Annotated in this window: 201 protein-coding genes, 5 tRNA genes, 4 pseudogenes and 1 riboswitch (1 of these 211 cut by a window edge); of the genes and pseudogenes, 98 read left to right on the top strand and 112 right to left on the bottom strand. The window is 71.1% G+C overall.

Annotated features, from left to right (window positions below; genetic code table 11):
* Nucleotides 1-507 carry the 5' portion of a sigma-70 family RNA polymerase sigma factor gene (locus QSK26_RS25565; protein WP_285777782.1) on the bottom strand. Its footprint begins 489 nt before the window's first position, so 507 of the gene's 996 nt are visible here — the first part of the coding sequence; it begins with the start codon at nt 505-507; its stop codon lies off the left edge, out of view.
* A 118-nt stretch (nt 508-625) separates the two neighbouring features.
* Here QSK26_RS25565 and bla point away from each other — a divergent pair, with 118 nt between their 5' ends.
* Entirely contained in the window at nt 626-1,573 is a 948-nt protein-coding gene (gene bla, locus QSK26_RS25560; RefSeq protein WP_285777781.1) for a class A beta-lactamase, read from the top strand.
* Nucleotides 1,574-1,615: 42 nt separating this feature from the next.
* Here the strand turns inward: bla and QSK26_RS25555 are convergent, their stop codons facing one another.
* On the bottom strand, nt 1,616-2,734 hold the full coding sequence (locus tag QSK26_RS25555) for an acyltransferase family protein (RefSeq protein ID WP_285777780.1): 1,119 nt from the start codon (nt 2,732-2,734) through the stop codon (nt 1,616-1,618).
* On the bottom strand, nt 2,731-3,366 hold the full coding sequence (locus QSK26_RS25550; protein ID WP_285777779.1) for a TetR/AcrR family transcriptional regulator: 636 nt from the start codon (nt 3,364-3,366) through the stop codon (nt 2,731-2,733). The genes QSK26_RS25555 and QSK26_RS25550 overlap by 4 nt, the downstream gene beginning before the upstream one ends.
* Before the next feature lie 120 nt (nt 3,367-3,486).
* Here QSK26_RS25550 and QSK26_RS25545 point away from each other — a divergent pair, with 120 nt between their 5' ends.
* The 3 genes from QSK26_RS25545 (at nt 3,487) to QSK26_RS25535 (ending at nt 5,098) form a co-directional block, all read left to right on the top strand.
* Entirely contained in the window at nt 3,487-4,359 is an 873-nt protein-coding gene (locus QSK26_RS25545; RefSeq protein WP_285777778.1) for an inositol monophosphatase family protein, read from the top strand.
* A 13-nt stretch (nt 4,360-4,372) separates the two neighbouring features.
* A complete protein-coding gene (locus tag QSK26_RS25540; RefSeq protein WP_285777777.1) occupies nt 4,373-4,510 on the top strand; it encodes a hypothetical protein in 138 nt (45 codons plus the stop codon).
* Between the two features lie 108 nt (nt 4,511-4,618).
* A complete protein-coding gene (locus tag QSK26_RS25535) occupies nt 4,619-5,098 on the top strand; it encodes a TetR family transcriptional regulator (RefSeq protein WP_285777776.1) in 480 nt (159 codons plus the stop codon).
* A 56-nt stretch (nt 5,099-5,154) separates the two neighbouring features.
* Here the strand turns inward: QSK26_RS25535 and QSK26_RS25530 are convergent, their stop codons facing one another.
* Nucleotides 5,155-6,339, bottom strand: coding sequence for a hypothetical protein (locus QSK26_RS25530; protein WP_285777775.1), 1,185 nt, complete (start codon nt 6,337-6,339; stop codon nt 5,155-5,157).
* A gap of 569 nt (nt 6,340-6,908) precedes the next feature.
* A complete protein-coding gene (locus QSK26_RS25525) occupies nt 6,909-8,147 on the bottom strand; it encodes an esterase-like activity of phytase family protein (protein ID WP_285777774.1) in 1,239 nt (412 codons plus the stop codon).
* A gap of 120 nt (nt 8,148-8,267) precedes the next feature.
* On the opposite strand from QSK26_RS25525, the gene QSK26_RS25520 reads away from it, so the two are divergent.
* Complete coding sequence (locus QSK26_RS25520) at nt 8,268-8,729, top strand: MaoC family dehydratase (RefSeq protein WP_285777773.1); 462 nt, start codon at nt 8,268-8,270, stop codon at nt 8,727-8,729.
* Nucleotides 8,730-8,882: 153 nt separating this feature from the next.
* On the opposite strand, the gene QSK26_RS25515 is transcribed toward QSK26_RS25520, so the two are convergent.
* Entirely contained in the window at nt 8,883-9,512 is a 630-nt protein-coding gene (locus QSK26_RS25515; protein ID WP_285777772.1) for a response regulator, read from the bottom strand.
* Nucleotides 9,513-9,529: 17 nt separating this feature from the next.
* Nucleotides 9,530-10,849, bottom strand: coding sequence for a sensor histidine kinase (locus tag QSK26_RS25510; RefSeq protein ID WP_285777771.1), 1,320 nt, complete (start codon nt 10,847-10,849; stop codon nt 9,530-9,532).
* A gap of 265 nt (nt 10,850-11,114) precedes the next feature.
* On the opposite strand from QSK26_RS25510, the gene QSK26_RS25505 reads away from it, so the two are divergent.
* Together QSK26_RS25505 and QSK26_RS25500 are read left to right on the top strand one after the other, a co-directional pair.
* Nucleotides 11,115-11,187 (top strand) — tRNA-Arg (locus QSK26_RS25505).
* A 527-nt stretch (nt 11,188-11,714) separates the two neighbouring features.
* Nucleotides 11,715-13,574, top strand: a complete 1,860-nt coding sequence (locus QSK26_RS25500) for a WD40 repeat domain-containing serine/threonine protein kinase (RefSeq protein WP_285777770.1) — start codon at nt 11,715-11,717, stop codon at nt 13,572-13,574.
* A 3,715-nt stretch (nt 13,575-17,289) separates the two neighbouring features.
* Here the strand turns inward: QSK26_RS25500 and QSK26_RS42145 are convergent.
* The 3 genes and pseudogenes from QSK26_RS42145 to QSK26_RS25485 form a co-directional block, all read right to left on the bottom strand.
* Nucleotides 17,290-17,781, bottom strand: a pseudogene (locus tag QSK26_RS42145) (trypsin-like peptidase domain-containing protein); the annotation flags it as partial.
* A gap of 40 nt (nt 17,782-17,821) precedes the next feature.
* On the bottom strand, nt 17,822-18,133 hold the full coding sequence (locus tag QSK26_RS25490; protein WP_285777768.1) for a trypco2 family protein: 312 nt from the start codon (nt 18,131-18,133) through the stop codon (nt 17,822-17,824).
* A 208-nt stretch (nt 18,134-18,341) separates the two neighbouring features.
* Complete coding sequence (locus QSK26_RS25485) at nt 18,342-19,295, bottom strand: helix-turn-helix transcriptional regulator (protein ID WP_285777767.1); 954 nt, start codon at nt 19,293-19,295, stop codon at nt 18,342-18,344.
* A gap of 96 nt (nt 19,296-19,391) precedes the next feature.
* Here QSK26_RS25485 and QSK26_RS25480 point away from each other — a divergent pair, with 96 nt between their 5' ends.
* A complete protein-coding gene (locus QSK26_RS25480; RefSeq protein ID WP_285777766.1) occupies nt 19,392-19,949 on the top strand; it encodes a DinB family protein in 558 nt (185 codons plus the stop codon).
* A 60-nt stretch (nt 19,950-20,009) separates the two neighbouring features.
* On the opposite strand, the gene QSK26_RS25475 is transcribed toward QSK26_RS25480, so the two are convergent.
* Entirely contained in the window at nt 20,010-20,432 is a 423-nt protein-coding gene (locus tag QSK26_RS25475) for a hypothetical protein (protein ID WP_285777765.1), read from the bottom strand.
* 24 nt (nt 20,433-20,456) lie between these two features.
* Between QSK26_RS25475 and QSK26_RS25470 the strand changes: the two genes are divergently transcribed.
* Entirely contained in the window at nt 20,457-22,097 is a 1,641-nt protein-coding gene (locus QSK26_RS25470) for an MFS transporter (protein WP_285777764.1), read from the top strand.
* 87 nt (nt 22,098-22,184) lie between these two features.
* The gene (locus QSK26_RS25465) at nt 22,185-22,439 is read left to right on the top strand and encodes a hemerythrin domain-containing protein (protein ID WP_285777763.1); all 255 of its coding nucleotides are present in this window, start codon (nt 22,185-22,187) and stop codon (nt 22,437-22,439) included.
* A 3-nt stretch (nt 22,440-22,442) separates the two neighbouring features.
* On the opposite strand, the gene QSK26_RS25460 is transcribed toward QSK26_RS25465, so the two are convergent.
* The 6 genes from QSK26_RS25460 to QSK26_RS25435 all read right to left on the bottom strand — a co-directional run bounded on the left by QSK26_RS25460 (nt 22,443) and on the right by QSK26_RS25435 (nt 29,641).
* Nucleotides 22,443-23,699 (bottom strand): Gfo/Idh/MocA family protein, encoded by a 1,257-nt coding sequence (locus tag QSK26_RS25460; protein WP_285777762.1) that lies wholly within the window; start codon nt 23,697-23,699, stop codon nt 22,443-22,445.
* Between the two features lie 13 nt (nt 23,700-23,712).
* Complete coding sequence (locus tag QSK26_RS25455; RefSeq protein ID WP_285777761.1) at nt 23,713-24,693, bottom strand: ABC transporter permease; 981 nt, start codon at nt 24,691-24,693, stop codon at nt 23,713-23,715.
* Entirely contained in the window at nt 24,690-25,691 is a 1,002-nt protein-coding gene (locus QSK26_RS25450) for an ABC transporter permease (protein ID WP_285777760.1), read from the bottom strand. The genes QSK26_RS25455 and QSK26_RS25450 overlap by 4 nt, the downstream gene beginning before the upstream one ends.
* Complete coding sequence (locus QSK26_RS25445) at nt 25,688-27,220, bottom strand: sugar ABC transporter ATP-binding protein (protein WP_285777759.1); 1,533 nt, start codon at nt 27,218-27,220, stop codon at nt 25,688-25,690. Before QSK26_RS25445 ends, QSK26_RS25450 begins: the two co-directional genes overlap by 4 nt.
* A complete protein-coding gene (locus QSK26_RS25440; protein WP_285777758.1) occupies nt 27,217-28,308 on the bottom strand; it encodes an ABC transporter substrate-binding protein in 1,092 nt (363 codons plus the stop codon). Before QSK26_RS25440 ends, QSK26_RS25445 begins: the two co-directional genes overlap by 4 nt.
* A gap of 124 nt (nt 28,309-28,432) precedes the next feature.
* A complete protein-coding gene (locus tag QSK26_RS25435) occupies nt 28,433-29,641 on the bottom strand; it encodes an ROK family transcriptional regulator (protein WP_285777757.1) in 1,209 nt (402 codons plus the stop codon).
* A gap of 83 nt (nt 29,642-29,724) precedes the next feature.
* On the opposite strand from QSK26_RS25435, the gene QSK26_RS25430 reads away from it, so the two are divergent.
* Complete coding sequence (locus QSK26_RS25430; RefSeq protein ID WP_285777756.1) at nt 29,725-30,735, top strand: ROK family protein; 1,011 nt, start codon at nt 29,725-29,727, stop codon at nt 30,733-30,735.
* Nucleotides 30,736-30,901: 166 nt separating this feature from the next.
* Nucleotides 30,902-33,322: a polysaccharide deacetylase family protein gene (locus QSK26_RS25425; RefSeq protein WP_285777755.1), complete on the top strand. Its 2,421-nt coding sequence runs from the start codon at nt 30,902-30,904 to the stop codon at nt 33,320-33,322.
* 266 nt (nt 33,323-33,588) lie between these two features.
* On the opposite strand, the gene QSK26_RS25420 is transcribed toward QSK26_RS25425, so the two are convergent.
* Nucleotides 33,589-34,422 (bottom strand): NAD-dependent epimerase/dehydratase family protein, encoded by an 834-nt coding sequence (locus QSK26_RS25420; protein WP_285777754.1) that lies wholly within the window; start codon nt 34,420-34,422, stop codon nt 33,589-33,591.
* 42 nt (nt 34,423-34,464) lie between these two features.
* The gene (locus QSK26_RS25415) at nt 34,465-35,340 is read right to left on the bottom strand and encodes an EamA family transporter (RefSeq protein ID WP_285777753.1); all 876 of its coding nucleotides are present in this window, start codon (nt 35,338-35,340) and stop codon (nt 34,465-34,467) included.
* Nucleotides 35,341-35,380: 40 nt separating this feature from the next.
* On the opposite strand from QSK26_RS25415, the gene QSK26_RS25410 reads away from it, so the two are divergent.
* Nucleotides 35,381-35,893: a MarR family winged helix-turn-helix transcriptional regulator gene (locus tag QSK26_RS25410; RefSeq protein ID WP_285777752.1), complete on the top strand. Its 513-nt coding sequence runs from the start codon at nt 35,381-35,383 to the stop codon at nt 35,891-35,893.
* Between the two features lie 133 nt (nt 35,894-36,026).
* Here the strand turns inward: QSK26_RS25410 and QSK26_RS25405 are convergent, their stop codons facing one another.
* The 5 genes from QSK26_RS25405 to QSK26_RS25385 all read right to left on the bottom strand — a co-directional run bounded on the left by QSK26_RS25405 (nt 36,027) and on the right by QSK26_RS25385 (nt 39,600).
* Nucleotides 36,027-36,533: a hypothetical protein gene (locus QSK26_RS25405; protein ID WP_285777751.1), complete on the bottom strand. Its 507-nt coding sequence runs from the start codon at nt 36,531-36,533 to the stop codon at nt 36,027-36,029.
* A gap of 91 nt (nt 36,534-36,624) precedes the next feature.
* Entirely contained in the window at nt 36,625-37,332 is a 708-nt protein-coding gene (locus QSK26_RS25400) for a VIT1/CCC1 transporter family protein (protein ID WP_285777750.1), read from the bottom strand.
* Between the two features lie 3 nt (nt 37,333-37,335).
* A complete protein-coding gene (locus QSK26_RS25395; protein WP_285777749.1) occupies nt 37,336-37,545 on the bottom strand; it encodes a hypothetical protein in 210 nt (69 codons plus the stop codon).
* The gene (locus QSK26_RS25390) at nt 37,542-38,324 is read right to left on the bottom strand and encodes a COG4280 domain-containing protein (protein ID WP_285777748.1); all 783 of its coding nucleotides are present in this window, start codon (nt 38,322-38,324) and stop codon (nt 37,542-37,544) included. The genes QSK26_RS25395 and QSK26_RS25390 overlap by 4 nt, the downstream gene beginning before the upstream one ends.
* A 67-nt stretch (nt 38,325-38,391) precedes the next feature.
* Entirely contained in the window at nt 38,392-39,600 is a 1,209-nt protein-coding gene (locus QSK26_RS25385; protein WP_285777747.1) for a metal-dependent hydrolase family protein, read from the bottom strand.
* Nucleotides 39,601-39,881: 281 nt separating this feature from the next.
* Here QSK26_RS25385 and QSK26_RS25380 point away from each other — a divergent pair, with 281 nt between their 5' ends.
* Nucleotides 39,882-41,159 carry an MFS transporter gene (locus QSK26_RS25380; RefSeq protein WP_285777746.1) on the top strand — a complete coding sequence of 426 codons (1,278 nt, stop codon included), beginning with the start codon at nt 39,882-39,884 and terminating at the stop codon, nt 41,157-41,159.
* A gap of 5 nt (nt 41,160-41,164) precedes the next feature.
* On the opposite strand, the gene QSK26_RS25375 is transcribed toward QSK26_RS25380, so the two are convergent.
* The 3 genes from QSK26_RS25375 to QSK26_RS25365 form a co-directional block, all read right to left on the bottom strand.
* Nucleotides 41,165-41,830, bottom strand: a complete 666-nt coding sequence (locus QSK26_RS25375; protein ID WP_285777745.1) for a Chromate resistance protein ChrB — start codon at nt 41,828-41,830, stop codon at nt 41,165-41,167.
* Between the two features lie 36 nt (nt 41,831-41,866).
* Nucleotides 41,867-43,345 (bottom strand): amidohydrolase family protein, encoded by a 1,479-nt coding sequence (locus QSK26_RS25370; RefSeq protein WP_285777744.1) that lies wholly within the window; start codon nt 43,343-43,345, stop codon nt 41,867-41,869.
* An 88-nt stretch (nt 43,346-43,433) separates the two neighbouring features.
* On the bottom strand, nt 43,434-44,525 hold the full coding sequence (locus QSK26_RS25365; protein ID WP_285777743.1) for a threonine synthase: 1,092 nt from the start codon (nt 44,523-44,525) through the stop codon (nt 43,434-43,436).
* Between the two features lie 64 nt (nt 44,526-44,589).
* On the opposite strand from QSK26_RS25365, the gene QSK26_RS25360 reads away from it, so the two are divergent.
* Both QSK26_RS25360 and QSK26_RS25355 read left to right on the top strand, forming a co-directional pair.
* Nucleotides 44,590-45,345 (top strand): Type 1 glutamine amidotransferase-like domain-containing protein, encoded by a 756-nt coding sequence (locus tag QSK26_RS25360; RefSeq protein WP_285777742.1) that lies wholly within the window; start codon nt 44,590-44,592, stop codon nt 45,343-45,345.
* Complete coding sequence (locus tag QSK26_RS25355) at nt 45,346-46,701, top strand: serine hydrolase domain-containing protein (RefSeq protein WP_285777741.1); 1,356 nt, start codon at nt 45,346-45,348, stop codon at nt 46,699-46,701.
* A 121-nt stretch (nt 46,702-46,822) separates the two neighbouring features.
* On the opposite strand, the gene QSK26_RS25350 is transcribed toward QSK26_RS25355, so the two are convergent.
* From QSK26_RS25350 to QSK26_RS25340, 3 genes are all read right to left on the bottom strand, one after another.
* Entirely contained in the window at nt 46,823-48,061 is a 1,239-nt protein-coding gene (locus QSK26_RS25350) for an alpha/beta hydrolase (RefSeq protein ID WP_285777740.1), read from the bottom strand.
* An 89-nt stretch (nt 48,062-48,150) separates the two neighbouring features.
* A complete protein-coding gene (locus QSK26_RS25345) occupies nt 48,151-49,110 on the bottom strand; it encodes a threonine ammonia-lyase (protein WP_285777739.1) in 960 nt (319 codons plus the stop codon).
* A complete protein-coding gene (locus tag QSK26_RS25340) occupies nt 49,110-49,472 on the bottom strand; it encodes a RidA family protein (RefSeq protein WP_285777738.1) in 363 nt (120 codons plus the stop codon). Before QSK26_RS25340 ends, QSK26_RS25345 begins: the two co-directional genes overlap by 1 nt.
* 152 nt (nt 49,473-49,624) lie before the next feature.
* Between QSK26_RS25340 and QSK26_RS25335 the strand changes: the two genes are divergently transcribed.
* From QSK26_RS25335 to QSK26_RS25325, 3 genes are all read left to right on the top strand, one after another.
* Nucleotides 49,625-51,316 (top strand): helix-turn-helix domain-containing protein, encoded by a 1,692-nt coding sequence (locus QSK26_RS25335; RefSeq protein WP_285777737.1) that lies wholly within the window; start codon nt 49,625-49,627, stop codon nt 51,314-51,316.
* A gap of 163 nt (nt 51,317-51,479) precedes the next feature.
* Entirely contained in the window at nt 51,480-52,163 is a 684-nt protein-coding gene (locus QSK26_RS25330; protein WP_285777736.1) for a hypothetical protein, read from the top strand.
* A 125-nt stretch (nt 52,164-52,288) separates the two neighbouring features.
* Nucleotides 52,289-53,695 (top strand): xylan 1,4-beta-xylosidase, encoded by a 1,407-nt coding sequence (locus QSK26_RS25325; RefSeq protein ID WP_285777735.1) that lies wholly within the window; start codon nt 52,289-52,291, stop codon nt 53,693-53,695.
* On the opposite strand, the gene QSK26_RS25320 is transcribed toward QSK26_RS25325, so the two are convergent.
* Nucleotides 53,674-54,234, bottom strand: a complete 561-nt coding sequence (locus QSK26_RS25320; RefSeq protein WP_285777734.1) for a DUF4291 domain-containing protein — start codon at nt 54,232-54,234, stop codon at nt 53,674-53,676. The two genes, QSK26_RS25325 and QSK26_RS25320, sit on opposite strands and share 22 nt — an antisense overlap.
* Before the next feature lie 120 nt (nt 54,235-54,354).
* Here QSK26_RS25320 and QSK26_RS25315 point away from each other — a divergent pair, with 120 nt between their 5' ends.
* The gene (locus QSK26_RS25315; RefSeq protein WP_285777733.1) at nt 54,355-55,218 is read left to right on the top strand and encodes a TIGR03619 family F420-dependent LLM class oxidoreductase; all 864 of its coding nucleotides are present in this window, start codon (nt 54,355-54,357) and stop codon (nt 55,216-55,218) included.
* A gap of 102 nt (nt 55,219-55,320) precedes the next feature.
* On the opposite strand, the gene QSK26_RS25310 is transcribed toward QSK26_RS25315, so the two are convergent.
* A complete protein-coding gene (locus QSK26_RS25310) occupies nt 55,321-55,719 on the bottom strand; it encodes a Rossmann-fold NAD(P)-binding domain-containing protein (RefSeq protein WP_285777732.1) in 399 nt (132 codons plus the stop codon).
* Nucleotides 55,720-55,728: 9 nt separating this feature from the next.
* Here QSK26_RS25310 and QSK26_RS25305 point away from each other — a divergent pair, with 9 nt between their 5' ends.
* On the top strand, nt 55,729-55,935 hold the full coding sequence (locus QSK26_RS25305; protein ID WP_285777731.1) for a hypothetical protein: 207 nt from the start codon (nt 55,729-55,731) through the stop codon (nt 55,933-55,935).
* A 32-nt stretch (nt 55,936-55,967) separates the two neighbouring features.
* Here the strand turns inward: QSK26_RS25305 and QSK26_RS25300 are convergent, their stop codons facing one another.
* Nucleotides 55,968-56,669 (bottom strand): SDR family oxidoreductase, encoded by a 702-nt coding sequence (locus tag QSK26_RS25300; RefSeq protein ID WP_285777730.1) that lies wholly within the window; start codon nt 56,667-56,669, stop codon nt 55,968-55,970.
* A 70-nt stretch (nt 56,670-56,739) separates the two neighbouring features.
* Nucleotides 56,740-57,216 carry a MarR family winged helix-turn-helix transcriptional regulator gene (locus tag QSK26_RS25295; protein ID WP_285777729.1) on the bottom strand — a complete coding sequence of 159 codons (477 nt, stop codon included), beginning with the start codon at nt 57,214-57,216 and terminating at the stop codon, nt 56,740-56,742.
* Between the two features lie 89 nt (nt 57,217-57,305).
* Between QSK26_RS25295 and QSK26_RS25290 the strand changes: the two genes are divergently transcribed.
* On the top strand, nt 57,306-57,869 hold the full coding sequence (locus QSK26_RS25290; protein WP_285777728.1) for an NADPH-dependent FMN reductase: 564 nt from the start codon (nt 57,306-57,308) through the stop codon (nt 57,867-57,869).
* Between the two features lie 84 nt (nt 57,870-57,953).
* On the opposite strand, the gene QSK26_RS25285 is transcribed toward QSK26_RS25290, so the two are convergent.
* Nucleotides 57,954-59,552 carry a choice-of-anchor I family protein gene (locus tag QSK26_RS25285; protein ID WP_285777727.1) on the bottom strand — a complete coding sequence of 533 codons (1,599 nt, stop codon included), beginning with the start codon at nt 59,550-59,552 and terminating at the stop codon, nt 57,954-57,956.
* Nucleotides 59,553-59,669: 117 nt separating this feature from the next.
* Nucleotides 59,670-59,801, bottom strand: a complete 132-nt coding sequence (locus tag QSK26_RS25280) for a hypothetical protein (protein WP_285777726.1) — start codon at nt 59,799-59,801, stop codon at nt 59,670-59,672.
* A gap of 249 nt (nt 59,802-60,050) precedes the next feature.
* On the opposite strand from QSK26_RS25280, the gene QSK26_RS25275 reads away from it, so the two are divergent.
* Nucleotides 60,051-60,782: a flavin reductase family protein gene (locus QSK26_RS25275; protein WP_285777725.1), complete on the top strand. Its 732-nt coding sequence runs from the start codon at nt 60,051-60,053 to the stop codon at nt 60,780-60,782.
* On the opposite strand, the gene QSK26_RS25270 is transcribed toward QSK26_RS25275, so the two are convergent.
* Nucleotides 60,776-62,416: an amidase gene (locus QSK26_RS25270; protein ID WP_285777724.1), complete on the bottom strand. Its 1,641-nt coding sequence runs from the start codon at nt 62,414-62,416 to the stop codon at nt 60,776-60,778. The genes QSK26_RS25275 and QSK26_RS25270 overlap by 7 nt on opposite strands.
* Nucleotides 62,413-62,721 (bottom strand): hypothetical protein, encoded by a 309-nt coding sequence (locus tag QSK26_RS25265; RefSeq protein ID WP_285777723.1) that lies wholly within the window; start codon nt 62,719-62,721, stop codon nt 62,413-62,415. Before QSK26_RS25265 ends, QSK26_RS25270 begins: the two co-directional genes overlap by 4 nt.
* 270 nt (nt 62,722-62,991) lie before the next feature.
* Between QSK26_RS25265 and QSK26_RS25260 the strand changes: the two genes are divergently transcribed.
* From QSK26_RS25260 to QSK26_RS25245, 4 genes are all read left to right on the top strand, one after another.
* Nucleotides 62,992-63,138 (top strand): hypothetical protein, encoded by a 147-nt coding sequence (locus QSK26_RS25260; RefSeq protein ID WP_285777722.1) that lies wholly within the window; start codon nt 62,992-62,994, stop codon nt 63,136-63,138.
* Between the two features lie 23 nt (nt 63,139-63,161).
* Entirely contained in the window at nt 63,162-64,211 is a 1,050-nt protein-coding gene (locus QSK26_RS25255) for an SRPBCC family protein (RefSeq protein ID WP_285777721.1), read from the top strand.
* Nucleotides 64,212-64,220: 9 nt separating this feature from the next.
* Entirely contained in the window at nt 64,221-65,390 is a 1,170-nt protein-coding gene (locus tag QSK26_RS25250; RefSeq protein WP_285777720.1) for a zinc-dependent alcohol dehydrogenase, read from the top strand.
* A 159-nt stretch (nt 65,391-65,549) separates the two neighbouring features.
* Nucleotides 65,550-65,903: a YciI family protein gene (locus QSK26_RS25245; protein ID WP_285777797.1), complete on the top strand. Its 354-nt coding sequence runs from the start codon at nt 65,550-65,552 to the stop codon at nt 65,901-65,903.
* A gap of 61 nt (nt 65,904-65,964) precedes the next feature.
* Here the strand turns inward: QSK26_RS25245 and QSK26_RS25240 are convergent, their stop codons facing one another.
* Genes QSK26_RS25240 through QSK26_RS25230 form a run of 3 tightly spaced genes read right to left on the bottom strand, consistent with a single transcriptional unit; the run spans nt 65,965 to nt 67,413 of the window.
* A complete protein-coding gene (locus QSK26_RS25240) occupies nt 65,965-66,294 on the bottom strand; it encodes a DUF3140 domain-containing protein (protein WP_285777719.1) in 330 nt (109 codons plus the stop codon).
* 1 nt (nt 66,295) lies between these two features.
* On the bottom strand, nt 66,296-66,523 hold the full coding sequence (locus QSK26_RS25235; RefSeq protein WP_285777718.1) for a hypervirulence associated TUDOR domain-containing protein: 228 nt from the start codon (nt 66,521-66,523) through the stop codon (nt 66,296-66,298).
* Nucleotides 66,475-67,413, bottom strand: a complete 939-nt coding sequence (locus QSK26_RS25230) for a DMT family transporter (protein WP_285777717.1) — start codon at nt 67,411-67,413, stop codon at nt 66,475-66,477. Before QSK26_RS25230 ends, QSK26_RS25235 begins: the two co-directional genes overlap by 49 nt.
* A 72-nt stretch (nt 67,414-67,485) precedes the next feature.
* On the opposite strand from QSK26_RS25230, the gene QSK26_RS25225 reads away from it, so the two are divergent.
* The gene (locus QSK26_RS25225; protein WP_285777716.1) at nt 67,486-68,394 is read left to right on the top strand and encodes a LysR family transcriptional regulator; all 909 of its coding nucleotides are present in this window, start codon (nt 67,486-67,488) and stop codon (nt 68,392-68,394) included.
* Here QSK26_RS25225 and QSK26_RS25220 read toward each other — a convergent pair.
* Nucleotides 68,367-68,837 carry a MarR family winged helix-turn-helix transcriptional regulator gene (locus QSK26_RS25220; RefSeq protein ID WP_285777715.1) on the bottom strand — a complete coding sequence of 157 codons (471 nt, stop codon included), beginning with the start codon at nt 68,835-68,837 and terminating at the stop codon, nt 68,367-68,369. The two genes, QSK26_RS25225 and QSK26_RS25220, sit on opposite strands and share 28 nt — an antisense overlap.
* A gap of 259 nt (nt 68,838-69,096) precedes the next feature.
* Between QSK26_RS25220 and QSK26_RS25215 the strand changes: the two genes are divergently transcribed.
* Nucleotides 69,097-69,330, top strand: a complete 234-nt coding sequence (locus tag QSK26_RS25215; protein WP_285777714.1) for a hypothetical protein — start codon at nt 69,097-69,099, stop codon at nt 69,328-69,330.
* A 33-nt stretch (nt 69,331-69,363) separates the two neighbouring features.
* Here QSK26_RS25215 and QSK26_RS25210 read toward each other — a convergent pair whose 3' ends face one another.
* On the bottom strand, nt 69,364-70,710 hold the full coding sequence (locus QSK26_RS25210) for an ROK family protein (protein ID WP_285777713.1): 1,347 nt from the start codon (nt 70,708-70,710) through the stop codon (nt 69,364-69,366).
* A 189-nt stretch (nt 70,711-70,899) separates the two neighbouring features.
* Here QSK26_RS25210 and xylA point away from each other — a divergent pair, with 189 nt between their 5' ends.
* From xylA to QSK26_RS25185, 5 genes are all read left to right on the top strand, one after another.
* The gene (gene xylA / locus QSK26_RS25205; protein ID WP_285777712.1) at nt 70,900-72,051 is read left to right on the top strand and encodes a xylose isomerase; all 1,152 of its coding nucleotides are present in this window, start codon (nt 70,900-70,902) and stop codon (nt 72,049-72,051) included.
* A gap of 26 nt (nt 72,052-72,077) precedes the next feature.
* On the top strand, nt 72,078-73,532 hold the full coding sequence (gene xylB / locus QSK26_RS25200; RefSeq protein ID WP_285777711.1) for a xylulokinase: 1,455 nt from the start codon (nt 72,078-72,080) through the stop codon (nt 73,530-73,532).
* Nucleotides 73,533-73,651: 119 nt separating this feature from the next.
* Nucleotides 73,652-74,326, top strand: coding sequence for a DUF998 domain-containing protein (locus QSK26_RS25195; RefSeq protein ID WP_285777710.1), 675 nt, complete (start codon nt 73,652-73,654; stop codon nt 74,324-74,326).
* Between the two features lie 33 nt (nt 74,327-74,359).
* Entirely contained in the window at nt 74,360-76,321 is a 1,962-nt protein-coding gene (locus tag QSK26_RS25190; RefSeq protein ID WP_285777709.1) for a sensor histidine kinase, read from the top strand.
* Between the two features lie 11 nt (nt 76,322-76,332).
* Nucleotides 76,333-76,728, top strand: a complete 396-nt coding sequence (locus QSK26_RS25185) for a DUF742 domain-containing protein (protein WP_285777708.1) — start codon at nt 76,333-76,335, stop codon at nt 76,726-76,728.
* A gap of 54 nt (nt 76,729-76,782) precedes the next feature.
* Here QSK26_RS25185 and QSK26_RS25180 read toward each other — a convergent pair whose 3' ends face one another.
* Genes QSK26_RS25180 through QSK26_RS25165 form a run of 4 tightly spaced genes read right to left on the bottom strand, consistent with a single transcriptional unit; the run spans nt 76,783 to nt 80,792 of the window.
* Entirely contained in the window at nt 76,783-77,358 is a 576-nt protein-coding gene (locus QSK26_RS25180; protein ID WP_285777707.1) for a GTP-binding protein, read from the bottom strand.
* Complete coding sequence (locus tag QSK26_RS25175; RefSeq protein ID WP_285777706.1) at nt 77,339-77,710, bottom strand: DUF742 domain-containing protein; 372 nt, start codon at nt 77,708-77,710, stop codon at nt 77,339-77,341. Before QSK26_RS25175 ends, QSK26_RS25180 begins: the two co-directional genes overlap by 20 nt.
* Nucleotides 77,710-78,111 (bottom strand): roadblock/LC7 domain-containing protein, encoded by a 402-nt coding sequence (locus QSK26_RS25170; RefSeq protein WP_285777705.1) that lies wholly within the window; start codon nt 78,109-78,111, stop codon nt 77,710-77,712. Before QSK26_RS25170 ends, QSK26_RS25175 begins: the two co-directional genes overlap by 1 nt.
* Nucleotides 78,108-80,792 carry a sensor histidine kinase gene (locus QSK26_RS25165; RefSeq protein WP_285777704.1) on the bottom strand — a complete coding sequence of 895 codons (2,685 nt, stop codon included), beginning with the start codon at nt 80,790-80,792 and terminating at the stop codon, nt 78,108-78,110. Before QSK26_RS25165 ends, QSK26_RS25170 begins: the two co-directional genes overlap by 4 nt.
* Nucleotides 80,793-80,961: 169 nt before the next feature.
* On the opposite strand from QSK26_RS25165, the gene QSK26_RS25160 reads away from it, so the two are divergent.
* On the top strand, nt 80,962-81,753 hold the full coding sequence (locus tag QSK26_RS25160; RefSeq protein ID WP_285777703.1) for an SDR family NAD(P)-dependent oxidoreductase: 792 nt from the start codon (nt 80,962-80,964) through the stop codon (nt 81,751-81,753).
* 40 nt (nt 81,754-81,793) lie between these two features.
* Here the strand turns inward: QSK26_RS25160 and QSK26_RS25155 are convergent, their stop codons facing one another.
* From QSK26_RS25155 to QSK26_RS25140, 4 genes are all read right to left on the bottom strand, one after another.
* Complete coding sequence (locus QSK26_RS25155; protein WP_285777702.1) at nt 81,794-83,563, bottom strand: FAD-dependent oxidoreductase; 1,770 nt, start codon at nt 83,561-83,563, stop codon at nt 81,794-81,796.
* A 127-nt stretch (nt 83,564-83,690) separates the two neighbouring features.
* Nucleotides 83,691-84,329: an SRPBCC family protein gene (locus QSK26_RS25150; RefSeq protein ID WP_285777701.1), complete on the bottom strand. Its 639-nt coding sequence runs from the start codon at nt 84,327-84,329 to the stop codon at nt 83,691-83,693.
* Between the two features lie 101 nt (nt 84,330-84,430).
* Entirely contained in the window at nt 84,431-85,660 is a 1,230-nt protein-coding gene (gene thrS, locus QSK26_RS25145) for a threonine--tRNA ligase (protein WP_285777700.1), read from the bottom strand.
* Between the two features lie 157 nt (nt 85,661-85,817).
* Nucleotides 85,818-86,423 (bottom strand): dihydrofolate reductase family protein, encoded by a 606-nt coding sequence (locus tag QSK26_RS25140; protein ID WP_285777699.1) that lies wholly within the window; start codon nt 86,421-86,423, stop codon nt 85,818-85,820.
* 89 nt (nt 86,424-86,512) lie between these two features.
* Between QSK26_RS25140 and QSK26_RS25135 the strand changes: the two genes are divergently transcribed.
* From QSK26_RS25135 to QSK26_RS25125, 3 genes are read left to right on the top strand one after another with little or no spacing between them, the layout of a single operon-like run.
* Nucleotides 86,513-86,863, top strand: a complete 351-nt coding sequence (locus QSK26_RS25135) for an ArsR/SmtB family transcription factor (protein WP_285777698.1) — start codon at nt 86,513-86,515, stop codon at nt 86,861-86,863.
* Nucleotides 86,856-87,800 carry an SRPBCC domain-containing protein gene (locus QSK26_RS25130; protein WP_285777697.1) on the top strand — a complete coding sequence of 315 codons (945 nt, stop codon included), beginning with the start codon at nt 86,856-86,858 and terminating at the stop codon, nt 87,798-87,800. Before QSK26_RS25135 ends, QSK26_RS25130 begins: the two co-directional genes overlap by 8 nt.
* 43 nt (nt 87,801-87,843) lie before the next feature.
* Nucleotides 87,844-88,863 carry an aminoglycoside phosphotransferase family protein gene (locus tag QSK26_RS25125; protein WP_285777696.1) on the top strand — a complete coding sequence of 340 codons (1,020 nt, stop codon included), beginning with the start codon at nt 87,844-87,846 and terminating at the stop codon, nt 88,861-88,863.
* Here the strand turns inward: QSK26_RS25125 and QSK26_RS25120 are convergent.
* Both QSK26_RS25120 and QSK26_RS25115 read right to left on the bottom strand, forming a co-directional pair.
* Nucleotides 88,831-89,409, bottom strand: a complete 579-nt coding sequence (locus QSK26_RS25120; RefSeq protein WP_285777695.1) for a GNAT family N-acetyltransferase — start codon at nt 89,407-89,409, stop codon at nt 88,831-88,833. The genes QSK26_RS25125 and QSK26_RS25120 overlap by 33 nt on opposite strands.
* Before the next feature lie 113 nt (nt 89,410-89,522).
* Nucleotides 89,523-90,563: an alpha/beta fold hydrolase gene (locus tag QSK26_RS25115; RefSeq protein WP_285777694.1), complete on the bottom strand. Its 1,041-nt coding sequence runs from the start codon at nt 90,561-90,563 to the stop codon at nt 89,523-89,525.
* 732 nt (nt 90,564-91,295) lie between these two features.
* Between QSK26_RS25115 and QSK26_RS25110 the strand changes: the two genes are divergently transcribed.
* Nucleotides 91,296-92,630: a hypothetical protein gene (locus QSK26_RS25110; protein WP_285777693.1), complete on the top strand. Its 1,335-nt coding sequence runs from the start codon at nt 91,296-91,298 to the stop codon at nt 92,628-92,630.
* On the top strand, nt 92,614-92,961 hold the full coding sequence (locus QSK26_RS42140) for a chromate transporter (RefSeq protein ID WP_285777692.1): 348 nt from the start codon (nt 92,614-92,616) through the stop codon (nt 92,959-92,961). Before QSK26_RS25110 ends, QSK26_RS42140 begins: the two co-directional genes overlap by 17 nt.
* Before the next feature lie 131 nt (nt 92,962-93,092).
* Here QSK26_RS42140 and QSK26_RS25100 read toward each other — a convergent pair whose 3' ends face one another.
* Nucleotides 93,093-95,135, bottom strand: a complete 2,043-nt coding sequence (locus QSK26_RS25100) for a heavy metal translocating P-type ATPase (RefSeq protein ID WP_502888747.1) — start codon at nt 95,133-95,135, stop codon at nt 93,093-93,095.
* A 66-nt stretch (nt 95,136-95,201) separates the two neighbouring features.
* On the opposite strand from QSK26_RS25100, the gene QSK26_RS25095 reads away from it, so the two are divergent.
* Nucleotides 95,202-95,597 carry an ArsR/SmtB family transcription factor gene (locus QSK26_RS25095; protein WP_285777691.1) on the top strand — a complete coding sequence of 132 codons (396 nt, stop codon included), beginning with the start codon at nt 95,202-95,204 and terminating at the stop codon, nt 95,595-95,597.
* 63 nt (nt 95,598-95,660) lie between these two features.
* Here the strand turns inward: QSK26_RS25095 and QSK26_RS25090 are convergent, their stop codons facing one another.
* From QSK26_RS25090 to QSK26_RS25080, 3 genes are all read right to left on the bottom strand, one after another.
* On the bottom strand, nt 95,661-95,978 hold the full coding sequence (locus QSK26_RS25090; RefSeq protein ID WP_285777690.1) for a hypothetical protein: 318 nt from the start codon (nt 95,976-95,978) through the stop codon (nt 95,661-95,663).
* 92 nt (nt 95,979-96,070) lie between these two features.
* Nucleotides 96,071-96,331, bottom strand: a complete 261-nt coding sequence (locus tag QSK26_RS25085) for a putative quinol monooxygenase (RefSeq protein ID WP_285777795.1) — start codon at nt 96,329-96,331, stop codon at nt 96,071-96,073.
* A 418-nt stretch (nt 96,332-96,749) separates the two neighbouring features.
* Nucleotides 96,750-97,556 (bottom strand): LysE family transporter, encoded by an 807-nt coding sequence (locus tag QSK26_RS25080; protein ID WP_285777689.1) that lies wholly within the window; start codon nt 97,554-97,556, stop codon nt 96,750-96,752.
* Nucleotides 97,557-97,898: 342 nt separating this feature from the next.
* Between QSK26_RS25080 and QSK26_RS25075 the strand changes: the two genes are divergently transcribed.
* The 3 genes from QSK26_RS25075 (at nt 97,899) to QSK26_RS25065 (ending at nt 100,230) form a co-directional block, all read left to right on the top strand.
* The gene (locus QSK26_RS25075; protein ID WP_285777688.1) at nt 97,899-98,741 is read left to right on the top strand and encodes an SRPBCC family protein; all 843 of its coding nucleotides are present in this window, start codon (nt 97,899-97,901) and stop codon (nt 98,739-98,741) included.
* A 558-nt stretch (nt 98,742-99,299) separates the two neighbouring features.
* Entirely contained in the window at nt 99,300-99,869 is a 570-nt protein-coding gene (locus QSK26_RS25070) for an NADPH-dependent FMN reductase (protein WP_285777687.1), read from the top strand.
* A 4-nt stretch (nt 99,870-99,873) separates the two neighbouring features.
* Nucleotides 99,874-100,230: a winged helix-turn-helix transcriptional regulator gene (locus QSK26_RS25065; protein WP_285777686.1), complete on the top strand. Its 357-nt coding sequence runs from the start codon at nt 99,874-99,876 to the stop codon at nt 100,228-100,230.
* Here the strand turns inward: QSK26_RS25065 and QSK26_RS25060 are convergent.
* Nucleotides 100,223-102,259, bottom strand: a complete 2,037-nt coding sequence (locus tag QSK26_RS25060; RefSeq protein ID WP_285777685.1) for a glycosyltransferase family protein — start codon at nt 102,257-102,259, stop codon at nt 100,223-100,225. The genes QSK26_RS25065 and QSK26_RS25060 overlap by 8 nt on opposite strands.
* Before the next feature lie 28 nt (nt 102,260-102,287).
* The gene (wecB, locus tag QSK26_RS25055) at nt 102,288-103,451 is read right to left on the bottom strand and encodes a non-hydrolyzing UDP-N-acetylglucosamine 2-epimerase (protein ID WP_285777684.1); all 1,164 of its coding nucleotides are present in this window, start codon (nt 103,449-103,451) and stop codon (nt 102,288-102,290) included.
* A 160-nt stretch (nt 103,452-103,611) separates the two neighbouring features.
* Between wecB and QSK26_RS25050 the strand changes: the two genes are divergently transcribed.
* The 9 genes from QSK26_RS25050 to hisC all read left to right on the top strand — a co-directional run bounded on the left by QSK26_RS25050 (nt 103,612) and on the right by hisC (nt 113,132).
* Nucleotides 103,612-105,165 (top strand): glycosyltransferase family 4 protein, encoded by a 1,554-nt coding sequence (locus QSK26_RS25050; protein ID WP_352244387.1) that lies wholly within the window; start codon nt 103,612-103,614, stop codon nt 105,163-105,165.
* Nucleotides 105,166-105,279: 114 nt separating this feature from the next.
* A complete protein-coding gene (locus QSK26_RS25045; protein ID WP_285777682.1) occupies nt 105,280-106,542 on the top strand; it encodes a nucleotide sugar dehydrogenase in 1,263 nt (420 codons plus the stop codon).
* A gap of 12 nt (nt 106,543-106,554) precedes the next feature.
* Entirely contained in the window at nt 106,555-107,643 is a 1,089-nt protein-coding gene (locus tag QSK26_RS25040) for a glycosyltransferase (RefSeq protein ID WP_285777681.1), read from the top strand.
* A gap of 51 nt (nt 107,644-107,694) precedes the next feature.
* Nucleotides 107,695-109,476 (top strand): DUF4434 domain-containing protein, encoded by a 1,782-nt coding sequence (locus tag QSK26_RS25035; RefSeq protein ID WP_285777680.1) that lies wholly within the window; start codon nt 107,695-107,697, stop codon nt 109,474-109,476.
* 102 nt (nt 109,477-109,578) lie between these two features.
* A complete protein-coding gene (locus tag QSK26_RS25030; protein WP_285777679.1) occupies nt 109,579-109,929 on the top strand; it encodes a YbaB/EbfC family nucleoid-associated protein in 351 nt (116 codons plus the stop codon).
* Between the two features lie 5 nt (nt 109,930-109,934).
* Nucleotides 109,935-110,237, top strand: a complete 303-nt coding sequence (locus QSK26_RS25025) for a hypothetical protein (RefSeq protein WP_285777678.1) — start codon at nt 109,935-109,937, stop codon at nt 110,235-110,237.
* On the top strand, nt 110,237-111,292 hold the full coding sequence (locus tag QSK26_RS25020; RefSeq protein ID WP_285777677.1) for a hypothetical protein: 1,056 nt from the start codon (nt 110,237-110,239) through the stop codon (nt 111,290-111,292). The genes QSK26_RS25025 and QSK26_RS25020 overlap by 1 nt, the downstream gene beginning before the upstream one ends.
* Nucleotides 111,293-111,353: 61 nt before the next feature.
* Nucleotides 111,354-112,019, top strand: a complete 666-nt coding sequence (locus tag QSK26_RS25015; protein WP_285777676.1) for an NUDIX hydrolase — start codon at nt 111,354-111,356, stop codon at nt 112,017-112,019.
* A 48-nt stretch (nt 112,020-112,067) separates the two neighbouring features.
* Nucleotides 112,068-113,132 carry a histidinol-phosphate transaminase gene (hisC, locus tag QSK26_RS25010; RefSeq protein ID WP_285777675.1) on the top strand — a complete coding sequence of 355 codons (1,065 nt, stop codon included), beginning with the start codon at nt 112,068-112,070 and terminating at the stop codon, nt 113,130-113,132.
* Between the two features lie 44 nt (nt 113,133-113,176).
* Here the strand turns inward: hisC and QSK26_RS25005 are convergent, their stop codons facing one another.
* The 7 genes from QSK26_RS25005 to purD form a co-directional block, all read right to left on the bottom strand.
* Nucleotides 113,177-114,127: an EamA family transporter gene (locus QSK26_RS25005; protein WP_285777674.1), complete on the bottom strand. Its 951-nt coding sequence runs from the start codon at nt 114,125-114,127 to the stop codon at nt 113,177-113,179.
* Nucleotides 114,128-114,196: 69 nt separating this feature from the next.
* The gene (locus QSK26_RS25000) at nt 114,197-115,327 is read right to left on the bottom strand and encodes an alkaline phosphatase family protein (RefSeq protein WP_285777673.1); all 1,131 of its coding nucleotides are present in this window, start codon (nt 115,325-115,327) and stop codon (nt 114,197-114,199) included.
* A gap of 109 nt (nt 115,328-115,436) precedes the next feature.
* Nucleotides 115,437-119,117 carry a methionine synthase gene (gene metH, locus QSK26_RS24995; RefSeq protein ID WP_285777672.1) on the bottom strand — a complete coding sequence of 1,227 codons (3,681 nt, stop codon included), beginning with the start codon at nt 119,115-119,117 and terminating at the stop codon, nt 115,437-115,439.
* Between the two features lie 18 nt (nt 119,118-119,135).
* A riboswitch (S-adenosyl-L-homocysteine riboswitch) is annotated at nt 119,136-119,213 on the bottom strand.
* A 436-nt stretch (nt 119,214-119,649) separates the two neighbouring features.
* Entirely contained in the window at nt 119,650-120,939 is a 1,290-nt protein-coding gene (locus tag QSK26_RS24990) for a transcriptional regulator (protein ID WP_285777671.1), read from the bottom strand.
* Nucleotides 120,940-121,138: 199 nt separating this feature from the next.
* The gene (gene murA / locus QSK26_RS24985) at nt 121,139-122,407 is read right to left on the bottom strand and encodes a UDP-N-acetylglucosamine 1-carboxyvinyltransferase (RefSeq protein ID WP_285777670.1); all 1,269 of its coding nucleotides are present in this window, start codon (nt 122,405-122,407) and stop codon (nt 121,139-121,141) included.
* 158 nt (nt 122,408-122,565) lie between these two features.
* The gene (locus tag QSK26_RS24980; protein ID WP_285777669.1) at nt 122,566-123,399 is read right to left on the bottom strand and encodes a phosphoribosylaminoimidazolesuccinocarboxamide synthase; all 834 of its coding nucleotides are present in this window, start codon (nt 123,397-123,399) and stop codon (nt 122,566-122,568) included.
* A 61-nt stretch (nt 123,400-123,460) separates the two neighbouring features.
* On the bottom strand, nt 123,461-124,732 hold the full coding sequence (gene purD / locus QSK26_RS24975; RefSeq protein WP_285777668.1) for a phosphoribosylamine--glycine ligase: 1,272 nt from the start codon (nt 124,730-124,732) through the stop codon (nt 123,461-123,463).
* A 748-nt stretch (nt 124,733-125,480) separates the two neighbouring features.
* On the opposite strand from purD, the gene corA reads away from it, so the two are divergent.
* Nucleotides 125,481-126,605 carry a magnesium/cobalt transporter CorA gene (corA, locus tag QSK26_RS24970; RefSeq protein WP_285777667.1) on the top strand — a complete coding sequence of 375 codons (1,125 nt, stop codon included), beginning with the start codon at nt 125,481-125,483 and terminating at the stop codon, nt 126,603-126,605.
* A gap of 21 nt (nt 126,606-126,626) precedes the next feature.
* Here the strand turns inward: corA and QSK26_RS24965 are convergent, their stop codons facing one another.
* The 3 genes from QSK26_RS24965 to QSK26_RS24955 all read right to left on the bottom strand — a co-directional run bounded on the left by QSK26_RS24965 (nt 126,627) and on the right by QSK26_RS24955 (nt 129,470).
* Nucleotides 126,627-127,550 (bottom strand): glycerophosphodiester phosphodiesterase family protein, encoded by a 924-nt coding sequence (locus QSK26_RS24965; RefSeq protein ID WP_285777666.1) that lies wholly within the window; start codon nt 127,548-127,550, stop codon nt 126,627-126,629.
* A 100-nt stretch (nt 127,551-127,650) separates the two neighbouring features.
* Entirely contained in the window at nt 127,651-128,934 is a 1,284-nt protein-coding gene (locus QSK26_RS24960; protein WP_285777665.1) for an adenylosuccinate synthase, read from the bottom strand.
* Nucleotides 128,935-129,050: 116 nt separating this feature from the next.
* A complete protein-coding gene (locus QSK26_RS24955; RefSeq protein WP_285777664.1) occupies nt 129,051-129,470 on the bottom strand; it encodes a DUF3151 domain-containing protein in 420 nt (139 codons plus the stop codon).
* A gap of 111 nt (nt 129,471-129,581) precedes the next feature.
* Between QSK26_RS24955 and QSK26_RS24950 the strand changes: the two genes are divergently transcribed.
* On the top strand, nt 129,582-130,442 hold the full coding sequence (locus QSK26_RS24950) for a polysaccharide deacetylase family protein (RefSeq protein ID WP_285777663.1): 861 nt from the start codon (nt 129,582-129,584) through the stop codon (nt 130,440-130,442).
* Nucleotides 130,443-130,519: 77 nt separating this feature from the next.
* Here the strand turns inward: QSK26_RS24950 and QSK26_RS24945 are convergent, their stop codons facing one another.
* The 4 genes from QSK26_RS24945 to fbaA form a co-directional block, all read right to left on the bottom strand.
* Nucleotides 130,520-132,121 carry a glycosyltransferase family 2 protein gene (locus QSK26_RS24945; RefSeq protein ID WP_285777662.1) on the bottom strand — a complete coding sequence of 534 codons (1,602 nt, stop codon included), beginning with the start codon at nt 132,119-132,121 and terminating at the stop codon, nt 130,520-130,522.
* Complete coding sequence (locus QSK26_RS24940) at nt 132,118-134,019, bottom strand: glycosyltransferase family A protein (RefSeq protein ID WP_285777661.1); 1,902 nt, start codon at nt 134,017-134,019, stop codon at nt 132,118-132,120. The genes QSK26_RS24945 and QSK26_RS24940 overlap by 4 nt, the downstream gene beginning before the upstream one ends.
* Entirely contained in the window at nt 134,016-135,149 is a 1,134-nt protein-coding gene (locus QSK26_RS24935; protein ID WP_285777660.1) for a class I SAM-dependent methyltransferase, read from the bottom strand. The genes QSK26_RS24940 and QSK26_RS24935 overlap by 4 nt, the downstream gene beginning before the upstream one ends.
* Before the next feature lie 101 nt (nt 135,150-135,250).
* Nucleotides 135,251-136,273, bottom strand: a complete 1,023-nt coding sequence (gene fbaA / locus QSK26_RS24930) for a class II fructose-bisphosphate aldolase (protein WP_285777659.1) — start codon at nt 136,271-136,273, stop codon at nt 135,251-135,253.
* 225 nt (nt 136,274-136,498) lie between these two features.
* Here fbaA and QSK26_RS24925 point away from each other — a divergent pair, with 225 nt between their 5' ends.
* Complete coding sequence (locus QSK26_RS24925; protein WP_285777658.1) at nt 136,499-137,173, top strand: DedA family protein; 675 nt, start codon at nt 136,499-136,501, stop codon at nt 137,171-137,173.
* Between the two features lie 87 nt (nt 137,174-137,260).
* On the opposite strand, the gene QSK26_RS24920 is transcribed toward QSK26_RS24925, so the two are convergent.
* On the bottom strand, nt 137,261-137,470 hold the full coding sequence (locus tag QSK26_RS24920) for a DUF6203 family protein (protein WP_285777657.1): 210 nt from the start codon (nt 137,468-137,470) through the stop codon (nt 137,261-137,263).
* 109 nt (nt 137,471-137,579) lie between these two features.
* Between QSK26_RS24920 and QSK26_RS24915 the strand changes: the two genes are divergently transcribed.
* Nucleotides 137,580-137,978, top strand: a complete 399-nt coding sequence (locus QSK26_RS24915; RefSeq protein WP_285777656.1) for a hypothetical protein — start codon at nt 137,580-137,582, stop codon at nt 137,976-137,978.
* Nucleotides 137,979-138,122: 144 nt separating this feature from the next.
* Here QSK26_RS24915 and pyrE read toward each other — a convergent pair whose 3' ends face one another.
* Nucleotides 138,123-138,659, bottom strand: coding sequence for an orotate phosphoribosyltransferase (pyrE, locus tag QSK26_RS24910; RefSeq protein ID WP_285777655.1), 537 nt, complete (start codon nt 138,657-138,659; stop codon nt 138,123-138,125).
* Nucleotides 138,660-138,736: 77 nt separating this feature from the next.
* Here pyrE and QSK26_RS24905 point away from each other — a divergent pair, with 77 nt between their 5' ends.
* From QSK26_RS24905 to QSK26_RS24895, 3 genes are all read left to right on the top strand, one after another.
* Nucleotides 138,737-139,216, top strand: a complete 480-nt coding sequence (locus QSK26_RS24905) for a hypothetical protein (protein ID WP_285777654.1) — start codon at nt 138,737-138,739, stop codon at nt 139,214-139,216.
* A 58-nt stretch (nt 139,217-139,274) separates the two neighbouring features.
* A complete protein-coding gene (locus QSK26_RS24900) occupies nt 139,275-141,980 on the top strand; it encodes a sigma factor (protein WP_352244385.1) in 2,706 nt (901 codons plus the stop codon).
* A gap of 191 nt (nt 141,981-142,171) precedes the next feature.
* Nucleotides 142,172-144,496, top strand: coding sequence for an NYN domain-containing protein (locus QSK26_RS24895; RefSeq protein ID WP_285777652.1), 2,325 nt, complete (start codon nt 142,172-142,174; stop codon nt 144,494-144,496).
* 8 nt (nt 144,497-144,504) lie between these two features.
* Here QSK26_RS24895 and QSK26_RS24890 read toward each other — a convergent pair whose 3' ends face one another.
* Both QSK26_RS24890 and QSK26_RS24885 read right to left on the bottom strand, forming a co-directional pair.
* Complete coding sequence (locus tag QSK26_RS24890) at nt 144,505-144,714, bottom strand: helix-turn-helix domain-containing protein (RefSeq protein ID WP_502888746.1); 210 nt, start codon at nt 144,712-144,714, stop codon at nt 144,505-144,507.
* An 89-nt stretch (nt 144,715-144,803) separates the two neighbouring features.
* Nucleotides 144,804-145,694: a LysR family transcriptional regulator gene (locus QSK26_RS24885; RefSeq protein WP_285777651.1), complete on the bottom strand. Its 891-nt coding sequence runs from the start codon at nt 145,692-145,694 to the stop codon at nt 144,804-144,806.
* Nucleotides 145,695-145,817: 123 nt separating this feature from the next.
* Between QSK26_RS24885 and QSK26_RS24880 the strand changes: the two genes are divergently transcribed.
* Nucleotides 145,818-146,642 carry an oxidoreductase gene (locus tag QSK26_RS24880; protein ID WP_285777650.1) on the top strand — a complete coding sequence of 275 codons (825 nt, stop codon included), beginning with the start codon at nt 145,818-145,820 and terminating at the stop codon, nt 146,640-146,642.
* 83 nt (nt 146,643-146,725) lie between these two features.
* Complete coding sequence (locus QSK26_RS24875; RefSeq protein WP_285777649.1) at nt 146,726-147,478, top strand: NAD(P)H-binding protein; 753 nt, start codon at nt 146,726-146,728, stop codon at nt 147,476-147,478.
* Nucleotides 147,479-147,526: 48 nt separating this feature from the next.
* Here the strand turns inward: QSK26_RS24875 and QSK26_RS24870 are convergent, their stop codons facing one another.
* From QSK26_RS24870 to QSK26_RS24860, 3 genes are all read right to left on the bottom strand, one after another.
* Nucleotides 147,527-147,736 (bottom strand): hypothetical protein, encoded by a 210-nt coding sequence (locus tag QSK26_RS24870; RefSeq protein WP_285777648.1) that lies wholly within the window; start codon nt 147,734-147,736, stop codon nt 147,527-147,529.
* 163 nt (nt 147,737-147,899) lie between these two features.
* Nucleotides 147,900-148,529 carry a response regulator gene (locus QSK26_RS24865; RefSeq protein ID WP_285777647.1) on the bottom strand — a complete coding sequence of 210 codons (630 nt, stop codon included), beginning with the start codon at nt 148,527-148,529 and terminating at the stop codon, nt 147,900-147,902.
* Between the two features lie 3 nt (nt 148,530-148,532).
* Nucleotides 148,533-152,714, bottom strand: coding sequence for a HAMP domain-containing protein (locus QSK26_RS24860; RefSeq protein ID WP_285777646.1), 4,182 nt, complete (start codon nt 152,712-152,714; stop codon nt 148,533-148,535).
* 119 nt (nt 152,715-152,833) lie between these two features.
* Here QSK26_RS24860 and QSK26_RS24855 point away from each other — a divergent pair, with 119 nt between their 5' ends.
* Nucleotides 152,834-154,378 carry a PP2C family protein-serine/threonine phosphatase gene (locus QSK26_RS24855; protein ID WP_285777645.1) on the top strand — a complete coding sequence of 515 codons (1,545 nt, stop codon included), beginning with the start codon at nt 152,834-152,836 and terminating at the stop codon, nt 154,376-154,378.
* An 11-nt stretch (nt 154,379-154,389) separates the two neighbouring features.
* Here QSK26_RS24855 and QSK26_RS24850 read toward each other — a convergent pair whose 3' ends face one another.
* Nucleotides 154,390-156,159, bottom strand: coding sequence for a S9 family peptidase (locus tag QSK26_RS24850; protein ID WP_285777644.1), 1,770 nt, complete (start codon nt 156,157-156,159; stop codon nt 154,390-154,392).
* A gap of 246 nt (nt 156,160-156,405) precedes the next feature.
* Nucleotides 156,406-157,266 (bottom strand): putative RNA methyltransferase, encoded by an 861-nt coding sequence (locus tag QSK26_RS24845; protein WP_502888745.1) that lies wholly within the window; start codon nt 157,264-157,266, stop codon nt 156,406-156,408.
* A gap of 528 nt (nt 157,267-157,794) precedes the next feature.
* Between QSK26_RS24845 and QSK26_RS24840 the strand changes: the two genes are divergently transcribed.
* From QSK26_RS24840 to QSK26_RS24830, 3 genes are read left to right on the top strand one after another with little or no spacing between them, the layout of a single operon-like run.
* Nucleotides 157,795-158,673, top strand: coding sequence for an endonuclease domain-containing protein (locus tag QSK26_RS24840; protein ID WP_285777643.1), 879 nt, complete (start codon nt 157,795-157,797; stop codon nt 158,671-158,673).
* A gap of 3 nt (nt 158,674-158,676) precedes the next feature.
* On the top strand, nt 158,677-159,312 hold the full coding sequence (locus tag QSK26_RS24835) for a hypothetical protein (RefSeq protein WP_285777642.1): 636 nt from the start codon (nt 158,677-158,679) through the stop codon (nt 159,310-159,312).
* Entirely contained in the window at nt 159,309-162,776 is a 3,468-nt protein-coding gene (locus QSK26_RS24830) for an ATP-binding protein (RefSeq protein WP_285777641.1), read from the top strand. The genes QSK26_RS24835 and QSK26_RS24830 overlap by 4 nt, the downstream gene beginning before the upstream one ends.
* A gap of 6 nt (nt 162,777-162,782) precedes the next feature.
* On the opposite strand, the gene QSK26_RS24825 is transcribed toward QSK26_RS24830, so the two are convergent.
* Nucleotides 162,783-163,310, bottom strand: a complete 528-nt coding sequence (locus QSK26_RS24825) for a DUF302 domain-containing protein (RefSeq protein WP_285777640.1) — start codon at nt 163,308-163,310, stop codon at nt 162,783-162,785.
* 97 nt (nt 163,311-163,407) lie between these two features.
* Here QSK26_RS24825 and QSK26_RS24820 point away from each other — a divergent pair, with 97 nt between their 5' ends.
* Nucleotides 163,408-163,893 carry a winged helix-turn-helix transcriptional regulator gene (locus QSK26_RS24820; RefSeq protein WP_285777639.1) on the top strand — a complete coding sequence of 162 codons (486 nt, stop codon included), beginning with the start codon at nt 163,408-163,410 and terminating at the stop codon, nt 163,891-163,893.
* Between the two features lie 61 nt (nt 163,894-163,954).
* On the opposite strand, the gene QSK26_RS24815 is transcribed toward QSK26_RS24820, so the two are convergent.
* The 4 genes from QSK26_RS24815 to QSK26_RS24800 all read right to left on the bottom strand — a co-directional run bounded on the left by QSK26_RS24815 (nt 163,955) and on the right by QSK26_RS24800 (nt 168,241).
* Entirely contained in the window at nt 163,955-165,295 is a 1,341-nt protein-coding gene (locus QSK26_RS24815; RefSeq protein WP_285777638.1) for an APC family permease, read from the bottom strand.
* A gap of 267 nt (nt 165,296-165,562) precedes the next feature.
* Entirely contained in the window at nt 165,563-166,780 is a 1,218-nt protein-coding gene (locus QSK26_RS24810; protein WP_285777637.1) for a threonine synthase, read from the bottom strand.
* A 327-nt stretch (nt 166,781-167,107) separates the two neighbouring features.
* Nucleotides 167,108-167,533 carry a PIN-like domain-containing protein gene (locus tag QSK26_RS24805; protein WP_285777636.1) on the bottom strand — a complete coding sequence of 142 codons (426 nt, stop codon included), beginning with the start codon at nt 167,531-167,533 and terminating at the stop codon, nt 167,108-167,110.
* Between the two features lie 21 nt (nt 167,534-167,554).
* Nucleotides 167,555-168,241, bottom strand: a complete 687-nt coding sequence (locus QSK26_RS24800) for a DUF433 domain-containing protein (RefSeq protein WP_285777635.1) — start codon at nt 168,239-168,241, stop codon at nt 167,555-167,557.
* A 270-nt stretch (nt 168,242-168,511) separates the two neighbouring features.
* Between QSK26_RS24800 and QSK26_RS24795 the strand changes: the two genes are divergently transcribed.
* A complete protein-coding gene (locus QSK26_RS24795; protein WP_285777634.1) occupies nt 168,512-169,132 on the top strand; it encodes an L-threonylcarbamoyladenylate synthase in 621 nt (206 codons plus the stop codon).
* A gap of 249 nt (nt 169,133-169,381) precedes the next feature.
* Here the strand turns inward: QSK26_RS24795 and QSK26_RS24790 are convergent, their stop codons facing one another.
* Nucleotides 169,382-171,685: an ATP-binding protein gene (locus tag QSK26_RS24790; RefSeq protein WP_285777793.1), complete on the bottom strand. Its 2,304-nt coding sequence runs from the start codon at nt 171,683-171,685 to the stop codon at nt 169,382-169,384.
* 191 nt (nt 171,686-171,876) lie between these two features.
* A complete protein-coding gene (locus QSK26_RS24785) occupies nt 171,877-172,758 on the bottom strand; it encodes an NAD(P)-dependent oxidoreductase (RefSeq protein WP_285777633.1) in 882 nt (293 codons plus the stop codon).
* A 412-nt stretch (nt 172,759-173,170) separates the two neighbouring features.
* Between QSK26_RS24785 and QSK26_RS24780 the strand changes: the two genes are divergently transcribed.
* Nucleotides 173,171-174,148 (top strand): LLM class flavin-dependent oxidoreductase, encoded by a 978-nt coding sequence (locus QSK26_RS24780; RefSeq protein WP_285777632.1) that lies wholly within the window; start codon nt 173,171-173,173, stop codon nt 174,146-174,148.
* Nucleotides 174,149-174,286: 138 nt separating this feature from the next.
* On the opposite strand, the gene QSK26_RS24775 is transcribed toward QSK26_RS24780, so the two are convergent.
* Nucleotides 174,287-175,780, bottom strand: coding sequence for a sulfatase family protein (locus tag QSK26_RS24775; protein ID WP_285777631.1), 1,494 nt, complete (start codon nt 175,778-175,780; stop codon nt 174,287-174,289).
* 364 nt (nt 175,781-176,144) lie between these two features.
* Between QSK26_RS24775 and QSK26_RS24770 the strand changes: the two genes are divergently transcribed.
* Both QSK26_RS24770 and QSK26_RS24765 read left to right on the top strand, forming a co-directional pair.
* The gene (locus QSK26_RS24770; RefSeq protein WP_285777630.1) at nt 176,145-176,723 is read left to right on the top strand and encodes an RNA polymerase sigma factor; all 579 of its coding nucleotides are present in this window, start codon (nt 176,145-176,147) and stop codon (nt 176,721-176,723) included.
* A gap of 2 nt (nt 176,724-176,725) precedes the next feature.
* Entirely contained in the window at nt 176,726-177,802 is a 1,077-nt protein-coding gene (locus QSK26_RS24765) for an LCP family protein (RefSeq protein ID WP_285777629.1), read from the top strand.
* Between the two features lie 54 nt (nt 177,803-177,856).
* Here QSK26_RS24765 and QSK26_RS24760 read toward each other — a convergent pair whose 3' ends face one another.
* Nucleotides 177,857-178,534 carry an SDR family NAD(P)-dependent oxidoreductase gene (locus QSK26_RS24760; RefSeq protein ID WP_285777628.1) on the bottom strand — a complete coding sequence of 226 codons (678 nt, stop codon included), beginning with the start codon at nt 178,532-178,534 and terminating at the stop codon, nt 177,857-177,859.
* A 458-nt stretch (nt 178,535-178,992) separates the two neighbouring features.
* Between QSK26_RS24760 and QSK26_RS24755 the strand changes: the two genes are divergently transcribed.
* Nucleotides 178,993-179,289, top strand: coding sequence for a hypothetical protein (locus QSK26_RS24755; protein ID WP_285777627.1), 297 nt, complete (start codon nt 178,993-178,995; stop codon nt 179,287-179,289).
* 89 nt (nt 179,290-179,378) lie between these two features.
* On the opposite strand, the pseudogene QSK26_RS24750 reads toward QSK26_RS24755, so the two are convergent.
* From QSK26_RS24750 to QSK26_RS24730, 5 genes and pseudogenes are all read right to left on the bottom strand, one after another.
* Nucleotides 179,379-179,816: pseudogene (locus QSK26_RS24750) on the bottom strand (IS30 family transposase); the annotation flags it as partial.
* A gap of 420 nt (nt 179,817-180,236) precedes the next feature.
* Nucleotides 180,237-180,863 (bottom strand): LysE family translocator, encoded by a 627-nt coding sequence (locus QSK26_RS24745; RefSeq protein WP_285777626.1) that lies wholly within the window; start codon nt 180,861-180,863, stop codon nt 180,237-180,239.
* Entirely contained in the window at nt 180,863-182,503 is a 1,641-nt protein-coding gene (locus tag QSK26_RS24740; RefSeq protein ID WP_285777625.1) for a B12-binding domain-containing radical SAM protein, read from the bottom strand. The genes QSK26_RS24745 and QSK26_RS24740 overlap by 1 nt, the downstream gene beginning before the upstream one ends.
* Nucleotides 182,504-182,779: 276 nt before the next feature.
* Nucleotides 182,780-183,052: pseudogene (locus tag QSK26_RS24735) on the bottom strand (creatininase family protein); the annotation flags it as partial.
* A 269-nt stretch (nt 183,053-183,321) separates the two neighbouring features.
* Nucleotides 183,322-183,954, bottom strand: a complete 633-nt coding sequence (locus QSK26_RS24730; protein ID WP_285777624.1) for a CPBP family intramembrane glutamic endopeptidase — start codon at nt 183,952-183,954, stop codon at nt 183,322-183,324.
* Between the two features lie 357 nt (nt 183,955-184,311).
* Here QSK26_RS24730 and QSK26_RS24725 point away from each other — a divergent pair, with 357 nt between their 5' ends.
* Nucleotides 184,312-184,839, top strand: a complete 528-nt coding sequence (locus QSK26_RS24725) for a helix-turn-helix domain-containing protein (protein WP_285777623.1) — start codon at nt 184,312-184,314, stop codon at nt 184,837-184,839.
* Between the two features lies 1 nt (nt 184,840).
* Here the strand turns inward: QSK26_RS24725 and QSK26_RS24720 are convergent, their stop codons facing one another.
* Entirely contained in the window at nt 184,841-185,773 is a 933-nt protein-coding gene (locus tag QSK26_RS24720; RefSeq protein WP_285777622.1) for a hypothetical protein, read from the bottom strand.
* A gap of 86 nt (nt 185,774-185,859) precedes the next feature.
* On the bottom strand, nt 185,860-186,738 hold the full coding sequence (locus QSK26_RS24715) for a helix-turn-helix domain-containing protein (protein WP_285777621.1): 879 nt from the start codon (nt 186,736-186,738) through the stop codon (nt 185,860-185,862).
* Nucleotides 186,739-187,009: 271 nt separating this feature from the next.
* Here QSK26_RS24715 and QSK26_RS24710 point away from each other — a divergent pair.
* Nucleotides 187,010-187,402 (top strand): annotated as a pseudogene (locus QSK26_RS24710) (hypothetical protein); the annotation flags it as partial.
* Here QSK26_RS24710 and QSK26_RS24705 read toward each other — a convergent pair.
* Nucleotides 187,379-188,233 carry a TetR/AcrR family transcriptional regulator gene (locus QSK26_RS24705; RefSeq protein ID WP_285777620.1) on the bottom strand — a complete coding sequence of 285 codons (855 nt, stop codon included), beginning with the start codon at nt 188,231-188,233 and terminating at the stop codon, nt 187,379-187,381. The pseudogene QSK26_RS24710 and the gene QSK26_RS24705 sit on opposite strands and share 24 nt — an antisense overlap.
* A gap of 106 nt (nt 188,234-188,339) precedes the next feature.
* On the opposite strand from QSK26_RS24705, the gene QSK26_RS24700 reads away from it, so the two are divergent.
* Nucleotides 188,340-188,999 carry a hypothetical protein gene (locus tag QSK26_RS24700; RefSeq protein WP_285777619.1) on the top strand — a complete coding sequence of 220 codons (660 nt, stop codon included), beginning with the start codon at nt 188,340-188,342 and terminating at the stop codon, nt 188,997-188,999.
* Between the two features lie 120 nt (nt 189,000-189,119).
* Here the strand turns inward: QSK26_RS24700 and QSK26_RS24695 are convergent, their stop codons facing one another.
* Nucleotides 189,120-190,235, bottom strand: a complete 1,116-nt coding sequence (locus QSK26_RS24695; protein WP_285777618.1) for a histidinol-phosphate transaminase — start codon at nt 190,233-190,235, stop codon at nt 189,120-189,122.
* A gap of 307 nt (nt 190,236-190,542) precedes the next feature.
* Here QSK26_RS24695 and QSK26_RS24690 point away from each other — a divergent pair, with 307 nt between their 5' ends.
* Both QSK26_RS24690 and QSK26_RS24685 read left to right on the top strand, forming a co-directional pair.
* Nucleotides 190,543-191,181: a site-specific integrase gene (locus QSK26_RS24690; protein WP_285777617.1), complete on the top strand. Its 639-nt coding sequence runs from the start codon at nt 190,543-190,545 to the stop codon at nt 191,179-191,181.
* Between the two features lie 300 nt (nt 191,182-191,481).
* The gene (locus tag QSK26_RS24685; RefSeq protein WP_285777616.1) at nt 191,482-192,246 is read left to right on the top strand and encodes a transposase family protein; all 765 of its coding nucleotides are present in this window, start codon (nt 191,482-191,484) and stop codon (nt 192,244-192,246) included.
* A gap of 226 nt (nt 192,247-192,472) precedes the next feature.
* Here the strand turns inward: QSK26_RS24685 and QSK26_RS24680 are convergent, their stop codons facing one another.
* From QSK26_RS24680 to QSK26_RS41870, 4 genes are all read right to left on the bottom strand, one after another.
* Nucleotides 192,473-192,862, bottom strand: a complete 390-nt coding sequence (locus tag QSK26_RS24680) for a type II toxin-antitoxin system VapC family toxin (RefSeq protein WP_285777615.1) — start codon at nt 192,860-192,862, stop codon at nt 192,473-192,475.
* Nucleotides 192,859-193,104 carry a hypothetical protein gene (locus QSK26_RS24675; protein ID WP_020547380.1) on the bottom strand — a complete coding sequence of 82 codons (246 nt, stop codon included), beginning with the start codon at nt 193,102-193,104 and terminating at the stop codon, nt 192,859-192,861. The genes QSK26_RS24680 and QSK26_RS24675 overlap by 4 nt, the downstream gene beginning before the upstream one ends.
* Nucleotides 193,105-193,211: 107 nt before the next feature.
* Nucleotides 193,212-195,869 (bottom strand): TOTE conflict system archaeo-eukaryotic primase domain-containing protein, encoded by a 2,658-nt coding sequence (locus tag QSK26_RS24670; protein WP_285777614.1) that lies wholly within the window; start codon nt 195,867-195,869, stop codon nt 193,212-193,214.
* A 26-nt stretch (nt 195,870-195,895) separates the two neighbouring features.
* Nucleotides 195,896-196,180, bottom strand: coding sequence for a tyrosine-type recombinase/integrase (locus QSK26_RS41870; RefSeq protein ID WP_352244384.1), 285 nt, complete (start codon nt 196,178-196,180; stop codon nt 195,896-195,898).
* Here QSK26_RS41870 and QSK26_RS24665 point away from each other — a divergent pair.
* A complete protein-coding gene (locus QSK26_RS24665; RefSeq protein ID WP_502888744.1) occupies nt 196,106-196,942 on the top strand; it encodes an NsdA family TPR-like regulatory protein in 837 nt (278 codons plus the stop codon). The genes QSK26_RS41870 and QSK26_RS24665 overlap by 75 nt on opposite strands.
* Nucleotides 196,943-197,303: 361 nt before the next feature.
* Here QSK26_RS24665 and QSK26_RS24660 read toward each other — a convergent pair.
* Both QSK26_RS24660 and lxmK read right to left on the bottom strand, forming a co-directional pair.
* Nucleotides 197,304-197,375, bottom strand: a tRNA-Lys gene (locus tag QSK26_RS24660).
* 376 nt (nt 197,376-197,751) lie between these two features.
* Nucleotides 197,752-198,858 carry a class V lanthionine synthetase subunit LxmK gene (lxmK, locus tag QSK26_RS24655; protein WP_285777612.1) on the bottom strand — a complete coding sequence of 369 codons (1,107 nt, stop codon included), beginning with the start codon at nt 198,856-198,858 and terminating at the stop codon, nt 197,752-197,754.
* A gap of 174 nt (nt 198,859-199,032) precedes the next feature.
* Between lxmK and QSK26_RS24650 the strand changes: the two genes are divergently transcribed.
* Nucleotides 199,033-199,176, top strand: a complete 144-nt coding sequence (locus QSK26_RS24650) for an LxmA leader domain family RiPP (protein WP_285777611.1) — start codon at nt 199,033-199,035, stop codon at nt 199,174-199,176.
* Nucleotides 199,177-199,524: 348 nt separating this feature from the next.
* Here QSK26_RS24650 and QSK26_RS24645 read toward each other — a convergent pair whose 3' ends face one another.
* Nucleotides 199,525-199,668: an LxmA leader domain family RiPP gene (locus QSK26_RS24645; RefSeq protein WP_285777611.1), complete on the bottom strand. Its 144-nt coding sequence runs from the start codon at nt 199,666-199,668 to the stop codon at nt 199,525-199,527.
* Nucleotides 199,669-199,839: 171 nt separating this feature from the next.
* Between QSK26_RS24645 and QSK26_RS24640 the strand changes: the two genes are divergently transcribed.
* From QSK26_RS24640 to QSK26_RS24620, 5 genes are all read left to right on the top strand, one after another.
* Entirely contained in the window at nt 199,840-200,793 is a 954-nt protein-coding gene (locus QSK26_RS24640) for a T3SS effector HopA1 family protein (protein ID WP_285777610.1), read from the top strand.
* A gap of 6 nt (nt 200,794-200,799) precedes the next feature.
* Nucleotides 200,800-201,750, top strand: a complete 951-nt coding sequence (locus QSK26_RS24635) for an LLM class flavin-dependent oxidoreductase (RefSeq protein WP_285777609.1) — start codon at nt 200,800-200,802, stop codon at nt 201,748-201,750.
* Nucleotides 201,737-202,333 (top strand): flavoprotein, encoded by a 597-nt coding sequence (locus QSK26_RS24630; RefSeq protein WP_285777608.1) that lies wholly within the window; start codon nt 201,737-201,739, stop codon nt 202,331-202,333. The genes QSK26_RS24635 and QSK26_RS24630 overlap by 14 nt, the downstream gene beginning before the upstream one ends.
* A 1,289-nt stretch (nt 202,334-203,622) precedes the next feature.
* Nucleotides 203,623-205,710, top strand: coding sequence for a prolyl oligopeptidase family serine peptidase (locus QSK26_RS24625; protein WP_285777792.1), 2,088 nt, complete (start codon nt 203,623-203,625; stop codon nt 205,708-205,710).
* 140 nt (nt 205,711-205,850) lie between these two features.
* The gene (locus QSK26_RS24620; protein ID WP_285777607.1) at nt 205,851-206,075 is read left to right on the top strand and encodes a hypothetical protein; all 225 of its coding nucleotides are present in this window, start codon (nt 205,851-205,853) and stop codon (nt 206,073-206,075) included.
* 10 nt (nt 206,076-206,085) lie between these two features.
* Here the strand turns inward: QSK26_RS24620 and QSK26_RS24615 are convergent, their stop codons facing one another.
* A complete protein-coding gene (locus QSK26_RS24615; protein WP_285777606.1) occupies nt 206,086-207,036 on the bottom strand; it encodes a helix-turn-helix transcriptional regulator in 951 nt (316 codons plus the stop codon).
* 315 nt (nt 207,037-207,351) lie between these two features.
* Between QSK26_RS24615 and QSK26_RS24610 the strand changes: the two genes are divergently transcribed.
* The 7 genes from QSK26_RS24610 (at nt 207,352) to QSK26_RS24580 (ending at nt 215,339) form a co-directional block, all read left to right on the top strand.
* A complete protein-coding gene (locus QSK26_RS24610) occupies nt 207,352-208,323 on the top strand; it encodes an NAD-dependent epimerase/dehydratase family protein (protein ID WP_285777605.1) in 972 nt (323 codons plus the stop codon).
* A gap of 71 nt (nt 208,324-208,394) precedes the next feature.
* Nucleotides 208,395-209,540, top strand: a complete 1,146-nt coding sequence (locus tag QSK26_RS24605) for a M20/M25/M40 family metallo-hydrolase (RefSeq protein ID WP_285777604.1) — start codon at nt 208,395-208,397, stop codon at nt 209,538-209,540.
* A gap of 1 nt (nt 209,541) precedes the next feature.
* On the top strand, nt 209,542-210,132 hold the full coding sequence (locus QSK26_RS24600) for a helix-turn-helix transcriptional regulator (protein ID WP_285777603.1): 591 nt from the start codon (nt 209,542-209,544) through the stop codon (nt 210,130-210,132).
* A 124-nt stretch (nt 210,133-210,256) separates the two neighbouring features.
* Entirely contained in the window at nt 210,257-212,908 is a 2,652-nt protein-coding gene (locus QSK26_RS24595; RefSeq protein WP_285777602.1) for a M16 family metallopeptidase, read from the top strand.
* 35 nt (nt 212,909-212,943) lie between these two features.
* The gene (locus QSK26_RS24590) at nt 212,944-213,918 is read left to right on the top strand and encodes an ABC transporter ATP-binding protein (RefSeq protein WP_285777601.1); all 975 of its coding nucleotides are present in this window, start codon (nt 212,944-212,946) and stop codon (nt 213,916-213,918) included.
* Nucleotides 213,908-214,702: an ABC transporter permease gene (locus QSK26_RS24585; protein WP_285777600.1), complete on the top strand. Its 795-nt coding sequence runs from the start codon at nt 213,908-213,910 to the stop codon at nt 214,700-214,702. The genes QSK26_RS24590 and QSK26_RS24585 overlap by 11 nt, the downstream gene beginning before the upstream one ends.
* A gap of 109 nt (nt 214,703-214,811) precedes the next feature.
* Nucleotides 214,812-215,339: a hypothetical protein gene (locus tag QSK26_RS24580; protein WP_285777599.1), complete on the top strand. Its 528-nt coding sequence runs from the start codon at nt 214,812-214,814 to the stop codon at nt 215,337-215,339.
* Between the two features lie 7 nt (nt 215,340-215,346).
* Here QSK26_RS24580 and QSK26_RS24575 read toward each other — a convergent pair whose 3' ends face one another.
* A complete protein-coding gene (locus tag QSK26_RS24575) occupies nt 215,347-216,495 on the bottom strand; it encodes an oxalate decarboxylase family bicupin (protein ID WP_285777598.1) in 1,149 nt (382 codons plus the stop codon).
* Nucleotides 216,496-216,761: 266 nt separating this feature from the next.
* Nucleotides 216,762-217,919: an acyl-CoA dehydrogenase family protein gene (locus QSK26_RS24570; RefSeq protein ID WP_285777597.1), complete on the bottom strand. Its 1,158-nt coding sequence runs from the start codon at nt 217,917-217,919 to the stop codon at nt 216,762-216,764.
* A gap of 114 nt (nt 217,920-218,033) precedes the next feature.
* Between QSK26_RS24570 and QSK26_RS24565 the strand changes: the two genes are divergently transcribed.
* Entirely contained in the window at nt 218,034-218,387 is a 354-nt protein-coding gene (locus QSK26_RS24565; RefSeq protein ID WP_285777596.1) for a PspC domain-containing protein, read from the top strand.
* On the opposite strand, the gene QSK26_RS24560 is transcribed toward QSK26_RS24565, so the two are convergent.
* Nucleotides 218,388-219,689 carry an MFS transporter gene (locus QSK26_RS24560; protein WP_285777595.1) on the bottom strand — a complete coding sequence of 434 codons (1,302 nt, stop codon included), beginning with the start codon at nt 219,687-219,689 and terminating at the stop codon, nt 218,388-218,390.
* 158 nt (nt 219,690-219,847) lie between these two features.
* A complete protein-coding gene (locus QSK26_RS24555; RefSeq protein WP_502888743.1) occupies nt 219,848-220,198 on the bottom strand; it encodes a metallopeptidase family protein in 351 nt (116 codons plus the stop codon).
* Nucleotides 220,199-220,264: 66 nt separating this feature from the next.
* Between QSK26_RS24555 and QSK26_RS24550 the strand changes: the two genes are divergently transcribed.
* The 6 genes from QSK26_RS24550 to QSK26_RS24525 all read left to right on the top strand — a co-directional run bounded on the left by QSK26_RS24550 (nt 220,265) and on the right by QSK26_RS24525 (nt 224,688).
* Nucleotides 220,265-221,818 (top strand): metallophosphoesterase family protein, encoded by a 1,554-nt coding sequence (locus QSK26_RS24550; protein ID WP_285777593.1) that lies wholly within the window; start codon nt 220,265-220,267, stop codon nt 221,816-221,818.
* 86 nt (nt 221,819-221,904) lie between these two features.
* Nucleotides 221,905-221,977 (top strand) — tRNA-Glu (locus QSK26_RS24545).
* 100 nt (nt 221,978-222,077) lie between these two features.
* A tRNA-Asp gene (locus tag QSK26_RS24540) sits at nt 222,078-222,152 on the top strand.
* 27 nt (nt 222,153-222,179) lie between these two features.
* Nucleotides 222,180-222,253 (top strand) — tRNA-Phe (locus QSK26_RS24535).
* A gap of 339 nt (nt 222,254-222,592) precedes the next feature.
* Nucleotides 222,593-223,621, top strand: a complete 1,029-nt coding sequence (locus QSK26_RS24530; protein WP_285777592.1) for a TIGR03885 family FMN-dependent LLM class oxidoreductase — start codon at nt 222,593-222,595, stop codon at nt 223,619-223,621.
* Nucleotides 223,622-223,758: 137 nt separating this feature from the next.
* Complete coding sequence (locus QSK26_RS24525) at nt 223,759-224,688, top strand: LysR family transcriptional regulator (protein WP_285777591.1); 930 nt, start codon at nt 223,759-223,761, stop codon at nt 224,686-224,688.
* The last annotated feature ends 616 nt before the right edge of the window (nt 224,689-225,304 follow it).

The following is a 225,304-nucleotide window of genomic DNA, read 5'->3' as shown; positions in this document are numbered from 1 at the left end:
GGCGACCTCCTGCGCGGAGAACCGCAGCACCTCGCGCAGCACCAGCACGGCCCGCTGCCGGGCGGGCAGATGCTGGAGCGCGGCGACGAAGGCCAGCTCCACCCCCTCGCGGGCGACATATCGCGCCTCGGGGCCGAGGTCCGCGAGCCCCAGCCGGTCGTCCGGGTACGGCTCCAGCCACATCGTCTCGGCCTGTGGCGCGGCGCCGGGGCTGAGATCGGTGGGCAGCTCCCTGCGGCCCCGGCGTTCGAGCATCGTCAGGCACCGGTTGGTGGCGATCCGGTACAGCCAGGGCCGGATCGAGCCGCGGTCCTCGAACCGGTCCAGCCCCCGCCAGGCGCGCACCAGCGCGTCCTGCACCGCGTCCTCGGCGTCGTGGATCGACCCGAGCATCCGGTAGCAGTGCGCCTCCAGCTCGCCGCGGAACGGGTCCACCAGCCGCCCGAAGGCCGCGGAGTCACCCGCCCGCGCGGCATCCAGCAGCTCCGTGTGATCGCCGCTCGTCATTCCCCACCTGCACTCATATGTGGTCCGATATCCACCGGCCGGCGATATCGATATTGGACATCATCGGATCCGGTCTGATTGGCTCGACGCCCTCTGTTCCCGAAGGCAAGGACATGGCATGCGATACTCCCGCTTTCCGGCGGCGACGAAGGCGGCCGGGCTGGCGCTCTCCATACTGCTCGCCGGATCGGCCTGTGGCGCGGGCGCCGCCCAGGCGAGCACGCAGGGCGCGGCGGTCACCGGGCCGGTCTCCCGCGAGGAGCGGGTCCGGCAGGAGCTGCGGAAGCTGGAGGCGTCCTACGAGGGGCGCATCGGGGCCTACGCCGTGGACACCGCCACCGGCAGGACGGTCGGCAACCGGTCCGGCGAGCGCTTCCCGTTGCTGTCCACCTTCAAGGCGCTGGCCGCCGGCGCGGTGCTGCACAAGGCGCGCACGTCCGACCCGGGGCTGATGGACCGGGTCATCCGCTGGAAGGCCGAGGAGGTGGTGGAGTACTCGCCGGTCACCGAGAAGCACGTGCGGGACGGGATGACCGTCGCCGCGTTGTGCGAGGCGGCCATCACCCGGAGCGACAACACCGCGGGCAACATGCTGCTCAGGCAGATCGGCGGCCCGGCGGGGCTGACCGGGTACCTGCGCACGCTGAAGGACCCGGTCTCCCGGCTGGACCGCTGGGAGACCGATCTGAACGTGTGGAAGCCCGGTGCGAAGCGGGACACCACCACCCCGGTGGCCGCGGCCCGCGACCTGCGCGCGCTCACCGCCGGGGACGCGCTGCACGCGAAGGACCGGGCGCGGCTGAACGGCTGGCTGCGCGCGAACCAGACCGGCGACGCCCGGATCCGCGCCGGCCTGCCCAGGACCTGGATCATCGGCGACAAGACCGGTTCCACCTCCTACTACGGCGGGGCGAACGACATCGCCGTCATCTGGCCGGGAAAGTCGGCGGCCCCGATCATCATGTCGATCTACACCGACCGCCGGGCGGCCGACGCCCCGTACGACGAAGCGGTCATCGCCCAGACCGCCACCATCCTGGCCCGCGGCCTGGGCAGGCTCCCCTAGCCGGGGGACGGGCTCCGGCCCGCCCGGGACGCCGGAGCCCGTCTACAGCACCCGCTTCGCCCCGGGCAGGGCGCGTACGGCCGAGGCCAGCAGCCAGCAGAGCGGCAGCGCGATCACGGTCGTCACGGCGAACTTGACCACGGCGGGCGCGTCCAGCCAGACGAAGGCCCAGGCGACGCCGACGAGCACCACCGGGTGCACGACGTAGACCGTGTAGGCGTTCGCGGACAGGAACCGGCCGCGCGGCCCCTGCCGGTCGAAGCGGCGCCGGAAGAGCCACAGCAGCCCGGTGCACATCGCGACCGCGAACGACGAGTGCCAGGCCGCGAGCGCCAGCGTCTGCACCGGGCCCGCGGTGACCATGGCGAGCGGGAACAGCACCGCCGTCACCGCACCGGCCGCCGCGAAGGCCAGGCGCCCCGCCCTCGGCGACAGCGCCTCCAGCCACCGGCGCCGGTAGGCGACCAGCCCGGCGACGAAGAGCGCCGCGTACTGCGGCAGGTACGACGGCGTGGGCAGGCCGATCACCGGCCAGTAAGCCTCGACCGGCACCACCAGCCGCCACAGGAACGTCGCCGCGGTCAGGCCGAGCGTGAACAGCACGACCGCGCGGGCCCGCGGCGCCACCGGCGTCTCCACCACCGGCACCGCCCGCGCGAACGCGCGCCACACCGCGTACAGCGCCGCGAAGACGAGCAGCACCTCGACGAACCACATCGGCCCCGGATCCCAGGTGACCAGGTAGAACAGCCAGTACGGCAGGCCGGGGTCGCCGAGGGCGGCGGCCACCGCCGGGTAGGACTCGAAGTTCACCAGCGGGCGCAGCAGCAGGAGGAAGGCGAGCAGCGGGATGCCGAGCCTGACCAGCCGGTCGCGCAGGAAGAGCCGGCCGCCCTTGCGGTCGTGGGCGCCCGGGGTGAAGAGGCCGGAGATGAAGAAGAACGCGCCCATGAAGAACGCCTGGTCGAAGGTGACCAGGATGTCCAGGGCCAGGCCGGAGGGGTCTTCGGCGGGCTCGACGTGGTACCAGAGCGGGATGTTGCCGTAGGTGACGGCCAGGTGGTGCACCACCACCAGGACGGTCAGGGCGACGCGCAGGTTGTCGAGGTAGAGCAGCCGCCCGGTGCGTAAAGGTGTCCCGGGTGTCGTCGTGGCGGTCATGAAGGGGTCTCCTCAGCGCGGGTGGCGTGCTCGAAGATGTCCGCCAGCTCGCGGGCGTGGGCTTCGAGGTCGTGCTCGGGGAAGGCGCTCCAGTAGGCGAACATGTTGTCCAGCGCCGCCTGGTGGGTGATGGCCATGACCCGGATGTCGAACGGGCGGAACTCCCCGTTTCGCTGGCCGAGCCGGTAGATGTGCTCCAGGACCTGGAACAGCTCCTCGCTCGTGGTGATCCCGTAACGCGGAGTGCCGTCGGGGCGGCGCAGGTGGATGAAGATCTCGCCCAGCGCCTTGAGCTGCGTGCGGTGCCCGCGCATGTGCTGGGCGACGCCGAGGATCTGGGTCCGCAGCAACGCGGTCGCGCTCTTCTGGGCCATCATCATCGGCGACACCGCCTCGACGATCTCGCTGTAGACCTGGGTGACCACTTCCTCCATCAGCTTGTCCTTGCCGGCGAAGTGGTAGGAGATCACCCCCTTGCTGATGCCCGCGTGCTCGGCGATGCGGGCCAGCGACGCTTTGGCGAAGCCGTGGCCGGCGATCACCTCGATGGCCGAGGCGATGATCTGCGCCCGGCGGGCCGTCTCGATGAACGATCGCGACTTCTGGCCGCTTGGCCTACTTTTTGACTGCACGGCCAGAATTTAGCACGGTGGGACAGATTCGCGGGAGACAGTTCTCCGTGCCCCCGGTCCACCGCCGCCGGAGCCGCGTCGTCTAGGCTCGGGATCCTGGCCACTTCGAAGGACACGCGTATGACCCTCGACGCCCGCACACTCCTCCCGATCGCCGAGCACGCCGTCACCATCGCCAGCCAGATCGTCACCACCAGGCTTCCCGGCGCCGTCACCGCCAAGGGCGACCGCGACATGGCCACCGAGGTGGACTTCGCCGTCGAGGACGCGCTGCGCGACTTCCTCACGAGGGAGACCCCGGAGATCGGCGTCCTCGGCGAGGAGGAAGGGCTCACCAACCAGGGCGGCAACGGGCTGACCTGGGCCCTCGACCCGATCGACGGCACGGTCAACTTCATGCACGGGCTGCCGATGTGCGGCACGTCCCTGGGCCTGCTCGACGGCGACGTCCCGGTGCTCGGCGTGATCGAGCTGCCCTTCCTGGGCGAGCGTTACACCGCCGCGGACGGTACCGGCTCGCGCCTCAACGGCGAGCCGATCGCGGTCGCCGGCGCCGAGCGGCTCTCCTCCGTGGTGGTCGCGATCGGCGACTACGCCGTCGGCCCGGATGCCGAGACGGTGAACGGGCGGCGCCTCGTCCTGGCCAGGACCCTGGCCGGGAAGGTCCAGCGGCTGCGCATGCTGGGCTCGGCCGCCACCGCTCTCGCCTGGATCGCCGCGGGCAGGATCGACGCCACGGTGCTGTACACCAACAAGCCCTGGGACACCGCGGCCGGAGCGGTCATCGCCCGCGAGGCCGGGGCAGCGGTCGCCGACTTCGACGGCACCCCGCACACCATGAGGTCCGCCGCCACCCTCGCCGCCAACCCGGCCGTGCTGGCCGGCCTCCTCGACCTCGCCCGGCCCGTCTTCCCACCGGACGGACAGGGGGACGGCGCCGCGCCGAGTTCGCCGGGGGCGCCTCTGTCACCCTCGAAGCCACTGCTGTCGTGAGTAGTCCTTCAGCGTGATCGCGTTCGCGGCCCTGCGGATCGGCTCGCTGATCCGCCTGACCATCGCGTTCCTGCCCGGCAGGTGGGGCATCAGCCGCAGCATCAGCATCTGGAACCGGATCTGCGCGGCCGACGCCGCCACCATCCCTTGAGGTTGGGCGCCGCGAGCTTCTGGTTCTCCTCGGCGAAGTGCCGCATCTCGCGCTCGTACGCGGCGAAGCCCGCCGCGTGACCGAGTCGCCGAACACGTACTCCACGTCGTGCCTGGTCGCCTCGTACAGCAGGTGGGCCAGGTCGCCGCGCTGCTCAACGAGGCGCTCGTGCAGGCCATGGCCGAGTGGGGGGAGGAGCTGGAGAGCGCCCTGGCCGCCGGTGACACGGCCGGCGCGACCCCGGCGCAGCGGTTCGAGGCCGCCTGGAGCCGGATCGTCGAGTCGTTCGCCCGGCTCGGCCCGCTGTGGGCCATCCAGTTCGAGCTCGTCGCCCAGATGGACCGCATGCCCGAGGTGCGTGAGGCGTTCGCGGCCGCCACCCGCAGGTCCCGGCTCGGCCTCGCGGCGCTCTTCCACGATCTCGACCCGGACGCGGACGAGGAGAAGGCGCTCGCCCTCGGCGGCTTCTACCAGGCGCTTCTCGCCGGGCTGGCCACGCAGTACCTCGTCGATCCGAAGTCCGCCATCTCGGCCGCGGCCCTCACCGAGGCGCTCGCCATGATCACCGCGGAGTGGAGCGGCGGGTGATCGTGCGGCCTGGTCCCGGGCCAGGCCGCATCGGCGCGGTTCCCCTCACCGCGGGGTCACAGCAGCGAGGTCACGTCCCTGAGCACGTTCGTGACCAGGCCGAGTGCCGAAGTCACCTGGCTGGACACGAGCTGCGGGGCATACCGCTCCGCCAGCGCGGCGTCCCACCGCATCAGGTTGGCGAGGTCGCCGTCCAGCGAACCGTTGACCGACACATCGAGGCCGTTGACGGAGCCGCTCAGCGACACGTTGCGACCGGGGCCGTTCAGTGATCCGTTCACCGATCCGCCCAGCGGCCGGTTGCCGCCCAGTCCGCCGAGTATGCCGTCCAGGGACAGGCCGGAGTCGGACGCGTTCAGCGACGCGTCCAGGCCGGCGACCGGAATCATGCGGTCGCCGCCGCCCGCGAAGCCGCGGTCGCCGGTCAGCCAGATCGTCCAGACGCCCTCGCGGGGCAGCAGCGGCTGCCGGTCGAAGACGAACCGCTCCCGCTCCCACTGGGGACCGGGCCACGCCCGGGCGGTGGGCGCGGTGTTCAGCCCGATCTGTGCCAGAAGGTTCCTGGCCTGCGCGGAGACGGACACGCTGAGCTGCCGGGCGGCCCTGACGGCGTCCACCGTGGTGAAGGCCATCGGCGGCAGCGCCGCGCCGCTCTGGTATCCCGGTACGCCGTAGGTGTCGGCGTAGCTCGGCATCAGGACCGCCAGGCCCCGGCCCAGCATCCTGTTGATCTCGGTGATGTCCACCGCGAACTCGATGTCCCGCGGGGTGGGCGCGTACACCGCCAGCGGCCGTTCGCCCTGCGGGTACGGGTCCGAGGGCACGAGCAGCATGCCGGTCGCCGGGACGAAGGGCACGTTCGCCCGCTCCGCCCTGGTGTCGCCGAGCGGGTCCGCGCTGCCCGGGTGGGCGAGGCGGGTCCGGTACTTGATGAGGAACGCGTGCGTGCCGGGGAACTCCCGCGCCACCCGTCCGGAGGAGACGATCGACCGCCGGTCCACGCCGTCCCTGCTCCACGTGCCCCAGTAGTCGAGCAGCTCGCCCATGGAACCGTCCCGGAAGCCCGGGTCGGTGGCCTTGTCCAGCCGGTAGAACGGCTCGGTCCGTTTGTCGAAGCGGTCAAGCTCCGCCTGGTCGTCCTGAGCGGCCGGGACCGCGCGGTCCTCGGCGATGGCGAATCCCGGCCCCGCGGCGACGAGCGAACTCGTCAATATCGCGGTGATCGCCCACCTGTTTTTCATATATATCCTCCGGGTACAGAGAGGTAAGGGTTGGAACATCCGCTAATCGGAGCCCTGGTCACCTGCGGCCTGCTGATGAGCTGGTGTGTTGCCGCCAATTCTGGTTATCGGGCGCACGATAAGGCGTTCCTGGCATACCTCGACCAGGCAGGATTGAAGCCCAAATACGCGTCAGATTTTTCTCAATTACTGCTGCGGGTGGGCTGTTTTTTATCTATATAACCCCGGATGTGTGGAAATGGTCCGGGGGAGAGTGGCTCGTGAGAGTGGCTTGTGGGAGTGGCTCGTGGGAGTGGCCGGGTTTCGGGCGATGCCCCCTGCCCCAGGTTCCGCGTGCGGTGCGGAACCTGGGGCCCGTTCAATCGGCGGCCAGCTCTTCGGCCTCCACGTGCAGGGCCCAGGTGAGCAACAGCTCCAGCCTGAGCTCCGCGTCAAGGAGGTCGGACACCAGGTCGTGCATCAGACCCTCCCTAAGGAGGTTGGGCTCCCTGCACACATAGACGTCCGGGCAGCCTTAGAGGTTGACCGAAACGGCGAGATTTTCTGACGCACGCTCCGTGGCCGGAGTGTTACCGGTAGATCCGCCGGTCAGCGTGCAGGCGCTCGGCGAGCCGTACGGTGATGAACTCGTTGTTGTCCGGCTTGCCGGGCGTGCGGCCGTTGGAGCCGGGGAAGTTGTTGTCGTCCAGGACGCCGATCGTGCGGTCGTCGAGGATGACGACGTCCTCGATGGTCTGGAACGGGAAGCGGAAGGTCTCGCCGAAGCCCGCGATGCGCTTGGGATTGGCCAGGTTGAGCAGGTCGGCCACCATCGTCTTGTCCATGGCGCCGTCGCGGTCCCGGTCCCGGGTGTCGACGATGTAGATGCGCTTGAGCTGTGCGGCGTCGCCCTGCTCGTTGTCCCGCTCGATGATCATGAAGCGGTGGTCGTCGATCGAGATGGCGTCGCCGATCGAGTTCCCGGGGCTCTCCAGCTTGTAGGTCAGCCGCTTGGCGGTGTAGGCCCCCTTGCGCAGGTCGAACTCGTACATGCGCAGCGTGCCCGCCGGGTCGCCGGCCACCGTGCCCTCAAGCAGCGGGTAGAGCTTGCGGCCGTCCAGCGACCTGGCCATGCCCTCGAAGCCCTTGCTGCTGTTCAGGTTGGGCTGGCCGCCGTTCAGGAACGGGTTCTCCGGGGCCTGCACGCCGGGCAGCTTGACCGGCGCGTCGAGCAGCCGGCCCGTGGAGGAGACGTGCAGCAGGAACGGGCCGAACTCGTCGCCGATCCAGTAGCTGCCGTCCGACACCCGGGTGATCGACTCGATGTCGAAGTCGGCGCCGGTGAGCACCCGGTCCTTCCTGGTCAGCGGCCAGGAGACCAGCTTGCGCGGGTCGGAGAGGTTGAAGCCGCCGAGCACCCGCACCGTGTGCCGGGCGAAGTCCGGCTTGATCCGGTGCACCCGGAGCAGGAAGTCGGAGCTGTTGGCCTTGTTGCCGAACCCGTTGTCCGACAGCACGTCGAAGGTGCCGTCGTGCCGGTCGACGATGCCGCTGAAGCCCTGCACCGGCTGGCCGGGGAAGGGGGCGCTGACCCCGTTCACCGGAGCGGTGTCGAGCTGCTTGCCGGAGGGCTCGCTGCCCGGGACGTAGGTCAGCGCGGGGAGCGAGGCGAAGCCGGTGAGCGTGGCCTGCCCCGGGGCCGGGGCGGGCCTGCCCTTGGCCTCCGCGGCGGCGGCGGACTGGGGCTCGGGCTCGGCGTGCGCGGGGGCCGAGATGGCCAGGCCGAGGGTCAGAACGGCGGAGCCCACCGTCATCGTGATGCGTCTCATGGCGGGCACGCTAAAGGGGCCACATGAAGCACTTCCGAACGGCATGCAACGAACTGGATGAGCTTGGTGTCCGCAATGTCCGTCTGGTGGCCCTTACTTGGGCGGAATAAAGTTCGGCACATGAGGATTTTTGCCGATCTCGGCGAACTGAAGGCCGCCAAAGGCGAGCACCTAGGCCACACCGACTGGCGCACGGTCACCCAGGAGCAGGTCAACCTCTTCGCCGACGCCACCGACGACCACCAGTGGATCCACGTCGACCCGGAGAGGGCCAAGGCGGGCCCCTTCGGCGGCCCCATCGCCCACGGGTACCTCACCCTCGCCCTCCTGCCCTCTTTCCTGTCGCAGCTCTTCAACGTCCAGGGGATCAAGATGGGCGTCAACTACGGCCTCAACAAGGTGCGCTTCCCGTCCCCCGTCCCGGTGGGCAGCCGCATCCGCGCCGGCGCCGAACTCATCGACGTCAAGGGCACCCCCGCCGGCACCCTCTCCACTCTCCGCCTCACCATCGAGGTCGAGGGCGCCCGCCGCCCCGCCTGCATAGCCGACTTCCTCGCCCTCTACGTCCCCGCCGACGCCTGATCCCTTCCCCCCCACAGCCCGCTGGCCGGCCCGCCGCAGGCCCCCGACCGGGACCGCGCGGAAACCGGCCACCGGCAGGCGCCCCGGCCTTCCTCAGGGCGCCCCGGCTTTCCTCAGGGCGCCCCGGCTTTCCTCAGGGTGCCTCGGCCTTTCTCAGGGCTCACCGCCCGAGTAGAGGATCGCCGCCTGCACCCGGCTGCGCAGGCCCAGCTTGTTCAGCACCCGGCTGACGTGCGTCTTGGTCGTCGCCTCCGCCATGTCCAGCTCCCGGGCGATCTCCGCGTTGGACAGCCCCCGGCCGATGCACGCCAGCACCTCACGCTCGCGAGGGGTCAACGTGTCGTACGGCTGCCGCCCGGCCGGTTCCGGCGCCGCGGCGGAAGCCGTACGGGACCGGCCGAACGCCGCGATCAGGCGCCGGGTCACCGCCGGAGAGATGAGCCCGTCCCCGCGCGCCACCACCCGCACGGCGTCGATCAGCGCGTCCGCATCCGTGTTCTTCAACAGGAATCCCGCCGCCCCCGCCTCCAACGCCCCGAACACGTACTCGTCGATGTCGAACGTCGTCAGGATCAGCACGTCCGCGATCCCGCTGAGCCGCCGGGTGGCCGAGATCCCGTCCAGCCGCGGCATCCGGATGTCCATCAGCACCACGTCGGGCCGCGCCGAACTGGCCATCGCCACCGCGCTCTCCCCATCGGCCGCCTCACCCACCACCTCGATGTCCGCCGCCCCATCGAGGATCAACACGATCCCGGCCCGCACCGCCGCATGATCATCCACCACAAGCACCCGAATACTCACAACCTCTCCCCACTCCCCACATCCTCCACGCCCCCACCCACACCCCTCCCTGCCCCAGGCCCCCCGCCGCCCCCACCCGCGCTCTCCGCGCCAGGCACCCCGTCCTCCGTACGTACGGCGGTCCCGGCGTTCCCTGCGCCGGAGACAGGTTCTCCCACCGGCGTGTCGGCGGCGGGCTTTCGTTTCCGGTCGGGGGCTTCGGGGATTTCGGTCGGGAGGTCGGCGCGCACCCGCCACAGTTGGCCACGGAGACCCGCCTCGAACACACCGCCCAGCAGGGCCACCCGCTCGCGCATCCCGATCACCCCGGCCCCGGAACCGGGCAGCCCCGACGACCGCCCGCTCACCGGATTGTCCACGTTCAAGGTCACCTGGTGGGATTCGTAGCCGATGGTCACCGTGGCCTGCTTGTCTCCGTGTTTGAGGACGTTCGTCAGGGCCTCCTGGACGATGCGGTAACCCGCCAGATCGACCGCGGCGGGCAACTCGCGCGGCGTACCGGAGATGTGCAGCCGTGTCACCACCCCGGACCGGCGCGAACGCTCGACGAGATCCCCGAGGTCCGCCAGCCGCCGCCGCGTCGCCTCGCTCTCCTGCGCCTCCTGCTGCCCTTCCTGCCGCAGCAGTTCGATCATCGTGCGCATCTCCGTCATGCCCTGCAGGCTGTTCTCCCTGATGCTCTCCAGCACCCCGTGCACCGCCCGCCCGTCCAGGTCCTTGCGGGACAGCACGGCCGTGGACTGGATAGCGATCGCGCTGAAGTGGTTGGCGATCATGTCGTGCAGCTCACGCGCCATCCGCGTCCGCTCGGTGTTCACCGCCGCCCGGCGATCCAGCTCCGCCAGCCGGGCCACCTGCTCCGCCCGCGTCCGCTCCGCCTCGGCCTGGTCGCGATGCTGGCGCAGGATGATCGCGGTCGACACGGGCGTGAGCAGCACCAGCCCCGCCTGCACGATGCCGACCGCCAGCGCCCGCCAGTCCAGCGTGGAGAACCCGGCGAGCGCCCCCGCCACCACGGCCAGCACCGAGGTCACCCCGAGCAGCCACTTGGTGGCCCACCTGGGCCCGTAGAGCGTGGCGGCATAGAGATTGTCGGTGAAGATCAGCACAGTCGGCAGCGACGGCCCCACCACCAGGTCCGCCGAGATCGCGACGACCCCCAGCCCCAGCGAGAGCATCGGCGCCCGCCGCCGCACCGCCACCCCCAGACACGTGACCAGCAACGGCCCCACCAGCAGGTAAGGCGACTCCACCCGCGCCAGAAACGCGTTCCCGGCCAGCAGCACGAGACCGGTCGCGAAGGCCAGCACGGCCATCAAACAGTCCCGCCGCATAACCCCCATCCCACCACCCCCCACCCCACTCCGGCGTCCCCCACCAGCACGGTCCCCCCTACATCCAAAGGTGTACGCCCACGACCTCACCACCCCGCGCCCTCCCACCCGGAAGCACGCCCACCGAGGCCACGACCCCGCCCCCCTGGCACGCTCCTCCAGGCAAGCAATAGTCGGCTCTATCACCGGTGTCCAAGTGGTAGAGTTCTTCCTGTTGCCGCGCCACCCAGGTGAAGCGGACAACCAAGCGGCCGTAGCTCAATGGATAGAGCATCTGACTACGGATCAGAAGGTTGGGGGTTCGAGTCCTCCCGGCCGCGCAGCAGTAAGAAGGCCCCTGAACAGGCATTACGCCATCAGGGGTCTTTTTCGTTGTGCTGCTCAGCCGGAGCCAGCCTGGGAGCCAAAGGTGTGTGCCTGCCCGAATTCGGCGTCCGTTGCGACCTGGGCCACGCCCTCCTCGCCCGCGGGGAAGGTTGTGAATGCATGGAACAGGCAGATTGATCAAGGGCACGATGCTCCCATGCGTTGTATGCGACGCTCACCGGCACATAGGTTCCTGGGTACGGCAGGCAGGCTCGGGCCGATGAGGATGGTGGGCAACTGCCCGCTGTCCGCTGCGGACGAAAGGCGGGGGAGTGGCAATCTGCTGTCGGTCCGCGTCGGCTTTGTGTAGGGGCTCATCGATCTTGCCGGTATCTGCGCCGCCGGCCTGGGGGCGTCGGAGGGTTCTCGCCGGCTTGTCGGCCGGTTCTGCTCGGCGATCTGTCATCGCCTTCGGCGCACAGCGGAGCAGCCGTGGGCGGCGTGTGCGGCTTTGTGATCCATGGTGGCTAATGTGCCGAGGGTGACCGAGTCGGGCGGCGAACTCATCGGCGGGCGATACCGGCTTCTTGAGCCGGTGGGCACCGGTGGCATGGGCCGGGTCTGGCGGGGCCGCGATGAGCTGCTGGATCGCGAGGTGGCGGTCAAGGAGATCCTGTTTCCGCGCGGCATGGATGCCGCCCAGCGTGAGCTGTTCGGCAAGTGGGGGATGCGCGAGGCACGCTCGGCGGCCCGGCTCAATCATCCGGGCATCATCACCGTCTACGACGTGATCCTGCACGACGGGGCCCCGATGATCGTGATGGAGTTCGTCCGCGGCCTGTCGTTGCAGGAGCAGATCACCCAGCAGGAGCGGCTGGCCCCGGCTCAGGTGGCGCGGATCGGCGCGATGATGCTGGAGGCGCTGGGCGAGGCGCACGCGGCCGGGGTCGTGCACCGCGACCTGAAACCGGCCAACGTGCTGCTGGCCGGCGACCGGGTGGTCATCACCGACTTCGGGATCGCCAGCCTGGCCGGGGACGTCACCCTGACCGCCTCAGGGGTGTTGATCGGCACTCCGGCGTTCATGGCGCCGGAGCAGGCTCATGGACGGCCGGTCACTCCGGCGTGTGATCTGTGGTCGCTGGGAGCGACGTTGTACGCCGCGGTCGAGGGCCGGCCTCCGTACGCGGGGGCGAACCTGATGGCGATCCTGTCGGCGCTGCTGAGTCAGGAGCCCGCGCCGCCGGTGCATGCCGGGCCGCTGGCCCCGGTGCTGACCGGGCTGCTGCGCAAGGACCCTGCCGAGCGCTTCAACGCCGAACAGGCCGGCCGGGCGCTCACCGCCGTTGCCGGCCAGCCGCCCCCGGACCCGCGCCTGAATCCGCCTCCGGCCCCTTCGCCGCCCCCCGCCGCGGATCGGCGGCTGCCCCGGCGTCGTGTCCTGCTCCTGGCCGGACTCGGTGCCCTCACCGCCATCGGCGTGCCGGTCACGATCGCCCTGACCCGCCCCACCGACCCCGCACCGAGTGTCACCCTCACCGGTCACACCGGCCGGGTCTACTCGGTGGCTTTCAGCCCGGACAGCGGAACTCTCGCCACCGGCAGCCACGATGAAACGGTGCGGTTGTGGGATGTGGCGGGCCGCAGGAGTGTCGCCACGCTCACCGGTCACACCGCCGGTGTCTGGTCGGTGGCGTTCAGCCCGGACGGCAGGACTCTCGCCACCGGCAGCAGCGACAAGACGGTGCGGTTGTGGGACGTGGCCGGTCGCAGGAGTGTCGCCACGCTCACCGGTCACACCGCCGGTGTCTACTCGGTGGCGTTCAGTCCGGATGGCAAGATCCTCGCCACCGGCAGCCACGATGCAACGGTGCGGTTGTGGGATGTGGCCGGTCGCAGGAGTGTCGCCACGCTCACCGGTCACACCGCCGGTGTCTGGTCGGTGGCGTTCAGTCCGGACGGCAGGACTCTCGCCACCGGCGGCTTCGACGAGACGGTGCGGTTGTGGGATGTGGCCGGCCGCCGAACCGTTGCGACCCTCACCGGCCACACCTACGGTGTCTGGTCGGTGGCGTTCAGTCCGGACGGCAGAACCCTCGCCACCGGCGGCCGCGATGACACGGTGCGGTTGTGGAACGTGGACGGCCGCTTCGTCGTCGCCACCCTCACCGGTCACACCGCCGGTGTCTGGTCGGTGGCGTTCAGTCCGGACGGCAGGACTCTCGCCACCGGCGGCTTCGACGAGACGGTGCGGTTGTGGGACGTGGCCGACCGCCGAACCGTTGCCACCCTCACCGGTCACACCGCCGGTGTCTACTCGGTGGCCTTCAGCCCGGACGGCAGAACCCTCGCCACCGGCAGCAGCGACGACCACAGCGTGAAGTTGTTGCCGAACCGCTGACCCAGCGCCCTCCGGCGGGGTCTCCGGCCCGCGAGGTGATCACCCGCCGAGAGTCGAGGGAGCCGCATGAGCCACCCAAAGCATGAGCCGCCCAAGTCACGGGCCACCCAGATCATGAGCCGCCGAGATCATGACGGCACCGTTCGCGAAAGGTAGTTCCTCGTGGCTAGTGCATGCTCTCTCGGGTGACGCCGAGTTGGGTGGCGATCTCATCCAGGCAGCGCGGTTCCAGGGTCGTCAGCGGGGTGATGACCTCGCTTTCGAAGCCTTGGGCGAGTGAACGTTTGACCAGGTCGCGGGCCGGTCCGGGGGCAGTGGTCGCGGCGAGTGCGAGACAGTGGGCCGTGTGCTCCTTCAGGTCATCGATGACGGTGACCGCCTCGTTGAGGAGACCTGATCTGAGCATCGCCTCGACCAGGTCGGTGAGGACGCCCTCGGCGAGCACTTCGTTCATCCGGCGGGCTTCGTCCCGGTAGCGGTCCCACAGGCGCAGACGTACGACCGCCTCCACCGGCACAGTGGAAGTGCTGACAACGCTTCCCGCCACCAGGAGGGCATGCTGACCCGCCTCCAGCAGTCGGCTGTACTCGTCGCCGAGTCCTGTGGCCTGACAGGCTGCGGCGAGCCACGGATGGGCCCATATTCCGTCATTCGAGGTCAGGTTCGGATCGGCGATTCTGGCGAGTTCGGCTGTCACGTCGCGGCACAGGGCCCGATGGCCGGAGTCGCACATTTCGACGATCATGGCCGCTGCCTGCTCACGCCGGTGTGCGAGGTCGTGCGGGGAGCCGGCGGGCGTGTGCAGCGCTGTCTCGCGGATGAGTGAGAGCGCTCCGGTGGGGTCGTTCGACCGCAGGTGCGCCCGCAACCTGAGGGCGCGGCCCCGAAGGTCGTCTTCGTCCAGGCGTGTCGTCAGGTTGAGCGCCTCGTCTGCCCGGCCTGCGCGAAGGAGGACGCCGATGAGGTCGCGGGCGACGCGGGACCGCCATCCGCTCCTGCTCTCGTCTTCCGGGTTTCCGACACCTTCGGCCACCAGGGTGGTGAGCAGGTCGAGATCGGCTTCTCGATGGTCGCCGGTCACGACGATGGCCTCGGCGACTTTCAGCAGGATGTCGATCCGGTCCAATTCATCGGCCTGGAACGCCGTGGCGATCGCGAGCGCGGACTCCAGGCGCCCGAGGGACGCGGCCGCGGTCGCCACGGCGGTGGCGTCCCATCGCGCCTCGACGCCGTTCACGTTGTTCAGCACGATGCTCAGGGCCGTCTCCAGGGCCGCTTCGGCCAGTTCAGTCCTGCCGGCGGTGCCGGCCGCACGTGCCAATGCGGCCAGGACGTCGGGCGGTGCCGCGTTCATGGTCTCGCCGAGGGCCGTGTCCACCTCCCTGACGACGGGATCGGCCTCCTCAGGGCTGTCGCGGTCGAGGATCGCCAGCGCGACGCCGGAGAGAACCTCCGCCCGGGTTCCGGGGTTGGCGATGTCTCGTGCCAGGGAGGTCGCCAGGACCAGATGCCCGTTGTTCCGGGCCGACGCGGCGGCACGGGCGAGGAGGTCGTCGAGATCTTCGAGGGGCGGGGCTGCGCGCTGTCGTGGATCGTGGCCGTGGGCGGCGAGGGCGGTGTATGCGAGCGTGTGGGGATCGGCCGGCTCATCGGAAGGCGGCATCGCGAGCAGTCGCAGAGCCCGATCCTCGTCCTGGTAGGGGGCCGATTCCACAAGGTCCGCCGCGGGGAACTCACGGTTCAGCGCGGCGAGCAGCACCTCCGGTACGCTCTCCCGTCCTCCCACGGTGAAATGGTCTTCGCAGGCGCAGAGCAGGGCCCTTCTCCTGCCGTCCCGGTCCAGGTTCGAAATGTGGCCGAGCAGGCCGTCGATGTCGCCGAGGACGCCGTACGCTCGCGCGAGGTAGCCGTACACCTCCGGGCGGTCCTCGTCGCCGGTATGCTCGGCGGCCTCCGCGACGAGGGTCCGAGTCAACGCCGGATCGATCTCGGCCAACGGGCCGGCGACGGTGACGATCGACCAGGCCCGCTGATACCCGTTCAGGTCGTGCAGGTGGTCGGTGACGGTTTGACGGGCGAGGCCGGCGGCGTCGGGTTCGCCCCGGCGCGCCAGCGCGAGGGCCGCTCGCACCGTATGTTCCACGCGCTCCAGATCAAGCCTGCCCGGCACCTCGATCGCCTCGTGGATGAGGTGCCACGCCTCGATCGGCTGGGAGTCGAACAGGCACTCCCCGACCGCCAGCAGGGCCTCGGCTCGCGCATAGCTGTTCTGGAGTGTGCGGGCCAGTTGGACGCCCTCCTCGGACCGGTCGAGTCGCGCCAGCAGCAGCGGATACGCGGAGGGCACGCCGCCGCTCTCGTCTTCGATGCGCATCCTGAGCAGGGAGACCCGCGTGAGCATGACGAGGTCGCCCGCGGGATCCGCGGCGAGCAGCCTGGACGCGTGCGCCACCTCGGACAGTGCGGCCAGATCGCCACCGGTCCGGCGGCGGAGCAGAGCACGCCGTCCGGGCGAGGCCAGCGTGGCCAAAGTCCCGCCGGCGCTCTCGGAGAGCAGGAGGGTCGGGTACGCCTCGGTCAGGTAGGCCGGAGTCTCGTCGGGCCATCCGGCCTCGGCGAAGCCGAGAGCCCACGTGTCGATGGAGGCACGGGTCTGTGCGACCTCCTCCTGCTCCAGATCCTCCCGTACCGTCGCCACCAGGGTGTCGTGCGCGAGTGTGTACCGGGTCACCTGACCGGTCCGCGGCTCCACTACGCGGGAGAGACTCCGTTCCAGGGTCCGCCGGATCGCCAGAGGGGCTTCGTGGGTTATCGAGGCGATGTCCCTGCTGCTCAACGCGCCGCCGGCGACCGCCATCGCGGTCAGGATCCGGCGTGGCAGCGGCTCGGTCAGCACGTGGTCCAGTTCCTGGCGGGCGCGCAGGAGCAGGCTGGTCGCCGTGGGGAAGGGGGCCAGGACCAGGTGGGGGCAGTCGCGCAGAGGGTGGTTCTCGTCCACGTCCAGCGGAATGCGGGAGTGGCGGCTCGTCACCAGGACGTGTGTCGTCGCTCCTCGGACAGCCGGCAGTTGCGAGGCGATGCTGGGCTCGGCCAACTCCCGGAAATCGTTCTCGTCCAGCCCGTCGACCATCAGCACCAAGGGACGTCCACGCCGCTCGTGGCTCCTCGCCGCACGTTCCCACAGGCTGAGGAAGACGGCCGGGTCCGGTTCCGCGGGCGGAAACTCACCCAGCAGGGCTGCGAGTTGCTCGCACACCGCGCGGTGGAACTGCTGGAGACGCATCTGCCCGTCGCGCCGGGAGATGACGAACGAAACGACGTCCATCTCCGGGCCGGCACCCGTGGCGAAGTGCGTGACCAGCGACGTCTTTCCCGCCCAGGGGCCGGCGACGAGCATCAGGTACGGCTCCTGCCCGGTCGCGAACGCGCGGAGATCGGCGAGCTCCCGCTCGCGCCCGGTCAGGTCCGGGCAGCGTGCCGCGTACTGCCGCAGCAGGGCCTCGTAGGCCGGACGACGCCGCTCCTCCCTCGGGTGAGGGACACTGATCTGTTCCGGTACGACGTCATGGCCGGCCAGCAGCGCGCGTGCGGCCGCAGTATGCGATTCGGGCTCTCGCTCGGCTTCCGCACGCGGTTCGTACCTGCCGATCGCGGCGGCCAGGCGTACGGCTTCCAGACCTCCGGAGTGCGCCGACTCCACGACGACGCCGACGGCCGAACCCTCGCAGACGACGGCGGCGCCGGAGAAACCGCTCCAGTCACGCCCCTCAAGGAGGCGTCCGTCTGCCCGATGCAGGACCAGGCGCCCCCGCTTCACGCTCGAACCCAACGGGATCACCCCGTCGATCTGGTCGCTGTCGCGCCAGGTCGCCCTGTCCCCGTCTCGCCAGGTCCGGTGGCGGGGAAATCCGATCGCGGTGAACGGCAGTCGCCCGTGGGACTCCTCCGGGAGGACGCCGACGGTCACCGGAGGGATCTCGCCGAGGGGGACGTCCGGGGCGAGTTCGATGAAGGCGATATCCGCCCGGTCACCTTTCCAGACGGTCCGGCCGGCCACGGTGACCTCGTCCGGGTCGCCTCCGCGCAGCCGCACCTTGACCGTGGTCGCGCCCTCGACGACGTGTCCGGCCGTCACCACCAGAGACGTCGCCAGTCGCAGCCCTGAGCCGTACCCCGTCTCGTGCCGGCGCTCGACCAGGATCTCCACGCACCGTCCGACGAGCGAGCCGGCCACGCGAGGCGCCGTCTCACCGTGGGAACTCGGACAACCGGTCGGTCACCGAGAGTGGCTGGCCGTGCTCATCGGTGGGGGTGAGCGTCATCCGGACCCTCTGGGTCTGGCCGTGGCTCCGCTTGCCCTCGGCTCCCGCTTCGACCACCCACAGCTTCAGCCCACCCTTCCCGCCCGCTTCCCGCGTCACGGCGACCTCGAACTCCAGCTCCACAGCCCCGACGCCGAACTTGACCCCACGGGCATGCCCTTCCTGCTGTGCCGTCTCCAGTTGGTCGCGGAGCACGCGGATGTAGTCGGCCAGGGGTACCCCCTCGGACTCGTTCATCAGATCCCGCCTTCTACGTAGGTCCGCCAGGCCACATGTCGATGATGCCCGACGCTACCCCGTGGATCACCCGGAGCCGGCCCAGCCGTCGGCTGGGTACGAGTCCCTCGGCTGCGCTCCCGCGTCCGGCGCATGGCAGGTGTCCGACACGCGACGAAGCAGCCCGGTAGGGGCGGACGGCACGGTGGCGAGGTGGGATCGGTTCGCGTCAGGCCCGGTTGAACCGGGCTCCCCAGTCGTGGACCTGGTTGAGCAGTTCGGGCGGGTCGACGACGCGGAAATCGGCGCCGAGCACGCCCAGTGCCATGGTCGGCCAGTCCAGGGAGTCGGCGGTCATGCGCACCCGGCTGTGCTCGGCGTCGATCTTCTCGACCGTGCACCACCTGCCGATCCGTTCGCGTACGGTCTCGGCCGGGGCGTCGACCAGGACCTCCACCCGGTACGGGCGGAACAGGTTGTCCAGGCCGGCGCGGACGAACTCGGCGGCGTCGGCCGCGGGCAGGTCGCGGGGCCGGAACCGGGAGCCGGTGCCCTGCGGCGCGGTGACCCGGTCTACCCGGAAGCTGCGCCAGTCGTGCCGGGTGAGGTCGTAGGCGACCAGGTACCAGCGGCGGCCGAGGCAGACCAGCCGATGCGGTTCGGTGTGCCGGTCGGTGTGCTCCCCGCCGGCGGCGGTGTAGGAGAAGCGGAGCTGTTCGCCGTCCCGGCAGGCCAGCGCGACCGTGGTGAGCACGCCCGCGTCGACGCCCGTCCTGACCGGGCCGTCCCAGCCGGCGGGCACGGTCATCGCGCGCAGCGCGTCGATCCGGCGTCGCAGCCGGGCCGGCATCACCTGCACCACCTTGGCCAGCACCCGCACCGAGGACTCGGCGACGCCCTCCACCGCGCCCTGCGCGGCGGCCTGCAGTCCCACGGCCAAGGCGACCGCCTCCTCGTCGTCGATCACCAGCGGCGGCAGTGCCGCGCCGGCGGCGAGCTGGTAACCGCCGTCCACGCCGCGTTGCGCCTCCACCGGATAGCCCAGCTCGCGCAGCCGGTCGATGTCCCGGCGCAGCGTGCGGGCCGAGACTTCCAGCCGCTCGGCCAGTTGGGTGCCCTGCCAGTACCGGTGAGTCTGGAGCAGGGACAGCAGCCGCAGCATCCGGGCGCTGGTGTTCGCCATCTTTGCGTCCCTCTGCAATTCAGGTCAGAAAGTGGCCGTTATCCCCACCAGTATGGTCCGTGAGCGGCAGAACAGGAACAACGGAAGGCAGGAACCGTGACCGTCAACGAGCTGACTGTCCACGACATCGCCGGCGCGCCGGCCGCCACCGGCGAGCGCGCCGACCTGCTGGCGGTGCTGGCCAAGCACCGGCAGTTCCTGCGCCACACCACCCGCGACCTCACCGACGAGCAGGCCGGGCGGCGGACCACCGCCGGCGAGCTGTGCGTGGGCGGTCTGATCAAGCACGTCGCCGCGGTCGAGCGGACCTGGGTGGACTTCATCCTGAACGGCCCGTCGGCGATGGGCGACTTCGCCGCCATGACCGAGGCCGACTTCGCCCGGCGGGCCGACGAGTTCCGGCTGCTGCCCGGTGAGACGCTGACCGAGGTGCTGGCCGGTTATGCCGAGGTGGCCCAGCGGACCGACGAGCTGGTCGCCACCCTGCCCGACCTGGACGCCGCCCAGCCGCTGCCGAAGGCACCGTGGTTCGAGGTCGACGCGCGGTGGTCGGCCCGCCGGGTGCTGATGCACATCATCGCCGAGACCGCCCAGCACGCCGGGCACGCCGACATCATCCGCGAGTGCCTGGACGGCGCCAAGAGCATGGGCTGACCGGGAGCGTGTCGCCACCGCGCTCATTCCCCGCGGTCGCCGGCACGGTTGGGCTCACGCTCAGTAGCCGAGAACGCCGTGGGCGGCCGCGATGCCACTCGAAGCGCTCGGCCGTACCTCGGTGATCCGCTCGGCCAGGAGCAGCGCGGCGGCAAGGCCGCCCTTCGACGCTCCGCCGACGAGCCCGAGCTCGATCCGGTCGGCCAGATAGTCGTCCGGGATGCCGTCCTCGTCGCCGGGAAACAGCGGATCGAAGGTCAGGATCCTGCGGCCGTCAAGGTAATGCCCTGTTCTCCCTCGGGACAGATCATGGGAATCCTGCCAGGCGGGTCCGACGAAATTCCGTGCGCGTCGAGAGGCGGCACCGGTGGAGGGCCGGCGTGCCTCGCGTGCCCCGAAGCGGCCGTCATCCCCGGATGTCGAGAACCGGTCGCCCGTTACGACCTGCTTCGTGACAAGGGGTTCGCCTGGTGCGCGGACCATCCGGTGAACTCGAAAGGATCCGTCATGACCGACACCGCCCCGGCGAAGGCCGGGCGGCGGGAGTGGATCGCGCTCGCCGTGCTCGCCCTGCCGACACTGCTGGTCTCCATCGACGTGTACGTCCTGCTTCTCGCGCTTCCGCACCTGACGGCGGACCTGGGCGCGAGCAGCGTCGAACAGTTGTGGATCACCGATGTGTACGGGTTCCTGCTGGCCGGGTTCCTGATCACGATGGGCACGCTCGGCGACCGGATCGGCAGGAAGAGGCTGCTGCTGATCGGGGCCGCCACGTTCGGCGTCGCCTCCGTCGTCTGCGCGTACTCGACCAGTCCGGAGATGCTGATCGCCGGCCGCGCCGTACTCGGGGTGGCCGGTGCGATCCTCGCGCCGTCGACCATGTCGCTGATCCGCACGCTGTTCCGGGACGCCAGGCAGATGGGGCTGGCGATCGGGATCTGGGGACTGTGCTTCTCGGCCGGCGCCGTGATCGGCCCGGTGGTCGGCGGTGCGCTGCTGTCGCGGTTCTGGTGGGGGTCGGTCTTCCTGCTCGGCGTGCCGGCGATGGTGCTGCTGCTCGCGGTCGGCCCGGCCCTGCTGCCCGAGTACCGCGACCGGAACGCCGGCAAGCTGGACCTGACCAGCGTGGCGCTGTCGCTCGCCGCCATGCTCCCGGTCGTCTACGGGCTCAAGGAGCTGGCGAAGGACGGCTGGCAGGCGCTGCCGGTGGCCGGCATCGTGGTGGGGATCGCGTTCGCCGTCCTTTTCGTCCGCAGGCAGCGGCGGCTGGAGCACCCCCTGCTGGACCTGCGGCTCTTCGCCAGTCGGTCGTTCAGCACGGCGCTGGGCGGGATGATGGCCGGCACGCTGCTGATGGGCGCGATCATGCTGTTCATCACCCAGGACCTGCAACTGGTCGAAGGTCTCTCGCCGTTCGAGGCCGGCCTGTGGATGCTGCCCGCCGTCGCGGCGAACGCGCTGTCGTTCATCGTGTCGCCGATCCTCGCCCGCCGGTTCCGGCCGGCGTACGTGATCGGCGCCGGGCTGGCGATCTCGGTGTCCGGCCTGGTCGTGCTCACGCAGACCGACACGACCTCCGGGCCGGTCACCCTCGCGACCGGATTCACGCTGATCTTCCTCGGCTCCGGCCCGCTCGTGACGCTGAGCATCCAGCTGATCATGGCCTCCGCGCCGCCGGAGAAGGCCGGCTCGGCTGCCGCGCTGAACGAGACCAGCGGCCAGTTCGGCTTCGCGTTCGGGCTCGCCGCGCTCGGCAGCATCGGCGCCGCCGTGTACGACAGCCGGTTCATCCCGCCGAGCGGAGTCCCGGCCGGTGTCGCCGACGCCGCGCGGGAGAGCCTCGCCGAAGCGGTGGTCGCCGCCCGCGCGCTGCCCGCCGACCTGGCGGGCGCGCTGCTCGCACCGGCGCGGGAGGCGTTCGTCGGCGGGCTGCACCTGGTCGCCGCGATCAGCGCCGCGATCCTCGCGGTCGTCGCCGTGCTGATCGTCCGCCTGCTGCGCGCCGTCCCGCCGACCGGCGCCCCGCCCACCGGCGAGCCGTCCGCACCGGCCCCACGCGGCGAGCACGGCGAGCACGGCGAACACGGCGAACACGGCGGACACGGCGGACCCGGCGCGCACGAGAGGGTCGTACGCCAAGGGGGGTAGGCCAGCACGCCGGGAGGCCGGGTGCGGCGATTGACAGATCGTTTGCGAGGTTGGTAGAACCGGGCTCGGTTTCTCGAGCTCGGCCCGGTGCTGGCGGAGCTGCGCCGGGACCATCGGCTGGTGGAGGACTCCCTGCGACGGCTTGAGGCGCTCGTCGCCGGACTGGACCGGGACAGGGATCCCGCCGAGGTCCGGCGCGAGCTGGACAGCCTCGCCGCGCTGATGGAGACGCACTTCGTCTACGAGGAGAAGCGGATCCTCTCGGCGCTCAACGCGCTGAACGTGCCGGGCTGGGACCGTTCCCCGCCCGCGTTCCTGCGCACCGGTGACACCGAACGCTGAGGCTCACCCCGCGCCGGGGCGCCACGTCCCCTGCGCCACCTGCGGTACGAACGCGTCCAGATCGGTCACCGGGAAGCGCACCGTCTCGCCCGTCTCGGCGGACAGGTAGGCGGCCATCATCAGCTCGCTGACCTCGACGCCGTGTTTCAGGTTCTCCCGTGGCTGCCGCCCGGCGAGGAAGTCCGCGGCCACCGACCGGTTCTCCGTCGTGTAGCCGTAGGTCAGGGCCTCGTCGGACATGATCGGTAGCAGGCCCTGTTCCGCGCCCTGCTTCTCGACCAGGTCCTCGCCCTCGGGGGAGCGGATCTCCCGGCTGAGGAACAGCTGCGCCTCGGTGTTCAGCGTGCCGGCGGTCAACGAGTACTCCGGCCCGAGCAGCTCGAACGTCAGCCGCAGCCCGGGACCGACGTAGCTCCACGACGTCGTCGCCTCGACCACCGCCTCGTCGCCGTCGCCGTTGCGGAACGTGAGAGTGGCGTGGGCGTAGTCCTCGGCGGGCCGCCGGGTGTAGTCGACGGCGCCGCCGAACCGCTCGGCGAGCTGCGCGGCGTGCCGCTTGCGCGACCACTTCAGCGACGCGATCTGCGCGCTCACCGACACCGGAGTGAGCCAGTCCGAATGGTCCACGCCGGGGGGCGTCAGCAGGTAACGGCCGGCCTCGATCGAGTGGCACATCATGTCGCTGAGCACGCCGCCGCCCTGCCGCGTCCCGTCCCAGAACCAGGCGGCGTGCGGGCCGCTGTGCTCCTCGGCGCACCGGGCGAGGTACGGGGTCCCGGCCGGCGCGGCGCCCCTGGTCCAGAGCAGTTCGTGGCCCCGGGTGACGGCGGGCGCGTACACCTGGTTCTCCAGGTAGGCGTGCAGCAGCCCGGCGCCCTCGACCAGCTCCAGCACCCGCCGGGCCTCGGCGAGGTTGCGGCCGAGCGGCTTCTCGACGGCGATGCCGACGAGGGAGGCGCGCCCGGACGCCACCTCGTCGGCGATGGTCTCGACGACGTCCAGCCGGGCGTGGTTCGGCGCCACCACCCAGACGGCGTCGACCCGCGGGTCGCGGACCAGCTCGCGCAGGTCGGTGTAGGCCCGCGCGTCGCCGACCCGCAGGTCGCGGCAGCGGTCGGCCAGCGCCCGCGCGCTCTCGGCCCGCGGACTCTGGACGGCGACGACGTCGGCGTCGCGGACGCCGGTCCACGAGGTGACGTGGAAGTTCGCCATGAATCCGGCGCCGACGATGCCGACGCCGAGCCGTTCGCTGTTCTCCATCGTGGAAGGACCCCTAACTCCGAAGGCGTCGCTGCCGCCCGTAGAGCGACAGCAGGACGAGCAGGACGACGCCGTTGACGACGGTGCGCCCGGCGCCGCCGATGTCCAGCGTGGTGAGCAGCCCGGAAAGGACGGTCAGCACGATCGCGCCGACCGCGGTGCCGGCGTAACCGCCGACGCCGCCGGCCAGCAGCGTCCCGCCGATGACGACGGCCGCCACCGACGGCAGCATGTACTGGTCGGCGAGGTCGAGGAAGACCGACTCGGTGTACCCGAGCAGCAGGATCCCGGCCAGCCCGGCGAACGTCGCGGACAGCACGTACGCCAGGATCAGCGTGCGGTTGACCCGGACGCCGGTCAGCTCCGCGGCGGTCCGGTTGGCCCCGACGGCGAACAGGTTCCAGCCGAACGTGGTACGGCGTAGCAGCCAGACGGCGAGCAGGCCGAGCAGCAGCCACAGGAACAGCAGCCCGGGCAGATCGAAGATCACCCGGCCGTTGACCAGCGACGTGAGCGCCGGCGCCGCCTGGCCGCTGGCCCGCCCGCCGGTGTAGGCCAGGATCAGCCCCTGTACGACGCCGATCATGCCCAGCGTCATGACGAAGGGCGGGATCCGCAGCAGCGTGACGCCCAGCCCGTTGACCAGCCCGATCGCCGCAGAGACCAGCAGCGCCAGGGCCACGGCGGGCACGAGGTCGCCGTCCTCACCGGCCATCACCCGGGACCCGATGATGGCCGCGAACGTCGCCACCTTGCCGACGGACAGGTCCACGCCGCCGCCACCTGCGATGATCACGATGGTCTGGCCGATCGCGATGACGCCGAGGAACGCCGCCACCCGCATGAGGTTGACCAGCTGGCCGTACCCGGCGAACCCGGGCGAGACGATCTCACCGGCGATCACCAGGGCGACCGCGACCGCGCCGGCCAGCGCCACCGGTCCCGGCCGCCAGGCGAGGACCCGCCGGGGCGCCTCCAGGCTTGGTGCGCTCATGCCACCGGCCTCCTCTTCCGCGACGCCGGGCTCTTCTGCAACGCCGGGATGCCGGCCAGGGCCAGCGCGACGATGATCACGGCCCCGTTGACCAGTTGCCGGTACGTCGTCGGCACGTCGGCGAAGAACACGATGTTCGTGACCAGCGCGAGGACGACGGCGCCGAGGATCGACCCGCCCGCCCCGCCGCGCCCGCCCGTCAGCGCCGTCCCGCCGATCACCACCGCGGCCACCGAGGCGAGCGTCAGCTCGTTGCCGACGAACGGGTCGCCTGAGCCGGTGTTGGCCAGGATCGCCAGCGCCGCCAGCGCCGCGAACAGCCCGCCCAGCACGTACGCCTGCACCCGCGTCCGGGTGACCGGCACCAGCGAGGCGTACGCGGCGTCGGCGTCGCCGCCGACGGCGTAGATGTGCCGCAGGACCCGGTGCCGGCGCAGCACCCACCACAGCAGCGCGAGCCCGAGGATCGCCAGCAGCGCGACCGGCACCCCGAGTACGGCGTCGCGGTACGCCGTCGTCACCTCGACCGGCACCGAGCCGCCGGGGGTCGGCAGCACCACCAGCGCCAGCCCGGAGAACACGAAACCGGTCGCGAACGTCGCGACGATCGGCTGTAGCCGCAACAGCGCGACCACCAGCCCGTTCAGCGCGCCGCAGGCCAGCCCGACGCCCAGCGCGGCGGCCACGGCCAGCGGGATCCGGTCCAACCGGCCGTCGACGATCTGCACGGCGACGACGCCGGCCAGCGTGACCTGCGCGCCGAGCGAGAGGTCGAGGCCGCCGCTGAGCACCACGACCGTCTGCCCGACGGCGATCGCCACCAGCGGCACGAACGTGGCGAAGTTCGAGGTCAGCGCGTAGCTGTTCCAGAAGTTCGGCTGGAGCGCCGAGTTGACGACGACGGCCACCACCAGCATCGCGACCGTCGCGGCGCCGGAGAGCTGGACGCCGGGCAGCCGGATCTCACGCCAGATCTCACGCCGGGCCGGGGCGTTCACGGCGACTCTCCCGGAGTGAGCCGCAGCGCGCCGGCCACCAGCCGCTTCTCGGTGATCGCCGCCGCGCTCAGCTCCTCGGCGACGGCGCCCTCGAACAGCACCAGCACACGATCGCTCAGCTCGGTCAGCTCGCGGTTGTCGCTGGAGTTGAGGATGACGACGACGCCGTCGTCGGCCAGACCGCGCACGATGGCGTAGATCTCCTCCTTCGCCGCGACGTCCACGCCCTTGGTGGGATCGTCGAGCAGTACGACCCGCGGCCGGTCGAGCAGCCACTTGCCGATGACGACCTTCTGCTGGTTGCCGCCGGACAGCGTGGACACCGGGTCGGCCAGTGAGCCGATCTTGATTCCCAGGCGTTCGACCATGGACCGGGCGGCCCGCCGTTCGGCCGCGGCGCCGAGCGCGAGCCTCAGCCGGGCCCGGCGGTGCATGCTGGCCAGCGAGAGGTTCTCCTGGATCGGCCGGGCCGCGAACATGCCCTGCCGGCCGCGGTCGCCGGGCACCAGGGCGACGCCGGCGCGGGCGGCCCCGGCCGGCGAGGTCAGCGGCAGCGGCCGGCCGTCCAGCAGCGCCTCACCCGCGGTCACCCGGGCGGCGCCGAACAGCGCCAGCAGCAACTCGGACTGGCCCTGCCCCTGGAGCCCGCCGAGCCCCAGCACCTCTCCGGCGCGGACGGTGAAGCCGACGTCGCGCAGCCGCTCGGTGGTGAGCCCGCGCACCTCAAGCGTCGCCGCCGCCCCCGCGGACGGCGACGGACGGGCCGCGGCGGCGGGCGCGCCCGACCGGCGGGGCGCGTCGCCGACCATGAGCCGGACCAGTTCCGCCTCGTCGGTGGCCGCCAGCTCGACGGTGCCGACGGTGCGGCCGTTGCGGAGCACCGTGGCGCGGTCGCAGAGCGCGAACACCTCGTCCAGCCGGTGCGACGTGAACACCACCAGCACACCGGAGGCGCGCAGTTCGCGGACCACGTCGAACAGCACCGCGACCTGCTCTTTGTGCAGGGACGCGGTGGCCTCGTCGAGCACGAGGATCCGCGGCCCGCGGGCCAGCGCCTTCGCGACCTCGACGATCTGCTGCTCGCCGGGGCCGAGCGAACCGGCCGGCCGGTCCAGCGGCAGCCCGCCGGGGAACGCGGCGGCGAACCGGTCCAGCGCGGCGGCGGCGCGGGCGCGGGCGGCGCGGTGGTCGAGGAACCCCCACCGGCGAGCCGGCTCCAGCCCGAGCACCACGTTCTGGGTCACCGTCAGGTCGCCGACGATGCTCAGCTGCTGGTACACGGCGGCGACGCCGAGCGCGTGCGCGTCACGCGGGCCGCCGATGCGCGCCGCGGCGCCGTCGATCCGGATCTCGCCGGAGTCCGGGACGACGGTGCCGGCCAGGGTCTTGTCCAGCGTGCTCTTGCCGGAGCCGTTCGGGCCGAGCAGGGCGTGCACCTCGCCGCGCACCGCGGTGAGGGCGGCCCCGTCGAGCGCCTGGACGCCGCCGTACCGCTTGCGGACGCCGGTCATCTCCAGCAGCGGGCTCACTCGAAGAATTCCGCGGCCTTGGCGCGGGTCAGCGAGCCGTCCAGGCTGTAGGCGGCGCTCTCCCCGCTGACCTTGCCCCAGTGCTGGTCGAAGGTGGTCTCGTCGACGGTGAAGGGGATCGGGATGTGGACCGTGTTGCCGTTGCCGCCGGCGGTGGCGGTGGCGGCGGTGGCGGTGGCGAGCTTCCGGCCGTCGAGCACGTTGACGGCCATGTGCAACGCGGAGACGGCGCCGCCGGGCGGGTTCACCACGCCGATGCTCTCGAAGCCGTCGGCCCGCGCCTCGTTCCACAGCCGCATGAAGCCGACCCGGGCCTCGCCGGAGATCGTGATCCGGTCCAGCCGGCCGGCCGCCTGGACGGCCCGGAACACGCCCTCGGCCATGCCGTCCTGCGTCCACACGCCGTCGATGTCGGGGTAGGTGGCCAGCAGGTTCGTCATCACCTGCTGCCCGGTGGCCTGGTCCCAGTTGCCGTCGGCGACGGTGAGCACGTTGACGCCGGCCTTGGTGAAGACCTCCTTGGCGGCGTTCCAGCGCATGTCGTTGGCAGGGTGGCCGGCGATGCCGTTGACGACGACGATGTCGCCGCCCCTGCCCACCTTCTCGGCCAGCCACTCGGCGGAGGTACGGGCCCACTCGGCCTGGTCGATGACGACGTTCGTGACGTCCTTGGAGGTGACCGCCTGGTCGATGGCGAACACCTTGACGCCCTGCTGGGTCGCCTCACGGAAGACGGCGTCCAGGGCGGTCTCGGAGTTTGGGTTGACGATGATCGCGTCGACGTCGCGGTTGATGAGGTTGCGGATCTGCTGGATCTGGCCGTTGACGTCGGTGTCGGCGCTCTCGACGACCAGTTCGTCGACGACGCCCTCCTTCTGGTACTCGGCGAACGCCGCCTCCAGGCCCTCGACCATCTGGGTGCGCCACTCACTGCCGACGAAGCCGTTGCTCAGCCCGATGGTGTAGGGCCGGTCGCCGGGTCCGCCGCTGCCGCCGCTGCCGCCGTCGCCCGAGCTGCAGGCCGCGAGGAGTACGGCCACGGCGCCGGCCGCGGCAGCCGCGCGCCACCCTCGACTCGGTCTCGGCATCAGGACCACACCCTTTCTCGGCGACTTTTCATCCAGAGCGAGTGATAAGTGGCCCAATGGTGCCCCACGGCCGGGGGTGCCGTCTACCGTTCGCGGTGACCTTTACGGCGCGTGCCGGCCGATGTCAGCGGGTGGCCTGGACGTAGGCGGAGTCGCTCACCAGGCGCGCGGCCAGCTCGGCGGCGCCGACGATCGCGGCGTCGTCGCCCAGCGCGGAGGCGGCCATCCGCGGCACGTGCGGGATCCTGCCGACGAGCCGGTCGCGCAGGCCGGGCGTGATGAGGTCGGCCGCGCCGCCCATCTCGCCGCCGACGATGACCAGCTCCGGGTCCAGGACCGTGCACAGGCTGGCGACGGCCAGCGCGACGTAGTCGAGGGTCTCCTCCAGCAGCGCCCGCGCCTCCACGCTGCCCCTCCTGACCAGGTCGAACACGTCGGCGGCGGTGAGCGGCCGGTCCGCCGGCGCGACGATGCCGCGCTCGCGGGCCTGCCGGGTCAGCCCGGCCGACCCGACCCTGCTCTCCAGGTCGCCGAAGCCGGGGAACAACCGGGCCAGCGACGAGCGGTCCAGCAGCATGTAGCCGATCTCGCCGGCCGCCGCGCGCGAGCCGCGGTGCAGCCGGCCGCCGGTGACGATGCCGACGCCGATGCCGGTGCCCAGCACGACGGCGACGAGGTCCTCGACACCCTGACCGGCGCCGCGGCGGTGCTCACCGACGGCCAGCACGTTGGCGTCGTTCTCGACCACGACGGGGAGCCCGGTGCGGTCGTGCAGCAGCGAGCCGACCGGCACCTCGCGCCAGTCGAGCGCGGGCGCCCAGGTCACCCGCCCGTCGGCGCCGTCGACGACGCCCGGCACGGCGACCCCCACGGCCTGGCTGGGCTGGCCCAGCTCACCGGCGGCGGCGCCCAGCTCGGTGGCGACGGACAGCGCCTCCTCCAGGCGGATGCTCGCGCGGTCGGCGGCGTGCAGCACGTCCGGGACCACCGGGCGCCGGACCCGGTGCACGATGGCGCCGTCGAAGTCGACCAGCGCGCCCTCGGTGCGGGTGGCGCCCACGTGGACCACCGACACGAGATGCGCCCGCCCGCTGTAGCGCAGCAGGATCGACGGCCGCCCGCCGGTGGACGGCTGGTGCCCGTCGGAGATGACCAGGCCCTTGCGCAGCAGCTGGCCGGCCAGCCGGTTCACGGTCGCGGCGCTGAGGCCGGTCCGGGCGCCGATCTCCTGTCGGGACAGCGGCCCGTACTGCCGCAGCACGTCGAGGATCGCGGTCTGGTTCACCCGCGAGACGGTGCCGGCGTTGGCCGTCGAGGAGGTCGGACCGGACATGGCTGCTCCCCTTGGAGTTTTCTATCAGGCTGATACTGTATCCATCCCCCGCCCGCTCGAGACTGGAGACGCCGCCCGTGGTGATGCCCGGAACCGACCGTACCGGCCTGGCCGGCCCGCTGCGCCGGGCGCTCGCCGAGGCCGGCTGGCTGCCGTCGGGCGACGCCGGACCGGCTCCGGCCGGCCAGGCGTTCCGGGGCGACGCGGCCGAGCCGGTGGTGGGCGTCGACCTGGGCGGCACCAAGCTGCACGCGGTGCTCTACGACCCCGCCGGGCACCGGCTGCTGGATCGCGTCGAGCGTACGGATCCGCGCGGCGGCACGGCTGTGACCAGCCAGATCGCCCAGCTCGTGGCGTCGCTGACGGCCGCGGCGGGCGGCGCCGGGCGGCCGTCGAGGGTGGCCGTCGGCTGCCCCGGCGCCCCGGATCCGGCCACCGGCGCCGTCGGGCACGCGCCCAACATCCCGGGCTGGGACCGGATGAACGTGCCCGCCGACCTCGAAGCCCGCCTGGGCACCCGGCCCCTGGTGCACAACGACGCGAACCTGGCCGCCTGGGGCGAGCACGTCTGGCAGCCGGGCGGCGGCGGTGACCTCGCGTTCGTCGCGGTCGGGACCGGGGTCGGGCTCGGCCTGGTGCTGGGCGGCCGGATGTACGCGGGCAGCCGGGGGCTGGCCGGTGAGATGGCCGACCTGCCGTTCGGCGCGGACCCGTTCGACCCGGCCAACCTGGTGCACGGGCCACTGGAGCAGCAGGTCAGCGGCAGTGGCATCGAGCGTCGTTACCACGAGCTGACCGGCCGGAGGTGTCCGGCGCCGGAGGTGTTCGCGGCGGCGGCGGGCGGTGACCCGGCCGCCGCGCAGGTGCTGGACGAGCTGGGCCGGCTGCTGGCGCTGGCGCTGCGGGCGGTCCGGGCGATCGTCGATCCCGCGACTTTCGTGCTGGGCGGCGGGATCGGCTCGCGGCCGGAGACGCTGGCCGCCACCCGGCGCTGGCTGACCGTCACCGAGGGCGAGTCGTTGCAGGTCAGGACCAGCACGTTCGGGGCTCGCGCGGCGGTCGCCGGTGCGCTGGCCGCCGCCGTCGCGGCCTGACTCGCCGACAGTTAAGGATCATCGCGATAAGAAAGTCTGCCCGCAAGGGGTTCCGATGACGATCTGTCACGAGTACCTTCACAGAGATCAGCGATCTGTTCGGCGTTCCGGTTCGTCCTGAGCAGATCTCTCGCTCGGCATGCCCTCGACCTTAGAAGGAGTGGCCATGGCCAGGACGGCGGCAGGACGATCCTTGACGGCGGGAGTGCTGGCGGTGGTGGCCGCCGGCGCGCTGATCGGGACGCCGGTGGCGGCGCCCGGCGCGACCGCCGGCGCACTGACCGGGACAGCCGAGGCCGCGACCCGCACTGCGGGCGACGCTGCGGCCAGTACTGCGGCCGAAACTGTAGCCGAACCTGGGGCCGAACCTGCGACCGAACCTGGGGCCGGCGCGGCGGCCGACGCCTGCCCGGGTGGCTGGTCCACCGAGGCCACGGTCCGGTTCGGCCCGGCGCGCGCCGACACCGGCGTCGCCAACCCCGGACGCGACGACGGCTGCACGCTGCTCGACGTCGTCTGGCGGGAGGAGCCGTTCGCCTCGCACGGCGAGTTCGTCGCCACCGTCGTCCGCGCCACCCGCGAGTTCCGCGACCTCGGCCTGCTCGGCGCGCGGGAGGCGGCCGCCGTCCGCCTGGCCGCCGCCCGCTCGGATGTCGGCGGCCCTTCCGACGACTCGGTCCCGAACACCTGCGCCGATCGGGTGGCGCTGACGTTCGACGACGGCCCTTCGTACTACCGCGCCCAGACGCTGGAGATCCTGCGCGAGAAGCAGGTCACCGCGACCTTCTTCGACGTCGGCATGCGCATCGACGCCAACCCGCGGCTCGCGGCGTTCGAACGGCGTGAGGGGCACCTCGTGCTCAACCACACCTACGAGCACCCCAACCTCAACCGGGTCACCGTGCCGAGGCTCCAGACCGAGATGCGGACCACCGAGGAGGCGCTGGACCGGGCCGGGGTCGAGCGGCCGTTCACCGGGATGCGCCCGCCGTTCCTCGCGGCGAACGCGCAGGTCCGGGCCGAGCTGACCCGGCTGGGCTTCACGGTCGTCAGCGGCGACATCGACGCGGCGGACTGGCTGCCGGACCGCCCGGCCGAGCAGTTGCGGGCCGACGTCGCCGCGGGCATCGCCGACGGACGGCGGAACATCTTCCTGCACGACGGCCCCATCGACACCGTCGCCGGGCCGGAGCTGATGAAGGCGCTGCCGCTGATCATCGACGACGTCCGGGCGGCCGGGCTGTGCTTCGGCACGTTCGACAGCACGGGCGCGATCGTCGCCGACCGGTACGTCTCAAGCAGTGAGCCGATCCCGTCCGTCGTCAACGCGGTGCCGTACCTGCCGCTGCTGTTCGGCGGCGGGCTGCCCCCGGAGCCGTACAAGATCATCACTCCGGAGCCGGTCACCCCGGCCGTGGTTCCGGCTGTGCTTCCGGCCGGAGCCGGGACCGCACCGGTGGCCGGGGCGGCGGCCGGGGCGGCACCGGTGGCCGGGGCGGCGGCCGGGGCGGCACCGGTGGCCGGGGCGGCGGCCGGGGCCGGGGCCGCACCGGCGCGCGGATCCCTGCGGCCGGGTGCCGCGTCCGACGAGTGTCCGAACGGATGGTCCGCTGAGGAGACGATCTGGTTCGGCCCGCCGCGTGTGGACACCGGCATCGCCAACCCCGAGGCTTCCGACGGCTGCACCCTGCTGGACCGGGTCTGGGAGCGGGAGCCGTTCGCCACCCACGGTGCCTTCGTGTCCGCCGCCCGCGCCGCCGCCGACGAGTTCGCCGCCGCCGGCCTGCTCAGCGGGCGGGACCGGGCCCGTGTCGTCTCGGCCGCCGCCCGCAGCCACGTCGGCGGCCCGCGTGACACCTCCGTCCCGAACACCTGTGACCGGCGGCTGGCCATCCAGTTCGACGACGGCCCGTCGCACTACCGGACCGAGACGCTGCGGATCCTCCGTGCGAAGCAGGTGACCGGCGTGTTCATGGACACCGGTACCCGGGTCGAGGCGAATCCGCAGTTCGCCCGGTTCCAACTGGCCGAGGGGCACGAACTGCTCAACCACACCTACAGCCACGCGAACCTCAACCAGGTGCTGGCCGACGAGGGCCCCGGCGGCGTCCGCCGCGAGATCCTGGCCGCGGAGGCCGCGTTCGCCGCCGCCGGCGCGCCGATCTCGTTCCGCGGTATCCGCCCGCCGTTCGGCGCCGCGAACGCGCAGGTCCGGCAGATCATCGCAGACCTGGGCTACACGGACTACATGACCCGTATCGGCACCGACGACTGGCTGCCGGAGCGCACGCCGCAGGAGATCAGCGACGCGATCGTCGAGCAGTTGCACCCGGGCGCGATCATCTCGCTGCACGACGGCCCGTACGACACCTCGGCCGGCCCCGGCACGAACGGGGGACTGGCGCTGCTCATCGACGCCGCCCGCGAGCGTGGCTACTGCTTCGGCACCGTCGACCGGCACGGCGATGTGGTGGCCGACCGGTTGATCCCGACGGCCCAGCCGATCCCGGTGGTCAGGAACCCGGTGCCGTACGCGCCGCTGGTCTCCGCCGGCGAGCCGCCGCAGCCGTACGTGATCCTGGACTGAGTCAGGAGGCCACCCCGGTCACCACGACGCATCCGGAATTGTCGGAGGCCACGGCGATACTCCTCACACCGGGCCGCGGGACGCCTTCCCCACCGCGGCCCGGTGCACCTCCCGCCGAGAACCGATCAAGGAGCTCCCCGGATGCCGCTCGCCACCGGCTCGGGCTCCGGGCCGAGGTCGCGCATGTGGTCGTTCAGCGCGTCCGGCCGGGACCCCGCCGAGGCGATCGACGGTGTCGTGCCCGGTGGTTGAGGCTGGGACGGTGTTCACAGGTGGTCGCGCCAGGAGTGGTGTGGGGTGAAGCCGAGGACGTCGTGGGCGTGGTCGATGGCGAGGAGGGTTTCGAACTCGGCGAGGGGGCGCCGGATCTCGACCTTGGGGAAGACCTCCTGCATCAGGTCGGCGGACGGGCGGTTCATCACGGTGTCGGCGGCGGCGATGACGAAGCTCTGCGCGCCCTGGAGGTCGGCGTCCAGGGCGAGCCGGCACGAGGCGGCGGCGTCGCGGGTGTCGATGTACCCCCACAGGTTCCACCTGCGCAGGAGGGCGTCCTTCCAGTAGCCGGGGAACGCCTTGTAGTCGTCGGGGCCCAGGATGTTGGAGAAGCGCAGCGCCGCGAACGGTATGCCGGACCACTGGGCGACGTGGTGCGCCGTCGTCTCGCCGACCACCTTGGACAGCGCGTACGTGGAGGTGGGGAAGGGGAAGTGCGCCTCGTCGACGGGGGCGTAGAGCGGGGGTACGTCGAAGGGGAGGCCGAGGGTCGTTTCGCTGGAGGCCCAGACGACCCGGCCGATCCGCAGCTGGGCGGCGGCGAGGAAGATGTTGGAGTTCATGGTCGTGTTGGCGTTGAAGGTCTCGGAGGGGGTGCGGATCCCCGGCGCGGGGATGTTCGCCAGGTGGACGACCGCGTCGACGCCGTCGAGCACCTCCACCGCCTGGCCGTACTCCGTCAGATCCGCGAGCAGCACCGGGGCTCCGAGGTCAGCGGGACCCGGCCTGACATCCGTCGCCACGACCCTGTGCCCGTGGTCGAGCAGGTCCCGTACGACCGCCCGCCCGAGCTTGCCGCTCGCCCCGGTGACACAGATCTTCGCCATCATTCCTCCTGAGATTTGCCGCAGTACGTCACGATATGACGGTCAGGTAGCCGCCGGAGCGCGGGCGCCTCGTGCGGGGGCGGGGCGTTGGCCGAGGAGGATGCCGGCCAGGACCAGGGCGATGCCGCACGCCTGCCGGGCGGTGAGCGACTCGCCGGCGAGCTGGGTGCCGAGCAGGACGCCGGTGACCGGGTTGAGCAGTCCCACCAGCCCGACGGTCCCGGCGGGCAGGTGCCGCAGCCCGGTGAACCAGGCGGCGAAGGCCAGCGCGGTGGCCACCAGCGTGACGTAGCCGAACGCCAGCAGCGCGGGCACGCCGAGCGCGGGCGGCCCCTCCACGACGACGGCGGCGGGGAGCAGGAGCAGGCCGCCCGCGACGAGCTGCCAGGCGGTCGAGGCGAGTACGGCGGTGCCGCCGCCCCAGCGCTTGGCGAGGACGTAGCCCAGGGAGGAGGCCAGCATGGCCCCCACCGAGGCGAGCACGCCGGGAACGCTCGCCGTATCCGATCCCGCGAGAACCATGAGGCACACCCCGGCGAGGCCGGTCAGCGCGCCGGCCACGTGCGCGGGGCGGGGGCGCTCGGCCAGGAGGGCCCAGGCGGCCAGCATCATGGCCGGTGGGGAGAGTGCCATGATCGTGGCCGCCACGCTGCTCGCCAGCAGTTGCGAGGCCATGTAGACGAGGACGAAGAAGGCGCTGGTGTTGAGCAGCCCGAGTACGGCGGAGCGCCACCACCATGCGCCGCGGGGCAGCGTCCGGCACAGGGCCAGCAGGAGGCACCCGGCGGGCAGGGCGCGCACGGCGGCTCCGAAGAGGGGGTGATCGGCGGGCAGGTACCGGGCGGTCACGTAGTAGTTGGCTCCCCAGGCCACCGGTGCGATCGCCGTGATCAGCACCCACCGCCATTTAGCTTCCATGGAAGACAATATAACTTCCGTGGAAGATATAGTGGAGTCCATGGAAGAAAACCGGCCTCTCGACCACGTCGCCCGGATCCAGGCCGAGTGGCACAGGGAGCGGCCCGACCTCGACGTGAGCCCTCAGGGGGTGATCGGCCGGTTGCACCGCGTCGCCGCCCTGCTCACCGAGGAGCTGTGCCTCGTCTACCGCCGCCACGGTCTCGGTGAGGGGGAGTTCGACGTGCTGGCCGCGCTGCGCCGCGCCGGCGAGCCGTTCGAGCGGGCCCCCGGCGAGCTGGCCGCCCACACCATGGTCACCACCGGCGCGATGACGAAGAGGATCGACCGGCTGGAACGCGCCGGCCTGGTCACCCGCCGTCGCAGCGACGCCGACGGGCGCGGCCGTACGGTCGCCCTCACCGCCGCCGGGCGCGACCTGATCGACCGCGCCTTCACCGACCACATCCGCAACGAGCGCCGCCTCCTCGACGCCCTGCCGCCGGCCGAGGCCGCCGTGCTCGAAACCCTCCTGACCTCCTGGCTCGGCCGCCTCGAACCTCCGCGCGACTGACGGCGCCCACGCCTCCGCGCGACTGACGGCGCCCACGCCTCCGCGCGACTGACGGCGCCCGCGGCCCCGCGGTGCCGTCGGCCGCCGGAAGCCCGGGGGGGCTGCGGCGAGGTGGAGTGGAAGGTCCTCCAGGTCAGGGGGCGCGCCAGTAGCGCGGCAAGGCGTGCACCGCCTCCCCGGCCACCTTCGCGAGACCGTCCGTGATCTCCGTGTCGCCGGCGAGGAAGAGCGCGATGTCGTTCTTGACCAGCACGAGCTGTCCCCATCCCTGGTCGAGCCGGGCGACGGCCGCGGCGTCGCCGAGTCCCTGGAGCGCGCGTCCCTGGTGGTAGGTGCCGGCCTTGACGTATTCGTCCGGGGTGAGGGAGGGGTCCCGTTCGTGCACCTCGACGGTCAGCTCGACCGTGCCGGACGTGTACGCGCAGGCGCCGAGCTCGCTCCCGCGCTGGGACGTCCTGACCTGCGCTCGGACCCCGGGGAGGCCGAGCAGGTCGCCCATCCGCTCGACCGGCACCAGCCGGCACGGGTCCGTCGTGTACTGGGTCCAGCTCAGCGGGACGGCGGACTCTCCGGCGGTGGGCTGCGCGCAGCCGGTCGCCGCGGCCAGCACGCTGAGCGCCCCGAGGGCGGCACGTAACATACCGGACACCATAGATCTCCGGTCCGACATCCCCGGGAGGCGGAGCGCCGCGCCGCCGGGAAGCCGGAGGACGCGACGCCCCGCCCGGGGGTCAGGAGACGACGGCTCCGACGAGGGCGCCGATGCCGTACGTCACAGCGGCGGCTGCCGCGCCGAGGACGAGCTGGCGGGCTCCGCCGAACAACGGTGAGCGGGCGGTGAGCCGGGCCACCATCGCGCCGGTCGCGAACAGGGCGAAGCCGGTCAGCGCGATCGACACGGTGACCAGGGAGACTCCCAGCAGGAACGGCAGCACGGGGATCAGCGCGCCGATCGCGAACGCCAGGAACGACGATCCGGCGGCCACCCAGGGCGAGGGCAGGTCGTCGGGGTCGACGCCGAGCTCTTCGCGGGCGTGCACCCGCCAGGCGATCTCCGGGTCCCGGTGGAGTTGCCCGGCGACCTGGCCGGCGAGTTCCGGCGTCAGGCCCCGCGACTCGTAGACGAGGGCGAGTTCGCGCTGCTCGGCCTCCGGGTTGCGGGAGATCTCCGTGCGTTCGACGTCGATCTCGGCCAGGGTGAGCTCCCGCTGGGAGGCGACGGAGGTGTACTCGCCCGTCGCCATCGAGAAGGCGCCCGCGGCCAGCCCGGCCAGCCCGGCGACGGCCACCGCGGTCGTGGACGCTCCGCTGCCCACCACGCCGGCCAGCAGCGCGGCGTTGGAGACCAGGCCGTCCATCACTCCGAAGACGGCCGGTCGCAGCCAGCCTCCGGTGACGTCGCGGTGGTGGGTGTGCAACTCGACGGTCTGTGCGGACACGGTCTACCTCCTGACGTCGACAACGAGGCTGACCATGAAGGACACGAGCAGCAGCACGCCGCCCACCACCGTCCCGACGCCGAGGGTCACCAGGCCGGACAGGGTGACGCCGAGGGTGACGGCGAGTGACAGGACCACGGCCGCCGCGATCTTCCAGTCGTCGCCGATGATGAAGTCGTACCAGAACCTGCCGAAGCCCTTCACGTATCTCATCGGGCGACGACCTCCTTCCGCTTGGCCTTGACGCCGGGCAGGATCCCCACCATCACCCGGGAGACGATCACCCAGGCCGCGAGCAGGGCGAGGATGGCCCAGTCGCCGCCCGGCCATTCCAGGCTCTCGCCGTCGCCGATGAACACGCCCAGTCCCTCGACGGCCCAGTAGGCGCCGAACGCGGCGAGCAGCAGGCCCACGCCGTACTTGAGGGTGTTCTCCGGCACCATCGCGAGCGGCTTGTGCAGGATCACGCCGACGATCAGCACCAGGATGCCGGCGACGACCGCGCCGCCGATGGCGGCGGGCATGTTGTCGGCGCTGAGGCCGAACGTGATCACGATGAACACGATCTCGACGCCTTCGAGGAACACGCCCTTGAAGGACACCACGAAGGCGAAGGTGTCGATGCCGAAGCGGCTGTTCGCCGCGGCCTGGCGGGCGGCGGCCGTCTGCGCCGCGAACTCCTCCTCCTCGTCGTGCAGGGCCTTCAGCTTCGAGGACCGCAGCACGGCCTTGCGCAGCCACTGGAGTCCGAAGATCAGCAGCAGCGTGCCGACGGCGAGTTGCAGCAGCGACTCGGGCATCCACGTCCTGAGCGCGTATCCCGTGGCGAAGGTGAACGCCACCAGTGCCACCAGGGCCGCGACGACTCCGGCGATGGCGGAGCGCCAGCCCCGGGTGACGCCCATGGCCAGCACGATGGTCAACGCCTCGACGAACTCCACGATCGAGGCCACGAATATCGAGGCCACCAGGCCCCATGTCGCACCGGTCACCGGCGCCTCCTTGGAAAGTAACAACTGTTAAGTTGTATCAGATGCTTCATCAGGGGTCCGACCGGTGTCAATGGGCCGTGTGCACCCGCCCGTCCTTCATGACGAAGGTCACCGCGCGCAGCGCCTCGATGTCGGCGAGCGGGTCGCCGTCCACCGCCACCAGGTCGGCCCACCTGCCCGGCTGGAGGCTGCCCGCCCGATCCTCGACACCGATCACCGTGGCCGCGTTCACGGTCAGCGCGCGCAGCGCCTCGGCGGCCGGCAGGCCGCCGCCGACCAGGGCGATCGGCTCGTCGGCGTTGTCGCCGTGCGCGCGCAGCGGCGTGCCCAGGTAGTCGGACCCGGTGGCGATCAGCACGCCCGCCTCGTGCGCCTTGAGCAGGGACGGCCCCATGGCGGCGATGGCCTCGCGCTGCTTGCGCAGCCGCCACTCGGGCAGCCCGTGGCCGCCGTCGATCGTCTTCTGGAAGAAGGTGCGCAGGTCGAACGTCGGCACGTAGAAGGTGCCCCGGGCGGCCATCTCGGCGACGCATTCGTCGTCCAGGTAGTAGCCGTGCTCGATGGAGTCGACGCCGGCGAGCACCGCGGCCAGCACGCCGGCCCTGCCCTGGGCGTGCGAGGCCACCCTGCGGCCCAGCCGGTGCGCCTCGTCGACGATGGCGGCGATCTCCTCGGGGGTGAAGTGCGCGTCGTTGGGGTGGTCGCGCTCGGAGGACACCCCTCCCGTGGTGCAGATCTTGATGAAGTCGGCGCCGGCCCGTACGGCCTCCCGTACGGCCTGCCGGCACGCCCACGGGCCGTCCGCGATCAGCGAGTCGGGCTGCGCGCGGGCGAGGTCGAGCGGCAGGTGGTGCGCGTCCGCGTGGCCGCCGGTCTGGCAGATCACCGGGCCGGCGGCGTGGATCCTCGGGCCCGGGATCGTGCCGTCGGCGACGAGGTCGCGCAGGTTGAGCGCGATGCCGGAACCGCAGTCGCGCACCGTGGTGAAGCCGGCCGCGAGCAGGGCCGCGCAGTCCTGGGCCGCGCGTACGGCCAGCGTCTCCCGGGGCGGCAGGTGGCGCGCCTCGGCGTAGGAGCGCATGCCGGTCAGGTGCATGTGCACGTCGAGGAAGCCGGGCAGCAGCGTCCGGTCGCCGAGGTCGATCACCTCGTCGCCGCGCAGTCCCGGGCCGACTTCGGCGATCACGTCGCCGCGCACGGCGACGTCGACGTCTTTCAGGATCACGCCCTCGATCGCGTCGAAGAGCCTGGCAGCGCGTACCACCGTGGTTTTCATGATCACTCACCATCTGCTCGATTGGGGGGAGTCCGGGGGAGAGGAGAGGCAGGCTGCCTCCCGGTCGTGACCAGGGAGGGGGCCGTGGGCCTGGGGTGGCCGGAGAGAGGGGCCGGGCGACCGATCCAGGTCAGGGCATCGCGCCCACATTTCCGGCAGAATAACTGATTTAGAACTTCTGTTAAAGGTAACAAGGAGGCTAATGTAACACTTGCACTTATACTCTCGCGCCGGAGGCGGCAGTGGAGACCACCACACCCCCCATCACCGGACGCCGTGGCATGCGCGGCCTCCTGAGTGATCTCAATCCCCGCAACATCGAAGGCCCCCGACTTCCGCTCACCGTGTTCTGCCTGGTGGCGCTGTTGGCGGGCTGGGACGACACCGCCCTGCAACTGGCGCTACCCGAGATCAAGGAAGATCTCGGGCTCTCGCTCACGATGCTGGGCGTGATCGGCTCGGTCACCCTGGTCGTGACCAACGCCGCGGGGCTACCGCTCGGATACCTGACCGACCGGGTGCCCAAGCGTGTGCGACTCGTCCAGTTCGGCCAGGTGGCGGCCAACGCGGGAGACATCGTCCAGGCGCTGGCCCCCAACGCGTTCTTCCTCATGCTCGGCCGGGCGCTCGGCGGGGTGAGCCGGCTGCCGAACGACGTGGCCCAGGTCCCGCTGCTGGCCGACTACTACCTCCCGTCCTCACGCGGGCGGGTCATCGCGCTGCTGCGGATGGCCGCGGGCTTCGGCAGCCTCCTGGCCGCGCCGATCGCCGGCTACACGGTCAAGGTGTACGGCTGGCGCACCGCCACGCTGATGCTGGCCGTCATGGCGATCATCGTCGCCTGCCTGACCTTCCTGCTGCGCGAGCCCCGTCGCGGGGCGACCGACCGGGTCGCCGGGAAGGCGCGGGAGACCGATGAACGGCCGCCGCCCCGGTTCTGGGAGGGCATCAAGGCCGGCTGGTCCATCAGGACGCTGCGCATCCTGGCCATCAGCAGCTTCGTCTACTCGATCATCACCGGGCTGATCGCCATGGTGTCGTCCCTGCTGGCGAAGGAGGACCTCACCCTCGACCCTTTTCAGCGCTCGCTGGTGCTGGAAGGGCAGATGATCCTCGGGCTCATCGCGGTCCCGATCGCCGGCGTGATGGCCGACCGCTTCCTGAGGCGGCGTCCGTCCCTGCTGGCCGCCGTGCAGGGCACGTGCACCCTCGGCATCGGCTGTCTGGTCCTGGCCCTGGGGCTGTTCCCCTCGATCCCGGTCTTCATCGCGACGAACCTGCTGTTCTCGATCATCGCCGGCATCCAGGTGCCGTCCTTCATCGTCCTCATCACCCAGGTGCTCCCCGCCCGGCACCGGGGCATCGGGCTACAGCTCACGGCCCCCTTTCAACTCGCCGGCGGGGTGCTGAGCCCCGTCCTGCTCGCGCTGACCGACGGCATGCCGTTGCGCTACACCCTGCTGAGCCTCGTCCCGCTGGTCGTCGTCGCCGGCCTCATCCAGTTCACCGCCATGCGCTCGGTCGCCGGTGACGTCGCGGCCGCGCGGGAGGCCGCGTGAGGGGGTCAGGCCTCCACGTCGGCCCTGCCGGTGCCCGAGGTCCGCTCGTAGACGTCGTTCTCGAACTCTTCGAGGAGGGTCTCGCAGGTCGCCAGCCACTGCTCGCACTCGCCCCGGCCGGCGGCGCCGAACCAGTCACGCTCCACGACCTTGCCGAACCACCGGTGGATCTTCTCCAGATCCTGCCTGATCTCCTCGGCCTCCTCGAAGGTGTAGTTGTCGCGGAACCGCTCGAACTCGATCTCCTTGACGAACTTGGTCTGGCACTCCTCGATGATCTCGTCGTACTCCTTGCCCGCCATCTCCTTGAAGCTCTGGATGAGCGTCGCGTCCTGCTCCTCGTCGCCGAGGGGCACCTGGAAGAAGAAGGACGTGCCGTCCAGCGCGTCGATGCGCTGCCTGATCTGCAGCAGGTCCTCGCCGACCGTGCCGACGTCGGGCAGGACGCAGACGGCCTGCTGCAGATAGAGGGCGCCCAGGCGCTTGAGCTCCCGCCAGATGGACACGCGGACACGGGAGGGCTCGCTGGGAACCTTGTAGGTGAGCAGCAGCCACGAGCCGGGCAACCGCGGCTCCGCGGGTGTCACGGCCGGGCGCGCCTGCTTCTTCCTGGCGGTGCCCTTCTCAACGGAAGCCTTCTTCCGCGCTGGTTCGCGAGCCGTCGGGCTCATCCACACTCCTTCGGCCGGGAGTGTTCAACTCTATCGTCAGCGCCTGATCGCGCGGCCGGGCAGCGCGTCGAGGACGAGTTCGCCGTCGCGCACCACGTGCCGCCCGCCGACGAGTACGTGCGTGTAACCCGTCGAGGGCCTGGTGCTGTCCGCGTAGGTGGCCCGGTCGGCGACCGTGTGCGGGGAGAAGACGACCAGGTCGGCGTCACAGCCGGCCTGGACCCTGCCCTTGCGCCGCATGGCGGGCACCGACTCCTCCAGCACCCGGGCCGGCAGCAGGCTGCACCGGCGCACCGCCTCCAGCAGCGACAGCGCGCCGGTCTCCCTGACGTAGCGGCGCAGGACCTTGGAGAAGGTGCCCGCCGTACGCGGATGGGTGACGGCGCCCGGCGGCAGCGGCCAGGCCATCGGGTCGGGCCGCTCGGTTCCCGTCCAGGTCAGCGGCATGGCGTCGGAGCCGATCACGGTGTCCTGGCTGAGCAGGGCGCGGTCGACGAACGCCTGGTCGGCCGGGATGTCCTCGTCGAAGAAGTGGATGACCGCCAGGCCGCCGGGATCGGCGGCACGCAGCTCGCGCAGCCGTACGGCGTCGGCCACCCGCTCGCCGGTCGGCGTGTAGGTGATCGAGCCCGGCCCGATGCCCATGGTGTGTAGCAGCTCGGGGGCGAGGAACGCGGCGCCGATGCCGGTCATGCCCGCGCCGTACGGGTATGCCTCGGTGGATACCCTGGCGCCCTCGGCGCGGACCTTCTCGACCAGCGTCAGCACCCGGTCCACCTGGCGCAGGGACGTGCTGTTGATGTGGCAGTAGTGCATGTGCGCCCCGGTGGCCGCCGCCGCCCGCACCACCTCCTCGGCGCCGTCGATCGGAATGTCGGGCACCTGGTCGACCAGGTCCCGGGCGTGGGTGTAGGTGGGCACCCCCGCCTCGGCGGCGATCGCGGCCACCGCGAGGTACTCGTCGGGGGCGACGCGCGGGGCGTAGCCGATGAGCAGGCCGATCCCCAGCGCGCCGGCGGCGAGGTCGTGCCGGATCAGCTCGAACAGCGCGCCGAGCTGGTGCGGGGTCGCCTCCCGCTGCCAGGCCGGGTCGCCGAGGTTGCGCAGCCCGACGGCCAGGCCGCCGCCGTGCGGGAGACCGCCGACGGCTGCCATCCTGGCCTGGCCCCAGGAGGAGGAGAACCCGTAGTTGAGCGGGCGGCCCTCGGCGGCGGCCTCGTCGTAGGACGCGGCGACCGGCGAGACGCCCGCCTCCAGGTCGAGGACCGTCGTCACCCCGTCGAGCGCCTGGAGGCGGTGACCGGCGATGGTGTGTGAGTGGCTGTGCAGGTCGATCCAGCCGGGGGCGAGGACGGATCCGGCGACGTCGAGCGTCCGGCGGCCTTCGAGCGGGTCCGGCGTCACCGCCGTGATGGTCGCGCCGGTCACGCCGACGTTGGCGACCGCGTCGTGGCCGGTCTCCGGGTCGAGCACCCTGGCTCCGGCCAGCACCAGATCATGGATCTTCGTTGTCATGGGGCCACCATATGAACGGGGTCGACGCCTGCTCTTGTCCGTGCCGATGAAAACGGGGCGGGCCGCTCGTCCGGCCGTCCCATCCCGTTCACAGGGACGCCTTCAGGCCGGAACCGCACAGCGGCGCCACGACCGGCCCGCCGGTGACGAAGGGCGAGCCCTCGGCGCGCAGCCGCCGCACGGCCGCGTAGGAGACGGCGCCCGTCGGCTCGACCCACAGGCCGCGGGCGGCGAGCGCGGCGTGCGCCTCGGCGATCTCGTCCTCGCCGACCGTGACGAAGGTGCCGTCGCTGTCCCCGACGGCCGCGAGGATCCGCGAACCCCTGGCCGGGTCGGCGATGGCGATGCCCTCGGCGAGGGTGTGGCCGGGCTTCACCGGGTCGGGCTCGTCGCGCCCGACGGCCCAGGCGGCGGCCAGCGGGGCGCACAGCTCGGACTGGACGGCGACGATCCGCGGCACGCGGTCGATCACCCCGGCGGCGCGCAGCTCCTCGAAGCCGCGGTGGGCGCCCAGCACGAGCGTGCCGTTCCCCGCGGGCAGCACCAGCGTCGCGGGCACGACGCCGCCGAGCTGCTCGAAGATCTCCAGCGCGTAGGTCTTCGTGCCCTCGTGGAAGTAGGGGTTGTAGACGTGGCTGGCGTAGAAGGCGCCGGTCTCCTCCACCCGGGCGATCGCCGCGGCGGCGGTGTCCTCGCGCGAACCTTCGACCACGGTGACCCCGGCCCCGTGTCCCCTGATCTGGTGCAGCTTCTTCTCGCTGGTCCCGGCGGGGACGAAGATCTCGGCGGGCAGGCCCGCGCGGGCGGCGTAGGCGGCCACCGCGGTCCCGGCGTTGCCGCTGCTGTCGGCGACCAGCCGGCTCGCGCCGAGCGCCCTGGCCAGCGCCACCAGCACGACCGCACCCCGGTCCTTGAAGGAACCGGTGGGGGAGGCGTACTCCACCTTCAGGTGCAGCCCGTCCTCCTCCTCGACCAGCGGGGTGTCGCCCTCGCCGAGGGTGACGTCACGCCAGGGCAGGTCGCCGGCGTCCAGGAACCGCCACATCGAGCGGATGCCGGAGCGCGGCGGCCACTCCGCGGCGCCGAGCGGCAGGTCGAGCAGGCCGCCGCAGTCGCAGCGCCAGCGGCCGGCCGTCGGGGCGTAGGACTCGCCGCAACGGCATTCGTAGGGACTGATCACGGGACCCTCCGTCTAAAGTAACGCCTGCTACATTGAAACATATTTCACATTGAGGAGTGACAGCGTGCCAGGCCCCCTCGCCCTCATCGGGCAGAACGACATCGACACCCGCGCAGAACTCGACCGTCACCTGCTCGAACGGTCCGGCGGGAACGAGGTGCTCCTCCTCCCCACAGCCACCGTCGAATGGCCCAGGGACCGCGCCACCCAGTTGCTGAACCAGCGCGTCGGCTTCTACGAGGACAAACTCGGGACCAAGGTCACCGTGCCGCAGGTGTTCAGCCGGGAGGACGCCCACGACCCGGAGCACGTCCGGGCCGTCGAGCGGGCGAACTACGTCTTCATCACCGGCGGGCGGCCCAAACCGCTGGCCGAGATCCTGCGCGGCACCCCGCTCTGGCGGGCGATCCTGGACAGATGGCAGGCCGGCGCCGTGCTCGCCGGAGAGTCGGCCGGTTCCGTGGTGCTCACCGAATACGTGATCGACTCGGAGGGGCAGGGCAAGGGCGGCGTGGGCCCGAGCATCCCCGACCCCTACTGGTACACCTACGACTCGACCGGCCTCGGCCTGCTGCCGGGCATGCGGGTGGTGCCGCACAGCGACACCGCCAAGGGACAGTGGCTGCTGACCTCCATGCTCGCCGCGACCCCCGTGGACGTCCCGATCCTCGCCGTGCCGGAGAACGCCGGCGTCGTCAGGGAGCCCGGCGGCGACTGGGTCACCATCGGCGCGCCGGGAGTCGTCGTCTTCCACAAGGGCGCCCACCACTCCCTCGACGCCCTCGCCGCCGTCGAGCCGAACCCCGAGGCAGGGATCTGAATGACCGCCCTCGACAGTCTGCGCGACCGCCTGGCCAAGCTCCTCGCCGAACGCGCCCCCGAGCTCGGCGTGCCCGGCGCCACGGTGGCCGTCCACCAGGCGGGCGAGGAGTTCCACCTCTGCCACGGTGTCACCTCCACCGAGAACCCGCTGCCCGTCACGCCGGACACCCTCTTCGCGATCGGCTCGGTGACCAAGACCTACACGGCCACCGCCGTCATGCGGCTGGCCGCGCTCGGCAAGGTGGAGCTCGACGCCCCGGTCAACCGGTACGTGCCGGAGGTCGCGCTCAAGGAGACCGGGATCACGGTGCTCCAGCTGCTCAACCACACCGCCGGGTTCGACGGCGGCGACGGCGCGGGCGGCCGGTCCAGGGACGACGGCGCGCTCGCGGCGTTCGTGGACAGGATGGCGCGGCTGGAGCAGGTCTTCCCGCCCGGCACGGTCGTCTCCTACAACAACGCCGCGTTCTGCCTGGCCGGGCGGGTCATCGAGAAGGTGACCGGCAAGACCTACGAGGCCGCGGTCAAGGAGCTGGTGTTCGACCACGCGGGACTGCGCAACAGCTTCTTCGACATCGCCGACGTGATCACCCGCAGGTTCGCCGTCGGGCACGGGAACAAGGGCGCGGACGACGGGTCCACCGCGGTCATCCACACCTGGCACATGGAACGCGACCGGGCGGCGGCCGGCGGCGTCTTCTGCGACATCAGGGACCTGCTCGCCTACGGCAGGCACCACCTCGACGACGAGGGCCTCGCGCCGATGCGGGAGCCCTCCACCGATCTGCCCTACGACGACGCGCGCGTGGGCCTGTCCTGGATCCTGCGCGACGTCGGCGGCGTCCGCGTCGTCCAGCACACCGGAGGCACCGTCTGCGGGGCCGCGGTCCTGCAACTCGTCCCCGAACGCGACCTCGTCGTCGCCGTGACCGTCAACACCATCGGCACCGGGGCGGGCACCCTGATCGCGGAGATCGAGGAGGCGGTCCTGGGGTCCCACCTGGGCCTGGCGCCGGAGAAGCCGGAGCGGGTGACCCTGACGGCGGAGGAACTGGCCGAGTACGCGGGCACCTACGACCGTGGCGACGGCCACCTGCTCGTGGTGCGCCCGGACGGCGACCGCCTGGAGGTCCTGCGGGAGTACTCCGAGGAGATCATCGCCCGCTACCGGGCGCGCATGCCCGACCTGGTGGTCCCGGTGCAGAAACCTCTCACGCTCGTCCCGCTCGCGGGCGACGCCTTCTTCCAGGCCGACCGCGCCGGGCACCGGCCCGACGGCACGTTCGTCCGGCAGGCCGACGGCAAGATCGTGGGAGTGCGCTGGTCGCACCGGGTGGCCCGGCGCATCGCCTAGCCAAGCCGCTCGGCAAGCCGCTCAGGCAAGCCGCTCAGGAAAGCAGCAGGGCCCCCGGGATCCCGCCGAGGGCCCTGCCGTCAAGGGATCACCGGGATCACCGGGATCACCGGGATCACGGTCACGGAGCCGGTTCGAAGGTGAAGTCCAGCCGCACGTCCATCAGGGTCACCGGACGGCCGTGCATGAAGTCCCTGACCGCTCCGAAGACCTCGGGCAGGTTGTGCACCGCCTGGTGCGCGGCGTTCTCGGCGAGGATGAGATGACTGTTGGCGAAGCCCTTCATGACGGCGAGCGCGTTGGTCTCCGGCGTGCGCCCGTCGAGCGTGCCGTTCATGAAGAGAGCCGGTACGGCGGAGCTGACCGGAGCCCTGAACCCGTCCCCCAGGTCCGGCGCGCCGACCGCCTCGCCGATGTGCGGGAAGGGGAAGTTCATCAGGTCGTCCAGGAGCGACGTCTCCCGCTCGATCCGGTGCAGCCGCTCGGCGGTGGCCCCCGAGGCGGAGTCCATGACCAGCGCCATCAGGTTGTCGACGGGTGCCGTCCGCTGCTTCCTGACGTGTCCCGCCCACCAGGTGAAGTCGCCGGACTCCATCGCCAGGAAGAGCCTGGGCAGCATCTTCAGGAACGGGTGGAAGCCCATCCCGGTCGCGGTGAGGGCCTTGACGTCGAACTCGCCGATCACCAGCCCGTCCACCACGGCCGGTTCCTTGCTCAGGCGGTCGAACACCCGGCGCATCAGGCCCAGCAGGTCGGGCACCCGCCCGTCCAGCTCGGGCGCCTCCGCCGCGAGCTCGGCGAGCCGGCCCAGATGGCGGTCGGTGGCGCTCGGCAGCTTGAAGGTGTCGTCCGGTCCCTCGACGCCGTAGATGAGGCTGCGGTCGATCCGCTCGCCGTGCCTGCGGATCACCGACAGCGACAGGTGGGAGCCGTAGGAGCCGCCGGAGGTGCGGAAGGTGTCGTAGCCGAGCGCCGTCATCAGCTCCGCGACGTCGTCCGCGTTCTCCTCTGTGGTGTAGCCGTCGAGGTCGGTGCCGCGCTCCCGCCAGAAGGCCGCGGTCTCCGCCGCCTTGGCCAGGTGCTCGGCGAGGTACTCCTCGCGGGTGACCACCCGGTCCAGCGGCAGGTCGAGCCGGAACGGCCCGGTCAGGTTGGGCCTCGACAGCCCGATGCCGCGCTGGTCCAGGGCGATCACGTCGCCGAACTCCAGGAAGCACAGGTAGCGCTCGGGCTGCTGCGCCCACGTCTGGAGGCCCGACCCGCCGGGGCCGCCCTCCAGGTAGACCAGCGGCGGGCCGGGGTCGGGCGAGGTGCTGCGGATACGGGCGAAGGCGAGGTCGATCGTCCTGGACCCGGGCACGCGGCGGTTCTCCGGCACGGGGAACCAGCCGGCCTCACAGGGGACCCGGGTGCGGCCGTCGTTGCTGACCAGGACGTGCGGATAGATGTTCAGAAGATCACTCCTTCGGCTAGCAGTCGCCAGTTGACGTTGCTTCCCGACAGCAGCAGCCCGGTACGGGCGCCGTCGCGCAACCCGGCGTGGACCGACAGCGCGGCCAGGCCCACCGCGGCCGACGGCTCGACGACGACCCGCAGCGCGCGGACCACCTGGCCCAGCGCGGTGTGGATGGCCTCCTCGCCGACGGTGAGGACGCGGATCCCCGCGTCGGAGATGACCGACAGGTTGACCTCGCCGGGCTTCGGGGCGGTGAGGCCGTCGGCGATGGTGGAGATCGCCGGCGGCGCGACCGGCCGGCCGGCCGCGAGCGAGCGCACGATGCCGTCGGCGCCCGACGGCTGCACCCCGACGATCTCGACGGACGAGCCCGCCGTACGGGCCGCCATGATCGCGCCGGCCAGCAGCCCGCCGCCCGAGCACGGGACCAGCAGGCGCTCCAGGCGGGGGTGGTCCTCCAGCAGTTCGAGCGTCGCGGTCGCCGCGCCCGCGATGACCATGGGGTCGTCGAAGGGGTGCACGAAGGTCAGGCCGCGCTCGGCCCGCAGGACCTCGGCGCGTTCGAAGGCGACGGCCGAGCTGGTGACGCCGTCCTTGACCACGGTCGCGCCGAGCGCCTCGACCGCGGCCAGCTTCTCGGGCACCGCCTTCTCCGGCATCACCACGGTGAGCTCGACGCCGAGCTCGCGGCAGGCGTGCGCCGCGCCCAGCGCCGCGTTGCCCGCGCTGACCGTGACGAGCCCGCCCGCGAGCGCTTCGGCGGGCAGGGTGCTGATCCGGTACAGCGCGCCGCGCACCTTGAAGGAGCCGGTGAGCTGGAGGCATTCGGCCTTCGCCAGCGTCGGGCAGCCGGTCAGCTCGTCCAGCGCCGCCGAGGCGAGCACGGGCGTGCGGACGACCCGGCCGCGCAGTTCCGCCTGCGCCCGCCGGACGTCGTCGATCGTCGGGAGCATCACGACGCGCCGGACGGGCGGGGGTAGACGGCGATGGCCTCGATCTCCACCAGCGCGCCCGGATGGAGCTGCACGCCGAAGGCGGAACGGGCGGGGTACGGCGGGGTGAAGTACTCCTCGTAGAGGGAGTTCAGTGCCGACCAGTCCGCGATCGAGGCCAGGAACACCTGGCACTTGACGACGTCGCCACGGCCCAGGCCGTGCTCGGTGAGCACGGCGTCCAGGTTGGCCAGCGCCTGCCGCGTCTGCGCGTCGAGCCCCTCGGGGAGCGTGCCGTCGGGGTGGAAGCCGAGCTGACCGGAGACGTAGAGCAGGTCACCGGCACGCCGGGCGGAGGAGTACGGAGCAGGAGGTCTAGGCATGTCAGGGACTGTAATCGCGCCCGGCGGCCACGGGTCTCGTGCTTCCGGCCAGACTTCCGGCCCGGCTGTCGGACTATCCGCAGAACGAACTGGTTGTTGCCATGACAATTCATCTGACCCCGCCTATCGCACCAGCTTCTCCCCTGCCCTCGATGAGCCTGCGGCTGGTCGCCGAGCACGCCGGTCTCGACGTGCTGGCCGCCCCGCGCGGCCTGAACGTGATGGTCGGCGCGCCCGCCATTCTCGACCCGTCGCCGGACGCGGTCGTGCTGGCCGCCGGAGTCGACACGCCCTCGGCCAGGACCGAGCTGCTGCGCGCGCTCGGCGCGGCGGGCGCGGCGGCGGCGATCTTCCGGCCGCCGGTCGAGCCGGGCACCCTCGTCGAAGCCGAACGCGCCGGGGTCGCGCTGCTCACCGCCGGCCACGCGCTCTCCTGGGGCCGCCTGCACACCTCGCTCCAGGCCGCGTCCGCCGCGTCCCATCTCGGCCCGCACGAGCCGCTCGGCGACCTGTTCCGGCTGGCCGACACCGTCGCCGCCACCGTCGGCGGCGCCACCACGATCGAGGACCCGCACAGCCGCGTCCTCGCGTACTCCAACCTCGGCCACCCGACCGACCCGCCCAGGCGGCAGGTCATCCTGGAACGGCGGGTGCCCGGGGAGTGGGTCAGGAACCTGCGGGACGCCGGCGTGTTCCACCGCCTGTGGCGCGGCGAGGAGGTGGTGAAGGTCCCGGCCTTCGACGCCCCCGGCTACCGCCCGCGCCTCGCCGTCGCCGTCCGGGCCGGAGGCGAGCCGCTGGGCAGCGTCTGGGTCGTGGAGGGCGAACGCCCGCTGGGCCCCGAAGCCGAACGCGCCCTGCGCTCGGCCGCCGGCCTCGTCGCGCTCGACCTGCTCACCTCCCGCGCCGCCGCCCCCGCGCGCAGGCGCGGCGACGCCGCCCTGCTCGCCGTCCTCGACGGCCGCGCGACGAGCCTGCTCACCAGGGAGACCCTGGGCCTCGCCCCCGCGGGCCCGATGACCGTCATCGCCTTCGCCCCCGACGGCCCGGCCATGAACGTCCCGGCCTCCCCGGCATCCTCGGGATCGCCGGTCTTCCCTGCCTCCCCCGCGTCCCCGGCCTCCCTGACCGGTGCAGCCGGTTCGGTCGGCTCCGTCGGTTCGGTCGGTTCGGTCGGTTACGTCGGTTCTGTTGGTGGGGTCGGTTCTGCCGGTATGGCCGGCTGGGCCGACGAGGTCGCCGCCGCGCGGCGGGTGGCCGACTTCGTCACGCTCACGGCCGCCGCCTATCACCGCCGCGTCGCCTGCGCGGCGAGCGGCGGACGCGCCTACGCGCTGGTGGGCGATCCGGACCTGGCACGCGAACTCGCCGCGAAGGTGGTCGAACGCGCGGCGACGACCCTGCGGCTGGCCGTGCACGCCGGCCTCGGCGCCGCCGTACCCGACCTGGCCGGAGTCGAGTCCTCCTGCCGCGAGGCCGACCAGGTGCTCGACCTGATGGCGGGCGGGACGGGCCCCGCCGTCGCCGGGATCGACGACGTCCGGGCCCGGGTCACCCTCGAACGGCTGCGCGGCCTGCTGCGCGAGCATCCGGAGTTCCACGGGCTGCGCGAGGGCGGGCTCACCGGGCTCGCCGCCCAGGACGCGGAGAAGGGCACCTCCTGGGTGGCCACCGTCCGCGCCTACCTCGACGCCTTCGGCGACGTCGCCGTCGCCGCCGACCGCGTCGGCGTCCACCCCAACACCTTCCGCTACCGCCTCAGACGCATCCACGAGGTCTTCGGCCTGGACCTCGCGGACCCCGACGAACGCCTGGTCGTCACCCTCCAACTCCGCCTCGCCTGACCCGGCGACACCCGGCGACACCCGGCGAGGTCGCCGGGGCGGAGGCCGGGAAGGGCGACGGGCCGGGCTGCAGCCGCTCGGCCGTTCGCCTGCTCGGCCGCCCGGAGACGCTCCAGGGGGCGGGCGGGTGAGGTAGGTATGGGTGGTGGACTCTGATTTAGGGGTGCGGGTTCTACGCGGGGTGGGTTTCGGCGTTCGGGTCCTGCTGCTGGCGGTGCTGGCGTGGGGTGTTCTGGTCACCGGGGCGAGCAGTGTTCCCTTCTCGCGGACCGTCGAGCAGTTCCGCGGGGCCGTGGTGGCCGGTCAGGTCGATCGGGTGAGTTACGACGTCGGCGACTCCGGGGAGGTGGTGGCTCTGGTGTGGTCGCAGTCGCCGCTGACCTGGTACCAGGTGGAGGGCTGGGTCGCCGACTCCGTGGGGACGTACACGGAGGCGCGGCTCCGGGCCGACCTGGACCGCGTGCCCGCCCGGCCGTCCGTGGTGCGGGAAGCGCGAAGGGGCGACTTCGGTGGGATCCTCCCCGACTGGCCCTTCCGGTATCCCGGCGGTTCGAGCCTGTGGTGGATCGCCGCCGCGTGGGTGGCCGCCTTCGTGCTCATGCTGGGGTCCACGCCGCGCCTGGCCAACCGGTGGGCCTGGTTCTGGATGTTCACGGTCGGGCAGGTGGGGGCGCTGCTGTTCCTGGTCCTGGAACCGCGCCCGCTGTGGCGCGGGCCCGGCGAAGGGGTGACCCGGGCCAACCGGGTGGACGGCAGCCGTGGCTGCGGGTACGCGTTCCTGCTGGGCATCGTCTCCGTGCTCGTGCCGCTGGGCGTCGGCTGGCTCCTCGGACCGCTCCTGGGCTGAGCGGCCACCGGCGGTACGGGCGCCCATAACACTTGTCTGTGAACCCTGGGCCGGATGAGCCGCAGGTGAGCCGTTCGTGGAACGCTCTAAGCGAAGTGCACGATGCGCGTGGGGTGGAGGATCCGGTGTCGGGACGTGCGGGATCGGCATGGCGGCGTCCTGGCCGGATCGCCCTGGTCGCCGGGGTGGCCGCGATCGCGGTCGCGGTGGCGGGATGCTCCGCGGACGGGCCCGCGGACCGGGCGGCTTCGGACCCGCGGCGGCCCGCCGCCGCGCCGGCGTCGCCCGGCGGGGAGGCGTCCGGCGGGAAGGCCGGGAAGCCGCCCGCGGTGGATCCCGGCTGGCCGCGCTGGGGGTTCACGCACACCGGCGTGAGCGCCAACAACGTCACCGACCGCTTCGAGCGGGACGTGAGCCGGGAGCTCGCCGCCACGCCGATGCTGCAGAACCAGCACATCATGGGCTTCGGCGCGCTCAACCCCGAGCCGTACCCGCAGGAGTACTTCTGGGAGGACCTCGACAGCCGGACGACCCTGATGAAGGAGTCCGGCGGCACGCAGGTCATCACACTGTGCTGCGCGCCCGACTGGATGAAGGGCGGCCCGCAGGGACCGACCGAGGAGTCGGCCTGGGACGAGCACCTGGAGGACGCCCCCTACCCCGAGCACTTCGACGACTTCGCCGAGCTGTCGGCGGCGGTCGCCGAGCGGTACACCGACGTCGAGTACTTCATGGTGTGGAACGAGTTCAAGGGCTTCTGGAAGGACCACTCCAAGCCGGCGGACTACAAGGGCTACACCGAGCTCTACAACAAGGTGTACGACGCGGTGAAGGCGGTCCGGCCCGATGCCAAGATCGGCGGGCCGTATCTCGGGTTCGACAGCAACAAGACCGGCGAGTCCGAGCTGCGGGGGCCGTGGGGAGTCGTCAACCAGAACGTGCTGGACGCCTTCGACTACTGGTTCGAGCACAAGAAGGGGGCGGACTTCGTCGTCGTGGACGGCGCCTCGCTGACCGACGCGCACGAGCTGCTGCCGGACGCGTTCGGCGCGCTGAGCAAGTTCGGCGCGGTCACCGACTGGCTGCGGGACAAGAGTGGTGGCCTGCCGGTGTGGTGGTCGGAGTGGTACTTCGCCCCCGAGGACGGCACCACGTGGGCCGAGCCGATGCGGCTCGCCGTACAGGCCGCCTCGATGATCGAGTTCGCGCGGAGCGGCGCCGCCACGGCGCTGTACTGGAACCCGCAGGAGAAGGACGGCGCCTGCCAGGGCTGCATGTGGGACCCGCGGACGGGCGCCTCGACGCCGACCGGCCGGCTGGTGGGCGACTTCGCCAGATGGTTCCCCGCCGGGGTGCGGCTCGAACCGGTCACCTCGTCCGATCCGAAGGTCCGGGTGCTGGCGCAGTCGCGGCGGCTGGTGCTGGTCAACACCAGCGACAAGCAGGTCCGCACGACCGTGGACGGCAGGGACTTCACCCTCAGGCCGTACGAGATCAGGTGGAGCGACCGTCAGGCGGGGTCCACGGGGTAGGGGCGTTCCGGTGGCAGCATGCCGGTGACGTCCCGGCCGTCGCGGAGCGCCCGGCCGATCTCGTGGACCCGGCCGGTGACGTCGGTGATCGACGTGATCCACTCGTCGAGGTAGCGGGTGACGGCCTCGCCGGAGAGGCCGACCTGGATCGACCGGTACGGCAGGGCGTCGTGCCGCGGGTCGCGTTCCGGGTCCCACTGGATCCGGACCGGGCTCTCGCGCAGCCGCCTCCGCCAGGTCGCGCGGTCCATGCCGTCGTCGGGATGGCTGGGGCAGGAGTGCGCGAGCGCCCACGCGAACCCGTCCCGGGTGATGTCGATGGCCAGGACCCTGGTCTGTCCCGGCTTGGTGGCCCAGCCGCAGCGGTACGTCATCCACAGGAAGGACGGTTTGATCCAGGTCATCCGGTCCCGTTTGAAGGGCGGCACGAAGCGCTGGGCGGCCACGGCGGGCGCCGCGATGGCCGGATCGTAGGCCTGGTAGACGGTGATGGAGTCGTCGGTGTAGGCGGCACGGATCTGCCGGTAGGGGATGTCCATCCCGCCGAGCATGGCGAACCGGACGCCGGCCAGGCAACCGGATAAAACACGCCTTGCCTTGACACCGGCGACAAGGTCCTAGGGTTGCCCGCGTTGTGGCGAGTGCCTGGAGGAATGCCCATGAAGTTCGCGATCAGCTATAACACCGCCTACTACGGAGTCGACCCCGACAGGATCACGGCCTTCGCCCGGCACGCCGAGGACAGCGGCTTCGAGTCGCTGTACGTGCCGGAGCACATCGCGCTGTATCCCGGCGCCAAGGTCGGCCCGTTCGAGCTCCCGCCCGGACTGCCCTACGGCGATCCGCTGGACTGCCTGAGCTTCGTCGCGGCGGCCACCCGGCGGCTCCTGCTCGGGACGGGCGTGCTGCTGCTGCCGTACCACCATCCCGTGGTGCTCGCCAAGCGGCTCGCGACCGTGGACGTGCTGTCGAAGGGGCGGATGCGGCTGCTGACCGTGGGCGTCGGGACGCTGCCCGGTGAGGCGCGGGCGGTGGGCGTCGACTTCGGGACGCGCGGGCGGCGTACCGACGAGGCGATCGACGTGCTGCGGCTGCTGTGGACCGGCGGCGAGGAGGGGGTCAGCTTCGCCGGGGAGTTCTTCGCCTTCGAGAACCTGGTCCAGTTCCCCAAGCCGTACGGGGTGGCCGAGCTGCCGATCCACGTCGGCGGGTCGAGCGCGGTCGCCGCCCGCCGGGCCGGCCGGCGCGGCGACGGCTACTTCCCGGGCGGCGCGCTCACCCTGGACGAGCGCGCGGCCCAGCTGGAGATCGCCCGGTCGGCGGCGGCCGAGGCGGGCCGGGACCCGGAGGCCCTGGAGTACACCCGGTGGGGGTCGATCGACATGACCGGGGAAGACGTCGAGGGGTTCGCCGCGCAGGGCGTGACCAGGATCGTGGTCAACCCGTCCGCCGCCGATCCTGACGCGCAGCACGAGGAGATGTCCGCCTTCGCGGAGCGCCTCCGGCTGCCGAGCGCTCCCTAGCCCGGCCGCGTCCCGGCCGGCACCCGGTTCATCACCTCGGCGAACCGGGCGGAACTGCGGCCGGCGCGGCGCGGTCGGGACCCCGTCTCCCGGTGGGGGACGTCAGACGGACAGGGCCGTGGTGATGGAGGCGGCGATCGGGGTGGTGGGGCGGGCGATGAGGCGGGACAGGTCGCCCGGGGTGGCGGCGAGGAGGCCGCGGCCGATGGCGCGGTCGACGTCCACGAGGATCTCGGCGAAGGCGGCGGGGACTCCGGCGCCGGTGAGGATCGCCAGGTGCTCCTCGGGGGTGACGACGGTGTGCGCGATCTTCCTGCCGGTCTGCCCGGACACCTCCTCGGCGAACTCCTCGAACGACCACGCGACGTCCCCGCCCAGCTCGTACGCCTTGTTCAGGTGGCCGTCGGTGCGCAGGACGACCGCCGCGGCGGCGGCGTCGATCACCGTGGCGTGCTGCGCGGCGCGCCTGCCCACGTCGGTGCCGGAGATCAGCAGCACCAAGGTACTGGTGTGAGAGTGAGGGAAATGGTGGAGGCCGCCGCGCAGCACGGCCCGCAGCCCGACGTGAACCGCGCGGGATGCCCCTCCCGGCTCGTCCTCGAACACGTCACCAGCCGCTGGGGCGTGCTCGCCCTCGCCGCCCCGCTGGAGCGCTCCTACCGGTTCAGCGAGCTGCGCCGCGCCCGCGACGCCTACGACGAGGCCCGGGAGTCGTAGCGACCACCGCGCCGGCCACGAAGATCATCCGGTCAGTTGGGCTGGCCGATCGGGCGGAGGACGACGGTGTTGACGTCCACGCCGGCCGGCTGGTTGATGGCCCAGACGATGGACTCGGCGACCTGGTCGGCGGTGAGGAGGCCGCCGGCGGGCGGGCCGCCGATGCCGTCCCAGAACGGGGTCTCCACCCGGCCCGGGGCGATCAGCGTCACGCCGACGCCGTCGCCGGTGACCAGACGCCGGGTGTTCTCGGCGAGTCCCGTCACGGCCCATTTCGTGGCGCCGTAGAGGTTGCCGGGGGTGTTGACGAACCCCGCGACGCTGCCGACGAGGACGATCCGGCCGCGGGTCTCCTTGAGGGCGGGCAGCGCGGCGTTGATCAGCAGGGCCGGGCCGAGCACGTTGGTCAGCACCATCTCGCCCCAGCCCGACGGGTCCTCGGCGGCCACGTCGTCGTGGGTGGCGAAGCCGGCGTTGGCCACCGCGGCGTCCAGCCGGCCGAACTCCCGGACGGTGGCCTGCACGGCGGACCGCACGACCTGATGGTCGGCGGCGTCGCCGGGAAGGGTGAGGAGGCCGGACGGCTTGCCGAGATCCGCGGCGAACCGGTCGAGACGGTCGTGGTCGCGCCCGGTGACGGCGACGCGGTGTCCCTGGTCCAGCAGCCGCCGGGCGGCCGACGCCCCGATGCCGCTCGACCCGCCGGTGATGAGTGTGACAGGAGTGTCGATCATGCGACGCACCTTACGACCTGGACTCGACTCCAGGTCAAGCCACGACGGCCCGTCCTGAGGCCGGCGTGGTTCAGCAGGACGTGGGGAGTTCGTCGGCCGGGATGCCGACGCGTTGCAGGGCCGGGGTGAGGCGGGCGAGGTCGGTCCGGTCCAGCTGGTCGAAGATGTGCCGGCGGACGCTGGCCAGGTGGGTGGGGTATGCCTGTTCGAGGCGAGCGAGGCCGGCGGCGGTGAGGACGGCGTGGAAGCCCCGGCCGTCCTCCTCGCACTGGACCCGCTCGACCAGGCCGTCGGTGGTGAGCCGGGTGACCAGGCGGGTCATGCCGCTGAGGGAGAGGTCGACCGCCATGGCCAACTCGCTCATCCGCAGACGGCGGCAGGGTGCTTCGGACAGGTGCATCAGGGTCATGTACTCGGTGAGCGTGAGGCGCTGTTCCCGCACGAGGTCGGCGTCCATGGCCCGTGGCACGGTCTGGATCACCCGGCCCAGCGTCCGGAGGAACGTCTCCTCCTCGCCGGTCAACGGCTGGAGCGGATCGGTGGCCATGCCAACAGAGTACTTGTTTGACAAAACAAATCACATCCTATTTGCTTGTGCAAGCAAGCATATGGCTCGTTGCGAGAGAAGACACACCCATGCCCAAGATCGGCATCATCATCGGCAGCACCCGTCCCGGCCGGGCCGGCGAGAGCGTCGCCCGCTGGGTCCTCGACCTGGCCAAGCAGCGGACGGACGCGGAGTTCGAGCTCGTGGATCTGCTGGACTACAAGCTTCCGCACCTCGACGAGGCCATGCCGCCGTCGATGGGCCAGTACAGCCAGCCGCACACCCAGGCGTGGGCCGCGAAGATCGCGTCCTTCGACGGCTTCGTCTTCGTCACGCCCGAGTACAACCACTCCACCTCCGGCGCGCTGAAGAACGCGATCGACTTCCTCTTCGCCGAGTGGAACAACAAGGCCGCGGGCTTCGTCAGCTACGGCTCGGTCGGCGGCACCCGCGCCGTCGAGCACCTGCGGCTCATCGCCGGTGAGCTGATGATCGCCGACGTGCGCGCCCAGGTCGCGCTGTCGCTGTTCACCGACTTCGAGAACTTCACCGTCTTCAAGCCGGGCGACCACCACCTGCCCAACGTGACCGCCATGCTGGACCAGGTCGTCGCCTGGAGCACCGCGCTCGCCCCGCTGCGCGCCGGAAGCTGACCCGTCGCACGCGACCGGCCCGCCGGACTGCGCCAGAGGGAGGGGCGCATCCCGGCGGGCCGGCCACGGCCGCGTCCCGGGTCGTCAGCGGATCTCGTAGATGGCGGTGGTGCCGCTCACCTCGTTGCCGACGACGAGCAGCGGCTTACGGGTCGGGCTCTCCCGGTCCGGCACGAACAGCACGCCCTCGGGGCCCACGTCACCGGCGGTGCCCGCCTCGACGTCGCCCTGGAAGTCGCGGGTGTTGACGTAACCGGCCAGGCTGGGCCGGCGCGGGTCGCCGAGGTCGTAGGCGACGACGCCGCTGACCCGCTCCAGACCGGCGAAGGCGTAGGTACGGCCGCGCACCTCGCCGATCGTCACGCCCTCGGGCTCGGGGCCCTTGTTGTCGCTGCGGCTGTCGAAGGAGTCGTTCTCCTCGTTGTCCGCGTTGAACTCCCCGGGCAGCTCGCGGGCGATCAGCCGCTCCAGTTCGTCCCCGGAGTCCCAGACCAGCCTGCCGCCCGAGGAGAAGACGGAGATCGAGCGCGCGCCGAAGGCGGACAGGCCGGTGTACTCGCCGGCGGCGTTCTTCGGCGAGTCGGCGATCACGTTGAGGCGGCCGAGCTCCTCGTCTTTCTGCAACTCGGCGGCGTCCGGGTAGACCTCCGGGGACAGCTTCAGGTCCTTGACCCGGACCTCGTCCGTGTGACAGTCCCAGTCGCGGCTGTCGCCCTCGTTGGCGGTGACGAGGTACGTCTCGCCGCGCGAGCGGACGTGCGCGATGCCGTCGGGCATGTAGAGGCCCTTGACGCCCGGGTGCCGGCGGATGTCGATCTTGCCGTCGTCGTCGGAGGCGTCCATGCCGGTCCTGCCCCAGTCCTTGAGGCCCAGCGGCATGATCCGCTCGACCCTGGCCCGGTCGAGGTCCACGACGGCGATCGCGTTGTTCTCCTGGAGCGTCACCCAGGCGGTGCCGCCCTCCACGGTGACGTACTCGGGCTCCAGGTCCTGGGCCACGCTCGCGCCCGGTCCGGAGATCCGTACGCCGGAGGCGCGCAGCTTGTCCGCCTGCCGGTTGAAGGCGCGGAAGTCCACGTCGTGCACACGGCCCCGCGCGATGTCGATGACGCTGACCGAACCCTCGGGGTCGTCGACCGCGCCCTCGCAGTAGGAGGAGGGCTCGCCCTCGTTGGCGACGACGATCCGGCGGCCGTCCGGGGTGAAGGTCAGCATGTCGGGCAGCGAGCCGACCGTGAACTCCTTGAGCTTCCTGCCGGAGCTCGCCTGGAAGAGCGTCACCTTGCCCGGGGCGGTCTTGTCGGCAGCCTGCTGCGCGACCGCGATCAGGCCCTTGCTCACGGCGACGCTGTTCGCCCCGGGGGTCTGCAGCGCCATGACCCGCTTCGGCCGGCGCGGGTCGCGGATGTCGAGCACGTCGACGGTGCCGACCTGCGCGTTGACGACGAAGACGCGCCTGGTGGCCGGGTCGTAGGAGGTGATCTCCGACGCGCCGGTGCCGACCGAGCCGGTGGAGAACCGGCCGAGGAACTCCAGGCGGAGTCCCTTGTCGTTCCCGCCGTGGCCGTGGCCGCCGGGCGGGTTCACCGGTGGCGCCGCCGCCTGGGCGGGGGCGGCGGTAAGGGCGAGCGACAGCGCCGCGGTGGTGGCCGCGGCCAGCCGTAAAAGATTCGTGGGGAGCATGCCGGAAATCTTCGTGAAAATTCCCGACTGATCACTTACGGCTGGATGGCTGCCCGGTGAACACCCGGACATTGTTCCCATGAAGGGGTGATCAGGGACATTGATCGTAATATCGTGTCAAGATTTGCTGTCCGGGGCCGGGGCCGGGGCCGGGGCCGGGGCGGGCGGGGCGGGTAGCGTGCGGGTCCATTCCGCCCAGTCGGCGAGGGCCTGGTAGAGCCGGACGCCGGCTTCGATGGTGACGCGCATGGACTGGACCTGCGGGCTGTCGCCGAATTCGCCGCGGTCCTTGGCGGCGGCGTGCCGTCGAGGCGGCCGGGGCCGAGCGCACCGGCCGGTACTTCGACGGCATCCGGGAGGCCAGGGCGCACCGCAGGACGTACAAGGACGCGGTGCGCGCGCGGCTGCGCGAGCTCACCGGCGAACTGCTCGCACCCTTCGAACGCGGCGTCTGATAGCCGCCAGCGCCGCCGGCCCGCCCCGGCGATTCTGGACAGCGTGCATGAAACAGCCCTGAATCACACCCGAATCGAACCCGGCATCCTGTACTTCGGGACGCCGGTCGTGCTCATCTCCACGTTGAACGAGGACGGGTCGGCCAACCTGGCCCCGATGTCGTCGGCCTTCTGGCTCGGCTGGCGGGCCATGCTCGGCCTGGGAGCACGCTCGCAGACCAGCCAAAACCTGCTCAGAACCCGCGAATGCGTGCTCAACCTGCCCTCGGACGCCCTCGTCGCCGCCGTCGACCGGCTCGCGATGACCACCGGGGCCGACCCCGTCCCGCCCAGGAAGTACCAGCGCGGCTACCGGCACGAGCCGGAGAAGTTCCGGCGGGCCGGGCTCACCCCGGTGCCGTCCGTCACCGTGGGGCCGCCCCGGGTGGCGGAGTGCCAGGTGCAGTTGGAGGCGGTGATCGAGGCCGTGCATCCGCTGGCCGAGGACGACGAGGCGCAGCGTGGCGGGATCATGGTCTTCGAGGCCCGGATCCAGCGTGTCTACGTGGCCGACGCCATCCGGCTGAAGGGCACCGAGGACCACATCGACCCGGACGCCTGGCGGCCCCTGATCATGAGCTTCCAGAAGTTCTACGGGCTCGGGCCGCAGGTGCATCCCTCCACGCTCGCGCAGATCCCGGAACACCTCTACCGCGGCCCGGACATCGACCGGTCCCGCGCCGTCCCCGAGCGGGTCGCGGCCCCGGACCGTGGGGCCGCGGCCGGCGTTCACTGAGACTGCTCGGCGGCCTCCTCGGCGGAGATGCGCCCGCGACCGCCGGGGGCCGCGCGCAGCGCCGTCGCCGCCGGGGGGTCCGCGGGCCGGCGCCAGTGCCAGTCGGAGACGGCCTGGTAGGCGGCCACCACGGACAGCAGCCGGTCCTCCCCGTACGGCAGGCCGCCGAGGATCGTCCCGATCGGCACGCCCGCCGCGGTGAACCCGACGGGGAAGCCGATCTCCGGCAGGCCGATGGCGTCGAACGGCGTCGGCGACGTCTGCACCACCACGTCGCACTTCTCGAAGATCTGGTCCAGCACCCGTTCGAGCAGCAGCAGCTTGGCCCGCTGCCCGGTGACGAACTCGTTCGCGCCGAGCAGCGCCCCCTGGAGCCAGCCGGTCACCGACACCCCGAAGCCGCGCAGGTCCGACCGCAGGTAGCCCATGAAGGGCTCGCTGCGCTCGGGCAGCCGGACGTTGTTGAAGTCGTTGCCGGTCAGCAGGTCCCACTCGTCCGGGAACGGCACCTCCACCAGGGTGACCCCGCGGATCGCGGCCATCGCGCCGAGGAATCTCCTGCGCGCGTTCGCGGTCTCCGACGTGCCGTCGGCGTAGCCGGGCAGCACGCCGATCCGGGTGTTCCAGCGGAGTCTGACCCGGTTGCCGCTGTACACCGGGGTGGCCGCGCCGATCAGGTCGGGCACCTTGGGCAGGCCCTGGGTGCGCGGGTCGGCCGGGTCCTCGCCGGCCATCGCGGTGAGCATGATCGCCGCGTCCTTGGCGTCCCTGGCGAGCGGGCCGGGGTGGTCGCGGGTGTAGGAGAGCGGGATGATGCCGTTCAGCGACACCCGGCCCATGGTCGGCTTGAGGCCGGTGAGGTTCTGCGCGTTGGACGGCGCGGTGATGGAGCCGCCCGTCTGGGTGCCGGTCCCCGCGGTGGCCATCCGCCCGGCCACCGAGGTCGCGGTGCCGGTCGAGGAACCGCCGGGATCGACCTCCGGACGGGTGGGGGTCCACGCGTTGACCGTGGTGATCTCGCCGGACGGGGTGGTCGCCCGGGTGGTGGCCAGCGGGCCCATCTGGGTCTTGCCGATCACGATCGCGCCCGCCGCCTTGAGACCGGCCACCGCGGTCGCGTCGAACGGCGGCACGAAGTCCTTGAACAGGTGGGAGTTGGCCGTGGTGGGCACGCCCGCCGTGTAGTAGTTGTCCTTGATCGCGAGCGGGATGCCGTGCAGCGGCCCGCGCGGCTGCCGCCGGCCGAGCCCCTTCGCCACCTCCCTGGCCTGGTCGGCGAGCACGGTGTTGAAGGCGAGATAGGTCGCGTCGAACGCGGCGATCCGGTCGAGGTGCGCCGCCACGAGCTCCAGCGGGCTGATTCTGCGGTTGCGGATCATCCAGGCGGCCTCGGCGAGGGTCAGCTCGGTGGGGTCCGCCATGGCCTCCGGGCGCGGCTTCACGTACGCGTCGGAGGAGTCGAACCTCGGGAAGTCCCTGCCGCCGTTCGCCCAGGCGGCCGTGGGCAGGCTCGCCGCGACCCCGGCCGCAGCGCTCAGCGCGGCGGCCCTGGCCAGGAACGACCGGCGGTCGACGGTACGGTCCAGCGGCTGTCCGGCGGTGGCCGTCCGCGTCATCTCCGTCATTTCCGTCATTTCCGCCACTCCTGCGCGATGGAGGGGTAGAGCATGGGCGCGCGCTGCTGGGAGAGGGCGGCCGCGGTGGCCGGATCGGCGGAGCCGGTCCCCTCGGGGGCGGGGAGGCGGTACGCGGCGAGGTTGGCGACGGTGCCGCGCATGAACGAGCGGAGCGAGGCGAGGACGGAGTCCCGGCCGGGCGCCCCGGTCTCCGGGTCCGCCGTCGTGCCGGGCGGCAACTGGTCGAGGTCGATGCCGAGGGAGGCGAGCCGGGCTCTGATCGCGACGTTCAGCTCGGCGTCGGTCGGTGCAGGGGGTGTCACGGGTTCTCCAGGGGGAGGTGAGAAGCTAGTTCACTTTGAAATCACCCCGTATCACCCATATGTCACAAAGATCACATGCATGTGAAAAAGTCCGCCAGGCGTGGTGGTGCAGATAGGCCATCAGCCCCAATCCCGGGTGAATCCGAAAAATCCGACATAGAAGTTTTGCTGGGGTGAATCGGGTGGCCTTGGCGTGGGGGCGGGGCGGGCCGATTCGGCGGTGGGGACGGGGTTCCCGGCCGGTGGAGACCCGTCGCACGGGGGCGCCCGGTGCCCGTCGGCACGGTGTCGGCGCAGGTCGGCGGGGGTAGTGCCTGGCGTACCGAGGAGGTCGGCCGGCCGGCCGGGGCGACGGCGGTCGAGGCCGGCCGGTCGCGCCGATCGCCGGAGCGGGCACGGGTCCGCATCGTGGCCTGACGCCTCAGAACGGTGAGGACGACATGAGCATGAAGTACGACCGCAGGTCCGATCGCATCGCGCGTGTGCTGGGCTGCGCCGGCCTGGTCATGGGCCTGGCCCGATCCGCCGCGTCCCGCGCCTCCGGCATGTCCGGCGACGTGCCCCGCCCGCTCTCCCTCCGCGGCGGCGCCTTCGACCGGTTCGCCGCCCGCTCCGCCCGCCTCCGCGCGGGCGCGTTCGGCAGGTTCGCCGCCCGCCCGGCCCGCCTGCGCGGCAGCGCCTTCGACCGGTTCGCCGCCGGTGCGACCTCCGCCCGCCGCGGCGCCTTCGACCGCTTCGCCGGCCCCCCGGCCCGCTTCCGGGGCGGCAGGTTCCGCCGCGGTAGGGCGTCCGTGTTCGCCGGCCGCAGGGGCATGACCGGCGGCAGGATGCCCACGGGCCGGCGGGGGATGACAGCGCGGGGGATGACCGGGCGGGGGATGACCGGGCGGGGGCGGATCGCGGCGATGGCCGGGGTGGCGATGGCGGGGGTGGCCGTCGCCGGGGTGGCGCGGCGGTCCAAGAAGAGCGGCAAGCGGCTGATGAACCTGCACGCCGCCGTCACGATCAACCGCCCCCGCCAGGAGGTGTACCGCTACTGGCGGGACCTGGGGAACCTGCCCCGTTTCATGGCACACCTGGAGGCGGTGGAGACGGCGGGCGACACCTACTCGCACTGGACCGCGCGCGGCCCGCTGGGTCCCGTCGAGTGGGACGCGGAGATCGTCGAGGACCGGTCCGGCGAGCAGATCGCCTGGCGGTCGATCGAGGGCTCCGCGATCAGGAACAGCGGCCTCGTCCGGTTCTCCGACGCGCCCGGCGGCCGGGGCACCGAGTTGCGGGTGGACATCGAGTACGCCCCGCCGGGCCGCCGCTTCGGGTCGGTCGTCGCCAAGCTCCTCGGTGAGCACCCCGAGCAGCAGATCCGCGACGACCTGCGCCGGTTCAAGCAGATCATGGAGACCGGGGAGATCGTCGTCTCCGACGGCAGCCCGGAAGGCGTCCGCGCGCTCAGGCAGGCCAGGCAGCGGCCCGCCCAGCCGGTGCGATAGGGGGAGCCCGTGAAAGCCAACTGCTGGATGGGCCGGGGCAGGGTCGAGGTGCGCGACGTGCCCGACCCGGTCATCCTCAGCGGCCGTGACGCCGTCGTACGGATCACCTCGACCGCCATCTGCGGTACCGACCTGCACCTCTACGACGGCCGGATCCCCACCATGGAGCCGGGCGACATCCTCGGCCACGAGTTCATGGGCGAGGTGGTCGAGGTCGGCCCCGAGGTGTCCAGGCTGCGGCCCGGGGACCGGGTGGTGGTGCCCTTCCCGATCGCCTGCGGCGGCTGCTCCGCCTGCGAGCACGGCCTCTACTCCGTGTGCGAGAACTCCAACCCGAACGCCGGGCTGGCCGAGAAGCACCTCGGCCACTCCCCGGCGGGCGTCTTCGGCTTCTCCCACATGTTCGGCGGCTTCGCGGGCGGCCAGGCGGAGTATGCCCGGGTGCCGTTCGCCGACGTGGGACCGATCAAGATCGAGGACGATCTGCCGGACGAAAAGGTGCTGTTCCTGTCCGACATCCTGCCCACCGGGTGGATGGGCGCCGAGATGTGCGACATCAAGCCCGGGGACACGGTCGCCGTCTGGGGGGCGGGACCTGTCGGCCTGTTCACGATCATGAGCGCTTACCTGATGGGCGCCGAACGGGTCGTCTGCGTCGACCGCCTGCCGTACCGGCTGCGGATGGCGGAGCGGGCGGGGGCGCTGCCGCTCGACTACGAGCAGGTGGACGTGATCGAGGCGCTCAGGGACATCACCGCGGGACGCGGCCCGGACGCGTGCGTCGACGCCGTGGGCATGGAGGCCCATCACCCGGCGACCGCCGTAACCGCCTACGACCGGGCCAGGCGGGCCGCCGGGGCGCCGGCCGAGCAGCCGTACGCGCTGCGCGAAGCGATCATGGCGTGCCGCAACGGGGGCGTCGTGTCCGTGGTCGGCGCGTACGGCGGCATGCTGGACGGCTTCCCGATGGGCTCGCTGATGAACAGGTCGCTGACCCTGCGCGCCGGCCAGTGCCACGTGCAGCGCTACCTGGCGCCGCTGCTGGCCAGGATCCGCAGCGGGGAGATCGATCCCAGTGTCGTCATCACCCACCGGATGCGCCTCCAGGACGCGCCGCGCGCCTACGAGATGTTCCGCGACAAGCAGGACGAGTGCCACAAGGTCCTGCTGACTCCCTAGTCCGCCGCGGGGAGGACCACGCCCACGGCCGTACGCGATCCTTGTCCCCTGACCACCCGGGCCGTCGTGTCGAGAACGTCGTGGCGGCTCCGACTCACCGGTGCGAGGCGCCTCGGCAGAGAGACGCGGGCAACCAGGAGGAGCACGACCGTGAAGTACATGCTGATGATCTACAACCGTTCCGGTTTCACCCAGGAGCTGTCGGAGGAGCAGCAGAACGAGCTGTTCGGCCGGGTGGACTCCATCCTCGCCGAGCTCACCGAGTCGGGGGAACTGCTGGGCACCGAGGCGCTGGCCGATCCCGCGCAGACGAAGACCGTCCGGGTGCGTGACGGGGTCCCCGTGGTCACCGACGGCCCCTACATCGAGGCCAAGGAGCAGTTCGCCGGCTATCTGCTGCTGGAGTGCGAGACTCCGGAACGGGCGATCGACATCGCCGCCCGCTGGCCGGACGCGGAGTACTGGGCCATGGAGGTGCGTCCCGTCATGACGGCGGGTGGCACGGAGATGTGACGCGGCTCGGGCACCGGGCACGCCACGGCGGCCCGGTGCCCCCGTCCCGGGGGCGGCTGTCTCAGCTCAGGGGGTCGTGTCCCCAGTTCATCAGGGAGCGCCGCCATCGTGAGTCCTCGACGTCGCCTGTGGGACGCTGGGCGGTGTGCCGGCGGACGTAGCCGACGACCTTGCGCATGTGGGCGTAGTCGTCGTCGGTGAGCTCGGACTTGCGCTTGCGCAGGATCGTCACGATCCTGCGGCCCGACTCGTGCCCCGTCGACTCCTCGCCGCCGGACCTGTCCCCGACCGCCTTGGACTCCGCCGTGCGCAGCCACCGCTCCAGCTCCGCCGCCGTCAGGTTGACCGCTTCGCCGAAGTCCGCGCCGATCCGGTCTTCGTCCTGCGACATGTCAGCCCTTCTTCCTCAGCGCGGACGGCTTGTGCACGGCGCTCTTGCCGCTCTTCTTGCTGCGGACGCGGTACTGGGGCTCCTCGGGCGAGGCGTCCACCGTGCGCCCGGAGTCCTCGGTTCTCTTGGTGATCTTCTTCTCGACCTTGCCCTCGGTGGTCGATCCGTGGCTCTCCCAGCTCACCTCGTCGCCCACGTCCGGCCTGTCGCGGTTTCGCTTTGTCCCCATGTCGGACCCCTACCCGCCGCCGACCGGTTGATGAGCAGCACACCCCCGATGACCAGCAGACCTCCGGCCACGGTGTGCGGACCGAGCGGTTCGGCGAGGAGCAGTGCGCCGATCAGCGTGGACCACAGCGGGGTGACATAGGTGACGGCCGCCGCGACGGTCGGACCGGCGACCTGGATCACCCGCAGGTTCAGGATGTACGCCACGCCGGTCCCGATCACGCCGAGCGCCAGGAGGCCGGCCGCGGCGGGGAGGCCCGGCCAGACCGGCGGGCCGGCCGCGAACGGGGCGACGAGGGTGAGTTCGAGCGTCGCACAGCCGATCTGCGCGGCGGACAGCGACGCCGCCGAGCCCGCGCGCCCGGAGAAGAATCGGCGGGTGTAGGCGAACCCGGCGCCGTAGCAGGCGGTGGCCAGCAGGCAGAACACGCTGCCGGTCACCGACCCGCCGTCGAACCCGTTCCACACCCCGAGCACCACGAGCACCCCGGCGAACCCGACGAGCAGGCCGAGCAGCCGGCGTCCGGTGGGCCGCTCGCCGGGCACCAGGAGGAGCGCGAAGATCAGCGTGTTCAGCGGCGTGGTGGCGTTCAGCACCCCGGCGAGCAGCGAGCTCACCTGGGTCTCGCCGTGCGCGAGCAGGACGAACGGCACCGCGTTGAGCAGCGCGGCCACCACCAGGGCGTGCCCCCAGGTGGCCCGGTCGCGGGGGAGCGGCAGCCGGCGCGCCCAGCAGATCGCGAAGAGCGCCAGCGCGCCGAACAGGCAACGCCACAAGGCCACCCACATCGGCGCGACCCCGGCGTCAACCGCGATCTTTATCAGCGCGAAGCTCGATCCCCAGATGGCCGACAAGGTCAGGAAGCCCGGCAGCCAGTGCGAAGTCCTCATGCCGACGGATACTCCGTGCGAAACGCGTCATGAGTCCAATGAGTGACCCGCCGGCTGGTATGAAGGATGCTCATGACGGTCAATCTTCCGCAGCTCCGGGCGTTCCTCGCGGTGCTCGACGAGGGCGGGTTCAGCGCGGCGGCCGACCGGCTCGGCGTCAGCCAGTCGGCGGTGTCCCACTCCGTCGCGGCGCTGGAGCGCACGGTCGGCACCGCCGTGCTCACCCGGCAGGCGCGCCCCGCGCCGACCGCGTTCGGTGAGCGGATCCTGCCCTACGCCAGGGCGGCGGTGGCCGCGGCCACCGTGATCGACGACCTCGCCGCCCAGCGGGACGACCTGCCGGGCGGCACGCTCAGGCTGGCCGCGCCGCCCACCGTCTGCGAAGGGCTGCTGCCGGGGCTGATGGCGCGGTGGCGGGCGGACTTCCCCCGGGTGGAGCTGGTGCTCTTCGAAGGGGAGGACGACGAGGTGGCGGGGTGGCTCGCCGGTGGGACCGTGGACCTCGCCGTGCTCGTGGACCCGCCGCCCGGTCCGGGGGCGATCGTGGGGCGGGACGCCTTCCACGCGCTGCTGCGCCGGGACCATCCGCTGGCGGGCGAGGCGGAGATCGACGTGGCGGACCTGGAGGACGACCCTTTCCTGCTGTCCAGGGGCGGTTGCGAGCGGCAGGTCCGGGAGGTGTTCCGGCGCTCGCGCACGCCCTTCGCGCCGACGCACCGGATCCGGGAGATGGGCACGTTGCTCGCCATGGTGCGCTCGGGCGTCGGCGTCTCCATCGTGCCGGGGCTCACCGCCGCGATGCTCGGCCGCCATCTCGTCCTGGTACCGCTGACCTGCCGTCTCACCCGCACCCTGGTGCTCACCGGCCCGCCCGGCCGCCCGTGGCACCCGGCCGCCACCGCCCTGGTCGCCGACGCCGGGACCGCGGTGGCCGGTGCGGGCGGCGCTCCGGCTCAGCCGCCGGAGCTCTCGCTCTCGTAGGTCCGGATCGTCCGGACGAACATCGCGCGCTCCTCGGCGGACAGCGGGCCGAACGCCTTCCGCCAGGCGCTGGCGCCGTTGGCGAGCCAGCCGTCGATCGCCGCGCGGGTCTCCGGGTCCTGCGTGATGGCCACGATGGAACGCCGCCGGTCGCCGGGGTCAGTCTGCCGGTCCAGGACGCCCTGCCTGCTCAGGTCGCTGACCATCAGGCTCACCGTGGTGGGCGCGACCTCCAGCCGGGCGGCCAGCTCGTTGACCGACATGGGGCCGTCGAAGAGCAGGTAGGACAGCATCGACAGGTGCCTGGGGGCCAGGTTGAAGGAGCGCAGCCGCTCGGGGATCTCGATGCGCTTGAGCCGGGCGGCCACCCTGGGCAGCAGCAACAGCATCGCCCTGACGGCTTCGTCGGTGCTCAGGCCGGCCTGCGGGTCCTGCTCTGCCATGCCTGCGGCCCTCCGTCTCGGTGACCCTCCACGCTACCGGCCCACTCCGCCGCCGATCCGCCCGCCGCCGCTTCGGCCGATCCGCCCGTCGCCGCTTTCGGCGGTCCGCCCGCCGTGGTTCCGGCGCTCCCGCCGGCTGTGCTTGCGGCGGTCCGTGGTGTGACGCGGGTCACGTGGGGCCGGGCTCGTCGTGGCGCGGGAAATTGTCGGTGGCAGGGCGTACGGTGACCGGTGCCGAATCGAGGGGGCGAGGGCAGTGATGAGCACAGAGTTGTTCCAGCACCACGGGGATGGCGTCGCTGAGGAGCGTGCCGCCAATCTCCTGTTGTTCCAGGCCGTGCACGAGGTCGCGACGGGATACGCGGGCAGGCAGGTCCCGGCCGTGCTGGCCGCCCTGCGCCGCCACCTGCCCGCGGCCCCCGGCCTCGACGCCGCCGAGCTGCTGCGCATCGCCGAGGAGATCAGCGTGGGCCGCGACCCGTCCGGCATCTGACCCGGCCGCCACGGGTTCTCCCCAGGAGGGCGGTCAGCGGCTCGCGGCGGGGGCGGCGGGGTCGCGGGGGAGATGGGCGCTGGGGTCGGCGATGATCTGGCCGATGACCTGGGCGGCGGCGCCGAGCGTGGCGGCGTCCGGGCCGGCGGTGGAGACCGCGAGGCGGGGCACCACGTGGCGGATCCTGGCCAGGGCGGCCGTGGTGGGGCCGGAGAGCCAGGGAAAGAGGGGGGCGAAGATCCCGCCGAGCACGATGGTCCCGGGATCCACCAGGTTCACCGCCGAGGTCAGCGCGATCCCCAGGGCGTGCCCGGCCTGCTCGCACGCCGCCACCGCCCGCCCGTCACCGGCCGCCAGCCGCGCCACCAGCTCCTCCAGCCCGCCACCGGGCCGATGCCGACCCGGCGCGGCGTCGCCGGGCAGACCTGGTAGGGCGCGACCGGGCCGGTGCCGATCTGGTGGGGCGTCGCCGGGCAGACCTGGTTGGGCGCGATCGGGCCGGTGCCGATCTGGTGGGGCGTCGCCGGGCCGGTGCCGACCTGCCGGGACGCCGTCCGGCGGGGGCGCCTCGTCCGGGGTGGTGGCGTGGAGGAGGGCGTCCTGTCCCGCGTAGCGTTCGAGGCAGCCGCGCCCGCCGCACCGGCAGGCGGGGCCGTCCGGATCGACGACCACGTGGCCCAGCTCGCCCGCGAAGCCCTGGGTGCCGCGGAAGACCCGGCCACCGAAGACCAGCCCGGCGCCGATGCCGATCTCCCCGGAGACGTAGAGGAAGTCCGGCCCGCCGGAGCCGAACCACAGCTCGCCGAGCGCCGCCAGGTTGGCTTCGTTGTCCACCGTGACCGGCATCGGCAGGTCGAGCATGACGGCCGGCCGTACGTCGCGCCATCCCAGGTTGGGCGCGTTGTGCACGAGCCCGCCCGGATCCACCGCGCCGGGCACGGCGAGCACCGCGCCGCATACGGCCAGCCCTTCCGTCGCCGCTTCGTCCACAGCCTCGGTTGCCAGAATCCGCAGGTCACGCACCACGTCTGTGGGTAACGAGTCGCGGTTGTCCACAGCCTGTGCACGACGCAGGCGCACCGTACGGGTGAGGTCCATGACGCAGACCGACAGATAGTCGACGTTGATCTCCAGGCCGAGCGCGGCCACCCGGTCCCCGCTCAGGCTGACCGCCACGCCGGGACGCCCCCGCTCGCCGTCGCGCACCGCGCCCGACTCGCGGACCATGCCCGCGTCGAGCAGGTCGCCGACCAGCTTGGACACCGTGGTCTTGGTCAGGCCGGTGAGCTCGGCCAGGGCGGCGCGGGTCAGCGGGCCGTCGCGGGCGACCTCGCCGAGCACCAGGGCGAGGTTGCGGGCGCGCATGGAGTCGTGTCGCACGGCCTGTCCACCGCGAGCTGCCATCGAACCCCCCTTCCGGCCTGCCCCGGCCCCGCCGGCGGGAACGCGGGCCACCGTCGCACCGCCCCCGGAAGGCGAGCAGGCAAATCCTACGGCGACCCTCTTGACCGGCCGGGGAAGCACATCAGATATTTAGTCCACAACCTAGACTAATTCAAGGACGGACACATGGACGCCTTCACCCCGAAGCGCGAAGACCGGTTCACCTTCGGCCTGTGGACGGTCGGCTGGGAGGCCCGCGACCCGTTCGGCGACGCCAGCCGCCCGCCGCTCGACCCGGTGGAGAGCGTGCACAAGCTGGCCGAGCTGGGCGCCTACGGCGTCACGTTCCACGACGACGACCTGCTCGCCGTCGAGCCGGACCGTGAGCGGGCGGTGGAGAACTTCAAGAAGGCCCTCGCCGACACCGGTCTCAAGGTGCCCATGGCGACCACCAACCTGTTCACCCACCCCGTCTTCAAGGACGGCGGGTTCACCAGCAACGACCGGGACGTCCGCCGCTACGCCATCCGCAAGGTCATCCGCAACGTGGACCTCGCCGCCGAGCTGGGCGCGACCACCTACGTCTGCTGGGGCGGGCGCGAGGGCGCGGAGTCGGACGCCGCCAAGGACGTCAAGGCCGCCCTGAGCCGCTACAAGGAGGCGCTTGACATCCTCGGCGCCTACGTGGTCGAGAAGGGCTACGACATCAGGTTCGCCATCGAGCCCAAGCCGAACGAGCCGCGCGGCGACATCCTGCTGCCGACCATCGGCCACGCCCTGGCGTTCATCAACGAGCTGGAGTACGCGGACCGGGTCGGCCTCAACCCCGAGGTGGGCCACGAGCAGATGGCCGGGCTCAACTTCGTGCACGGCATCGCCCAGGCCCTCTGGCACAAGAAGCTCTTCCACATCGACCTGAACGGCCAGCACGGTCCCAAGTACGACCAGGACCTCATCTTCGGCCACGGTGACGTGAAGAGCGCGTTCTTCCTGGTGGACCTGCTGGAGAACGGCGGCTACGACGGCCCCCGGCACTTCGACTACAAGCCGCTGCGCACCGAGGACCCGAACGACGTGTGGGTCTCCGCGGCGGCCAACATGCGCACGTACCTGATCCTCAAGGAGAAGTCCAAGGCGTTCCGGGCCGACCCGGAGGTGCAGGAGGCGCTGGCCGCGTCCCGGGTCGGCGAACTGGCCGAGCCCACCCTCGCGGCCGGCGAGACGGTGGCCGACCTGATCGCCGAGGACTTCGACCTGGGCGAGGCGGCGGCGCGCGGCTTCCACTTCAGCCGCCTCAACCAGCTCGCGATCGAGCACCTGCTCGGCGTGCGCGGCTGAGACGACGGATCTGAGGGAGGCGCACGGTGAGCGGTAACGGCGCGAGGCTGGTGGCGGGGGTCGACTCCTCCACCCAGAGCTGCAAGGTCGTGATCAGGGAGGCCGAGACGGGCGCCCTGGTCCGTGAGGGCCGGGCCGCGCATCCGGAGGGCACCGAGGTGCACCCGGACGCGTGGTGGGCGGCGCTGAACGAGGCGATCGACCGGGCCGGCGGCCTGGACGACGTCGCCGCCGTCAGCGTGGCCGCGCAGCAGCACGGCATGGTCTGCCTGGACGAGGACGGCGAGGTGGTCCGGCCCGCGCTGCTGTGGAACGACACCCGTTCCGCCGCCGCCGCGCGCGACCTCGTGGCCGAGCTGGGCGGGCCGGAGAAGTGGGCGGAGGCGGTCGGCAGCGTGCCGGTGGCGTCGTTCACGGTGACCAAGCTGCGCTGGCTGGCCGAGCACGAGCCGGAGCACGCCCGCCGTACCCGTGCCGTGTGCCTCCCGCACGACTGGCTCACCTGGAAGCTCGCCGGCGCGCCCGGCCTGCGCGGGCTCACCACCGACCGCGGCGACGCCTCCGGCACCGGCTACTGGTCGCCGGCGACCGGCGCCTACCGCACCGACCTGCTGGAGACGGCCCTCGGGTCGCTCCCCGAACTGCCCCGCGTGCTGTCCGGCGCGGAACAGGCGGGCGTCCTCCGCCCGGCGGTCGCCGGTTCCGGCGGACGGGTGGCGGCGGGGAGCGGGGCCGGCGGGGAGCGGGTGCTGGCGGCCGGGACCGGGGACAACATGGCGGCGGCGCTCGGGGTCGGGGCGCGGCCGGGGGACGTGGTGGTCTCGATCGGGACCTCCGGCACCGCGTTCGCCGTCGCCGACACGCCCAGCGCGGATCCGAGCGGGCACGTGGCCGGCTTCGCCGACGCGACCGGGCGGTTCCTGCCGCTGGTCGCCACGCTGAACGCCGCCCGGGTGCTCGACGCCGCGGCCCGCATGCTCGGCGTGAGCCTGGACCGGCTGGGCGAACTGGCCCGCGAGGCGCCCGCCGGCGCGGGCGGCCTCGTCCTCGTGCCCTACCTGGAGGGCGAGCGCACGCCCAACCTCCCGGACGCCACCGGCTCGCTCTATGGCCTCACCCTCGCCACCGCGACCCCCGCCCACCTCGCCAGGGCCGCGATCGAAGGGCTGCTCTGCCACCTCGCCGACGCCCTCGACGCGCTCGGCCTCACCCCGGAACGCGTGCTGCTCATCGGCGGCGGCGCCCGCTCCGAGGCCCTGCGCGAGATCGCCCCCGAAGTCTTCGGCCGCCCGGTGGTCGTCCCCCGGCCCGGCGAGTACGTCGCCGACGGCGCCGCCCGCCAGGCCGCCTGGCTGCTGGCCGGCACCCCGGAGCCCCCGCCGTGGACCGCCGCCGGCACCCTCCGCTACGACGGCGCCCCCGCCCCCGCCGTCCGCGCCCGCTACGCCGAGGCCCGCGCACAGACCCATCCCATCCCCTGACCCCGCCCCCCGGCCCCGCCCCGCGGCCCCGCCCCCTGACTCGCTAGGGGTCAGGGTCAGGGATGGCTCAGGGGTGGGGCCGGATGGCGGGATGGGCGGTTGGGGACGATTCTTTGGACATGGTTGACCTGAGACGGCTCTACCCGCTCCTCGCCGGGGCCGGAATCGCGATCGCGGCCACTGTCACGGCGGTGGACCTGGCCGGTCCGCACCCGGACCTGGTCGACCTCACCATCAGCGACTACGCCGCCATGGACCGCGGGGGCACGGCGGGGCTCGCGATGGTGGTTCTCGGGATGGCGGCGCTGGCGCTGGTGGCGGGGATGCGGGCGGCGGGGGCGCCCTCGCGCGGGGCCCCGGAGCGACTGGTGGCGCTGTGGGGGCTGGTGCTGACCGTCTCGCCCCTGACGTTGCTCCTCGGGGTCGCGGCGCACCGCTGGGTGCTGCTCGCCGCGTTCGCCGGGCTGCCGGTGGCGGCGGCGCTGCTCGTGGTGCGGTTCGCGGCGGACGACCGGTGGCGGATCGTGGCGCGGGCGGTGGAGTGGCTGGCGCTGGCGGGCGGGTTCGGGCTGCTGGCGATCACGTACGCGGCGCTGCCGGGGGACGGCGTGCTCATCGGGCTGGCCGAGTGGTCCCTGCTCGGCGTGGAGGTCGCGCTGCTGGGCGTGCTCGCCGTACGGGTCGCGCAGCTCACCTGGACGCGGGCCGCGGACACCGCGGACGGGACGGCCGAAATGATGACGACAAGATCAGTGATTCCGGCGATTCCGGTGCTATCCTCTCGGCGATCTTAATTCCCGCAGAGAGCAGCGAACCGGCGAGGGGTCATGGCATCGGGTAGATCCATCCGGTTCAAGATCTGCGTTCTGCTCGCCGCCCCCCTCGTCACCCTGATCGCGCTGTGGGGTTTCGCGGCGCACGTCACCACGGACGAGTCGGTCGATCTGCTCACCGTCGGCACCCTGCACGACTCCATCACCGGCCCGGCCGCCGCGCTGACCGCGGCCCTGAGCAAGGAGCACCTCCTCACCGCCGAATACCTCGGCACCCACTCCGAGCGGGGGCGCGTCGTGCTCGCCGGCCAGCGGGCCGAGGTCGACCGGGCGCGGACCCGGCTGCGCGACCTGTCCGCGGGCGCCCTGGCGTCGCTGACCCCGGCGATGCGGACGCGGTTCGACGACCTGACGAAGAAGGCCGACCGGCTCGACACGGTACGCGCCGCCGCGGACAACGGGCGGATCGGGCAGGTCGCCCTCGCCCAGGAGTTCGGCCAGGTGCCGGACGCCGCGCGCAGGCTCGCCGCCAGCATGGCGGTGAACGGCGACGCGACCCTCGTCCAGGAGTCGCGCGGCGTCACCGCGCTGACCGCCGCCGAGGACCTGCTCGGCCGGGAGCGCGCCCTCGCCGCGGGCGCCCTGGTGGCCAACCGCCGGCTGAGCCGCGCCGAGCTGCGCGTCTTCGGCAGGCTGGCCGCCAACCGCGCCTTCCTGGTCGAACAGGGGGTGGCCGACCTGGAGCCGGACCTGCGCGCCCTGTTCGCCCCGCTGCTCGCCGGTCCGGTGCAGGCCAGGTTCGGCGCCGCGGAGGAGCGTCTCCTCGCCGGGGACCCGCGCGGCCTCGTCTCGCACGCCGAGTGGCGCACGGCCGCGGACCGGGCCGGCGCCGTCTACCGGGACGGCCTGGCCAAGGCGGCGACCGCGCTCACCGCCCGCGCCCGGCCCACCCCCACCGGCACGTTCGCCCGCGCCGGGCTGGCCGGCGCGGTCGGTCTGGTCGGCATCGTCGTCTCGCTGGTCGTCGCCCTCCGCGTCGGCCGCGGCCTCGCCCACGAGCTCGCCGCCCTCCGCGCCGCCGCCCAGGACCTCGCCGGCGTACGGCTGCCGCGCGTCGTCGAACGGCTGAGCAGGGGCGAGGCGGTGGACGTGGCGGCCGAGACACCCGCCCTGGAGCCCCTCGGCAACACCCGGGAGGTGCACGACGTGGCCATCGCGCTCGACCGGGCCCGGCACACCGCCGTGGAGGCGGCCGTCGGCCAGGCGACGCTGCGCGAGACGGTCGGCCAGGCGTTCAGCAACCTTGCCAGGCGCAGCCAGTCGCTGGTCCAGCGGCAGCTCCGCATGCTGGACGACATGCAACGCCGGGCGGAGGACCCCGAGGCGCTGGACGCGCTCTTCCGGCTGGACCACCTCACCACCCGCATGCGGCGGCACGCCGAAGGGCTGATCATCCTGTCCGGCGGGTCGCCGGGGCGGGCCTGGCGGCGGCCGGTGCTCGCGGAGGACACGCTGAGGGCGGCCGTGGCCGAGGTGGAGGACTACACCCGGGTTCGCATCTATCCTATGCCGGGGGTCACGGTGGCGGGGGGCGCCGTCGCCGACCTGGTCCACCTGTTCGCGGAGCTGATCGAGAACGCCGCGGTCTTCTCGCCGCCCAACACCGAGGTGTCGGTGCGCGGCGAGCGCGCGGGCGACGACTTCACGGTGCAGGTGGAGGACCGGGGGTTGGGGTTGACGCCGGAAGAAGTGGCGGAGATCAACCGTAAGCTGGAAACACGGCCGGAGTTCGACCTTTCGGACACCGATCGACTGGGGCTGGTCGTCGTCGGGCGGCTGGCGGCCAAGCATGGGCTGCGCGTGGAGTTCGGCGTCTCGCCGTTCGGGGGGACCACGGTGACCGTGGTGCTGCCGCACGGGCTGATCGAGGCCGATCCCGACGCGGGGCCGGAGGACGAGCAGGAGTTGGTCGGCGCGCCCGGAGGGCGGCCGGAAGAGGGAGCGGGGCCAGGGTGAGCGAGACCGGCATGCCTTCCCGAAGGCGGGGGCGGGGACGCGTCAGCGCGGAGTACGTCGACGACGAGGCGGGGCCGGTGGTGCGCCTCTACGCCCTGACCAAGGGCAGGACACGCCCGTCCACTCCGGCGTTCGACCTGCTGGCGGTGGTCGTGGCGACGGCGACCGAGCTGCCCGCGCTGCCCGACCTGGGCATCCACCACCGGCGGCTGCTGGTCTACGTGAACACCCCGAAGCCGGTGGCGGAGATCGCCTCGATGGCCGGGCTGCCCATCGGCGTGGTGCGGGTGCTGCTGGGCGACCTGCTCGACCACGGCCTGATCCTGGTCCGCGCGCCCTCGCCGGCGGCCGAGCCGGAGTCGGACCACCTGCTGCACGAGCTGATCAGCGGACTGCGGGCGCTGTAGGGCGTGGATCCCGTGCCGTGCGGCGCGGGATCCACCGGCCTCGCCGGGCCAGGGTCAGTAACGGCTGGCCGAGAGCTTCTTCAGGGAGTGCTCGACGAGGGTGACGAGCACGGTCTTGGCCGAGGAGCGCAGCCGCGCGTCGCAGTTGAGCACGGGCACGTCCTGATCGAGGTCGAGGGCGATCCTGACGTCCTCCGGCTCGTAGCGTTGCGCGTCGTCGAAGCAGTTGACCGCCACGATGAACGGCGTCCCGCGCTGCTCGAAGTAGTCGATCGAGGGGAAGCAGTCGGTGAGCCGCCGGGTGTCGGCGAGGACCACCGCGCCGAGCGCCCCGTAGGACAACTCATCCCACATGAACCAGAACCGCTCCTGGCCCGGCGTCCCGAACAGGTAGACGACGAGCCCTTCCCTGATCGTGATCCGGCCGAAGTCCATGGCGACGGTGGTGGTGGTCTTGGTCTCCACCCCGCCGAGGTCGTCGACGCCGACGCCGCGATCCGAGAGGACCTCCTCGGTGCGCAGCGGCCGGATCTCGCTGACCGCCCCCACCAGGGTGGTCTTCCCGACTCCGAAGCCCCCCGCGATCAGAATCTTGAGCGCGACAGGCTCGTCAGAGGGCTCGAAGTCCATTGATCACTTCCTTGAGAATGCGGTCACTGGTGCGCGGCAGAGCCTCCGGGGCGGGCTGCCGCACACTGATGAGCCCCTGGTCCTTCAAGTCGCCCAGTAGCACACGGACGACTCCGAGCGGTAGATCGAGGTCTGCGGCCACGTCGGCGACGGAGACGGCACGCCGGGTGGCGTGGAGGATGCGCTCTTGCTCGGGTCCGAGCACCACACTCGGCGCGGGGCGCGCACCGGTGGCCATGACCATCGCGATGACGTCCATGGTATCCCCGGAGGATCTGGTACGTCCCCGGATCAGAGCGTATGGCCGGACGACCGGCCCGGCCTCGTCGTCCAGCCACTGCGGGCCGCTCATCAGACCGTCCGCGGTGCCGTGGAGATGTGCTGGCCGACCCGCTTGACGAGCATCGCCATCTCGTAGGCGATGTGGCCCACGTCGGCATCCGAGGCGGCCAGCACGGCCAGGCAGGTGCCCTGCCCAGCGGCGGTCACGAACAGGAACGCCGCCTCCATCTCGATGATCGTCTGCCTGACCTCGCCGCCTCCGAAGTGGCGGCCGGCGCCGCGGGCCAGGCTCTGGAAGCCGGCCGACACGGCGGAGAGGTGCTCGGCGTCCTCCCGGGAGATCCCGGTGGAGAAGCCGACCGCGAGTCCGTCGGTCGACAGGATGACCGCTTGCCGTACCGCGGCCACTCTGCTCGTGAGGTCGTCAAGCAGCCAGTTCAACTCGCCCGTGTTGCTCGGGTGCCCGGTCATTCGTCCCTCTTGTCGCCTGTGGTCTGGTGTACGTAGTCAGCGTCCTCCCGGCCGCGGCGTGCTCCCTGCTGGAAAGCCGAGAAGACAGCACGGGCCTGGTCGGGAGAGCGTTCTGCGGGGCCGGAGGCCGGGCCGGTCTCTCCCGGTCCGCCCTCTTCTTCCACCGCCGATGCCGTCGTCGCCGGTGTTTCCTGGGGTCCCTCCTCGGCCGGGTCCGCCGGAGCGTCCGCCTTCCTGAGCTGGGGGGCCAGGTTGGCCTGCTTCACGCGGCGGGGGAGCCCGGCGTGGGTGCCCGCCGGTGGCGCCGCGCGCCGTGGGCCTTCGGCGCCCTCGTGGGGCTGTGCCTCCGGCGCCGGTTCCGCGGAAACGGGTGGCGGCACGGTCCGCCGGGTCCGCCTGGCGAGCGGTGGCGGCGTCCCCTCCGCGGGGCCGGTCACCACCGTCAGCGACGGGTTCGGCCTGCGGGCGGGCGGCTGCGGATCGGTGGGCTCGTCGGTGGAGATCTCCGGTCCCGTGGAGGGGCCGGTGGCGGCGCCGGGCCCGGGTGCAGCCGGGTCGCCGGCCTCGGCGGGCGCCGGACCGGTGGAGCGGGGGGTGAACAGGTCGCCTCCCGACGGCACCGCGGTGCTCGCACCGCCCGCGTCCTCGCCAACCCGTACGCTCCCGCCCTTGCCGTTCCCGGTCCTGCGGTACCGGGGCCTGTCTTCCTTGATCCTATTGTCCCGTGCGCCGCGCTCTCTCCGCGCCGGAAGCGAGGTGGCCCGCTGCTGGAGCGGAGTCGGCGCCTCGGCCGGCGAGCCCTCCTGGCGGCCGGTCAGGGCGGGCGTGGCCGGGGCCTCGGCCTCGACCAGGAGCGCGCGCGGGATGAGCACGATCGCGGTCGTCCCGCCGTACGGCGAGGCGCGCAGGATGACGTGGACGCCGTGCCGGGCGGCGAGCCTGCCGACCACGAAGAGGCCGAGCCGGTCGCTGTCCGCGAGGTCGAACTCGGGCGGGTTCGCCAGCCGGGCGTTGATCGCGGCGTACTCCTCGGGGAGCAGCCCGAGCCCCCGGTCCTCCACCTCGATCGCGAAGCCGTTGGCCACCGTGTCGCCGCGCACGTTGACCGTGCTGTCGGAGGACGAGTAGAGCGTGGCGTTCTCGATCAGCTCGGCGACCAGGTGGGTGATGTCGGCGACCGACTCGCCGAGCAGGGCGGCGCGGGCGGTCGGGTAGACCGTCACCCGCTTGTAGTCCTCCACCTCGGCCACCGCGGCGCGCAGGATGTCCACCACGGGCACCGGGTTGCGCCAGGCCCGGCCCGGCACCGCGCCGGACAGGATGATCAGGCCCTCCGCGTGCCGCCGCATGCGGGTGGTCAGGTGGTCCAGCTTGAACAGGTCGTCCAGGATGTCGGGGTCGTCGGTCCGGCGTTGCATGCCGTCCAGCAGGGCGAGCTGCCGGTGCAGCAGGGTCTGCTTGCGCCGGGCCAGGTTGAGGAAGACCAGGCCGACGCCCCTGCGCAGGTTGGCCTGCCCGACGGCGGCCTCGATGGCCGTGTGCTGCACGGTGGCGAACGCCCTGGCGACGTCTCGCACCTCCAGGGAGCCGCCCGCCTTGAGCGCCGAGACCTCGGCGTCGACGTTCACCTCCTCGCCCCGGCGCAGCCGGTCCACCACCCGCGGCAGCCGTACGTTGGCGAGGTCCATCGCGGTCCTGCGCAGGCCGGCCAGCTCGGTGGCGAGACGGCGGCCGAAGCGGATCGAGATGATGATCGACGCGACGACGGCGATGAGGCCGAGGCCGCCCGCGATGGCGATCCTGACCAGGATCGCGGTGGCGACGGAGTCGGCGCGGTCGCGGAGGGTGCCGGCGGTGCTGGTGTCCAGCCGGTCGAAGTCGGCGGCGAGGTCGTCGGCGAGGGTGCGCCAGCGGTCGGCGTCCGGGGGCAGCTCGCCGGTGGCGGACTCCCGGATGATCTCCTGTTCGAGGTCGGTGAACTGCTTGAAGCCGGTGGAGTCGAGCAGGTTCTGGTACGGCCCGCGCAACTGGGCGTCGAGCGCCGACATGCCCTTGGCCTGGAGGAGTTTCCTGGCGGAGACGTACTCGACGAAGGCGTCGTGTTCCCGCCGGCTCATCCGCCGGTCGATCAGCGCCCCGCTGACCAGCGCGTTCTCCCTGGCGACGATCTCGCCGACGTTGCGCATCGCCTGCGCGGCGGCGCCCTGCTGGAAGATCGCCAGATCGGGGACCGCGGCGAGCTGGTCGTAGACGCGGAAGGACTGGTCGAGGATCCGGTTGTAGGCGGTCACCGCCTCCAGCCGGCCGCTCTCGTCGGCGTCGATGGCGTTCCTGATGTCGGGCAGCCGGTCGAGCTCCTTCAGCAGGCCGTCGAGCGGGACCCGCAGCTCGGGGGTGATCGCCTCCGAGGCGTCCTCGCTGAGCGCCGACTCGCGGAACCGCTTCACGGCCCGGTCGGTGACCGTGCGCTGGACGCCCAGCTCGCTGGTCACCACCCGGGAGCTGATCGCGATGGCCGAGCGGGCGCGCTCGTTCTGCAACTGGTGGCCCAGGTCGGTGAACGGGACGCCGATCGCGTCGTCCACCGTGCCGGCCCGGAGCAGCGCCGCCCCGTCGCCGACCGTGAGGTTCAGCACGAAACCCCACAGGGCGCTCAGGCAGAGGAGGGGCAGGAGCAGCAACAAGAAGATCTTGAACCGAATCGACCGGTTTCCAGAACCCATGCCACTCGTCCCAACTTCTGAGTGTGCGGAGGCTCTCGTCACATCTCACATATATGCGTAAATGCGCCTCCGGAAGATCGCACAGCAGGCTAGCACCTATTAAGGTTTCGGCGCAGTGGAGGATGTCATGATTACTGTGATTACGGGGGTCGGTGACGGGATCGCCGGACCTGCCGCGATCGCCCTCGCCCAGCGCGGACACCGGCTCGTTCTCGTCGGCCGCACCCCGGAGAAGGTGGCGGCGGTGGCCGATAGGGCGGCCGGGTTCGGGCCCCGGCCAGAAGTCTTGACCTGCGATTTCACCCACCTTGACAGGGTGCGCAAACTCGCCGCCGAGCTGCGCGCCCGGCATGGCCGGATCGACGTCCTGGTGAACAACGCCGGGGTCATGACGACCGCCCGAACGCTCACTTCCGACGGGCACGAAACAATGTTCCAGGTGAACCACCTCGCGCCCTTCCTGCTGACCACCCTGCTGCTCGACCGGCTCGCGGACGGCCGGGTCGTCACCACCACGTCCCGGGCGGCCAAGTCCGGCCGGCTCGACCTCGGCGACCTCGACAGGGAGCGGCGGCGCTGGAGCGGCTGGCTCCAGTACGGCGACACCAAGCAGGCCAACGCGCTGTTCACGGTCGAGCTGGCCCGCCGCGGCGTGGCCGCCACCTGCTTCCACCCGGGGCTGATCAAGACGGGCTTCGCGCCGGGCACCCTGATGATGCGGCTGATCCACCACGTGCCCGGGATGGGCCGGTCGCCGGAGGAGGGCGCGGCCACCATGATCCACCTCGCGGACGGCCCGGACGGCGTCGAGCACGCCGGCCGCTACTTCGTCGACCGGGCCCCGGCCGCGGCCCCCCGCTCGATGACCGACCCCGACCTCGCCCGCCGATTATGGGACGTCACCGCCGCCGCCGTCTGACCCTCTCCGACCGGCCGCCGGGGAGAGCCGGGAAGAGGCGTCAGGCCATCAGGTCGGCGACGGCCCGGTAGGCGGAGGCGACCGCGGCGTCCGCGCCGGCCTCGGGGACCGCGTCGGACCCGGCGATCGCGATCCGGCCCAGCCTGCGGCTCGCGATCTCGGCGGGCAGCGGCCCGTCCGGGTGGAAGGCGTCCCACGGCCGCGCGTACTCCCGCGCCCCCGCGTGCCCCCAGCGGTTGACGGTGACCGCCTCGATGTCCCGCCCGGGGTCGAACCCGGCAGGCCCGAGCAACCGGGTGAGCTGCTCCCGCAGCGTGAACTCCAGATACTCGTACGGCGTCGCCACCAGTTCCCTGCGACCGGCGACCGCGCCCTGCGCCGGCGGCATCCCCGGCACCGCAGGGACCCGGACCAGGTTCGCCAGGATCGGCTCGCCGCCCGCGCCGCCGGGCAGGTCCAGCTCGGCGGACACCCAGTAGGCGCCGGTGAACCGCACCCGGCCGACGCCGGCCCGCTGCCAGGCGGACCAGTCGCGCAGCCGTACCGTCGCGGTGATCAGCGGGGTCCTGACGGCCTGGCCCAGGGCGGACCGCTGCTCCGGCGGCAGCTCGGGGACCAGGTAGGGGATCATCGTGTGCCGGCAGGCCAGGATCACCGAGCCCGCGCGGACCGTGCGCACCCGGTGCCCGTCGAAGTACCCCACGGTCGCGCCGCCGTCGGCGTCGTTGGCGGCCATCACGACCGGGCTGGCCAGCCGGATCCTGAGCCGGTTGCCGGGCCGGTCCAGCCTGGCGGCGGTGAACCCGGGGATCATCCGGGCGACCATGGTGCTCACCATCGCCTCGGGGAACCGGTAGGCGTGGCCGGACCAGCGTTTCGCCACGGTGGGCGAGTTGTACCGGGACGGCTTGGACGCGTCCAGCCCCAGGCCGCCGAACCCGGGATAACGTCCGCGGCCGGCCCAGGCGTCGATCGCGCCGAAGGCGTCCGAACCGTATCCCCACTCGGCGCTCGGCATGGTCCGGCAGAACTTCACCACGTCCGGATGCGCCCCGCACACCTCTTCGAGGAACGCGGAATACGTCAGGCCGGCCAGCCGCTCCTTCTTCTCCTCGTCCGTCAACCCGGGGAACCAGTCGGGCGGATCCTCATATAGTCGGATCAGATCCTGTTTTGCGGTGTCATTGATCGGCAATTCGGCGACGATGTCCTCGGTCGTCCTGCCGGGGGAGTGGACGACCAGCCGTTCCGCGGGGAAGGTCTCCCGGTCGCAGTAGACCGCCTCGTACATGCCGAGACCCGGCCCGACCTCCCGCGCGTCGTACTCGGCCGGCCGTACGCCGAGGTCGTCCAGCAGGTCGCGGCCCTCCGGGCGGCACATGGCCGGGCGGCCGGACGGGCGGCGCGGGCCGCCGGGCGCCCGGTACTGCGCCTCGGGCCCGCCGCCCAGCTCGGACCGGTTGTCCAGGACGAGCACCCGGGCGGCGGGATCCTGCCGCAGCCAGCGGTAGGCGGCGGTCATCCCGCTGATCCCCGCCCCGGCCACGACCAGGTCGTACGCCTCCCCGGTGGGGTCGGGCACCCCCGCGTGCTCCCAGAACCGGCCGTCGCGCAGCGCGTGCGGCACGCCGAGCACGTCGGGGGTGTCCCCGCGGAATCCGCCCGCCTCCGCCTCCCCCGTCCGGGCGCGCGGGTACGACGAGCCGCCCTGCGCGCACGCGCCGGCCACCGCCGCCGTCGCCACCCCGTCCAGGAAGTCCCTGCGGGTGATCGGAGATTTCATGCCGAGTTCGTGGGATTGATCGCCCATGTGACCGATCATGAGCGGCCAGGTGAATCACCCCAGTTGCCACGCAGTGCGGGGGAGAACATTTTGCGCGGTTTATTGCGGGGCTATTCGCGGATGGGCACGCTATGCCATGCTTTCGCGCCGGGTTTCAGGACTCGGGGGGCGCCGCGGTGTAGAAGGCGGCGACCCGCTCGGCCGCGGCGGCCGCCTGGTCCGGGTCCGCGCCGGCGGCGACGTCGGCGGCCCGCCAGCCCTCGCTGCTGAGCGAGGCGAACAGCCTGCCCTCCTCGGAGAGCGGCCAGCTCGGATCCTGCTCGGGGTTGCCCACCCCGCTGGTCAGATACAGGGCCAGGCCCAGGAACCCGAGGTCCCAGCCGGTCCCGACCGCGCCGGGGCCGAACTCGTCCCAGATCTTGTCGTCCACCTGCGCGATGTGCACCAGCTCGAACCTCGTCCCGCCGCCGGGCGTCCCGGTCAGCGAGACCTCGATCCAGCTCGTCGCCCCGGCGTACTCCCAGGTCGCGAAGAAGCCGTTGGGCGGGTCGCACCGCTCGATCGTCCCGCCGGCGTTGCCTTCGAGCTGGTAGCGGCCGCCGAGCCGGAGGTCGCCGGTGATCGGCGCGAACCAGCGCGGGATCCGCTCGATGCTGGTGACGGCGTCCCAGACGTCGTCGATGGGGGAGTCGTAGGTCTGGGACACGGTCACGGTACGGCCCTCGCCCGCTTCGAGCGTCCGGGTGCCGACCTGCCGGCTCACCGAGTTGATCTGATGGGTCACGTCGATCATCGTGGCTCTCCTCGTATGCGGATGCGCCGCGAATATATCACGCTCTACTTATATAAGGGGGCGCGAACCCCGGGAGTGCCGGGGTCCGCACCCGCCGTCGCTCAGGCGGGCACCACCGCGTCCCACAGGTCCACCCGGTGGCCGCCGACCAGGGCGCCGATCCTGGACACCGCCTCGGCGGCGGGCATGGCCGGCAGCCGGCGGCCGTCGCGCAGCCGCAGGGCCATGTCGTCGCCGGCCGCCTCCTTCGGGCCGATGACCGCCTGGTAGGGGACGAGCCGGTGCCCGCGGATCCGGGTGCCGAGGGTGCCGTGCTCCGGCCCGGCGAGCTCGGCGCGCAGCCCGGCCTCGACGCACCGCCGTACCAGGGCCTCGGCCCGCGGCACCTCGGCGGCCGAGATCGGCAGCGCGACGAGCTGGACCGGGGCGAGCCAGGGCGGGAAGGCGCCGTCGTGCACCTCGATGAGATGGGCGACGGCCCGCTCGACACTGCCCACGACGGCCCGGTGCACCATGACCGGCCGGTGCCTGGCGCCGTCCGGGCCGACGTAGCTCAGGTCGAACCTTCCCGGCTGATGGAAGTCGACCTGCACGGTGGACAGGGTGGCCTCGCGGCCCAGCCCGTCGGCCACCTGGACGTCGATCTTCGGCCCGTAGAACGCGGCCTCGCCCTCGGCCGCCTCGTAGTCCACCCCGGCCCCGTCGAGCACCTCGGTCAGCATGGCGCCGGCCCGCCGCCACATGGCCGGGTCGGCGACGTACTTCCCGCCGTCCCCGGGAAGGGACAGCCGGTAGCGGGCCGGCCGGATGCCGAGCGCTTCGTAGGCGCTCCGGATCAGCTCCAGGGCGCCCAGGGTCTCCCCGGCGACCTGGTCCAGGGTGCAGAAGATGTGCGCGTCGTTGAGCTGGATGGCACGCACCCGGGTCAGCCCGCCCAGCACCCCGGACAGCTCGGACCGGTACATGCCGCCCAGCTCGGCGAGCCGCAGCGGCAGTTCCCGGTAGCTGTGCGCCCTGGACCGGTAGATCAGCGCGTGGTGCGGGCACAGGCTGGGCCGCAGCACCACCTGCTCCCCGCCGAGGTCCATCGGCGGGTACATGTCGTCGCTGTAGTGGTCCCAGTGTCCGGAGATCTCGTACAGCTCCCTCTTGCCGAGCACGGGCGAGTAGACGTGCCGATAGCCGGCCCGCCGTTCCACCTCGCGGACGTACTCCTCCAGGGCGTGCCGCACGGCGGCCCCGGCCGGCAGCCAGTACGGCAGGCCGGCGCCGATCAGCGGGTCGGTGTCGAACAGCTCCAGCTCGCGGCCGAGCCTTCTGTGGTCACTCATCGCGGGTCTCCTCACCGGCGAGTGCCCACATGGCGAAGCCCCGGGGCACTCGCCCCGGGGCTTCGTCAAGACTGGTGTCAGCGCGCCGGGACGGTTTCCGGCGTCGTCGTCACATTGGCGCGCTTCATGTCGGAGACGGTAGCACGCTCCCGGCGGGTCAGGCTCGGCCGTCGCGCCGGTAGACGAGGTGGGTGACGCCGTCGCCCGCGATCACCCGTGGCGTGCCGAAGCCGACCGGGGCGGTGCCGAGGCCGTCGAGCATCCGCAGCCCGCCGCCGAGCAGGACGGGGACGAGGTCGAGCCGGATCTCGTCGAGCAGGTCCGCGTCCAGCGCCTGCGCGACGGTGCTGCCCGGCCCGACGCCGACGTCGCCGCCGCGCGCCGCCCGCCGCGCCTGCTCGATCGCGCTCTCCACGCCGTCGTGGACGAAGGTGAAGGGGGTGGCGGTGTCCCGCGGCCAGTCGGCGGGCCGGTGGTGGGTCACCACGAAGACCGGCACGCCCATCGGGTGGCGCCCGCCCCAGCCCCCGGTCAGGTCGAACTGCCGCCTGCCCACCACGCAGGCGCGGGTGCTCGCCGTCAGCTCGCGCAGGTAGCCGGCGGTGGCCGCGGACGTGCGGTAGGTCAGCCGGTCGGGATCGGCGGAGGGCGTCTCCACGTCCCCGCCGGCGCACCAGGCGAACAGCCGGTCGAACCCCGTCCCACCCGGCCCCGCGATGAACCCGTCCAGCGACACCGACGCCTGGGCGAACACGGTTCCCATAGGTCTTCCCTTCCACCTGCGATGGCTTGACAGTGCCGAAGCGTAGCATGTATAAAACCATCAGGTTATACAACCAAGGGGTAATCGAAGTGACTGCCGACGTACTCGACGCCACGTTCGCCGCGCTGGCCGATCCGACGAGGCGGGCGATCCTGGCCCGGCTCGCCGAAGGGGAGGCCACCGTGATGGAGCTGGCCGCGCCGTTCGCGATGAGCCAGCCGGGCATCTCCAAGCACCTGCGGGTGCTGGAGCGGGCCGGCCTGGTCTCCCGCCGGCGCGACGCCCAGCGCCGGCCGTGCCGGCTGGAGCCTGGCCCGCTCAAGGACGCCATGGCCTGGCTGGCCGACTACCGCGCCTACTGGGAGGAGAGCTACCAGCGTCTCGACGTCCTGCTGGGCGAGCTGCGGGCCACCGGCGCCGCCGGAGGCGACGATGAGTGAAGGGCTGACGGTGACGGCGTCGGCCGACACCGAGATCGTGATGACCCGGACCTTCGACGCGCCGCGCGCCCTCGTCTTCGACGCCTTCACCCGGCCCGAGCTGCTCCGGCGATGGCACGGCGCGCGCGGCTGGGAGCTCGTCGTCTGCGAGATCGACCTGCGGCCGGGCGGCGCCTGGCGCTTCGTCTCGCGCGGGCCCGGCGGCGCCGAGATGGGCCACGGCGGCGTCTACCGCGAGGTCGCCGCGCCGGCCCGGATCGTCCAGACCGAGACCTACGACGACTGGGACGCGGGCGAGGCCCTCGTCACCACCGTCTTCGACGAGCGGGCCGGCCGGACCGCGATGACCTCCACCGTGCGTTACCCGTCGCGGGAGATCCGCGACGGCGTCCTCCGCTCGCCCATGGCACGCGGCGCGGGCGAGTCCTACGACCGCCTCGCCGGAATGCTCGGTGAGACCACAGCGAAAGGCGACCATCCGATGATCGACACCTCCCGCCCCCAGGAGAACGCCGCGCCCGCCAAGGCGCCGGCCGCGGACCCGATGCCGGTGCTCCCCGGCGCGATGCTGCTCGAACTCGTGCCGGTGCCGGTCAAGGACATCGACCGCGCCAAGTCGTTCTACGCCGACCGCCTCGGCTTCCAGGTGGACGTCGACGTACGGCCGGCCGACGGGATCCGGGTCGTGCAGCTCACCCCACCCGGCTCGGCCTGCTCGATCACCCTGACCGAGGGCCTGGACGTGCTGGACATGCCGGTCGGCACGCTGCGCGGCCTGCACCTGGTGGTGAGCGACATCGAGCAGGCCCGCGCGACGCTCATCGAGCGCGGCGTGGACGTGCGACCGGTCCAGGACCTGGGCGGCGTCTTCTACGCCTACTTCGCCGACCCGGACGGCAACACCTGGACCCTCCAGCACATGCCCTGGCGAAGCTGAGACGGCCCGGCGAGGTTGCGGGGCGACCTTCTAGGCTGATCGGGTGCGACAGCTCACTCACAACCGCCTCAACGGCGTGACCGGCGGCATCTGGCAGGACGCCGGCACGGTGCACAAGATCCTCACTCATCGCCGGGACGACGCGCCCCGGCACTGGTCGTCCTCGGCGGACGAGCGGCACTGGAACTACTGGCGCCGCGAGGCCCTCGTCTACGAGACGGAGCTGCCGCGACGGCTGGGCCTGGGCGCGCCCGCGGTGCTGGACATCAAGGAGACCGGCACCGGGGACATCGAGCTGGTGCTCGAACACGTCGAAGGCCGGCACTCGGCGGCGCTCACGGTCGAGGACGTCGTCGAGACCGCCCGCGTGCTCGGGCGCAGCCAGGGCCGCGCGGACCTGCCCGACCACCCGTGGCTGAGCAGCGGATTCCTGCGCGACTACAGCACCTCGCGGCCCGCGGACTGGGAGCTCCTCGCGCAGGAGTGGGCGTGGTCGCAGCCGCTCATCAAGGCGCATTTCCCGCCCGAGCTGCGCGACGGGCTGCTGCGGCTGCACGACGAGCGGGAGTCCCTGCTGTCGATCATGCGGGCCCTGCCGCGCACCGTCTGCCACCTCGACGTCTGGCCCAACAACCTCATCAGGCGGCCGGACGGCGAGGTGGTGCTGCTCGACTGGGGCTTCACCGGCGACGGAGCCCTCGGCGAGGACATCGGCAATCTCGTCCCGGACTGCGTCTTCGACCTTCTGCTGCCGCACGACGTGCTGGACGACCTCGACGCCGCCGTCGTCCGGGCCTACATCGACGGCCTGCGCGAGGCCGGCTGGGCGGGCGACGAGCGCGTGGTCCTGCTCGGCGTCCGCGCCTCGGCGGTGAAGTACGACTGGCTCACCGCGCGGAGCCTGGAGAGCGCCTCCGCCGACCGGCACCACGACTACGGCGGCGAGGACACCGTCGAGGCGGACGCGAGCTACGCCGCCCGCGCCGCAGGGCTCGCGCTGTGCGCCCGGTGGGCGCGGGAGGCGGCGGACCTAGCCCGCGACCTCGGACTGACGGTTCCCTAGCCACTCGCGGCGGAGCACCGCGTAGATCATCTCGTCGGTCCACTCGCCCTTGACGAACTCGTTCTCCACCAGGTGTGCCTCGCGGCGCATGCCCAGGCGTTCCAGCACCCCGGCGGAGGCGGTGTTGCGGCCGTCCAGGCGGCCGGTGATCCGGTGCAGGCCGAGGCCGTCGAAGCCGAGTTCCAGCAGGACGCGGGCCGCCTCGGTGGCATAGCCGCGGCCGTGGTGGGCGGGGTCGAACACGAAGCCGATCTCGCCCTGCCGGTGCTCCCGGCTGTGCCAGAACAACACGACGTCGCCGACCAGCTCGCCGCTCTCCCGGAGCTCCACGGCCAGCCTCAGGCTCTGCCCCTCGTCAAGCAGCGCCGTACTGGCGATCTTCTGTTCCAGGGACTTCCGGGTCTGGTCGAGGTCGGTGACATCCACGTACAGGTAGCGGGTCACCTCGGGCAGCGAATGGTAGGCGTGCAACGGCCCCAGGTCGGCGGCCGTGAACGCGCGCAGGACCAGCCGGTCGGTCTGTAGGGGAAGGGCGGGTTTGAGCACTTCAGTAACCTAGTGCCGCAGTTCGGTGCCTACAAGTCGATTCATCCCGTGCCGTGCCGCCCGCAGCCAGGAAATCCACCCCTGGACGCTCTGGAAGGCGGCATGGATACGGCTCATCGTGTCGTTCGGTCCGGCTGCGCCGCGTGCAGCGCGGTGAACTCCAGGAGGAGTGCGGCGGTCCGCGACGGGTCCTCAAGCATGGGTGTGTGCCCGACACCGGGCAGCAACTCGACTCTCGCGTCCGGAACGACGCGGTATCCGGCGGCGGATGCGGACCGCCATCTCCGGTCCTCCTCGCCGAAGATCACCAGTAGCGGCTTGCCGAGGGCGGTCAGCCGATCGGGGAGCGCCCGCTGCGTCAGGTAGTCGTCGGCCGCCCGCGAGGTCGCGGTGAGCGCGTGGTAGGTCGTGCCGCGCACATCGTGGACGAGCTGTTGCGGGATCTGGTAGCCGCGGCGGCTGAACGCGGTCTCCAAACCCCGGCGAAGGATCGCGTCGGTCCGGAACCGCCACAGCAGTTGCCCGACGGCGGGCACGAACAGGAGCCGGCCGACGAGCCCGTCCGAGATGAAGGCGTCCATACGGGGCCCGGAGTCGATGAGCACGAGCCCGGTCACCAGGTCGCGTCGTCGCTCGGCGAGGGCGGTGGCGACCGAGCCGCCGGTGGAATGGCCGACCACCATGGCCTGCCGCACGCCGAGCCGGTCCAGTGCCTCGCCGACCCGGCGTCCCTGCTCCGGGATCGCATACCCCCCGCCGGCCGGTTTGGCCGACCGGCCGTGCCCGAGCAGGTCGATCCGGATGACGCGATGAGACCTCGCCAGCATCGGAACCAGCGGGTCCCACCAGGAGGTCGATCCGGCGAGCCCGTGGACCAGCACGAGCGCGGGGGCATCGCGGGGGCCGTCCTGGCGCACGTAGACGCTGCCGCCCGCAAGAGGCAGGGCCGGACTCCCGCCGGCCTCGGCGTCCTGTCGCGACACCACCACCGCGTTCACCACCAGCAGTCCGGCGATCGCGACAAGGACGGCCGAGGCGATGACGCCACGCCTTCTGCGGCTTCCCGCGCCTCTCACCTCCGGCTCCTCGTCAGGCGACCGCGGATCGGCGTCGTCCGGCCGGCGGTTGTCGCCGGCACCTGGGGGAATGGTCATGGGCCCACTGTCGCCGTTCGCGCCCACCGCCGGCTTGGACAAATGTTCCGCTCGGCCGCTCGCCCCAGCACATGACCATCGGGCCCGCCCAGCGCGAACGCGCCAATGGTGTCCTTTCGGCCCATCCCGGCAAGCTGGTTGACGGCTCTGTGTCCCGGCGGTCGGTTGGCCGCCATGATCGCGGGCACCTTTTCGCCGGGCGTGGGTGCGTATCGAAACCGATGGCACTCTGCTCCTGGCCCGCGCCGTTTGGCGCGGAGTCATCCCAACAGCCACAGCCTGAAACACCGCCACCGACACCGAAGCGACCGCGGCATGGGAATGGCGGGCGTTCACGGACGGTCAGCGACGCATGCTCCCCATGCTTGTCAAGACGCTGATGATATTGCCGAACCGCCCTGTTATGGCCGCCTTGAGCGATCTTGTCACGCTTCAACGCTGAGCGATTGGATCTAGAGGTGGTTTTCTGCGGTGCGTCACAGGCGGATTTTGGATACGCCACCCATGTCGCCGCTTGTCCTGTCCGGCCCGGTCCTCTTGCCGCGGGCGGGCCATCGGCCCGCGCCGTCCTCCAAGAGAAGGAGTGGTGACCATGACCATGCTGACCTACACCCTCATCACCGACCCCGCGCCCTTGGAAGCGTCAGCGGCCAAGCGATCCCCGTCCACGGGAACGGTGTACCTACTCATCACCAACACCGGCAGCAGGCGGCGTACTGGTCCACGATCAAGGTGGAGGTGCCCGTCGGCAACGGCGCCGGCGACCTCACCTCGGACTTCAACAAGATCAAGCCCAAGGGCGAGTACGGCACACGGTCGGGCACCCGGTCGTCGTTGAACGTCCAGCCGGGACCACAGGGCTCCAACGCCTTCCAGGCCACCGCCCCTGGCGGCAGAACCCCTTTCGCCCCTGGCGACTACATGGTGCTGACGCTGGAGAACGTCCCCGTCGCCCCCACCGCCGGGCTAGCCGTGCTGACGGTGACCGAGAACACCAGCAGAACCAGGACCGGCCGCCTGACCACCAGCTTCGCGGCGGTAGCGCTGGTGAAGACCGCGCCAAAGGAGCTCCCGGCGCCGCGCGACTTCCGCCCGGACAAGGCCATGGTGGACGCCGGCGAAAAGCTCACGCTGCGCTGGGCGGAGTCCGCCGGCTTCCGCTACGAGATCACGTACCCGGGCGCGCCGCAGCCCGTCCCCGTCTCCCGGGGCAGCTGGTCACCGCCCGACGCCCCGAAGCGGGCTACCACCTACATCCTCATCGCCACCGACCGCAACACTCGGCAGCAGCACTTCCTCACCACGACTGTTCAGGTGCGCAATCCCATCCTGGAAACCCTCACCGCCACCACCGGCATCGACACCCCGTGGGTAGGAGGACCGAACAGCGGCGACGGAGCCGTCGCCTTCTCCCAGGGCGGGGCGACCGTACGGCGCACGCGCGGCTCCAATGACCCGGGCACCCTGTACGCCGGTGAGGCCACCGTCAGCGGCGTGGCCACCGAGTATGTGAGGGGGCTCAACAGCGGCGACGGGGACATCACCTTCCCTCAGGGCGGGGTGAGGGTCTGGAGTACGCGCGGCTCCAATGACCAGGGCACCCTGTACGCCGGCGAGGTCATCGCCGACAGAACCACAGTCAACCGGGTGAATACCGAACGGGTCCAGGGGAGGGCGAACACCGGAGGCATCACCTTCACCGCCGACGGGGTGGAGGTCTCCAACAACTCCGGCGGCCAGGGAGCGGTCCTGGCCGACAGGATCGCAGTCAACCGGGTGAACGCCACACGGGTTCAGGGGAAAAGCACCACGGACGGATGGATCAGCTTTCCTGAATCTGGCATACAGGTAAGCCATGGCGCGTACAACGACCCCCCCAGAATCGGCGCCGTGTACGCCGAGTCGGGCATATATCGGAACCAATCCTTCACCGGAGGGGAGGCGAATGCGTGGATCACCCTGTCAGATGGCGGAGGAGTATCCGTGGAACAAAGGCATGAGGATGGGACGACGACCTACGGGGTCCTGAGGGTGTCCAGGATAGACACCGATGCTGCCCGCTGGTGAGCGGATGATCGGCAGCCTGCTGCTGCAACGCGGGCAGGGTGTCCCCGTGCCCCCCTCGGGGGCACTCCAGCGTGATCATCACCCCGAACAGCACCGGCGTCCGTCCTTTACGGCATCGCGGCCGTTCAGCTCGGCGCGATCCTGCGCTACGCGCTGGATCCGCCGGCAACGGTTCAACCACGCGCTCAACTACTGCATGCTGCTGCCCGGACCGGAGGGCCAGCAACTGGCCATCGACGTCGGCTGGGTGCTGAACGGCACCCGCGGCGGGCTGGTCGCCGGCACCCTGTTCGCGCTGCCGGCATGCTGGAACTCCTCGACCCGGGTGTGATCTTCGTTCCAGGGCGGCTGGGAGAACACCTCGGCGTAGGCGTGGCGCAGCTGGTCGGCGATGGCCAGGGCGGTGCTGCCCGGGGTAGCGGACGATGCCCGGGAGGGCGGGGCCGGGGCTGCCGGTGGTGGTCATCGGGGTTTCCTTGCTGTCGCGGGAAGGGCGGCGGCGCGCTGCCAGGCTGCGTTGCGCAGCAGGCGCAGCCCGTTGAGGCCGACGATGACGGTGGAGCCCTCGTGGCCGGCCACGCCGAGCGGCAGCGGCAGGTCGCCGAGCAGGTCCCAGGCGACCAGTACGGCGATGAAGGTGCCGGCGATGACCAGGTTGGCGATGACCAGGCGGCGGGCGCGCCTGGCCAGGGCGAGCACGGCGGGGATGGTGGCCAGTTCGTCGCGGGTGATGACCGCGTCGGCGGTGTCGAGGGTGAGGTCGGCGCCGGCGCGGCCCATGGCGATGCCGGCGTGGGCGGTGGCCAGGGCGGGGGCGTCGTTGACGCCGTCGCCGACCAGCGCCACCCGCGCCTGCTGCTGCAGTTCGCGTACGGCGTTCACCTTGTCCTCGGGCAGCAGGCCGGCCCGTACGTCGGTGATGCCGGCCTGGCCGGCCACCCGGGCCGCCGCGCGGGGGTTGTCGCCGGTCAGCAGGACGGGGGTGGTGCCGGTCAGGGTGGTCAGCTGCGTGACCGCCTGCGCCGCGTCGGGGCGCAGGCGGTCGGCCAGGCCGAGCACCGCGGCGGGGCGGCCGTCCAGGAGCATGAGCACGGCGGTGTGCCCGTCGTCCTCGAGGTCGGCCACCACCGCGCGGGCCTGCGCCGCGCCACCCGCGTCACTGGGTACGGTCTGGTCCAGCAGGTGGGCGGGGCTGCCGATCTCGACCAGATGGCCGTCGACGTGGGCGCGCACGCCTCGCCCGGGCAGGGTGGCGAAGCCGGTGGCGGCGGATAGCGGCAGCCCCTGGTCGTGGGCGGCGGCGAGGATGGCGCGGCCCAGCGGATGTTCTGAGCCCTGCTCGGCCGCGGCCGCGAGCGTGAGCAGCCGGTCCGCCTCCGTTCCAGCCCGGCCCTCGGTGTCGCTACTCCGGTCGCCCCCCGGGTTGGGCAGGGCGCGCAGGTGGACCAGGTGCGGGCGGCCTTCGGTCAGGGTGCCGGTCTTGTCGAAGCCGACACAGGTGACGTCGGCCAGGTGTTCCATCACCACGGCGGATTTGACCAGCACGCCGTTGCGGCCGGCGGTGGCGATGGCGGCCAGCAGCGGCGGCATGGTGGCCAGCACCACCGCGCACGGCGAGGCCACGATCATGAACGTCATCGCCCGCAGCAGACTGTCCTGCACCGGCGTGCCCCACAGCAGGGGCAGCGCGAACAGGGCCAGGGTGGCGGCGACCATCACCACGGAGTAGCGCTGCTCGACCTTCTCGATGAACAGCTGGGTGCGCGCCTTGGTGGCGCTGGCCTGCTCGACCATCGCCACGATCCGGGCGATCACCGTCTCCGACGCCGGCCGGGTGACGTGCACGCGCAGCGCGCCGGTGCCGTTCACCGTGCCGGCGAACACCTCGTCGCCGGTCTGCTTGTCCACCGGCAGGCTCTCGCCGGTGATGGAGGATTGGTCGACGTCGCTGACCCCGGCGATCACCTGACCGTCGGCGCCGATGCGTTCGCCCGGCCGGACCAAGATGACGTCGCCGACTTGCAGGTCGGCGGCGGCCACGACCTTCTCGGTGCCGCTGTCGTCGATGCGGGTGGCCTGGTCGGGGGCCAGGTCCAATAGGCCGCGCACGGAGTCCTCGGTGCGTTTGGTGGCCACGGCCTCCAGCGCGCCGGAGGTGGCGAAGATGACGATCAGCAGCGCGCCGTCGAAGACCTGCCCGATCGCCGCTGCGCCGATCGCCGCGGCGACCATCAGTAGATCGACGTCCAGCGTGCGCTCGCGCAGCGCTTTCAGCCCGGCCAACCCGGGTTCCCAGCCGCCGGCGGCGTAGCAGGCCAGGTACAGCGTCCACCACAGCCACGGCGGCGCGCCGGCCAGCTGGGCGGCGCCGCCGGCGGCGAACAGCGCGGTGGCCGCGATCGCCCAGCGCACCTCCATCAGCGAGCCGGCGCCGGAGCGCCACCAGGCGGCCGGCCCGAACGTCGCTGCGGGCGGTGGGGCAGCCGCTCCCAAGTCCGTTATCACCGAAGCATCGTATATGCGTATACGCGAAGGTATGCAAATAGCGAGATTCGGGGATACGATGACCCCATGCACACCTCGCTGACCGATTTCGACATGCCGAACGAGGAACAGGTGCACCTGGCCGCCGAGTCGTTCCGGCTGCTGTCCGACCCCACCCGCATCAAGATCTTGTGGGCGTTGCTGCAGGGGGAGTCCAACGTCGCGTGCCTGGCCGAACTCGCCGACGCCGCCCCCACCACGGTCAGCCAGCACCTGGCCAAGCTGCGCCTGGCCGGGCTGGTCAAGGGCCGCCGGGAGGGCACCTTCGTCTACTACAGCGCGGCCGACGAGCACGTGCGCCGCCTGCTCGCCGAAGGCCTCTACCACGCCGACCACATCGACAGCGGTGACCAGGCCGACCATCAGACCGACCATCCGGTCGGCGATCAGGCCTCCGCCGTGACCGTACGCACCGCCTCCTGACCTGGATGCGCACGGGACGCCTCGAAGCCGATGCGGCCGACCTGACGGAAACCGTTCAGGTCTTCACTCAGCCAGCCCGGCAGGGGCCGCCTCCAGCTCCAGATGGCGGTTCATGTCGGGCTCGGGGTTGTCATACACCAGCCGCCGCCACGACCCCGCCACCATATCTTTGTGCGCCTCGATGTGCTGCACCCCGGCGTGCTCGCCGTAGGCGAGCACGCGAGGCAGACCCCGCAATGCCGCGATCACCGGGACACCGGCGTCGGCGCCGCCCCAGGGGATCGTGTCGGCCAGCAGCTCGACGAACCCGCGCACCGAGGCGAACCGGTTCGTCAGCTCCGCCCGCCACGCCAGATCCTCATCCTCACCTGCCGGAGGCAACTGACACCGCCACCGACAAGTGCCACCGTCACTGACAAGTGCCACCGTCACCGACACCGGCGGCACTCGGTATCCGAGTCGTCGGGTGGTGGTCAGGCGATGTGGTGTTCGGCCACCTGGGCGTCGAGGATCTGTGCCGAAGTGTCGTCGTCGGGGCCGGAGCCGCGGAATCGCTCCAGGTCTGCCTGGGACTCCCAGTGCTCGTAGACGTTGATCCGGCCGGGCTCGATCGGATCGGCGGACAGTGCGAAGTCGAGACAGCCGGGGGCGACCCGGGCCAGCTTGATCACGCCAAGGCACTCGGCCAGATATCGGTCACGGGCGTCAGGCTCCACGTAGAGCCTCCCAGACACAATGATCAACGTGACTCCCTCGGTCCGCTGACGAATACCGGAAGGCTACGCACCCCCACCGACAAAACCGCCACCACCGAAACCACCACCACCGGCCGCTGCCGCCATTGGTCGCTGCCACCACCGAAACCGCCACCGCCGCCATCGCCACCACCGAACCGCCAGAACGGCCACCGCCAGAACGGCCACCACGGGGACCGCCACTACGGGGACCGTCACCATGGGGACCGCCATCGGCAGAACCGTCGCGACCCACCGCCGCCACAGGCCGTCGCCACAGGCCGTCGCCACGGGCCGTCGCCACGGGCCGTCGTGACCGACCGCCGCCGACAGGCCGCGCTGACGAGGCGGTCACCGGCGAACCAGCGTGGGCGGATGGCCGCCGACGGCTAGCCGCGCGCCGCTCCTGCGGGCCAGGTCAGTCGCCGAAGGCCAGGCGCAGGCCGAAGGCGGCGATGACGGTGCCGGTGACGCGGTCGAGCAGGCGGCGGGCGGCGGGGCGGCGCAGCATGCCGCGCAGGGCACGGGCGAAGCCGATCAGCGCCGCCGACCACAGCACCCCGAGCAGGATGTGTACGCAGGTCAGCAGGACGCCGCTGGCGAGATGCGGGGCGCCGGCCGGGATGAACTGCGGCAGCACGGCCACGTAGAAGACGCCCACCTTGGGATTGAGCAGGTTCGTGAGCGTCCCGCGCCGCCACCCGGCGAGAAACCCGCCCGCCACGCCGGGGACGGCCCCGGCTGCGTACTCCTGGGGGGCGGCGCCGGGGGAGGCGGCGGCCGGGTGCGCCTCCGGGGAGGTGGCGGCTGCGTGCGCCTCTGGGGAGGCGGTGGACAGGAGAGCGTCCGGGGAGGTGGTGGCCGGGGGAGCGTCCGGGGAGGTGGTGGCCGGGGGAGCGTCCGGGGAGGTGGTGGCGGGGGAGGTGGCGGGTTTGTGCCAGGTGGTCCAGAGCATGTGGATGCCCAGCCACAGGAGGTAGGCGGCGCCGGCCAGGCGCAGCGTCTCGTAGGCGAGGTGGGAGGCGGCCAGCAGGGCGGTGATGCCGAGCGAGGTCAGGGTGCCCCAGGCCAGTGTGCCCGTCTGGATGCCCAGCACGACGCCCCACACCTGGCGGCGGTGACCGAGCGCGGCCGTACGCAGGATGATCGCGGTGTCCAGCCCCGGGGTGAGGGTCAGTAGCCCAACAACCAGCGCAAACGACCACACCGTACTCGTAATCCCCATGAACGATCAGCATACGGACTCAGGTTCCGGGTCGTCTCCGACCAAGCACTCAGTCCTCGGGGTTGCCTTCGACGAAGCACTCAGATCCCGGGCCGCCTCCGGACGCCGCTCGGGTCCAGGAGGTCCGGCCAAGCACTCAGGCCCCGAGACGCGTCCGGCCACCGCTTGGGTCCCGGGACGCCTCCCACCTAGTGCTCAGACCCCTGGGGGCAAGCTCCGTCGCACCCCATTGACAAAGGCAGTTTTTACGTACAAACTGATTTTGGCAGTCAGGGACGAGCCAGCGGCGGACCGAGGGACAAGCCCTCGCACCCCCCGTCGCCGATCGCAAGGAGAAACCCGATGTCCGAGCCGTTGATCATGCGTGCCCGTGTTCAGGCCCCGCTCAAGGAGGTCTTCCAGGCGCTCACCGAGCCGGCCGCGCTGCGTGCCTGGTTCGCCGAGTACGCCGAGGTCGAGCTGCCGGGGCGGTTCGAGTTCTGGGGGCGGTACACCCTGGAGGGGGACGCCCCGCACCAGCGGCTGCTGCACGCCGACGACCGGTCGCTGAGCTTCGCCTGGCTGCTGGACGGCGTGGAGACCACCACAGAGATCGGCCTCGACGAGGAGGCCGGCGGCGCCACCGTCATCACGCTCTCCCAGTCGCACTTCGACTTCAACGACGTCATCACCGGGGCCAGCATCCGGGGCGTCCTGCAGACCTTCTGGTCGCTGGCCATCGCCAACCTGATCGACCACGTCGAAGGGCGGGAGATCACCGGCCGGATCGACTACACCTCCGCCGACCTGGGTGGTGAGGTGTCCATCGCGGCTCCGGCGGGCGAGGTGTTCGACTCGCTGATCGACGGGGAGAAGGTGAGCCGCTGGTTCGGCTACCCGATCGCGATCGAGCCGTACGTCGGCGGGCGGTACGCCGTGGGCGGCTTCGACAACCCGCACGCGGCGAAGATCGTCGAGCTGGAGCCCGGCCACCGGATCTCGATCGACTGGGGGCCGGGCGGCACGACCGTCTGGGAGGTGGCCGAGACCGGCGGCGTGACCAGGTTCACCTTCAGGCAGCGGGAGTTCGACGCCGCCCGCCCGCCGTACGCGTCCTGGACCGGATCCGTGTGCGGGGTCGCCGAGCTGCGCAGGTACCACGAGCTGGCCGACTGGCAGCCGATCTGGATTCACGACGAGCACTGAGGGCCGGTGGGAGCCTGGCCGTTCCACTCCCAGGCTCGGCGGGCCTCTGGTTGTCCGGGCGGGGGTCGCGCATATTTCTGGGAGGCGGTGCCGAAGCGCCGGGTGTGGGAGGAGTCAGGGGGACTCCGGCACCGGCGCTTCGGCCCGCCAAGCCACAACCCGCCAAGCCACAACCCGCCAAGCCACAACCCGCCAAGCCACAACCCGCCAAGCCACAACCCGCCAAGCCACAACCCGCCAAGCCACAACCCCGCCAAGCCGCCGAACCGTTGCGTGTCGCGCGTCGCCCGTCGCGGAGCGTATGCCGACCTCGCCGCCCAGCCAGGAATCCGCCGCACGATCAAGAATCCGCCGCTCAGCGAAGGGCCGTTCGGCGAAGGGCCGCTCAGCGAAGAAGCCGTTCAACTAAGGGCCGTTCAGCCAAGGCCGCTCGGCCAGGGGCCGCTCGCTGAGGAAACGTTCAGCTAAGGAATAGTGAGCTGCTAAGGATTCTTGTAGTACGCTGCGGCGGCGGCCTCGGGGAGACGGGGGCGTGCGTGTAGCGAGGAGGTAGGCGCAGTGGCCAAGTTGAAGATCATCGTTGCCAGTACCCGGCCGGGCCGGGTGGGGCTGTCGGTCGGCAAGTGGATCCTGAAGGAAGTGCGGGAGCACGGCGGCTTCGACGACATCGAGCTGGTCGATCTCGCCGAGGTGAACCTGCCGTTCATGAACGAGCCCCACCACCCGAGGCTCGCTCAGTACACCCACCGGCACACCCGTGACTGGAGCGCCAAGATCGCCGAGGCTGACGCGTTCATCTTCGTCATGCCGGAGTACAACTACGGTTACAACGCCGAGCTGAAGAACGCGATCGACTACCTGCACAACGAGTGGCGGTACAAGCCGGTCGGCATGGTCGGCTACGGCGGGGTCGCGGCCGGCACCCGCGCGGTACAGATGATCAAGCAGGTCGTCACCACGCTGAAGATGACCCCGCTCTTCGAGGCGGTCTACCTGCCCTTCGTCCGCCAGTACCTCGACGACGACGGCAACATGGTGCCCGACGACATGGCGACCACGTCCGCCAAGGCGATGCTGGACGAGCTGGTCCGGGTGAGCGACGCCCTGCGGCGGCTGCGCGAGGAGTGAGGGAGTGAGCGGGTTCCCCCTGAGCGAGACACATCCCGTGTGCGTGCGGTTCCATGCCGCGATCGAGCTGATCGGCACCCGCTGGACCGGCGCCATCCTGCATGTGCTGTTCACCGGCCGGCACAGGTACGCCCAGATCAAGGCGGCCGTGCCCGGTCTGAGTGACACCATGCTGGCCCAGCGGCTGCGCACCCTGGAGGCCGAGGAGATCATCGAGCGCCGGGTCATCCCCGCCACCCCGGTCCAGGTCGAATACCACCTCACCGAGAAGGGGCGGGATCTTGAGACGGTGCTCCAGGCCGTGACGACCTGGTCGCACAGGTGGATCCCGTTGCCCGGGGAGGGCGAGGCGGTCAGATGAGCACGTGGTCGTCCGGGCGGCCGACGAAGGAGAGCTGGGCGTTGCGGGTCAGCTTGATGTCGTCCGCCTGCCACGTGTGCATGGTCGTGTCCGCGCTGCGCCAGTAGACGAAGTTGAACCGGTCGGCAGAGTAGATCTTGACCCCGTCCTCCTTGAGGCGGCGCACCAGGCGGGTGTCCTCTCCTCTGGTGACGTCCTCGAACGGGTATCTGCGGAACATGTCGGCCTTGCCGAGGAACGACCCGCCCTGCACCAGGTGGGCGTAGCGGTGCTCCAGGCCGGGGAGCCGGAGCATCGTGGAGTTGGTGCCCTCGAAGTACGTGTAGTGGGCGCCCTTGCCGACGAGTTCGGCCTCGGAGTAGTCGAAGGCGCGGGCCAGGTCGGACAGGTAGTGCTCGCCGTACAGGTTGTCGTCGTCCATCTTGGCGATCAGCTCGCCGTCGGCGGCGGCGATGCCCAGGTTGAGGCAGGCGCCGAGGGACAGCGACGGGTCGGCGGGCAGTACGACGATGTCCACGATGCCGGCCATCCGCGCCTTGTCGGCCACCACCACCGGGTCGATGTCCAGGCCGTGCAGCACCATGACGAGCTGGAGCGGGCGGTGGATCTGCTTGGCCACCGACGAGATGGCGTGCTCGATCTGCGCCTCGCGGTTGGTGGGCAGCACCACCGAGATGGACCGCTGCCGGGACTCCGGCCGCCGCCCGAGGAACGTCAGGATCTGGTCCACCCGGTGCGAGAAGAGGTGCTTGTCGAACACCTCGCGCATGGCGAGGTGCCCGAGGCGGGCGCGCAGCTCGGGGCTGTTGATCAGGTGCAGCACCTGGTTGTAGGACTCCACCTGCTCCCTGGCGATCGGGATCAGCGGCCCGAAGGTCTCCTCAATGGCCCGGGACCAGCCGGACACCACCGGGGTCGCGCAGGCGGACAGCTCGAAGACCCGCCGCGCGCACATGGTGGGCGAGTCGAGCACGGAGTTGACGTTCAGGAAGACCTTGTACATCTTGTACGCGGCCAGCATCTGCTCGTAGGGCAGCTCGCCCACGATGTGCGGGCGGTACTCCTGCGGCCAGGCGTACTTCTCGTCCACCTCGCCGTTGCGGGCGAAGATGTGCAGGCCCAGCTCGCGGACGGGGGCGAGGACGGTCTCCATCTGCTCGCGCCGCTCGGGATGCTTGTCGCGGAAGTACATGCCGGCGAAGACGACGTCGTGCAGCCGGCCCTCGCGCGCCTGGATCGGGTTGTGCACCCTGGGCTGGGCGGCGAACTGGAGCACGTCGACCCGGTCGTGCCCGAGCACCTCGCGGTACCGGGGCACCATGTCGCCGTCGCAGGTGAAGACGTAGTCGAACAGCTTGGCCGTGTCGATGAAGAAGTCGAAGTTGGGCGGGTCCTCCTTGTTCCAGAAGACCGTGGGGATGTCCTCGGCCTGGCACCAGGCCACCAGGTCGCGCAGCTCCTGCTTGGGGGCGTTGGTCCCGGTCATCTGGTAGCGCCAGCGGCCCTGGTTGCCGTGCCAGGCCGACTCGCAGAACAGCAGGTCGGGACGCTTCTCGGCGAAGATCTCCGGCCAGTCCTTGAGCCCGAACTCGATCTGGTCCCACTCGTAGCGGAACGCCATCCGGGAGAAGTCGTCCAGGATCACCGCGACCTTGAGGTCGGGGCGCACCACCGGGCCGAGCGGCCACTTCGCGGTGGGCACCCGCACCAGCGGCCCGCGCTTGTTGGCGGTGTCGATGACCTCGGTGACCGGGGTGGGCGCGGCGGGCGCCTTCTCCCTGGACCGCACGGCCGCGACCAGCCTGCCGGGGCTCTTCCCGGTGAGCGCCTCGCCCACCTTGAAGGCCCGCTTCATCTGGACCGCGTTGAGCTTCCAGTTGGCGTAGTCGGCCTTGGCCTCGGCGATTTCCAGCCGCCGCTTCAGCTCGCGGATCTCGGCCTCGTGCCGCTCGATGACCTTGCGTTCCTCGGGCAGCCAGTTGACGGGGCCGAGCCGCTGGAAGCTCGGTTCGGACGGTGTCTCGGCCATGCTCGCCTCTGTCGCTAGCGGGAGTGTGTCATCGTACGGCGGAAGCTGCGCCGAATGAGCTGTTTTGTGGGAAAACGGCCTGGGATGCGGGGGAGAGGTTGTCCCCCTTGAGCCAGGCGGCGATGACCTTGGCGATGCGCGGGCCGGCCGCGCCGTCCCACAGCGGCGGCAGCTCCCCGCTCGGCGTGGCCGAGCCGTCGGCCAGCGCCTTGTCCGCGGCGGCGGGCAGCAGCGCCGGGGTGACCAGCCGGTTGGTGCCGTGCGTGATGGTGATCGGCCGCTCGGTGTTGGGACGCACGGTCAGGCAGGGCACGCCCAGCATCGTGGTCTCCTCCTGCACGCCGCCCGAGTCGGTGACGACCAGCTTGGCGCCGCGCACCAGGGAGAGGAACTCCACATATCCCAGCGGGTCCACGATCGACAGGTTCCCCCCGGTGACCAGCCCGGCCGCGGCGAGGCGCTCCCGCCCGCGCGGGTGCAGCGGCACCACCACCGGGATCCGGCGGCTGACGTCGAGCACCGCGTCCACGAGTTCCCGGGCCGCCTCCGGGTCGTCCACGTTGGCCGGCCGGTGCAGCGTCGCCACCGCGTACTCCGCGGGCAGGCCCAGCCGCGCGCGCACCGGCTCGGGGTCGAGCAGCGGCAGCGCGGAGAAGAGGCTGTCGATCATGGGGTTGCCCACCAGGTGCACCCTGGCCGGGTCCACGCCCTCGTTCGCCAGGTGCGACAGCGCGTCGGGGGAGGTGGCGAAGAGCAGGTCGGAGAGCGCGTCGGTGACGACCCGGTTGACCTCCTCGGGCATGCCCCGGTCGAAGGAGCGCAGTCCCGCCTCGACGTGCGCGGTCGGGATGTGCAGCTTGGAGCACACCAGGATCGCGGCGAGGGTGGAGTTGACGTCGCCGTAGACCACCACGAGGTCCGGCTTCTCCCGCAGCACGACCTCTTCCAGGCCGACGAGCAGCGCGGCGGTCTGCCCGGCGTGACTGCCGGACCCGACGCCGAGGTTGGCGATCGGCTCGGGCAGGCCGAGGTCGGCGAAGAACACGTCCGACATCAGGGCGTCGTAGTGCTGCCCCGTGTGGATGATGCCCTGTCGCACGCCCAGCTCGCCCAGCCCCCGCACGACGGGGGCGGCCTTCACGAAGTTCGGCCGTGCGCCCAGCACATGCAGGACGAAGGCACCATCGCTCATTGACCTCGCCTTTCGGAAGCGGGTAGTCAAACGTTGCCTATGGTACGGTCACGGCGTGGTACCTGACGCCAGTCGGCCAGAGTCCCCCAAGGTTTCCCCCAGGTCGGCTCGCGCCGGCCTTCGTGGGCTGCTCAGGGGCTTCGTCCAGCACCCGGTGATCGTGTCGCGCGTCGTCGCCAGCCGGGTCAAGTCCGACCCCGTGCGGGTCGCCCAGGCGGCCGCGGACACCCTGCCGCCGAAGCTGCGCCCCGTCGTGGGCAGCGTCGCCTGGCCGGCCGCGCGGCGGTTCAAGCTGGTGGCGCGCCGGCTCGGCATGCGCATGGTCAAGGGCCCCTGGAACGACGCCAAAGAGCACTTCAACATGGGCCGGATGACCGAGGCCGCGACGGTGCTCCAAGGTCACACGAGGTATCCCTTCGTCAAGCGCAGGGCCGAGTACTACGCCGGTGAGCTGGCCGCGATCAGCCCGGACCCCATCCCGCCGAAGCCCAAGGTCATCATGGGCGAGCGGGTCGAGGGCCGCGTCCTGCACTGTGTCACGAACGCCCTGCCGTACACGCAGGCGGGGTACACCGTCCGCACGCACCGCATCGTGACCGCGCAGAAGGCGGCCGGGCTGGACCCGCACGTGGTGTCGAGCTGGGGCTGGCCGATGCTCCAGGGGCACGCGGACGCGGAGCCGTACGAGGAGATCGACGGCGTCCCGTACTACCGGCTGCTGCCCAGCGGCGAGGTGCCCTTCGAGACGCGCGGGCGCATGATCCGCGGCGCGAGCGAGGTGACCGAGCTGGTCAGGAAGCTGCGCCCGCAGGTCGTGCACGCGGCCACCGACCACCGCAACGGCTCGGTGGCGCTCGCGGTCAGGGAGCGCACGGGCACCCCGTTCGTGTACGAGGTGCGCGGCTTCCTGGAGGAGACCTGGGCCTCGCGCGACCCGGCCAGGATCGGCAGCGAGCGGCACCTGCTCCAGCGGGAGCGCGAGGCGTTCCTGATGCGCTCGGCGGACGCCGTCGTGACGCTCGCCGAGACGATGGCGACGGAGATCGTCGAGCGCGGGGTGCCGCGGGAAAAGATCTACCTGGCGCCCAACGCCGTGGACGACACGCTGCTCACCGCCGACTACGACGGCGCGGCCTTCCGCGCGCAGTACGGCATCGAGCCGGACGAGATCGTGGTCGGCTCGGTGTCCAGCATCGTGGCCTACGAGGGCTTCGCCACCCTGCTCAACGCCGCCGCGCTGCTGCGCGACCAGGGCACGCCGGTGCGGGTGCTGCTGGTGGGCGACGGCGCCGAGCGCCCGGCCCTGGTGGCGCAGGTGGAGGAGCTCGGTCTGGCGGACGCCGTGCTGCCCGGCCGGGTGGGACCCGAGGAGGCCCTCCAGGCGCAGGCCGCGATCGACATCTTCGTCTGCCCGCGCGAGGATCTGCGGGTCTGCCGGCTCGTCACGCCGCTCAAGCCGGTCGAGGCGATGGCGCTGGGCAAGCCGGTGGTGCTGAGCGACCTGCCCGCGCTGTCGGAGCTGGTCGGCTCGGACGGTGCCGGCATGCTGGTACCCGCGGGTGACCCGGCGGAACTCGCCAAGGCGCTGGCCCGGCTCCGCGAGGATCCGGCCCACAGAGCGGCGATGGGCGAGGCCGGCCGGGCCGAGGTCGCCGCCAAGCGCACGTGGAGCAGGGTGGCCGAGACCTACCGTGACCTGTATCGATCACTATGATTGCCATAATCGGTCCCGGATCTGATCGGTTCAATGGCATTAGGCGTGGCTTGTGCCGACTTGAGATAGCCTTTGCGACCATGAAGTGTTCTTTTGGGCTCCCCAGGGCAACACGTGAACAAGTTTGACCTCGCCGTTATCGGACTTGGGTACGTCGGTATGCCGCTGGCCAAGGAGGCCACAGCCGCAGGACTTCGGGTGGTCGGCTACGACGTCGACCCCGCGAAGGTAGACGCACTCAACGCCGGCCGTTCCTACGTCGACGACCTCACCGACGCCGACCTCGAGCACATGCTGGCGGGCGGGTTCTCCGCCACGCTGGACGAGTCCGTGCTCGCGGACAGCGATGCCATCGTCATCTGCGTGCCCACGCCGCTGGACGAGGACCACCGCCCCGACCTGTCGGCCGTCGAAGGCGCCACGAAGGTGGTCTCCCGCCACCTCACCGCCGGCACCCTCGTGGTGCTGGAGTCCACCACCTGGCCCGGCACCACCGACGAGGTGGCCCGCCCGCTGCTCGAGTCCTCCGGGCTCGTCGCCGGCCAGGACTTCCACCTCGCCTTCTCGCCCGAGCGCATCGACCCGGGCAACCCCAAGTTCGGCCTGCGCAACACCCCCAAGGTCGTCGGCGGCTACACCTCGGCCTGCCTCGACCGGGCCGCGGCCTTCTACGCGCAGTTCGTCGAGCAGGTGGTGTCGGTCAGCGGCACCCGCGAGGCCGAGATGGCCAAGCTGCTGGAGAACACCTACCGGCACGTCAACATCGCCCTCGTCAACGAGATGGCGATCTTCTGCGACGAGCTCGGCGTGAACCTGTGGGAGGCGATCGAGGCCGCGGCCACCAAGCCGTTCGGCTTCCAGAAGTTCCTCCCGGGGCCGGGCGTCGGCGGGCACTGCATCCCGGTCGACCCGAGTTACCTGTCGTACACGGTGCGCAAGCTCGGCTACCCCTTCCGGTTCGTCGAACTGGCCCAGGAGATCAACGAGCGCATGCCGGCCTACGTGGTCGCCCGCGTGCAGCGGCTACTGAACCGGCACAGGAAAGCCGTTAACGGCTCCAAAGTGGTGCTCCTCGGCGTAACCTACAAGCCCGACATCGCCGACGAGCGTGAGACTCCCGCGGTGCCCGTGGCGCGAGCCCTGCTCGAACTCGGTGCCGACCTCGCCTACGTCGACCCCTACGTCAAGGAGTGGGATGTGGACGGCACGGGGGTGCTGCGCGAGGAGAACCTCGCGGAGGCCGTGGCACAGGCCGACGTGACTCTGCTGCTCCAGCAGCACGCCTTGTTCGATCTGGCGCTCATCGAAGAGCGCGCGAAGCTGGTGCTCGACACCCGAGGCGTCCTCGCCGAGGGTGAACGCGTCGAGCGGCTCTAGGGGGTTCGGCGCGTGCACGTGCTCGTCATGACCGTGGTGCATCACCCTGAGGACGCGCGGATCCTGCACCGCCAGATCCGTGCGCTGGTGGACGCCGGTCATGAGGTCACGTACGCCGCGCCCTATACGGCGCGCGGGGTCGTCCCGCGCTCGTGGGTGAACGGCGTCGACCTGCCGAGGGCCGCCGAGCGCCGCCGGTTCGCCGCCGTACGCGCGGCGCGCAGGCTGTTCAAGCGGCTGCGCGACCAGGTCGACCTGGTGCTCATCCACGATCCCGAGCTGCTCTTCGCCGTCGTGGGCATGCGCAGGCGCCCGCCCGTGGTGTGGGACGTCCACGAGGACACTCCGGCGACGCTTTCGCTGAAGCCGTGGCTCCCCGCGCCGCTGCGCCCCCCCGTCCGCGCCCTGGCCCGCATGCTCGAAGGTACGGCCGAGCGCCACCTGCACCTCCTCCTCGCCGAGACCGCCTACGCCGGCCGGTTCCGGCAGGCGCACCTGGTCGTGCCCAACGAGACCTGGGTGCCGGACACGGTCACCGCCCCCGGCGACGACCGCGTGGTCTACCTCGGCTGGCTGTCGGAGGCCAGAGGGGTGCGCGAGGCCATCGAGGTGGCCAGGCTGCTCCTGCCGTACCGGGTCGTGGTCGAGCTGATCGGCTACGCCGACCCGCAGTCCAGGCCGCTGCTGAACCAGGCGGTCGCCGAGGGCGTGCTGGAGTGGCGCGACTTCATGCCCAACGACGAGGCGCTCAAGCGGCTCGACGGCGCGCTGGCCGGGTTGTCCCTGCTGCGTGACGAACCGAACTACCGGCACTCGATGCCGACCAAGATCGTGGAATACATGGCCCACGGCATCCCGGTGATCACCACGCCGTCACCCAGGGCCGTGGAGCTGGTGGAGCGTTACCACAGCGGGGTCGTGGTGCCCTGGCAGGACGCCAAGGCGGTGGCCCAGGCCGTCATCCAGCTCAAGACCGACGAGCGGGAGCGTCGCTCACAGGGAGCGCGCGGCTACTCGGCCGCACGGGCCAACCATCACTGGCCCAACTCCGCCCGCCGCTTCGTGTCGCAGCTCGAAGCCTGGGCCGGTGTGAAGCAGTAACGGGTTCCGTCGTTTATCTCCACCTGATCCATTGGACGGTATCTTCCTAAAGTGCGCTTGCTCACCGTCCTCCTAGGAGCGGCGATCATCGCCGCGGTCGCGGCAGTTGTCATAGTTCTTCCCTCTACTTCGGAGGAGCGGCGCAGCGCCGCCGGGAGCCCGGCGGCATCCTCTCCCACACCCTCGGCGGTCTTCACCGACTCCTGCGGCACCTTCGACACCGGCACCCGCACGCCGTACTCGGTGACCGGCTACTGGCTCGTCCCGACGTCCAACAAGTGCACCTGGCGCAAGCAGCTGGAGGCCATCCACAAGGTCGGCGGCGACACCGTCATCCGCCTGGGCACCGGCCTGCAACCGCGCGGCCTGGACGAGGAGGGGCACGTCCTGGCCAAGGACGGCGAGATCGACTCCAGGTACGAGGCGTGCGAGGAGGACGGGATGACCTGCATGGCGGCGGCCGAGCGGGACCTCAAGGCGGCCAACGCCAACAACCAGGTCACCTGGACCTACGTCTACCGCACCGACGAGCGGTTCGGCCCCGAGGTCTTCCGCTGCCCGCAGATGGAACGATCGATCGAGACCCCGAAGGCCGTCTTCTACCGGATCGTCCTTCCGGAGGACGGGTCCGACGACCCGGGCTGCGACTTCACCGGCAAGCCGCGCAACTACCACGTGATCCTGGTCGCGGCAGCCGTACAGGACAGCCTGACCGAGCTGCTCGACCTCGCCGACCGGTTCCACATGCAGGTCTTCCCCGCGCTGCCGCTGGCGCCGCGCGACCCGCTGGTGCAGACCCGCGCCGACCCGCAGCACATCGGCACGCTCACCACGCTCACCCGGCGCATCCTGCAGGACTACGGCGCGCGGTTGCGCGGTCGCGCCTCGCTGGGCGGCGTCTACCAGCCCTTCGAGCTCCAGTTGCGGGCGCTGACCGACGAGGATCCGACGCTGCGCGTCTACGCCGAGCAGCACGAGATCGTCGAGCAGGAGTTCCCCGGCAAGCCGATCCTGGTCAGCCCCTACCTCGACGCGCGGAAGCGGGTCGCCTTCGGCGCCAGCCCCGAGCAGGTGGCGCAGGGCTTCGAGGCGCTGGTCCGCACCGGCGTCGGCATCATCGCCCCGCAGGACAGCCGCGGCACCGGCAAGGTCGGCCTGTTCTGGCCCGACCAGAAGGACGAGCAGGTGGACGAGCGGCTGCGGTCCGTGGTGGGGGAGAGCAGCTACGACACGGCTTACCACGGTTCCACCCGGGACTACTACCGGGCGATGGCGCAGGCCAGGGCGGAGATGGTGCAGGACGGCTACAAGGTGCAGCTGTGGGCCAACGTCGAGGCGTTCGAGCCGTCGGGCACCCAGCCGTGCGGCAGCCAGGGCACCCGTGGCGCGACCGACAAGAAGCGGCTCGACGCCGCGGTGACTCTCGCCGGGCGGTACGTCTCCAAGGTCATCTCCTACATGTGGAGCGACTTCTTCACCTGCGGGACGCCGTCGCTGTCCCAGCAGATCGCCGCCGACTGGAACCGCCCGCTCGCGGTGGACGCCATCCGCAAGGGCCGGGGCATCCAGGACGGCCTGGAGGTCCGCGGCTACAACCTGGCGGGCACCCGGGTCCGTCTCACCTGGGAGGGGCTGGCGACGCCCAAGGTGGCCGACGTCGCGGCGGTCGGCTGGTACGACCCGGCGCCGGCGCCGGAGATGCCGTTCGGCGTGCACACGGCGTGGATCCCGGTCGACTGGGGTGAGGTGCCGGCGGGGACGTGGGTGCGGGTGGAGGTGTTCTCGGCCGACGGCAGGCCGGGCGCCGAACCGCTGCACGTGCGCGTCACGTGATCGGGAGCCTTGCGGACCGACCGAAACTCCTTATAGTTTTCCGTTACATTGATCCTTTCGCCCGCGTCAGGGCGAGATCGATGCAGTTCGGGAGGTATCCGGATGGCTGCTCAAGATGAGCCCGAAGGACCACGCGGGACCGGTGAGGCCGCCGCCGGCTGGGTGAGCGCCGAAGTCGGCGCCGACGGGCTGCTGGAAGGGCTGCGGCTCAATCCGCGCCTGCTTCGGTCCAGCTCCGACGAGCTCGCCGGGCACGTCGTGTCCGCCGTCCGCGCCGCGCAGCAGGACCGGCTCGGCAAGCTCGAAACGGCCGGCGACGAAGAGACCGCCGCGGGCGTCGACCCGGCCGAGCTGATGAGACGGCTGGACGACCTGGAGGCCCAGGCCGCCCTCGACTTCACCCGGCTGAACGCGGCACTGGACGAGACCCTGCGACGGATCCAGGAGAGCTGACGACCGTGGACGACGTCCGGGAGATCGACGCAGAGGGCCGGCGCGCCGCCGGGCGCGGCCTGCGCGAGCTGGCGGAGGAGCACGCGCTCCACCGGGCGCGGATGGACGGGATGGGCGGCGAGTCGCCGGTGCCCTATGACGAGGTCGCCGGACCCTACCGCGAGTTCCTGGCCTCCTACGTCGCCGGGTGGGACGAGGTGACCGGGCGGCTCGGCTTCGCCGGCGCCGGCCAGCTGGCCATGGCGGACACCGACACGCACACCGAGAACGCCAACGTCACCGGCGTCGCGCGGGTGATGGACGCCTGATGGGCGACGTCATGGTGGACACCGGCTACCGCGTGCTGGGGCTCGACCGGCTGCCCGATCTGCCCGACGTGGACCCCACGGCGTCCTCGTGGGAGAAGTCCGCCGCGGTGCACTCGCGGATCGCCACCGACGGTGGGGCGTACCAGCGGTACGCGGACGCCGATCGCGGCGAGGCGTCGGACGTCGCCCGTGCGAACGTGATGGGACAGGGCGGGGCGCTGGCCCAGGCGGCAGATCTCGCCGGGCGGGCGAACATCGCCGGCGGCGTGCTCAGGGTGGCCGGCGGCCTGCACGACTGGGCGAGCTCGAAGCTCACCTGGGCCGCCGGCGTCGGCGGCGCGGCGGTGATGCTCGCGCTCCAGCCCGGGGTGCGCGCCTTCGTCCTGCACCGGCTCGGCAAACTGGTCACGTGGGTCGTCAAGGCGCTGCGCACCGGCATGGGGAAGATCGGCGAGATGTTCGGGGCGCTCACCCGGCGCGGGGCGGCGAAACCGGACAGACCGGCCCTGGCGTCCAGGGTCCAGGCGGCCCGCACCTCGCTGCTGCACGCGGAGAGCGCCCTCAACGCCTCCCAGCGCACGCTGCTCAGGAACAAGGCGGAGTGGCAGCCGATCGCCGGGCAGATGCGGACCATGATGGAGGAGATCGCCAAACGGGGAAGGGCTCGATACACGGGCGGCGGGATCACCGGCATCCAGCGCTACGACTACTTCGAGAACTACGCGGGCGGCCTGCGCAACAACCGCCTCCTCACGCCGCAGGAGAGAGGGGCGCTCTACCCGGCCGAGAAGAGGCTCACGCAGCTCTGGCACCGCCTGCACGACCCCAGGTACGAGGCCGACATCGAGAAGGCGGTCGCGCACGTGGAGGACGCGCGGGACGTCGCCCTGAAGGATGCGGAGATCAGGCGGCAGTTCGAGAACCTCCGCGTGCAGGTGAACGCGCACGACAAGGACATGGCGGCACTCAAGGCCAGGGTGGACGCGGCCTACCGGGACATGCGCGGCGGCTCGGTGGTGACCGACTGGCATCCGGCCTATCTGGACCCGCTCTGACCGTTGACCGCTTCACACATGCGTCACCTGGTACCCGCTCACTCGGTGTAGCGTGCCTCACATGGTCCCGAACATCCCGGTCAGCGTGGACCTCGTCGTGCTCACCGTGCGCTGCCAGGCGCTCAGCGCGCTCGTCTGGCGACGCGACCATCCGCCCTACGTGGGCCGCTGGGCGCTGTCGGGCGGGTTCATCCACCTGGACGAGGATCTGCCCGCCGCCGCCGGCCGGGTGCTCGCCGAGCGGGCCGGGCTGCCGGGGGCGCCGGTCCACCTGGAGCAGCTCCAGACCTACGGCTACCCCGACCGCGACCCGCGCCAGCGGGTGCTCAGCGTCGCCTACCTCGGCCTCGCCCCCGACCTGCCCGCCTCCACCGAGGCGCACATGAGCTGGCAGCCCACCTCCGAGCTGCGCGAGATGGCGTTCGACCACCGCCGGATCATGATCGACGGCATCGAGCGGGCCAGGGGCAAGCTGGAGTACACCTCGCTCGGCGCCGCCTTCTGCCCGCCCGAGTTCACCGTGGCCGACCTGCGGCGGGTTTACGAGATCGTCTGGGGCCGCCCGCTCGACCCGCGTAACTTCCACCGCAAGGTGACCAAGGCCGAGGGCTTCCTGATGCCCACCGGCGGCACCACCACCCGCGACGGCGGCCGGCCCGCGAAGCTCTACCGCCGCGGCCCGGCCGAGCTGCTCCACCCGCCGATGCTCCGCTCCCTCAAGGAGTGAGCGCGCCCTCCGGGTCGTCACGCCACCCCTGCGTACTATCGTGAGGCCATGCCTCGTTTCCGCGCCATTTTGGACACCGTGCCCGCTTATCAGGCCGGTAAGAGCGTCACCTCCCCCGACGGCCGTTCCTACAAGCTGTCCTCGAACGAGACGCCGTACGAGCCGCTGCCCTCCGTGCTGGAGGCGATCGCGGCGGCGGCGCGCGAGGTGCACCGCTATCCCGACCCGGCTGCCGTGCGGCTCACCGAGACCATCGCCGCCCGGTACGGCGTGCCCGCCGAGCACGTCGCGCTGGGCCCCGGCTCCGTGACCGTCACCCAGCAGTTGCTGGCGACGCTGGCCGAGCCGGGCGCCGAGGTCGTCTACGCCTGGCGGTCCTTCGAGGCATACCCGCTGCTCGCCGACCTGGCCGGGGTCACGTCGGTGCGCGTCCCGCTGGCCGGCGAGTCGCACGACCTGGACGCCATGGCCGAGGCGATCACCGAGCGGACCCGCATGGTCATCGTGTGCTCGCCGAACAACCCGACCGGCACCGTGGTCCGCCGCGCGGAGCTCACCGCCTTCCTGGACCGGGTGCCACAGGACGTGCTGGTGGTCCTGGACGAGGCGTACCGCGAGTACGTGCGCGACGCCGACGTCCCCGACGGCCTGTCCCTGTACCGCGACCGCCCCAACGTGGCCGTCCTGCGCACCTTCTCCAAGGCGTACGGCCTGGCCGGTCTGCGCACCGGTTACATGATCGCGGCCGAGCCCGTCGCGACCGCCGTCCGCAAGGTCATGGTGCCCTTCGCCGTCAACCACATCGCCCAGGCCGCCGCGGTCGCCTCGCTCGCCGCCGAGGAGGAGTTGCTGGAGCGGGTCGAAGCGGTGGTCAAGGAGCGCACCCGGGTCCGCGAGGCGCTGCTCTCCCAGGGCTGGGAGGTGCCCTCCAGCGAGGCCAACTTCGTCTGGCTCCGGCTCGGCGAGGACACCGCCGCCTTCGCCGCCGCCTGCGCCGCCGAGGGCGTCGCCGTCCGCCCCTTCCACCCGGAGGGCGCCCGCATCTCCATCGGCGACCCCGAGGCCAACGACGCCTTCCTCAAGGCCGCCGCCGCCTTCAGAACCCGAGCCTGAGGACGCCTACCGTCGCCGGCCCCCGTCACCGCCTCACCCGCGTGTCACGCCGTGGACAGTTTCGGTTCGAGGTCGGGGTCGGGGGTGGCCTTGGGGCGGCGGCGTTCGGTGGAGACGACCAGGACGATGCCGATGACGATGATCAGGCCGGAGACCAGCATCATGCCGGTGACCGGCTCGCTGAGGATGAGGGCGCCCAGGATCACCGCGACCACCGGGTTGACGTAGGCGTAGGTGGAGACCAGGGAGATCGGGGCGTTGCCGAGGAGCCAGACGTAGGACGTGAAGCCGACGAGCGAGCCGACCAGGATCATGTAGGCCAGCGCCAGCCAGGAACGAGCGGAGATGTCCGCGAAGTTCACCTGCTCGCCGAGGAGGGAGCCGACCACGCCGAGGGCGACCCCGCCGCAGATCATCTCCACCACGCTGCCGGCGAACGGGTTGGCGGGCATCGGCAGGTAGGCCGACAGGAACGAGCCGATCGACCACGACACCGAGGCGACCAGGATGGTCACGATGCCGACCATGCTGGACGTGCCGCCGCCGCCGGTCAGCGACAGCACGGCGACGCCGCAGAACCCGACGAGGACGCCGGCCAGCGTGAGCATCCTGGGCCGGTCCCTGACGGCGATCCGGAAGATCACCAGCCACAGGGGGGTGGAGGCGACCAGCAGCGCGGCCAGCCCGCTGGAGATGTGCTGCTCGGCCACCGCCACCATGCCGTTGCCGCCGGTCAGCAGCAGGACGCCGATCAGCGCCGCGCTCCAGAACTGCTTCGCCGTCATCCTGAACGCCTGGCGGCCCGGCTTGACCAGCAGGACGAGCGAGAGCAGCGCCGCGGCCACCACGAACCGCATCGAACCGCTGAGCAGCGGTGGCACGGTCTCGATGACGATGCGGATGCCGAGGTAGGTGGAGCCCCACACCACGTAGACGATCCCGAGTGCCGACCAGATCATGATGCCCTTGCGGCGGTCAGCAGTGTCCTGATGCATGGCTCATGACACTATCGGTCCAGGCCGACAAATGGCTCGCAAATTACGGACCTGGCTCAAAAGGGATGTCTACCCGTAAGCGACGGCGAACGGGACGAGTTGTTCGGCCGAGGTGATGGAGCCGTGCTGGCCGATCAGGGCCGACTCGCGCGGCTCCGCCAGGCGTCGGACCATCCCGAAACCGCCCTTCGCGGCCACGAGGACGTCACCGATGCGGGGCCGTACCCGGTCGCTGACCGTGGGGCCGAACCAGCCGGCCTCGATCGCCTCCTCCCGGGTCGCCACCCAGGCCCGCGAGCCCACCTCCTCGCGCCACGCGGCCACCACATCCGGCGCCGTGCCGTCCGAGGTGTAGAGGTGCCGCGCCCGGACCTCGCCGCCCACCGCGCGGACGCCCGCGAGCAGGTGCGGCGCCTGCTCCAGGTCGAGCACGGACCCGTCCAGCCGGACCATGCCGTGGTCGGCGACCACGCCGAGCATGCCGCCCGGCGGCAGCCCGTCCGCCAGCGACTCCACCAGCCGGTCCACCTGGCGAAGCTGCATCCGCCACTCCGCCGAGCCGGGCCCGTAGAGGTGGCCCATGGCGTCGAGGTCGGCGTGGTAGGCGTAGCAGAAGCCGCGCGGGCCGCGTACGGCCCGCAGCGCCGCCGCCGCCAGGTCGCCCAGGGCGTGCACCCCGACGTAACGGCCGCCCCGCTGGACGGCGTTGGTGAGCGGCGTGCCGGCGAACTGCGCGGAGGAGACCACGGTCGCCTCGACGCCGGCCGCCGCGGCGCGGGCGAACGTCGTCGGCAGCGGCTGCACCTCCTGCGCGGGAAGCGTCTGCCGCAGGTCGACGCCCTCCGGGTGGGTGCGCCAGCGCAGCGCGTTCAGCATGCCGGTGCCGGGAAGGTCGAAGGTGTAGCCGGTCATGCCGTGCTCCCCGGTGGCCAGCCCCGTGCCGTACGCGGCCAGCCCGGCCACCGTCGTCGAGGGGAAGCCCACCTGGAACGGGGTGCGCGCGAGGGAGGTGAGCACCGGCGCGTCCTCGGGATGCGCTTCGAGCAGCTCCCAGCCGAGACCGTCGATCAGCAGCAGGCAGGCGCCCGACACCTCCGGCACGTCCACCGTGTTGTGGAACGCCGGAACGCCCAGTGCCGCGAGGATCGACGGGACGATCCGCCCGATGTGCGGTGTGTCACCGAAGACAGGTAGGTCCATGAGCCCCCCTCGACTCGCCGAGGAGTCTCCAAGGTAGCAAGAGCCGGGCGCCTGCCCCAGGGGCGGCTCGTCCGTCGTGCCGGACGGGCCGCCGTCAGCGGGCCGGGCGTCAGGGGGTGTAACCGAGGTTGGGCCGCAGCCAGCGCTCGACCTCGGTGAGGTCAAGGCCGCGCCGCCGGGCGTAGTCCTCGGCCTGGTCCCTGCCGATGCGGCCCACGGTGAAGTACCGCGACGCCGGGTGGGCGAAGAGCAGGCCGCTGACGCTGGCGGCGGGGGTCATCGCGAAGGACTCCGTCAGCCCCATGCCGAGCTCCTCGGCGCCGAGCAGGTCGAACAGGTCGCGCTTCTGGCCGTGGTCCGGGCTCGCGGGATAGCCGAACGCCGGGCGGATGCCGCGGAAGCGCTCGGCGTGCAGGTCCTCGATCAGCGGATCGGCGTCCGGCTCGTACCAGGTGCGCCGCGCCGCCAGGTGGATGTACTCGGCGAACGCCTCCGCCAGCCGGTCGGCGAGCGCCTTCACCATGATCGCCCGGTAGTCGTCCTGCTTCGCCTCGTACGCCGCCGCGAGCTCCTCGGCGCCGTGCACGGCCACCGCGAACCCGCCGAGATGGTCCCCGGCGGGAGCCACGTAGTCCGCCAGCGACCGGTTGGGCCGCCCCTCGGGCTTGGCCGTCTGCTGGCGCAGCATCGGCAGCCGCCGCTCCGCCCCCGCCACGTCGAGGACCAGGTCGTCGCCCTCGGCCCGCGCCGGCCAGAAGCCGTACGCGCCGCGCGCCTCGAAGGAGCCTTCGGCGATGATCTGGTCGAGCAGGGCGTTGGCGTCGTCGAACAGCTCCCTGGCCACCGGCTGGTCGAGGATCGCCGGATACTTCCCCTTCAGCTCCCAGGCGATGAAGAGGAACTGCCAGTCGATCATCGCCCGCAGCTCGGACAGGTCCGGCCGGATCGTGCGCACGCCGGTGAAACCGGGCACCGGCAGGTCGTCGAAGGGGACCTGCTCCCGGTTGTCCCTGGCCTGGGCGAGGGTCAGCAGCGGTCGCTGCTGCCGGTTCGCGTGCTGCTCGCGCAGCACCTCCTGCTCGGCGCGGTTGGCGACGTCGAGTTCCGCGGCGCGGCCCGGGTCGAGGAGGTCGGAGACGACGCCGACGACGCGGGAGGCGTCGAGCACGTGCACCGTGGTGCCGTCGTAGGCGGGGGCGATGCGGACCGCGGTGTGCTGGCGGGACGTGGTGGCGCCGCCGATCAGCACCGGCAGCTTCAGCCCGCGGCGCTGCATCTCGGTGGCGACGTTGACCATCTCGTCCAGCGACGGGGTGATCAGCCCGGACAGGCCCACCGCGTCCGCGCCCTCGGAGATCGCGGTGTCCAGGATGACCGAGGCGGGCACCATGACGCCGAGGTCGATGACCTCGTAGTTGTTGCAGCCCAGGACGACGCCCACGATGTTCTTGCCGATGTCGTGCACGTCGCCCTTGACGGTCGCGAGCACCACCTTGCCGTTGCCCCGCTCGCTCCCGGCGCGTCCCTCCAGCCGGGCCTGCTCCTTCTCGGCCTCCATGTAGGGCTCCAGGTAGGCCACGGAACGCTTCATCACCCGCGCGCTCTTGACCACCTGGGGCAGGAACATCTTCCCGGAGCCGAACAGGTCGCCCACCGTCTTCATGCCGTCCATCAGCGGGCCCTCGATCACGTCGAGCGGGCGGGCCGCCTGCTGCCTGGCCTCCTCGGTGTCGTCCTCGATGAAGTCGACGATGCCGTGCACCAGCGCGTGCGCCAGCCGCTTCTCCACCGGGGCCTCGCGCCAGGACAGGTCCACCGTGCGGCGGGTGCCGCCGTCGCCGCTCACCGTCTCGGCGAAGGAGACCAGCCGGTCGGTGGCGTCGGGACGCCGGTCGAAGAGCACGTCCTCCACGAGTTCGAGGAGGTCCTCCGGGATGTCCTGGTAGACCGCGAGCTGGCCGGCGTTGACGATGCCCATGTCCAGCCCGGCGCGCACGGCGTGGAACAGGAACGCCGAGTGCATCGCCTCGCGCACCACGTCGTTGCCGCGGAAGGAGAACGACAGGTTGGAGATGCCGCCGCTGGTGAGCGCCCCCGGGCAGCGTCGCTTGATGAGCGGCAGGGCGTCGATGAACGCCTTGGCGTAGCCGTTGTGCTCGGCGATGCCGGTGGCGACCGCGAGCACGTTGGGGTCGAACACGATGTCCTCGGCGGCGAACCCGGCCCGCTGCGTGAGCAGGTCGTAGGCCCGGCCGCAGATCGCCACCTTGCGCTCGGTGGTGTCGGCCTGCCCCTGCTCGTCGAAGGCCATGACGACCACGCCGGCGCCGTGGCTGCGGATCCGCCTGGCCTGTTCGAGGAAGAGCTCCTCGCCCTCCTTCAGGCTGATCGAGTTGACCACGCCCTTGCCCTGCACGCACTTGAGCCCGGCCTCCAGCACGCTCCACCGCGAGCTGTCGATCATGATCGGGATCCGGGCGACCTCGGGCTCGGTGGCGATCAGGTTGAGGAAGGTCGTCATGGCCTGCTCGCTGTCCAGCAGGTCGGCGTCCATGTTCACGTCGAGCAGGTTGGCCCCGCCGCGCACCTGCTCCAGGGCGACGTCCACGGCGGCCTGGTGGTCGTCGGCCTCGATCAGGCGGCGGAACCGCGCGGAACCGGTGACGTTGGTCCGCTCGCCGATCATGACGAAGCCGGTGTCCGGGCCGATCTCGAAGGGCTCCAGGCCGCTGAACCGGGTGTGCCCGGAGGGCGCGGGGAGGGCGCGCGGTTCGAGGCCGGCGACGGCGGCCGAGATCTGGGCGATGTGCGCGGGCGTGGTGCCGCAGCAGCCGCCGACGATGTTGGCCAGCCCGGACGCCGCGAAGTCGCCGACCAGCCGGCCGGTCTCCTCCGGCGTCTGGTCGTAGCCGCCGAACGCGTTCGGCAGGCCGGCGTTGGGGTGGCAGGCGGTGTAGGTGCCGGCGAGGCGGGACAGCTCGGTGAGGTGCGGGCGGAGCTCCTCGGCGCCCAGCGAGCAGTTCAGGCCGACGACCAGCGGGTCCGCGTGCTCGACCGAGCTCCAGAACGCCTCGACGGTCTGCCCGGACAGGGTGCGCCCGCTCAGGTCGACGATCGTCACCGAGATCCACAGCGGCAGGTGCGGGGCGACGTCCCGGGCGGCGGCGATCGCGGCCTTCGCGTTGAGCGTGTCGAAGATCGTCTCGACCATCAGCAGGTCCACCCCGCCCTCGGCGAGCGCCGCCACCTGCTCGGCGTAGGAGGCGTAGACCTGGTCGTAGGACACCGCCCGGTAGGCGGGGTCGTCCACCCGCGGGGACAGCGAGAGCGTGACGTTCAGCGGCCCGATCGACCCGGCCACGAAACGCCCGCCGGCCTCGTCCGCCGCCTGCCGGGCGAGGCGGGCGGCCTGGAGGTTCATCTCCCGGGTCAGGTGCTCCAGCCCGTAGTCGGCCTGGCCGATGCTCGTCGCGGTGAAGGTGTTGGTGGTCGTGATGTCCGCGCCCGCCGCGAGGTACTGACGGTGGATGTCGAGGATGACATCGGGCCGGGTGAGGTTGAGCAGGTCGGGGTCGCCCGTGACGTCCTTGGGGTGGTCGCCGATCAGGTCGCCGCGGTAGTCGGCGGGGGTGAGCCCCACCCGCTGGAGCATCGTGCCCCACGCGCCGTCGAGCACCGCGACCCTGCGGCCCAGCATCTCGCGCAACGCCGCCGTGCCACCGCGCTCCTGCTGGACGTGGTCGTCGCTGTGGTCGTGGCCGCGCTCGCCGCGGATCGAAGTCGTGCCCATCGGATCACCTCCCGTTTGAGTGGGAGGCGCCCTTGTCCGGTGGTCGTCAAGGCCGAGCGTGGCGGACCGGAGCCCGTTGCAGCGCCTCTCGACCTGTCATCGAGACTACCAAGGGGACGGCGTGTCGTCGCCCCGGGAGGCGAAGATCGGCCGGAGACACCGGGGCTCCAGCGCCCGTTTCCCATTTTTGGTGCTGTCCGGATCGGACACTCGGGGTATCGCCGCAGGCCGCGTCCACACCCCCGCCCGCCGCACGGTCAACCGGGTCCGGAACCCGGTGTTTCCGGCCTGGATCAAGGCCGTGACCTCGGACGACACCTGACATGCCGCACCTCGGACAAGAAGTCAAACCGGCCAGTCAGGTTCGGGAAATGGCAATTACCGAAGTGACCGCCGGGAGAACTCCGGCCTAATGGCGGCGAGCGGCCGATGAATGGCCGGGAATGGTGTCCGGCGGGAAAAGACGCTTTATCGGCCGCCGGGGCACGGCTTCGCCGGGTCCACGCGGGCGCGGACCCGGCGAAAGACCGGCCTAGCGTGTGCCCAGCTTCTCCACGATCAGCCGGTAGAGCTGGCGCGGGCGGCCCGGCTGGGGGGTGCGGTTGGGCGGCAGCGGCCACGCGAGTCCCTCGTCAACCAGCGTGCGCAGCAACCGCCGTGCCGTACGCGGGGTCACACCGAGCATGCGGCCGGCGCTCTCGGCGTCGACCACGGTGTCCCCGCCCTCCAGTTTGGCCGCGAGGCGTGCCAGCACCTCCACGCCCTTGGGCTTGATCGGCCCGGAGCCCGCGGGGGGCATCCGGGGCGCCGGGATCAGCGCGCGGCCCTCGCGGTCCACCGCGAAGCCCTGCGCCTGCTTGCCCGCCTGGGTGCGGGCGAGCGCCGCCCTGGCGTGGCTCTCGGCGTCGTGCGTCGTACGGCCCATGCCGACGCCCACCTCGACCGCGAGACCCAGCTCGTCCCTGATCCGGCCCGCGAAGGGCAGGATGCGGAACCCGTCGGTGGCCGAGGCCACCGAACCGCGGGTGGCGGTGACGAGATAGCTGTGGTCGTCGATCGGCCACACCGTCGCGTTGATCCGATTGGCCTCCTGCACCAGGAGCCGGTGCAGGGACAGGCGTAACTCGTCGCGCCAGTAACGCGGCGCCGCCCGCCGTACCGGCTCGCGCAGCGTCGGCACCTCCACCACGACCACCGTGAGCTGGGACTCCTCCAGCCGGTGGTGGGCGCCGAGCAGCGCCGCGGTGTGCAGTGCCGTACGGACCGCCGCCGACGTCGGCCTGACCCGGATCACCGGGATCGCCGCCGCCTGCAGCCGTTCCGCCACGGCGGGCAGACACGTCAGGGCGCCGCTGGTGGCGCCCTGCCGGGCCAGCCGTTCGTGATACGCGGCGATCGTGCCGGTGGCGCCGGGTTCGTCCCGGCTGTGCACCTCGGCGCTCGCCAGGCCGAGATCCGAGTACGCCTCCTCGACATCCGCCCGGGTCAGCACGTCGATGCTGACCCGTTGCGGATCGATGCGCTCGTCCAGTGCCGCCTTCGCGAGTGCCGCCACCAGCGCCGCCCCGCCGAGCTGTACGTAGGTCGCGGGCATCGTCAACACGCCCGACCGTCTCGCCAGCTCGTAGGGAACCGGGCTGGCGAACAGGCACGCGTCGACGCCCGGTCCCAGCCGTGTCACCTTGTCGGCCGCCTCTTGCTCGTCCCTGTAGGCGGCCGCCACGAGGCGGCACGGCAGCGGCGCCGCGGCATGCCCCATCAGCATCACGCGCTCGACCAGATCATGGGGCCCCACCACGCCGATGGTGAGATCCGGTGTCATGGCGCCCGGGCGTGACACTCGGGGTGTTTCTTCGCCCCGCTCCACCAATGTTCGTCCCATCCTGCCGTCCGTTGCAGTGCTCTCTTTTGGAACGATCGCTCGCGAGGGCCATAATGTCACGCCCGGATTTTCCGGAATACGGTTCGACAGACCGCTAGTCGTGGTAAAGCTACAGGTCAGAGCCGTAAAGTGGCTGTTTTCAAGTGGGTGAAACTTCTCTCCGGACATCCGCCCCCAGAGCCTGCATCCGGTCGGCCAGATGCGAGTGGCCGCGGTCGATCAAATACCCGTTCGAGATCATGGTCTCGCCCTCGGCGGCCAGGCCGGCGAGCACGAGGGCGATGCCGGACCGCAGGTCGTGCGCGGTCACCTCGGTGCCGGTGAGCGGCGTCGGGCCGTGCACGACGGCCCTGCTGTCCTGCACCTCGATGTGCGCGCCCATCTTGTTCAGCTCGCCGGCGAGGGCGAAACGGCCGTCGAAGATGCGCTCGTGGATGTAGCTGGCGCCGTCGGCGAGGCACGCCACGGTCATGATCGGCGACTGGAGGTCGGTGGCGAAGCCGGGGTAGGTGTCGGTGATCACGTTGATCGGGCGGAGCGCCCGGTCCCTGCGCACGTGCAGCACCGCGCCCTGTTGGTGGAACTCCACGCCCATCTGCTCCAGCTTCCACCGGACCACGCCGAGGTGCTCCAGGTCGGCGCCCACCAGGTGGACCTCGCCGCCGCTGATCGCCGCCGCCATCGCGAAGACGCCCGCGTCGAGCCGGTCCGGCATCACGGTGTGCTCGACCGCGCGCAGCTCCTCGACGCCCTCGACCGTGATGAACCCGGTGCCGCCACCGGTGATCTTCGCGCCCATCCGGGAGAGCATGTCGATGACGTCGAGCACCTCGGGCTCCAGCGCGGCGTTCTCGATCACGGTGGTGCCGCGGCCGAGGGCGGCGGCCATGATGAGGTTCTCGGTGCCGGTGTGCGAGGGGGTGTCGAGGTAGAGCGGGGCGCCGGTGAGGCCCGCCGCCTTGACGTGGATGACGGTGTCGCCCTCGTCCACCACGGCGCCGAGACGCTTGTAGCCCAGGTAGTGGAAGTCGAGGTTACGGCTGCCCAGATTGCAGCCGCCGACGCCCTCGATGACCGCCTCGCCGAGCCGGTGCAGCAGCGCCGGTACGAAGAGCACCGAGCCGCGGAACCGGCGCGCGATCTCGGCGGGCAGCACCGGGCTGCGCACGCCGGAGGCGTCGATCACCAGCGTCCGCTCGGCCTCGTGCAGCTCGACGCGGGCGCCCACGGACTGGGCCAGCTCCACCGCACGCCGGACGTCCTCGATGATCGGCACGTTGCGCAGCACCGTGCGACCCTCGGCCGCCAGCAGCGCGGCACCGATCATGGGCAGCACGGCGTTCTTCGCACCCTGGATGAAGGCGGTCCCCTGCAGTGCGTTGCCACCGCGCACGCGGTAACGGATCATTCGCGTCAAGCTCCTTGCCAGTTACGGATGTGAATCGTCGAGGCGGCAGCGGACGTGACTCGTGCGATCGAGTGAAGCGCCGGCCGGGTTACCCGCGCCCACAGTAGCCGTTATGCGGCGCTGAACCGGCCGAATCGCGCCTCCCGGGCGCCGACCCCTTATCCGGTGAAGGTGCGGCCCGTAAGGCGCTCATACGCCTCCACGTAGCGCTGCCGGGTACGCTCCACGATCTCGCCGGGCAGCGGCGGCGGCGCCTCGCCGGAGGACCTGTCCCAGCCGGACGCGGGGGACAGCAGCCAGTCGCGGACGAACTGCTTGTCGAAGGACGGCTGGGCCCGCCCCGGCGCCCACTCGTCCAGCGGCCAGAACCTGGACGAGTCGGGCGTCAACACCTCGTCGCCGAGCGTCAGCACACCCTCGGCGTCCCAGCCCAGCTCGATCTTGGTGTCGGCCAGGATGATGCCGCGCTCGCGGGCGATCTCCGCGCCGCGGGTGTAGACGGCCAGGGTGATCCTGCGCAGTTCACCGGCGGTCTCCTGGCCGACCTCGGCCACCACCCGCCGGAAGTCGATCGGCTCGTCGTGCTCGCCGGCCGGCGCCTTGGTGGACGGCGTGAAGATCGGCTCGGGGAGGCGGGAACCGTCCTGGAGGCCGGGCGGCAGCCGTACGCCGGAGACCTCGCCGGTGGCGCGGTAGTCGGTCAGGCCGGAACCGGCGAGATAGCCGCGGGCCACGCACTCCACCTGGACCATGCGCAACGGCCGGCACAGCATGCTGCGGCCGTCCGCACCGGCGGACAGCAGGTGGTGCGGCACGATGTCGGCGAGCCGCTCGAACCACCAGATCGACAGTTGGGTGAGGATCTTGCCCTTGTCGGGGATCTCGGTTTCCAGGACGTGGTCGAACGCGGAGATCCGGTCCGAGGCGACCATCAGCAGGCCGTCCCCGGCCTCGTAGAGATCGCGGACCTTCCCCGAATGCAGGTGCTTCACCGGCCCCAGTCTGCCAGGGCCCCCGCCGAGCCCCGAACGGAACCCGGGCCCCGGCCGGCCGTCAGAGGGTGCCGTCGGTGGCGGTGCTGGCGGCGGCCCTGGCGGCGATGTCGGTCCGGTGGTGGCCGCCGCGCAGCCGGATCCTGCCCAGCGCCTCGTACGCGACCGCGCGGGCGGCCGTGAGGTCCTGCCCGGAGCCGACCACGTTGAGCACCCGGCCGCCCGCCGACACGACGCGGCCCTCCTCGTCCAGCGCGGTGCCGGCGTGCAGCACGTAGGCGTCCTCGACGTCGTCGCCCAGGTCGTCCAGGCCCTCGATGACGTCGCCCCTGACCGGGTCGGCCGGGTAGTGCTCGGCCGCCAGCACGACCGTCACCGCCGCGCCGCCGCGGTAGGTCAGCGGCGGGAAGTCCGCGAGCGTGCCGGTGGCGCAGGCCATCAGCAGCCGGGCGAACGGGGTGGCCAGCCGGTCCAGCACGACCTGGGTCTCCGGGTCGCCGAAGCGCGCGTTGAACTCGATCACCTTCGGTCCGTCCGCGGTCAGCGCCAGCCCCGCGTAGAGCACCCCCGTGTACGGCGTGCCGCGCCGGGCCAGCTCGGCGACCGTGGGCAGCACGACGGACTCCATGACCTCGTCGGTCAGGCTCGGCGGCGCCCACGGCAGCGGCGTGTAGGCGCCCATGCCGCCGGTGTTGGGCCCCTCGTCGTGGTCGTAGGCGCGCTTGAAGTCCTGCGCGGGACGCAGCGCCACGGCGGTCGTGCCGTCGCACAGGGCGAACAGCGACACCTCGGGCCCGTCGAGAAACTCCTCGACCACGACCCGCTCGCAGGAGGCGGCGTGCGCGAGCGCCTCGGCGCGGTCGCGGGTCACCACCACGCCCTTCCCGGCGGCGAGCCCGTCGTCCTTCACCACGTACGGCGGGCCGAACTCGTCCAGGGCGGCGGCCGTCTCCTCGGCCGTGACGCAGGTGCGCGCGCCCGCCGTCGGCACTCCGGCGGCCACCATCACCTCTTTGGCGAACGCCTTGGACCCCTCGACCCTGGCGGCCCGCGCCGACGGGCCGAAGCAGGGGATGCCCGCCTCGCGCACCGCGTCCGCCACGCCGGCGACCAGCGGCGCCTCCGGGCCGATCACCACGAGGTCGGCGGCGATCCCCTTGGCCAGCGCCGTCACCTCGGCGGGGTCGGTCGCCCGGACGGGATGCAAGGTGGCGACCTCCGCTATCCCGGCGTTCCCCGGGGCGCAGTGCACCTCGCTCACCTGGGAGTCGGACCCGATCGCCCGGCACAGGGCGTGCTCGCGGCCGCCGCCGCCAATCACAAGAACGCGCACCCACCGACCCTATCGGCCCGCCACCCCCACCGCCCCCGCCGACCACCCCTCCCACCCACCCCGCCCGCGTGCACCGCCGCGAAGGGGCCCCGTCTCGTCCTGCCGGGAGGCGCCGGGCCGTCGCCGTACCCCCGCTGTCCGAAAGGTGAATGTTCGGGGGCGGGGCGAACCTGCCGGGTGACGGGGGCGTCGAAAAGGGTGCTTGGTCGGTCGGTCGTGCCGGGAGGCGGGATGTTCGTCTTGTCCGTGGTGAGCGCGGTGGTGGGCGGAACGGCGCTGGTGGGGCTCGGGTGGCAGTGGCTCTGGTCCATGCCCCGGCGGGTGGCGCCCGAGCTGGACGCGCGTGACCTGGCCTTCCTGGCCGGGGGCATCTGCAGCCCTCTCCGCCGCCGGACCGCCCCGCCGGAGAGACCGATGACGACGACGGGGACGCCGGAGGCTGCGGCTGCGGCTGCGGTGAGTGACGGCAGGCCACGACGTTGTATTGAACCGAAAATCCCGAAGGCCAGGGGCTTGACAACGCCCTGTGATAGATTGGGTCGGCTTTACGGCGCCCCATGGTGATTGGAGGTGGTCCGGGATGAATCCTGGTGATAGTAGCCATACGTGCTCGATCGCATACTCCGTGTGCTCCCCCGACCACCCCTTTACGGTCGCCTGATCTGCTCCATTTCTCCGCGTTCTTCCCCTGTGTTCGAGGTGACGACTCTTCACGCGTGGATGCCAGATCGGGCGGGAAGGTATCGCCATGCGCTCGTCCCTCATCTTCCCCCGGATCAGCCGTCACCCCCGTGTCCGTCACACCCGGGTCAAGGCTTCGGCGACGCCCCCCAAGGGTGACCGGATGCCCATGTCCTGCGTGCCCCCCAGCGAGTCGCTGGTGGAGTTCGCCGCCTATGTCGCGGGGGAGAAGGTCCAGGCGTCCGGCATCGTCGAGGCGCTGAAGCTCGTCCGCAGGCACAACGCCGGCGGCGAGCGCGACGCCTTCGTCTGGGTCGGGCTGCACGAGCCGCAGGCGCCCGAGGTCGAGTGGCTGGCCGAGGTGTTCGGCCTGCACCCGCTGGCCGTCGAGGACGCGGTCAAGGCCCACCAGCGGCCCAAGGTGGAGCGGTACGACGAGTCGCTGTTCGTCGTGCTCAAGACCCTGGCCTACCTCGACCACGACCTCACCAGCGACAACTCCGAGATCATCGCCACCGGCGAGATCATGGTGTTCCTCGGCTCCGACTTCGTGGTCACCGTGCGGCACGGCCGGCACTGCCCGCTCGGCCAGGTGCGCCAGCGGCTGGAGGAGGACCCCAAGCTGCTCGGCCGGGGGCCCACCGGCGTGCTGCACGCCATCGCCGACCACGTGGTGGACACCTACCTCACGGTCGCCGACCTGATGCAGGAGGAACTGGAGGAGGTCGAGGCGACCGTCTTCGCCGACGTGAGCTCGCGGGACATCGGCCGGATCTACCACCTCAAGCGCGAGATGATCGAGATGAAGCGGGCCGTGACCCCGCTCCTCGTCCCGCTGACCGGGCTGGCCCAGCGCAGGGTGATCCCCGCCGAGATGCGCGACTACTTCCGCGACGTCGGCGACCACCTGTCCCGGGTGTGCGAGCAGGTGGAGTCGTCCAACGAGTTGTGCAACTCGATACTGCAGGCGGCACTCGCCCGGTCGAACGCGCTGGCCAACGAGGACATGCGCAAGATCTCCTCGTGGGTCGCCATCATGGCGGCGCCCACGATGATCGCCGGCGTCTACGGCATGAACTTCGACTTCATGCCGGAGACGAAGTGGGTCTTCGGCTATCCGCTGGTGGCCGGCGCCATGCTGCTCATCTGCGCGCTGCTCTACCGCGGCTTCCGGCGCAACGGCTGGCTCTGACTCCCCGCGAACGCCCGGCGGCTAGGCCACCGGACGCAGGGCGGGGATCGGCTCGGGCAGGGACAGCCCCCTGGCGGCCCACAGCTCGCGCATCCGGTCGGGGTAGTCCGACACGATCCCGGACACGCCGAGATCGATCAGGCGCTCCGCCCGGGCCGGGTCGTTGACCGTCCACGGCACCACCGGCAGCCCGGCCCGCACGGCCTGCGCCATCAGCCGCTCGTCCACCATCACGTGCTCGGGCGACAGCGTGGTGCCCCCGGCGGCCACCGCTGCGGCCGGGATGTCGCCGCCGAAGTCGGCCAGGTCGATGCCGGCCAGCCACACCGGGGCCAGCGTGTCCCGCTCGATCAGCGCGAAACGCGGCACGTCGGGCGCCAGCTCGGCCGCCGCCGCCAGGATCCGCCAGTCGAAGCTCAGGATCGCCGAGCCGCCCAGCCTGCCGTGCAGGCCGAGCTCCTCGACGACCATCTCGGTGAACTCACGCGGATCGGCGGTCAGCTCCGGCCGGGTGGGATCCGACTTGAGCTCCACGTGCAGCCTGACCCCGTCGGCGTCGTACGCGCCGACCAGGCCGAGCACCGCGCCGAAGGTCGGCATCCGGGTGTCCGGGATCGGCTGCTGGGTCTGGGCGAACGGGTCGTTGGTGTGCCGCGGCAGCCGTACCCCGCACTCCAGGGTGCGCAGCTGCGCCAGGGTGAGGGAGCCGATCGGCTTGCCGACGTAGGGGAAACGGGGGTCGTCGCGCAGCGCGGGACGGGTGTCGGCGCTGGTCACCGAGGAGACCGTCAGGTCGTGGGTCAGCACGAGCCGGCGGTCGGCGGTGAGCGCGACGTCGAACTCCAGGGCGTCGACGCCCAGCTGAAGGGCGTGCAGCAGCCCGGGTAGCGTGTTCTCCGGCCGGAGGCCCCTGGCCCCCCGATGACCGTGGATCTCGACATGCACACCTGGGACAATACAGCCGCCCCGGTCACTTCCCCCGCTACGCCTCGCCGACCTCCCCGAGGCGCCGCGGCGGTGGGTGCGCGGCGCCCGGGGGCGGTGCTCAGATCAGCGGGCGGAGCTGGAGGGTCTGGGTACGGCCGGGGCCGACGCCGATGGCGGAGATGGGCGCGCCGGACAGCTTCTCCAGGGTGCGCACGTAGTTCTGGGCGTTGACCGGGAGATCCTCGAAGGACTTCGCGCCGGAGATGTCCTCCTGCCAGCCGGGCAGCTCCTCGTAGATCGGCTTGGCGTGGTGGAAGTCGGTCTGCGTCATCGGGATCTCGTCGTGCCGCACGCCGTCCACCTCGTAGGCGACGCAGACCGGGATGCGCTCCAGGCCGGAGAGCACGTCCAGCTTGGTGAGGAAGAAGTCGGTGACGCCGTTGATCCGGGTGGCGTAGCGGGCGATCACCGCGTCGAACCAGCCGCACCGCCGGTCCCGCCCGGTGGTCGTGCCGTACTCGTGGCCGGTCTGGCGCAGCCACTCGCCGGTCTCGTCCAGCAGCTCGGTCGGGAACGGGCCGGAGCCGACGCGGGTCGTGTACGCCTTGAGGATGGCGATCACGCGGGTCAGCCGGGTCGGCGGGATGCCCGAGCCGGTGCACGCGCCGCCGGACGTGGGCGAGGAGGAGGTGACGAAGGGGTAGGTGCCGTGGTCGATGTCGAGCAGGTTGCCCTGACCGCCCTCCAGCAGCACCACCTTGTCCTGGTCGAGCGCCTGGGTGAGGACCAGCGAGGTGTCCGCGATGTGCGGGGTGAGCCGCTCCGCGTAGCCGAGGTACTCCTCGAGCACCTTGCCGTGGTCGATGCCCCTGCGGTTGTAGACCTTGGTGAGCACCTGGTTCTTCTCGTGCAGCGCCGCCTCGATCTTCTGGCTGAGGATGCCCGGGTCCAGCAGGTCCTGCACCCGCACGCCCATCCGGGCGATCTTGTCGCCGTAGGCGGGGCCGATGCCGCGACCGGTGGTGCCGATCCTGGCCTTGCCCAGGAAGCGTTCGGTGACCTTGTCCAGTGCCTTGTGGTGGGGCATGATCAGATGGGCGCTCGCCGAGATCAGCAGCTTGTCACAGGAGATCCCGCGCGCCCGCAGCCCGTCGATCTCCGACAGCAGCACCCCGGGGTCGATGACGACGCCGTTGCCGATGACCGGCACCACGTCCGGGGAGAGCACCCCGGTGGGAAGCAGGTGCAGCGCGTATTTCTGGTCGCCGATGACCACCGTGTGGCCCGCGTTGTTGCCGCCCTGGTAACGGACGACGTAGTCGACCTGGTCGCCCAGCAGGTCGGTGGCCTTTCCCTTGCCCTCATCGCCCCATTGAGCACCCACGAGAACGACAGCCGGCATCGTTAACACTCCCCAGCACAAAACGAAAACCCCTGGCGCAAGCGCGACAGGGGCTCTTGCGTAGAGAGACTACCCGAAGTTGGCGCCTTTCCCCAGATGCGGAGTTTGCCGGTAGGTCATGATCCGTTCAGTTCGGCGGCTGCCGCGGGGTCGGAGTCCACCAGGAACTGCGCGCACCGCTCAGCCTCGTCCTTCTCGCCGATCGCCTGCGCGGCCCGGGCGAGCGCGTGCAGGCAGCGCAGGAAGCCGCGGTTGGGCTCGTGCTTCCAGGGGACCGGGCCGTGCCCCTTCCAGCCGGACCGGCGGAGCTGGTCCAGCCCCCGGTGGTAGCCGGTGCGGGCGAAGGCGTACGAAGTCACGGCATGGCCCTGGGCGAAGGCCTCGTCGGCGAGCGCCGCCCAGGCGGCGGAGTAGGCGGGGAACCTGGCGGCGACGTCGGCGGCCTTGGTGCTGTTCTCCAGCGCCTCCTCCGCCTCGCGCCACTGCGGGAGGAGGGTCGGCGGCGGCCCGGCGAGAAGGTTGTCGTGCGTGTCCATGAGGACAGTCTTACCCGCTGTCGTGGATCGAGCGATAAGCGCCCCGGCCGATATAGCCTTGAATTTCGAAGTTTCGGAATGATCGCTGGTGTTCGGTGAGGAGTCCCACCCGTGGCGGTGCAGTGGCGTCGTCTCCCGGCCGCCGCCCTCCTCCTCGCCGCCGCCCTCTCCTGCGCCTCCCCGCCTGCCGAAGGCGAGGGCGTCACCTCCCCGCGTGCCGGTGGTGCGGGCGTCGCTTCTCCGCGTGCCGGAGGTGAAGGCGTCGCTTCTCCGCGTGCCGGTGGTGCGGGAGCGGGGGCGTCGCCGGGCGACCGTACGGTGGTGGTGCTGACCTTCGACGACGGGCTCGCCGGTCAGCTCACGGCGGCGGCCATGCTGCGCCGGCACGGGCTGCCCGCCACGTTCTTCGTCTCCAGCGCCAAGCTCGGCCTGCCGGGCCGGTTGACCCGGGCGCAGGTGCGCGCGCTGGCCGCGGACGGGCACGAGATCGGCGGCCACACGCTGAGCCACGCCAGGCTGGACACGCTCACGCCCGCGCGGCAGCGTACGGAGATCTGCGCCGACCGGCGGGCGCTCGCCGGGCTGGCACCAGCGCCGGTCACCCTCGCCTACCCCTACGGCCGCGCGGACGCCGCCACCGCCCGCCTCGCCAGGGAGTGCGGCTACGTCGCCGCGCGCGGCTCCGGCGGCCTGACCCCGGCCGCCCCGCGGGCCGCGACCGGCCTCTTCGACGTGCCGACGATGCCCGCCGTCGTCGAGACCACCACGGCCGCCGCCCTCAGGTCCTACGTCACGGCGGCCGAACGGCACGGCGGCGTGGTGACCCTCGTCTTCCACGACGTCTGCTCCTCCTGCGGCGAATACTCGGTCGCCCCGGACGTCCTCGACGACTTCCTCGGCTGGCTGGCCGCCCGCCGCCCGTACGGCACGCGGGTCCGCACGTTCGCCGAGGCCGTCCGCGCCGGGCGCTGACCCGATCGCTGACCCGATCGCTGACCCGATCGCTGACCCGGGCGCCGACCCGATCGCCGGGTCCGGCGCGGGCCCGGTCAGCGGCCGGTGCGGAAGAGGCCCCGGCGGCGGGACGCCTCGTGGCGCAGCCGGCGCAGCTCCTCTTCGAGCTCGGCGACCCTGCCCCGCAGACGGGCGTTCTCCTCGCCCAGCCGGGCGGCCTCGGTCCCGGTGTCGTCCCTGGGCTTCGGGGAGGGGGCCGCGGCGGCCGGGGCCGCGGTGGCGGAGGTGGTGGCGGTGGCGGTGGCGGGGGAGAAGCCCCAGGTGGCGCCGTCCAGCCAGTAGGTGCCCGCCACGTCCTCGACGGCGTCCTCCAGCGCCTCGCCCTCGGTCCTGACCAGCGCGGCGCGGGCGAACGCGCCCGTGTGCTCCAGGCGCGCGGCCAGCACGTCGTCCGTCTCCTCCAGCGCCACGCTGACCAGCCCGTACCCCTGCTCGGCGGCGAGCGCGACCAGCCGCTTCAGCGTGTCGGCGGCGGGCACCCAGCCGGGCGGCACGTGCAGCCGGTACGGCGTGGGCGCGGCCGACTGCGGGAGCTTCTCCACATGGCGCACCCTGCCGTCGTGGCGGTAGAGACCGTGCACGAGGAGCAGGTCGAGGTTCTCGCTGTACTGGGGGGAGCGGCGGTCCTCGGTGAGCGAGTCCCACGGGCCGACCAAGGTCACCCGCAGGTCGTGCAGGCTGCTCGCGAGCACCCCGTCCACGGTGGCCCTGGTGTCCTCGTAGCTCGCCCCCTCGGCGTCCACCACGACCTCCAGGTACGGCACGAGGTACTGGCGGCGCGGGTGGGTGCGCTGCCAGCGCATGTGCGCCACCCGGTCCGGCACGAAGACCCGGTTGTACCTGCTGACCTGGTCCCCCTCGCGCATCATCATGGACCGGCCGAGGTGCCAGCTCCGCGCGGCGGGCTCCAGCACGAAGGCGGCGCCGTGCTGGGCGAGGCGGTAGCCCAGCTCGGTGTCCTCGCCGAGCACCAGCGCCGTCTCCAGCGGCCCGGCGGTGCGCAGCAGGCGGGCGTTGACCGAGGCGGCGTTGGTGATGTGCACCCGGTAGGCGGTGTCCTTGGCGTCGCGCATGCCGTTGGTGCGCGCGGCGAGGTCCACGATCCACCGGTGCGGCTCGCTGGCGTCGAGGTCGAACAGCCGGCCGGCGTTCCCGGTGGACACGGCCGTGTGCACGGTGGCCGGGTCGGGCCACCCGCTCTCCACGTAACGCACATAGCCCATGACCACGAGGTAGTCGGCGAGGTGGTGCCAGCGCATGTGCGCCTCCACCTCGTCGTGGTGGGTGACCATGTCGGCGTCGAGCCAGTGCACGACGTCGCCCTCGGCGATCCGCAGCCCGGTGTTGCGCGCGTTGGACCGGCCGCGCGAGCCGGGTTCGGTGCGCAGCAGGAAGGTGCGCTCCGGCGTGATCTCCGGCAGCCGCAGCGGCGGGGAGGTGCCGTCGTCCACCACGATGACCTCAAGCAGGTGGGACGGGTAGCTCTGCCCGGCCAGCGCGGCCAGCGTGAGGTCGAGTTTGTCCTGGTGCCCGTAGGCGGCGATGACCACGCTCACCGGCAGCCTGGGCCGCCAGGCGCCGATCGCGGGCGGTGAGAGGACGCCGTAGTCGTTGTGCCGGATGCGAGGGGTGGTCACTGCGGCTCCATGAGTCGGCTGGGACGGAAACCCCGCCACTGGTCCTTGGCCCGGTGCAGGAAGTACCCGACCGGCTCCTGCCAGGTGTGCCTGCCCCGGGCCGCCCGGCGGGCCACGAAGTTCAGGCCGTGCGTCCGGTAGATGCAGCCCCCGGCTCCCAGCAGGGCCTGGAACAGCTCGATGTCCACCGACCGGGGGATGGGCCGGAAGCCGCCGAGCGCGTCGAAGGTCTCCCGGGAGATGAGGAAGGTGCCGCCGGCGACGTGGTCGGACATGACCTCGCTGGTCCACCGGCGGCGGATGGTGACGTTGATCTGTTCGAGGTAGAAGAACTCCGACGCGGAGCCCACGAGGTCCGCCCCGGAGTAGCCGCGGGCCAGGACGAGGTCCGCCAGATGGTCGGGGCCGTACCAGTCGTCGTCGTCCCACTTGGTGACGTACGTCCCGGTGGAGCGGGCGACCGCCTGGTTGAGCACGGTGCCGAAGGGCAGCCACGACTCGGCCTCGACGAGGGTGATGGGCCGGTCGAAGCCGGCCACCGCGGCGGCGACGGCGGGGTGGCCGGCGGGCACGCCGTGCAGGCCGAGCACCACTTCGAGGTCCACGCCGCGCTGGCGGGCGATCTGGTCGAGCGCGAAGGCGACCAGGTCGGCCCTGCGGGTGCACATCACCACGGAGACGGTCGGGTCGGGCGGCGGGGTCAGTCCCGCCTCGGCGGTCAGGGCGTTCCACCGGGCCGTGGTGCCGTGCGCGCGCAGGGCCGCGCGGCGGAGCCGTACGCTGCGTTCCTCTCTGCGCAGGTCGTCGGCGTCGGGTTCGGTCGCGATGTGGGAGAGCACGTCCTCGCCGAGGGCGGCGACGGCCCAGCCGGGGGGCGGGTCCGCGATGAGGGGTACGCCGGCGGCGGCGAGGCCGGCCACCACCCGGGCCGCGGTGATCGGGCCGGTGTGCGCGGGGCGCCAGGCGAGCCGCAGGCCGCGCAGCCTGCGCAGCTTGTCCACGTCGGCGTCGGTGACCAGGCCCGATTCGGGGAACCTGACCAGCTCCTTGTCCTCCAGCCATGCCGTCCAGCGTCCGTCGCGGGCGCCGATCTCGCCGACGCCCTTGGTCGGGGTGCGCAGGAAGCCGCGCGGGTTGACCGAGCGCTCGTCCACCGGCGGCACGTGGCCGGGGTCGATCTCGATCGAGCCCAGCCGGTCGTAGCCGCCGGGGGCGCCGATGGCGGCCCAGGTGGCCGCCTGCCACGCCGGGCGGGCGGCGGTGGGCACCCGGTCGTCCGGCCACGCCGTGCCGGGCAGCCGGACCGCGAGGTCGGCGGCGGGCACGCCGGACTTCTCCGGCTCGCCGCCGGCCGCCGCGTCGGGGTCGCCGGGCCGCCAGTCGGCGAGCGCGGCGTCGCCGAGACCGGCCGCGGCCAGCGGGTAGGCGTTCAGGTGGTGGCCGGTGAAACCCTTGGCGACCGCCGCGGCCACATCCCCGGCGGGCAGTTCCCTGGCGAAGCGGGTGGTGACCAGCCAGCCCGAGACGCCGAGGCGGCTCACCCGCATCTCGCGCAGCACCCGCTGGCCGAGCCCGCGCGACAGCATCACCTGCGGGGTGTCCTGCCAGGACGGCGTCTCCAGGATGGCCACCATGATCCGCGGCGCCGCGGGCAGGGCGGCGCGCAGCGAGACCAGCCGGCGCAGGTCGGTGGGGGTACGGGCGAGCAGGGCGACCGCCGCGGGTTCGGGAACCGGCCACGGCCCGCCGGAGATGTCCTCGATGTCCACCGAGTCGACCTGTGCGCCGGGCAGCAGCCCTTCCAGCACCTCGCCGGCCCCCTCCACCCCGGCGACGGCGGCGGCGACCTTCGCGCCGGGTTTCGCGAACACCGTGGGCGGGGCGGGTTTCGGCGTCACGGCGCGCTCCGCTGGAACAGCATCGCGCCTTTCTCCGCGGGGAACGGCCTGCCGTCCAGTTCGGGGAACTCACGCAGCCAGCGGTCGGCGACCTCGCGTTCCTCCGCCCGCCTGGCGTCGTCCAGCACGATCAGGGCGTCGGCGGCACAGCGGGGCAGCAGTAGCGGGACGGCCGGGTAGCGGGCCTGGTGGCCGGTGTTCATGGGCGGGCCGTCGATGAAGAGGAGTCCGATGTCGGAGAGGTCGTCCAGGGCGGCCTGGTCGTACCAGGGGAAGGATCGCCAGTCGGTGAGCGGGGCGTGCCGTACCTCGACGACGGACTCCAGGCCGTGCGCGGTGATCAGGTCGCGGGAGGCGCGGGCGTAACGCTCGTCGTGTTCGAGCGCGACCACCCGGCCGCCGCCGAACCGCTCCACCGCGTAGCCCAGCCAGACCGTGGACGCGCCGCTGCCGCACTCGACGATCAGCTTCGGGCGGTCGATCGCCACCCGCTCGACCAGCAGCCGCAGCACGTCGGGGGAGGCGGCCCAGCCGCGCAGCCGGGGCATCGGGGCCCGCGGCGACAGCAGGGCGCGCAGGTCCACCAGCGCCTCGACCTGCCCGAAGTCGCCCCGGGAACGGACCTCGGGGAGCACCTTGTCCTTGGTCAGCGCCTCGATCCTGGCCAGCGCGGAGCGGATCTCGCCGAGCCGGTCGCCGTGCGCGGAGAGGGTGGCCGTGTGCTCGGCCAGGGTGGCGGAGTGGGCGGCGAGCTCGGCGCGGTCCTCACCGAGGGCGGCGACGACGGTCTCGGCGTGCCCGCGACCCTCGCCCGCGAGGCTCTCCGTCTGCGCCGCGACGGCCGCGACCAGGCCCTTCAGCTCTCCGGCCAGCCCGGCGAGCGCCGCCTCCTCGCGTTTCACCCGCCGGTCGGTGCGCAGGGCCTTGCCGTCCACGCGGCGCACTGTGAGCACGGTCATCGCGACCGCCGCGAGCGTCGCGGTGGAGACCGCGAGCTGGACGGCGTCCGGCCAGTCGATCGCCTCGACCGCCGACAGGGCCGCCAGACCGGCGACCCCCAACCCGCCCGCGAAGGCGGAGACGAGCAGGAGACGCCGGGTGGACGGAGTACGTATACGGATCCTTTCCACTGAAAGAGCGTATGTCTTGTAAAGCGGACCTAACGGGATAACCGGCTAAGAGTTCCCTGAGAGGTGCATCAGTATCCGCTGACACACCTCCCACGGATGCCTCAGGAGAGCTTGTTGCCCGCCGACTTCAGGTCCTGGCAGCCCTGGACCACCCGGGCCGCCATCCCGGCCTCGGCGGACTTGCCGTAGGACCGCGGGTCGTACGCCTTCTTGTTGCCGACCTCGCCGTCCACCTTCAGCACGCCGTCGTAGTTGCGCAGCACATGGTCGGCGATCGGCCTGGTGAACGCGTACTGCGTGTCGGTGTCGATGTTCATCTTGACCACGCCGTAGGAGATCGCCTCGTGGATCTCGCTCAGCAGCGAGCCGGAACCGCCGTGGAAGACCAGGTCGAACGGCTTCTCCTTGCCGTACTTCGCGCCCACCGCGTCCTGGATCTCCTTCAGCACGCTCGGCCGCAGCTTGACGTGGCCCGGCTTGTAGACGCCGTGCACGTTGCCGAAGGTCGCGGCCAGCATGTAACGGCCGCGGTCGCCGACGCCCACGGCCTCGGCGGTGGCCAGCGCGTCCTCCGCCGTCGTGTAGAGCTTCTCGTTGATCTCGCCGACGACGCCGTCCTCCTCGCCGCCGACGACGCCGATCTCCATCTCCATGATGATCCGCGCCGCGGCGCACTTCTCCAGCAGCTCGGCCGCGATCTGCAGGTTCTCCTCCAGCGGCACGGCGGAACCGTCCCACATGTGCGACTGGAACAGCGGGTCCTCACCCCGGGCGACCCGCTCCCTGGAGATCTCCACCAACGGCCGCATATAGCCGTCGAGCTTGTCCTTGGGGCAGTGGTCGGTGTGCAGCGCGATGGTCACCGGGTACTTGGCGGCGACGACCCTGGCGTACTCCGCGAGCGCCACCGCGCCGGTCACCATGTCCTTGACCGTGGTGCCGGAAAGGAACTCGGCGCCTCCCGTGGAGACCTGCACGATTCCGTCGCTCTCCGCCTCGGCGAATCCCCGCAGGGCGGCGTTCAGCGTCTGTGACGAGGTCACGTTGATCGCCGGATAGGCGAACCCCCCCGCCTTGGCTCGGTCGAGCATCTCGGCGTAGACCTCTGGCGTTGCGATGGGCATCGGTCAACTCCCTGGAAAACGGCGATAAACGGCGATAGAGGGCCGGCGCGGAGTGCGGGAGCGCGCTCAACGCGAGCGACCACACGGCCCGCCCGAGCCAGTATTCCCCGTTCCTGCCCAGACGGGTAGGCACCTACCCCTCGCGTCGCGCCCCATCTCACCGGGACACCCCACCGGGGCCCGCCTTCCCCGGTGGTCCCAACGGTACGGGTAGGCTCAGCCGCGATGAACTTTTCGAACCTGCTAAGTGCCGAGTGGTGGATCGTCACCTTCGGGCTGATCGGCATCCTCGCCATCATCTTCGCCGAGACCGGTCTGCTCATCGGCTTCTTCCTGCCGGGCGACTCGCTGCTGGTCGTGGCCGGCATCGGCGCCTCGGCCTCGGTGGCCGCGGCGGTCGGCCTGGACAAGCCCTTCCCGCTGGGCCTCCTGCTCGTCGCCGCCCCGGTGTGCGCGATCGCCGGCGCCCAGCTCGGCCACCTCATCGGGGCCAAGACCGGCCCGCGCCTGTTCTCCCGCCCGGACTCCCGGCTGTTCAAGCGGGAGTATGCGGACAAGGCCCAGCACTACTTCGAGCGGTTCGGCCCGGCCCGCGCCGTGGTCGTCGCCAGGTTCATCCCCGTCGTGCGCACGTTCCTCAACCCGGTCGCCGGCATGCTGGGCATGCGGCCACGGCACTTCCTGCTGTGGAACGTCGTCGGCGGCGTCCTGTGGACCGACGGCCTGCTGACCTTCGGTTACCTCATCGGCACGAAGATCCCCAACGTCGACCGGTACATCCTGCCCGGCGCCGCCGTGGTCGTGCTGCTCTCGGTGATCCCGATCGTGCGCGAGATCATGAAGAGCCGCAGGGAGGCCGCGGCCCTCCCCCTGCCCGCCGGCAAGCACCACCGCCCCTGACAGCCCTGACAGCCCTGACAGCCCTGAGAGCCGGTCAGACCGCTCATGGAGCAGGTGTGTCCAACCCTTGACCGGCGGCTCCGGCCTCTATCGGCGGCCCGTCGAGATACGGGGATCGCGGATCCGGGCGTCGGGTGGCTGGTGCGGGGCCCTCGGTCCCGCCGTGGGGTCCCCGCCGGTCATGGCCATGCGCTCCTTTCTCTTACGCACCAGCCACCAGCCGACGCCGAGCGCGATCAGCCCGAGCGGGGTGCGGGACAGCCGCCGGGTCAGGACGAGCATCAGGATCCTTTTCATGGTTCCCCCCTCGCCTGACACGCTCTACCCACCGCACGGAAAACAGTCAGGGGTGCAAATCGTCCATAGCGGCTAACCTCGAACCGTGGGACGGCACAGGTCGGATCCGATGGGGATCGCCCGCCTGCTTCTCGTGGGAGTGGCGGTCGTGGCGGTGCTGATGCTCATCGCCGTCGGCGTCCGCGCGCTGTCCGCCACGCTGTCCGCCGCCCCGGCCGAGCAGGTCACCCCGGATGCCGCCCCGAGCGACGACCCGCCGCCCGCGCCCGACCCGACGGTCTTCATCGAATGCGTCCAGGACCGCTGCGGCGAGGTCTTCGTCCGGATCCCCGGCGGCGACGTGCTCCTCGACCGGGAGCTCGCCGGGGGCGAGCAGGTCGGCTTCGACGACGAGAAGCTCGACGTCGTCCTCGCGGACCCGGACGGCCTGCGCGTCACGGTGAACGGCGAACCCCGCACCCCCGCCGAGCCCGGCGAACGCGAGTCGTTCACCGTCACCCGCGAATGACCCACCCCGCCCGAGCCGGTCATCCGCGCAGGGGAGACCCCGCTCGGGCGGGCCGTTCATGGAAAGGGCGGGCCGGTCGTCCGTGGCAGGGGTGGGCGGGCCGTCCGCGGCAGGGGCGGGCGGGTCGTCCGCGGCAGGGGCGCGTCAGTCCAGGCCGAGGTCCGTCAGGGTGAAGGCCGTCCGGTACGGCAGGCCGTGCTCCGCGATGGTCGCGCCCGCTCCCCGGTCCACGATCGTGGCCACCCCGACCACCTCGGCGCCCGCCTCGCGCAGCGCCGTCACGGCGGTCAGCACCGACCCGCCGGTGGTGGAGGTGTCCTCCACGGCGAGCACCCGCCGCCCGGCGATGTCCGGCCCCTCGATCCGGCGCTGGAGGCCGTGCGCCTTGCCCTCCTTGCGCACCACGAACGCGTCCAGGCTCTCCCCGCGCGCCGCCGCCGCGTGCATCATCGCCGTCGCCACCGGGTCCGCCCCCAGCGTCAGCCCGCCGACCGCGTCGTAGCCGAGGTCCCGGGTCAGCTCCAGCATCACCCGGCCGACCAGCGGCGCCGCCTTGCCGTCGAGCGTGACGCGCCGCAGGTCCACATAGAAGTCGGCCTCCCGCCCCGAGGAGAGCACGACCCTCCCGTGCACGACGCCCTTGCTCTTGATCTCGGCCAGCAGATCCTCGCGATCGTTCATGCCGCCAAGCCTAGGGGGCGGCGGGGACGTGCCCGGCGCCCGGGTTTGGCGGCGACCGGCGAGGTAAGGCGTGCCCTATGAGACGTACATCCTTGAGCCGCCACCTGCTGGCGGGCGCGGTCGCGGGCGCGGCGGGGACGACCGTGCTCAACACGATCACCTATCTGGACATGGCCGTCCGGGGGCGACCGGCCAGCGTGCTGCCGGAACAGGCGGCGGAGAAGATCGCCGAAGGGCTGCACGCCGATCTCGGCGACGAGCGGACCGCGCCGCCCAGGAACCAGGGGATCGGCGCGCTGATGGGCCTGCTGTCTGGCGTGGCCGTCGGCGCCGCGTACGGCCTGTTCCGGCATGCCGTACGCGAGGTGAGCCTGCCGGCCGCGGCCGGTGGGCTGGGCGCGGCGGCCGCGGTGGCGGGCAGCGCGCCGCTGGTCGGCCTCGGCCTCACCGACCCGCGCACCTGGGGCGCGAACGGCTGGCTCACCGACCTCGTCCCGCATCTCGGCTACGGCCTGGCCGCCGCGGGCGCCTACGAACTCGCGGTCAGCCGGCGCTGATCCACACCTTGACCTGGTAAAGGCGCGATTTCGGTTTAGCCACGTCCTCCTATGAGGAATGATTCGCAGGGCAACGCCGTGTAATCGTGAGGTCACAATGGGTGCGGAATCGCGTCAAAGCGATGCTGAGCTGCTCGAAGCGGTCAGGACCGGCAAGGGGTCAGCTTTCGGTGTCCTTTATAAGCGGCATGTCGCCGCGGCTCGCGCTCTCGCCTGGCAACTGTCCAGGAGTGAGGCGGAGGTGGAGGACGTCGTCGCCGAGACGTTCACCAAGATCCTCGATCTGGTGCGCCGGGGCGGTGGGCCGGAGATCAGCTTCCGGCCCTACCTGCTCACCGCCGTGCGCCGCACGGTCTACGAGCGGGCACGCGGCGACAGCAGGCAACTGTCCACCGACGAGATCGAGCTCTACGACCCCGGCGTGCCCTTCGTCGATCCGGCGCTGACCGGGCTGGAGCGCTCGCTCGTGGCCAAGGCGTTCATGTCGCTGCCCGACCGGTGGCGGATGGTGCTGTGGCACACCGAGGTGGAGAACGCCAGGCCCGCCGACATCGCCCCGCTGCTCGGCCTGACCGCCAACAGCGTGGCCGCCCTCGCCTACCGCGCCCGCGAAGGGCTCCGCCAGGCTTACCTCCAGATGCACCTGGCCGCCGCGCCACGCCAGGAGTGCCGTCCGGTGCTCGGCAAGATGGGCGCCTACGTCCGCGGCGGCCTGTCCAAACGGGAGAACCAGGCGAGTGACGAGCACCTCGCCGACTGCACCGACTGCCGCGCGGTCTTCCACGAACTGGTCGACGTCAACCAGGGCATGCGCGTCATCGTAGGTCCACTCATAGCCGGGCAGGTGCTCACCGGCTACCTCACCGTTCTGGCCAAGACCGGCGCCGTCGCGTCCGCGGGCGGCCTCGGCGCGGTGGCCGGCTGGCTCGGCAAGGTGCCCAGGCAGCCGGCGGCCGTCGCGAGCGGGGCCGTGGTCGCGGTCGCCGTGGGGGTCGCGGTGGCGGCGTTCCTGGTGTCCGGCGAGGAGCCCGCGGCCCGTCCCCCATGGCCCCCGCGCGCCGCCCCGATCACCACCCCCAGCCCGCCCCCCGCCCCGCCGTCCGCCAAGCCCTCCGCGTCCCCCACCCCCCCGCCTCCTCCCTCCGCCTCCCCTTCTCCTTCTTCTTCGGCGTCTCCTTCCGTGTCTCCTTCGGCGTCTCCTTCCGTGTCTCCTTCGGCGTCTCCCTCGGCTTCCCCTGCGGAAAGGGCGCCGGCCCGGGCACGGCTGGTGGCGTCCATCGACCCGCTGGGCGCGCTGGTGCGCGACCAGCCCGGCATCGTGGGGGTACGGCTGCGCAACGACGGCGGCGAGGCGAGCGACGAGCTCGTCGCGGCGATCGACCTGCCGCAGGGGGTGACCATGCTGCCCGCCGCGCACGGCGGCAGAGGCGCCGGCGCGCTCGACCCGGTGGGCACCGTCGACGGCTGGTCCTGCCGTCCCGACACCGGCGGCGCGCGCTGCACCCGCGGCCCGCTCGACCCCGGCGACGCCACCGCCGTCTTCATGCGGGTGGACGTCGCCCCCCAGGCCCCCGAAGGCGACGGCCCGGCCGTGAGCGTCACCGCCGGCCGCCTGCGGGTCGCCGCCGAGGCCGGCGCCGGCGTCCGTACGGCGGGCGCCGCCGCGAGGTTCGCCGCCGACGGGCGAGTGGTCACCCGCGCCGTCGGCAACACCCTGCTGACCTGCCCCGGCGACGTGCCCGGCTGCGACAGGGCCAGAGAGCGCGAAGGCAGCCGCCGGGACAACGACCTGTGGCGGATGGTCGCGGTCGACCACGACCGCGACCGCACGACGAAGAACTCCAGCGCGGCCCGCCTCATGCTCCCCGAGGGGGGCGAAGTGGTGTGGGCCGGCCTCTACTGGTCGGCCGGCGGCTCGCTGCCCGCCGGAGGGCGCGGCGCGGGCAAGGGGGGCGACGGCGCCGCCTCGGGGGAGCGGAGAAGCAGGTCCGGGGTGATCGGCGGCAGCGGCGCAGCCCGTGACGGTTCCCCCGGCGCCGGAGATGGCGGGGCGCACGTGCGCAGGGTCGGCGGGGGCGGGATGGTGGCGGGGGCGGTGGCCGGGGAGTCGGCCGACGGGGACGGCGGGGGTGGGGGGTCCGCGGTGGGGGTCCGGGTTCGGGCGCCGGGGAGTGGGCGTTACGTGCGGGTCGACGCCGCCGAGGTGGTGGCGCGGGACCTGCCGGTCGGGCCGGGGTACCAGGCGTTCGCCGAGGTGACGGAGCTGGTGGCGGAGGCCGGCGGGGACGACGGGGAGTGGTGGGTGGCCGACATGTCGTTGCAGGAGGGGGTGTCCCGGCACGCGGGGTGGAGCCTCGTGGTGATCGCGACCGATCCGCGCGGGGCGTACGGGCAGGCGGTGGTGCTGGACACCGCGACCCTGGTGGACGAGGGCGAGGGCCCGTTGGAGATGCCGCTGGCCGGGTTGACGCCGACCGCCTCGCCCGCCCGGGTGGACCTGGTGACGTGGGAGGGCGACGCCGACCTCGACGGCGACACGGTGACCCTCGGCGGCGCCGCGCTGCGGCCCGAGGAGGGCGAGCGCGACGCGGACAACCCCTTCGACGGCTCGGCGGCGGGAGCCGTGGGACCGAAGATGACATTCGGCGTGGACGTGGACAGTTTCCGGCCGGTGCTGGGCGATCGGCCGGTGCTGAGAGTGGCGACGGAAAGGGATGTGGTGCTGTTCGGAGTGGCGGCTGTCAGCGTTCATGCCAGGTCGTGAGGGGCGGGTTTCAATATCAGGACAAACTGGTACGGTCTGCGTGAACGCTCCCGCATTTGGTCGGGCGAAGGTCGAATCGTCAGGATTAACCTTCGCTCGATCGGCTGCTTCATTACCCTGAGAGAGGCCCTGTCCGGCTCTGAGGGGTGCAGAGCCAAACAGTCAGGCCATGGAGGAAGGGGCGGTGTCTCGTGGATCGCTGCGCGCTGTTCGTGGACGCCGGCTACCTACTCGCGGATGGCGCCATGGCGGTGCACGGCACCCGCCATCGTGAGGCCGTCGCCTGGGACTACCCCGGCCTGCTCCAGCTTCTCGACACCCTCTCCCGGGAGCGCACCGGACTGCCGGTGCTGCGCTGCTACTGGTACGAGGCGACGGTCGAGGGCCGCCGCACCCTGGAGCACGACGCGCTCGCCGACATCCCCGGCCTGAAACTCCGGCTCTCCCGGATCAGGCCCGGCCGCCGGGAGGGCGTGGACGCCCAGGTGCACCGCGACCTCATGACCCTGGCCCGGAACAACGCCATCTGCGACGCGGTCGTGGTCAGCGGCGACGAGGACCTCGCCCAGGTCGTGTGCGACGCCCAGGATCTCGGCATCCGGGTCACCGTCGTGCACATCGCCGCCGACGGGAGCTGGGCGGTCTCCCGTTCGCTTCGCCAGGAGTGCGACGATCTCATCGAGATCTCCGGCGGTCACCTCCGGCCGTACGTCAACATGATCACCGCGGGCGGCGAGGTCGGGGCCGTCATGGGCAACGGCCACCAGCCCACCAGCAACGGCCAGGCGGCCTCCGCCGTACAGGCCCTCACCGCCGGATCCTCCTCCCCGCCCGGTTCTGCCACGCTGTCCGGTCCTTCGTTGTCCGGTACCTCTTCGTCCGGTCCCTCTTTGTCCGGTCACGGTCTGTCGTCGAACGTGTCGGCGTCCGGTCACGGTGCGGCCTCCGGCCCGTCGGGATCCGGTGCCACGTCCGGGCCCGCGTCCGGCTCGCCGGGCACGGGGCTGTCCGGGTCCGGCTCGGGCGGCGGTCACGCGGCGCCGGGCGGCTCCACCGGCGCCACCACTCCGCCGCACGGCACCGCCGCGCCCCACTCCGGCGGCTACGCGCTGAGCAACGGCCAGCACCCCCAGAACTCACAGAGCGGCGGCCCGGGAGGCTCATCCGGCCTGCCCGGCGGCTCGGGGTTGACCAGCGGCTCGGCGTTGACCGGCGGTCCGGGGCTGACCGGCTCCGGGCTGACCGGCTCCGGGATGTCGGGCTCGGACATGTCGAGTTCCGGCATGTCGGGCTCCGGGATGTCGGGGGCCGGCTCTGGCTCGGGTATGTCGGGGTCGGGCATGTCGGGCTCTGGTATGTCGGGCTCCGGTATGGCCGGTCCTGCCGGTATGAGCGGCGGGTCTGGAGCCGGTGGCGGGGCTGGGATGGGCGGCTCGCAGATGGGTGACGGTTCCGGGATGGCGGGTTCCGGGGCCGGTGGTGGGATGGCCGGTGGTTCCGGGGGCGGCGGCTCAGGGATGAGCGGTGGTTCCGGGATGACTGGCGGGTCCGGGATGAGTGGCGGTGCGGAGATGGCCGGTGGTGCCGGGGGGATGGGGGGCGGGTCCGGCCTGACCGCCGGAAACTCGCTGCTCGGCCCGGGGAACACGCCGCTGAGCCCCGGTTCCCCGCTGACCTCGGGCTCCTCCTCGTCCGGGAACTCACCGCTGACCTCCGGCAACCCGTCCCACACCTCCGGCACTCCGGCCCACACCTCCGGCAACCCGGCACTCACGTCCGGCAATCCCGCCCTGACCTCCGGCAACCCGCCCATGACCTCCGGCGGCGCCCATTACGGCTCGCCGGGCTCCTCCGCGGGTTCCCCGCTCTCCTCCGGGGGCTCCCTCTCCTCGGGCAACCCGGCGTCCTCGGGATCGTCGTCGTCTTCGGGCTCTCCGCTGTCGTCTGGGTCGCCGCTCTCGTCCGGGTCGCCGCTGTCCTCCGGGGCGGGGGCGGGCCACGGGTCCCATGCCAGTCAGCCCGCCCTGCCCGCGTACCCGGGGTACACCCACGACACCCAGGCCACGCAGACGCAGTCCGCGTCGCAGCAGTCCACGCCCTCGGCCATGCTCCCGGCGCCCACGCACGGCCAGTTGCCCAAGGTGTCCACGCCGGCCCCGCAACCCGCTCAGTACCAGGGCGGCGCCGCCTACCAGACGCCCCAGCTCGGCCCCTACACCGGTCCGCACGCCGCGCCGATCCCGGTCCAGACGCCTCCCGGCGGCACGACGACCAGCCTCGCCGAGGCGGTCAAGGCGGCGCACAAGGAAGGCCACGACTTCGGCGAGTCGGTCGCCCGCGACGCCCCGGCCCTGTGGCTGGAAGCCGTCCTGGCCCGCAAGCCGCGGATGCCGTCCGACCTGGAGGCCCGCCTCCTCCAGGGTTCCTCGCTCCCGATCGACTTCCTCCTGCACGACGAGGTCCGCCACGCCCTCCGCCGCGGCTTCTGGGACGCCCTGGAGAACGCCCGCCACTGACCGGCGCGTCAGGCGACCCTGAGCCGTTCCCCGCCCACCTCCAAGTGCACGTCGACCTGCCCGCCCAACGCCTTGGCATAGGCGATCAGCGTGCCGAGTTGGAGCGCCTCGACATCACCGCGCTCGATCGCGGACACCCGCTCCTGCCGCACCGCCATCCGGTCAGCGACCTGCCGCTGGGTCAACCCCGACCGCGTCCGCAACTCCGCCAGCCGCATCGCGGCGAGCCGCCGAGCCGCTCCCTGCTCGAAGCGTCCAGATCGTCGGCTTTCACCGGAGGGAGGACGTCAAGCAGAAAAGGTGAATGTCAGGGTTCTGTGAGGTTGGTGGTGGAGAGGAGGTTGAGGAGGTTGTCGAGGGTGGGTTTGCTGGTGGTGGGGAGCCAGACGAGGTCGGTGGCGGCGTAGTCGCCGGAGAGGGGGATGAAGACGACGCCGGTGCGGCGGAGTTCGCGGGCGGAGTGGGCGAGTCTGGTGACGCCTACGCCGGCGGCCACGAGGCCGAGGAGGTTGGGGACGGTGGTGGCGCGTTGGACGACGTTCGGGGTGAAGCCGGCCTGGCTGTAGTCGCGGTCGTACTTGTGGTGCCACGGGGGCCAGGAGCTGCGCGGGGTGAGGACCCAGGGCTCGCCGGCGAGTTCGGCGAGGTGCAGTTCGGCGCGGGTGGCGAGCGGGTGGTCCTCGGGGAGGACGGCGCAGGCGCGTTCGACGAACAGCGTTCTGGTGGCGAGGCCGTCCACCAGCGGCGGGCGGGTGAAGGCCGCGTCGTAACGGCCCTCGCGCAGACCGGCGACGAGCTCGGCGATGCCCAGGTCGTCGGTGGTCAGCTCCACGTCGGGGAAGCGCTCGCGGAACGCCCGGACCACCGGCGGCAGCAGGTAGTTGGTGACGGAGGCGAGGAAGGCGAGGTTGAGACGGCCGATCTCGCCGCGGGCCGCCCGGCCGACTGAGGAGACGGCCTGCTCGGCGCGGTCGATGACCGCACGGGCCTCGGGCAGGAACAGCCGGCCGACCTCGGTGAGCCGGGTGCCCCGGGTGTCGCGGTCGAACAGCCGCGCCCCCACCGCGCGCTCCAGCACCCGGATCTGCTGGGACAGCGACTGCTGGGCGATCCGCAGCCGCTCGGCGGCCCGGGTGAAGCTCAGCTCCTCGGCCACCGCCACGAAATACCGCATCTGGCGCAATTCGGGGGTCGTCACAGGCTTCGACTGTAACACCGGCAGGCAAAGCGTGTTGGACGGCACGGAGACGGCACGGTGAAGGTGGGACGCGTGCCGGACGCGGATGGCGTCCGGCGGAACGCTGAGAAGAGGGATGTGCCCATGTCACGGGTATGGCTGATCACCGGCTGCTCGGCGGGATTCGGGCAGCAGGTCGCGCTGGCGGCGCTGGCCGCGGGGGACAGCGTGCTGGCGACCGCCCGCCGTACCGAGCAACTGGCCGGCCTCGTCGCCGCGGGCGGCGACCGGGTGCGCACCGCGCGGCTCGACGTCACCGAGCCCGCCACGATCGACGCGGCCGTGCAGGTCGCGCTGACCGAGTTCGGGCGGATCGACGTGGTGGTGAACAACGCCGGGTACGGCTCGGTGGGCGCGGTCGAGGAGCTGACCATGCCGGAGCTGCGTGATCTGATGGAGGTCATGTTCTTCGGCGCCGTCGCGGTGACCAAGGCGGTGGTGCCGCACCTGCGGGCCCAGGGCAGCGGGGCGATCGTGCAGATGAGCTCGATGGGCGGCCAGGTGACCATGCCGGGGTTCGGCGCCTATTGCGCGGCGAAGTTCGCGCTGGAGGGGTTGTCGGAGGCGCTGGCGGCCGAGCTGGCGCCGTTCGGGGTGCGGGTGCTGATCGTCGAGCCGGGCGCGTTCCGCACCGAGTTCGGCGGGGCGCGGATGCACCGGTCCCGGGAGATCGACGCCTACCGGGTGTCCACCGGCGGGACCAGGGGGGCCGTGGACGCGATGGACGGCACGCAGCCCGGCGACCCGGCCAAGGCGGCCCAGGCGATCCTGCGGGTGCTGGACAGCGACGACCCGCCGCTCCGGCTGGCCCTCGGCAAGGACGCCGTGCACAGCATCCGCGAACAGCACGGCCGGCTGCGCGCCGACCTCGAACGCTGGGAGGAACTCAGCACCGCGATGGACCTCTGAGCCCCGCCGGGGCGCGGCGGAAAACGGATTGCCCGGGGCGGGGCGCCGGTAGTTGACTGGGCGCCGTTTCCGGGAGGAGTCACATGATCGTAGTTTCCGCCGCGTCCGGCGCCCTCGGGCGGCTGGTGATCGACCGCCTGCGTACGCGGGCCGACGTCGTGGCCGTCGTCCGTGATCTCGCGCGGGCGCCCGAGGGGGTCCGGGCCAGGCGCGGTGACTATGAGGAGCCGGCGAGCCTGCGGGCGGCGTTCGAGGGGGCCGAGCGGCTGCTGGTGATCTCGTCGCCGGAGCTGGATCCGGCGCGCAGGATCGCGCACCACCTGGCCGCCGTGACGGCCGCCAAGGAGGTGGGCGTGGGCGCGATCGCCTACACCAGCTTCCTGGGCGCAGGCACCGTGGCCACCGGGGTCACCGAGGCGCATCACGCGACCGAGCGGGCGATCCTGGACAGCGGCCTGCCGTACACGATGCTGCGTCACCCCTACTACAGCGAGGCGTTCGTGCCACAGGTGGCGGACGGCGAGTTGACCGCGAGCACCGGCGGGCGGGGGCTGAACACCGCGTTCCGCGCCGATCTGGCCGAGGCGGCGGCGAACGTGCTGACCGGCGACGGGCATCTGGGGCGCGACTACGACCTCACGGGCCCGCTGTGGAGCCATCCGGAGCTGGCCCGCGCCCTCGGGGTGGCCTTCCGCGAGGTGCCGGACGCCGGGCCGGGGCCGATGGCCTGGCTCAACGCCCAGGTGCGCGCCGGCGCGCTGGAACAGCAGACCGGCGACCTGGAAAGTCTCCTCGGCAGGCCGGCCGAGACGGTCCTTCAGCGGCTCCGCGCCTGAGAAGGGGGCGGGCCGCCCGGGTCGCCGGACCCGGACGGCCGGTCCGGCTCACAGACCGAGCAGGGCCCCGCTCTTGCTGGTGTCGGTGCTGGTGTTGTTGTTGCCGCAGTCGTGCTTGGCCTTGCCGGTCAACGGGAGGTCGGTGCCGCAGACCAGGGTGTCCATGAGGCCCGGCCCGGGGGAGGCGGCGGCGGGGCCCGCGGCCAGGACGGCCCCGATGCCCGCGGCGACCAGCACGACCAGCATGCGCTTGCTCAAAGCCCACTCCTTGGATCACGGATGGTGGTGACTCGGCTACTATCCGTACTCGCCGGGGGGCATGGAACTCACCAGAGGGTTACAAGATGCTGACCGGAGCACCGGCCGTCCCCTATGGGAAGAACGCCCGCCGTACCGGGTGGGGTACGGCGGGCGGCGGGGGTCAGCTGAGGGCGTCGAAGCCGGCGCGGAGGTGGGCGACCCGGTCGTCCAGGTCGGTCAGCGGGATGGTGAGGGCGGGGTCGTTCGACTTGTGGGCCAGCTCCCTGACCCGGGTGAGCTCGTCCTCCACCGCGGTGAGGCGGCGGGACAGCTCGGGGAGGATCGCCGCGTGGTCGATCGTGTCGCCCGGCAACTCGCCGGACAGCCGCTCGCGCAGCAGCGCGGCCTGCTCGCTGAGGCGGCGGTTCATGTTGTAGAGCTCGACGAAGACGGAGACCTTCGCGCGCAGCACCCAGGGGTCGAACGGCTTGGTGAGGTAGTCGACGGCGCCCGCGGCGTAACCGCGGAAGGCGTAGTCGGGGGCGCTGTCGACCACCGTCAGGAAGATGATCGGGATGTTCCTGGTGCGCTCGCGGCGCTTGATGTGCGCGGCGGTCTCGAAACCGTCCATGCCGGGCATCCGCACGTCCAGCAGGATCAGCGCGAACTCCGTGCTGAGCAGCGCCTTGAGCGCTTCCTCACCCGACCGCGCCCGGATGGGGACGAGGTCGAGCGAGCTCAGGATGGCCTCCAGGGCGATGAGGTTCTCCTCGCGGTCGTCGACCAGGAGGATCTTGGCGCGGTCGGGCATGGATCACGACCCTTCCTGTGACTCGGTTGACGTGACCTTCCCGCGGGTGAGCCAGCCACGCAGGCGTTCGAGCAGACGGTCCACGTCCACCGGCTTCGGCACGTAGTCGGAGGCGCCGGACGCGATGCTCTTCTCCCGGTCTCCTCTCATGACCTTAGCCGTCAAAGCGATGATCGGGAGATCCGCGAACTGCGGCATCCGGCGGATCGCGGACGTCGTGGCCCAACCGTCCATCTCCGGCATCATGATGTCCATCAGCACGAGTGCCACGTCTTCGTTCCGTTCGAGCTGTTCGATGCCCTCGCGGCCGTTCTCGGCGTAGACCACGGTCGCGCCGTGCCGCTCCAGCACGCTGGTGAGCGCGAAGACGTTGCGGATGTCGTCGTCCACGATCAGGATCTTCGAGCCGACCAGCGGGTCCTCGCCCTGCCACTGGTGGTTCTCGCCCACCGGGGCGAGCTGCGGCATCGGCAGGCTCTCCGGCAGCGGCAGCTCGGGCAGCGGGTCGCCCGCCGTGCTCTCGAAGGAGAGGACGCCCGTCTCGGCGGGCACCCGCTGCCTGGCGGCGGCTCCGCCGTCGCGGGCGGCCAGCGGGCCGGTGTACGACGGCGGCAGGAACAGCGTGAACGTGCTGCCCCGGCCGGGCTCACTGTCCACGTGGATCTCGCCGCCGAGCAGCCGGGCGATCTCCCGGCAGATCGACAGGCCGAGGCCGGTCCCGCCGTACTTGCGGCTCGTCGTGCCGTCGGCCTGGCGGAACGCCTCGAAGATGACCTCCAGCTTGTCCATCGCGATGCCGATGCCGGTGTCGATGACCTGGAAGGCCAGGATGCCGTCGGCGCCGCGCAGCGTCTCGTCCTCGAAGACCACGTCGCTCGGGGCCGGCGCGACCCGGAGCAGCACCTCGCCCTTGGGGGTGAACTTCACCGCGTTGGACAGCAGGTTGCGCAGCACCTGCTGGAGGCGCTGCTCGTCGGTGCGCAGCTCGTGCGGCACCGCCTGGTCCACCTCCACCGCGAACGCGAGCCCCTTGTCCTGGGCGAGCGGGGAGAAGGTGGCCTCGACGTAGTCCACCAGCTTGGGCAGCGAGATCTGCTGCGGATGGATGTCCATCCGCCCGGCCTCCACCTTGGACAGGTCGAGGATGTCGTTGATCAGCTGGAGCAGCGCCGAGCCCGCGCCGTGGATCGTCCGGGCGAACTCCACCTGCTGCGCGGTCAGGTTGCCCTCGGCGTTCTCGGTCAGCAGCTTGGCCAGCACGAGCAGGCTGTTGAGCGGCGTGCGCAGCTCGTGCGACATGTTGGCGAGGAACTCCGACTTGTACCGCGAGGAGACCGCGAGCTGCTCGGCGCGCTCCTCCAGGGTGCGCCTGGCCTGCTCGATCTGGAAGTTCTGGATCTCGATCGCGCGGTTCTGCTTGGCCAGCAGCGCGGCCTTGTCCTCCAGCTCGGCGTTGGAGCGGCGCAGCTCCTCCTGCTGGCGCTGGAGCTCGTCGGAGCGATCCTGCAGCTCGCGGGTGAGCCGCTGGGACTCGGTCAGCAGGTCCTCGGTGCGCGAGTTGGCGATGATCGTGTTCATCGTCACGCCGATGGTCTCGACGAGCTGGGTCAGGAAGTCGAGGTGCACCTCGCTGAAGCTGGCGAAGGAGGCCAGCTCCAGGACGCCGAGCACCTGGCTCTCGAAGAGGATCGGCAGCACGACGATCTGCGCGGGATCGGACTGGCTGAGCCCGGTGTCGATGGTGATGTACCGGGCGGGCACCTCGTCCAGGATGATGTGCTTGCCCTCCAGGGCGGCCTGGCCGACGATGCCCTCGCCCATCCCGAACTGCGCCCGCGGTCCCTGCCCGGCCCGCACGCCGTACCCGGCGGTCAGCACGAGGTCGTGGTGCTGGCCGGTGTCCACCCGGTAGAAGGCGCCGTAGCGGGCCGACACCAGCGGTGTCAGCTCGGTCATGATGAGCTTGGCCACCTCGATCAGGTCGCGGTGGCCCTGCATCAGCCGCCCTATGCGCGCCAGGTTGGACTTGAGCCAGTCCTGTTCCTTGTTGGCCTTGGTGGTGTCGCGCAGGTTGGACACCATCGTGTTGATGTTGTCCTTGAGGTCGGCCAGCTCGCCCTGGGCGCTCACCGTGATCGTCCGGGTCAGGTCGCCCTGCGCCACCGCGCCGGTGACCTCGGCGATCGCGCGGACCTGGGTGGTGAGGTTGCCGGCCAGCTCGTTGACGCTCTCGGTGAGCCGCTTCCAGGTGCCTTCGACGCCCTCCACCCGGGCCTGGCCGCCGAGCTGGCCCTCCGAGCCCACCTCGCGGGCGACCCGGGTCACCTCGGAGGCGAAGGAGGAGAGCTGGTCCACCATCCGGTTCAGGGTGGTCTTCAGCGCGAGGATCTCGCCCTGGGCGTCGACGTCGATCTTGCGGGTGAGGTCGCCGTTGGCGACGGCGGTGGTGACCTCGGCGATGTTGCGGACCTGGGTGGTGAGGTTGCCCGCCATCGAGTTGACGTTGTCGGTGAGGTCCTTCCACACGCCGGAGACGCCGCGGACCCTGGCCTGGCCGCCGAGCTGCCCCTCGGTGCCGACCTCGCGGGCGACTCGGGTGACCTCGTCGGCGAAGGACGAGAGCTGGTCCACCATCGTGTTGAGGGTGTCCTTGAGCTGGAGGATCTCACCCTGGGCGTCGGCGGTGATCTTCTTGGACAGGTTGCCCTGGGCGACCGCGGTGGAGACGACGGCGATCTGGCGGACCTGTGACGTCAGGTTGTTGGCCATGACGTTCACGTTGTCGGTGAGGTCCTTCCAGACGCCGGACACGCCGCGCACCTGGGCCTGGCCGCCGAGCTGGCCTTCGGTGCCGACCTCGCGGGCGACCCGGCTGACCTCGGAGGCGAAGGAGGAGAGCTGGTCCACCATCGTGTTCATGGTGGTCTTGAGGGCGAGGATCTCGCCCTGGGCGTCCACGTCGATCTTGCGGGTGAGGTCGCCGTTGGCGACCGCGGTGGTGACCTCGGCGATGTTGCGCACCTGGGAGGTCAGGTTGTTGGCCATCGAGTTGACGTTGTCGGTGAGGTCCTTCCAGACCCCGGAGACGCCGCGGACCCTGGCCTGGCCGCCCAGTTGCCCTTCGGTGCCGACCTCGCGGGCGACTCGGGTGACCTCGTCGGCGAAGGAGGACAACTGGTCCACCATCGTGTTGAGGGTGTCCTTGAGCTGGAGGATCTCGCCCTGCGCGTCCGCGGTGATCTTCTTGGACAGGTCGCCCTGGGCCACGGCGGTCGCCACCGTCGCGATGGCCCGGACCTGGGTGGTGAGGTTGCCCGCCATGAAGTTGACGTTGTCGGTGAGGTCCTTCCAGACGCCGGAGACGCCGCGCACCTGGGCCTGCCCGCCCAGCTCGCCTTCGGTGCCGACCTCGCGGGCGACCCGGGTGACCTCTTCCGCGAACGCCGAGAGCTGGTCCACCATCGTGTTCACGGTGTTCTTCAGCTCGAACATCTCGCCGACGGCGTCGACCGTCACCTTGCGGCTCAGGTCGCCCCGGGCCACCGCGGTGGTCACCAGGGCGATGTCCCGGACCTGGGCGGAGACCCGGCTGGACATCGTGTTCACGGCCTCGGTGAGGTCGCGCCAGCTCCCCGACATGCCGCGCAGGTTGGCCCGCCCGCCGAGACGGCCCTCGGTGCCGGCCTCCCGGGCGACCCTGGTCACCTCGGAGGTGAACAGGGAGAGCTGGTCGACCATGCCGTTGATCGCCTTGCCCAGGCGGCGCACCTCGCCCCGCGCGGTGCGGTCGAGGTCGATCCGCTGGGACAGGTCGCCCTTGGCGACGGCGTCGATCACGTCCGCCGCGCCGCTGACCGGGCTGACCAGGGTGTCGATCAGCACGTTGATCGCATCGACGCTGCCGGCCCAGGAGCCGACCCCCTGGCCGTGTGTCAGCCGCTCGCCGAACCGGCCTTCCTTGACGACCTCGCGCTTGACGCGGACCAGCTCGTTGGCGAGATGCTCCTGGCGCTCGGCTATCTCGTTGAGCAGCGTGTGCACCTCGCCCAGCGTGCCGGAGGGCGCGTTGGGGATGCGGCGCCGGAAATCTCCGTCACGCCACGATGTGAGAGCCTGGAGCAGCGGTTTCAGCTCAGACTCGGTGTAACACCGTTCCCCGGTGTCCGACGCGGTGCCGGTGTGCATGCGACCTCCTCCACTCCCGGTGGGCAGCCGTGAGTAGTGCCAGTCTGTCACGATGGGTAGCCCGGAGTCCTGCCCTCGATTTACCCCATGTCAACGCTAAGTGTGGTAGTCACGGAACGGTGACCGGTTCTTCCCGTGCCGTCCTGGCCGCAACGTTCGCGCCAGGTGAGTCGGCCGTCCCCGCCGCGAGGCGTTTCACCCGCGAGGTCATGACCGCGTGGGCCGCCTCCGCCGTGCTGTCCTCGGCCGAGCAGGTGGTCGGCGAGCTCGCGGGGCAGGTGGACCGGGCGCCGTTCGAGGTGGTCTGGGATCACCGCGGCGACGCCGTACAGGTTGAGATCAGACAAAAGGACATATCGGGCGATTATATGACCGCTCCGACAGTGCCGGTGTCAGAGTGGGGCATCAGTTTCTCCGGTGGCGTACGGGTTCAGTGGGCTCGGCTGGCGTTGCCCGGGTCCGCCGAGCGGACGGCGGCGGAGTGGTCGGAGGAGACCGCGCGCGGGCCGTTCTGGCTGGGGTTCCTCGCCGACGCCAGCGACCTGCTGGCGGGCACCCTCGACCCGGACATGGTGCCGGCCATCATCGCCCAGATCGTGGTGCCCCGGCTGGCGAGCTGGTGCGCCGTCTACACCTCCGACGCGGGGCTCGGGCCGCTCCGCCTCGCCTACCTCTGGCACGCCGACGAGGCGCGCATCGACTCGCTGCGCGAGCAGCTCGGCTCGATCACCATCCCGGCCGCGCAGGGGCCGGGCACCGCCGCGCTGCACCTCGCCGACTCCCAGGTGCTCGCGGTCCCGCTGCTCGCCAGGGGGCGCGGGCTCGGCGTGATGTGCCTGGGCAGGAACGACAGGTTCCCCGACGACATCATCCAGTTCGCCGAGGACATCGGACGCAGGGCCGCCCTCGCCATGGACAACGCCCGGCTCTACGCGCAGCAGGCAGCCGCCAACCGGGCGCTCCAGCGCAGCCTGCTGCCCCCCGACGAGCCCGACGTGCCCGGCCTCGACTACGGCGTCGTCTACGAGCCCGCCGGCGAGACCAACGAGGTCGGCGGCGACTTCTACGACCTGTTCGCGGCCGGCAACGGGCGCTGGCGCTTCGCGATCGGCGACGTGTGCGGCACCGGCCCGGAGGCGGCGGCGGTGACCGGCCTCGCCAGGCACACCCTGCGGCTGCTCGCCAGGGAGGGGCACGGCGTGGCCTCGGTGCTCGTCCGGCTGAACGAGGCGATCCTGGAGGAGGGCGAGCGGGCCCGGTTCCTCACCCTGCTGCACGGGGAGATCATGCCCACCGACGAGGGCCTGCGGGTCCGGATCGTCTCGGCCGGCCATCCCGAGGCGCTGCGGCTCAAGCCCGGCGGCCATGTGGAGGTGGTGGCCTCCTCGCAGTCGCTGCTCGGCGTCTTCCCCGAGGTGACCTACGAGGAGGACACCGTGCTGCTCAGCTCCGGCGACGTGCTGCTGGCGGTCACCGACGGGGTGACCGAGCGGCGTTCCGGCTCACGGCTGCTCGACGACGACGGCGGGCTGGCCAAGCTGCTCGCCGATTGCGTCGGCCTGTCGGCCCAGGCGGTCGCCGAGCGGATCCGCCGCAGCGTCCAGGAGTTCGCCCCCGAGCCCAGCGCCGACGACCTCGCCATCCTGGTGCTGCGGGCGAGCTGACGGGCCCGGCCCTATCCCGGTGGGAAGAGGCCGAGACGCTTCCTGGCGAACTCGAGCTGGGCGGCCATCTGGCCGATCCGCTCGGCGACGACCAGGGAGCCCGGCCCGGCGTCGAACCGGTAGACCTCGTGGTCGTGGCCGCGCTCGCCCAGGCGGGAGATGTAGCTCTCGATCTGCCGGCTCGGGCAGCGGGGGTCGTTCTTGCCCGCCAGGATCAGCACGGGGGCCTGTACGTCGTCCACGTAGGTGATCGGCGAGCTGGCGGCATAAAGCTCCGGCATCTCCTGCGGCGAGCCGCCGATCAGGGAGCGGTGGTGGGCGCGCAGGCTGTCGGTCTCGTCCTCGTAGGCGGCGGCGTGGTCGGCGATGGGCACGGCGGCGATGCCCGCGGCCCAGGTCTTCGGCTGGGTGCCGAGGCCGAGGAGCGTGAGGTAGCCGCCCCACGCGGTGCCGGCGAGCACCAGCCGCTCGGGGTCGGCGACGCCGCGCGCCACCATGTGGTCGCGCACCGCGGCCACGTCGGCCAGCTCGATGTGCCCGACCTCGCCGCGCAGCGCGTTCCGCCAGGCGGCGCCGTAGCCGGTGGAGCCCCGGTAGTTCACCCGGACCACGGCGAACCCGTAGTCCACCCAGGCGGCCACCTCGGGGGTGAAGGAGTCGTCGTCGTGCGACGTCGGGCCGCCGTGCAGCAGGAACACCGTGGGATACGATCCCGTGCCCTGCTCCGGACGGGAGACGAAGGCGTGCACCCGGCCGCCGGGACCCTCGATGTCGAGGTCCTCGACGGGCACGGACGGCGGGGCGGAGGGACCGGCCGCGTGCAGCACCACCTGGCCGTTGCTCGACCGGATGACCGGCGGGTGCGCGGCACTGGACCAGATGTACTCGACCGTGTCGCCGGGCCGGGGCGCCGCGGACTCGATCACGCCGTGCGGCGTCTCGATCGACGCCATCCCGCCGCCGCCCAGGTCGTAGCGGTGCAGCCGGCTGCGGCCCCGGTCGTTCCTGACGATGAGGATGGACCGGCCGTCGCCGTACCAGTCGGCGGTGACGTCGCCCTGCTCCCTGAGCCAGACCTCGCGCTGGTCGCCGGTCGCCGGATCCCACAGCGCGGGCTCGCGCCGGCCGCGCCGCTCGTGCAGGATCAGCAGGCGGCGGTCGCCGGCCACCGGCGCGAAGCGCAGCGCGACCAGGCCCTTGCCCGGCCCGTCGCACAGCTCGCCCACGGTGCTGCCGTCGGGGCGTAACACCCGCAGGCCGGGATGCCGGAAGTCGCCGCTCTCGCTGTGGCTGATGGCGATCAGGGAGCCGTCCAGCGACATCGCGGCCACGGAGGCCGTCTCGGTATGCTCGTAGATCATTTTCGTGGGCTCGCCCGGCCGTACGAGGTGGATCTGGAAGCCCGCGCCGACCCCGGACACGCCGACCGCGGCGGCGCCCAGGGCGGACAGCGCGATCCCGGCCGGGTGGCCCGGGTCGAGGTCGATCGGCTCGTCGGGGCCGCCCTGGAACGGCTGGCGCATCCACTGCCCGCGCTCGTCGCCGTCGTCGGCGAACCACCAGATCCAGTGGCCGCCGGGGTCGATGGCGGCGTGCGCCGTGCCGTACGGCCGGTCGGTCACCTGGCGGGAGACGCCGGTGCTGCGATCCCAGGCATAGACCTCCCAGGAGCCGGAGGCGTTGCCCCGGTAGACGGCGCGGCTCGGATTCTGCCTCGCCCACACGGGCAGGGTCATCCGCGGCGCCCGGAACCTGGCCTGCCAGCGTTCCTCCGCCTTCATATGGCGCGTCCCTCCCTCAGGACCTCCGGTACGGACCTTCCTCGTCAGGAGCCGGTGGACGCGGCGAGCGACCCACTGGCCCACGACGCGGGCGGTCCGGATGGAGGACTCCCTCGCGCTTTCCCTCCAGGGTTCGGCGGGTTGCCGTCCAGTATGTCGTGTAGGGGCGCGGATTGTTCAAGGAATGTGCGGGAATTTAGGACTAATAGCCCCTTCAGTAACATCAGCCGCATCTGTAGGTCAAGTTCACAGGCTTGATCGCAAGGCGGGTTGGAAGATAGACAGGTGGAAAGAGGCGCGGACCCTGACGGGATCGCCGAGGGCCTCGATTTCGGTGCGCAACGCGCCGGGATCGTGGTGCCACGCGCTCGGTCCCATGCCGACCACGGCCGCCACCTGGTCCGGGCCGAGTTCGAGGACGAATTCCTCGTGCCGCCGCTCCACCTCCGTGAAGCCGCCGCGCAGGCTCTCCCCGACCCTGCGCTCCTTGTCCTCGTCCACCGACAGCAGGCCGAGCCGCCCGACCAGCGGCTCCAGGTGGTCCGGCGCCGGCGTCACCACCACCAGCCGCCCCTCCGGCCTCAGCACCCGGGCGAACTCTGGGCCGTTGCGTGGCGCGAACACGTTGACCACCACGTCCACGGCCGCGTCCCGCACCGGCAGCGGACGCCACACGTCCGCCACCACCGCCCCGATCCGGCCCCGCGCCCGCGCCGCCCGCCGCGCAGCGTGCTTCGACACGTCCATCGCGATGCCCCGCGACGTCTCGCCCGCCCCGCCCGTCAGCACCGCCGACAGGTAGTGCCCGGTGCCGGCTCCCGCGTCCAGCACCACGCCGCCGGCGTCCGGCAGCGCCGCCCGTACGGCTTCCGCCAGCCGTGCGGCGAGCGGATCGTAGTGCCCGGCGGCCAGGAAGTCGTGCCGCGCGGCGACCATCTCCGCGCTGTCTGCCGTGCCCGGCGCCCGTGACCCCACGAGCAGGCTCACATAACCCTGTCTGGCCACGTCGAAGCCGTGCCCGCCGGCGCAGCGCGCGGCCCCGCCCGCGAGGGTGAGCGCGCCCCGGCAGATCGGACACACGAGCAACTCGATCACATCACCCAGCACGCCCCCCATCATCTCGCGGGCCCCGAGCCGTGCCTTCCCCACCTGCGGTAAGGATCGCCGCTCTCCTGCGGGCGGCGGACTGGGCGGCGTTCCACCGCGCGGGCGTCGTGGCGCTCCACCGCAGGGGCGGAGTGGCGCTCTACCGCGGGGGTGGACGGGGGCGGAGTGGCGCTCCGCCGCGTGGGCGGACGGGGCTTCACCGGGCGAGGGCGGGGCGGGGTCTTTGCGGGTGGTGGACGGGGGTGGAGCGGCGCCGCACCGCGCAGGGGTGGGGTGGGGTTCTTTGCGGGTGGAATTCGGATTCTGGCGAAGCGTATACACGGACTTGGCGTCGCCTATAGTCTCGGCGAAATCGACGCATTATGGAATCAGCGTGAAGTCCCGTGGGAGGAGCTGCCCGCGGGGCGGGTACTTTGCGTTCACGGCGCCATTGTCCCGCCGCCGAATGTCGTTCAACCGGAACCGTCGCCCGGTGGCGCTCCCGCGATTGTCGAGCACTTCCCCGCCGCGCCGCGCACCGCCGCGGAAATGGCCGGCGCCGTGCTGGACGAGCTGGAAACGACCGCCGCCGGGTTGTATCCCGCCTGGCTCCCCGAGGCGGAGGGGATCGGTCCGGCCGGTGTGCGCGCGGTGCGGGTGCTCGCCCTGCGCGCGGCGTCCACCAGCCGCCATTTCGGCCCCTTCCTCGCCGACCTCGCCGAGTCGGCACTGCTGCGCAGGCCGCGCCGCCGCCCCGGCTTCACCCCCGAGGTCCGCGCCGCCGGCCTGCTCCGCGTCCTCGCCGCCGCGTACGGCCGGCTCCGGGTCACGATCCTCGTGCGCGTGCCCGCCGGGCTGTCCGCCGCCGAGGAGCGGGCACTCTTCGCCGGGTGCGAGTGGCTGGCCCACCGCGGCGGCTTCGGCGTCCTGCTCGCGGGCGCGGTGCTGGCCGCCGTGGACCGGGTGGAGGTCGTGCGACTGCCCGGTGCCACGGGTCCCGCACCCGCCGTGCCGGTCGCACCGGGTCGGGGCGCGCCGGGTCGGAGCGTGCCGGGTGGGAGTGTGCCGGTCGCCGGGGCGCCGCATCCGGGGAGCGCCGCGGAGCGGAAGCTGGAGGCGGCGCTGGCGGAGTGCGACTGGGCGGCCGGGCGGGAGTGGAACCAGACCTACCGGCCGCACCCGCTCGCCGAGGAGTTCCGGCTCGACCTGCTGTGGCGGGAGGAGCGGTGCGTCGTCGAGATCGACGGCGACGACCATCGCGGCGCGGCCAAGTTCGCCAGGGACCGGCGGCGAGACGTGCGACTCCAGATGGACGGTTACGCCGTGCTGCGTTTCACCGATTCCCATGTCGTGACCGATACGACATCCGTGGTCCGCCAGTTGGAGCGGTTTCTCCGAGACCGCCGGCCGGGGCCGTTGAAAGGATAGAAGATGCCGGAAAAGCCGCTGCTCCTCTCCGAGATCGCCGTCCTGGTGGCGTTGCTGGGCGAGGTGGAGGAGATTTCCAATCCTGACCTCCACGAGCGTTATGGCGTGACGCTGGTCGGTGAGAATCGGCGGAACCTCAATGACCTAAAACTCGTGGAAAGCCGGAAAGTCGGTCGTGCTTACGTGCACATGTTGACGGATCTCGGGTGGGCGCGGGTGGCCCAGGAGGTGCGGGAAGGCACGGTCGCGACGCCGAACGGGGCGGCGGGCGCCCTCGTCAAGGGGTTGCTGGTCGGCTTCCGGCGCTTTATGGAACGTACCGATAACCGGCTGGCCGATATCTATGCGTTGCCTGTGGCCCCCGTGGTTTCCGAGGTGGATGTCGAGTCACGGATTCGGGCGGCCTACGCCGAACTGGCCGAGCGGCCCGCCGACTGGGTGAGCCTGACCAAGCTCCGTCCGCGCCTCGGTGACGTGCCCAAGGCGGAGGTGGACGAAGCGCTGCTGCTGATGAATCGGCGGGCGGATGTCAACATCGTCCCCGAATCGAACCAGAAGACGCTCACCGCCGCGGACCGGGAGGCGGCGGTGACGATCGGCGATCAGGAGAAGCACTTCATCGCGATAGGAGTCCGATGAACGGCGACGAGCGGCGGGCACTCGGGGCGCTTCATTTCAACTGGGTGCAGGGGCCGGACGATGTGTGGCGCTCTGCCCGTTTCCACGTGGAAGGGCTTCATCATTCCACCGCCCGCATCCTCCTGGACGGCCTCTCGGAGGCGTGGCACAGCCAGGACGCGAGCCCTGTCGGCGTGGTCGTGCAGGGACAGCGCGGCTCGGGCAAGACGCATCTGCTCGGCTGGGTGCGCGACCAGGTGCAGCGGCAGGGCGGCTATTTCTTCCTCGTGGGCCTGCTGGACGCGCGGGACTTCTGGGAGAGCACCGTGGTGTCGATGCTCGGTGACCTCGCCCGCGAGGGGGAAAAGGGGAGAAACCAGCTCAAGTCCTTCCTGGTGCGCCTGTCGGTGCTGCTGGAAGTGCCGCGGATGGTACGACGGGCCGTCTCCGGGGACACCGCGCTGACGCGTGAATCCCTCGACCTCTTCATCACCGCGCTGCGCCGGTTCCAAGGGCTGGAGGGACGGGAGAGCCAGGACACCGCCAGGGCGCTCGTCCTGCTCGCGTCCGACGATCTTGAGGCACAGGACATCGGCCAGTCGTTCCTGACGTCGCTTCCGGAGGAGGAGCCGGGGGAGCGCGCTCGGTGGGGCATCCGCCAGGTGCACAAGTCGCCGCAGGAGATCGTGCGTGACGTGTCCCGGCTGCTGGCCCTCACCGGGCCGTCCGTGGTGGCGGTGGACCAGATCGACACGCTCATCGCACAGTCCCAGATGTCGATGGACAGGACATCCTGGGACAGTCGCAGCACCCTCATGATCGAGCAGATCGCAGGGGGTCTCATGCAGTTGCGCGAGGTCACCCGGCGGACGCTCACCGTTCTTTCCTGTATCCCGGCGACCTGGGTCTACATCGAGGAGGCCGCCACCGACACCGTTCAGGACAGGTTCCGGCAGGCGGTCCACCTTCAGACGATCTCCGACCCCGAGATCGGCAGGGCGCTGATCGCCCAGCGGTTCGGGACGCGGTTCAACGAGATCGGCTTCGAACCGCCGTACCCGACGTGGCCGGTGGCCCCCTCCGCCTTCGCGGACGCGCCGGACTTCACCCCTCGCCAGTTGTTGAAGAAGATCGACGCACACATCCAGTGGTGTCTGGCCATTGACGAGGTCAAGGAGCTCGACCGGCTCAGGGGAGCCGTACCGGATCTCGTCCTGCCAGGTCCGGTGGTGGTGCCACCGGTGGACCTCGCCGCCATCGACGCCCGGTTCGCCGAGTTGCGGGGTGCGGCCGGGGTGCAGGACGTCGTGCGGGCGGCCATGGCGGTGGCGAGTGAGGACGCGGTGATGCCGGGGCTGCTGGCCGCCGGGCTCGCCGCGTGGATCGCCGGGCTGGGGGAGACGGGGCGGGTCTTCGCCCAGGATCCGCCGCCCAGCGCCAAGCCGCCGCTGCACGCACGGCTGCGCCGTACCCTGGACGAGACCACCGAGGACGAGGCGCACTGGGCCTTCCGCGCGATCTCCGCCGAGAACGCGAACGCCGCGCTGAGCCGGATCCGCGGCGCCTCGGTGGCCGCGGGGCTGGACGCGGAGGTGCCGAAGCGGCGGTTGTTCCTGCTCCGCAACCGGCCGTGGTCGCGCGGGCCGCGCACGCTGGAGGCGGTGGCCGCGTTCGAGAAGGCGGGCGGCAGGGTGCTCCGCCTCGAACCGGGGGACCTCGCGCTGCTCGCCGCGCTGCGCGACCTGCTGGCGGAGAATCCGCCGAACCTCCAGGCATGGCTGACCACCCGCCGCCCCGCCGCGCACGTCACCTTCCTCGGCGAAGCCCTGTCCGACGCCAACGCCGACGCCGACGCCGACGCCGCTGACACCAGCACTGATGTCGCAGCCGCCCACGCCGACGCGCCGCACGCCCAGGCCGCGGTGCCCGCGGACGCGCGGCACACCCTCGACGCCCCGGCGGCCGAAGGGGTACCGGCGCCGGTGACCGCCGCCGTCACGGCGCCGCTCCCCGGGGCGCCGCTCCCGGGGTCGTCGTCTCCGGGGTCGTCGTCCGGGCAGGCGGCGGCGGCGCGGCCGGTGCTCACGGCGGAGCCGGCGGTCACGAACGGCCCGGTGGCCTCCGGCGGGCAGGTGAGCACGGCGGGCGCGGTGTCCGCCGCGGGCATGGTGACGACGGCGGGCGCGGCGGTCACGGCGCGGCCCGCGCGTACGCCGGCGGTGGCCGAGGCCGGGCCGCCGCCCTCAGGAGGCGTGCCGTACGTCGAGGTCGGAAGGGTGGTGGACCGGGGCAGGGGGGCCGCGGTCGGGCTGGAGGCGTTGCGGAAGCACACCGCGATCTTCGCCGGGTCCGGGTCGGGGAAGACGGTGCTGATCCGCCGGCTCGTCGAGGAGTGCGCGCTGAAGGGCGTGTCCGCGATCGTGCTGGACCCCAACAACGACCTCGCCAGACTGGGCGACCCGTGGCCGGAGCCGCCGGAGCACTGGCAGGACGGGGACGCGGCACGGGCGAAGGAGTACCTGGAGGGCACCGATGTCGTGATATGGACGCCCGGAAGGGACGCCGGACGGCCGCTCAGTTTCCGCCCGTTGCCGGACTTCGCGAGCGTTCTGGACGACGCCGACGAGTTCAACGAGGCGGTGGAGGCCGCGTACGCGTCCCTCGCGCCGCGCGCCAAGCTGGAGACGAAGACGAACAAGGCCCACCTCGGCCAGGCCGTGCTGCGCGAGGCGCTCCGTCACTACGGGCGGAGCGGCGGGAACGACCTGCCGGGGCTGATCGCCCTCCTCGCCGACCTCCCCGAGGGCGTGAGCAGGCTGGACAACGCGGAGAAGCTCGCCGCCGAGCTGGCCCAGACGCTGGAGGCGGCTCGGGTCATCGACCCGCTGTTCGGCGGGTACGGCACGCCGGTGGACCCCGGGGTGCTGCTGACGCCGCCGCCGGGCAGGCGGGCCAGGGTGTCCGTGATCAGCCTCGTCGGGCTGCCGGGGGAGGCGCAGCGGCAGAGTTTCGTCAACCAGTTGCAGCTCGCGCTGTTCGCCTGGATCAAGAAGCATCCGGCGGGCGACCGGCCGCTGGGCGGGCTGTTCGTGATGGACGAGGCGCAGACGTTCGCCCCGTCCGGCGGGATGACGGCGTGCACCCGCAGCACCCTCGCCCTCGCCTCCCAGGCCCGCAAGTACGGCCTCGGCCTCGTCTTCGCCACCCAGGCCCCGAAGGGACTGCACAACCAGATCCCCGGCAACGCGGCCACGCAGTTCTACGGCCTGCTGAACTCCGTCGCCCAGATCGACGCGGCCCACCAGCTCGCCCGCGGCAAGGGCGGCGGCGTCGAGGACATCTCCAAGCTGCCCACCGGGCGCTTCTACGCCGCCCTGGAAGGAGCGGCCTTCGTCAAGATCCAGGTCCCCATGTGCCTGAGCCACCATCCCCGTGCTCCGTTGACCACGGAGGAGGTGCTCCGGCGGGCCCGCGGCCTGTCCTGAACCCGGTCAGCCCCTGAGGAGGGCGGGCGGGACGGGGGCGTCGAGGTGGGCGAGGAGGCCGGCGAGCTTGTGGTCGAGTTCGACGCCCACCGGAGTGATGGCGGGGTCGCCGAAGGTGGCGAACTTCGTGCTGGGCTGGTCGATGGCGAACCAGGCGGTGCCGGAGGCGTCCTCGTAGATCAGGGCGCGCAGCGGCGCGTACAGCATGACGGCGGGATTGTGGCGGAACATGCGTTCCGCGATGGTGTGGTTGCCCATGAGGTACTGCGTGCACCGGCCGGGGTCGCCGGCCAGGCGCATCAGGCGCGCGGCGTCCATGCGCCAGTAGATCATGAAGCCGTGTGGCGCGTTCTCGTCGGCGGCACGCAGGACCGCGTCCCATCCGACGGGGCGGTCGGCGAAGGAGAGGTCGGCCGGGGGCACGGCCTCTTCGTAACGGCGGCGGAAGTCCTCGTACGGCGCGCCCACGTCCACGTTCAGCTGGTGGACCTCGTGGACGACGTCGCGTACGCCCTGGGTGGTCTGCTGAGACATGTCCGAATCTCCTGACTTTCAATGCAAAAGTCATCCCTGTCATCGACGTTACGCCGTAGACTTGCGTCATGCAAGTCAGCATGGAACGGAGGACGACGTGACCGTACAGACGGCCGACATCCCCTGCCCGATCGGCCGGGCCGTCGCCCTGCTGGGTGAGCGGTGGACGCTGCTCATCCTGCGCAACGCCACCCTGGGCACCACCCGGTTCGACACCTTCCGCGCCGAACTGGGCATCGCCGACAACATCCTGTCCACCCGGCTGGCCCGGCTGGTCGAGGCCGGGCTGCTGACCCGGGTGCCCTACCGGGACGGCGGGCGCACCCGGCACGAATACCGTCTCACCGCCGCTGGCGCCGACGTGCTCCCCGTGCTGCACGCGCTCGCCGCCTGGGGGCAGGACCACACCGAGCCCGGCGATCCCGGCGCCCCGATGCAGGTCATCCACCGCGCCTGCGGCCACGCCACCACCCCCGGCGGCACCTGTGATCACTGCGGGGAGCCGATCAGGCGCGAGGAGACGGCGTGGCTGCGCCCCTGGCGCTCGGCGGAGCCCTTCCCCCTCGCCGAGCCGGTCGGCTGAGAAGCCGCGCCCCGGCGGTGCGGCGGCGCCGTACCGGGTGCGGTACGGCGCCGCCCCGGCGTCACGCCGTGCGGGCCTGCCGGCGGAGCACCAGCCAGTTGATCCCCCACAGCACGACGCCGATGGCCAGCAGGATGCCCGCCCGGATGTAGACCTCGGCGGGCCGCCCGGTCAGCGGGCTGGCCAGGACGAACGCGAACACCGCGCCGAGCACCGGCAGCACGGTCGGCACCCGGTAGTGCGCGTGGTCCACTGTGTCCTTGCGCAGCACCAGCACGGCGACGTTCACCACGGTGAAGACGCACAGCAGCAGGAACGCCGTCGTGTCGCCGAGCCCCCTGATCTCACCGGTCGAGATGAGCGCGATGGCCAGCGCGGTGGTGAACAGGATGCCGATCACCGGGGTACGCCGGCGCGGGTCGACCCAGCCGAGACCGCGTGGCACGACCCGCTCGTTGGCGAGGCCGTACACCAGCCGGGAGGCCATCATCATGTTGATCAGGGCGGAGTTCGCCACGGCGAACATCGCGATGGCGGCGAAGAGCTGCGGCGGGAAGTTGATACCGCCCGCCTTGACCACCTCCAGCAGCGGGCCGGTGGACTGCTCCAGGATCCGGTAGTCGACCAGGAGCGAGGAGGTGACGGCGACGAGAATGTAGACGACGCTGGTGATCGCGACGCCGAGGAAGATCGCCCGGGGGAAGTTGCGCGAGGGGTCCTGGGTCTCCTCGGCCATGTTGACGGAGTCCTCGAAGCCGACGAACGCGAAGAAGGCCAGCGCCGTGCTGCCGAGCAGCGCGAGCATCAGGCCGCCGGCTTCGTCGCTGCGGATCTCGAGCAGCCGGGACGGCTCGCCGGCGCCGGTGGCGACCGCGTACACGCCGATGACGACGATCACCACGAGGCCGGTCAGCTCGATCAGGGTGAAGACGATGTTGGTCTTGACCGACTCGGAGACGCCCCGGTAGTTCAGCAGCGCGACCGCCACGATGAAGACGACGCCCACGACGACGCCGGGCAGCGAGACGAACGCCTCCAGGTAGTCGCCCCCGATCGCCCGCGCCGCCGCGCTGGCCGAGGTCAGCCCCGAGCACATCACGGTGAACGCCACCATGAAGGTCAGGAACGGCTTGCGGAAGGCGCGCTGCGTGTAGAGGGCGGCGCCGGCCGCCTGGGGGTACTTCGTCACCAGCTCGACGTAGGACATCGCGGTCAGCAGGGCGACGACGAAGCCGAACAGGAACGGCATCCACAGCGCGCCGCCGATCTGGCCGGCGACGGTCCCGGTGAGCGCGTAGACGCCGGTGCCGAGGATGTCCCCGACAATGAACAGAATGAGGAGTTTCGGACCGATCGCCCGCTTGAGGGTGACCTGTTCAGCCTGGGGAGAGGGGGGTGTCATGGGTGACCACTTCCCCTGCTTTACGGCCTTGACACAGGGATGTCCTCCCCTGTCATGACCTTGATCAGTTGACCGGCGACTGCGTACGGGAGCCGGCCAGGTGAACGTCGAGATCGGCCGGCGCCACCGCCTGCGCCACGCGGACCGGCCGGTGGGTTGACCGGCCCGCCAAGGTGGAAAGAATGCCGGGAAACGTCATGGAAGGCCGTGCGGCCGGTGTGTGGACGCCGGTGGCCGCTGTTTTGGACGGCGGCGGTGGCGCGGCGGTCAGGTGAGGTGGCCGTCCACCGGCAGGACCGGGGCGTCCACCGGGACCGTCCCCGGGTACTTCAGCCCGGCTCCGGTGTTCAGCACCACGACCTGCTCGTCCGCGCCGATCCAGCCCGACTCGCGCAGTTTGCGGGCCGCGGCGAAGGCCGCCGCCCCCTCCGGGCAGACGAAGGCCCCCTCCAGGGCGGCGACCTGCCGCAGCTCGGCCAGCAACTCGGCGTCGGTGACCGTGACCGCGGTCCCCGACGTCTCGGCCAGCGCCTCCAGGATGAGGAAGTCGCCGAGCGGCTTGGGCACGTTGATGCCGAACGCCACCGTGTGGGACCCCGCCCAGTGCCGGCTCTCCCGCTCGCCCTGCTCGAACGCGCGGACGATCGGCGCGCACCCCTCGGCCTGCACCGCGACCAGCCGTGGCGCCCGCCCCGAGATCCAGCCGAGTTCCAGCAGCTCCTGCAGCGCCTTGTGGATGCCGATGAGACCGACCCCGCCGCCGGTCGGATAGAGGATCACATCGGGCAGCCGCCAGCCGAGCTGCTCGGCGATCTCGATGCCCATGGTCTTCTTGCCCTCGATGCGGTAGGGCTCCTTCAACGTCGAGGCGTCGAACACCCGGCCGTCCGAGGCCGCGATCAGCTCGCCCACGATCCGCCCGGCGTCGCTGATCACCCCGTCGACGAGGTGCAGGTCCGCGCCCGCGGCCACGCACTCCCGCCGGGTGATCTCCGGCGCGTCCACCGGCATGACGATCGTGGCGGTCAGCCCGGCCCTGGCCCCGTAGAGCGACCAGGCCGCGCCGGCGTTGCCGTTCGTCGGCATCGCCAGCCGCTCAACGCCCAGCTCGGCCGCCCGGGACACGCCGACCGCGGCGCCCCGGGCCTTGAACGACCCGGTCGGGATCAGCCCTTCGTCCTTCATCAGCAGCCGCGGCAGGCCGATCCGCTCGCCGTACCGCGCCATCGGCAGCAGCGGCGTCATCCCCTCGCCGAGCGTGGTCACCGACCGCTCGCTCCTGACCGGCAGCAACTCGTGGTACCGCCACAGGTCGGGCGAACGTCCGGCGATCTCCGCCGGGCTCACCGCCGCCCGGACCGCCGCCAGGTCGTACCGGGCGAGCAGCGGCGACTTGCACTTCACACACAGATTCTGCGGCCGCTCACTGTCATGCTCGGCCCCACACCGCCCACACTCCAAATGGGACAACTGGCTGAAACTCACACGCACTCCCTCATCCCCGCCAACCGGTCGCGCGTGCAATGGTACGTTCGCCCACTTCTGCACCGACAGTGGTAGGAGTAGGACGATCAGCGGCAGCGTGCAACTCCGCGCGCCGCCGCTGCCACGGAGAACCTCCCCGAAGCGCCCGACAGCCCACCCGCGAGCCCGACCATCGCCGCACCGCGTCCTCGCCCCCGGAAGGCCCGTGGACCGTCTCGGCGCCCATGGCGGGGTGATCTCGCTCTGACTGGTAGGCGGAAACCGGGCAAGGGCGTGTTCGATGACCAGGTTGCCGTCGAGGCGGGGATGCCTTCGGGGCGGCCGCTTCTACTCGCGCGTGGTGATCGACATCTCTCTGATTCCCGCGTCTGAAACTGCCATGAACCATGGCCCGTCCCCGCGTTCCTTGATCTCCCGCTCCATCTCGTCCCATCGGCGTACCAGTAGCCGCATGGTGTCCCAGTTCGACAGATCTTTCTTTCCCGCCAGCCAGAAAATGCGAAGGCCGTGCTCAGCCAGCAGCATCGCCTTGGCATGCTTGGTCCGAATGCACTTGTCCCTGGTAATCACCACCAGCTCTTTGGCGGCAATGATCGGCATCCAGTCGGGATCAAGAGTTCCGATGGGCACTTCCGGCAGCAGCGGGTGCCCTGTATGAATCACGTCCCTGCGTAAAAGTACAAGAGGCTTGCCGATGCCGAGGGACGTCTCGTCAACGAAGAAGCGCAGGTTTCCGAGGTCGATGGGGGGCATGACCGTCCTGAGAGCGAGATATCAGGCGCTGCGGCGCTGTTCGAACAAGACGGCGGCGCGCACTTGCTCAGGCGAGAGCTCATAAAGGTCGGCGATCATTTCTTCCGAGTCGCCGGCTCGCACCTGCTCGGCGATCACCTCGGTCGGCACGGAGCGATCCCGCACGACAGGCTCCCCGAACGCCCGAAGTGGATCGATGACGATCTCCCGTAGCTCAGGGTCGGGATACATGCGCACCGCGTCGCCCTCTTCGTTGAACTGCACCGCGTTCACGTATATCTCGGCCGGCGTGGTGAGCATGTACTGGCCGTTACGTATTACGACCAGTTGTAGCGCCTTGTCTAGGTTTACCTCGTCCTGGACTCGTTTCACCAGTTCCCTGCCCACGGTTGTGATCAAATTCGCCGAGTGTGCAAGAGGATATCGGGATCCGGTCTCGGCGCGAAGGGTCCGTATGGCGGGACGCATGTTGATGATCGGCACACCTTCGGTGCGAAACTCCGACAAAAGACGCGTTTCAACAAATTCGCCCCAGGTGGCATATTCCTCGCCTGTGCGTTCCTCTCGGACAATCGGTGGGTAGGTCTTGCCGCTGCGCGCGTATCCGTCAATCCATCGCCGGGCGGTGCCGGAAGGCAGGCCAAGGAGACGATCGACCTGAGCCATCGTGTAGGTCGGCCGTTCGAGCAGATCCAATACGGCGCTCATGCGGTCATCATCCCATCCATGCAAGCTCTGACAATCCTCTGCAAGAATTAGCTTGAGAAGCGCATCACAAGCTCGGGCGACATGCGCACCTTTTCCAGTATTTTCTGAGCCCTCCGTGACCTGGTGAGCATCAACGCCGATGAGATACGGCCGGACTCCGGGGTTGGGCTCCCTCGTTGCGGTGCGTTCCGGGCTCTGGGCCAGTCGTCACACGGCGGGCAGGTCGGATCGGCTCGCGGGGGTGGAGTGTGCGCTCTTAAGCTTTCCTGCATGGCGAAGTACATCGATGTGCATCCGGACAATCCGCAACCTCGGGCGCTGCGGCAGGTGGCGGATCTTGTGCGTGGGGGTGGGCTGATCGCTTATCCGACGGACTCGTGCTTCGCGCTCGGGTGTCAGCTGGGTAACCAGGAGGGCATCGACCGGATCAGGGAGATCCGCAGGCTGGACAGCGGGCACCACTTCACCCTGGTGTGCAAGGACTTCGCGCAGCTCGGGCAGTTCGTGCACGTGAGCAATGCGTTGTTCCGGTCGCTCAAGGCGGCGACCCCGGGTAGTTACACGTTCATCCTGCCCGCGACGAAGGAGGTGCCGCGGCGGCTGCTGCATCCCAAGAAGAAGACCGTCGGCGTGCGGATCCCGGACCACGTCGTCACGCAGGCGCTGCTGGCCGAACTCGGCGAACCGCTGCTGTCGAGCACCCTGCTGCTGCCCGGCGAGACCGAGCCCATGACGCAGGGCTGGGAGATCAAGGAGAAGCTCGACCACACGGTGGACGCCGTGCTCGACGCCGGGGAGTGCGGAGCCGTACCGACGACGGTCATCGACTTCTCGCAGGCCGAACCCGAGATCCTGCGCAGAGGCGCCGGCGATCCGGCCCGTTTCGAGTGACCGGCCGATCCGCTCCCTGAGCACCTGATCCACTCCCTGAGCGGCCGATCCGCTCCCTGAGCACCCGATGCGCCACCCGGTCGGCGCGCGATCGCCGTCCTGGGCCGCGAAGAAGCTGGGCGCGGTGAAGCTGGGTCGCGGAGAGGCTGGGTCGCGGTGAAGCTGGGTCGCGGTGAAGCTGGGTCACGGAGAGGCTGGGTCGTGTGGAGGCTGGGTCGTGTGGAGGGACTCCGGCGCCGTGGGCGGGTCCTACGACGCGGTGCGTGACATCCACCACGCCGCCACCTGCGCCCGGGAGGTGCAGCCGAGTTTTCGCAGGATCCGCTCGACGTGTCCCTCGGCCGTGCGCTGGGCGATGACGAGTCGTTGTGCGATCTTCTTGTTCGTCAGGCCCTCGCTGATCAGCTCCGCGATCTCCAGCTCCCGGGGGGTGAGCTCCTCGGCGTTCGCCGCGTGGCGTGAGTCGCGTGGCGCCGCCTTCGCCGCCTTGTTGAGGATGTGGTCGATCGTGGCGTCGGGTGTCATCCGGGCGCCCCGCTGGTAGGTCTCCTCGAACGCCGTCTCGCCCAGCGACGCGCGCGCGTACTCCCGGGCGTCCTCGTGCGCCTTTCGCCACGCGGCGTATTGCAGCGGAGAGATGCCCGCCTTGCCCCACGTGGCATGCGCCGAGCCCAACAGCCAGGCCACCGAGTCCGCGTCCTTCCGCCCGTGCGCTATCCAGGACAGTGACTGCAGGCACGCGCCGACGACGGTCGGGTCGTCGAAGTCGCGATTGATCTCAAGGATCTCCTTGAGCAGGCGGGTGGCCTCGTCGAGATCGCCTTGCAGCCGCCTGAGGTCGGCGAGGATCCACATGAGGTACGACTGGTTCCAGCGCGCGCCGCGCCGGGCGCACTCCTCGATCGCCGAACCGCAGAGTGCCACGCCCGCGTCGATCTCGCCGAGCCCGCCAAGTACGCCCGCCAGGTCCGCGGTGACGAGCCAGCGTCCCGGCAGGTCGCCCAGTGCGTCGTAGTGATCACGTGCGGCGCTCAGCAGGGCCTTGGCCCCGGGATAGTCGTGGTCGTAGGCGGCGGTGAGGCCCTGGACATAGGTCGCGTACGCCCGGCTGCGGTCGTCGCCGAGTCGCTCGGCCAGGGCACGGCTCTCCTGGCCGTGGCGGCGGGCGGCTCGAATGTCTCCCTGGTAGAACGCGAGCCAGCCCGCCAGCCACAGCCCGCGGACCTTGGCCACGTCCGCCTCGGCGCCCCCGGGCAGGGCGGTCAGGAGGCGCTCCACATGGCGTCTGCCCTCGCTCACCGCGTGGACCAGCCAGAAGGGCCAGAGGTCCGTGGCGAGGTACAGGCCGGTGATGGCTTCTTCCGGGGTCGTCAGGCAATAACCGATCGCGGCCCGGATGTTGTGCCGCTCGGACTTGAGCTGCAGGCTCCAGTGCCGCTGTTCCGACTGCGCCCATCCGGTCGCCGCACGGTTGGCGAGCGCCCGGCACCAGTCGCGGTGTCGTGCTCTGATCGTTTCGAGTTCGCCCGACTCCTCCAGACGGGCCCGGCCGAACTGCCGCAACGTGTCGAGCATGCAGTAACGGTCACCCGGGCCGCTGTCATCTCGGATCACGATCGATTTCTCGACGAGGCTGTGCAGGCGGTCCAGCAGCGACTCGGCCGGGAGGTCGTCGTCACAGCACACCGCCTCCGTCGCCGCGAGGTCGAAGCCGCCGGCGAAGACGGTCAGCCTCGCCCACAGCGTGCGGTCGGGCGGGTCCAGCAGGTCATGGCTCCACTCGACCATGGCCGTGAGCGAGGTCTGCCGGGTCTCGCGGCCCCGGTGCCCGATGGTCAGCAGCTTGAACCGGTCGCCGAGACGGGCGACGATCTGCTCCACGGACAGGGAGCGCATGCGGACCGCGGCCAGTTCGATGGCGAGCGGGATGCCCTCCAGATCGCGGCAAAGACGCGCGACCGACGGGCCCTTGCCTGAGTCCAGTTGGAAACCCGGGAAGGCCGCCTGTGCCCGGCTCACGAACAGGTTGACGGATTCGTAGCGCAGCAGGACCTCGGGCGGCTCCGCGTCCGAGGCTTTGGGCGGCACGGTGAGCGGTGGGACCTGGAAGATCTGCTCGCCCTCCACGCCGAGCGGCTGGCGGCTGGTGGCGAGGATCCGCAGGTTCTCCGACGCCCGGAGCAGGGTGCGGGCGAGAAGGGCGGAGCTGTCGACCAGGTGCTCGCAGTTGTCCAGGATCAGCAGCCCGTGCCGGTCCGCGAGGTGGTCGATCAGCGTCTCCGTCAGCGACATCGTGGACACGCCGGGCAGGCCCATCGCCGCGGACACCGTCTGCGGCAGGAGACTCGGGTCCGTCAGCGTGCTGAGGTCGACCAGCCAGAGACCGCCGGGGAACGCCCGGTGCTTCGTCCGCGCCGTATGCATGGCGAGCCGCGTCTTGCCGATGCCGCCGGGGCCCGTCAGGGTCAGCAGCCGGCTCGACTCCAGCAGGCGGCGGACCTCGGCGGCCTCCTTGCGGCGGCCGATGAACGGCGTCAGTTCGGCGGGGAGCACACGACTCAACCGTGAAACGTCACTCACGGGTTCGGCACCTCCTGATCGACTGGACCGGTGACACGACCGTCAGGGGAGTACCCATCCGCCTGGTGAAGTCTAGTTCGGCGTGTCAGGTGGCGGTCAGGACAGGAACGAAAAGGGGCACCATCCGTGCCGACGGATGGTGCCCCGATGCTCGCCGGTACCGGCTACCCCGGTCGCTTGACCGCCTCGAACGCGCTCGGCAGGCCGTCGTCGCCGTGGCCGAGGGCGACCGCGCGCGCGATGATCGACTTGTAGAACTCGGGCACGGTGACGCCTATGCCCCGGGCACGGCTGGTCTCGATGAGGTGCTCCATCGCGTTCAGGTGAATGTCGAGGGTCTCCTCGTCACTGGGGTACTTGCCCTCGTCGACCTGCCTGGCGACCTCATGGAAGACCGCCTCGATGGACCTGAGGAACTGCATGGCGACCGGGAGGAACGCCGACGCCTTGGCCCCCTCGGTGCCGACCAGGGAGAAGGCGTGGAAGTAGCCGCTCAGGAGGCCCCATTCCACGCCGAGCAGGCTGGAGTCGTACACCGAGGCGAGCCCGTAGTCGGCGCCGAGATACGAGGTGGCGCCGCCCAGGCGGTTCAGCATCTCCCGCTCGGCCGCGAACACCTCCTCCGCCCCGCTGTAGAAGAGCACGGCCTCCGATCCCCCCACGCCGCTCGGCGTGGCCATCACGGCCCCGTCGAGGTAGTGGGCGCCGCGCTCGGACGCCCAGGCGGACGCCTCGTGGGCCTGCTCCGGGGTGCCCGTGCTCAGGTTGACGAGACGCCGCCCCGACAGCGCGTCACCGCACGACTCCAGGACCTCGTACGCGGCCGGGTAGTCCGTGACGCAGACGATCACCGTCGGGCTCGCCAGCACGGCGTCGCGAGGAGTCGCGGCCAGGGTCGCGCCGAGGGCCACCAACTCGTCCGCCTTCTCGGCGGTGCGGTTCCACACGGTCGTCGGATGCCCGTGCCCCACCAGCGTCCGGGCCAGCGCCGAGCCCATCAGGCCGAGACCGATGACGGTGACGGGTGAACGATCGTTAGGGGCCATCACAGCGCCCTCCCCTGTTTCTTCAACGGTGAACAAAGACCCTCGCGTAGCCCGTGTCGATGCTCCGCACCCCACGGCAAAGCTCCCGCGTTCGCCGAACAGTCTGGGCGACCTGGCGGCGCGGGGGTCAGGGGAGAAATCCCCGATCCCCACGTGTTCCCCGGTGATCTCCGGTCCGGTGTCATGACGAGGAGTGCACGTGGACGTACCCGTTCAAGGTGCCTCGGGGAGCGTTAGGGGTGGTTCTCCCGGTGTCGAACGGGCGGAACCGGAGGACCATCTCCCCAGGGAGTCCTTTCATCGCATCGGGGAACGCCGGGTACGACCTGCTCGCCACCGCCCGGCGACCTCGGCGATGACACCGCATCAGTGATTGGACGAATTGGTGATCGCTTACAGCATGTGCACGGACATGAGAGCCGCGCCGGGCCTGCCGCCCACTCCGGCCCACTACGATCGGGTGATCGAGCTCGTACGCCTCGCCGAGCGGCTCGGATACCGGACGGTGTGGACCACCGAACAGCATGGTGTGGACGACGGATATCTTCCGGCTCCGCTCATCGCGCTCAGCGCTTTCGCCCGCGAGACGAGCACGATCCGCCTGGGCACGGGCATCCACCTGCTGACCCTCACGCAGCCCCGCCGCGTCGCGGAGGAGGCGGGCGTCCTGGACGTGCTCTCGAACGGCCGCCTCACGCTCGGGGTCGGTGCCGGGGTGAACCCGCATGAGTTCCGCATATTCCACCGGAGCCTCGCGGACCGGGCGCGGTTGATGGAGGAGGGTCTGTCGTTCCTCCGGCGGGCGCTGTCGGGGGAGCCGCCCGCCGACGGGTACCCGATCAGTGTCGGTCCGGTCCAGCGGCCGGTGCCGCTGATCGTGGGAGGGCTGGCCAAGCCGGCCGTCGACCGGGCGGCGCGCCTCGCGGACGGGCTTCTCTCCTACAGCCTGGTAGACGCCGAGGTGGAGGTCCCCCAGCTCTGGAACGAGCGGATCGCTCCGGCCATGGAGCGTCACGGTCGCACGCCCGGCGACTTCCGCCTTGCGCTGAGCGCGATGGTCTGGGCCTCCGACGACTGGGAGCGGGAATGGCGCGAGCACGTGGGCGCCGCGTTCCGCTACCAGCAGGTCATGTATGCCGAGTGGGCCGGGGGCGGCGAGGAGGATCTGCCGGCGTTCCTCCGGCAGCCGTCGTGGGATCTGGACGAGGTGCGCAGGCGCATGTTCGTCGGCCGGCCGGACGAGGTCGCGGAGCGGTTGTCCGCGCTTCGCGAGGTCTTCCCGTTCGACGAGATCGTCATCTGGCCGGCGCTCCCCGGGGTGCCGTTCGAACTCGCCGAGAAGTGCCTGCGCACGTTCGCGACCCAGGTGGCTCCCGCCGTCAAGGGTTAGCGCCGGGCACGGTCCCGGTACGGTCCCGGTACGGGACAGGCGGGCGCCGGACGGGCGGCGCACGCTTCGTCCTGCGCCTCCCTCCGGCCGAAGGCGTCCGGCGTGCGCTCACCCGTGGTTGACGGCCCGGCGTCGTGGTCAGGGTGTCGGGCCGGGTACCGGTGTCCACTGGCGGCAGGCGTCGCCGGCGCAGGTGCGCAGGGTCGCGAGGCGATCGGCCAGCGCCTGCCGGGCGGTGGCGTAGCGCGGGTCGTTGTGCACGCTGGTCAGCTCGTACGGGTCCTGTTGCAGGTCGTACAACTCCCGCGCGCCGGTGGAGTGCTCGACGTACTTCCAGCGCGGGGCCCGCAGACCGGCGTACCACCTGCCGCTCTCCCTGGGGCCGGTCTCGATCACGATGCCGCGGGCGAAGGAGGCGCCGGTGGCGATCGGCAGCAGCGAGCGGCCGTCGACGGTCACCCCGGCGGTCGCGTCGGCGGCGTCGAGGATCGTCGGAGCGAGGTCGATGTTGGCCGCGAGCGTGGTGACGTGCGCGCCGGCCGGTACTCCCGGTCCCCTGATGATCAGGGGCACCCGGATCGACTCCTCGTAGGGCACCGTCTTGCCGCTCTGGATCCGGTGTTCGCCCTGCATCCAGCCGTTGTCGGAGGTGAACACGATGAGCGTGTCGGCCAGTTCGCCGGACGCCCGCAACGCGTTCACCATGGCGGCGACCGCGTCGTCCACGGCGAGGAGGGATTCCAGTCGCCCCTTGAGCCGGACGTTCTCGATCCGCTCCTCGTCAGCCGGGGTGATCCGGGGCCTGTTGCGCATGAACGGCGGCTTGTCCGAGACATCCGCTTCGTCGTAGCTGGGAGGCTTGGGAAGCTGCACGTCGTCCAGGGCGCCCAGGTGCCGGGGGGCGGGACGCGGATTGCGCTGGGACAGGTCGCCCCCTGAGGCGGCCCCCTCACCGTGCGGCGCGAGCGGCGCGAAGGACAGGAAGAACGGTTCGCCCGCCGGGGCCTTGCGCTGGATGTAGTCGACGGCTTTGCGGGCGTAGACGTCCGTCTGGTAGAGCGCGGGATCCTCCGAGCCGGCCGCGCCGTACGTGCGCAGCGTGCCGTTCTCGTTGAGCGTGTAGTTCCACATGCGGTAGGTGCTCGGGTCCACCGAGCCGTACCATTCGGCCCAGCCGGGCGGGATCTCGGTGGGGCGCTCGCGGCCGTAGCCGTTGAGGAACTTGCCGATGTGCGCGGTGGCGTAGCCCGCCCGGCTCAGCCAGACCGGCAGGGTCTCGGCGGCGGGCAGCTTCTCGTATCCGCCGTCCGGTAACCCGTTGCCCAGGACGCCGTGGTTGTGCGCGTACTGCCCGGTGAGGAACGTGCTGCGAGACGGGCAGCACAGCGAGTAGGACACCACGCTGTTGTCGAACGTGGTGCCCTGCGCGGCGAGGAGCGACCGGACCTTGGGCAGGTACTGCAGGGCCGACACGTTCATGTCGTCGACCATGATGACGACCACGTTCGGTTTGGCCGCCGGCGCACCGGCGGCCGGTGCCCCCATGGCCGGCACGGCCGCCGTCAGCGCGGCGGCGGCGGCGAGGACGAGCGCGGCCGCGCCGAACCGGCGTCGACCAGGGCGTGCGAACATGCGACTCCTTGAGGGGGAAGGCGGGCATGGCGAACCCGTGCGACCGAATCGGTCCGAACGGCGTGGGAAGAGCGGCGTCAGGCGCCGGAGCGCTGCCCCGCGCGGCGGGCGGCGGCGACTCGCATCAGATCAACGTGCAACCGTCTGGTCAGGACGATCTCGGTTGGCATACAAGAAGCTAAACACCGGCCGTCAAAAACGGCAATACCTACCGTAAAACGGGATTTTTCGCCGCATGCCCCTCAGGTTGTCAGGCGGGGAACACGGGCCCGCGTCCCCCGCGTGAACTCCGGACGGGAGGAGTGGAGAGACATCGCTGTCATGTCCCCGAGGGTTAGGCCGGCGCGATGCCATGGTGTTGTTCATGATCCCCCTTGCGACTCCGAGCCTGGACTCCGAGCTCATCGCCGAGTCCAGGGCTCGGCCCGACGCGTTCGCGGGGCTGTTCGACCGCTATTCGGGGATGCTCTACCGCTATGTCTCCCGGCGACTCGGTCCCGAGGTCGCCGAGGACCTGGTGGGGGAGACGTTCCTGGTCGCCTTCCGGCGCAGGGACCGTTACGACCTCGCCCGCCCTGACGCCCGTCCCTGGCTGTTCGGCATCGTCAGCAACCTCGTCGCCCGGCACCACCGGACCGAGGCCGCCCGCTATCGGGCGCTGACCCGCAGTCCGGTGGACGGCGTGGCCGAGTCGCCCGCGGAACGGGTGGCCGAGGGAGTGAGCGCGACGGCCGTCCGTCCGCTGCTGGCGTCCGCGCTCGCGCTCCTGTCGAAGGGCGACCGCGACGTGCTGCTGCTCATCGCCTGGGCGGACCTTTCGTACGACGAGGTGGCGCAGGCACTCGGGATACCCGTCGGCACGGTCCGCTCACGCCTGAACCGGGCGCGCCGCAAGGTACGCGAGGCGCTCGGTGACACCCATCCGCTGCGGGACGAGGAGTAGGCATGGACGACCTCACGACCATCCGCGATTTCGGTCGCGACCTTGAGCACGAACCGCCCGCCGGACTGGCCCGCCAGCGGCGGCGCCTGCTGGAGGAGACGAGCGGACGCGGACGGCGGGCGAGCCCGGGACCGTCCGGCCGGTGGCGCCGGGTGACCGGCCGGACGGGCTGGATCGCGCTGGTGGCGGTCGCCGCGGTCACCACCGCGCTCGTCGTGATCCCCAACGTGCTCCTGCGCGGCGCGACCACCATCGGGAGCACGGTGTCCCCGGCCTGGGACCGCCCGCCCAAGAACAACGAAGCCCTCAACGTGCTGGTGCTGGGCACCGACTACCGGCCGCCGCCCAAGGGAGGGGCGCCGTTCGTCCAGGGCGAGCGCAGCGATCTGATGATGCTCGTGCACCTGCCCGCCGACCGGAAGCGGGCGATGGTCGTCAGCCTGCCCCGGGACTCCATGGTCCAGATCCCGGAGTGCCGGTCGTCGGACGGCCGGACCGTCGCCGCCCACCTCGGCCTGATCAACCAGGCGTATTCCGTCGGTGGGCTGAACTGTGCCTGGAAGACCGTCGAGGCGCTGACGGGCGTACGTGTCGACCACGCCCTCGCCATCCGCTACAGCGGCCTGGAGAAGGTGGTCGACGCGCTCGGCGGCGTCGAGGTCAGGCTTCCACAGGCTGTGGACGAGCCCAAGTCCAAACTGAGGCTCCCCGCCGGCCGCTCTTCGGTGGACGGCGCCACCGCGGTCGCGTACGCGCGGGTACGGAACATCGGCGACGGCTCCGACATATCCCGAATCAAGCGGAATTCCATCCTCCTCCAGGCGATGCTGGCGAAGCTCTCCCGCGTCCAGGAGCCCGCCGCCCTGGTCTCCCTCGCCCAGGTCTTCCGCGAATCGGTCACCGCGGACGCGGCGCTCGACCCGGACACGTTGCTCGGCCTGGCCCTCGACATACAGCAGGCCGACACCCAGGTCTCGTACCTGACCGTGCCCTGGCAGCCCTTCGACCCCGAACCGAACCGGATCGAGTGGAAGCAGCCCGAGGCCGCCCAGCTGTTCGCGCGGCTGGCGGGGAACTGAGCCACCCGGCCGGGCGCGGCTCCGGACCGCTCTTCTCCGGCGGCCGTGTGCGGGTCAGCGGGGCGACGGCAGGACGGACAGTTCCGAGGTGTAGGCGTCGGCGGGGGCGCTCAGCACCCAGACGATCATCGCGGCGAGCGTCTGCGGCCGGATGCACAGCTCGGGATCGTGCGGGCGGCCGAAGGCGCTCCTGACCTCGCCCAGCAGGTCGGTCGCCGTCGGGCCGGGATAGACCGTGGTGACGCGTACTCCGGAGGCCGCCTCTTCCTCGCGTAGCGAATCGGCCAGCTCGCGCAGCGCCGCCTTGCTGCCGGCGAAGGCCGACCAACGGGGGACCCCGGTCGTTCCCGGCGCGGCGTTGACGAAGACCACGTGCCCGTGAGAGCGGCGCAGGGCGGGAATCGTCAGCCGGGTCAGCTCGGCGGCGGAGGCCACGTTCACCGCCCAGGTCCGCTGCCACGTCTCGATCCCGGCGTCGGCGACGGCCGCGACGGGGGAGATCGCCGCACAGTGCACCAGCGCCCGCAGATCCTCCAACTCCCCCGCGTCCTGCAACGCCCCCACCGCCCCGGCCAACGTCCCCGGCTCGGCGAGATCCACCTCGACCCCCCGCACGTCCAGCCGCTCGACACCACGCCCCACGGCGGTCACCCGATACCCGGCCTCCACCAGCGCCCCGACCAGCGCCACCCCGATCCCCCCGGTGGCCCCGGTCACCAGCACATGCCCCATGACGACTCCCATCCTCGGCAGTTGATCATCGTACGTACCGTGACGAGCGGAGGGAATCGCCCCGCCCGCCCGAGGTGGACGAGGACGGACTCGCACCGTTCCGTGCAGTTCCGGTGGCGGCGTCGGCCCGCTCTCGATTGAGTGATCACTCAGGGTGAGATCCCTCGACAAAGAGCGCTGTCAGCGATCGTCTTCAGTCGGCCGCGATGGACTGGATGGCCGGGACGACAGCCCGACTCCACGTCGGTCGTGAACGTGCGGTACCGCCCCACCACACCAGCGGGGGCGCATTCCAGGAGTCGTCGCAACACTGTGACCGGTTGCTGGCAGAGGGAAGCTTAGCGGTCCTGTACGGCAGTCGCCGCCGGGCGCACTCCGGCTTTGCGTGTACGACTTGTTCTCCCGCTCGGGGGAAACAGGTCGCACACGCAAGGTAGTGGATCTATAACTCAGGGTAGTTGATCCTCGGATTGTTCAACTCCCCCTTGGAGGCGTACATGCGTCCCGCCCGCCGAGCCCTCGCCCTGGCCCTGAGCACCGCCGCCGCAGGCGCCGTGCTCGCCCTCACCCCCACAGCCGCCCACGCCGACCCGTACCTGCGCACCGACTACACACACAGCTATTGGGCGACCTGCCAGGCATGGGGTCAGAGCCACATGCTCAGCGGCCAGTACATCGACTACCAGTGCAGGCTGGACTCGGGCACCCCAGGATGGGACGCCATATACCGCCTGTACCTTCACCCGAGGTACTAATCACGCAAGTGATCCAGCCCGGCCCTTCGAGCCATTCGCCAACAGTGTCTCCCCCAGCGAAAGCCAAGCGGGGCATCGAAACCCGGTGATCAAGCATTCGCTGTGAGCAGCGCAGCCAGACGCTCGGCTGGGGTTTCCCAGTCGAGCGTCTTTCGTGGTCTGGCATTAGGTTCGGCGGCGACGGCGGCGAGATCTCGGCGGGTGTGGACGGACAGGTCGGTGCCTTTGGGGAAATACTGCCGGAGCAGACCGTTCGTGTTCTCATTCGAGCCGCGCTGCCAGGGGCTGGCCGGGTCGCAGAAGTAGACGGGCATGTCGGCGGCGACGGAGAACTCGTGGAGGCGGCCCATCTCCCTGCCCTGGGCCCAGGTCAGGGATCGCTTGAGATGGGCCGGTAACGTCGCGATGGTGTCCAGGAGAGCGTCGCGCATGCGCTCGGCGCTGCGGTCGATGGGCAGGTGGACGAGCATCACGTAGCGGGTGGTTAGTTCGACCAGGGTGCCGATGGCCGATGCCTGGTTCTTGCCGCCGATCTTGCTGGGCTTGGGTCGGGGCCGGCGGCCGTCGGCGCGGGCCTGGGCGGCGTGCGGCCGGTACTGGCCGTTGGTGGGATGGCGGTTGCGGCGGACCTCCCGGCTGATGGTCGAGGGCGCACGGCCCAGCTCGCGCGCGATCTCCCGGATCGACGCCTTCTTCCGCACCCGGTCAGCGATGTAGATCCGCTCGACGTTGCGCCCTGTGGAGTGCCGCCGATGCCCGCAGAGCCGGCTCGATCGATCCCTGGATGCCGCGACGGCGGCACTTCACGCGGCGACAGGTCCCCGTCCGCGTGCTGTCTCACGTCGACGCCCCGACCCGAGGGGGTTCCGGGCCGGGCCTGGCTCTTACCCCGGCCGACGCGCAGGGGGAAGGCGCGGCGGCCGGGAGTTCGACGGGCGGTCCGAGGTTCAGGCTTCGCCGTAGAGGAAGGTCCGGGCCAAGGACCATGCGGCGAAGCCGAAGAAGACCAGAGCCACGACTCGGCTGATCGTCGGAGCCGCCCGCCTGTACGTGTCGCGTACGATCTCCAGGCCCGACAGCCAGGACAGCAGGGTCCCTGAGGCGAGGCTGCCGAGCAGGGCCGCCGCGAGGAAGAGGGGAACCGTGGAGATCGTCAGCAGTTCCACCCGATCACCGAGTACCGCGGTGAAGATCGCGAGGGTGACCGGGTAGCTCTTGGGGTTGGTCATGCCGAAGCCGGCGCCCCGCAGGATCGCGCGACGGCCGTTGAGTGTCCCGGCCGTCTGGGGAGCGTGCGCGGATGCGAGCACCCGGACCCCCAGGTAGATCAGATACAGGGCGCTGACCGCCGTCAGCGCGGTGAAGAACACCGGCGAGACGAGCTGCACCCACCGCAACGCCACCAGCGCCAGCGCGGCCCAGAGGAGGTCGCCGGCCAGATGCCCCAGAACGAAGACGAAACTGGAGCGGCGGCCGCCACTGGCTCCCAGGTGCAGCACCATCAGGACCCCCGGCCCGGGGGTCAGGACGACGAGAGCGCAGGACAGGGCAGTGGCGGCCAGGAGCGAGAGCACTAGAACGATCCGAGCGTGGCTTGGGTGATGCGGCCCGACCCGGTGACGGTGCCACACCTTTCGGCATAGGACCGGATCGTGTGGGTGGCGTCGATGAGTTCGTCCCAGGTCGCGTGGCTGAAGATCTTGCACCAGTCCTTGGAGACCTCATCGAAGTCGACCATGTCGGTCGAGCCGTATTTGGACGGCATGAGGTCGAGAAGCTTCTCGTCGAGGATCTCGAATCCCCTCTCCTGCGCCACCTGCCGGGCGCGGTCCGGGTTCATCATCCACTTGCCGGTCAGCGCGCCGAAGTCCGGATAGAGCGGCTGGGCCTCCAGGGAGGCCATCATCTCGTTGTCGATCAGCCACCGACCGAATCGGACCGTGTTCTCCAGGCTCTCCAGAGTCTCACCCGGGCCGCCCAGGACCAGGGAACCATGGATCAGGATGCCGGCCTCTTTGAACAGGCGGCAGGCCCGCTGGTTGTTCTCCAGGCTGTCGCGTGGCCCCTTGAGAAACTTGAGCATCTGGGTGTCGCCGGACTCCAGGCCCATGTTCACGCGGTAGACGCCGAGCTTCTGATACATCTCGACCAGCCGGGGGGTGGTCTCCGCGGCCTGCGTGTACACGAAGAACTTCGGCTCGCCGATGTCGTCCGGCTTCGCCTCGACCACGGCCTTCACCCAGCGCGGTGAACTGCTCATGCTGTCGAACGCCTCGTAGAAGATCGAGGCCGAGATCTGCTCCTGCGCGGTGCGCACGTCGTTCCAGAACATCTCGGGGGAGGAGAAGCGCAGACTCAGATCCATGATGCCGCAGAAATGGCACGGCGACTTCACACGTGCGCAACCGCGCGCGCGGTTCATCGTGGTGACGCCCGTGACCTCCTCGTCATGGAACCCGCCGTAGCGGTTCAGGTAGTTGTCCAGGTACCGGTTCCAGTTGGCGTCCGGCATCAACGTCCGGTCGGGCACGGGAATGGCGTCCAGGACCATGCTCTGGAACGCGCCCCCGCCGCCCCGTATCTGGTCAGGGGGGATCTCCGGCAGGCGATTGTGGCCGATTCCGTCAGGCGTGCGGTACAGGAGCTCCGGCACGGAATCGATCGGGCGCTCCCCGTCCAGGGCGCTCACCAGGGCCGAGAGGGCGAACTCGCCGACGTCCGCGGCGCACACGTAGTCGACGCCCTCGCGGTGCTTCAGGATCCGCTCGCCCATGGCTGTCGCCTGGTCGTTGCCGAAGACCGTGACCGCGCCGACATCCTTCCCCAGTTCGGCCAGGCGGAGAGCGTTTCCATAGGACGTGGCCAGGACGCCCACACCGAGGACGTCCGGGTCGAAGTCCGCGATCAACCGTTCGATCTCCTCCATCGGCGTGATCTGCCCGTCGATGGCGATCACGTCCACATCTGGATGGTCCCGCCGGAGCACCGTCGCCAGCGAGACGACACCCAGAGCTGGGAACGTGCCGTCGTTGGCGATCGAGGAGACATCCGCATCGCTGCCGGCATTGACGAGCAGGACACTCCGCACCTTCATAGATCGAGTTCCTCTCCGAGGGATGAACCGTTTCCCGGCCGACCTACGGGCACACGTGCCGGCCATCAAGGGCATGGGGATCTCTTTCTCACTGTCACCCACACTCGTGGATAGGCTCAATCACCCAGACTGAGCGAGTTGACTATCGTCATGCACGGTTGACAAGAGCCGGACTCGACGTGTAACCAGGACCCCGGCGCCATGTTTCGGCGATCCCGGGTGGGGCGTTGTACTTCGCCGCAACGGAGGAGCATCGGCCGTCCACTGCTATCGAAGCTCTCCCCTGTCACATGGAGCTTGGCCCCTTGATACCCATGAGATCAATTCGGCAACTTGGCGATCTGGTCCCATCACCGGCAGTCCTGACCTGCACTCAGCGTTCGGTGAGCAGGTTCATCACGTGAGCGAAGCCGCCGTGAGGGAGTCGAGGACGGCCTTGCCCTTTTCGGCGGTTGCCAGGGACGGGCGGCCGATGACGCCGCTCTTGGTGTAGGCGTGCATGCCTTCGGTCAACAGGCGTCGCCGGTCGTCGGCGATGTGGTCGGCGCCTTCGTGGCCGGGGCGGATCACTTCCGGGCAGGCGTGCGGCAGGATGGAGGTTTCGATCTCTCCGGCATGCATGTCCTCGTGCATGGAACTGGACAGGTGCGCGGCGCTCCGGGCCTCTTGCCAGTCCTCGCGGGTGGGGAAGAGTTCAGGGACAGACCCCGGTGCGCCGCGACTCGCTCACCACGTGCAGCCCGAGGCCGGCCACGGACTCGTCGGCCAGGCCGCCGAAGCGAACACCAGGCAGCAGGCCCCGGGAACACCCAGCCCTTGACGCCGCACACCGAGGGCTACGACTTCGCGGTGCTGTCGCCCCGGCATGTCGCCCTGTGGGGCGTCACCCCGGCGAGCGGAGCCGGGGCGAGATCACGCAGTGTGACCGCCACCTCCCGTCATGACACGGCGGGACGCTCCGAGGGTTGCACCGGGCTCTTGGCAGTGGGAACGCCCTGCCCGGCGACCAGCGCGGCGGCGACGACCTGCACGGCCAGGATGAGCGCCTGCGTCAGCGGCGAGCTCACGCCCAGGATCGCCATGGTCGCGTTGACGCCGAAGTGGACCGCGATCGCCGCCACGACGCCGGCGCGTTCGTAGGCGTAACCGGTGAGCAACGCCATCGGGAAGACGGTGAGGGAGAACAGCAGGCCGCTCCAGCTGAACAGGCCGAACTCGTTCTGGACGGTGCCGGTGATGAAGAACAGGGGCAGATGCCAGACCGCCCAGACCGCTCCCAGCATCAAACCGGCCTGGACCTTGCCGAGCGAGGCGCGCAGACGCGGATAGGCCGTGCCGCGCCAGCCGGGCTCCTCGGCCAGCGGGCCGGCGACCAGCATGCTGACCACGAACGGCGCGAGCCCGCCCATGGTGGCGATCAGGTCCTGGCCCGCCGTCAGGTCCAGCTCGGGGCCGCCCAGAAGCGGGGCGAGCAGCACACCGGCCAGCACGGTCGCCGGAGCCACCCCCAGCAGCAGCGGCACCCAGAACAGGTGCGCGCCGAACCGGAGCCGCACCGTGTGGGCGGGCACGGGTTCACCGCGGCGGGCCCGGTCGTCCGATATTCGCCGGGGGTGGCGCCGACGCCGCGTCGGTCATAGCGCAGGGACGCGATCCCGCGCTCGGCGAGGGCGGCGGCCAGCGGCGGTCCGAGGCCCATGCTGAGCCGCCGGGTGTTGGCGTCGCGGTCGAGCCGCCCGGACGCGTGTAACAGCAGGACCGCCGGGTGTGGGCCACGGCCCGGAGGCAGGGTCAGCGTGCCGGCCAGTGGGAGGCCGTCGGCCGCGACGGCCGTCATGGCGACATCCGGCATGTCCGCTCACCATCTCTCTCACCTTTGGCGTTGTTCTCAATATTGAGAACATTATCGTATGTGAGAGAATGAGCTCATGGCAACCGCGGACCTTCTCCTGCACCCCGTCCGGATGCGCATCCTGCAAGCCCTGTTCGACGCCGATCCGCTGACCACCAACCAACTTCGGGACCGCCTGCCCGACATCGCGCCGGCGACGATGTACCGCCACATCGCCCTGCTGGCCGACGCCGGGGTGCTGGAGGTGGTGGGCGAGACCCGCGTACGCGGCATCGTCGTCCGCAGTTACCGGGTACGCGGCGAGCAGGCGGTGATCGACCCGGCGGCGCGGGCGGCCATGACGCGGGAGGACCATCAGCGGGCCTTCACCACGTTCGTCGTCTCGTTGCTGGCCGACTTCGAGCGCTACCTCGGGCGGGAGGGCGCCGACCCCCTCTCGGACGGCGTCGTCTACCGGCAGGCGGCGGTCTGCCTGACCGACGACGAGTTCATGGAGATGATCGGCGAGATCGAGCGGGCGGTCGTCACCCGCACCGGTGACGACGAGGCCAACGGGCGAACACGTCGCGTCGTCAGCCTCGTCGCCCTGCCCGACCGGGCCTGACTCACCTGCGAGGCAGGGTGGAGATCGTCAGGTTGGGGTCGGTGGCGGTCAGGTAGGCGGCGCTGAGCACGTAGACGGTCCGGCCGCGTACCGCCACCGAGGTGGGGTTCTGCAACCCATCGGTGAGCAACGTCGCGGCCCGGCCCTTCGCGTCGATCCGCACCACCTTGTTCGGCGCGTTGAGCGTCGCGATGACCTGGTCGTCCCGGACTCCCGCGAAGGCGATGTCGTCGATCCCGGCCAGGCCGGTGGCCTTGACCTGGACGGGCCCGGGACGGCCCCGCGTGATCGGGATCCGGAGCAGGGTGCCGCGGTCGAGGTTGGTGGCCCAGATCGCGCCGTGCCGGACCTTGATGCCGTTGGCGCCGAGGAATCCGGCGGCGGCGAGCTCCGGCGCCGACGACCAGACCTTGACGTCGCCGCCCTTCAGGGGAACCGCCGAGATGGTGCCGAGGGCCGAGTCGGTGAGATAAAAAGTCTTCGCCGTCTCGTCGTAGGCCAGGCCGTTGGGCAGGCCGGTGGCCGGGAGCGCGGCGATGCGCCGCGGCTCATACCCGGGGCGGAGGCGGTAGAGACCGGTGGTCGCGGGGTCGCCGCTGGCGTACAGGAAATAGAGCGTGCCGTCGTCGGTGCGGACGACGCCGGTGGTAAGGGCGAACCCCAGAGCCGGTACGGCGGCGCCGCCCTCGGCCGGCGCGGGAAGGGTCGCCAGGATCCTGATCGTGCCCTTCGGGCTGATCGCGGCGACCTGCCTGGCGGCGGCGAAGGTGACGTACGCCGTGCCGTCCGGGGCGACGGCGATGTTCTCCGGTTGCTGGCCCTTCGCCAGGTCGAAGTGCACCGCGATCCGGGAGGGTGTCGCCGCGTCGGCCGGGGCCGCGGCCATCAGGCCGATCCCGGTGGCGAGGGCGAAGGCCAGCAGTCTGTTACGCATGTCCGTCCTGTCTGAATGAGGGACTGTCCGAATGAGGGCGTGCGGCATTGGGCGCTCCGGTCGGAGCGCCTCGGGGATGTGCGGGTTCAGCCGGTCGGCTGGGTACGCCGGGCCCGTCCGGCGAGCACGCTGTGGACGAGCAGGGTCATCGCGGCGCGGGAAGGTGACCCGGGTTCGGTGGTGGCGACCACGACCGCCTGGTCGTCGGCCGTCCGCAGGGTCTGCTGGGCCACCCACATGGTGCCCACCAGCGGGTGGCGCATCTCGTACACGGTGTCACCGCCCGCCTTGACCCGGTGGTCGGCCCACATCGTGGCGAACTCCGGGCTCTTGACCGTCAGCTCCCCGAGCAGCGCGGCCAGCAGGGGGTCGTCCGGGTGATGCCCGGAGGCCGACCGCAGGGTCGCGACCACGCCACGGGCCTTGGCGGGCCAGTCGGCGTACAGGTCACGGGTGTGCGCGTCCAGGAACACCAGGCGGGCCATGTTGGGGCGCTGCCGGGGGGTGTCCGGGCCGTCCGGGGCCAGGTGACCGGCGTACAGGGCGTGGCCCGATGTGTTCCACGCCAGCACGTCGGCCCGCCGCCCGAGCACCAGCACGGGCACGTCGCCGAGCGTGTCGACGAGCTGACGCGTCGCCTGGCCCACCCGTTCGGGCGCGGGCCGGCGGCCGGTGACCCGGCGGCGGTCACCGGACGCCAGGGCGTGCAGGTGCCGGCGTTCCGCGTCGTCCAGGCGCAGCGCCCCGGCCAGCGCGTCGAGCACCTCGGGTGAGGCGTTGGACGCCTGCCCCTGCTCCAGCCGTGCGTAGTACGAGGAGCTCACTCCGGCGAGCATCGCCAGTTCCTCCCTGCGCAGCCCGGGAACCCGGCGCCGATCACCATACGTGGCCACCCCCACGTCCTCGGGTCGTAGCTGGGAGCGCCTCGTCTGGAGGAACTCCCCGAGCCGTCGTCTCGTGTTCACGCCTCAAAGTATTCGCGCCGGTTCCCCGGCCCAGCCACACCCTGGCGGGGATTGGAACAGCCTCAGCCGACATGGACGACCGGGTGACGTTACGGCCTGGCGCAGGACCTCGCGGGCGGCGGCGGGATGTCACCGCCGCCGAAGACCAGGTAGGGCGAGGAACCGGCGGATTTCGGTGGCGGAGATCGCGATCATGGGGTGGGAGAGGTCGGCATGCGGCGCCCCCTGTGCTCATTGGGGGAACTGACACGGTTCCGTTGATCTGACGTGGATGAGTGTGACAGCGAGTTCCTCGTCGACGCGGAGCCAGCCACCGACGGCGAGGCGTCGAATACGGCTCATCAGGGCCTCCATGCCGGCCTTGAAGGCGGCCGACGTCTCTTTCGTGGGCTCGCTGTACATCGGCGAGCTGTTCGGACGCACGGGGGACAAGCTGGCCGACGCCCCGGAGTTCGACGACCTGTACGCCGCGGCCGAGCGCCTCCAGGTGCCGCTGCACTTCCATCCCCAGACTCCGGTCCCCGAGGTTCTCAAGGCGTACTACTCGGGCTTCGACGACGGAGTCGGGCTGGCGCGCAGTACCGGGATGGGGCTCGCGACGGCGGGCCTGGGCTGGTACTACGACCTGGGCGTCCAGTATCTACGGATGATCTTCTCCGGCGTTTTCGACCGGCACCCCGGATTGCAGGTGATCGCAGGACACTGGGGCGGGGTCGTACCGCGCGTGGCCGTCCCGGTCGAGCTCGGCCAGTCCGGCCAGGATGCGGTCCAGGCCGAACTGGAAATCCTCAGCGGTGTAGCCGATTGAGCCGGTACTGGCCTGGTCGCCGAAAAGACGACAGAACATGGGAAAGCGATCCGGTGTCATGACCCTCCCGAGAAAGCGGAAGTAGTCGCCCGCCGCGGCGTCGCCAGCGTCGGCGATCACCGGATCCAGAGTAAGACGGGCCTGCTCGCGGACGTACCCGGAGATCAGGGTGACGGCGCGGAGCTGGTCGTGGGAGCTGAGGGTGGTCCGGGATAGCGCCCTGAGCATGTGCTCGCCCCACAACAGTTCGTTCGGCATGCTCGGCGGGCCGGAGGTGGGCACCTGCAGGACCCACGGATGCCGCCGGTAGAGGTCGTAGATCTGCCAGGCGATGCCGGCCAGGGACTCCCGCCAGCGTCCGGGGTCTGGTGGCCGCAGGTCGGGGGGTGGCGCGGCGGCGGCGTCGCGCATCACCACCATCAGGTCCTCCTTGGAGCGGACGTGCCGGTACAGCGAGGTCGTCGCGGAGCCGAGAGTGGAGGCGACGCGAGCCAGCGATACCGCGGTGAGTCCTTCGCTGTCGGCGAGGTCGATCGCGGCCGTGACGATCCGTTCCAGGGTGAGACCCGGTCGCGGACCGGGCTTGGGCCCGTCGGCCGCGTGGTTGCGGATGTGGACTGCGTCGCTGGAGGCGCGCCAGGCCAGTTCGATGCCCGCCGGCGTGCGTGTCCTGTGCTGCTCGCCCATCGGGGCCTTTCCTCGTGCTGCCATGCCTTACCGGCAAGTCTATAGTGGCGTATGTGTTTCGCCACTATGGCGAATCATCTGCGCCACTAAGTAGACGGAGAGGGACATGAAAAAGAGGGCATCGGTCGCGTCGGTGGGGATCTGGGCAGGCGGTGGGTTCGCCGCCCTGACTCTGGTCTACCTGGTGACTCTCACGGTGATGATGGCGCGAGGGCTGCCGTTTCCGCCCCAGGAGCCCTTCACGACCACCTTCCACGCGATCATGATGCTCGGCGTCGTGGTCATGGTGCCGCTGTGGTGCGCCATCCATCTCGCCACCCCGGCGGACAAGCAGGTGTTCACGCTCATCTCCCTGGCGTTTGTCGTCATGCTGGCCGTGGTCGTCTGCGCCAACCGGTTCGTGGCGCTGACGATGGTCAGGCAGAGCCCCGGCCTGGGCCGGACGGCGGGCCTGGAGTGGTTCGAGCCCTACGGCTGGCCGTCGCTGACGTTCGCCTTAGAGGTGCTCGGCTGGGGGGTGTTCTTCTCCCTCGCCTGCCTCTTCCTGGCCCCGGCCTTCCGCGTCCACGGGCTCGAACGCGCCATCGCCGTGACCTTCGCGATCGTGGGCGTCCTCAGCCTGGGCGGCACACTCGGGCTCTTCGTCAACTCCACCGGACTCCTGGGCGTGATCGCACCGCTGGCATGGGGGCTGGGGCCCGCCGCCGCCGCCGTCCTGGTCACGGTCTGGCTGCGAACCCGGGCATATGATGCGGGCGCGGCGTAGGCGGACGGGCATGGCCGGCCGCGCACCCCGTCGACTCGCGGCAGCGCACGTCTCTGGGACGATACCGGCTCGGTGTCCCCGCGGCCCCGCCACAACGGAGGGCGGGTTCTGTAGGACGCCTCAGAGCAGGTCCTCCAGCGCGGCTCGGAAGGCCGTCATCTCCCCGGCGGTCCCTATGGTCACCCGCAGCCAGCCGGGTGGTCCGACCTCACGGATCAGTACACCGCGCCGGAGCAGCCCCTCCCACACCGCGTGCCGGTCAGGCAGGTGGCCGAACAGCAGAAAGTTGGCATCGGAGTCGACGACCCGCAGCCCTCTGCCGCGCAACCACGCCGCGGTCGTCTCACGCTCGGCGCGCACGGCCTCGACCGTGCGCAGCACTTCGTCTCGGTGCGCGAGCGCGACCCGCGCCGCGGTCTGCGTGAGCGTCGACAGGTGGTAGGGCAGGCGGATCAGTTCCAGCGCCTCGATGACTAGGGGATGTGCGGCGAGGTAGCCCAGCCGGGCACCTGCCAGGCCGAACGCCTTGGAGAGCGTCCGGGTGACGATCAGCCGCGGATGCGCGGCCAGCAGCGACAGCGCCGACGGCGTGCCGGCGCGCGCGAACTCGAAGTACGCCTCGTCCACAATCACCATGCCGGGCGCCGCCACGATCAGTTTCTCGATCACATCGGGGGTCAGCACGTCCCCGGTCGGGTTGTTGGGTGAGGTCAGGAAGACGACGTCGGGCCGGTGCTCCCCGATCGCTGCCACCGCCTTGCCCGGGTCGAGGCCGAAGTCATCCTCACGCGCGCAGGCGATCCACCTGGTGGCCGAGCCGATGGCGATGTTCGCATGCACGGCGTAGGAGGGTTCGAAGCCCATCGCCGACCGGCCGGGGCCGCCGAACGCCTGCAGGATCTGCTGGATCACCTCGTTGGACCCGTTGGCCGCCCAGACCTGCTCCGCGACCAGCCCATGGCCGAGGTAGGCGGCCAGATCGGTCCGTAGCGCGGTGGCGCCGCGATCGGGGTAGCGGTTCAGCTCGCCCATGCTCGTCCGGATCGCCGCCGTCATGGCTTCGACCAGGTCGGACGACGGTGAACTGGGACTCTCGTTGGTGTTGAGCCGCACCGGCACGTCGAGCTGCGGCGCGCCGTACGGACTCCAGCCGCGCAGATCGGCACGCAGCGGCAGGTCGGTCAGAGACAACCCGTCGGCCGGCTTCCCCCGGTCCTCGTGCAGGTATGCGGTCACATGAGTCTCCCCGATTGTGGTGAATGGAGATCACTGTGATCGCCCACGTCTATGAGCAGACGGCGGCACGGTGAACAGCAGCTCCGCGCTCCCGTGAACACTGGGGTTGAGTCGCTGCCCAAATAAGAAATAACCCCTGAGTTCCCGACCACCTCCGTGTCCCTGGATGGTGCGGTCGCGGCCTGGGAGCTGGGAGTTTCCCCCTTCTCCGATTCGATCGCGGTGAGCTGATATAGCTTCACGCTTTGTGAAGCTCTGTCGATGTGGCCGAGCTTCTTGCCGACCGGGTTAAGGCGAGGAGCCGAAGTTGGGCCTGGCAGTGGTGAAGGATCTTCGGGTGGCGCGTGCTCCGGCCACGGCGGATGATCCGCATCCCGCCCTCCGAAGAGGTGACCAGGCTGTTCACCGGATGGCGGCAGGAGCTGACGACCTGCCGGAAGTTCGCACCGGCCGCACGGAACTACACGGCCTGCCAGCTGATGGCGACGTCGGGCTGCGGGTGAACGAGGTATGCAAGCTCGACTCGCCAGACGTGAAATGGGGGCTGGGCCGGTTCGGCAAGCTTCACGTGCGCCTGGGCAAAGGCGCCCGTGGCTCCGGGCCTCGGGAGCGGATGGTCCCGCTCATCAACAATGCGGGCGCCACATTGCGCTGGTTCGTCGAGGACGTGTGGGGCCAGTTCGGTGACGACCACACCCGCCCAGGCGTTCCGCTGCTACTTCCCGAACGGAAGAGCGCCGACGGTACGATCTGCCGGGTGGGCGACGAGACGCTCCGCTCCGCGCTCGCCAGAGCCGCTGCCACGCACCTACCGGACTGGCCGGACATCGTCACTCCGCATGTCCTTCGGCACTTCTGCGCTTCGCAGCTCTATGCCTCCGGGATGGACCTGATCGCGATCCAGGAACTCCTCGGCCATGCCTGGATCTCCACCACCATGAGATAAGTGCACGTCGCCGGCTCCCACGTCGAAGACGCTTGGATCGCAGGTCAACAGCGCGCCGCCACCCGTCTGAAGGGACTCACAAGGTGAGGTGGAACCTCCGCCTGCGTCCGCCAGCCGCGGCATCTGGAAGGCCAGCGAGCTCCAACGGATGCTCGCCGAGCATGGCCTGAAGATCAGTGAACCCTTTTCATCCTGGCGTGGTAGGTCACAGGCCTGTTGCGGGCAGCGTGGCGTGGCCCGGGATTAAAGAAGCCCCTGGAAGATGCACGTCGACCAAGATCGTGCGTTCCAGGAGCTTCCGTGCTGTTCTACCGCGCTGCGCTGCCGTTGTCACCTCGGACCTTGAACTATCTGGCGGGAGTCATACGTCGTCACCGCAAAGCGATCAGCTCACCGTGGCGCAGGCTCAACCCCGGGCAGCAAGCATTGCTCGTAGTGGTTCACCTGTGCAAAGGCGAGACGTTCGCCGAACTCGCAGCGGGGTTCGAAGTCGGCCTCACCACCGCCTGGCGCTACGTCCGCGAGACCGTCGCCCTGCTCGCCCGGCGCTCTGCCACCCTCGATCAGGCGTTACGCAGGGCCAAGCAGACGGGATACGCCTTCGTGGTCTCGGACGGCACGCTCATCCCGATCGATCGCGTGGCGGCCGACCGGCCGTACTACTCGGGCAAGAACAAGAAACACGGCATGAACGTCCAAGTCATCGCCGCCCCGGACGGAACACCTCTGTGGACGTCGGGTTCCCTGCCCGGCTCGGTCCATGACCTGAAGGCGGCCCGCATCTGGGGCATCATCCGCCGATTGGAGACCACCGGGTTGATCACCCTGGCCGACAAGGGCTACGCCGGTGCGGGCCGGCGGGTGCTGGTGCCTTACAAGGGCAGGAAGAAGCCGGCCTCGCAGAAAACCGCCAACTCCGCCCACGCCAAGCTCCGCGGCCCCGGCGAGCGAGCGAATGCCGTACTGAAGACCTGGCGCATCTTGCGAAAGCTACGCTGCTGCCCTCTTCGTGCAGGTCAGATCGTCAAAGCGATCCTCGTCCTCCAGACTCACGAAGCTGGATGAAAAACGCTCAGTGGCGTCAACTGCACCCGTAGTTCAACCGAGTCGCCCAATTCGGCTCATTGGTTTACGCACCTTTGTGATTCTAATGGAGTCAAGCAGGCGCTTCACATGGCAGCGCTTGGCGGGTGCTCGTACAAGGGGGCGTGGACGAATCACCTGAGACTTTGATCTGCGGCGAAAAGGAGTTCCGTCATTCAAGCTCGATTCTTAGAATGCCGGACGTCCGTCAGGGCTGTGCGGAAGTGATGTCGGTGTGTGGGAAGTCCTCGCCTTTGAAGAGCAGGGGCTGGTCGAGGTCTTTGGCGAGGGCGTAGGCGAAGCAGTCGCCCATGTTGAGCTTGGCCTTGGAATTGTTGCCCTTGCCGTAGGTCTGGTACGCCTGGCGTGCGATCCTGGCCTGATGGGGTGTTACCGGCTCGATGATGAGCCCCATCTCATCAACGAGCGTGTCGAAGGCGTTGCGCATGGCCTCGCCACGGTTGTCCGCCACAATGGCCGCTTCGACGTAGTTGACGGCCGAGATGCGACACACGTTTGCGGCGATGGTGTGAGCGAATGGGATGGCCTCTGGCTCACCGTTGATGACGGCAATGATAGCGCTGGAGTCGATGATCACGCGGGAAGACCGGTGTCCGGGTCGTACAGATCTTCAACGGACAGTCGGTCTCGACCGAGGTGGGTCCGCATGCCGGCAGCAACGCTCAAAATGCGTTCGGCCCTGCCGGCGGCTTCGGAGCGGCGTTCCAGCGCATCCAGGCGGCGTTCGAGCACTTGAGCGGCGTGCTGGGTTTCCTCGGCCAGCCGGATGACCCGGCGGGCGAGGTCATGGATGGGCTCGTGTTCGAGGTCCACGCTCACCGTCGCTCGACTCCCTCCGTCGCGGTGCCTGAGTTGTACCTCCAGCGTAACTGGTGGCCGAGCTTCACTCTGGCCGATGGCCGCATCCTTCTGCGGTTTCCGCAGAGTCAGGGATTCTCCCCGGGCGTGATATCGGCGGCGGCATGCCAGGCTTCCCAGATCTCAGGGCGGAGTCTGCCGCGGTCGGCGACCGGGAGTCCATGTTCACGAGCCCACGCGCGCACCTGCGATGCGGTCGGCTGCTGGTCGCTTGACCGTGTGATCTCTGCTGGTGTCCTTGGCGAGGAAGGGCGCGGGGGAGCGTCGGTGGCTGGTGGGTGCTCATTTGAGCCGGACGTTGTGGTGGTGAAGCCAAGGCGGGTGAGGGTGCGGCGCCGCTTGCCGTACATGCGTTCCAACTGTGGGACTTGTGCGTCCAGATAGTCGTGGACTTCGACGTCGTGCTTGGTGGCGGCTTCTCGCATGATCCGGCCCACGTGCTGGATCACTTTTCCTTTGAACGAGATCGGCATCGCGAGGAACAGGGCGTCCAGCCGGGGCAGATCGAATCCCTCGCCTGCGACCTTATCGATGGCCAGGAGCACCAGCGGGCCTGCCCCGGCATCGGCAAGGCGGGTGCGGACGCGGTCGCGTTCTGGGGCGCTGAGCTGCCCGTGCAGGAGCGTCGCGGCCACGCCGTTGTCCTCCAGGGCCGCGGCCAGGCATTGGAGGTGTTCCACTCGATTGGTCAAGAGGAGGCTGTTCCTGCCCCGGCTCGCCGCGTCCGCGACGTCAGCGGCGATCTGGGCGGTCCGGGTCTCGTCTGCGGCCAGTTCGCCATAGATCGCTTGGAAGGAGGCGCCGTCGTTTCCGATCTCCTCGGTGCTGAAGCCGGTCGCGTGAACAATGAGTCGCTGGGCGAACGACACCTCAGAGGTGATCTCATGGCGGATCGGTCCGCACTGCATGGTGATGAGCGCGTCCATCTGGTCGGCCCGGTATGGCGTCGCCGAGAGCCCGATCCAGCGCTTCACGGCTACCTGACGGATGGCGGCCTCGGCGGCCGGAGCACCGACCGCGTGACATTCGTCGACGATGACCATGCCGTACGCGTCCAGTAGCGATGGGTCGGCGTCGCGGTGGGCAACGGACTGCAGCATGATGACATCGACGACTCCGTGCCGCTTGTCGTTGCCCCTGCCCTTGGCGCCCACCTTCGCTCCGTCAAGGTCGAGGAACGTCGTCAGCCGTTCTTTCCATTGGTCGAGCAGTTCGGCGCGGTTCACGATGATCGCCGTCGGTGCTTGGTGCCGGGCGATCAGTGCACAGGCCATCACGGTCTTGCCCGCGCCGGGCGGCGCCATCAGGACTCCCGTGAGGTGCTTGGCCATCGCGGTGACCGCTTCGGTCTGTACGTTTGTCAGCTCACCGGTGAAACGCACCGCGATCGGGTCATGGTCCGGCACCGTGGTGGTGATCTCCATGGCGCCGCCCGCTGCCGCAATCAGATGTTCCGCTTGCTCCGCCAGCCCTCGTGGGAGTCGTAGCCAGTCGGGGTCGCTGTCGTCGAAGCAGCGTACGAAGCGCGGGGTAGCGAAAGTGGAGTACCGCATCGACTGCCGCCGGTAGAACTCCGGGTTGTGAAAGGCAGCCAGGTGTTTGAGAGCGGCGATCAGCGGCGTGGGCAGGCTGTCGGTCGAAATCGCCAGCATGGCGCCGAGCCGCGCGTGCACCTGTTGAGGGGCGACACCCAGCGCGTCCCTGCGCGGTTTGGCCGGCAGCCTGCCCGACGTCGACGGTCCGGCGTCGATCTGGCCGAACCGCTTCACCAGTGCATCCACCTCGACCGGGCGTAGCCGGCGCACACCGGACAGGAACACGAACTGGTCCTCATACGGCTGCCAGGTTCGTGGGTCGCAGAACAGCGTTGTGCCCTGCTCCCGACTGCTGCCGTGCAACGGCAGCGCGATCAGATTCCCGAACCGGAACCGAGCCGCCGCCTTGACCGGCAGCGAATCCTGCGCTGGAAACAGCCGGTCATAGCTGGCCAGCGACATCGTGCCTCGCCGGTCGATCGCCTCCCGCAACAGTCCCATGCCGATGGCGCGTGCCGACGCAGCCAGGACGGGCTCGGTGAAGAACATCCACACGTGGGCACCGGCTCCGGATCGGGAAATCTCCGCCGCCGTATGGATGCCCGCTCGCGTGCAGGCTTCCGCGTAGGCGGCGGCGTCGCCCTGCCAGCCCGCGCCGTCGAAATCGCACGCCAGCAACTGGCAGGTGTCGTCGGGCAGCATCGGATACAGCCCAACATGGGAGTCACGCCCGTCGGTGGTTCGGCTCAGGTGCGCGATGAGAACCTCATCCGTCAGCGGCAGGAACTCCCGCTCGGCGTCGTCCCGTTTACGCCAGAACTCCTTCTCCGCGGGGCTCCACCCGTGCCTGCCGGTTTTGCGGCTGAAGAAGCGGGTCGCATACACATCGCGACGGCCGACGAACAACGCCTTGAACAAGGCGAGCTTCTCAGACGAAGGAGACGACGCGTTCGCATACGGCAAGCTGTCCTGCGGCGGGTTGACGCAGGCAGCGGAGGTCCGATCAGGGTCGGCGGCGTCGTGCTCGCGCGAAGCCGAGGCTGGCTGGCGGAGAAGGTGCTTGAGCCGGTCGTTCTCCTCACGCAACTCTGCGATCTCGACCAAGGCGGCGTCCAACCGCATTCGTAGCTCGACCGGGTCGTCCCATTCGGCCCACAAGTCCACGGACCCATCCTGCGCGATTTCCGCCATGCAACCAGGCAGACACGATTCGTAACCTACGGCGAGGCTTCCTCATCGTGTTCTGGATCGCTGAACAGGAATCCTGCTGCCTTGATGACGGGATGAACGGAGTTGAGGATGAGCGCTCGTTGGGCGGGGGTGTGCTGACCGGAATATCCCGCGGTTGTCTGGTAGGACTCGTGTCCGGCGATGAGTTGCATGACTCCTGGTGCGACGCCGCCGTCGCGGAGCATGGTGATCATGGTGTGTCGGAGTGCGTGCGGAGTGATGTGCTTGGCCAAGCCGCGTTGGCGAGCGCGTTCGAGGGCGGGCTGCAGCACGTTGTTGCGTTGGTTGGCGTAATCGATGTAGCCGCCTGCGCAGCCCTGAAAGAGAGGGTGACCAGCATTCTTGCCGGTTGCTTCGGCAAGGCGCTACAACTGTCCAAAGCCGCCGATGACCCCATGACCGCTACCTGGGTGCTGGCCACGCTCGCACAACAGGCCTGCGATCTTGGGCACGGCCGCTGGGCCATCCGCATGGCCCACGCTGCCATCGACGCAGCCCGCAGCGCCGACGCCCCGCCCCGCGCCATAGCCGAATTACTGGTACGCCAGGCCCGCGCCAACGCCGTCACCGTCCACAACGCTGGAGCCCATGACGCGCACACCCGGCGCCAGGTCACCGAACTACTCGCCCAAGCCGATGCCGCCTTCGCCAAAGGCACCAGCGACCGAGACCCCGCCTGGAGCGCCGAGTTCGGCGAAGCCGAACTCGCTGCCGAAGCTGGCTACTGCTGGCGACGCGTCGGTGAACCCCAGCGAGCAGCCCTTTACGCCGAACAGGCCCTCCGCGGCTTCGGAACCGCCTACGCCCGCTCGACCCAGTTCAACCAGATCCACGCCGCCGAAGCCTACCTCGACCAAGGCGAACTCGAACACGCGCTCGCCTACGCACGTGCTGCCGTCCCAGCAGCCAAAACACTCACATCAACCCGCGCCATAGGCCACGTACGGGCCTTCGCCACCCAAATCCACCCCCACCGCACCACCCGCCAGGTCAAAGAGTTCAACGACTACCTGACCACCGAACTGGCCGGCTGACCCAGCATCGTTCTGCTTGGCCGCGGAGCAAGCGAGACCATCACGCTCCGTAAATGACCACGGAACCCGAGGGATACCACCGACGAGCGAGATTTAACGTCGGCCTGACGGGCTACACATCCTTCTCGGGCGTGTCGCCCGTCCGAGGTATCCCGTCCCGACCTTCTCTTGATCTTCTATAAGGTCTGGCTCGACATTCGGCCCCGGCGCCCCCGAGATGGGCACGACAACGCCCAACTAAACGATCTTCCATGTGCCCGACCCGTGCCCAAGAGCAGCCGACGAGCGACCAAACGAGATCATCTGCTTGCCGCGAGCCGACCTCAGGCGAGAAAGCGCAGGTCAGATGGGGTGTGATGGGTGGGGCGCCAGGGGCTCGAACCCTGAACCTACAGATTAAAAGTCTGCAGCTCTACCATTGAGCTAACGCCCCTTGAGTGAAGGGTACAGAGCGTACCCCGTCCTCGGCGAGGGAGTTCCCGTCGTGTAGGTAATCTACCGCACCACCGGGGACGGGCCGGGATGTCGGGATCGCGTTGTGATCTGTTGGGTTGTGCGGCCTGGGCGGCTATGCGGGGTGGCGGGGCAAGGTGCTCGGAAGGCGGCACGGGGGCTGATGGCGCGCGTGTCGCGACCGGTCGAGCCGGCCGGCCCGCTGGCGTTGCCGTACGTGATGAAGGATGGCCGTACGTGACGTGACATCGGGGACGGTGCTGCGCGCGTGGACCCCTTGGGCGTTCGGCAGGGGTCCGGGCGGGGGCGGTGGAGGCGTTCTGGGGCCGGCGGGGCTCGGGTGTGTGTGGTGTGGGTCAGGCGGGGGTTGGGTGGGGGGTGGTGAGGCCGAGGGTTTCGGTGAAGTGGCTGGGGGTGAGGAGGGCGGTGCGGCCGATGCCGGCGGCGGCGAGGTCGACCGGGCGGAGGCGGGTCTGGGTGCCGGCGGAGGCGAGGAGCCGGTCGAGGAGGTGCCAGCCGGCGAAGGCGGTGGCGCGTTCGGGGAGGGTGGCGTCCACGGGGACGCCGCTGTCGAGGTAGCCCTGCCAGAACGCCGCGATCAGCGGGCGTACCGCGGCGATCTCGGCGCTGCCGCGTTCCACGATGAGGTCGTGCGAGAGCGTGGTGCCGGCGCCGTAGTACCGGTCGGTCTCGGAGTTGACCTTGCGGATCGCGTGGTGCAGCCACTCGCCGGCGAAGGCCCCCACATCTCTGGCCGGGTCCGCCATCCGGAACTCCTCCCAGTCCAGGACATAAAGATCGGTGCCGTCGAGCAGGAACTGGTCGAGGCGGAGATCGCTGTGCGAGGGGCGGTGCTCGGCGTCGCGCTCCTCCCGGAGGCGCAGCTCGGCCAGCGCGTCGGCGAGCGGACGGTCTCGCTGGAGGAGTCCCCAGTAGCGGAGTTCGGCGATGCGCGCGGAGGAGAACATCGACAGCGGGATGGCCTGCAGCGCCCAGGTCGGCGGCAGCGGGTGCGGGGAGGTGTCGGCGGCGGCGGGGAGCCGGTGCAGGGCGCCGATGCTCCGGCCTGCCTCGCGGGCCGTCTCGGGGGTGAACTCGCCGTCGGCGGCCATCGTGTTGCCCGCGCGCGCGTCCTCCAGCCACTCGAAGACCACGAGCCGGCTCTCCTCGTCGGCGCCGAGCAGTCGCGGGCTGCGCAGGCCGCCGTCCGGCCGGGAGGCGAGTACGGCCTGCAGGTCCAGCACCCGGTGGAACCGGAGAATCGATTCCGCGCGATCCCCGTCCAGGCGTTTCACGAAAACCCGGGAACCGTTGTCCGTGCGACCGGCCCAGTTGTTGTTCCGGCCGGCGAAGGTGCTGGTCTCGGCCGGGGCGAGAGTTCCGAGGCCCAGCCGCTCCAGCAACGCGTTGACTTCGGGCGCCTCCGCAAGTGGGAGCGCCTCGAGCTTCTCTTTTCGCAGCATAATCGAGGACGTTAGGCAGAACTCCTGACGACATCAACGCCCTTGACACCTAACGGCCCCTGCGCGGCGCCAAACTGCCACGGCCTTGCGGCGGCGCCTCCCGGCGGGCAATCATTGAATTGTCCGGAACGACGGGCAACAAAAAACAAAAGAAAAACATTTACAGGAGATATCATGGCTGAGAAGGACCTGGTCGACGGTTACAAGAACTACACCGACGCCGAGGAGCTCGCCTTCGACGAGGCCGGCGACGAGGAGAACCCCAGCACTCCGTGGTGTGTCGCGAGCATCGTGATCACCGCCTCCGCCGGCTGCTGAACCAGTTGATCCGGTAAAGAACGCGCAGGCCGTGCGCACTCCCGCCGAGCGGCGGGGGCGCGCACGGCCCGTTCGTCGTTCCCGGACGGATCGGCGCAGGTCAAAGGTGGTGCTGGTCAAAGGTCGTGCAGGTCAAAGGTGGTGCAGGTTGAAGGCGGTGCTGGTCAGGGCATGCGGACGCGGCCCTCCCAGTGAACTCCGATGAACCGGCATCGGAACCCGCTGAAAGGGCCGCATCAATATATGGAGCGGACGGGCCGCGTAAAGAAAATGCATCAGATTATCGTTCGGGAGGAGCCGGCCTGGCCCCGGCGGGGCCAGGCCGGTGTCACGTTCGGGGAAAGGGGTTCAGCAGCCGGCGGAGGCGGTGATCACGATGCTCGCGACACACCACGGAGTGCTGGGGTTCTCCTCGTCGCCGGCCTCGTCGAAGGCGAGCTCCTCGGCGTCGGTGTAGTTCTTGTAACCGTCGACCAGGTCCTTCTCAGCCATGATATCTCCTGTTGTTCTGTGTTTCGTTTTTTGGTGCCCGTCGTTCCGGACAATTCGATGATTGCCCGCCGGGAGTCGCCGCCGCAAGGGTGTGGCATTCTGCGGTCAACCGGGCGCAGCAGAATGCCATGAACCTGTTCGGGCCTCCGGCATCCACCTAATGTGCGCTACGTGGGAACACTTAACGAAGTCGCCCTCACCGCCGAAGTGGCGGCGGTGCTGAAGGCGGTGCACATATCGTCAGACGGGCTCCGCGCCCAGGTGGGCGACCAGGTCGTCGAGGCCGACGGGTCGCGTGCCCTGTGGCCGGCGCTGAGCTCTCGCCTCTACGAGTACTTTCACATCGGGCACGCGCACGACCCGACGCTCCGGCCCGGCACCAGGGACCTTCCGCTGGAGGCCGCGCTGGCCGAGGGCGTGCCGCACCGGTACACGACCTCCCTGGTCCAGGTGTACGAGACCGGCGAGACCGACTGGATCGTGGACCTGCTGGACGTGCGGGTGCGCGTCCCGGTGGACCGGGTCGTCTCCATGGACGCCGACGGTCGCGCCGAGGTCCGGGCCGACGCCGTACGGCCGGCGCTTTCTCCTGGGTTCTTCCTGTGTGACGGTTCCGCCGGTTCGGTGCTCGGCGGCGGGCCGATCCTGCGCCTCTACCTGCACCTGGCCGACTCCTCCTACACCCCGGGCGCCTGGCGGACCGCGCTGGGCGTGCTGGAAGGACGCAAGGTTCCCTATCGGGCCAAGGCGTTCTCCCGTCCGTCCGGTTATCCGCGGCGCGACGCGCTGGTCATCTACCTGGAGGAGAAGGGCTGGCCGGTGCTGGAGTCGCTGGTCGGCGAACTGTCCGCGCTGCCCGGCCTGGTCGACGGCGTCTCGGCGTTCGCCCGGCGGGTCGGGCCGGGGCTCGCGGTCGCCTGGGACCCGGCCGACAACCGCACCGGCATGCGGATGCTGAGTTTCGGCGAGCACCGCTGCCGGGTCATCGCCGAAGGGCTGATCATGAGCGCCGCCGAGGGCGTGCCCGCCGAGGCCGCGGTCGTCACCACCATGCTGCGCGGCGGAGTCGATCCGACGGCGCCGTACCGCAACGTCACCTCGCCCGCCCTGCCGATCGACGGGTGATGCCCGATGGCCCGCGCGTCAGTCTTCTTCCCCAGTCAGCCGCACGCGGTCCGCGACGTGGAACCGTACGCTGACCTGGTCAAACGCGGCATCGCGGCGCGGCTTTGGCTGGGCCAGTCGCTGTTGTCCGAAACGCAGCAGGTCGTCGCGCGTCTCGCGGGAGGCGGCCTGCCGGTGCCGACGGGCACCGCCGTCACCCTGATGCCGCTCCGACATCCCGTGCAGGCCGCCGTCGAGGCGCGTTCGCTGGCCAGGATCACCGGTCACCCCGTGGTGGCCGGTTTCGGCGCTTCGGCCCCGGAATTCGTGACCGTGCTCAACGGCGAGCCCTATGCCCGACCCGCGACCGTGGCCCGGGAGTACCTGAGCACCGTACGGTCCCTGCTGGACGGCGGAGCCGTACGCGGGTTCCGGCTGCCGCCGCTCCGCCATCCGCCGGTCGAGGTGGGCGCGGGCGTGCTGCGCCCGGGAATGGCGCGGGTCGCGGGCGCGTGCGCGGATGTCGCCATCACCTGGATGACCCCGCCCGCCTACGTCGCCGGCACCCTCGCGCCCGCGTTGCGACAGGGGGCCGGGGACGACCGGCCGCCGCCGCGGATCGCCACCGTGGTGCACGCCGCGGTGGACCGGCCGGGGATGGACGCCGGCCGGATGGCGTTCCTCGCCGCCGGTCACCACCTCGGCTCGGCGCACTACTCCGACATGCTCCGCCGCGCCGGGCTCGCGGTCAGCCCGGACGACCCCGCCGCGGGCGCCCGCGCCCTGGTGGAGTCCGGGCTCTTCGTCACCGGTACGGCGGAGCGGATCGCCGACCGGCTGCGCGAATACCACCGGGCGGGCGTGGACGAGGTCATCGTGAACACCTCAGGCGTCTTCCTCACGGCGGGAAGGCAGGCCGCGGCCACCGATGCCGAAGAGATCCTGACCGCGTTGGAGGCCGACGATGGTCAAAGATAATTTGGTTTATCCCTACTTCTCCGGTCAGCGGCTGCTGATCGTCGTCACCGGGGCGCTGTCCGCCGCGTTCATCCCCGGCTGGCTCACCTGGCTGCGCACCGGCTATCCCAACCTGGTGATCAGGCCGGTGGCCACCCGCAGCGCCCAGCGGTTCGTCACCCTGGACGCGCTGACCACGCTGTGCGGCTGGAAGGCCGTCTCCGACGAGTGGCCCGACCACGTCGACGGCGACGCGCCGCACGTCGAGATGAGCACCTGGCCGGATTCCATCCTCGTCTACCCGGCCAGTCTCAACTTCCTCGCCCGCCTGGCGCTCGGCATGGGCGACACCCCCGCGCTGCTCGCGTTGCAGTGCGCGCCGGTACCGATCGGGCTGGCCCCGTCGCTGCCGCCGTTCGCGCTCGGCAGCCCCGCGTACGAAGGGCACCGGGAGACGCTGGAACGCCGTCCCAACGTGGTCATCGCACCCCCGAAACCCGGTCTGAGCATCTCCACCGGGCAGTTGGACGCCTCCGTCGCCGCCCCGATGTCCCTGCTGCTCAGCCTCATCGAAAGCCGACGTAGTCAGGAGCTGGCGATATGAGATTGGTGAACGAGTTCGGTACGTCGTTGGTGCGGACGTCGGTTTATTGGGGGGATGGGGGGTTTGTGTGGGTTCGGGAGTCGGGGCCGGCTTTCGTTCCGCCGCCGTCTCCCCTTTCCCCGTCTCTCTCCGCCCTTCTCACCGGTCTGCACCCCGCCCTGCGGTTACCGAACGCCGCCGTGGTCCCCACCGTCACCCGGGGCTCCACCGCAGGCGGGGGAGAGGGGCCCATGGGTTCCGTACGGCGGGGTGTCGAGGACGCAGGCCGCGAAAGTTCCGTGCGGCGGGGTGTGGAGGGCGATGGGGTGGGGGAGTCGGGGGGGAGGGTGTTGTCGTATTTGGCTGGTGGGGCGTTGCCTGGGGCTGGGTGGCTGGCCTTCGGTGAGGAGCGGGCCGGTGGGGTGCTTCGGGAGGCCATGCGTAGTGCCGGGGCGGCGTTGGCGGCCTTGCACGCGCAGGACGCGCCCGACGAGGTCACGCAGGCGCATCCTGGGATCGTCCGGCTGTCTGGATGGCTCGACGGCGCGCCCGCCGGTGAGGTGGCGGGCGAGTTGCGTGAGCGGGCCAGGGAACGGCTCGGCGAGGCGCGCTGGACGCGGCTCGGCGAGCTGTGCCGCGAGTTCGCGACCGCCGAGGGCGACAGCCTCCTGCACGGCGCCGCCAGCATGGCCCTGATCGTCCCCGCTCCCGGCGCCCTCCCGCATATGACCCCACCCACCACCCCAGGCGTCAAACCAGGCCAGACGCCGGGCACCACACCGGCCAAGCCGATCATCGTGCCGGGAACGGAGCCCGCCCCCCCACCGGCGACCGCTCCCGGTACCGCCCGAAGGAAGGAGTTGACCCCCTCACCGGCGACTGTTCCCGGTACCGCCCGGACAACGGAGCTCACCTCTCCACAGGCGACCGTTCCGGGTACCGCCCGAAGAGCGGTGCCCGGTGTCGTTCAGGGGGTGGGGGATGGGGCCGTGTTGTTGACGGGGGAGTTTTTGGCGCGGGGGCCGTGGTGGGTGGATGTGGGGTGGTTGATGGCTGAGTTGGTGGAGTTGGAGCAGGCGGTGGCGGTGGGGGTGGCGCCGGCGTTGGACTTCGACTACGCGGGGTTGCGGGCGGCGCTGGCGGACGGGTACGGGCGGATGCCGGATCGGTGGACGCTCGACGCGTTGTCCGTGTTGCGGATCCTCGCCCACGCGCGGGACTACGCCACCTATGTCGGCTGGGACGACCAGCTGCTCACCTACGTGGACACGGCAGGCCGCCTGCTGGACGAGAGGCTGGGAGACAATCGCATGTACCCTGCGGCGCGGCGTGGGGACGTCGTGGACCGGATCCACGGCGTCGACGTGGCGGACCCCTACCGATGGCTGGAGGATCCGGACGATCCGGCCGTCAAGGAGTGGCAGGACGCCCAGGCGGACCTGTTCCTCGAACACGCCAAGGATCTGCGGGGCCGTGAGCGGTTCCGTGACCGGTTGTCGGAGCTTCAGCGGATCGGGTTCGTGGGGCCGCCCTCGTGGCACGGCGACCGGTACTTCTTCATGCGGCGTACGGCGGAGCAGGAGCACATGGTGCTCTATGTGGTGGAGCCGGACGGCACGGAGCGGACGCTGCTCGACCCGCTGGCGATCGACCCGTCCGGCAGGACGCTGATCGACGCCTGGCAGCCGTCGGTGTCCGGCGACCTCCTCGCCTACCAGCTCTCGACCGGCGGGCACGAGGAGTCGCTGCTGCGGGTGCTCGACGTGGCGACGGGGGAGGTGGTGGACGGCCCGATCGACCGCTGCCGATCTTCCCTGATCGCCTGGCTGCCCGACGGTGAAACGTTTTACTACGTGCGCAGGCTGCCACCTGAGAAGGTTCCCGCAGGTGAGGAGCGGTATCACCGCCGGGTATACCTGCACAGGGTAGGCACCGGCGCGGACGAGGACGTGCTGATCTTCGGGGCGGGGCGGGACAAGGCCGCGCACTACCGGGTGCAGGTCACCGGCGGGGGGCGGTGGCTCACCGTGTCCGTGGCGAAGGGCGCCTCGACCGCCAACGACCTGTGGATCGCCGACCTCTCCGCGTCGTCCCCGGAGGAGCCGGAGCTGCGTCCCGTCCAGGAGGGGGTGGACGCGCACACCGCCGTGCGGGTCGGCAGGGACGGGCGGGCGTACATCATGACGGACCGGGAGGCGCCGCGCGGCCGGATCGCGGTGGCGGACCCGGCCGACCTCCGCTACGAGACGTGGCGGGACCTGATCCCGCAGGACGAACGGGCGGTGCTGGCGGACTTCGCGATCCTGGACGGGCTGGACCGGCCGGAGCTGGTGCTCAGCCGTACCCGGCACGCGGTCGCCGAGCTGACCCGGCACGACCTGCGTTCCGGCGCGCGGACCGGCGTGGTGCCGACCCCGGGCCTCGGCACCGTGGGCGGGCTCGCGACACGCCAGGAGGGCGGGCACGAGCTGTGGTTCCTCTACACCGACACGACCACGCCGGTCGGCGTGCGGCGCTACGACGGCCGGTCGCGGCGGACCTCGGTGTGGGCGCGCCCGCCGGGGGTCGCGGCGCCGCCGCGGGTGGAGAGCCGGGCGGTTGCGTTCCGTTCCCAGGACGGGACGACGGTCCGGATGCTGGTGCTCGCGCGGCCCGGCGCGACCGGGCCGCGTCCGTGCGTGCTCAGCGGTTACGGCGGCTTCGGCGTGTCCATGGTCCCCGCGTTCAACCCGCAGGCGCTGGCCTGGGTGGAGGCGGGCGGCGTCTACGCCGTGGCCCAGGTCCGCGGCGGCGGCGAGGAGGGTGAGGAGTGGCACCGGGCCGGCATGCGCGGCCACAAGCAGAACGTCTTCGACGACTTCCACGCGGCGGCGGAGAAGCTCGTGGCGGACGGCTGGACGTCCCCCGGCCAGCTGGCCGTCACCGGCGGCTCGAACGGCGGCCTCCTCGTCGGCGCGGCCGTCACCCAGCGCCCCGACCTGTTCGCCGCCGCCGTCTGCTCCTCCCCGCTGCTCGACATGGTCCGCTACGAACGTTCCGGCCTCGGCGCGGTGTGGAGCGCCGAGTACGGCACCGCGAGTGACCCGGAACAGTTCGGATGGCTTTATGGCTATTCGCCCTATCACCGGGTCCGGTCCGGCGTGGATTATCCGGCGACCCTGTTCACCGTCGCGGACGCGGACACCCGGGTGGACCCTTTTCACGCCCGGAAGATGTGCGCGGCCCTCCAGTGGGCGTCACAGGACCGCGCGGCTCATGGCCAGGCGGCTCCCGTGCTGTTCAAGGCGGAGAGCGAGGTGGGCCACGGAGCCCGTGCCGTGCGCGCCGGAGTCGAGCTCGACGCGGACATCCTGGCCTTCTGCGCCACGCACACCGGCCTTGACCCGACCGGCGGCTGACGGCGGGTGAACCGGGGGAAGGGGCGACCCCCGGTTCACTTGTTGCCACGTGTCATCTCCTCCCTCGTCCCCTTTCTTGCGGCGGCCTATCTTCTCAATCAAGCAATACGAAGGCCCGCCCAATCCGATGGGGGAAGAGAATGAACGTCCGCCGCGCCGTCATCGCTCTGGTCACCGCCGCCACCGTTCTTCCGGTGGGCATTATCGCCGCCACCTCTCCCGCGCACGCGGTCACCATCACCGACGAGATCGAGCCGCCGCTCACACCGAGGGACCCGTGGCACACGCCGCAGGACCCGTGGCACAGCCCGCAGGACCCGTGGCACTCGCCGCTGCAGCTCGACCCGTGGCACCAGCCGGTCTGACGCACGACCGTCAATCCGTCCATCCCCGTTTCGCCGCGGCCACTCCGGCCGCGAACCGGGTCTCGACGGAAAGCATCTCCATGATGGTGGCGATATGCCGCCGGACGGTCCGAAGGCTCATCCCGGTGCGGTTGGCGATGGACTCGTCCTTCAGCCCCAGGGCCATCATTTTCAACAGCTGCAACTGAAGTTCCGTGGGCGTGTTTCCCAGCCCGGGCGCCGGAGCCGGCGCGACCTCCGAGGAGGTTCCCACCGGGGCCGCCCGCGCCCAGACCATTTCGAAGTAGTGCCTCAGCGCCTTGACCACCACCGGCGCCCTGATCAGGAGGACTCCCGCGGCACCACTGGGGGTCAGCGGAAGCATCGCGGAGTCCTCATCGATGAGTTGCATCTTCATCGGCAGGTTCCGGTAGATCCGGACCTCCGTGCCGCTGGCGACGGAGTTCTGGATGAAGTGGTAGCCGACCTCGTTGTCGAAGTATTCGGTCGTGTAGACCGAACGCCGCCGAACCTTCCGCTCGACCACCGCCTCCGGGGGAGGCGCCGACTCTTCCTTCCGTAACGGAACGGTGAAGCGCCAGGTGTGCATCTCCAGGAAGTCGGACTGGGCGGCGTTGATCAACGAGAGGGAGAGTGACTGAATCTCGTCTCGATCCGTCATCAGGCTCACGGCCTCATCTGGATCATGCTCGAACATGCGGCGCGAGAAGATCCGCTGGATGTCATTGATCCTTTTGTGAGCCTCGATGAGCCGGCTGCTCGACTCGGCGAGCCGGTTCTGCATCTCGTGGATGACGTCGCGAAACGCGAGCGTCGGGTCGGTTGGTCTGATGACCATGGTCACGCTGTCGGCGCGCAGCGCCTTGTGCACCAGGCCACGGCTGATCAGCTCTTTGAGGTAAACCTCCGAGCCGACGAGCTTGATCGCATCCGCCTCTCGACAGTCCCCCTGGTCGAGCACGGCGGCATAAGCACAGACGAGTTCGTGTGGAAGAAGGCCCGATAACAGTTCAATGACTCGAGCCGTGGCAGCCTCGTGATCCCCGTTCCTCTGAGGCAATCCTATCAACCCCGGTTGATCGACTACAGAGAGATCGAATCTATAGCACAAAGCGTGATCGCTCAACCATTGTGTCCGCCACTCCGGTACGCGTCCGTAGAGGAGCAGAAAGTGATCGTCTGGCACTCGCTGCCATTCGGCAGCTTTTTCCTGCCCTTTACTCCCGAGCCTTCCTAATCTTCAGATCGACTCCGTAGCCAACTCAGGAGTAAGTCCGTGAAAAATGCACTCGAATACCCCTTGGCATTGGTCGGGACCGGCTTTCTGCGGGCCGCGATCCTGCGCCGGATCGGCGAATGTCATCCGGGCACGCTGGTCCGCGTGCTCGGCCCGACCCCGCCGGAGCCGGTGGAGGGCGTTCAGGTCGAGTACGTGGCGGGGCGTTCCACCGACACCGAGGCGCTGAACACCGCGCTGGACGGTGCGCACGCCGTCGTCCACCTGGGCAGCGAGTCGGGCGCCACCCGTCGCGGCCACGGTTCGGCGACGCCGTACGCGGCCAACGTGAGCGGGACCGCGGCGATCTCCTCGGCGGCGATCAGCCGGGGCTGCCGGCACCTGCTCTTCTGCTCCACGCCGGAGGTCTACGGCGAGGGGGCGGGGCGGCTCCTCGACGAGACCGACCCGGTGGTGCCGCAGACCCGGCTGGCCCGCGCGAAGATCATCGGCGAGCGGCTCACCGCGCAGTTCGGCCTGCTGCCCGGCCGTACCGGCACCGTGGTGCGGCCCTTCGGCCTCTACGGACCCGGCCAGCCGGGCGAGTCCACCATGGGCAGGGTGCTGAAGGCGGCCATGACGGGCCACCCGATCTCCCTGCCCGGCGGCGGCATGCAGCTGCGCAACTTCACCTACAGCGACGACGTGGCCGAGGGCATCCTCGCGGCGCTGTGCCGGGCCAACGCCGAGGAGTCGCCGTTCGCCTGCTACAACATCGCGTCCTGCGAGACGTTCAGCCTCCGCGACGCGGCCCGGCTGGCGGTCGGCCTGGCGGGGAGTGCCAGCGCGATCGAGTCGCCCGCGCACCGCGCCGGCGGCCGGCGGGCGAAGCTGCCCGTCACCGTGCAGATCCCGTCGGTCGAGCGGGCCGCGAGCGAGCTGGGGTTCCGGGCCGCCACCCTGCTGTCCGAGGGACTGTCCCGGTGCATCCTGCACGACCACACCACGACCCTGGTGCCGGTCACTGCCTGACAGATGGCAACTTGTTCCTCCCCCTTCCGCCGGGAGGCGGGTTACCTTCCTTCTGTAAAGGAGGTGAAGTGATGAGCATCTCTGTGGTCGATCTCACGTCACAGCTGGTCAAGACCCATCCGGTGTTCCGCCGGCCGACGGTGGACGACGCGCTCGACACGGTCGCGCGGCAGTTGAGGAAGCTCGGTTTCGACTGCGATCTGCGGCCCTACGACGGGACCTGTCAGATCACCGCGACCCACGCGTTCGGCCAGGCCGGGCCGCACGTCGTCCTGCACGGGCACATCGACATCGAGGACGTCGCCGACGAGGGCGGCTGGTCGATGCCCGGCCTCTGGCGGAGCGGCGAGGTCAGGTCCGGCCGGGTCTACGGCGCGGGATCCAGCGACATGCTGGGCGGGATCGCCACGCTCATCGCCACCGTCCGGGAACTCATCGGCCAGGACCGGCTGTCCGGCCGGATCACCGTCCAGGTCGTGGTGGGCCGGCACCTCGGCGGCGCGGGCACCCTCGCGCTCTTCGAGCAGAGCGGCCTGCCCGGGGTGGACCTGGCGATCCTCGGCGAGCCCACCGACCGGCACGTCTGCACCGCCGCCTACGGGTTCCGGCGGTACCGGTTGCAGAGCAGGGGAGTGCCGGGCCCGATGGCGTTCGCCGGTGACGGGGACAACGCCGCCACCCACGCCGCCATCGCCCTGCTGGCGCTGGACACCGCCAACGACCGGCTCCAGCAGCTCTACCCGACCCGGCAGCGCATCAGGTACGTGCTCCCGGGGGTCATCCGCGGCGGCGACGACGCCGGCACCTCCGCCGGCCGGGCGCTGGTGGAGTTCGCCATGGCGCTGCCGCCGCTGCTTCCCGAGGACACCGCGCTGGGGGTCATCGACGACAGTCTCCAGCGGTCCTTCGACACGGCCGGCATCCCGTTGCCCGGCTACGAGCAGGACGGCATCCCGGTGGCGCCCACCAGCCTGGGCCACAGCGGCTTCGCCGACCTGATCCGAGAGGTCAACCCCGCGCTCGGCTGGTGCCAGTACCCATGCTCCAGCGACGCCCGCGTGTTCCAGGACCTCGGCATCCCCATGGTCCTGTACGGGCCGGGGAACGTGGCCCGCAGCAAACGACCCGACGAGTACGTAGAGGCCGCCGAGCTCCAGGAGAGCGTGCGGACGCTCGGCACCGCCCTGATCCGCTGGTTGTCACGGGGAGGTGCGTGAAATGACGCACGAGGTGGACGCCGCGCAGGTCTACACGCTGTTACACGAAGACCCGCGCCTACAGTTCGAAGAAATCGTCGCACGGCTCGACGGCGAGCCCGAGAGCGTGCGGCGATGCCTGAACCTGCTCATCGACCTGGCGTTGCTCCGTCCCTGGGAGGACGGCGGCTTCACAGTGGTTCGTCCAGAAACGGGCATGACGATCCTGCTCTCCCGAGCACAGGCCCAGGCGGCGCGTTCAGCGCGGCCCGCCGGAGCGGCGCCCCCCGGGCGCGCGGACGGGCAGCAGCCCGCGGGCAGGCCCATATCCCCGCGCGAGTGGCAGGTTCTGCAGTTGCTCGCCCAAGGCTGTACGGACGAGGCCGTCGGCCGCAGTATGAACGTCTCATTGCGCACCGTCCGGCGGATCACCGCGGACCTCATGACCCGGCTGGGGGCCAAAAGTCGTTTCCAGGCAGGGCTGAGGGCCGCCCTCATGTTCGGAGAGCGGCCCACCAGCCGGCCTGGCCATATTCGTCAGACTCATTCGTCTTTCCTTCATCATTCGACCCCGAGCCATGGTCAACGGCGTCATCCCGTCTCCGCCTCGTGAGCGTAGAACGGGAATGGCAGAGCCAATTCATTTGGGGCTGATGACGCAACGCTAGAGACCGGCGGGCTGAACGGTCAACGGCGCTGACACCAACCTGCCGGACGGCGGCATTAAGGGGTGAACCATGCACAGAATCAGCCGGACGATCCTGCCCAACGGGCTGAGACTCGTCATGAGCCCGGATCCGTGTGCCCGCACGGTGGGGATCAGTCTGCACTACGGTGTCGGCTTCCGGTCCGAGCCCGTGGGCAGGACGGGCTTCGCGCACCTCTTCGAGCACCTCATGTTCGAGGGGAGCCCGAACGTCGGGCCGGGCGAGCACGGCCGGCTGATCAGGGCCGCCGGCGGCACCTCGAACGGCTCCACCGGCCCCGACGTCACCAACTTCTACCAGACGGTGCCCTCCTCGGCCCTGGAGCGCGCGCTCTACCTGGAGGCCGACCGCCTCAGGGCCCCGCGCGTCACCGGGCGCGCGCTCGCCAAGCAGCTCGCCGTGGTCAAGGAGGAGATCAGGCGCAACGTGCTGAGCAAGCCGTACGGTCGTTTCCCCTGGCCGGCCGTCTCCGAGACGCTCTACCAGGACTTCGCCAACACGCACGACGGCTACGGGGACTTCCAGGATCTCGACCGGGCCACCACGGAGGACTGCGAGGAGTTCTTCCACGCCTACTACCACCCGGGCAACTGCGTCCTCGCGATCTGCGGCGACATCGAGCCCGCCCACACGGCCGACCTGGTGGAACGCCACTTCGCAGGGATCCCCGCGGGCACCGGCGGGGCCGCCCGCGACGCGGTCGTGGAGCCGGTGCGGACGGGGGAGTTCCACCGGGTGCACGAGGACGGGCACGCGCCCGGACCGGCACTCGCGCTCGGCTACCGGCTGCCCGACCCCGGCGTCGCGCTCGGCGACTACCTCGCGCACATGCTGCTCTCCACCCTGCTCACCGACGGCGTGACCAGCCGGCTTCCCCGCGCGCTGGCCCAGCACGGTCTCGGCTCGGTGACGGTCTCCTCCGGGTGCGGCCTGGTCGGCGGCCCGCTCCGGGCCCGTGACCCGGACACCTTCACCGTCAGCGCCTTCCACCACGCCTCCGTCGCCGCGGACCGGATCGTGTCCGTGATCGACACCGAGGTGGCGCTGATCTGCTCGCCCGGCGTCCCGCACGACGAGCTGAGCGGCGCGGTCGCCAGGACGTCCGCCGCGTGGAGCCGGGCCCATGCCCGCCCCGGCGAGCGGGCCCGCGCCCTGGGCCGGTTGGAGTCCCTCTTCGGCGCCGCCGAACTCGTCCACGACCTGCCGGGACTGCTGGCCGGGACCACCCACGAACGCCTCGCCGCCGCCGCCCGCCACCTGCAGAACGGCGCCCGCGCCGTCGTCGAGGTCCGTCCCGTCCGCCGCCCGCCCGTGCCGTCCGAGGGCGGGAAACCGCAGGTGGGCGGACGGGCCGAGGCCGACGCGGCGGAGGAGCGGGCCGGTGAGCCGGTGGGGCTGCCCCCGCTGGGGCGGCTGCGGGCCGCGGCGCCGGCGGATCTGGCGGACGTGACGCTCGGCAACGGGCTGCGCGTGGTCGCCGTGCGCTCGCCCGCCGTACCGCTGGTCTCGCTGCGGCTGACCGTGCCGCTGCCCGCGGGCGGCGACGCGGAGACGGCCGCGGCGGCCGTGCTCGGCGCGATGCTGCTCAGGGAGAGCCGCTGCGCCGGCGTCGCCGCGCTGGAGCACGTCGGCTGGACGGTGGTCCCGCTGGCGGACACCCGCAGGCTCGTCCTGTCCGGCAACGGCCCGGCGGCGGGCCTCGGCGTGGCCCTGCGCACGCTCGCCGCCGCGATCGTGGACACCGGCGGGTACGGCCCGGCGGACGTGCGGGCCGTCCGCTCCCTGATCGCCCAGCAGATCACCGCGCTCACCGCCCACCCCGCCGCCGTCGCCCGCGCCGCGCTCCGCCGCAGGTGGTACGCGGACGGGGCGGCGGAGACCGCCGCGGCCCCCGCGGTGGCCGCCGTCACCGCCGCCGACGTGGCGGCCTGCCACGCCGGGTGTCTCACCCCGGCGGACGCGAGCCTGGTGCTGGTCGGCGACCTCGACCCCGGCCGGGTCATCGACGAGGTGGGCGTACGGCTGGCCGGCTGGCACGGCGGCCCGGCCGCGCCGTACCCGCCCGGCGGCACGCCGCTGTTCCCCGCGGCGGGGAGCTGGGAAGTGGTGGACCGGCCGGGGGCGGGCGCCGCGCAGATCCGGTTCGCCGCCCCGTGGGTGGCGCCCGGGCACCCGGGGTTCCCCGCGCTGGAGATCGCGAACACCGTGTTCGGGGGTTACTCCTCGGCACGGCTGGCCACGACCCTCCGCGACCGGCACGGCCTCACCTATTCGGCACGCTCGGTCATCGAACCGGGCCGTGACCATTCCCTGCTCGTCGTGAGCTTCGATGTGCGGAAGGAGGCGGCGGACCACGCGATCGAGGAGTTCTTCAACGTCGTCGACGGTGTCACGCGTACGCCGTTCGGGGCCGGCGAGGTCGGCGACGCCCGGCATTACCTGATCGGCAGGTGGCTGTCGGGTGTCGGCGGCCAGGACGACCTGGCGGCGGCCCTGAGCGGTCGCCTCGACCTCGGCCTGCCACCTGGGGAGATCTTCGACTACAGCGAGCGCCTCGCCCGGACGCGCTATGAGGACGTGGTCTCCGCCGCCGGACGACACCTCGTTTCTGGTGCTTTTGCCGGAATTGTCGTCGGCGACGCGGCACGTATCTCACCGGTACGACAGCACGTCAGCACATAAATCTGCCAAGTCTGAGTAAAGGGATGTGATAGATCATGGTCAGCCGGCAAGTCCTAGAACGCAGGGAAACAGTGGAGAAAATCAGTACTTCCGCGATCGAGGTTCGCGATCTGCGGCAAAGTTATGGCGACTTCGAGGCTGTCAAGGGCATCTCTTTCCAGGTGCGGGAAGGCGAGCTGTTCGCGCTCCTCGGCACCAACGGAGCGGGCAAGACCACGACCATCGAAATCCTCGAAGGCTTCCGGGCGCCGACCGCGGGCAGCGTCTCCGTGCTCGGACTCGACCCCTACACCAAGCGTGCCCAGGTCCGCCCGCACACCGGGCTGATGCTCCAGGAAGGCGGGTTCTTCACCGACCTCACCGTGGCCGAGACGGTCCGTTTCTGGCGGGACGTGTCGCCGCGCAAGCCCTACTCGCTCAGCGAGATTCTCGGCCGGGTGGAGCTGGAGGAGAAGGCCGGGGTGCAGGTCCGGCAGCTTTCCGGCGGGCAGAAGCGGCGGCTGGACCTGGCACTGGCCACACTCGCCCAGCCGAAGGTGCTCTTCCTCGACGAGCCCACCACCGGCATGGACCCCGAGGCCAGGCGCAACACCTGGACCCTCATCCAGGAGCTGGTGGCGGCCGGGACGACCGTCCTGCTCACCACGCACTACCTCGAAGAGGCCGAGCGTCTCGCCGACCGGCTCGCCATCATGCACAACGGCCGGATCGAGCTCGCCGGAACCATCTCCGAGGTCGTCGCCCAGCGCGGCAACCGGATCAGGTTCAAGGTCCCCGAGCACCTGCCGGTGGACCGGCTTCCGCGGCTGGAGGGCGTCGCCCCCACCGTGGAGGTCCGCAAGACGGAGGCGCACGCCGAGTACCGGCTCGGCGCGGACCCCGCCTCCACCCAGCAGTCCCTCGCCCGGCTGATCTCCTGGGCGTCGGAAAACAGTTTCGTTCTCGAGCGTCTGGAGGTGCGCAGCGCCTCTCTGGAGGACGTCTTCCTGGAGGTGGCTCATGCTGCTTAACCACACGCTGCGCCTGGCGCGGCTCGACCTGACCATGCTCACCCGCAACCGCATGGCGTTCTTCACCACGATCGCCTTCCCGCTGCTGCTGGGCTGCATCGCCCTGCTGCTCAGGGGCGGCTTCGTCTCCGGCGTCTCCACCGGGCTGTACACGCTGACCGGGATGCTGGCGCTCATCGGCTTCTTCGTCACGTTCATGCACCTGACCACGCTCTTCACGGTCCGCCGTGAGGACCTCGTGTTGAAGCGGATGCGCGGCAGCGTGCTGTCCGAGGCCGCGATCTTCAGCGGCAGCGGCCTGGCCTGCACCCTGATCTACGTCTTACAGTCCGCCGTGATCATCACGCTGGGCATCGTGGCGCTCGGCGGTCACCTGCCGAGGAACATCCCGCTGGTGTTCCTCGGGGTGGTGCTCGGCTCGGTGATGTTCGTGCCGATGGCCGCGGCGCTGTCCGGGTTCACCAAGACCGGCGAGTCCGCGCAGATCACCGTGCTGCCGGCGATGCTGATCCTGGCCGCGACCTCCCAGGCGAGTTTCCCGCTCGCCGCCATGCCGGAGATGGTGCAGCGGGTGGCCGCCGCGCTGCCGCTCTCCCCGGTGGTGGACGTCATCAGGATCGGGTACTTCGGGCTCGACTTCACCCAGGGCGCGCCGCACCCGGCGGTGGACTTCGCCGGGTCGTGGGTGGCGTCGGCGCCGCGGCTGCTGCTGATCGTGGCGTGGACCGTCGTCGGGGTGCTCATCGCCCGCAAGCACTTCCGCTGGGAGCCCCGCAACGCCTGACCAGGCGCCGCGTCCCGGGACATCCGGCTCGGCCGGCTGTCCCGGGACGCGCTGTTTCATGGACTTCGATCGATGCATACTGGTCAGAATCTTCTGGAAGGGAAGCGGTATGCGGATTCCTGGCCGATCCCGCACGGGAGTGCTCGCGCTCGCCGGGGTGCTCGCGGCCACCGGCTGCACCGGCGGGCCCGCCACCCGGTCCGCGCAGCCCCCGCAGCCCTCGCAGCCTCCGCGGCCCGCGCAGGCCGCCCCGGCGTCGTGCGACGGAGCCGTGCAGCGGGGCGCGCTGCCGACGTGGGCGCGGAGCGGTTTCACTCCCGCCGACGTCCCGACCGACCACGTCGTGGGCGCCCGCGGCGACATCGTGGGCGTGGTGTTCGGCAACCCCCTGCACGCGCCGGCGACCGCACAGGGCAGGTCGAACAAGATCCTCTGGGTGGCCCGGCCGGAAGGCCCCCGGAACACGGACCTGACGATCGAGGCCCGGCTCCAGGGCACCGGCGACGCCGTCACCCGGACGGTGCGCGGCGGTCCCGGGCCGTCCGTCGTCGACGTCCCGCGTCCCGGCTGCTGGACCTTCCGGCTGTCCTGGGACGGCCATGTGGACGAGGTCGCCGTCCCCTACCAGGCATCCTGAGGCGGGTTCAGCGGACGACGGGCCGCTTGTCCTTCGGCAGCGCGTCGATCAGCGACGGCGGCAGGTTCAGGGTGTCGGCGCTGACCCGCGGCGGGAGGTTGGCCATCCACTGGGTGGCCGAGATGTCCTCGAACCGGGGGTTGCGGAACATCTCCAGGAAGATCAGCGGCTCGTTGCCGAGATTCTCGACGTAGTGCCCGTAGGCGAAGGGCACGTAGCCGACGTCGCCCGCCCGGAAGTCGAACGTGCGGGCCAGGCCCGAGCTGGCGAAGACCCCCATCCGCCCGAAGCCGGAGATGTAGTACTGCCACTCGTCGTCGGTGGGGTGCCAGTGCAGCTCGCGTAGCCCGCCCGGCTCGACCTCGACCAGCGCCGCGGAGATCGTGGTGGCGGCCTTGAAGGTGGTGGAGTCCACGATCCGGACGGAGCCGCCGGGGAAGCGCTCGGGCTCCTGGGCGAGCATCCGGTGCTTGAACGTCCGCGGCACGTCGCCGGTGGGGCTGACGACCCGGTCGGCGTCCAGCCGGGGCGGCACGTCGCCCTGGAAGATGTACTTCTCCTTCTCCGGCATGTTCGCCACCTGCTCCGGCGTCCAGCCGAAGTTCTTCGCCAGCACGCTCTTGGGGGTGTGCGCGAAGAAGTCGCTCACCATGAAGGTGGAGTTCTCGGAGAACCCGCCGTCGTCGAACACGAGCAGGAACTCCACCCCCTCCTCCAGCGCCTGGATGAAGTGCGGCACGCCCTTGGGGAAGAACCACAGGTCGCCCTTGACCACGTCCTCCAGGAAGTTGCGCCCCTCCTGGTCGACGGCGCCGATCCGGCAGCTCCCCTCCAGCACGTAACCCCACTCGGCCTCCTTGTGCCAGTGCAGCTCGCGATAGGCGCCCGGGTTGAGCTTCATGTCCACGCCGGCCAGCGTCGTGGCGATCGGCAGCTCGCGCTGGGTGACCTCACGGGTCCAGCCGCCCTCCTCGATCCGGGTGTGCGCCATGGCGAAGGAGAACTTCATGTTGGGCACGGTGCCGTGGTCGGTCTCCGGCGGGGTCAGCATGTCCGGGTTCTGCAGGTCCAGCTCGACGTTCCGGGGGCCGGTGTCGATGCCGCCCTTGCCGTCGCGCTGCGGCTGCGGAATCCTCTGCTGCGTATGTTCGGTCATATGAGATCGTCCTTTCCGGCGGTTCCCCGAGCTGCCCCAAGATTCAATAGATCTGAACTTTTCTGGCGAACTTCACCAGAGCGGGCATACGGTGTCAGGACTACCCATGCAGCAAGATTGATGAAACGCGGTTCACGCCCATTTAGCGCATGATCACGCCTTTATGCTTATAAATGCCAATTAACCTATAGAAAGCGGTTTTACCGCAACAAGGCATGACAAATCCGGGCGAAGCGGACAGGTGGAGCAAGTCGGGCGGCGGGTCCTCAGCGGAAGGCATCCAGGCCGGTCAGAGCCTTGCCGAGGGTCAGCAGGTGCACTTCCTGGGTGCCCTCGTACGTCAGGACGGACTCCAGGTTGTTCATGTGCCGGATCACCGGATATTCCAGGGTGATGCCGTTGCCGCCGAGGATCGAGCGGGCCTGGCGGGCGATGTCCAGGGCGGCCCGGACGTTGGCGAGCTTGCCGAAGCTGACCTGCTGCGGCGTCAGCGTCCCCGCGTCCTTCAGGCGGCCCAGGTGCAGGGCGGTGAGCTGAGCCTGCGCGGCCCCCACGTACATCCAGGCGAGCTTCTCCTGGGTGAGCTGGAAGGCGCCGATCGGCTTGTCGAACTGCACCCTGGTCCGCGCGTACTCGACGGCGGACTCCAGGCAGGCGCGGGCCGCGCCGACGACCCCCCACAGGATGCCGAAGCGGGCCTCCGACAGGCAGGACAGCGGGCCCTTCAGGCCGGTCACCCCGGGCAGCACGGCGCCGGCGGGCAGTCGCACGTCGTCGAGGTAGAGGGCGGCGGTGACCGAGGCGCGCAGCGACATCTTGCGGTGGATCTCCGGCGCGGAGAAGCCGGGCGTGTCCGCCGGCACGACGAAACCGCGCACACCCTCGTCCGTCCGCGCCCACACCACCGCGACGTCCGCGATCGAACCGTTGGTGATCCACATCTTCGAGCCGTTGAGGATCCAGTCGCCCGACGGGTCCTTCTTGGCGTGCGTGCGCATCCCGGACGGGTCGGAGCCGTGGTCCGGCTCGGTCAGGCCGAAGCAGCCGATCGCCTCACCGGAGGACATCCGGGGCAGCCACTCGTCCTTCTGCTCGGCGGAGCCGTACTTCCAGATCGGGAACATCGCCAGCGACCCCTGCACCGACACGAAAGAGCGCAGGCCGGAGTCGCCGGCCTCCAGCTCACGGCAGGCGATGCCGTAGGAGGTGGCGTCGAGCCCGGCGCAGCCGTACCCGGACAGGTGCATGCCGAGCAGGCCCAGCTCGCCCAGCGCGGGCGCCAGCTCGCGGGCGGGGAAGACGGCGTCCTCGAACCAGTCGCCGATCTTCGGCAGGACCCGGTCGGTCACGAAGGCCCTCGTGGTGTCCCGGACGAGACGCTGGTCCTGGGAGAACTCGTCGTCTATGCGCAGCAGATCGTCCATGACGGTTTCCTCTCGCCGGGCGGACGCCTCTAAGGGTAGTCCGGCGCCGGGCCAGGGTCCCCCCAGGGGGAATCCCGATGTGCGCGGCCCCTTTCGGCGGGCAGTCTGAATGACATGAACGAGTACCCGGAAGTCAGGAAGCTACGCCGTACGCACCGTGGCCGGATCGCCGGCGGCGTGTGCTCGGGCCTCGGCGAGTACTTCGGCGTCGATCCCAACATCATCCGTATCGCGCTCGGCATCTCGTGCTTCTTCGGCGGGCTGGGCGTCGCGGTCTACGCGGCCGGCTGGCTGCTGCTGCCGGACGAGGGCAAGGACACCTCGATCGTCCAGGACCTCATCAGCAAGCAGCAGGCGAACAAGTCGTGGCCGCAGGACTGGAACCGCCCCCACGAGCCCGCGGCGCCCTTCCAGGAGCCCAGGGACGCCGCGCAGGCGCCCACCGGCGAGCAGCGCCCGCAGAGCTAGTCAGGTGGTCGCCTCGGCGGGCACCTTCGCGGTGACATCGGCATGGGACTCGGTCCAGAGCAGGGTCAGCACACCCGCCACCGCCAGCCCGGCGGCACCCGCCAGGGCTATGACGGGCTCCGGACCGAGCTCCTGGGTGAGCACGCCGCCGAGCAGGATGCCGATCCCCTGTGAGGCGAGCAGCCCGGCCGAGGCCAGGCCGAACGCCTGACCCCGCCGGTTGGCCGGCACCGACTGGACGAACGCGGCATTCGCCGCGAGCTGGTAGGCGCCCCCCAGACCGGACACGACCCACAGCGCCAGCACCACCGGAAGCGGCGGATGCAGGCCACACAGGATCAGCGGCGCGCAACTCAGCATCGCCATCCACCCCACCGACCGAAGACGCGCGGCCGGGGTGAAGAACTTGCTGACCACGATCGCGCCGATCACGGTGCCGGTGGGCATCGCCGCCAGCAAGAGGCCGGTGACCACCGGGACGCTCAGCGACCCGTCCGTCAGCGTCGCCGCGTAGGGCGCGGCGATGCCCTCGGGAAGCACGTAGAAGCCGCACAGCCAGGCGAACATCACCAGGGTGCGCAGCCGCCGGTCGCCGAAGACGAGCCGGGCCCCGGCGGCGGTCATCCGGAACACCGATATCCGCCCCTCCTCGCCCTCGGGACGCTCGGGGGCGGGGCGCCGCCGCACCCCCGACACCAGGATCAGCGCCGACGCCATGAAGGTGGCCGCGTCGAGCGCCAGCGCCCGGTACGGGCCGAGCCCGGCGATCAGCGCGCCGCCGATCGCGAAACCGATGACCTGCATGGCCTGGTTGGTCATGTTCTGCAGGGCGGAGCCCACGATGTACTGCTCGCCGCGCAGGATCTCGGGCAGCAGCGCGGCCCGCGCCGCCGAGAACGGCGTGCTGATGAGCACCACGCAGAACACCATCACGCACAGCACCCCGAACGGCATGCCGGGGATGGCCATCAGCGCGACGAGCAGCCCCCTGACGAGGTCGCAGGTGATCATGAGCTTGCGCCGGGCGAACCGGTCGGCCAGCCCGGACAGCAGCGGCCCGCCGACGATCGACGGCAGGTAGGTCATCGAATAGACGGCCGCGGTGGCGAGCGCCGACCCCGTCCGGTTGAAGACGAGAACGGCCAGCGCCACCTGGGCGAGCTGGTCGCCGAGCATCGACAGCCCCTGGCCGAGCCAGAGCGCGCGAAACTCCCGGTTGGCGATGACCTCGCCGTAGCTCGCCGTCTGCCCGGGCAGGCGGCGGTGCCTCCCGCCCAGCCGGACGGGCCTCGTGACCGTCATTGGACTCCGCGAAGGTCGCAGGGGAACACCATGACAGAGGGTGTACGTTACGTTACCTAAGGTGCCCGCTGGCGAACGTGTATGCAACCCACCGCAACGAGAGTCTTACAAACGGTGATGGGATTCGCAGGATTATGCGAGCTCTGCCGGGCGAGGTCTCACCAGCCGAGTTGGTGCAACCGGTCGTCGTCGATGCCGAAGTGGTGGGCGATCTCGTGCACGACGGTGATCCGCACCTCCTCCACCACGTCCTCCTCGGTTTCGCAAATTTCACAGATCGGATTGCGGTAGATCTCAATGCGGTCGGGCAAGACTCCTGCGTACCAGTCTCCGCGCTCGGTGAGGGGGATCCCGGTGTAGAGGCCCAGCAGATCGGGCTCCGGTGGGTCGTCGACGACCACCACGACGACGTTGTCCATCAGCCGCGTCAGCTCGGGTGGCACCGTGTCCAACGCCTCGGCCACGAGCTCCTCGAACATCTCCCGCGACACCTCGATCACGCTCGCCATTCTGCCCTCTCCGGGGCGGGCGGTGAGTCTGCGGACGGCTAAGAAATCGGGTAAGCAGGAAGGCGCATGGATTTCACGCGATTTCCGAACAGATGGCTGGACAGAGCACGAGGCGTCGCGAAGCGGCCGGGACTCCGCCATACGCTGAAGATCTTCGCCGTGGTGGCGGTGGCCGGTTTCGGCGCCTGGCTCGGGATCGCGGTCAGCGGAGGAGTGCGCTCGCCCGTCGGCCCGGTCGAGGTCGGCATGTCCGTACGGCCGGACTGGGGCGGGCAGACCGTCGTCGACGTGCACCCCCTCGGCACGCTGCTCTTCAACAGCCACGACTCCCCGTTCCGGCTCAGGGTGACCCTGGAGAACATCAACCAGGACCAGGCCCGGAGCATGATCGAGGACCCGAAGCTGGCCGACCGGCTGCCCGGCCTCATCGAGGAGAACCTGCGCGACGGGATCGGCCACCTGATCGTCCGCTCCGTGCTCTACGCCCTCGCCGGCGCCCTGATCGCCGGGCTCGTCGTCTTCCGCAGGGTCAAGACGGCCCTGCTCGCCATGCTCACCGCCGCCGTCGCCATGACCGGCACCGGCGTCGTCACCGCGGCCACCTTCCGCCCCGAGTCGCTCGTCGAACCGCGCTACACCGGCCTGCTCACCGGCGCGCCCTCACTCGTCGGCAGCGCCGAGTCGATCGTCACCCGGTTCGAGTCCTACCGGGTCCAGCTCGCCAAGCTCGTCAGCAACGTCTCACAGCTCTACGACACCGTCTCCGAGCTCCCCGTCTACGACGCCGACCCGAACTCCATCCGGGTCCTGCACGTCTCCGACATCCACATCAACCCCATCGCCTGGAACCTCATCCGCTCGATCAGCACGCAGTTCAAGGTCAACCTGATCGTCGACACCGGCGACCTCACCGACCACGGCACCGGCCCGGAGGACGGCTTCGTGGAGGAGATCGGCAAGCTCGGCGTGCCGTACGTGTTCATCCGCGGCAACCACGACTCGCGCGGCACCGCGCGGGCCGTCGCCGGGCAGAAGAACGCCGTGGTGCTGGACGACAGGACCGCCACCGTGGGCGGGCTGCGCATCTACGGCCTCGGCGACCCGCGCTTCACCCCGGATAAGTCGGTCGCGGTCGACTCCGACCCGGCGAGCCTGCTCGCCTTCGGCCGCCGCCACGCCGTGAAGCTCCCGCCGCCCGCCCCCGCCGACGACTCCGACTCCGCCGGCATCGACCTCGTCGCCGTGCACGACCCCACCTACGGCCGAGGCTTCTCCGGCACCACGCCCATCGTCCTCGCCGGGCACGCGCACGCCCGCTCCACCGAAATCCTGCCCAGCGGCACCCGGATCTTCGTCCAGGGCTCCACCGGCGGCGCCGGCCTGCGCGCCCTCGAACACGCCGAACCCACCCCGGTCACCGCCTCCGTCCTGTACTTCGACAAGGAGACACGCCGTCTCGAAGCGTGGGACGACATCACCCTCGGCGGACTCGGGCAGCAGTCGGTACAGATCCAACGTCACGTGGAGCCGCAACCGGGACGTACAATTTCTCCGGAGCCTTCGGCCACCCCGTCGCCAACGGGGGCAACCGAACCCACCGAGACACCGGATGCGGGCTAATCGCTTTGGCATCAGGGGCAAACGTCCCCTATGCTTCAAGCGGTCACCCCGACAGAAGGCGTCACGGACCAGGACTCCGGTCCTGAGCCCCCATCGTCTAGCGGCCTAGGACACCGCCCTTTCAAGGCGGCGGCACGGGTTCGAATCCCGTTGGGGGCACCGGCGAGCGAAAGCTCACCAGCGAGACGGAGGTCAACGACCACCGAAGAACTGGTAAGCTAAGCAAGCCGAACGAACGAAGGCAAGAAGCAAGAAGCAAGGTCCTGTAGAGCAGTTTGGAGTGCTCGCCACCCTGTCAAGGTGGAGGTCGCGGGTTCAAGTCCCGTCAGGACCGCTCTGGTAGGTGTCGACCCACCACCGAGGTCAGGTAGCTCAGTTGGTACGAGCGTCCGCCTGAAAAGCGGAAGGTCGGCGGTTCGACCCCGCCCCTGACCACATCCTTAAACTGTGAAGCCCCGGAGCATTCCACTCCGGGGCTTTTTGGTCCTTTCTGCCCCGCCATTCATACAGCGGGAGAAGGCTCGCACAATTGTGGCGGAGGGCGTGTGGGCGTACGGCTTCGGGGGGGTCCGCGGTGCGGGGCTCTCCCAGTCAGCGCGGTCTCGTTCCTGGTGTCGAACCCCGGCTTTGGTGGGTTTGCCGGCGCGGTGGGGGTGCGGGCGGCGTACCGGGTCCTGTTGCGGACCATGGCTTTTCGGTTGTTCTTCCAGGTGGGCCGGGACTCCTGATCGATCTCATGTGAGCCGGGCGCTTTGTCGGGTAGCCCGGTCGGGCATGACCGTCTATGGGTTACACGCCTCCCACGAACAGGTGCCCCCCGGTGACCTCCTGGACGCGGTGGTGCATGCCGAGCGGGTCGGGTTCACCGCCGCGATGTGCTCGGACCACTTCGCGCCCTGGAGTGAGCGCCAGGGGCAGTCCGGGTTCGCCTGGGCCTGGCTGGGCGCCGCCCTCCAGGCCACCGGCCTGCCGTTCGGAGTGGTCAACGCGCCGGGGCAGCGGTACCACCCGGCGATCGTCGCGCAGGCGATCGGGACGTTGGGGGCGATGTTCCCCGGGCGGTTCTGGGCGGCGCTGGGCAGCGGGGAGGCATCCAACGAGCATGTCATCGGGGAGCGCTGGCCGCGGAAGGAGGTGCGCAACGCTCGGCTGGGCGAGTGCGTGGAGGTGATCCGGCGGCTGCTGGACGGCCAGGAGGTCAGCCACGACGGGCTCGTCACGGTGGACCGGGCCAGGCTGTGGACGCTGCCCGACCCGGTGCCGCCGCTGCTGGGGGCGGCCGTCAGCGAGGCGACGGCCCGCTGGTGCGCCTCCTGGGCGGACGGTCTGATCACCGTGAACGCCGCGCCGGAGACGCTGCGCAAGATGGTGTCCGCCTACCGCGACGCCGGCGGGCGCGGCCCGGCGTGCCTTCAGGTGCACCTGAGCTGGGCCCCGGACGAGGCCGACGCGGCGCGGATCGCGCACGAGCAGTGGCGCACGAACGTGTTCGGGCCGCCGGTGTGCTGGGACCTGGAGATGGTCGAGCACTTCGACGCCGCCGCCGAGCACGTGCCGCTTGAGCGGGTCGCCGAGGTCGTCAACATCAGCTCGGACCTCGCTCGGCACGCCGAGTGGCTGCACGGGTATGCCGAGCTGGGCTTCGACCAGATCTACCTGCACCACGTGGGCCGGCGCCAGGGGGAGTTCCTGGACGCGTTCGGCGCCGAGGTACTGCCGCGCCTGGACGTGACGCGCCCGGCGACCGCCGTGGCGTCCGACGCCGAGCCGGCCGCCGTGCCGGATGGGGGGAGCCCGCGGTGAGATCGACCCGCTCGATGGTTTCCAGGGCCTTGGCACCGCCGGCCACGGCGATGCCAAGCACCCTGACGCCGTCCCAATACCGGACTTAAGGTGGTTTATAGTCCTTAACACGTGAGTTAAGGGTCAAAGGCGGTTACGTGGAGCTTCGGGATATCGAGATCTTTCTGGTCTTGGCCGAGGAGCTGCACTTCAGCCGTACGGCTGAGCGGCTGCACGTGTCGGCGGCCCGGGTCAGCCAGGCGATCAAGAAGCAGGAACGCGCGATCGGCGGCGACCTGTTCGTGCGTGACACCCGTAACGTCCGGTTGACCCCGCTCGGCGAGCGGCTGCGCCGCGACCTCAAGGCCGGGTACCAGCTGATCGAGGACGGCATCGAGAGCGCCAAGGCGCAGGTCCGTGGCGCGGTGGCCGGCCTCACGGTCGGTGTCATAGGTCCGCAGGCCCACGACCTCGCTCCGGTGACCACCGTGTTCAGGGCGCGTCATGCCGAATGCGGGCTGACGTTTCGCGAGGTGGGCTTCGTCGAACCGCTGGCGCCGTTGCGGGCCGGCGAGGTCGACCTGCAGACCTGCTGGTACCCCGCGGATGACGAGGGCCTGCGGGAGATGATGGCCAGTGAGCCGGACCTGACGCTCGGCCCGGTCGTGATCATCGAGCCGAAGATCCTGATGACCGCGGCCACTCATCCGCTCGCGCAGCGCGTTTCGGTGTCGATGGAGGAGCTCGGCGACTGTGTGCTGCCGGGGCTCGGTTCGATTCCCGACTATTGGGCGCGGATCCACACGCCGTCCCACACGCCCGGCGGGCGTCTCATCCCACGCGGTCCCACGGTCGGCAACTGGGAGGAGATCATGGCGATGGTCGCCGCCGACCGAATCGTGTGCCTGGTCTCCGCTGAGGCGCTCCGCTACTACCCGCGCCGCCCCGGCATCAGCTTCGTGCCGATTCACGATGCGCCGCACGCCCGGTGGGGCCTGGTCTGGCGCACCGGCCGCGAGACCCCGATGGCCCGCGCCTACGTCCAGGTGGTCAAGGACATCGGACCCCGCCACTTCGACCTGGACTGACACCTCCCCCCTTTGTGAACCCCGGCGTTAAGAGACGTTGCGGGATTCGGCGTTTTTCTTCGCGCGCCACTTCGCGATATTTGGACGCGGTCGTATCAGCGCCACGCCGGTGCTGTCAGCGACGCCCGGAAAACCAGCTCTGACCAGCCCTCGCGCTCACCGTCGACCATGCGGTGGCGTGTCAGCGGCGGCGTCAGGACGGCGACGGCCCGGTATCAGAACGGTCGGCGATGGTGGACGCATGAACGGTTCGGCGATCGCGGTCTCAAGGCCGGGTGAGATTCCCCGGGCGACCCGGCCTGAGCAATCCGGATACCGATTCCGCAAAGGAGGCAGTTAGACATGGACACAGGGTCGAACGAGCAGAAAAGGCGCTACCGGCAGAACGCGGCGAACGGAACTCCGATCCGCGAAGTCGTCGGCAAGACCCTGTGGGGTTCGCCGAGGCGTTTCTTCGCGACTACCCGGCTGGTCAGTGGCGGAAACGGTTGACCAACGCCATCAATCGCGTCGCGGGCGACAAGCCGTGACGAACAGAGAACGGATATCTGAATGACAGCCAATAAGGCTCAAGGGCCTGTGATCCAGGTGCAGGGCCTGGAGAAGTCGTACAAGG

Source organism: Microtetraspora sp. NBRC 13810, from assembly GCF_030268685.1.
Taxonomy (GTDB): Bacteria; Actinomycetota; Actinomycetes; order Streptosporangiales; family Streptosporangiaceae; genus BSRQ01.
Note: the sequence above shows the minus strand (reverse complement) of the source record. Positions and strands in the feature narration are given on the sequence as shown.

What these genes read in the sequence shown, in the direction of transcription:
- QSK26_RS24700 (WP_285777619.1), top strand. Translation starts at nt 188,340, where the DNA reads ATGAAAAAGAGGGCATCGGTCGCGTCGGTGGGGATCTGGGCAGGCGGT.
- QSK26_RS25345 (WP_285777739.1), bottom strand. Translation starts at nt 49,110, where the DNA reads ATGCTCCCGACGATCGACGACGTCCGGCGGGCGCAGGCGGAACTGCGC.
- QSK26_RS25080 (WP_285777689.1), bottom strand. Translation starts at nt 97,556, where the DNA reads ATGGGGATTACGAGTACGGTGTGGTCGTTTGCGCTGGTTGTTGGGCTA.
- QSK26_RS24550 (WP_285777593.1), top strand. Translation starts at nt 220,265, where the DNA reads ATGGATTTCACGCGATTTCCGAACAGATGGCTGGACAGAGCACGAGGC.
- QSK26_RS24585 (WP_285777600.1), top strand. Translation starts at nt 213,908, where the DNA reads ATGCTGCTTAACCACACGCTGCGCCTGGCGCGGCTCGACCTGACCATG.
- QSK26_RS25410 (WP_285777752.1), top strand. Translation starts at nt 35,381, where the DNA reads ATGGAAGAAAACCGGCCTCTCGACCACGTCGCCCGGATCCAGGCCGAG.
- QSK26_RS25170 (WP_285777705.1), bottom strand. Translation starts at nt 78,111, where the DNA reads ATGACCGGGCACCCGAGCAACACGGGCGAGTTGAACTGGCTGCTTGAC.
- QSK26_RS25530 (WP_285777775.1), bottom strand. Translation starts at nt 6,339, where the DNA reads ATGAAAAACAGGTGGGCGATCACCGCGATATTGACGAGTTCGCTCGTC.
- QSK26_RS25215 (WP_285777714.1), top strand. Translation starts at nt 69,097, where the DNA reads ATGAGCACAGAGTTGTTCCAGCACCACGGGGATGGCGTCGCTGAGGAG.
- QSK26_RS24580 (WP_285777599.1), top strand. Translation starts at nt 214,812, where the DNA reads ATGCGGATTCCTGGCCGATCCCGCACGGGAGTGCTCGCGCTCGCCGGG.
- QSK26_RS24955 (WP_285777664.1), bottom strand. Translation starts at nt 129,470, where the DNA reads ATGGACACGCACGACAACCTTCTCGCCGGGCCGCCGCCGACCCTCCTC.
- QSK26_RS25335 (WP_285777737.1), top strand. Translation starts at nt 49,625, where the DNA reads ATGAGCCTGCGGCTGGTCGCCGAGCACGCCGGTCTCGACGTGCTGGCC.
- QSK26_RS25060 (WP_285777685.1), bottom strand. Translation starts at nt 102,259, where the DNA reads ATGGCCGAGACACCGTCCGAACCGAGCTTCCAGCGGCTCGGCCCCGTC.
- QSK26_RS24555 (WP_502888743.1), bottom strand. Translation starts at nt 220,198, where the DNA reads ATGGCGAGCGTGATCGAGGTGTCGCGGGAGATGTTCGAGGAGCTCGTG.
- QSK26_RS25490 (WP_285777768.1), bottom strand. Translation starts at nt 18,133, where the DNA reads ATGAACGAGTCCGAGGGGGTACCCCTGGCCGACTACATCCGCGTGCTC.
- QSK26_RS25285 (WP_285777727.1), bottom strand. Translation starts at nt 59,552, where the DNA reads ATGCTCCCCACGAATCTTTTACGGCTGGCCGCGGCCACCACCGCGGCG.
- murA (WP_285777670.1), bottom strand. Translation starts at nt 122,407, where the DNA reads ATGATCCGTTACCGCGTGCGCGGTGGCAACGCACTGCAGGGGACCGCC.
- QSK26_RS25370 (WP_285777744.1), bottom strand. Translation starts at nt 43,345, where the DNA reads ATGACAACGAAGATCCATGATCTGGTGCTGGCCGGAGCCAGGGTGCTC.
- QSK26_RS25430 (WP_285777756.1), top strand. Translation starts at nt 29,725, where the DNA reads ATGCCCGGAACCGACCGTACCGGCCTGGCCGGCCCGCTGCGCCGGGCG.
- wecB (WP_285777684.1), bottom strand. Translation starts at nt 103,451, where the DNA reads ATGAGCGATGGTGCCTTCGTCCTGCATGTGCTGGGCGCACGGCCGAAC.
- QSK26_RS25420 (WP_285777754.1), bottom strand. Translation starts at nt 34,422, where the DNA reads ATGGCGAAGATCTGTGTCACCGGGGCGAGCGGCAAGCTCGGGCGGGCG.
- QSK26_RS25220 (WP_285777715.1), bottom strand. Translation starts at nt 68,837, where the DNA reads ATGGCAGAGCAGGACCCGCAGGCCGGCCTGAGCACCGACGAAGCCGTC.
- QSK26_RS25115 (WP_285777694.1), bottom strand. Translation starts at nt 90,563, where the DNA reads ATGACCATTCCCCCAGGTGCCGGCGACAACCGCCGGCCGGACGACGCC.
- QSK26_RS25295 (WP_285777729.1), bottom strand. Translation starts at nt 57,216, where the DNA reads ATGGCCACCGATCCGCTCCAGCCGTTGACCGGCGAGGAGGAGACGTTC.
- QSK26_RS24560 (WP_285777595.1), bottom strand. Translation starts at nt 219,689, where the DNA reads ATGACGGTCACGAGGCCCGTCCGGCTGGGCGGGAGGCACCGCCGCCTG.
- hisC (WP_285777675.1), top strand. Translation starts at nt 112,068, where the DNA reads ATGCCTCGTTTCCGCGCCATTTTGGACACCGTGCCCGCTTATCAGGCC.
- QSK26_RS25015 (WP_285777676.1), top strand. Translation starts at nt 111,354, where the DNA reads ATGGTCCCGAACATCCCGGTCAGCGTGGACCTCGTCGTGCTCACCGTG.
- QSK26_RS25290 (WP_285777728.1), top strand. Translation starts at nt 57,306, where the DNA reads ATGCCCAAGATCGGCATCATCATCGGCAGCACCCGTCCCGGCCGGGCC.
- QSK26_RS25245 (WP_285777797.1), top strand. Translation starts at nt 65,550, where the DNA reads ATGCTGATGATCTACAACCGTTCCGGTTTCACCCAGGAGCTGTCGGAG.
- QSK26_RS25300 (WP_285777730.1), bottom strand. Translation starts at nt 56,669, where the DNA reads ATGATCGACACTCCTGTCACACTCATCACCGGCGGGTCGAGCGGCATC.
- QSK26_RS25225 (WP_285777716.1), top strand. Translation starts at nt 67,486, where the DNA reads ATGACGGTCAATCTTCCGCAGCTCCGGGCGTTCCTCGCGGTGCTCGAC.
- QSK26_RS25240 (WP_285777719.1), bottom strand. Translation starts at nt 66,294, where the DNA reads ATGTCGCAGGACGAAGACCGGATCGGCGCGGACTTCGGCGAAGCGGTC.
- QSK26_RS24815 (WP_285777638.1), bottom strand. Translation starts at nt 165,295, where the DNA reads ATGACACCCCCCTCTCCCCAGGCTGAACAGGTCACCCTCAAGCGGGCG.
- QSK26_RS24760 (WP_285777628.1), bottom strand. Translation starts at nt 178,534, where the DNA reads ATGGGGCATGTGCTGGTGACCGGGGCCACCGGGGGGATCGGGGTGGCG.
- metH (WP_285777672.1), bottom strand. Translation starts at nt 119,117, where the DNA reads ATGGGCACGACTTCGATCCGCGGCGAGCGCGGCCACGACCACAGCGAC.
- QSK26_RS25230 (WP_285777717.1), bottom strand. Translation starts at nt 67,413, where the DNA reads ATGAGGACTTCGCACTGGCTGCCGGGCTTCCTGACCTTGTCGGCCATC.
- QSK26_RS24785 (WP_285777633.1), bottom strand. Translation starts at nt 172,758, where the DNA reads ATGGCCCCTAACGATCGTTCACCCGTCACCGTCATCGGTCTCGGCCTG.
- QSK26_RS24650 (WP_285777611.1), top strand. Translation starts at nt 199,033, where the DNA reads ATGGCTGAGAAGGACCTGGTCGACGGTTACAAGAACTACACCGACGCC.
- QSK26_RS24925 (WP_285777658.1), top strand. Translation starts at nt 136,499, where the DNA reads ATGAACTTTTCGAACCTGCTAAGTGCCGAGTGGTGGATCGTCACCTTC.
- QSK26_RS24770 (WP_285777630.1), top strand. Translation starts at nt 176,145, where the DNA reads ATGATCCCCCTTGCGACTCCGAGCCTGGACTCCGAGCTCATCGCCGAG.
- QSK26_RS25380 (WP_285777746.1), top strand. Translation starts at nt 39,882, where the DNA reads ATGCGCGGCCTCCTGAGTGATCTCAATCCCCGCAACATCGAAGGCCCC.
- QSK26_RS25270 (WP_285777724.1), bottom strand. Translation starts at nt 62,416, where the DNA reads ATGACGGAAATGACGGAGATGACGCGGACGGCCACCGCCGGACAGCCG.
- QSK26_RS24920 (WP_285777657.1), bottom strand. Translation starts at nt 137,470, where the DNA reads ATGAAAAGGATCCTGATGCTCGTCCTGACCCGGCGGCTGTCCCGCACC.
- QSK26_RS25415 (WP_285777753.1), bottom strand. Translation starts at nt 35,340, where the DNA reads ATGGAAGCTAAATGGCGGTGGGTGCTGATCACGGCGATCGCACCGGTG.
- QSK26_RS25160 (WP_285777703.1), top strand. Translation starts at nt 80,962, where the DNA reads ATGATTACTGTGATTACGGGGGTCGGTGACGGGATCGCCGGACCTGCC.
- QSK26_RS25255 (WP_285777721.1), top strand. Translation starts at nt 63,162, where the DNA reads ATGAGCATGAAGTACGACCGCAGGTCCGATCGCATCGCGCGTGTGCTG.
- QSK26_RS25235 (WP_285777718.1), bottom strand. Translation starts at nt 66,523, where the DNA reads ATGGGGACAAAGCGAAACCGCGACAGGCCGGACGTGGGCGACGAGGTG.
- QSK26_RS25180 (WP_285777707.1), bottom strand. Translation starts at nt 77,358, where the DNA reads ATGGACTTCGAGCCCTCTGACGAGCCTGTCGCGCTCAAGATTCTGATC.
- QSK26_RS24865 (WP_285777647.1), bottom strand. Translation starts at nt 148,529, where the DNA reads ATGCCCGACCGCGCCAAGATCCTCCTGGTCGACGACCGCGAGGAGAAC.
- QSK26_RS24625 (WP_285777792.1), top strand. Translation starts at nt 203,623, where the DNA reads ATGTACCCTGCGGCGCGGCGTGGGGACGTCGTGGACCGGATCCACGGC.
- QSK26_RS25315 (WP_285777733.1), top strand. Translation starts at nt 54,355, where the DNA reads ATGAAGTTCGCGATCAGCTATAACACCGCCTACTACGGAGTCGACCCC.
- corA (WP_285777667.1), top strand. Translation starts at nt 125,481, where the DNA reads ATGCGCTCGTCCCTCATCTTCCCCCGGATCAGCCGTCACCCCCGTGTC.
- QSK26_RS24835 (WP_285777642.1), top strand. Translation starts at nt 158,677, where the DNA reads ATGCCGGAAAAGCCGCTGCTCCTCTCCGAGATCGCCGTCCTGGTGGCG.
- QSK26_RS25510 (WP_285777771.1), bottom strand. Translation starts at nt 10,849, where the DNA reads ATGGCCGTGCTGGCCTTCGCGACCGGTCTCGTGCTGCTGGCCGGGAAC.
- QSK26_RS24990 (WP_285777671.1), bottom strand. Translation starts at nt 120,939, where the DNA reads ATGACACCGGATCTCACCATCGGCGTGGTGGGGCCCCATGATCTGGTC.
- QSK26_RS24725 (WP_285777623.1), top strand. Translation starts at nt 184,312, where the DNA reads ATGGCAACCGCGGACCTTCTCCTGCACCCCGTCCGGATGCGCATCCTG.
- QSK26_RS25140 (WP_285777699.1), bottom strand. Translation starts at nt 86,423, where the DNA reads ATGGGAACCGTGTTCGCCCAGGCGTCGGTGTCGCTGGACGGGTTCATC.
- QSK26_RS25130 (WP_285777697.1), top strand. Translation starts at nt 86,856, where the DNA reads ATGAGTGAAGGGCTGACGGTGACGGCGTCGGCCGACACCGAGATCGTG.
- QSK26_RS25355 (WP_285777741.1), top strand. Translation starts at nt 45,346, where the DNA reads ATGACCGCCCTCGACAGTCTGCGCGACCGCCTGGCCAAGCTCCTCGCC.
- QSK26_RS24530 (WP_285777592.1), top strand. Translation starts at nt 222,593, where the DNA reads ATGACCGTCTATGGGTTACACGCCTCCCACGAACAGGTGCCCCCCGGT.
- QSK26_RS25185 (WP_285777708.1), top strand. Translation starts at nt 76,333, where the DNA reads ATGCCTTCCCGAAGGCGGGGGCGGGGACGCGTCAGCGCGGAGTACGTC.
- QSK26_RS24670 (WP_285777614.1), bottom strand. Translation starts at nt 195,869, where the DNA reads ATGGCGGAAATCGCGCAGGATGGGTCCGTGGACTTGTGGGCCGAATGG.
- QSK26_RS24775 (WP_285777631.1), bottom strand. Translation starts at nt 175,780, where the DNA reads ATGTTCGCACGCCCTGGTCGACGCCGGTTCGGCGCGGCCGCGCTCGTC.
- QSK26_RS25395 (WP_285777749.1), bottom strand. Translation starts at nt 37,545, where the DNA reads ATGAGATACGTGAAGGGCTTCGGCAGGTTCTGGTACGACTTCATCATC.
- QSK26_RS24780 (WP_285777632.1), top strand. Translation starts at nt 173,171, where the DNA reads ATGAGAGCCGCGCCGGGCCTGCCGCCCACTCCGGCCCACTACGATCGG.
- thrS (WP_285777700.1), bottom strand. Translation starts at nt 85,660, where the DNA reads ATGAGTGACCACAGAAGGCTCGGCCGCGAGCTGGAGCTGTTCGACACC.
- QSK26_RS24600 (WP_285777603.1), top strand. Translation starts at nt 209,542, where the DNA reads ATGACGCACGAGGTGGACGCCGCGCAGGTCTACACGCTGTTACACGAA.
- QSK26_RS24860 (WP_285777646.1), bottom strand. Translation starts at nt 152,714, where the DNA reads ATGCACACCGGCACCGCGTCGGACACCGGGGAACGGTGTTACACCGAG.
- QSK26_RS25470 (WP_285777764.1), top strand. Translation starts at nt 20,457, where the DNA reads ATGACCGACACCGCCCCGGCGAAGGCCGGGCGGCGGGAGTGGATCGCG.
- QSK26_RS25375 (WP_285777745.1), bottom strand. Translation starts at nt 41,830, where the DNA reads ATGAGCCCGACGGCTCGCGAACCAGCGCGGAAGAAGGCTTCCGTTGAG.
- QSK26_RS24630 (WP_285777608.1), top strand. Translation starts at nt 201,737, where the DNA reads ATGGTCAAAGATAATTTGGTTTATCCCTACTTCTCCGGTCAGCGGCTG.
- QSK26_RS24900 (WP_352244385.1), top strand. Translation starts at nt 139,275, where the DNA reads ATGATTCGCAGGGCAACGCCGTGTAATCGTGAGGTCACAATGGGTGCG.
- QSK26_RS24850 (WP_285777644.1), bottom strand. Translation starts at nt 156,159, where the DNA reads ATGAAGGCGGAGGAACGCTGGCAGGCCAGGTTCCGGGCGCCGCGGATG.
- QSK26_RS25150 (WP_285777701.1), bottom strand. Translation starts at nt 84,329, where the DNA reads ATGATCGACGTGACCCATCAGATCAACTCGGTGAGCCGGCAGGTCGGC.
- QSK26_RS25455 (WP_285777761.1), bottom strand. Translation starts at nt 24,693, where the DNA reads ATGAGCGCACCAAGCCTGGAGGCGCCCCGGCGGGTCCTCGCCTGGCGG.
- QSK26_RS25175 (WP_285777706.1), bottom strand. Translation starts at nt 77,710, where the DNA reads ATGAGCGGCCCGCAGTGGCTGGACGACGAGGCCGGGCCGGTCGTCCGG.
- QSK26_RS25020 (WP_285777677.1), top strand. Translation starts at nt 110,237, where the DNA reads ATGGGCGACGTCATGGTGGACACCGGCTACCGCGTGCTGGGGCTCGAC.
- QSK26_RS25340 (WP_285777738.1), bottom strand. Translation starts at nt 49,472, where the DNA reads ATGCCTAGACCTCCTGCTCCGTACTCCTCCGCCCGGCGTGCCGGTGAC.
- QSK26_RS24825 (WP_285777640.1), bottom strand. Translation starts at nt 163,310, where the DNA reads ATGTCTCAGCAGACCACCCAGGGCGTACGCGACGTCGTCCACGAGGTC.
- QSK26_RS25405 (WP_285777751.1), bottom strand. Translation starts at nt 36,533, where the DNA reads ATGTTACGTGCCGCCCTCGGGGCGCTCAGCGTGCTGGCCGCGGCGACC.
- QSK26_RS24880 (WP_285777650.1), top strand. Translation starts at nt 145,818, where the DNA reads ATGTCACGGGTATGGCTGATCACCGGCTGCTCGGCGGGATTCGGGCAG.
- QSK26_RS24575 (WP_285777598.1), bottom strand. Translation starts at nt 216,495, where the DNA reads ATGACCGAACATACGCAGCAGAGGATTCCGCAGCCGCAGCGCGACGGC.
- QSK26_RS25075 (WP_285777688.1), top strand. Translation starts at nt 97,899, where the DNA reads ATGTCCGAGCCGTTGATCATGCGTGCCCGTGTTCAGGCCCCGCTCAAG.
- QSK26_RS25155 (WP_285777702.1), bottom strand. Translation starts at nt 83,563, where the DNA reads ATGGGCGATCAATCCCACGAACTCGGCATGAAATCTCCGATCACCCGC.
- QSK26_RS24805 (WP_285777636.1), bottom strand. Translation starts at nt 167,533, where the DNA reads ATGCCCCCCATCGACCTCGGAAACCTGCGCTTCTTCGTTGACGAGACG.
- QSK26_RS24605 (WP_285777604.1), top strand. Translation starts at nt 208,395, where the DNA reads ATGAGCATCTCTGTGGTCGATCTCACGTCACAGCTGGTCAAGACCCAT.
- QSK26_RS25485 (WP_285777767.1), bottom strand. Translation starts at nt 19,295, where the DNA reads ATGGCGAACACCAGCGCCCGGATGCTGCGGCTGCTGTCCCTGCTCCAG.
- lxmK (WP_285777612.1), bottom strand. Translation starts at nt 198,858, where the DNA reads ATGCTGCGAAAAGAGAAGCTCGAGGCGCTCCCACTTGCGGAGGCGCCC.
- QSK26_RS24905 (WP_285777654.1), top strand. Translation starts at nt 138,737, where the DNA reads ATGAGACGTACATCCTTGAGCCGCCACCTGCTGGCGGGCGCGGTCGCG.
- QSK26_RS25425 (WP_285777755.1), top strand. Translation starts at nt 30,902, where the DNA reads ATGGCCAGGACGGCGGCAGGACGATCCTTGACGGCGGGAGTGCTGGCG.
- QSK26_RS25280 (WP_285777726.1), bottom strand. Translation starts at nt 59,801, where the DNA reads ATGCGCGTCACCATCGAAGCCGGCGTCCGGCTCTACCAGGCCCTCGCC.
- QSK26_RS24915 (WP_285777656.1), top strand. Translation starts at nt 137,580, where the DNA reads ATGGGGATCGCCCGCCTGCTTCTCGTGGGAGTGGCGGTCGTGGCGGTG.
- QSK26_RS25095 (WP_285777691.1), top strand. Translation starts at nt 95,202, where the DNA reads ATGCACACCTCGCTGACCGATTTCGACATGCCGAACGAGGAACAGGTG.
- QSK26_RS25460 (WP_285777762.1), bottom strand. Translation starts at nt 23,699, where the DNA reads ATGGAGAACAGCGAACGGCTCGGCGTCGGCATCGTCGGCGCCGGATTC.
- QSK26_RS24890 (WP_502888746.1), bottom strand. Translation starts at nt 144,714, where the DNA reads ATGCGGCTGGCGGAGTTGCGGACGCGGTCGGGGTTGACCCAGCGGCAG.
- QSK26_RS24565 (WP_285777596.1), top strand. Translation starts at nt 218,034, where the DNA reads ATGAACGAGTACCCGGAAGTCAGGAAGCTACGCCGTACGCACCGTGGC.
- QSK26_RS25520 (WP_285777773.1), top strand. Translation starts at nt 8,268, where the DNA reads ATGAGGATTTTTGCCGATCTCGGCGAACTGAAGGCCGCCAAAGGCGAG.
- pyrE (WP_285777655.1), bottom strand. Translation starts at nt 138,659, where the DNA reads ATGAACGATCGCGAGGATCTGCTGGCCGAGATCAAGAGCAAGGGCGTC.
- QSK26_RS24840 (WP_285777643.1), top strand. Translation starts at nt 157,795, where the DNA reads ATGGCCGGCGCCGTGCTGGACGAGCTGGAAACGACCGCCGCCGGGTTG.
- QSK26_RS24830 (WP_285777641.1), top strand. Translation starts at nt 159,309, where the DNA reads ATGAACGGCGACGAGCGGCGGGCACTCGGGGCGCTTCATTTCAACTGG.
- QSK26_RS24720 (WP_285777622.1), bottom strand. Translation starts at nt 185,773, where the DNA reads ATGCGTAACAGACTGCTGGCCTTCGCCCTCGCCACCGGGATCGGCCTG.
- QSK26_RS24705 (WP_285777620.1), bottom strand. Translation starts at nt 188,233, where the DNA reads ATGGGCGAGCAGCACAGGACACGCACGCCGGCGGGCATCGAACTGGCC.
- QSK26_RS24590 (WP_285777601.1), top strand. Translation starts at nt 212,944, where the DNA reads ATGGTCAGCCGGCAAGTCCTAGAACGCAGGGAAACAGTGGAGAAAATC.
- QSK26_RS25030 (WP_285777679.1), top strand. Translation starts at nt 109,579, where the DNA reads ATGGCTGCTCAAGATGAGCCCGAAGGACCACGCGGGACCGGTGAGGCC.
- QSK26_RS25555 (WP_285777780.1), bottom strand. Translation starts at nt 2,734, where the DNA reads ATGACCGCCACGACGACACCCGGGACACCTTTACGCACCGGGCGGCTG.
- QSK26_RS25005 (WP_285777674.1), bottom strand. Translation starts at nt 114,127, where the DNA reads ATGCATCAGGACACTGCTGACCGCCGCAAGGGCATCATGATCTGGTCG.
- QSK26_RS24960 (WP_285777665.1), bottom strand. Translation starts at nt 128,934, where the DNA reads ATGCCGGCTGTCGTTCTCGTGGGTGCTCAATGGGGCGATGAGGGCAAG.
- QSK26_RS24595 (WP_285777602.1), top strand. Translation starts at nt 210,257, where the DNA reads ATGCACAGAATCAGCCGGACGATCCTGCCCAACGGGCTGAGACTCGTC.
- QSK26_RS24620 (WP_285777607.1), top strand. Translation starts at nt 205,851, where the DNA reads ATGAACGTCCGCCGCGCCGTCATCGCTCTGGTCACCGCCGCCACCGTT.
- QSK26_RS25000 (WP_285777673.1), bottom strand. Translation starts at nt 115,327, where the DNA reads ATGGACCTACCTGTCTTCGGTGACACACCGCACATCGGGCGGATCGTC.
- xylA (WP_285777712.1), top strand. Translation starts at nt 70,900, where the DNA reads ATGGACGCCTTCACCCCGAAGCGCGAAGACCGGTTCACCTTCGGCCTG.
- QSK26_RS24765 (WP_285777629.1), top strand. Translation starts at nt 176,726, where the DNA reads ATGGACGACCTCACGACCATCCGCGATTTCGGTCGCGACCTTGAGCAC.
- QSK26_RS25190 (WP_285777709.1), top strand. Translation starts at nt 74,360, where the DNA reads ATGGCATCGGGTAGATCCATCCGGTTCAAGATCTGCGTTCTGCTCGCC.
- QSK26_RS42140 (WP_285777692.1), top strand. Translation starts at nt 92,614, where the DNA reads ATGCTGCCCGCTGGTGAGCGGATGATCGGCAGCCTGCTGCTGCAACGC.
- QSK26_RS25545 (WP_285777778.1), top strand. Translation starts at nt 3,487, where the DNA reads ATGACCCTCGACGCCCGCACACTCCTCCCGATCGCCGAGCACGCCGTC.
- QSK26_RS25435 (WP_285777757.1), bottom strand. Translation starts at nt 29,641, where the DNA reads ATGTCCGGTCCGACCTCCTCGACGGCCAACGCCGGCACCGTCTCGCGG.
- QSK26_RS24570 (WP_285777597.1), bottom strand. Translation starts at nt 217,919, where the DNA reads ATGGACGATCTGCTGCGCATAGACGACGAGTTCTCCCAGGACCAGCGT.
- QSK26_RS24645 (WP_285777611.1), bottom strand. Translation starts at nt 199,668, where the DNA reads ATGGCTGAGAAGGACCTGGTCGACGGTTACAAGAACTACACCGACGCC.
- QSK26_RS25385 (WP_285777747.1), bottom strand. Translation starts at nt 39,600, where the DNA reads ATGAAAACCACGGTGGTACGCGCTGCCAGGCTCTTCGACGCGATCGAG.
- bla (WP_285777781.1), top strand. Translation starts at nt 626, where the DNA reads ATGCGATACTCCCGCTTTCCGGCGGCGACGAAGGCGGCCGGGCTGGCG.
- QSK26_RS25440 (WP_285777758.1), bottom strand. Translation starts at nt 28,308, where the DNA reads ATGCCGAGACCGAGTCGAGGGTGGCGCGCGGCTGCCGCGGCCGGCGCC.
- QSK26_RS25475 (WP_285777765.1), bottom strand. Translation starts at nt 20,432, where the DNA reads ATGGTCCGCGCACCAGGCGAACCCCTTGTCACGAAGCAGGTCGTAACG.
- fbaA (WP_285777659.1), bottom strand. Translation starts at nt 136,273, where the DNA reads ATGCCCATCGCAACGCCAGAGGTCTACGCCGAGATGCTCGACCGAGCC.
- QSK26_RS25195 (WP_285777710.1), top strand. Translation starts at nt 73,652, where the DNA reads ATGGTTGACCTGAGACGGCTCTACCCGCTCCTCGCCGGGGCCGGAATC.
- QSK26_RS24795 (WP_285777634.1), top strand. Translation starts at nt 168,512, where the DNA reads ATGGCGAAGTACATCGATGTGCATCCGGACAATCCGCAACCTCGGGCG.
- QSK26_RS24635 (WP_285777609.1), top strand. Translation starts at nt 200,800, where the DNA reads ATGGCCCGCGCGTCAGTCTTCTTCCCCAGTCAGCCGCACGCGGTCCGC.
- QSK26_RS25320 (WP_285777734.1), bottom strand. Translation starts at nt 54,234, where the DNA reads ATGGACATCCCCTACCGGCAGATCCGTGCCGCCTACACCGACGACTCC.
- QSK26_RS25525 (WP_285777774.1), bottom strand. Translation starts at nt 8,147, where the DNA reads ATGAGACGCATCACGATGACGGTGGGCTCCGCCGTTCTGACCCTCGGC.
- QSK26_RS24875 (WP_285777649.1), top strand. Translation starts at nt 146,726, where the DNA reads ATGATCGTAGTTTCCGCCGCGTCCGGCGCCCTCGGGCGGCTGGTGATC.
- QSK26_RS24800 (WP_285777635.1), bottom strand. Translation starts at nt 168,241, where the DNA reads ATGAGCGCCGTATTGGATCTGCTCGAACGGCCGACCTACACGATGGCT.